A 230,686-nucleotide genomic window follows, 5' to 3' on the forward strand; every position below is an offset into this window, starting at 1 on the left:
TAATAAAAAGCAGTGTGATAAGTAAATAACCAAAACGTATTAACAGATTTGCTCTATGTAAATCATGATACATATATGGAATCAAAACTATGAAATTATATGTAGAGGTTAGATTACTACAAGATGAAAGATTCATAGCGAATACACTCGAGGAAAAAAGCGTTCGATTAGATTAATGTTATAAAACTACTTAATGTGGTATCTATGGAACGAATTGAGAATATACTTAGGGGGAATTTCAAGTGAAAACATTTGGTAAAGTATTATTAACAGGAGCTTTAGCTTTAGGTGGTTTAACAGCTATGAACATTGATACACCGAAGGCACATGCTGACGGAGCAAGCGAATTCTGTCGTTATATTTGTGGTCCTAGCGAAACGGTGAACGGTGTTACAGTTCAGGTACACTCTACACAAGTTACTTTTGGTAACAGCGTAATTGCAAGAATTACAAATGACCGAGCGGAAGAAATTCATTACAATGTCAGCCTTGAAAAGAAATATGGCGATAGATGGGGAGAATTTGAAACCAACTTCCGTTGGCAAAATCAATGGGTCCCAGCTGGAAGCAATGATGAAATTGCAACTTTCACAGGATATGGCGATGATATTTATGAGGATGGAACATATCGTTATAAAGTCGAAATAAAAGACGCTGACGGTTCTATTGATACAATTTACACAGCAGGAATGACAGTTACAGGGCGATAGCTCATGACTGAGTTCCATTATTTATGATTTTATTTTTGATAATATCATTGATAATTGCGGTGATATTATTATTAAAATAAGCTCTTCGGGGCTTATTTTTTTATATAAAAATTGGAATGATAATATTCAGAAAATTACATCTTTACACTATTGAAATTTGTTGTTATTATAAGAATACATTAAATGTTACAATATTCAACAAATTATATAAACTCTCCGATTACACGAATGAAATGAAAACACATTGCTGGTGGTAATATTTATAGTTGGGATCCCGTAGCTCAGCAGGGAGAGCGCCACCTTGACAGGGTGGAGGTCGTGAGTTCGAACCTCTCCGGGGTCATATGAAAAACCCCTTGATAGTCAAGGGGTTTTCTTTATGTAGCAAATAAATGATTATTATTAAAACTAAATTTTTTCCCTACTTCTTTTCTCCATTTTGGAGAAAGACATAAATTATATTAATCATCGCTCTGCGTTATTCGCTAGAACTCGATTCTTTACTCTCTTTTGAGAGCTTTTTAAAATTCTCTTTGAAAAATAGCCTAATACGGCAATTTTTATATTTATTTATATAAATTTCTCAATAAAAAAGATCTACACAGTTTAACTATGCAGATCTTTGTAAATTTAAGTTTAAAAATGAATAGACGAATCCTATTTTTGCCCTAACTTGATTGCCTTTTTGATATTACTAAATGCACCTTTACCATATATTAATACGCCACCGCGGTAAACACGACTCGTTAAACCAATCATTATACATATTGTTGCGATTAGAATCCCTAATGCTAGCGCAATCTCCCATACTGGGATATTAAGGAATCCAATTCGTACAAGCATAACTATAGGAGTAAAGAAAGGTACATAACTAGTAATGGTAACAACCATGCTGCTTGGATTTGACATTCCATAAATTGCAATATACAAAGCAGCAAGTAACATAAACATCAGCGGCATAACAGCTTGAGAAGATTCCTCTATACGCGTAATGATAGAGCCAAATAGACAAGATAATGAGCCATATAATAAGAATCCTAATGTGAAGAATAGAATCCCATAAAACACTAGAGTTGGAGCAACAGAATTTAAATCAATACTATTTAAAATATCATTTTTCGAATCATTAATTGCTGTTTTATATCCAACAGTTGCGACCAAGCCCCAAATTATGATTTGCGTAATACCAGCCAATAATGTCGAGAATAGCTTCGCATATAAATGTTTGGTAGGCGAAATACTTGAAACAACTAACTCCATAACACGAGAAGATTTCTCTGTTGCAACATCTGTTGCTAATTGTGCAGCATACATTAATATCATTAGATAATTTAGCATGATAAAGACATTAATTAAAATCCCTACACCCTCAGTATGTTCTCCATCTTTAACCTTATCTGAAACCGTTTTGGTATGAATTTCTACTGGCGTTGTTAACACCTTTAATTCATCTTGCGATAGATTCAATTGCTGGGCGAAGTTAGAAGATTGTATTTGAGATAAAATCGTTTGAACCTTGCTAACATCTTGCTGATTTACATCCGTCTCAGTTATATACGTAGCCTTTAATTGTTTATTATTCAATTCCTCTACAACGATTGCATATGTATAATCACCATTTTTAACACCTGATTCTGCTTTTTGTTTATCCGTGCTACGTTTAACTTGTATCTTACTATCGACATTTTTAAACACTTGATGAATGGTTGAATATAATTCTTCTTTTTCTGTAACAACAACAACTTGATCGTCCTCGTTACCTGCAAACAAGTTATAAATCTTGTCAAAATTCATCAATCCTATAATTAACATAGAAACTATTATTGTAATAGCAAAATATGATTTTGATTTCACTTTAGATTTATAGTTTTGTAAAAAAATTGTCCAGAAACTACTCATTTTGTGCACCTACTTTCGCAATAAAGATATCATTTAATGTAGGCTCTTCTACTGCAAACTTTTTAACATACCCTAATTTTGTTATCTCTTTAAATAAAACATGTGACACTTCTTCATATGAAATTTTAAGAGTAACTGCATTTTTACGTTTCTTCATACTTTCTACACCTTTTATTTCTTTCAAATGGTCAAAGTCATGATCGCCAACGATTACAACGTTCTTTTTACCAAAATCACTTTTAATTTTGGCAATGTCACCCTGAACAACAGGTACACCTTTGTGCATAATACAAATGTGTTGGCATAACTCTTCCACATGTTCCATACGATGTGAACTAAAAAGAATTGACGACCCTTGTTTTTGCATATCAAGAACAGCGTCTTTTAACATTTCAACATTTACTGGGTCTAAACCACTAAATGGTTCATCTAAAATTAAGAGTTCAGGCTTATGTATAATCGCTGTTATCAGCTGGATTTTTTGCTGATTCCCTTTAGAAAGTTCTCCTACCTTTTTGTTCAGATGCTCAGTAATATTAAAACGCTCCAGCCAATAGTGAAGTTCTTTTTCTGCATCTTTACTTTTCATGTTCTTTAGTTTTGCAAAAAAGTTAACTTGTTCTTTGACAGTCATTTTCGCATAAAGACCACGTTCTTCTGGTAAATACCCAATTTTATCTGTAACACCATAATTTATAGGTTTACCATTCCATGAAATGGTCCCACTTGATTTCGATAAAAGTCCAAGTATCATTCGAAATGTAGTCGTTTTACCTGCTCCATTCCCGCCCAAGAATCCAAATATTTCACCTTTTGGTATCTCGATATTCAAATTATTCACTGCAACATGCTCGTCAAATTTCTTTGTTAAATCTTTAATTAGTAAACTCATTATCCACACCCTTAATTCCCAAGATGATTTATTTATACAATTGTATATCCATAGTCAACCACAATATTTTGCCCTCTAATGGCATCGCTTTTATCAGACATTAAAAATAAAATGACATTTGTTACATCTGAAATTTCAACAAATTTTCTATATGGAATCTTTTTTAATAACTTATTTCCTTCAAAGGACTTCAAATAGCTTTCGTTATTATCGTTTATGCTATAGGACAGTGAATTGTATACCACTGTAATGATTCATTTTTTATCTTTCAAAAATGAATCATTACCAACAAATGTTATATTTCGCATTATAAGGTTAGCATAAGATTTTAAATATTTAATATGCAATTCTGCATATTTTAATAGTCTCAATTATTTACATAGTGTTTGACCATCTTTATTTAAAGCAGCCCCCACATTTACAAAATTCACTTAAAACAAGAATTTGTTTATCCATACTTTTTCTATAATTTTTCATGGAAGAACTGAAATTAATTAGTACCCCTGTTAAACACCTAAATCTGATACTTAAACTAACTAATCTTCCTCTAATAAATTGTTGTCTTATTTAACTTCACAATTAATAGTATCCAGCAGGCATAGTCACAACATCTTCGTACACCTCCTCATTAAAGCTGAAGGAACACTAATTAAAATCTGGTCCAGAAATTTTACCTTTCTACGTTACAGGATCCGCATAAGAAAACATAGAATACAGTACCTCCTCTGTTACAACTAGCTTTATGTCTTGAATTCAAAAAACATAATATCTAATTTATATAATTATTTTCGTGAGTTCAAACCTCTCCAGGTTCATAAAAAAGAGACACCATATCAACCTTCTACGTGATATGGTGTCTCTTTTTTATCTAATTCAATTACTTCCCACCAAACATCTTCTCCAAAGACTTTGCATTGGCAAACAATACTTCTTTCAAGTTATCGTCAGCAACGATTTTATAGTCGCCATCTTTGTCTTTCTTTAAGTTCAATGTAACTTCGCGAGTTGCCATTGCTGCATCTTTATCCGTTAAGTTTTTGATGATAGTTGAGGTCATTGTTTTTTCAATCGCTTTTTCAGATTGTTCTTTGTCTTCGCTAAATGCGCTAGCGAAGGCCATTGGCATAACTTCTCCCACTGCTTTTGTTACAGCAACGGATAGATCAGCAGATGTAATTTTCACTTTCACTTCTGCTTTGTCATCCTTTTTCGATACTTCTTCTAGCTTTTCAAATTTAAAGTTCTTTGTAATTGCACTTAGCATTGCTTTTGCCTCAGCATCATCTGTTTTTTCATTTAGTTTATTAAATTCCTTGTCACTCTCAACAAATGTACGAGCCTTTTCTACATCACCTTTTTGTATCGCTGTTAAAAATTCTTCTGTAGTATCTTTCGGATTTGCACACCCTGCTAAAACAACCGCTGTTAATCCTACTACCATCATTAATAGCAATAATCTCTTTATCTTTTGCACGCTCATTCTCCTCATTATCTTTTCTAGTAAGTCAGTATCATACAATATTATGAAACTGACATTACAAACATTTTTTAGTATAGCATTTATATGATTAATTTTCTATTAATTCCCAAAAATATAAAGAGCCTTGCAGCATTCCTACAAGGCCTCTCTTCTATCAATCTGTATCCGTAGCACAAATGAACCACATTTTCTGTTCCCTACTACCATCCATATAGTCCGATCAAAGATCATAAGCGATAACCAAAGTGATATATTAATAGCAGCAAATAATAAATATAAAATGAAGTCTCTCTTTTGTAGTGCCCCTCTATTCATTACAATGTAAAATGCACCGATAGGAGGCAAAATAAAGCAAAGGAAAAAGTTTTTCTTAACAACCATAGATACGCAGTTTCTTTCTGCATATGAATCCCCTTTTCATCATAATACTTGCTTCAACATCGGCCTCACTACCCTATATTCATCACTATAAGCTTCCTTTATGATTAAAGGCGGATATTCACTTTTTTCTTCCTCAATCATTGTAAACACTTCTGTTTTCTCTTGTAATGTATTAGATTCTCTATTTTTAGTAGGGTTTTTACTTGTTTTAATTTTCTTTGTTACTTCGCCAAGTTTTTGCCCAACTTCTTCTACTTTGGCAGGTTCATTCGTAACATAGTATTCTTGTTCGTCCCATACTAATATAGGTGGCACTTGTTCTCTTTTGTTACATATTATATAAGTAGTACTAGCTACAAGTAGTATACAAGTTAATAAATAGAAGATAGTTTTTTTATTCATATACTACACTCCTTATCTATCAGTTCATTGGATTATATAACACAATTTATTTACAGTAAATGGATTTAGCGGTAATTTTTAGGTTTAATAATAAAGAAAAACCTTACCGAAGTAAAGTTCCGTTTTTACATTCTATAGTGACTGATTAATTAATACGATCATTACAATAATCGCTATAAGCATAACAACTAAACAGCCGATTAATTTATAAAATCCTCGCTTCGTTAATGTCCCACCTTGAACATCTTTACGAATAAATAAGAATACGGCTAAAAATAATACAAGCCCAATGCCAAAAGCATACATCATTTGCATATGTTAATCTTCCTTTCTCTCTTCCATCTTAATATCTTTTTGCCAAAACAACAAATGAGATAAAGACGGTACTCATCGTAAGTGCCATAAGTATATTCAATAATTCAGTAGCAGATAGTGTAAGTATTTTTAAGTTTAAGCCAATAGAGAAAAGAAGATAATATACTGTTAATGCAAAAAAGGTTACAAACATTCCTTTATAACGAATGAGTTTCATTCGCTCATCTTTTTCTTTAAATTGTGGGTGTAAGTAGCTTAGGCAGAAACTCATAATCATCATCCCAAGCAATGGATACGTTATAGCCGGCGGTGCAGAATGCGTCATTATACCTGTTAATATCATAAATCCACTCATAAATAGAAAGATAATTCCCATGATTACAAAGTACTTTTGTGAATAGTTCATTCTTACTCCTCCCCTTCTTTTCCTTCATAAATAAATACATGTTCTATCGTTGTCTGAAATGTTTTTGCTATTTCAAATGCTAGCGGAAGTGATGGATCGTATTTCCCTTTTTCAATTGAGATAATGGTTTGTCTGGAAACCCCGAGTTTCTCGGCCAGTTTTTCTTGAGATAGTCCAAATTTCTTTCGGTATTCGACCATTTTATTTTCCAAGGAAATTTCTCCCTCCTTCCATATATCGAGTATATATGTAAAGTAAACTTTACGTCAAGGTTCCTTTACATTTATTTCAATCAGTTTTCGTTCTATTTATATAGAAGAAACTTGTTCGATTTCAGCACGTCTATTTTGTAATAAAACATGGAACACTGTATGTAATCGTTACTATATTTCCTCCTCACTTTTTTAAAAATTTAATATCTTCATATTTGTTTTATCCTTTTAAAATATTTCATTCTCTGCTTTATTAGATGCAATGTGTTATTTGTTTTACGGTGTTTTTTGGCATATTTATAGAAACTAACGGGTTATAAAGCATTTTTTATGTTTAACCACTTTTTTTGTAGAAATCCTTCATTTTCCTTTCGATATTTAACACTATCGAAATAAAGTTTATGGTAAATTCATAATTTTTTATTTTTTATACTATATTCCGTTATATTGTTGTATAATATCTATGAAAGCGCTTATTATTTCAATATACATAATTCGAATCAACTTTTATCAAAACATTCCAATGATTATACTTATATTTACATGTAACAATTCTAGTTTTCAATGTAGGTATACCAAATATATCCACCCCATTTTTCTGTAAAATTACTTTATAAAGTGAAAGATTAACTTGGGTGATAAGTTATTGTGAATGTTTTTTTACAAAACAGATAAGTAATAGTGTTTGGTATTATGTAAATTATTGTAATAACATAAGAGTAAAGAAAACATTTACATTGATTATTGGTTCATCAATTATTGAAAAGAGCAAAATGCACCTTTTGTATGGAAAAGGATTATATGCATCGGGAGGTTTAAACAAATGACGAGGAAGAATACAACGACAAACCCTTGGGCCAAGTTCCACGGTCCGAACCTTGGTTATGTGATTGAACAGTATGATCTTTACGTAACTGGAGCAGGTTCTGTTGATCCGGAATTACAAGAGCTTTTTGAAATTTTTGGAGCTCCTTCGTTTCAAGATGATGTCGTAACAGGGGACAACACAGCAACACATTTTTCTCCTCAAAACACAGGTAACATTGAAAAAATTCTTAAAGTCGTTCAACTTGTTGAGCAGATTCGTTCTTTCGGGCACACGTTGGCTCACATCAACCCGATGGAAGATGCTGCAAATGGACAATCTCTTCTTGAGAAAGCAATGAACGAACTGAGCGATGCTGACTTGAAAGCGATTCCAGCGAAAACAGTATGGCAAGATGCACCAGAAGGTATTCACACTGCACTTGATGTAATTCATAGATTAAAAGACGTTTATACAAAATCTTTAGCTTATGAATTTTCTCATATACAAGATAGTGAAGAACGCACGTGGTTGCATCAAATGGTGGAATCAAATTCATTGCGTCAACCACTATCAAATAAAAAACGAACTGCTCTTTTAAAACGTTTAACAGCTGTTGAAGGTTTCGAGCAATTCTTGCATAAAACATTCGTTGGGCAAAAACGTTTCTCTATCGAGGGCGTTGATATGCTTGTGCCTGTTTTAGATGAAATTGTTCTAGAAGGTGCTAAGAACGGTGTAGAGGATGTCATGATTGGTATGGCTCACCGCGGTCGTCTAAGCGTACTTGCTCACGTATTAGAAAAACCATATAGTCACATGTTTGCTGAGTTCAAACATGCAAAAATAGAAGGCGCAGTAGCCAATTCTGGCTGGACTGGCGACGTAAAATACCACCTAGGTAGAGAACAAGTCGTTAGTAACGAAGAAGTTAGCACTCGCGTGACATTAGCAAATAACCCGAGTCATCTTGAGTTCGTGAATCCTGTAGTAGAAGGTTTCGCACGTGCTGCTCAAGAGAATCGTAAAAAATCTGGTCTTCCAGATCAAGATATTTCAAAATCATTCGTAATTTTAGTTCATGGTGATGCTGCATTCCCTGGTCAAGGTATTGTATCTGAAACGCTCAACTTAAGCAGATTGAACGCGTATCAAACAGGCGGAACGATTCATGTTATCGCAAACAATGCAGTTGGTTTTACAACTGATAGCTATGATTCTCGTTCTACGAAATATTCAAGTGACCTTGCAAAAGGTTTCGATATTCCGATTGTTCACGTGAACGCTGATGATCCAGAAGCTTGTCTTGCAGCTGCTAACCTTGCGATTCAATATCGCATGTTGTTCAAAAAAGACTTCTTAATCGATTTAATCGGTTACCGTCGATATGGTCATAACGAAATGGATGACCCAGCGGTTACGCAACCACAAGTGTACAAAAAAATTAAAAATCACCCAACTGTAAGAGCAATTTATGCAGATCAATTACAAGCTGCTGGTGTTCTAAATGCAGATGAGGTTGAAACAATTACTCAGTTTACGCAAGAACAATTAAAATCCGATTATGCACAAGTACCGCCAGCTGATACGAGCGATGCAACAATTCACGTTAAAGTGCCAGATGTTGTTGCAAAAGGCATTCAACCAATTGATACTGGTGTTGAGATTGACTCACTTCGTGCAATTAATGAAGGTCTACTATCTTGGCCAGAAGGCTTTAACGTATATCCGAAAGTGAAGAAAATTCTTGAGCGCCGTAAAGATGCTTTAGAAGAGAACGGTAAAATTGAATGGGCACTTGCTGAGTCATTAGCATTCGCTTCTATTTTACAAGAAGGTACGCCAATTCGTTTAACTGGTCAAGATTCACAGCGTGGTACATTTGCGCACCGTCATATCGTATTACACGATACTGATACAAATGAAACATATTCACCATTACATCGCTTACCAAACATTAATGCATCATTCTCTGTTCATAACAGTCCGTTATCAGAGGCTGCTGTTGTTGGTTACGAATATGGTTATAACGTATTCGCTCCAGAAACTCTTGTTATGTGGGAAGCGCAATATGGTGACTTTTCAAATACTGCGCAAGCATTATTTGATCAATATGTTTCAGCTGGAAGAGCAAAATGGGGTCAAAAATCTGGTTTAGTTCTTCTATTACCACACGGTTATGAAGGTCAAGGACCAGAGCACTCTAGTGCACGTCCAGAGCGTTTCTTACAGTTAGCTGCTGAGAATAACTGGACAGTTGCAAACTTAACGAGCGCGGCACAGTACTTCCATATCCTGCGTCGTCAAGCATCTATCTTAGGAACAGAAGCTGTTCGACCATTAGTACTGATGACGCCGAAGAGTTTATTACGTCACCCACTTACGCTTTCAACTGCTAGTCAGTTAAGCGAAGGACGTTTCCAACCTGCTTTAGAACAAGAAAACCTTGGCACGAAACCAAATAAAGTAAAACGTCTTGTTTTAAGCACAGGTAAAATGGCGATTGACTTAGCAGCAGAAATCGAGTCTGGTAAACATGAGTACAACTTAGACGAAGTTCATGTCGTTCGTATCGAGCAATTGTACCCATTCCCTGCTGAGAAAGTTCAATCTATTATTAAACGATTTAAAAACTTAGAAGAAATCATTTGGGTTCAAGAAGAACCTCGTAATATGGGCGCATGGCATTACATGGCTCCAATTCTGTTCGAACTTGCTGGAGATAAAGTGAAAACAGGTTACATTGGACGTCCTGATCGCTCTAGTCCATCTGGCGGCGATCCATTCGCTCACAAAGCTGAGCAAGAACTAATTGTTGCACACGCTTTAGATGTGAAGTATAACTTCCGTCAAGATAAACAAGAAATTGAAGTTTTCAGCAACTAAAAAGTAATAATGAAGGTTTCTAGCTTGTTCCCTGGGCAGATATTCTGCCCAAGGCCAGGCTAACAAATGGAGATTACCGAAGACAAAAGAAGAAAAAACACACCGTTAGGCAAATAAGGGGAGGACATTTAAAATGATCGAAATTAAAGTACCTGAGCTTGCAGAATCTATTACCGAAGGAACTATTTCACAATGGCTTATCAACGTAGGCGACAAAGTTGAGAAAGGCGGCAGCGTTGTTGAGCTTGAAACTGATAAAGTCAATGTAGAAATCATTGCAGAAGATTCAGGTATTGTATCGAAGTTACTAGGCGAACCTGGGGATACAGTTGAAGTTGGCGCAACTATCGCAATTTTAGATGCTAATGGAGCACCAGTTGCAGTAAGTACACCTGCACCACCTGCTGAGCAAGCAAAACAAGAAACAGCTGAAGCACCGAAAGCTGCGGCTCCAAATGCTGAACAAACTACGAGTCTACAAGGCTTACCAAATACGAACCGTCCTATCGCATCACCAGCTGCTAGAAAAATGGCTCGTGAATTAGGAATCGACTTAAACGACGTACGTAGTACAGATCCACTTGGACGCGTGAGACCACATGATGTACAAGCTCATGCTGCCGCACCAAAAGAAGCACCAGCTGCTCCAAAAAGTCCAGCTCCTGCTCCAGTTGCAAAAACAGAATTCGAAAAACCAGTTGAGCGCGTGAAAATGTCCCGCCGCCGTCAAACAATTGCAAAACGCCTTGTAGAAGTTCAACAAACATCTGCAATGTTAACAACATTTAACGAAGTTGATATGAGTGCGATCATGGAATTACGTAAAGAGCGTAAAGACGCTTTCGAGAAAAAACATGATGTACGTCTTGGCTTCATGTCATTCTTCACAAAAGCAGTTGTTGCAGCATTAAAACAATTCCCATTATTAAATGCTGAAATTCAAGGTGACGAGCTTATCATCAAAAAATTCTATGATATCGGTATTGCAGTAGCAGCTCCAGATGGATTAGTTGTTCCAGTTGTACGCGATGCTAACCAATTAAACTTCGCTGAAATCGAAAGTGAAATTCGTAATTTAGGTATGAAAGCACGCGATAACAAACTTTCATTAAAAGAACTACAAGGTGGTACATTTACAATTACAAACGGTGGTGTATTCGGTTCTCTAATGTCAACACCAATCCTAAATAGCCCTCAAGTTGGTATTTTAGGAATGCATAAAATCCAAGTACGCCCAGTTGCAATTGATAACGAGCGTATGGAAAACCGCCCAATGATGTACATTGCTTTATCTTACGATCACCGTATTGTTGATGGTAAAGAAGCAGTTAGCTTCCTTGTTGCTGTTAAAGATATGCTTGAAGATCCAAAATCATTATTATTAGAAGGTTGATAGATTAATAATCTAATATATAAAGGCTGTAGAATACATCATTCTACAGCCTTTTTTTGCGTTCATACGGGACAAATTTCATGACATAAGATAATAATGTATGCCTAAACGTAAGGAGGATTAAAATGAATAACCTTCCAATTCATGCAAAACTTAAAGTAAATAAGGATACTTTCTTCCTGCCCGATTCAAACGGGGGTGTCTATTTTCGAAATAACGCCAGTTCATTTCGCATGGACGGTGATGGAATTTATGACTGGATTGAAAAATTAATGCCAATGTTTAACGGTAATCATTCTTTAGCAGAAATAACTGATGGTCTCCCTCTCCCCTATCAAAATCGTGTATTTGAAATTGGAGAGGTTTTATATGAAAATGGTTTCGTTCGCGATGCAAATCAAGATGCACCTCATGAATTAAACAGTACATTACTCGACAGATATGCTTCACAAATTGAATTTTTAGAAGCTGATTCTCATTCAGGTGCTTTAAAATTTGAAACGTACCGCGGAGCAAATGTCCTTGTACTTGGCTCCGGAGATATGCTTACTTCTTTAGTTTCTTCTTTATTAGAATCTGGTTTACCTACATTTCATTACCTCGTTACAGATCGAGATGAAACAAACTATGACAGAATACATGAGCTAATAGAACGTGCATATGAAGTTGATAACGGTGTACTCATTCAAGAAATCGATACTACAATTGACCGTCCCTTGCATGAAGTATTCGAACCTTTTGATTGGATTTTATATGTTTCTCAAAATGGAGACATTGACGGTTTAAAAACAGTTCACACTATTTGTAGAGAAACGAAAAAGAATTTTATACCAGCTATTTGTTTATCAACACTCGGTATAGCTGGACCTGTCGTAACGGAAAATCGTGATGAATGCTGGGAATCCGCATGGCATCGGCTACATGAAACGACTTTGCAAAATGAAAATTCATCAGATTCCTTCTCACCAATTACATCTGCAATGTTAGCAAATGTAATCGTTTTTGAATTGTTTAAACATGTCGCGGATGATTTATATCGTGAAAAAAAATTACAATTCTTTTTATTAAACTATGAAACACTTGAAGGAACGTGGCATCCTTTTATAAAACACCCTCTTGCAACTGATGAAAGTTTTACAATTGATACGATAGAAAATCTTTCTGAAAAACTTGAGCATCGGTCCAACCAACATACTTCAACTGATGTATTCCGCTTTTTCGACTCATTAACTTCTAAAGAAGCCGGTATATTCCATGTATGGGATGAACAAGATTCATATCAATTACCGTTATCACAATGCTATATTCAAGTAGCCAATCCATTATCAGATGGCCCAGCTCCCCTTCTGCCTCTTATGACTCGCAGTGGATTAACTCATAATGAAGCACGCCGAGAAGCTGGTTTAACAGGAATTGAAACATATGTAGCAGAAATCATTCACCGCCTTATTCCTGAACATAACGATATCGGTATTGGCGCTGGAGAAACGATGACAGAAGGATTTTACCGGGCACTACAACAACATTTAAATAATAAATTGTATGAACGGCAGTCACATATGCTAGAAGAACTTACAACGATTGATTTAACTGATATTCACGATAAACATTGTAGATTTTATTACGATGCCCTTGCTACAATTCATGAAACACCTAAAATCGCAATGAGTGAAGAGATTCTCAGTTTTCCAGTCGTTTGGGTTGGTATAAATGATAAATGGTACGGTGCATCTAATATTAATATGACGTTAGCGTTACGGAGCGCACTACAACTATCACTGCTCCACATTCAAAGTGAAGAGACTCCTTACAGAGCTAATATCTTGCCTGAATCATCTATTATTTTATATGACACGGATTCTTTTAGGGTGGAAATACAAGCGGAAGAAGAAATTCCAAGTGTGCAATCTTTACAGCTTGCCTTACAGCATTTAGAAGAACATAATTTTTATCCCTTCGTGTTTGATTTAGCAATCGAACCATTTTTGAAAGAAAACTTAGACGGTGTGTATGGGGTATTAATTGCAAAGGAGGACGGTCTATGACTCAAAATATATTGCTTATAGGGGATGGCCTTCTTGCAGACTATGTACATGATCAATTATGCAAACAATATTCCATCATTCGTCAGCATACCCTTACAGAAGAACTTCCTGAAAATATTTATCTCGCTCTCGTATTACATGATGGATCTCCTTCTACTATTCATCATGATGCTGAGCTAATTTTTCGCTCAAATCATATTCCGTGGCTTCGTGGTTTCACTTCATTTGGCGAAGGTATTATCGGTCCTTACATTCATCCTCTTACGCCCGGATGTTCCCATTGTTCTGATGGACGCCGTTTTATCGCTGGCTTTGATCAAAAAGAAATGTGGGAACTACAGCGGAAATATGCCTTTAAAGCCGAAAATGGAACGAGGCGTGATGTACGTGCCACCCAAAATGGCATGTTACAAATGTGCCATCTTATTTGCGCAGAAACAGAAAAAATATTAACTCATAACCATTCTTCTTTAGAAAATGAACTTATTTTACTAAACTTACAAACATTACAATGTACGCGGCATTCTTTTCTTCCAGATCCTCTCTGTCCTGTATGTAGTAGTTTACCTGATGATACTGCGGATGCGGCGGAAGTTTCTTTACAACCGAGTTTAAAAGTAAGCACCGAAACGTATCGCTGCCGTTCCATTCATGAATTAAACACATTTTTAACGAAAGACTATTTAGATTATCGGATCGGTATGTTGAACGGCAAAATGCAGCATTCTTTATTGCCATTCGCTGACGTCATTATAAACATGCCATTAATGTTTGGAAATGAAGGTGTTGCAGGCCGAACTCATTCATTTGCAGTGAGTGAAGCAACTGCTATTTTAGAAGGTTTAGAACGATATTGCGGTATGTCGCCTCGCGGGAAAAAGACAAATGTGCATGGTAGTTTTCATGATTTAGAGGAACATGCACTAAATCCCCTTACACTCGGTGTGCATACAAATGAACACTACAATCGTGATAATTTTCCATTTAAGCCGTTTGATCCTGATTATGAGCAAAACTGGGTATGGGGATATTCTTTATCACAAAACAGACCGCTTTTAGTTCCTGAATCAATTGCTTATTATAGCCTTGGTCATCGAGATGCTTTCGTGTATGAAACATCAAATGGATGTGCAATTGGCGGTAGTTTAGAAGAAGCGATTTTTCACGGCATTTTAGAAATTGTAGAGCGTGATGCCTTCTTACTCACTTGGTATGCCGAATTACCTCTTCCCCGCCTTGATCTTAGTTCAGCAAATGATACAGAATTACAATTAATGATCCAGCGGTTACGTACGATTACTGGATATGAATTACACGCTTTTAACGCGACGATGGAACACGGCATCCCGAGCTTATGGGTAATTGCAAAGAATACACGTGAAAATGGAATGAACGTTGTTTGTGCGGGAGGCGCTCATTTAGATTCTATTCGAGCTTTAAAAAGTGCCATTCAAGAAATAGCAGGCATGTTACTTATAACAGACGATGAGCTCGAGCACAAAAGAGAATACTACGAAAAATGCTTACAAGATCCTTATTTCGTTAATAAAATGGAAGACCATAGTATGCTGTACGGATTGAAAGAAACGGAAGAACGTCTTCACTTCCTTTTACGAGAAGATGCACCGGTGCAAACGTTCCAAGAAATGAATGTATCACAATCATTTGATATGGATTTAACATCCGATCTCCGCCAACTTTTAAATCGTTTGCATCAATCTAATCTTGAAATAATCGTTGTAGATCAAACCGCTCCCCTTATAGAAAAGAACGGACTACACTGTGTAAAAGTTATTATTCCAGGCATGTTACCGATGACTTTCGGACACCATCTTACTCGGATTACAGGACTGGACCGGGTATATACCGTACCGATGACACTTGGATATACAGACGAACCTTTAACGAATGAAAGATTAAATCCACATCCACATCCGTTTCCATAGTAAAGGAGGGATTTCATGCAGCTAGATACTTTTTTACATCATCTCCATTTCTCTATCGATGAAATTATGCCGAATCATGAGGTGGACTGGAAAGACGCACCGCTTCCTTATAAATTATATCGAAATGTACCTACCATCCCGCTCTCCTTAGAAATCCCATTATCTTTACCGAACTCTTCTACTACACCTACTTTAGATGAAATTGGTCACTACCTTTGGTATTCATTTGGTGTAACACAATTATGTCAGCTAAATAGCGAGAGAAATGTATTACGAAGATCTATTCCTTCAGGCGGCGCTTTATATCCGAATGAATTGTATATCTATTTAAAGATTGACGATTATCCAGACGGCATTTACCATTATGACGCCGCGCATCACCGGCTTATTTTACTTCGCGAAGGAAATTTCGATTCTTATTTAGCAGACGCACTCGGTAATCGCTGTAACATACAGTCTTGTTTCGGTGCTGCATTTATATCTACTATGTTTTGGAAAAATTTCTTTAAATACAATAATTTTTCATATCGTCTTCAAGGATTAGATAGCGGGGTCCTTATTGGACAATTACTAGAAAGTGCAAAACAGTTTGGCTACACAAATGGCGTATATTTTCAATTTCTAGACCGGGCAATGAATCACTTAGTCGGATTGTCAGAAGGTGAAGAAAGTGTGTATGCCGTTATTCCTTTAAGTACAGAGCCAGAAACTAATTGGTTTCACAATGATTACCGTGAAAATAAAACAGTTACTTCTCATGAGTTGTTGCAACAAATTCCGCCGTTAGCACATGAACATTTCGTTCGCTCAAAACATGTAGGTGAATATCCGATGATAACAAAAATAAATGAAGCTTCTATGATCGAATCGACAGCACACTTCCAAACACTACATCATGAAGAGCACTATCAACATAATGCGTACGCTGTACAGCTACCAAAAGTAGAACGGTTATCGTATGATTTCCTACAACTTTGTAAAAAACGATATTCTCCTGATGCGGACTTTATTTTAACGAAATGGGATGCAGCCGAGCTCGCTACTTTACTACAAGAAGCGAGCCTCTCCTTCCCCTATTACAACGACCTTGACGGTAAGTATGCAAATGAAAATGCACGCGTCTTCTTATATGGATGTTTTTATAACGTGAAAAATATTGAAAACGGGGCTTACGCTTATAATAGTAAAACACATTCGATACAACCAATTCGGTATGGAGACCTTCGTTACCCTCTTCAATCTAGTATGACGATGGATAACGTTAACCTTTTTCAAGTACCACTTTGCTTACATGTAGTCGGAAAGAAAGATTACTATACACGTGCATTAGGCTATAGAGGATATCGTATTCACCAAATGGAAGCTGGTATCCTCGTTCATAAACTCGTTTTTGCAGCGACCGCGATGGGGATGGGCGGGCATCCATTACTTAGTTTTGATACAAATTCATGTGATCAATTGTACGGTATTGATGCTGGGAATGAAACGTCTCTTATTCAAATTCCTGTTGGGGCGTATCGAGCGCGGAATTGGTTAAAAGGGGTTTTGCATAGTTAAAAGCACGCCGATGGACGGCGTGCTTTTTTACTAGATTAACTTAAAAATACTCTTAATTTGTCTAGCAAATAACCAATTTTTCGTACCGTAGTTATCATTTAAACTATCTAAATTGATAGATTGTCCGTTAGCAAACTTTAATTCTAGCATTGTATTTTTATCATTTGTTTTTAAGTTACTATGTGTAATAGCATCATACTTTAATTTTTCAATCTCAATACATTCGTCTTTTTCTTGTCCAATCACGACATGGTCTTGGAAGAAGAAAAAGACTTCTACTTTTTTACCGAAACAAAATACATTTTTCGTATAGATTAATGTCGCGTTATCAAGTCCGATGCATACTTCTTTCATCTCTTCAACAACGTTTCCAAAGTCTTCTTCATGTCTTGCGTTTGATTCAGCAATCCATTCTTCGATTGTTTTCATGTTAATTGCCATACTGCGCCCCCTGGTTCGTTCATTGCTTTATTTAAAAATAAATACTATATGAAAATATAAGCGATAAGTACTATGTTTTCAAGGGTAAACGGTATATTCGAAATAAAGTTAAATTTCAAAGTAATATACTAGGTGCATCGATTTCATTATATTTCAAACGTTTGAACGAGACATTCTTCATCATCAATTAACTGTGTTTTCTCATCAAATTCGATGTTTATCTCCCCATATACTTTCTTCCAAAAAGAAACTGCTGGTATATTTTTCACAAGTTCGATAACGAAATACTGCCCTCGTTTCTCTTTTAGTACATTCGCAATAACTTGTTTACCGATTCCTTTCCCTTTGTACTGATTCAATATGAAAATGTCATTTATACCAAAGTCGTTTTCCTTCTTCAAAAAAGGACGTTCCAGTAGTAACAAAAATCCTACAATATCATTATCACTTTTAATAAAATACGGAGTGATTCCGTCATTTTCCCAAAACATGTGCAAATCTTCGTATTCGAAAAATCCATTTGCCTCAATCGTTATATTGGGAGTGAATGTAGAGAGGTCATGAAGATATAGTGCATACAAATTACGCAATATTTCTTTTTCTGATTCTTGAACTATTTGAAGTGTTACAAACATTTTTAAAGATCCCCTTCCCTATATGTAACTGTTTCTTCCTCTTTATTATTCGCTAAAAAAGTTTACCTACCTTTGCAAAAAAAATAGCACTTTAAAAAGTGCTATTCCGCTCTCCTTGCCGCTTGCTGAATTGGGTCCCACACGCTGTTATATGGTGGTGCGTAACTTAAGTCGACATCTTCTAAATCGTGAATGCTCATTTTATTGAAAAGTGCCATTGCGATCACATCAATCCGTTTATCTACGCCTTCTTCTCCAATTACTTGCCCGCCCAACAATTGTTTCGTATCAGAGCGATATAGTATTTTCAAGTAAAGTGGTTTTGCATTTGGATAATAGCCCGCCATATTTGTAGAATCTACTTTGACCGTTTTATACGGGATATGTAGCCCTTTTGCTTCTTTTTCATTTAAGCCTGTTCTTGCGAGCGTCAAATCCATAAATTTAATAATACCTGTGCCTAACGTACCTTTAAATGCTCTTCGTTTATCAAGCATATTCAGTCCAGCAAGTCGCCCTTGTTTATTAGCAGTCGTTCCGAGCGGGATATGATCATGAATTTCCTTTATAACGTGGTAATGTGTTGCGCAATCACCGGCTGCATATACGTCTTGCACATTCGTTTGCATATATGCATTTACTTCGATTGCTCCTTTATGATTCTTACGTATATTTGTCCCTTCAAGAAAATCAGTATTTGGCTTCACACCTACAGATACTAAAACAAGATCTGCTTTATACGTACCTTTATCCGTTTCGACTGCTTCTACTCGTTCCTTCCCTTTAAACGCTTTTACATTTTCATTCGTTAAAATTTCAATATGATGCTTATCTGCTTCTTTATGTATGTACTCTGCCATATCTGCATCATAAATCGTACCGATATGATCATTTCGCTCAATCATTCTTACTTTCTTACCAAGTTCGACGAATGTTTCTGCCATCTCAAGTCCAATGGCACCGCCGCCAATAATCGTTACATCTTCAACTTTATTCGTTTCTAGCGTTTTTAATATGCGCTCAGCATCAGGAATTGTTTTTAAAAGGTGAACACCTTGCAAATCTCGACCTTCCCACTCTGGCATAACAGGACGTACGCCAGTTGCAATTAATAAACGATCGTACGGAAATTCAAAAATATCTTTCGTCTTCGTATGCTCTGCGTACACCACTTTCTTTTCCGTATCTACTTTCGTTACTTCATGTCGTACTTTCGCATCAATTCCATATTTATCACGAAACGTCTTCACATTACGCGCAATTAATTTTTCCGTTGAAGCGATAGCACCACTAATGACATATGGTAACCCACACTGCGCGTACGAATAAATTTCACCTTTTTCTAACGTTACAACAGTTGCATTTTCATCGTTTCTAACAATTTGCATAGCTGCACTCATACCAGCTGCATCTCCGCCAATAATGACATAGTTCACTTTACCACTCCTTCTTTTTTACATACTCTTTACGTTTTCCATATTTTATAGAAATAACACCTATTTCCATTGTAAAGAAAGAGAATTCCATCTTCAAATTTGGTGCACAAACCTATGCCTGAATAGGTAGCCGTCGTGTCTCATAAACAACATGTTTAATATGCTATAACAGTTACTATTGAAAGTAGGTGAAATATATGTGCGCCGGCCTTCTCGCCCAGCTTCCAGATGAACCGCAAGAACCAAAAGAACCGAAACCCGCCCTCTCACTTGACCAAGAATTTTCCATTAATGCGACAATATACAGCGCTCGTGCCTGGTTATCTAACGATGATACGTTTGCGCAAGATATTTGGAAAGCTACCCAATTCGCTTCAGCATCACATGCTGGCAAGTCTATCTTTCCAGTCGGTTCAGTTAAAATTCTGAACTTCTCTGACGATACAATAACTGTTACTGCTTCACCAGAATCAGATCATGCGCTCAAAATAGTCGTACCCCCCCATTCCGAGGCAGCCCTAACATCTGGTCCTTTATCACATATACAAGCTAGTACATCAGGAGGATCAAGTAAAGTCACATTTCTCTTTCACATCTTTTTCTCAAGGGATCCTGGTTCAGATAAATAACCATAAAAAAGGTACAGTTATGCACTGTACCTTTTTCACATGTTTATTCTCTTGATTTGATGAGTTCAACATTATAAGTTTCAATATCTGTTAGCTTTCCTGTAAAATATGGATTTTCTCTATACCAAGATTGTTTTGAAAAATACGTTTGCATATCTTTCGTCTGAAAAATATGTCCATGCCTTGCATATATTTCATTTCTAGCAATTTTCAACTGTTCTTTCGATAAATATGCTAAATCTGTACTCGTTAATTTTCGAATATCACTATCTGGGAAAATGAAACCATTATATACATACGGATTGGTAGATGGCGGAGTAACATTATAAACAACTGTTTTTTCTGTACTTTTCTTTTGAAATGGAAGATTATAAGACGGAAGTGCCGTTACCGTTTCTACCTTCGTCGTTTCCCTTCCATTTTCTCCATTTCGTTCTAAATAAATCGTCGTACTTCCATCAGTCGCTATAGGCCCCCATGTAATTTCTCCTCCTGCCAGTGCTGTAACTGGTTTTTGATTTACGTACAATGTTGCACCAGGCGCGTTCGTTTGAACTGTAATATATTGACCTTGCAACGTTAAATCTATCATTACGTTATTTTGGCTTTGTTTCATAAGTACAACCTTTTCCTCACGCGATAGTTTTACATAATCATTTTTATATTCTGATTGAAACACTTGATTGCCCGGAAGAAACGGCCCATATTGCTTCTCAAACTTTTTGTCATCTGTCTTATCAATTTCTTTTCCGTTCATTTTTAACGATACGCCTTTTTCATTTGTAAGCAAAGTGGTATAGTACGTCTTCACTTTCAATTTATACCGATCAAATATAAAGAAATACTTTCCGTCTTTCGTTAACGAAAAATCAGCTCTTTCTATTCCGTCCCGTTGTTTTTCACCTTGTCTCAAATATTCTTTTAATTCATTCACATACGATGGATTTTCTTTTATATATGAAAATAGAGGCGTTAAACTCTCTTTTGTTATCATAACCGATTGATCATCTGCCGTAATGATCTCAGCTAATTTCTCTCCGTCCCTCTCTTGTAAAATCGTAATCATCCGATCTACTTGTGCCACCTGCGTATAATACGATGATCCGTACAAATATAATCCAATAATCGCTATAACAAATAGTGCTAACAGTGTAATGCCAACCTTTGCACCACCGCTCATGTTCTTCTTTACTACAGGACTTCCCCTCTTCGTCCCGCAGTTTTGACAAAATTGCACACCATCTTCAAACTGAATTCCGCACTTTGTACATACATTCATCCAGTCAACCACCTTTTCATTAGAAGCCAGTTATTCCCTGTGTTAAGGCTTGAATTATCGTGCTAATGTAAGACCAAAGTACAATAAATGTTGCAATTCCAATTAAAACATTTGCAATAATAAGTGTGTACACGAGATCTAATCCGCCATTGTCTAGCTTTAATATGGCTACAGTTATACTAATCCCTATATAAGTTGCAGCTACCGATAATAATATCGGTAAGAAAAAGATTAATAAGAAACTAAAAAGAAAAGAAAGGACTAATATAGCAATAGCCGGCGTCGCTAGCGTTCCCCATATACCGAATACTTCAAGAAACGAAAAAGATGATTTCATCATCTTACCACTTACAAAAATAATAAATCCGACAAATAAAGTTAAAATTAATAAAAAGAAAAAGACCGTTATAGATTCTACAAAAAATGTGGGAGTAGATATATCTGGTGCAAATGTTCTCGTAACTGCTGATGCTGCACTCATCATTCTATAAAAAATACATGCTCCTAAAAAACAAATAAGAACAAGACTTACAATTCCATTTCTTACTTCAATCGTGCCGCTTTTCATAATCGCTGTCGGTGCTTGTAATGCATGTTTAAAAAATTGAAAATAGCCGCTCGCAAACCGCTTCGCTTGCTCTACCGTTTCATTTGGCCGAGTTTCCTTTACTTGTGCCGCGCGTGCTTGTTCCGGCCCTTCTTCTTGACCACTACTTGCCACTACTTCTTCCGTTAACGAATGTCCACAATTCCCGCAAAACTTTGCCTCTGCTGCATTTTCTGTATGACATGACGGACATTTCATTCTCTCATCCCTCCTTAAGCATATACCATATAGGGTGTTACAAATTCAATATATGACTTTGTACATAAAACATGACTACAAGAAAAAGATTCTGAAATCCTTCTTTCAAAAGAAATTATATATGCTAGCAATCTTGAAAAATAATGCTATTATGAAACAGAACAAATAACATTTTTAACAGATTGGATGAAAGACAATGGAATTGGTAAACTCAATTTTTCAAATACTCCTTACAAGCGTAATCCAATTATTTTCCTTAATTGGCGTTATCATTGTAATTGGATTTCTATTAGGTTATTTAGAATCACTAACACGAATGTATTGGTCGAGGGCTTTCGGAAGAAAAGGATTCCTTTTAACCGCGTGGATTGGTGTTCCGATCCACGAACTTGGACATGCCATTATGTGCGTACTGTTCCGTCATAAAATTGTAGCAACGCAGTTTTTCCCAACAGATACAAGTCAAGGAGCATTAGGTTACGTACAACATCAATACAATCAAAAAAGTGTGTATCAACGAATTGGGAATTTCTTCATCGGCATCGGGCCTATTATTTCTGGTATTACTGCATTAATCCTTTTAATGCGCTATTTCGTACCAGAATCATATTTTTTATTTAATACAACTCTCGAAAAAACGATCGCTTCTACTTCTATTAATGTAGAAATGATTCAAAACATGCTCTTGTCGACGTTTGTATTATTGAAAAGCTTATTTACAATCGGCAATTTATTGAATCCTTCCTTTTGGTTATTTTTATTTATCGCCATTTGTATTTCCGCACATATCGCTTTAAGTAAACCAGACATTAAAGGATCAATAGACGGAGTTATCGTCATGTTTATCGTTTTATTTTTATTCAACATCATAGCGGGACTGTTTCAATACGACAGTAACCAGCTAATTGGACAGGTTATGAAATATAATATGTATCTCATTGCGTTTTCTAGTGTAGCACTGCTTTTCTCTTGTCTTTCTACACTCGTTAGTTTTTCGTTTTATAAAATAAGAAGAGGGCGTTCTTTTTGAACGCCCTCTTCTTATTAATTATTCCCCTTATAATCACAATGCTCAACAGGCACACGAGCATGCCCTTCTTCATCGGTACACCATGACTGTGATTGGAATGCAAGAAAGATACCAATCCATTCTTCTTCCTTTTCAAAGTGAATGAGTATCCCTCCGTCTTGCCATATGCCATTATCACCTTTCCATTTCTCTACATTCCCTTGATTCATGTGAATATCATGTATACCGTTTCCTGGTTTGAAATGAAAATAGGAATCTGGTGTGTTTTCTTCTGGTCCCCATCTTTCACCAAACGCGTAAATAATCGCTTTTTCTTCTATCGCTCGCTTTATATAACGTTCTATTTTTTCGTTTAAATCATTATCTGCTCCTGCTTTTTCGGGAGGCAAAGGAATCATTTGTTTTGAATCAAATAGATTTCCTCTTACATAATCTAAAGCCACTTTCGGTTCATTGTTTTTTATTTCTGTAAAACCGAATGGTAATGTCGGTAAAATATGAATCGCTTCTGATTTAATATTGTTACTCGCAAAATATAAAACTTCTGACGGATAACTTTGCGATTTTACGTTAATTGCAATACGATAATCTACTCCTACTTCATCTTGTAAATGAACTTGATAATGAGGTGTTTTCCCTTTTCCAATCTTTGATTGTATAACTGTACCTTTTAACACACCGTAGTTTTTTAGGGGCATACATTTCATCTCCTATTCATTTAGTAGAAGCTATTCATATTTAAATCATTATCCACTCATAAAAAAAATCCTCCTATGTTAGGGGGATTTTTAATTTCTCAACATATACCAAACAATAACCTCTACCACTACAAGTAAAACCGCACCAAAGATCATTAACGTCGTCTTCTTTAATAGTTCATTTTCACGGTAAGGGATATTACATAAGTAAGCACCTAATGTAATCCGTGATGGACAAGCGATTGTCGCTACTGATGATGCGGTGTTTTGAAGTGTTGTGACATATTGCCACGGGAGTGCTACGTTTTGTGCGGTTTGCATTTGTAGTTTTATAAACATTGCATTTGATCCTGCGTTACTACCTGTTAAAAATCCACCAATAGCGCCAATAAACGGAGCAACAAAAACGAAAAAGGTTCCAAATGTTTCACCAGCTGTTTTTGCAAGTAATGAATGCATGCCAGATGCACCCATTAGTTCTGAAATGGCGATAAACATTGTCGTCGTAATAGCAAATGGAATCCATTGTTTGATCGTTTGTGAGAATGATTGTTTAATAATATTAGACGGGATGCGGAAGAAAATAATAGTAAATAAGCAAGTCATACCGAGCCAAAATCCTGGTGAATATAGTAACTCTAGTTTATAAGAGTATGATTTCAAATCAAGAACCGCATATGATCTGAACAAATCATGTAATGCTGGAACGAGGCGAGAAAGTAAAATACAAACTGTTAGAAATATATAAGGGCTAATAATTTTTATAATGGATACTTCTCTCTCCGTTGCAGCGGCATGTTCTGTTATAAGATTTTGCCCACTTTTTCCTTTTAATTTAATGATAAGAAAGCCAAATGTAATCGTAACGATAGAACTTAATATCCCGGCTAGTTCAACACTTACGTACGCATTAGAAAGATATATTCCGAGAGAAAATAATAGAAAGAACCCTACTCCTTCTTTCCACTTTTCTATAACCGCTTGCCAGCCGCCAACAACGTGTAAAGAAAGAATAACGAAGTAAGCAAACATCGGAATACTTAATAGCGCTGTATTTGTACCAAGTGTTGTAAGAGGCATATTTATTAGCTGCGAACCGATAATCGTACCCGTTGCCATTGCGCCCCATGAACTAGCTAGTAAGCCGATGAATGAGAGCAGTACAGCTTGAAATGGTTTATAGCCTAGCGAAAGAAAAATAGGTGCTGCAACCATGAATCCAATACCAAATCCACTTACTGATTCAATAAGCGGACAAATGCCAAAACACATAAGCAGCATTTGTAATAAGCGATCATGTGTGATTTCTTCTAAAAAACGTGCTACTTGATCGATGTATCCCATTTTGTTCATGAGGTGAAATAAAAAAATACCGAAAAATAAAACGTACCCGACAATAAAACAAATTAACCATCCTTTAATCGTTGCGTGCACAGTTTCACTTATCCCTAATCGAAACGTTGGCGAGAGTAAAACGATTCCGACAGACACTGCATAAGAAATTAACGAGGACCTTAATGACGTTTGTTTAAATAAAAATAAACAAATGAAAATCATCATAATTGGGATAAGTGCCAACAATATGGCCATGTTATCATCTCATTTCGTTTAAAATACAATTTTTAACTATTATATAACAGATGACATAATTTTCAATTGTTTTTACAACAGATTCAAAAAAGGGGGCGAACGGCTCCTTTTCATTCACCCCATTTTCTATTATTCTGAAAAACTGTCTGCTGCCCAATTATTTTTTCTAACACAACAAACACAATGTAAGTACATATTGCTTGCAATACAATATTCCCAAATTTCATTAATGTAAATGAATGAATCCGTAGAAATAATTCGTTTAATAATACAATCGAAACGATACTAAATAATTCTATACTAATCGAAAATAGACATATTTCTAAAATAGACTGTTCTTGAATGCGATTTAAGTTGGAAAAGATAAATACATATCCTAAAAATAGAGCCATCAACTCTATTTTCGCCATGCTAATGAGCCAAGCGTATAGTGGTATAGTTAAAAGAAGATACAGTAATTTGCGTCTTAGCATGCCTTCTCACCTCTGAATTAAATGTATTTTCTGTATATTTTAACATTTATTACGCAAAACAAAAAGAAGAGACTTACGCCCCTTCTTTTTGTTTTGTTGCATATATTAATTCACATATTTCTTCTCGTTTTTCATTTTCTAAAAGCTCAATGATCTTACTTCCAACAACAACTCCGTCACATATTGTAACCATTTCTTCTACATGTTCTTTTGTTGAAATACCGAATCCTGCGACTACTGGTAAGTTGACGTGTGATTTTACTTTTTCTAAGTAACTACGAATCTCCTCTTTAAAGTTTTGACGTACTCCCGTTACGCCCGCTACTGTAACAGCGTAGACGAATCCTTCTGATTCACTCGTAATTTTTTCGATTCGCTCAATTGGGCTCGTTACGGTAACGAGTGGAATTAGCGCAATGTTTGCCTCTCGAAGTAACGACGCAATAATATTTTGTTCTTCATATGGTAAGTCTGGAATGATGATGCCGTCTACACCTGCTTCTATGCAGTTTTCGATGAATCGTTCTTTTCCAAATGCGAGTACTGGATTTAAATATGTCATGAGTACAAACGGAATGTGCACTTCTTCCCTTACCTCTATTAATGCTTGAAAAATTCCTTTTACTGTTATACCGCTATCTAGCGCTCGCTTCCCTGCTCTTTGAATCGTTGGGCCATCTGCAACTGGATCTGAAAACGGGATACCAATTTCAACGATGCTTGCTCCTGCTTCGTCTAGAAAACGAATTCTTTCTTTTAGTTTCTCAAGTCCACCATCTCCGCCCATTACGTACGGAATAAATGCTTTCTTACCATTTTCAAACGCTGCTTTAATTTTTTCTACTCCCATTTTTCACACCTCTTCCATATAACGTTTTATACTCTCTACATCTTTATCACCGCGGCCTGATAAGCAAATGACAAGTCCTTCGTCTTTCTTCATTTGCGGCGCTAATTTTAATGCATATGCGACAGCATGTGAGCTTTCTAAAGCCGGAATAATTCCTTCTTTTTTCGTTAATAATTGAAATGCTTCTAACGCTTCATCATCAGTAATTGAATGATAAGAAACGCGGCCAATATCTTTTAGCAAGCTATGTTCTGGACCAACACCTGGATAATCGAGTCCTGCTGAAATAGAGTGCGCTTCTTGAATTTGCCCTTCTTCGTTTTGCAGAAGATACATCATTGATCCGTGTAAAACACCGACGCTTCCTTTCGTTAAAGTTGCTGCATGCTTTTCTGTATGAACGCCTTTCCCTGCTGCTTCTACGCCGTAAAGAGCGACCTCTTCATCGTGTACGAACGGATAAAACATGCCCATCGCATTACTACCACCGCCAATACAAGCAACGACTGCTTCTGGTAACTTTCCTTCTAACGCCTCATATTGTTTTTTCGTTTCATTTCCAATTACACTTTGGAAATCACGGACAATTTGCGGGAATGGATGTGGCCCGAGAACGGATCCCATAATGTAGTGTGTATCGTGCACGTGTGAAACCCAGTAGCGAAGCGCCTCGTTCACTGCATCTTTTAATGTGCCGCTACCTGCCGCTACACTTTCTACTTTCGCTCCGAGTAATTCCATTCGGAACACATTTAATTTTTGACGTCTCACATCTTCCTCTCCCATAAAGATGACGCATTCTAATCCGAGTAGGGCACATACAGTAGCAGTTGCCACTCCGTGTTGTCCTGCTCCTGTTTCAGCGACAACTTTTTTCTTGCCCATTCGTACTGCAAGTAGTGCCTGACCGATTGTATTGTTAATTTTATGAGCTCCTGTATGGTTCAAATCTTCACGTTTTAAATAAATCTTTGCACCACCGCAATACTTCGTCATATTTTCAGCGAAATAAAGCGGTGTTTCCCTTCCAACGTACGTTTTTAAATAATGATTTAATTCCTTTTGAAACGCTTCATCTTGCATCGCTTCTTTATATGCTTCTTCTAGTTCTAATACAGATTGCATTAACGTTTCTGGAACGTATCGTCCTCCGTATATACCGTAGTGACCTTTTTCATCTGGATATGCGTAGTTCATTTGGAACACTCCTTCGATTTTATAATAAATTGTTTTATTTTCTTTAGATCTTTCTTTCCTTCTGTCTCTACTCCGCTACTTACATCGACCATATATGGCCGAACAGTTCGAATTGCTTCTTCTATGTTAAGGATGTTTAATCCACCAGCTAATATCGTTTTCTTTCGCAACTCTTTTGGCATATGCTCAAGTAATTCCCATGAAAATGTCTTTCCATTTCCTCCATGAAACTTTTCTTTCGGGCTATCAAACAATATATAATCCGTTTCATATGCTTGAGCGCTTTTCATATCACTCTCTGAAGTTACTCCTAGCGATTTTATAGACGGAATATTCAATCTTCTAATTTGATGATTCTCTTCATCCCCATGTAGTTGCACATGCGTTAACCCGCACTCATCTGCAATCTTCTGAATCACTTCAACTGATTCATTTACGAAAACCCCGATTTTTAATACGTGTGCTGGAAGCTCCCCAATAATTTCTTTCGCTAGCCCCAGAGTAATTTTCCGCTTACTTTCTGCAAAAACAAATCCGATTGCATCTGCTCCGTATTCGCAAGCACATTTTGCTGTTTCAACATCAGTAATACCACAAATTTTCACTTTCATATATTCACCTTACAATCTTCAAAAAAGCTACTAATAGAAGATGATGTCATAAGTGCCTCTCCAACTAATACACCTTTTGCTCCAGCTCTTTTAACGCGGGTAATATCTTCTTTTGAATGAATGCCACTTTCACTAATCCAAAGTAATTTCTCCTCATTCAATCGTTTTCCTAACTTTTCAGTTTGGCTTAAATCTACTTCGAACGTTTTTAAATTACGATTATTAATGCCAATAACATGTGGATTTAGTTGGATCGCAGTTTCTAATTCCTGTTCATCATGAACTTCAACAATCGCTTCCAATCCTTTTTCTAACACGTAGCTATACAACTCTTTTAACTTTTCTTTCGTTAACGCTGCTACGATTAGTAAAATAATATCTGCTCCCGTTTCATACGCTCTATCGATTTGAATCTTATCGATTATGAAATCTTTACATAAAAGCGGAATGTTACTTTCTTCTCTTGCTGTTTGTAAATCGTGAAACGATCCTTTAAAAAATTGACCATCTGTTAAAACAGATACTGCTCCTGCCCCGCAGTCTTCATATGTTCCCACTTGTTTTCGTACGTCAACGTGTAAATTGATATCTCCTTTTGATGGTGATGCTCGCTTTACTTCTGCAATGACAGTAAACTGCTGTAACGCTTCTACAAGTGAATGTGTCTTTCTTTTTGTTTTGACTGGTGTATACGTTTCATATAACTCCGCAACTTCCTTTTTCTTCTGTTCTACAATTTTATCTAAAATCGTCCCCACTTTAGTTCACCCTTTCTAATTTTTCGTTGCTTGCTGCAATTAATAAGTTTAATTTGGTTAATGCTTTTCCAGAGTCAATGCTATGTGTTGCTAGTTTAATTCCTTCTTCAATCGTTTCTGTTTTTCCATTTGCAAAAAGGGCTAGACCTGCATTTAATAACACTGTATCGCGGTAAACACTCTTTTCTCCACTCAATACGCCGACTGTAATCTTTGCATTTTCTTGTGAATTCCCCCCTCTAATTTCTTCATTTTTCACTCTTGAAAAACCATAATTTTCTGGATCAATATTCATTTCTACTATTTCATTATCTTTTAAAAGGACTACTTGATTTTCCCCTTGTAATGACGCTTCATCTAAAAAACCACTTCCATTTACGACAAGCGCTTGTTTCCGGCCTAACTTTTGTAATACTTGTGCAACTGGTAATAACATATCTCGTTTATAAATACCGACAAATTGTGTTTCTAAATTCACTGGATTTGTTAAAGGACCAATTAAATTAAAGATTGTCGGCACGTTTAACTCTTTTCTTATTTTCATAATGCGCCTTAGTGCTGGATGCATTGCTGGTGCAAATAAGAAGGCAATGCCCACATGCTCTAGTAAATAATCAATCTCGTTTGGCGTACTACTAATATTTACACCTAGCTCTTCTAATAAGTCTGCACTTCCTGTTTTACTAGAAACGGCACGATTACCATGTTTTGCAACCTTTACACCTGCTCCTGCCAGTACGAATGCTGATGTTGTGCTAATATTAAACGTTTGAGCACCGTCACCACCCGTCCCGCAATTGTCCATTGCTCCTTGTATATGGTTCGAAAACGGCAATGCCTTTTCGCGAAGAGCTCGAACGAGACCGTATATTTCTTCTGCAGTTTCACCTTTCGCTTTCAGTAAGACTAAGAAAGCTGCAATTTCACTTTCTAATATGTTTTCACTTAATAAAAGTAGTCCTGCTTTATACATTTCCTCTTCTGTTAAATGTTGACCCTCCACTAATTTACGAAGATAGTTATTCATACTCTTTCCTCCTCTTTTACTTCTGTTAAAAAGGCACGTATTAACTTTCCGCCTTCTTCTGTTGCGATTGATTCCGGATGAAACTGTAATCCGAAGAGCGGATAATAATTGTGACGGACTGCCATTATTTCTCCGTCGTCCATCGCTGTCGCTAATATGTCAAAACAATCTGGCAAGCTCGTTTGCTCTGCAACAAGGGAATGATAGCGCATCGCCGTCAGCGGCTGTGTAACGTATGAAAAGATTGACGTTCCGTTATGTTTCACACGCGATGTTTTTCCGTGTTTAATACGTTCTGCTCTAACAATGTCTCCTCCAAATGCGGCTATGATCGCTTGGTGGCCAAGACAAATCCCTAATATGGGAACGTTCTTATAAAAATGACGAATCACTTCGATACAAATACCAGCATCCTCTGGTTTTCCTGGTCCTGGTGAAAGCACAATTCCTGTTGGATTCATCTCTTCTAGCTGTTCTATCGTTATTTGATCATTTCTTACGACTACAATATCTTCTTCGTATTCACCTAACAGTTGATACAAGTTATAAGTAAATGAATCATAATTATCAATTAGTACAATCATTTCATTACCTCCAATAGCGCTCTCGCTTTATTTAATGTTTCTTCATATTCAGCTACTGGATCTGAATCGTAAACGACTCCTGCTCCGGCCTGAACGTATGCTTTTTCATCCTTTACGACCATCGTTCGAATGGCAAGTGCCATATCAAGATTCCCTGAAAAACTAACGTATCCAACTGCTCCGGCGTATACGTTTCTTTTTTCATTCTCTAGCTCATTTATAATTTCCATCGCTCTAATTTTCGGAGCTCCAGAAACTGTCCCTGCTGGTAAGCAATACTCTAACGCATCAAATCCGCTCGTTTGTTTTCGCAATGTTCCGTAAACTTCAGATACAATGTGCATAACGTGAGAATATTTTTCTACTTTCATATATTTATCTATCGTCACGGATCCAATTTCACTCACTCTGCCAATATCATTTCGCCCAAGATCTACAAGCATCATATGCTCCGCTCGTTCTTTCTCATCTTCCAACAGTTCTTTTTCGATTTCCTCATCTTCCCTCTTCGTTTTCCCCCTCGGCCTCGTACCAGCAATTGGATTCGTCATCACTTTATTCTCCCTTACTGATAGCAAACTTTCCGGTGAAGAACCGAGTACAACATAATCTTGAAAATCGATATAGAACATATATGGTGATGGATTTGCAATTCGAAGTTTTCGGTATAACGCGAATGGATCACCAATACATTCACTTTGCAAACGCTGTGACAGTACGACTTGGAATATGTCCCCAGCTCTTATATGTTCTTTCGCCATTTCTACCATCTCACAAAACTCTTTTTCCGTTATAGAAGAAGTGAATGATAATGTGGATTGTATTGCATTTACTTCAGCTTCTTCTCCTTGTAGCACTTCCTCTTTGTATACTCGTAGCCTTTCGTATACTTCCTCATAATCTGCTGAATCATCTTCCCTGCATACATATACAAACGACAACTTTTGGCGTAAATGATCGTAAACGATAAACTCACGATATAGTAAAAGGTGTACTTCCGGAATATTTAATGGGTCGTGTAAATCCGCTCCAATGTTTTCATACTGCCGAATGACATCATATCCAATATAACCAACTGCTCCTCCGCAAAATGGAAATGGGCTATCTACTTGTGATGATGCGATTACTTCTTCTAACACTTGTAGTACGTTACCTTTTAACTTTTCTGTTTGCCCATATATCATTCTTTCTACTTCCGTACCAACGCTTGTCACCTCTCCATAAGGATTACATCCTAAGTAAGAATAACGCCCTTTATCTTGATGAAGCTGTGAACTTTCTAATAAAAATTTCTTCTTCCCTTTCATACGTCTATATAAAGAAATTGGCGTAATGCTATCTCCTTCTTCTTCAGTGATTACTAAAAATGTCTTTCTCTCTCTTTTTTGTTTTATAAATTCTTCTTTCGTCATCATGTCCTTCACCTCACTCTGAAAAATAAAAAAGTCCCCTACATATCGAAAATATGTAGAGGACGATAAATATACCGCGGTACCACCTCGTGTTGGATGCAAAAGCATCCCGCTTTGTTCAGGTACAAAATTTATACCTTATCCTTGTAACGGCGGAACCCGGGTTGCCTACTGAAAATAATTGTTCAGCATACCTCTCGTAAGCCCATTCCGTATATGGCACCGTACCGGGCTCCCACCTATTCCCGGCTCTCTGTAACGTCTCCAATATACGTACTCTTCTTACTTAGACGATTTCATTTATTTAATTTTTTATACACAAAAAGGGAGTACTCATCCTATAGAAAGGACGGGTACTCCCGTGGTGCCACCTTAATTCGTTACAAATGTAACGCACTTTACCGTATCAAAAACAATACGTGTCTCTTGTATCGATGAGATCATGTCGCCAAAGCCTACTTCTTTCGTTTCGGTTTGGAAGCTCCGAAGCCCATTCCACATCAATTCCATACTGATTCGCACCAACCATCAGCTCTCTGACATGTTCATCATGTGTACTCTTCTTCATCAACGCTTGCATTTTTTTAAGTTGCACTCATTATAGACCTGACTTTTTTCACAAGTCAATACTTTTTTAAAAATTTTATTTTTCTTTCCTTTCAATATTATATTGACAAAACAACCTCTTTTTATGTAAATATAATAAATACTCTATTAAAAATAAGGTTTTTTGTATGAATATTATATATTAAAAAAGTAAAATCACATCAAAAAACGCTTACATTTCTGAAAATTCATATTTCTATATGGATTTTTCAGAATAATCATGATAGATTATAAAGTGAAACTTTAATAAGTGGGGGTTTTGTTCATCCCCCACTTATTATTAGTTGAACTAATCGGGCATTTACGGGCAGTTGATCTCCCACCTAACTTCCTTGCCCATCCAATTTTAAGGTGGGAGTTTTACTGCCCGTTCATGCGGGATAAATATGCATAACGCATCAAAAGACCTGACAAAAGAAAGGGGAACTACATGAGTACGCAGATGTTAATTTTAACTTCTATCTCTATTTACATGCTCGGGATGCTAATTATCGGCTATTTCGCTTATAAGCAAACATCCAACTTAACAGATTATATGCTTGGCGGGCGTACACTAGGCCCCGCAGTAACAGCATTAAGTGCTGGAGCAGCTGATATGAGTGGTTGGCTTTTAATGGGCTTACCCGGTGCAATGTTTAGCGTTGGATTAAGTAGTAGCTGGATTGCGATTGGCCTAACATTAGGCGCATATGCAAACTGGCTTTATGTCGCTCCTCGCTTACGTACCTACTCTGAAATTGCAAATAACTCTATTACTATCCCAGAATTTTTGGAACACCGTTTCCACGACAAATCCCATATGCTACGTTTAGTATCTGGACTTGTTATTATGATATTTTTCACGTTTTATGTAGCTTCAGGATTTGTCTCTGGTGCTGTATTATTCGAAAATTCATTTGGACTCAATTACCATGTTGGTCTTCTTATCGTTGGTGGAGTTGTCGTAGCTTACACATTATTTGGTGGATTTTTAGCTGTAAGTTGGACAGACTTCGTGCAAGGAATCATTATGGTAGTCGCTCTTATTCTTGTTCCAGTCGTAACAATTATGCACGTAAATGGACTTGGTCCAGCATTTGAAACAATTAAATCTATCGATCCGGCATTATTAGATATTTTTAAAGGTACTTCTGTATTAGGAATTATTTCATTATTCGCATGGGGCCTTGGTTATGTTGGACAACCACATATTATTGTACGCTTTATGGCGATTTCTTCTGTAAAAGAAATTAAAAGTGCACGACGTATTGGTATGAGCTGGATGATTTTCTCTGTTGCTGGAGCTATGTTTACTGGCCTTATCGGTATTGCATACTATTCAAAAGCAGGTTTAAAACTTTCTGATCCAGAAACGATTTTCGTTGAACTTGGCACTATTTTATTCCATCCACTTATTACTGGATTTTTATTAGCAGCTATTTTAGCAGCTATTATGAGTACAATTTCTTCTCAACTTCTCGTTACTTCGAGTGCAGTAACAGAAGACTTATATAGAACATTCTTTAAGCGTGATGCTTCTGATAAAGAACTTGTATTTGTCGGTCGTATGGCTGTTCTTGTTATTGCTTTAATTGGATGTGCATTAGCACTTAAACAAAATGATACGATTTTAGCTCTTGTTGGATATGCTTGGGCTGGGTTCGGTTCTTCATTCGGACCTGCTATTTTATTAAGCTTATATTGGAAACGTATGACGAAATGGGGCGCGCTTGCTGGTATGGTTTCTGGTGCCGCTACTGTTATTATATGGACTCAATTCAAATTCTTAAAAGATTTCTTATATGAAATGATTCCAGGTTTCGCTATTAGTTTACTAGCTATCGTAATTGTTAGTTTACTAACACAACCTTCAAAAGAAGTTGAAGAGCAATTTGAGAATTTCGAAAAACAACATAGTCATAATCTATAAAGGGAAAGCTCTGCTGTTATCGTATCAGCAGAGCTTTCTTTATATCAAAGTTCGACGATCTTCTGCTCGAATTTAACAATTTCTTTATGTTTCGTTAAATTAAACGTAACACTACTCCTTTATAGTATTACTATCAGCACTTATACAGAAAGGGGACTCCAATATGTTAGCAGCTTTCCAGCAACAACAAACACGAAAATTTTCACCTATCACCAATACTTCTGCGTCTTGTTTGAACATACAACCTAATCCACCTAAAATTACAATTGCTCCTTCTGTTATTTCAGTCATCGGTGTTCATATGGAAAAAAATAAGTTAAAAGTAAGAACTGGCCAAAGCACTGAGTTATCAGCTTCCGTTTTGCCAATGCAGGCAACAAATAAAGAACTTCTTTGGACGAATATGAATGCTGATGTTATCACACTGTATCCAAAGGGGGACACGGTAACGATTACTGGAAAAAGTGCAGGTAGAGCAGTCGTAATTGTCACAACTGCTGAAGGAAAGTTCCGTGACCTATGTATCATTCACGTACAACCTTATATGACAAATCCAAAGTAAAAGAGTGGCTACGAAGCCACTCTTTTACTTTATTTCAATGTGTGGATTTTTACTTTTAACAAGATTGATGAATTGCTCTTTATCTTTAGGAGAAATAATTTCTGTTTGATGTGCACCATAAACAATTTCAAGTCGATCAAATGACAATGCATGGGCTGCTATTGGATTTTTTGTATTTAAAACTTGTTTTATATCTCGTATAAATATGCGCTTTTTAACGAAACCTGATCTAATTGTAATTGTTTCTTCTCCGACGATGTATTTTGTCGAAAACCAACTCCAAATAAATAATATCGCTAATGAAATTGTAAAAAATAAAAGAAAATATTCTCTACCTGCAAATAGGGGAGCAAAACACGCTCCAATGACAACGAAAAAAATCGGATATAGCCATACATCTTTTTTTGATGGGAATTCCATTTCCTTCCCCCTTCCACACCCGTATTTATATAAAACAAAAAGAGAAGTATCACAACTTCTCTTTTCTCCTCTAACATTATAATTCCTGTGTATACGCCGGCTCGTTTACTACATTTTTTGCTGTTCGTTTTTGTTGCTGTAGTAAGAAAACAGATACACCAAATAATACGAGCATGCTACCGATAATTTGCATGGCATTTAGTCTTTCACCGAGTAAGAAGAACGCTAGTATAGATGCTCCAACGGGTTCTCCTAAAATACTCATTGAAATTGTTGTTGCATTTACGTAGTTTAATAACCAATTATTAATGACGTGTGACACTGTCGGGACAACCGCAAGTAAAAGAAAAACGGTCCAATCCCACTTCGTATAACCTGTAAAAGGCACTTGCAATACTATATTATAAATTCCCATAAAAATACCTGCGAATGCAAAAACTGTAAAGCTGTAAATCCAGTGTGATACTTTCTTTACTGTCGTTTGCCCGATAAATAAATAACCGACAACCGCTATTACACTTAAAAAGGATAATATATCTCCATAAATTGCTTGTTCACTTAGCCCTAAATCTCCCCAACCAATACACATTACGCCTAATATCGCAATTCCCATCGTTGCAATAGCTGAGTATGTTGTTCTTTCTTTAAATAAGAAAAAACCTCCAATTAAAGATACGATTGGTTGAAGCGCTAAAATAATCGTCGAACTCGCAACTGTCGTATGCTTTAAAGATTCAAACCATAATAGAAAATGAAGTGCTAAAAAGAAACCAGATCCAATTAAAAATCCCCAATCTTTTATTTGAATCTTACTAAACTCTTCCCGTTTTTTCCATACGATAGGCAGCATAATAAGTACGATAATCCATAAGCGGTACATACTTAAAATAGAAGATGGTGCTGAGGACATCTTTACAAAAACTGCTGCAAAAGAAATGGCAATTATAGAAATAGCTAATGGTAGTGCGATTGACTTTTCTTGTTTCAAATCCTGTCTCCCCTCTCACCTGTCAAAAATCCCACTTCATTATATCCGTTTTCTTTCGTGACTTAAATACTAATTTTTTAGATTCTTCGTACCATTATGGTAAAATAGAAATTAAGGCACCAATTAGTGAATATTTATTTCCTTTTTCACTACAAGCGTCGCTCTTACAATCGTTACAGTAAATTTTTATTTAGGGGGATCTACATGAGTCAAACAATAGGGAGAATTGAAGAAATTTCATTTTATAGCGCATCACTTCAAGAAGACGTTACACTTCTCGTTTATTTACCAGTAAATTACACACCACTGCACAAACATACAGTTGTAATTGCACAAGATGGTAGAGATTATTTTCAGCTCGGTAAAGCGCATCGTGTAATTGAGCGCCTTCGTGAAACTGAAGAAATTGACCGTACAATTATTGTCGGTATTCCATATAAAAATGTACATGATCGTAAAGAAAAATATTTCCCAAATGAAGTAAAAAATGCTGCATATATACGTTTCCTTGCTCATGAACTTGCACCATATATTGATGAAAATTATCCAACGTACCAAATGGGAAAAGGTCGTGTTTTAATTGGTGATTCTCTTGGCGGAACAGTTTCCTTTATGACTGCACTTATGTATCCGCATACATTCGGTAAAGTCGTTATGCAATCACCATTTGTGGATGAGACAGTAATGAACTTAGCAAAAGACTTCAAAGATCCACAAGCATTAGAACTGTATCACGTCATCGGCACAGAAGAAACGGCTGTAAAGCGTACTGATGGACAAGTATCTGATTTCGTAGAACCGAACCGTGAGTTAAATACACTTCTTACAGATAGAAATTTCATTACGCATTACGAAGAGTTTGAAGGTAATCATACTTGGAAATATTGGCAAACTGATTTACCAAAAGCCTTCTCTCATATTCTATCAATGAAATAATAGAGAGCAGTATTCAGAATAATTTGATATAATAGACAAAGAGATCTATTTATCTCAAAATCTAACTAGACTTACAAAGGGAGGAATTGGAACATGAAATTAGGCATTGTAATTTTTCCATCTAAAATGATTCAAGATAAAGCGAACGGATTGCGTAAGCGTTATGACCCACACTACGCATTAGTTCCGCCACATATTACATTGAAAACACCCTTTGAGACGCAAGATGAACAATTAGAATCGATTGTAAACGAGCTACATACAATCGCAGGTAAAACGAACCCTTTCACCCTTCATGTTGGGAAAGTCGGTTCATTCGCACCTGTTAATAACGTCCTTTATTTTAAAGTAGAAAAAACACCTGAACTTACTTTCTTAAATGAAGAAATGCATGGCGGGTTATTCACGCAAGAACGCGAATATGCTTTCGTACCTCACTTAACAATCGGACAAGGCTTATCAGATGCAGAGCATGCTGATGTATTGGGGCGATTACGTATGAAAGATTTCTATTATGAACAACCAATTGATCGTTTCCATCTTCTATATCAATTAGAAAATGGAACATGGACTGTACACGAAACATTCCATCTTGGAAAGGGGAACAACTAATTTGCACGCACAGATTGTACAAACGGACGAACAACTAAGAGATGCATTCTCTGTACGTAAACAAGTGTTTGTAAATGAACAACGTGTCTCTGCTGAAGAAGAGTACGATGAGTTTGAAGAAACTTCAACACACGTTGTTATATATGACAATGATGTTCCAGTTGGTGCTGGACGTTTTCGCACCCTTGATGGTATAGGAAAAGTGGAACGCATTTGCGTGCTAGGTTCCCATCGAAAAAAAGGCATCGGAAAAATTGTTATGGATGCGCTTGAAGCGTATGCAAAGGAAAATTCGCTACCAAAATTAAAACTTCATGCTCAAACACATGCTGAAGATTTCTATAAAAAACTTGGATATGTAACGAGTTCTGATGTATTTATGGAAGCAAATATCCCGCACGTCGTAATGATAAAAGAATTGTGATTTGAAAGCAGGAGGTGACCCCTCCTGTTTTTTTACATTGCTATTTTCTTTTTCTTCCGCTAAAGTTAAATGTTGATGCTATAGTTTTGAAGGTGAATATATGACACAAGAAAAATTTTCACAAAAATCGTTAACACACGCTGATATTCCGCGTGCGACATATCATACTCCGAAAACATCTACCCATTTAATTATGGAAGAAGATGTAGATGCGGCTTATTTCCGCGCTCTCGAACAACAAAATGTTTTTTTAAACGAAAAACAATTAGAAGCCGTGCGCACAACAGAAGGTCCTGTTCTTACACTAGCTGGTGCTGGAAGCGGGAAAACATCTGTTTTAACAACTCGCGTTGGTTATTTAGTAAATGTAAAACAAGTTCATCCACGAAATATTTTATTACTTACATTTACACAAAAAGCAGCTGAAGAAATCCGAAGTCGTGTTGCAAAGTTACCAGGTATGAATCATGCAGCAAGTAGCTACGTTGTTGCTGGTACATTCCACTCTGTTTTCTTAAAATTGCTTCGTAGTCAAGGGTATAATCAGCAAATTTTAGCAAATGAAAAACATAAACAAATTATGATAAAGAAAATCTTAAAAGAATTGCGTTTAAAAGACGATTATGATTCGGAAACGATCCTCGCGATGATTTCACTTGAGAAAAACAAATTAAATCGTCCGAAAGATGTAAAGGCGAAAACGCCAGTCGAACAAGAATTTAAAGAAGTATATGAACGTTTTGAAGAGGTAAAACAACGATACAATTATATTGATTTCGATGACATCTTATTGGAAACATATTATATGTTAGAAAATAATGCTCCTTTACTAACTCAATTACAACAACGTTTTCACTACATTGAAGTAGATGAGTTTCAAGATACATCCTATGCACAATATGAAATTGTAAAATTGTTAGCCACGCCAAGAAATAATTTGTTCATCGCAGGTGATGATGATCAAGCAATTTATGGCTGGCGAGGGGCAAGTCACCAAATTATTTTATCTTTTCCAAAAGAATTTGATAACACAACAATCATTGCACTAAATACGAATTATCGATCCAATCCCTTTATCGTCGGGCTTGGAAATGAAGTTATAAAATTAAATCAAGAACGTTTTGATAAAGAGCTATACTCCGTTCGTGAGGAAGGTGTACAACCTTTTTATGCAAGACCTGCTACAACTCTTGATGAAGCAAATCAAATTTTGCAGCTCATTCAAGAAAAAGTAGATAGCGGTGACCGAAACTATAAAGATTTTTGTTTACTGTATCGCACACATTCTGTAAGCCGTTCGTTACTTGATCAGCTTACCATTCATAAAATTCCGTTTATTAAACACGGGGCGAGCCAATCATTTTATGAACATTCTTTAATTAAGCCTGTATTAGATCATTTAAGACTCGTGATTGAGCCGTTTCGACTAGAATCACTTTCAAACATATTGCCGACGATGTATATCGGACGTGATGATTGTATTTCATTTATTGAACGTGAACAATGGAAATATGGTGAAGGCCGTTTTCCTTCTCTTCTTCATTTCTTATTATTAAATCCGAGCTTAAAACCTTTTCAAGTGAAAAAGGTAAATGAGCGCATCGATTTTATTAAATTTATTAAAGAATTAGAACCGAAAAAAGCATTAAAAGAAATCATACATGGTAAAGGAAAATATTTAGAGTACTTACAAAGTAACGATCGTTCTTCCTTTACGATGCATAAAGACATACAAGAAGAAATGTTAGAAGAATTAATGGAGTCTGCAACTCGTTTCACCGATATTCCAGCTTATTTACAATTTATCGACGAGGCGATTCAAGGTCAAAAGGAAATGGAAGCATTAAAAACAATGCCCCAAAAAGATGCCGTTTCACTTATGTCAATTCATAACGCAAAAGGCCTTGAATTTCCATGTGTCTTTTTACTTGGAGCGAGTGATGGAATCCTGCCCCATACTTCTTCTTTAAAAGATGCAAATGATCGTATTACGGAAACTTCTGAAGCGTTAGAAGAAGAACGCCGATTACTGTATGTCGCCATTACACGTGCGAAAGAAGAGCTTTACATTTCTTCTCCGCAATTTTTCAGAGGAAAGAAATTAGATATATCTCGTTTTTTATATACTGTGCGAAAAGATTTACCTGAAAAGACATCCACTAAATAAGGATGTCTTTTTTTATATCACATTATGTACATCCCTCCTATATAAATTCCTTGTTTTTATCGTGAGAATTAACGTAATATCAGCCATATCCCACTCATATTGTAATAGTGTATGTCAGAACTCACGATAAGGAGTGAACATAATGAGCTGCAATTGTAACGAAGACCATCATGAACATGATTGTGATTTCAACTGTGTATCGAATGTCGTTCGCTTTATACATGAACTGCAAGACTGTGCAACCACTACATGTGGATCTGGTTGCGAAGTTCCATTTTTAGGTGCACATAACACTGCATCAGTAGCTAATACACGTCCTTTTATTTTATACACAAAAGCCGGAGCACCTTTTGAAGCATTTGCACCATCAGCAAGTCTTACTAGCTGCCGATCTCCAATTTTCCGCGTAGAAAGTATAGATGATGATGATTGTGCTGTATTACGTGTATTAACTGTAGTATTAGGTGATAACTCCCCTGTACCACCTACTGACGATCCCATCTGTACGTTTTTAGCTGTACCAAATGCAAGATTAGTATCAACCTCTACTTGCATTACTGTTGATTTAAGTTGCTTCTGTGCGATTCAATGCTTACGCGATGTTACAATTTAAAACTAAATAATGCGTTAAGTATGGATTGGGTGGCAGATAATTCTGCCACCCAATCCATGCTTAACGCATTATTATTATGTAAATTTCTTAAAATTGGGAACTTGTCTAGAACATAGAACCTGTCCTTTTCATTAACTGAAAGTAGAAACAGATAAAGGAGTGAAAAACATGTTCTCTTCTGATTGCGAATTTACTAAAATTGATTGCGAGGCAAAACCAGCTAGTACACTACCTGCCTTCGGTTTTGCTTTCAACGCGTCTGCACCTCAGTTCGCTTCACTATTTACACCACTACTATTACCTAGTGTAAGTCCAAACCCAAATATTACTGTTCCTGTAATAAATGATACAGTAAGTGTTGGAGATGGTATTCGAATTCTACGAGCTGGTATTTATCAAATCAGTTATACATTAACAATTAGTCTTGATAATGCACCTGTTGCACCAGAAGCTGGTCGTTTCTTCTTATCATTAGGTACGCCAGCTAACATTATTCCTGGATCAGGTACAGCGGTTCGTTCTAACGTTATTGGTACTGGTGAAGTAGACGTATCCAGCGGTGTTATTCTTATTAACTTAAATCCTGGTGACTTAATTCAAATTGTACCAGTTGAGTTAATTGGAACTGTAGACATCCGTGCAGCAGCATTAACAGTTGCACAAATTAGCTAGTAAAAAGCGGTATTTCTAATACAGAAATACCGCTTTTTATATGTATAATAAAAAACACTCACAGTAACATGAGTGTTTCATTCTTCATAGTGTTTTATTGTGTTCTTCTTTTTCCCACAATTGCATCCCTTTTTCTTCACAAATCCTTGTTGTTGTAATTGTTCTTGATATGCCTGTTGTTGTGCATGGTGCTGTTGCTGTATTTGATACCACTGCTGCAGGTCATATGAATTTTGCCTAGGATTATTGCTCACAGCAAACATCTCCTCTACTGTCAATTCTGTCTATTTACTATATGAACAACTCTTTATTTCCGTTCCCTCATTCTTTTAAACTCCGCTTTTTCTCTTATTATGAAAATATATTATTCTCCCATAAAATATCCTGTAATCGTTTCAATGATTGCTGCTGCTCCTGCAATAGCTAATAATGCAAGTAACGGCTCCGCAACGATAGGGATCCAATTATATAAAACTAATAAAAAAGCACTAACCCATACACCTGTACACCAATAACAGCTTAATAATTCGCCAATCCACTTTCTTAATCCTTTACCTTTCACTTTTGTAAACGTTGATACACTTCCATCTGGCTCCGTAATCTCTAATTCATCAATAAATGGTCTTCGCAAAAAGGCTGTAATTTTATCATAAACAATTAAACGAGTGAGCCTAAAGGCTGCTAACGCGAAAATAAAAAATAAAAGCCAGCTTGTAAACAGCATAATTCCACCTTCCCTTATCTTCTTTCGCCTATTTAAAAAAAAAGGTCTTGAGATTGTGACCAAATCTCCTCGACTCCAATATCTTATTAATGTAAATACAAACAAGAAGATAAGGAGTGACATTAATGAGTTGTAACGAAAATAAACACCATGGCTCTTCTCATTGTGTAGTTGACGTTGTAAAATTCATCAATGAATTACAAGATTGTTCTACAACAACGTGTGGATCTGGTTGTGAAATTCCATTTTTAGGTGCACATAATACTGCATCAGTAGCAAATACACGTCCTTTTATTTTATACACAAAAGCTGGAGCACCTTTTGAAGCATTTGCACCATCTGCAAGCCTTGTTGGCTGCCGATCTCCAATTTTCCGTGTGGAAAGTGTAGATGATGATAGCTGTGCTGTACTACGTGTATTAAGTGTAGTATTAGGTGATAGTTCTCCTGTACCACCTACTGATGATCCAATTTGTACGTTTTTAGCTGTACCAAATGCAAGACTAGTATCGACATCTACTTGCATTACTGTTGATTTAAGCTGTTTCTGTGCGATTCAATGCTTACGCGACGTTACTATCTAATAAGTGAAGTAAACTAAAAAACTATTGGGGTGGTAGAAGCTTTCTACCACCTTTACATATTTAAAAGCCGGCCATACTAATTGATTGGATATCATCTATAGACAACCTAATATCTCTCATGCTATTTTGCGGCATAATAGATACAATACCATTACGATACGATATGATCGATCCAACATAAGAAACTGTAGCTGTTTTTATTCTGCACCTTACTTTCGGAATGTAATGAGGGCGGTTTAATAAAAAATGAATTTTTTCATCATTATTCATATCCTTAAATGATTTATTATACGGAACAGTTCTTACTGGTTCTTTCTGTTCTTGTTGTTCTTGTTGTTCTTGTTCTGCATGTGCTTCTTTTTTCTCTTCTTCTATTTTTTCTTCCACTTGCTGCTCTTCTTGTTGTTCTTGTTCTGTTACCTCTTCCACAGCACTACTTACAATATTTTCATTTCTATTACTTTGCTCTTTTTGATCTTCATTTCCAAAGTTTGTCAGGATAATCCTTTTTATTTTCGGTGCAGTAAGTTCTAAACTTACTTGCGCAATATATAACAACGGTTTTCCAACTGTTGAACTTTTATTTTTATTCTTCACACTCGTCCCTCCCACTTCCATACGTAGCTGAATAAATTGTGTACTATTATAGTTATATTCATCACGTGGTAAGAACTTTCGTTAAAAATCGTTCTTTCTCAGAACAAATAAAAAGGACAATCTCAGCATTTAGAGATTGTCCTTTAAAAATTAATATTATATTTATCCTAGGATATGATACCCTGAATCAACATGAATGTTTTCTCCTGTTACACCGCGAGCTAAATCACTGAATAGGAATACTGCTGTATCGCCAACTTCTTCTGGAGTTGTTGTACGACGAAGTGGTGCGCGCTCCTCAATTTCTCTTAAGATTGAGTTGAAATCGCCTACACCTTTTGCAGATAACGTACGAATTGGTCCTGCAGAAATAGCGTTGACACGAATACCATGTTGACCTAAATCGTTTGCTAAATATTTCACGCTCGCTTCTAATGAAGCTTTCGCAACACCCATAACGTTATAATTTTTCACAACACGCTCGCCGCCAAGGTATGTTAACGTTAAAATATTTCCGCCTTCTGTCATAACTTTCTTCGCTTCTCTTGCTACAGCTGTTAAAGAGAATGCACTAATATTTTGTGCAAGTAAAAATCCATCGCGAGAAGTATCTACAAATTCGCCTTTTAAGTCATCGCGATTTGCAAAAGCAATACAATGTGCTACACCGTGAATAGTACCTACTTCTTGTTTAATTGTTTCAAAGCAAGCTGTAAGTTCCTCATCATTTGTTACATCACAAGGTAATACAAGTGATTCTTGTCCTTCTAATGTATCCGCTAATTCACGAACGTTTCTTTCTAAACGTTCTCCTGCATATGTGAAGATTAATTTTGCACCTGCATTATGCAAAGAGCGAGCAATTCCCCACGCAATACTTCTTTGGTTCGCAACGCCCATAACAACAAATGTTTTCCCTTGTAATAGTTCCATGATATATCCTCCCAGAAATACTTATACTTGTTATTAGTACCTGATACTATAATTATAGTACCATAAAACCGCTTAAAGGCAAACAAAAAAGTCATTAACAGAAATTTGTTAATGACTTTTGGTTTCTATAAAAAAGCGCTCTAATCCTTCTTCCCAAGACGGCATTTGTAAAAAACCATTTAATCGTAGCATGTTATGTTGAAAGATAGAATATTTGGGCCTCGCAGCCGCAGCCCCGAATTCTTCCGTTGAAACAGGTAACACATTCACTTTCATATTTGTATACGAAAATATCTTTTGTGCAAATTCAAACCAAGAGCATGAGCCTCTGTTTGATACGTGGTATGTACCGTATAAAGAAGTATGAATGAGCTTATTAATAACTATATTTAAATCCGCCACATACGTAGGAGAGCCAACTTGATCCGCTACAACAGATATTTCATCTCTTTCTTTTCCTAATCGCATCATCGTTTTCACAAAATTATTTCCATATTTACCATATAGCCACGATGTGCGAACGATAAAATATTTATTATGTAACTCTTTGACGAACTGCTCCCCAGCATACTTAGAGGCTCCATATATATTTATCGGCGCTGGACTATGAAATTCATCGTATCCCTCTGGTCTAGCGCCTTGAAATACATAATCAGTACTAATATAAACTAGTTTCGCTCCTACTAATTGTGAAGCGACCGCTACATTTCGAGCTCCGATTGCATTTATTCTATATGCAAGATCCTGTTCTTTCTCAGCATGATCTACTTTCGTATAGGCAGCACAATGAATAATTATATGTGGTTTTATTTCTTGTACCACTTGTTGAATTCGGGATATATTTGTCACATCTAATAACTTTTTATCAAATGGATATATATCATATTCTTCAGAGTTTAACTCTTCAAATAGTTGCTTTCCTAATTGGCCGTTTGCTCCTGTTATGATAACCCTCTCTTTCATTTAACATGCCCCTTACTGGTCTTTTAGTAGTTTCCACCATTCCTTATTCTTTTCATACCATTTCACCGTCTCTTGTAATCCTTGTTCAAACGTATATTTCGGTTCCCAATCAAATTCATTCTTCATTTTCTCTGCATCAATCGCATAACGACGATCGTGCCCTAAACGATCTGTAACATATTCGATATCTTTTTTTGTTTTTCCTAAAAGAGTAATAATTTGTTCCACAACTTCTACATTTGTTTTTTCATTATTTCCACCTATATTATATACTTCTCCTACACGTCCCTTATGCAGAACAACGTCAATCGCACTACAATGATCCGTTACATGTAACCAATCTCTTACATTTAAACCATCACCATATAACGGTAGTTTTTTTCCTTCCAGTGCATTCGTAACCATTAACGGAATTAATTTCTCGGGATACTGGTACGGCCCATAATTGTTAGAACAACGCGTTACTATAACCGGTAAGTGATATGTTTTATAGTAAGATAGAGCTATCAGGTCCGCGCTCGCCTTACTTGAAGAATATGGACTATTTGGAGCTAACGGCGTTTTCTCTGTGAATTTCCCTATTTTCCCTAAAGAGCCATACACTTCATCCGTTGATACTTGCACAAGTTTTATATGCGAATATTTTTTAACTAGTTCTAATAAAGTGACCGTCCCAATTACATTTGTATCATAAAAAGGAATCGGATTTTCAATACTACGGTCCACATGTGATTCAGCTGCAAAATTTACAATCACTTGTACGTCTCGCTCTTTTATAATATGTTCTAATAGCTCTCCATTTTGAATTTCTCCTTTTACAAAAGAGTAATTCGGGTGATTCTGAAGAGATTTTACGTTATTTAAATTCCCGCTATATGTTAATGCATCGTAATTAATAATTTTATATGTTTCATAACTTTGTAGCATATAATGAACGAAATTACTTCCAATAAATCCAGCCCCACCTGTTACTAATATATTCATAAACAACGCTCCTACTTAAAAACTATCTTCATATTCCTCTAGTAATGGTAATATCTGATCCTTATCGGACAATATAGGATCGGTTACTGGCCAAGGAATTGCTAAATCTTTATCTTCCCAAAGTAATCCTGAGTCATGCTCTGCGCTATAATATTCATCTACTTTATACATAACGATAGTATGCGGAACAAGGGTGCAAAATCCATGCGCAAACCCTTTTGGCACTAGTAATTGTCGATGGTTATCTGCACTTAAAATATACCCTTTCCATTGTTTAAATGTTGGTGATTTTTTTCGTAAATCAACGATAACATCATAAATTGCCCCTTGCATAACTTGAATGAGTTTCGTTTGTGCTTTCGGTTTTTTTTGAAAGTGTAGTCCCCGAATCGTTCCTGCCTTAGCCGAATAAGATACGTTATCCTGTACAAATGAATACGTAATCCCTAATGTTTCTAGCACCTGCTTATTATAGCTTTCTGAAAAAAAGCCACGCTCGTCTCCAAACAACCTCGGTTCTAACAATTTTGCATCGATAAAATTTGTTTCTACGACTTTCATATTCTCACCTATTCTCCGTTAAACTGTTTCCCAAAATCAATATCCCGTGCTAACGTATTCGCCTTTTGAAGAGAAGCATGAGTTCCCGCATCAGTCCACCAGCCGCTCATTTCATTATAAGTAAGTACCCCTCGTTTTAAATACCAATTATTTATATCTGTAATTTCAAGTTCTCCCCGTGCAGAAGGTTTTAATTCTTTAATATAAGAAAAAACTTTCGAATCATACAAATAAATTCCCGTAACAGCATAAGAACTTTTCGGCTCTTTCGGCTTTTCTTCAATTTCAACTATTTTTCGGTTTTGAATATGTGCTACGCCAAATCTTTCGGGATCTTCTACAGATTGCAAGAGCACTTTCGCACCTTCTTTTTGATTTGCAAACTCTTCAACATACGGAAGAATATCATCTGAAAAAATATTATCCCCCAATATAACTACCATACGATCATTCCCGACGAAATCTTCACAAAGCCCTAACGCCTGTGCGATACCGCCCGCTTTATCTTGCACACGATACGTAAAGGACACGCCAAATTCATGACCACTCCCTAAGAAGCTAACAACATCCCCCATATGCTCTTTACCTGTAATAATCATAATGTCTGTAATATCGCATTGTTTTAGCTTATATACCGCATGATAAATCATCGGATACCGACCAACAGGAAGTAAATGTTTATTCGTTACTTTCGTTATTGGATATAATCTCGATCCAGTACCACCTGCTAAAATAATTCCTTTCACTCTGCATCTCTCCTTTATGATGGAGATAATATATCTTTGTAATGTTCTATAAACACTTGCCGGTACTTCTCATATGTATCCGCATCAAACTCATCCCCGTTGTAATGAATACACCATAAATTTGCTTGATTTGGGATACCGATTAAATAACCAGCCCTTTGAAACTCTAAAGACTGTGACACATCATAAAAGTGAAACCCTTGAAACAAATCTTCTCGCCACGGAATATCATACTGCGTTGCCATGAATAAACCATCAATTGCCTGAACTGACAAAAATGGTTGATTACCATAAAAAACCTGATCTAAATTTAATAATTGATAATTCTGTCTTCTGTATTCAATCACTTTCCCTACTAAATTTTTTCCTTCCCACCATATCCCGTTATTCGGTAAAAACTGAGCCCCAGCGACTCCTATTAAACCAAGCTTTTCATTTTCTTTAAAAAGAGATATAAGTGTAGAAAACATGTCTCGATTAATAAGATATGTATCTTGATGTATATACACTTTGTATTTCGCTGGATATGAAAGGGCTCGGTTGTATGCACTTGCCATACTTTGTGCATCTCGTATCGGAAAAATTTGTACGACATAGCCAGGGGGAACAAAAATGTTTCTGATTTGGCTCTCACATTGTTTGAAAAGCTCTTCATTATTTACACAAACAACAACTAATATTGTATGATCTTTCATTTTTGTCCCCCCTTTTATTCTTCCTTATTTACCTCTGACATATAGTGTTCCACAAATATTTCCCGATACTTCTCATAGTTCGTCATATTCACATCAAAATGATAATGGATACACCAAGCATCGCGCTGTACAGGTACACCGACTGTATATCCTGCTTTTTTAAATTCAAATGATTGAGATACATCATAAAAGTCAAATCCGTCAAATAAGTCTTCTCGCCACGGAACATCATATTGTGTCGCCATTAATAAACCGTCAATACATTCTACAGGAATAAATGTTTTTGATTCGTGATACGGTTGTTCTAAACTTGCCATATAAAACAAATCATTCATATAACCAATGACCTTTCCTACAATTCCACGCCCTTCGTTCCATACACCAGTTGGAGGAACATATTGCGCTCCAACCATCCCAATCATACCAAGGTGTTCATGTTCCTCAAATAATTGAAGTAATCCGTATAAAAAAGCTCTATTTATAATAAAAACATCTTGATGTAAATACACTTTATACTTCGCTGGATGCGAAATGGCTTGATTGTATCCACTCGTCATACTTTTCGCATTTCGAATCGGCATAAATTGGACAATATACCCTGGTGGTACTAACAATTGCAATATATGTCGCACGCAGTTTGCATACAATTTCCGATCATTTATACATGTAACAAATAATATTGTTTTGTCTGCAGCACTCATAATTGTGATTTTTCAGCTTCAATAATATACTGAAATACAACTGTCTCAGCCATGAAGCCACTTCCAAGACGATATTTTTTACAAATTCCATATAACTCCTCAATAAGTGGCTCATACATTTTATGATCAACATATACACGATCTACTTTACTAATAACATATCCTGCTTTTAAAAACATTCTTAGCATTTCATTAAATGTAAAGAAACGAATATGTGTTTTATCTAATAAACCATATTCTGTATACGTCCAATTTCCGGCAAGTAAGGGAGCTAATACTGAAATATGAGCAACGTTTGGTATACTTGCTAAAATCACACCATTTTGCTTTATATATGGCTTAACCTTTTCAATCACAGCCCATGGATCAAATAAATGCTCTAATACATCTCCAAATAGGATGCAATCAAATTGCCCCTCCTCATAAGGAAGATCTATTTTTTCTATATCCCCTAAAATAACATGATCTAGTCTTTCTTTCGCTTTTTCTGCAGCCTCTGGAAATGCCTCGATTCCTGATACACGTGTACCATTTTCTTTAATAGCTGCTCCCAATGTACCGCTCGAGCAACCAATATCAAGAACTTCTTTCCATTCCTTTTTTATATGCTTTAATAAATTCGGATTCGCTGCATTATAATAATGCTCGGATTTTTCTTCATATAAAGAACTTTTTTCGCGATTCATTTCACACACTCCTTATGCAAATTGAATTAGAAATATAAATCTCATATGAATTCTATAAAGTGCAGATTTTGTTCATCCCCCACTGATTATTAGCCCGCAAATAGCTTTATAAAATTTTTTATCTATATTGGTTTCGTTACTGATACTCTAATATATAACCAATCTATTAGAGTTAGAATAACGATAAATCATTTCTAAAAAACGAAACCTATTACGCTTTATATGGTTTATCAAAAACTCCCCGAAAATATTTACGGTTATATTCAATTGCAGCATTATTCGGAACATAAGAAGCTGCTAATTCATTGTAATAATACGCTTTATCCTGCTCCCCTAACCTGCTATAACAAATACACATTTGTAAATAGGGTAGCCATGTGTAGCTAGCTGGACTATGAAAAGGACTTTCCGTTGCCATTGGTACTTCCGTTGCAAGTTTAAACCAAAATATCGCTTCATTATATTTTTCTTGTTCCATATATATATATCCTATTCTTGTACAATTCTCTCCTCTAGGGACGTCATACCGAAACGACTTCACACAAGATTCGATTGCCTTCTCCCACATTCCGAGCTTCGCATAGCAATCTCCTAACTTACCACATGCATAAATTTTCTCTTCATACCATCCTTCGTCTTGATTAAGAAATGTTTCATAAAGAAGAACTGCATCATCATATTTTTGGTTATCCATAGATTCATTTGCGTAATAAAATAAATCCCTCGAACTCAATTCTTCCCCTGCAGCTACAGTATTTTGAAAAATTTTCAAATTACGATTTGTTACTTTTTTTTCTTTTTTATGTGTAATAGCAACTTTACTACTAAAAGTCTCACCAGCAATAGCTAAATACTCATGAACCTTTCCAAACCATTGAAATTGTTTTTCACGCTTTACAAGTCGATTTCTTTTTGTACAATATAAAGGTTTCCCGTTAGAATCCATCGCAAGATGATAAGGCATCGAAACAGCATCAAATTTAGGATCTAATTCTATTTTTAAGAGTTTCAATGCTTCTTGAGCATCTTCTAATAATACGTCATCTGCATCTAGCCACAATATATACTCTTGCGTCGCTTTTGAAAAAGAAAAATTTCTTGCTGCCGCAAAATCATCAATCCACTGGAAATCATATATGTTAGAAGTGTATTTCTCTACGATTTCTTTCGTTCGATCGACGGAACCTGTATCCACTACTATAATTTCATCCACAATTTTCTCAACTGTCTCTAAACAACGGGCTATTGTCTCCTCCTCATCTCGAACAATCATACATAAACTAATTGTAATTCCTTGCTTGTTCAACATAATCACCCTCTTCCAAATCAATCATATGTTATACATATACTAAACTTTCCATTTTTTTAAATTGTTCAAGTAGTTTAAGATTTCTTTTCAATAATTCAAATGTCCGTGTCATTTTCTTTCGGTTTTGCATCTACTATATAATGAACGCTTTATGGAGGTGAATTTATGTCAAATAATAATTATTCAAATGGATTAAATCCCGATGAATCTTTATCAGCTAGTGCATTTGACCCTAATCTTGTAGGACCAACATTACCACCGATACCACCGTTTACCCTTCCAACTGGGCCTACCGGGCCTACTGGACCTACCGGACCTACCGGGCCTACTGTACCTACGGGGCCTACCGGACCTACTGGACCTACTGGACCTACCGGGCCTACTGGACCTACTGGCGGAGGAACTGGAATAACTGGACCTACCGGGCCTACTGGTGACACTGGGGCTACTGGACCTACCGGGCCTACTGGTGACACTGGGGCTACTGGACTTACGGGGCCTACTGGTGACACTGGGGCTACTGGACCTACCGGGCCTACTGGTGACACTGGAGCTACTGGACCTACCGGGCCTACTGGTGACACTGGGGCTACTGGACTTACGGGGCCTACTGGTGACACTGGGGCTACTGGACCTACCGGGCCTACTGGTGACACTGGGGCTACTGGACCTACGGGGGCTACTGGACCGACTGGACCATCCGGATTAGGACTTCCAGCAGGATTATATGCATTTAACTCCGGTGGGATTTCTTTAGATCTAGGAATTAATGATCCAGTACCATTTAATACTGTTGGATCTCAGTTTGGTACAGCAATTTCTCAATTAGATGCTGACACTTTCGTAATTAGTGAAACTGGATTCTATAAAATTACTGTTATCGCTAATACTGCAACAGTAAGCTTATTAGGAGGTCTTACAATCCAAGTGAATGGAGTACCTGTACCAGGTACTGGATCAAGTTTAATCTCACTTGGAGCACCTATCGTTATTCAAGCAATTACACAAATTACGACAACTCCATCATTGGTTGAAGTAATTGTTACAGGACTTGGGCTATCATTAGCTCTTGGTACGAGTGCATCCATTATTATTGAAAAAGTTGCTTAATTTTTTACTTAGCAGTAAAACTGATATCAGTTTTACTGCTTTTTCAATTTCAAATTCAATCATGAAACATTCGTTAGCTACATAATCATATTGTTGTATGACATTTTGCAGGAGGCACAAATATGGAAAGTAAATCTGCTGTTCAGCTTTATCTCGAATTGCTAAAGAAAACAATTTTATTTGAAATATGGTTGGAATATGAGGCATACTTACCCGCATCTCTACATATTTCGAAAGAACTAGAATTCGAACCCGTTACAGTCCCCCTCCCTTTATTCATTAAGCAATATGCCGAAAACCATAACTTAAAAATTGTAAAACCAAATGTTTCAAAAAGTGAACGTCATGATGGAATGGATTGGCCAAGAGCAGCACATAGCATGATTGGTCGAGAACGTATGAACCAATTACAAGAGGCAATGGAAACCGTTGTTCGTGAAAATATAGAGGGAGATTTTATTGAAACAGGTGTATGGCGCGGAGGATCATGCATTTTTATGAATGGTTTTTTACAAGCAAACAACATTACGAATCGTACTGTGTGGGTCGCAGATTCATTTGAAGGTTTGCCAGCACCGAATCTAGAACAATATCCAAAAGATTACGGTGATTATTTACACACATTCGATTACTTACGCGTCTCTTTAGAACAAGTACAAGAGAATTTTAAAAAATATGATTTACTAAATGATCAAGTGAAATTTTTAAAAGGTTGGTTTAAAGATACTTTACCAACAGCACCAATTGAAAAAATAGCAATTGCACGGCTTGATGGTGATATGTACGAATCCACCATGGATGGTCTCATGAACTTATATGATAAAGTTTCTAAAGGTGGCTATATAATTATCGATGACTACGGGCTACCGCCATGCGCTGAGGCTGTGACAGACTTTAGAAAGCAACGAAATTTAAAAGCCCCTATTACTAAAATTGATGTATTTGGCGTTTATTGGAGAAAAGAATAAACAAGATTTAATCTATAGGAGATTCCATTTTCACTCATTCTTCTCTTACTTCTAATCCAATTAAGTATTTCTTTTGTGGAATCTCCTTACATATAACAATTGTTTTCCTTTGTTCTCTCACTACAAATTGAAAATTTTATTAATAGAGTGACTGCATATTCTCACACAAGAAAGGGGTATACTCATGAGCGAACTTAACAAAGAAATGACTTTACTCCCCCCTCCTGAACTCGTCCAATATGTAGGTGGCGACTTCAAAAAGGTGGGAAAAGAGTTCCTAAAGCATTTTATTCAAATTGGCGCTTTAAAATCAAATGAAAAAGTATTAGATGTAGGCTGCGGCGTCGGCCGAATGGCTGTACCATTAATGAATTACTTAAATGATGATGGAGCATATTATGGATTTGATTTGTTTAAAGATGGAATTACTTGGTGTCAAAATAACATTTCAACTATGCGTAATAATTTTCACTTTGAACATGTTGACATATACAATCAATTCTATAATCCAGAAGGAAAAGAAGATGCCTCTCAATATCGTTTTCCCTATGAAGACGGAACATTCGATTTTATCTTTTTAACTTCTGTATTTACACATCTTCTTCCAAAAGAATTAGAACATTACGTATCTGAAATTGTACGTGTATTAAAAAAAGACGGGAGATGTTTCATTACATTCTTTCTAATAAATCCTGAATCGTCCTATTATTTAAATGCAGGACAAAGTACATTAGGTTTTTATCATCGAATTGAAAATTGCTACGTTGTAAATAAAGATATTCCCAATTTTGCAGTTGCTTATCCTGAGACAGATATTTGCAATCTATTGAATAAGTATGGTCTAGAAATAATCAATAAGCCACATTATGGTTTATGGTGCGGCAGACCAGAATATACAAGTTACCAAGATATTGTTCTTACAAAAAAAAGCTTCTGAAAGGAAGTTATGTATGGCGAGTGAAAAAAATCTACCTCTCGTTTCTATCCTTATTCCCACTTATAATCGACCCCATTATTTCAAAATCGCTCTAGAAAGTGCATTGGCACAAACTTATTCAAATATTGAAATCATCATCGGAGATGATAGTACAAATGATGAAACAGCAACTCTAATCCATGAACAATACTTACCAAATTATAAAAATATAACATACATTCGAAATATCTCTACTCTAGGACAATTTCACAATGACCTTATGCTCATAGAAAAATCAAATGGTGAGTATATAAATTTTTTAATGGACGATGACGTGTTTTATAAGCATAAAATACAAAAAATGATGGCCTATTTTGAGCAAGATTCCAATAAAGATCTTGCTCTTGTTACTTCTTATCGAGTACGTATTGATGATCATGGAAATCTAATCGGCGATGCCCATCCAACACAAAAGTTATATAGCGAAGATACCCCATTAAACGGAATATTTTTAGGCGACTGGATGCTAAAGGCCGGCCACAACATTATCGGCGAACCTACAACTACTTTGTTTCGAAAGAACTTGCTCACTGAACCTTTTGGCACCCTTAAAGAGCGACAATATTCTTGTAGTGTTGATATGGCCTCATGGATTTCTTTACTTTCTAAAGGAAATGCAATATACATTTCTGAGCCTTTAAGTCAATTTCGCTACCATGCTGGACAACAAATACACAATAAACTACTTCAAGGTTGCGAAGATTTCACACACCTCGTTATAACATCAAAAGAATATGGATTTTTACAAAATACTATAGACTATAGAACAGCTCTACTTAGTGCTTACAAATGGTGTAAAAGTTCCTTAAAATACTACCTTCATCAACTAGATATTTTTCCTGACGCACATGTACGTCTTGCCCATTGTTTGGATATAATTATTAAAGAGTTAAACAATTAAACTACTCTGCAAAATCAAAAGTGTATGGACTATATGTGAATCATTCGTATAGTTCATACATTCTTTCTCATACTATAAAATCCATTACTATAAAGAGCAGTAGAAAGGAATACCTACATTGAAAGATTCAAATTCTCAATATCAAATAGACTACGTATTACTATTTATTTTATTTGCCATTGGGATTGTTAGTTGTTGTGCTATTGCAAGTGCGCAAGCCTCCTTACCGCCATTTTTACAAAACGTCAATTTTGTACTCAAGCAAATCCAATGGTACTTCATTGGATTTATAGCCATTGGTGTTATTATGATTATCGATTTCGATCGTTATCAAAAAATTGCTTGGTATTTGTATAGCTTTGCAATGGTACTACTTATTGGACTAGAACTTCAAGTACCAGGTGCCGTTACAATTAAAGGCGCTACCGCTTGGTACAGGCTCCCAGGCATCGGAAATTTTCAGCCTTCTGAAATTATGAAATTGTTTTTAATTATCGTCATTGGACGAATTATAGCAAATCATAATGAGAAATATTTTTCCCAAACAATGCGTGACGATTTTTTATTACTTGGAAAAATATTTGCGACAAGCTTGCCACCACTACTACTTATTGCAAAAGAACCAGATTTAGGAAACACAATGGTCATTTCAGCGATGCTTGCAGCAATGATACTAGTTTCTGGCATACGATGGCGTTTTATTTTCGGATTAGTTTCAGGTACTTTCGTGGCTGGATCTACATTAATATATATTTTTTTTACTCACACAGATTTCTTTAAAGCACACATTTTAAAAGAATATCAATTAAATCGCTTCTACGGATGGTTGGCACCTTACAAATATGATGCGCAAGGCTATCAATTAAGACAAGCATTCTTAGCGACTGGATCCGGAGAAATGCAAGGAAAGGGGTGGGAAAATGGACAAGTATATTTTCCAGAACCACATACAGATTTTATTTTCACTAATGTCGCTGAACAATTTGGATTTCTAGGTGCAAGTGTCATTATTTCACTTTTTTTCTTACTCATTTTTCGAATGATTCATATCGCTTTAGAAAGTAATGACCCTTTCGGTAGTTACATTTGCGCTGGTACAATCGGAATGTTTACTTTCCAAGTATTCCAAAATATCGGGATGACAATCGGATTACTTCCCATTACAGGGATAACATTACCTCTTATGAGCTACGGAGGAAGTTCACTGCTTACATACATGATTGCGATTGGATTCATTTTAAATATTCGCTCAAGAACGAAAAGCTTTATGTTTAAATGAACAACACAAAAACGCTATATTTTTATCTCTATCCTTTTTTAGATATACTAATGAAAAATACGATGGAGGTTTAAATATGAAATATGACATTATAGGAGATATTCATGGATGCTTCCAAGAGTTTCAAAATTTAACAGAGAAGCTAGGGTATAACTGGAGTAGCGGTCTACCGATCCACCCTGAACAACGTAAACTTGCATTCGTTGGTGATATTACAGACCGTGGTCCTCATTCATTACGTATGATCGAAATTGTATGGGAACTTGTCATACATAAAAAAGAAGCTTATTACGCTCCTGGAAATCACTGTAATAAACTATATCGATTTTTCCTTGGACGTAATGTAACAATCGCTCACGGACTTGAAACAACTGTCGCTGAATATGAGGCACTTCCTTCTCATAAGCAAAACATTATAAAAGAAAAGTTTATCACTCTTTATGAACAATCACCACTCTACCACATACTAGATGAAAAAAAAGTAATCGTATGTCACGCTGGGATTCGGCAAGATTACATAGGAAGACGAGATAAAAAAGTACAAACCTTTGTATTATATGGTGATATTACAGGAGAAAAGCATGCCGATGGCTCACCTGTCCGTCGCGATTGGGCGCAAGAATACAAGGGGCAAGCTTGGATTGTATATGGACATACACCAGTAAAAGAACCTCGATTCGTCAATCAGACAGTCAATATTGATACTGGTGCTGTATTTGGTGGCAAATTAACCGGATTACGTTATCCTGAAATGGAGACTATCTCTGTCCCTTCTTCTTTACCTTTTGTCGCTGAGAAGTTCCGTCCAATTTCATAACTACCTTACTTAGCGAGAGATTACCGTATTATTTAGGCAAATCTCATATAAAACTAGGTAAAGTAATTAAAAAAAGATGCAATAAAGTGCATCTTTTTTTAATTACTTTACATATAATGTCGCAGGAGGTGACAGAATGAAGAAAAAATCTTCTAAACAAAAAAGAAAATTTCCCCCTTTATATCTGCCCATGTACGGAATTAACAACTGGTGTAGCATTCGGGCTGCAGCCATAGAAGAACTAGAAGAACAAGAGTCATCAAAAAAAAGCAAAGTAAAACCAACATATGTCTCTTTAGAAAATGCTGTGATGAACCACATAATCGATCGCAGAAAAATAAAGATGCAACAAAAAAATAAACAGCTCTCAAATCAAGATGAACAGGTACTACGTTCTAACCAAACAGAAGAAACGGCGGAAGAAAATAATTCTGTAGCAATAAATAAAAAAGTGGAACCAGAAATTCCAGCTGCTATTATAAACAAAGTAAAAAAAATAAAAGAAGCATTAGCTTCATCGAATGATATACAAACTGAAAAACCACTCATAATTGAGACACCTACACCTGAAAATACAAAAGTTAAAAGGGGCGGCCGATATGCATATGCGGAGGGGCTTCACTCTCATGCGGAGGGCATGGCAGCACATGCGGAAGGCTTATTAACACACGCAAAAGGTTCTTTCTCTCATGCAGAAGGATCCAACTCAAAAGCAACTGGACATAGTTCGCATAGTGAGGGAAGTGAAACGACAGCAGGCGGTGCTTATTCTCATGCGGAGGGTAAACAGACGACTGCTTTAGGCGAAGCAGCACACGCAGAAGGAACCGCAACTATCGCTAACGGCTTCTCTTCTCATGCGGAAGGTCATCATACATCAACAGCTCATTTTGCAGGTAGCCATATTATGGGGCGCTTCGGCACTGCAGAAGAAGCTTATTCCTGGTTTATTGCAAATGGTGCAAACGACACCGACCATAATATCGGTGCTAAATGGCTTGCCCATAATGGAGAAATGTATATTGAGGGCGCGTCTTACAATGCAAGCGGAACGGATTTTGCACAAATGTTTGAAACAGAAGGTCATAAACCTATTGATGTCGGTTATTTCGTTACATTTAGTAGCGAAGAAAAAATTCGGATAGCTACTTCACACGATTCGTTCATTTTAGGAATATCTAGTGCAACCCCTGCACTTATAGGAAATAGCGGGGCTTTAAGTTGGCAAAAACGCTATAAAACAGACAACTTTGGAAAACGCCAATATGTATGGACGGAATCAGAAGAAATACAACCTCTTTTAAATACAGAATGGGATCCAGCTTGCAAATATGTAGCAAGAAAAGATCGCGCCGAGTGGCTTCCTGTCGGATTAATTGGGCAAATGTTAGTACGTGATGACGGCACTTGCGAAACGCATGGATATTGTCGTCCAAATGACAATGGCATTGCTACAAAAGCCGAAAGTGGATTTTTCGTTATAAAGCGTACGCGTGAAAACCAAATTTTAATATTATTCCGCTAAGAAAAAAGGGAACAAAATTCTTTATAACATAAGAATTTTGTTCCCTTTTTAAGCATTCCTAAGTAACTCTTGCATATCGCTTGGAATCTTTATAGTGAAAGACATTTCTTTCTCTAAAATAGGATGATAAAACGTCAAAGATTTACTATGAAGTGCTTGCCGTTTCATTTCATCCCTTCTTCCTCCATATAAGTTATCACCAAGTAATGGATGTCCTATATGAGCCATATGCACACGAATTTGATGCGTTCTTCCTGTCTCAAGCTCCAGCGCTACATGTGTCTTATGATATGTACTATCAATTACTTTAAAATGAGTAACTGCCCTTTGTCCATCCTCACAAACCGTTCGCTCAATAATGCTATCAGATTTCCGACCAATTGGTGCATCAATCATTCCTTCTCGTTCTACCATCTCACCGTGAACAATTGCTTCATACGTTCGTTTCACAGCTTTTTGTTGATGCTGCTTCGATAAAAGATGATGCACGAAACGATTTTTTGCAATAAGCATAAGCCCTGAAGTATCACGATCTAACCGTGTTACAATGTGTACTGTACTTGCAAGATGCTGCTTATCATAATGAGATAAAAGCGCATTGGCAACACTCCCTGTCGGATGTTCCCTAGATGGAATCGTTGACATGTTCGCCTCTTTATTAATGATAAGAACCGCATCATCTTCATATACAATGCATAAAGGGATATCTTCTGCAATCATCCCTTCACTTCTTTCCTCCACTGGAAAAAAGATGCGTAATTCTTCACTAGCGCGCAACTGATGACGAACACTCGCATGTTGACCATTTACTTCAATTGCCCCGCCGTGAAACTTTATATCCGTTAAAGCGGCTTTAGAAATACCTTTCGTTTTCAAAAATTCCCTAACTAAAGTACTCTCTTCAGCCAGTCCTATATCCCATTTCAATGTAAATCTGTTCAAATTTATAACCCTTTCTATTTATCTGCAACAAACGAGTCACGAACTCGTTTCCAGAACGGGAACGGGCGGAAACGAACAAATCGTACTTTCTCGTTTGCGACGCGATACTGGATTGATTTCACATCTTGATGAACCATCGTTAAATGATCCACTGTAATTTGTAAGTTCATTCCTGCAGCTGGCTTTAACACACATGTATGGTGCTTCGGCAATACGAGTGGCGATCCCACAGTACGAAACACACGATTGTTAATGGACGCCATTTCTGCAATTTGAATCGCTTCAATAGAAGGGTGAATAATTGCTCCGCCAAGCGCTTTATTATATGCAGTACTTCCTGAAGGAGTAGAAATACAAAGGCCGTCCCCGCGGAATGTTTCAAAATATTCTCCGCGTATTTCTACTTCTGTTACTAATGTACCTTCTGCACTTTTTACAGTCGCCTCATTCATCGCCAAATACTGTGACTCTTTACTTCCATTCACATAGCGAATAATCACTTCTAAAAGCGGATATTCCACCACTTGGAATGGTGTTTTCGCAATCGCAATTACTAATTTCTCTACTTCTGTCGGTAACCAATCTGCATAGAAACCTAAATGTCCTGTATGTACACCAACAAATGCTGTTTCATCCAATCGATTATAATAACGATGAAACGCATATAAAAGCGTTCCATCTCCCCCAACAGAAATTACAATATCGGGTTCCTTTTCATCCATTGTAAATCCAAAATCTAACAAGTACTCTTTCATCGTGCTTGCCAGTGTATCTGATGATTGATCTCCCTTTGACATAATTGTAAATTTCATCGCCCAACACCCTTTAGTTTATGATTCGGAATCTTTCGTTTCTTGCTTTCTTGAAAAAGCCTTCTGCGCTTCTTGAATCTCAAGACGAATAGAAGACATTTCTTCATCTAATAAAAACGCCGCTTCCGCTGCACGTTGCAAGCGTATTTTAATATCTTCAGGAAAACGTCCACTATATTTATAATTTAAAGAATGCTCAATTGTTGCCCAAAAGTTCATTGCTAACGTGCGTATTTGGATTTCTACCAATACTTTTTTTTCTCCCTGAATCGTTTGAACGGGGTAACTAATGACAACGTGATAAGAGCGATAGCCGCTATCTTTCTTTTGCGTGACATAATCACGTTCTTCCACGATTTCAAAGTCATTTCGTTTTCGAAGATATTCTACAACAGGCTTAATCTCATCAACAAATTGACACATCATTCGAAGGCCCGCGATGTCTTGCATATCTTCTCTCAGCCGATCTAGCGGTACATTTCTCTTCTCCGCTTTATCAATAATACTAGCAACCGACTTTACCCTTCCTGTTACAAACTCAATTGGAGAATGCTCTGTCAACATTGCAAATTGAGTACGCATTCCTTTTAGTTTCACTTTCAGCTCTGCCACCGCTTGATGGTAAGGTGCTAAAAATTCTTCCCAATTTCGATTCATTTCAACCACCACCAAAATCAATCCATTTGCTTATAGAAATACTTTTTCTACAGCAGTTACTAGTTCTTCTCCGTAATTTGCATTACCTTCAATATTTTCAACTAAATATTCTACTTCTTCTTTTAAATTTTCTAATTCCATTTCAACGTCATTCACACGAACGAACATTACTATATCGTTATTCATCGCTTCATGCATTGCTTCCCAGCATGTGTGCGGAATACTTACATAAATGAAAGATGATTCGTTTTCTAAAATATATAAAAATGATAAATTGTCTGAGTCTACAAGTACGTGATTACGCGCACTTAACTCCTTTACCTCTATTTCATTATTTTCCGCACAAAAAATAAGCGCATTCTCTCTCTTTTCTACGCTCTTAACTTGAATTTTATTTTGCATGCTCTAACTCCTCCATCTCAACTTCCTGTCTTACTTAACAGTATTATTGTATCATAACATGGACGCAAACAAATAAAACATTGAACCAAATTTATGAAAAAGCGATAATGTGTAAAGAATTATTTTTTAAAAGGAGCGCGCATACAATGACACAAGAAATTGAAATTGAATTTAAAAATATTGTTACAGAAGAAGAATTCGATACATTATGTAAATCATTCTCTATTGAAGCATTTACGAAACAGGTGAATCACTACTTTGAAACACCGGGCTTCTCGTTAAAAGAAGCCGGCTCTGCACTTCGTATTCGTCATAAAGGAGAAATTTATACATTAACATTGAAACAACCTGCAGAAGTCGGCTTGTTAGAAACGCATCAAGTCGTAACAGAAGACGAAGCAAGAATGATGATGGAAACAAACGTAATCATTCCAGGGGCTGTAATGGATCAACTACACAAATTACAAATTCCTGTTTCCACTTTAACTTATATGGGTAGTTTAACAACTGAAAGAGCCGAAGCATTATTTAAAGGCGGAACGCTTGTCTTTGATCATAGTCTCTATTACAATCACGATGATTATGAAATTGAATTTGAAGTGCAAGATGAAGAAACAGGAAAAGCTGCATTTATTCATTTATTAACGCAACATAACATACCTGTTCGTCATACAAATAACAAAGTAAAACGCTTTTTCCTTGCCAAACAAAACAAAGCACGCTAAAGTGAAAATTCCACTAGTGAATATGTTTCACTAGTGGATACATCTTACTAAAAAAGTTTACACCCGTAGAATAAGCAAAGAATGTTTGAGAAGGCTGTTTATTTGCCCTCTCGAACATTCCATTGCTACAATAGATATACATTTCATGGAAAAAGGAGTTTATAAAGGATGAGCAAGCAACCGATGACACCATTTGAAGCAATTGGCGGTGAACAATGCATTGCAATATTAGTAGATACATTTTATTCCTATGTCAGTAAACACCCTGACTTATCTCCCATCTTCCCGGAAGATTTAACAGAAACCGCTAGGAAGCAGAAGCAATTTCTAACACAATATTTAGGTGGTCCTAATTTGTACACTGAAGAACATGGTCATCCTATGTTAAGGGCACGCCATCTTCCGTTTGAGATTACTCCAAAACGAGCAGAGGCTTGGCTATCATGTATGGAGCAAGCAATGGATGATACTGGAGTGCATGGTCATATAAGAGAGTTTGTTTTTGAACGTTTAGCATTAACCGCTCAGCATATGGTTAATACTCCAAACGAAACAGGTGAAGTGTAATGGATAAGCAGGAAGCAAAGCATATAAATATGCCATCTCCTTCCGCATGCGAGCATAAGTCTGTAGAAGCATATTTATTTATTGATCCACTTTGTAAAGATTGCTGGGAAATTGAGCCTTTTATTATTAAACTATGGCTTGAATACGGGAAATACTTCTCTATTCGTCATATCGTAACAGGAAAAGTGGATGGAACGAACGCTTCCTCACACAAATGGAATAAACCTGCTAATATTCGATTTGTGTGGGAAAAGACAACAAGTTTACAAGGTTTTTCATGTGATGGAAAGGTACATATGCAAGAAGCATCGTCAACACCATATTTAGTTTCGATGGCAATTAAGGCGGCGGAGTTGCAAGGCCGAAAAGCAGGTTCGAAGTTTTTGCGAAAACTCCAAGAATACATTTTCCTTGAAAATGTATCAAACCCTGACTGCGAACTATTACTTGCATGTGCGAAAGATAGCAATATTGATGTAGAAGAATTTAAAAAAGATCTACATTCTGCTAGTGCAAAAAAAGCTTTCCAATGTGACTTGAAATTCACGAATGAGATGCATATTACAGAAATACCCTCCCTCGTCTTTTTTCATGCGAACTCAGATGAAGAAGGTATTAAAATCGCTGGAAATTATTCCTACGATGTATACGTACAATTATTGAAAGAACTTGTAAAATGTGAAATTGAGCCAGAACCATTACCACCTTTAGAAGCATTACTAGAAGCAACACAATTTATATCTTCAAAAGAAGTAGCATTTATTTATGACTGTCCGCAGCAAGAAATTGAGCGCGAACTTAAAAAATTACAACTGAAACGAAAAGTACAAATGATTGAAGTAAAATGCGAACGTTATTGGAAATGGATAGCAAAAGAAAAAGACCTGGTGTAAACACCAGGTCTTTTTCTTTACGGCTTATAAAAATATTAAAGGGGATGGGAGAAATTTTCACGTTCAAACAAAGGGGTATATGTTTGTATGTGAATTCGTTCACGCTTATTATATTACAAGATTCGACGCCAGATGACAACCCCTTTTGTCGAAATTCACACTTTTGTCACATTCTAAACGTTTTCATTTTTGAATAAGCTATAAAAAAGGTCATTTAGGGGGGTTATTTATGAAAAAATCTTATATTGCTCTTCTCTTTCTAGCTGTCATCGTTTCTTTTTTCTTGTACATCCTCTCTCTACTACAAGCTTTTCCTAAAATTATTGCCTTACCTCTTTTATTTGGAATCATCGTTATCACTCTCTCTTATTTCAATCATAAAAAAAGATTCAAAGGGTTTTAATTTCAAAAATCAGCTGTAAAACTATCCTTTCAGTTAGAAAAACAAAGAAATTCACCTTATTTTTTCGACAAATATCGACATTGAATTTATTCAACAAAAAAGACGAGGATACAATCTCTCGTCTTTTTTCATTACTTTTCTTCAAATAATAATGCTTCTAATTCATTTAATTTCTCTTCAAATACTTGTAGTGCCTCTTTTACTGGTTCAGGAGATGCCATATCTACTCCTGCTTTTTTCAGCACTTCAATTGGATAATCAGAGCTTCCTGCTTTTAAGAACTCGTTAATATAACGTTCTACTGCTGGTTGTCCTTCTTCTAAAATCTGTTTAGATAGAGCTGTCGCTGCACTAAATCCTGTTGCGTATTGATATACGTAATAGTTGTAGTAGAAGTGCGGAATACGAGACCATTCTAAACCAATCTCTTCGTCGATTACTAAAGCGTCACCGAAATATTTCTTATTTAAATCGTAGTAGATTTCCGTTAGCATGTCTGGCGTAACAGCATGTCCTTCTTGTACTTTCTTATGAATAATATGTTCAAACTCTGCAAACATCGTTTGACGGAATACAGTACCACGGAATCCTTCTAAATAATGATTTAATAAATATAGACGCTCTTTCTTATCTTCTGTCGTTTTTAATAAATAATCATTTAGAAGCGCTTCATTACAAGTTGATGCCACTTCTGCTACGAAGATGGAATAATCACCATATACGTGCGGTTGTGTTTTTCTTGTATAGTAACTATGCACCGAATGACCAAATTCATGAGCAAGTGTAAATAAATTATTTACATTATCATGCCAGTTCATTAAAATATACGGATTTGTTCCATATGCACCAGATGAATATGCCCCGCTTCGTTTTCCTTTATTCTCATACACATCTACCCAGCGATTTTCATATGCTTCTTTCAAAATATCAACATATTCATCACCAAGTACGTTTAAAGATTTTAATAAAAGGTCTTGCGCTTCTTCGTATTTCACATTCATTTTCACTTCTGGTACAAGTGGTGTATATAAATCATACATATGAAGCTCATCAAGTCCTAATGCACGCTTACGAATATCGATGTAACGGTGTAATAAATGTAAGTTGTCATTTACCGTTTCAACAAGTTGATCATATACTGCTTCTGGAATATTATTATTGCTTAGTGCAGCTTGGCGAGCAGAATCATATTTACGAACACGCGCATTGAAATTATTACGTTTTACTGCTCCGCTTAACGTACTTGCGAATGTATTTTTAAATTTCCCGTACGTTTCATATACAGCTTTAAATGCATCTTCGCGAACACGGCCATCATCACTTTCTAAAAACTGAATGTAACGACCATGTGTAATTTCTATTTCTTCTCCGTCTTCACCTTTAATAGATGGGAATTTTAAATCCGCGTTATTCAACATACCAAATGTATTGCTTGATGAACTCATTACTTCAGATGCTTCCGCTAATAAAGCCTCCTCAGCTTCTGATAATACGTGCGGGCGTTGACGTGTAATTTCTTCTAATGCATGTTCATATACACTTAAATCTCTATTTTCCTTCAAGAATGTTTGCAGTGTATCTTCTGAAACCGACAAAATTTCAGGTACAATATACGCTGTGCTACTAGATACTTGTGAATATAAATTTGTTGCGCGATCATTTAATGCTTGATATACAGAGTTTGTTGTATCTTGATCGTAACGCATATGAGCATATGTATATAGCTTACCTAATCGCATTGAAATTTCGTCTTCATATTGCAATGCCTCAAGTAAATTGTCCGCAGAGTCACCAAGTTTCCCTTTAAATTCAGTTAACTTCGGTAATAGCTCTTTAATAGCTTGGAATTCTTTTTCCCATTCTGCATCTGTTTGGAAAATATCTTCTAATCGCCACGTACTTGCTTCTTCAATCTCATTGCGATCTGGTAATGTTTTCGCTTTGTTTTGTTCAGACATTCTTTAAGCCCTCCTTTAATTATCTCTACTTAAGTACAATTCGTTTTTTTCTTATGTAATTCCTTCACAATCAGTCTTTATTATATCCCCTTTTCCTTCTCTCATGTTGTACTTTGCCTCAAATAAAGATAAGGCATACGCTAAACAAGTTTCATCATATTTCATAACTTCCTCCTCTGTTTTTAACATAACGATTCCCCTTATTTTCCGGTACTTATAAGTCTCCACTTTACGTAATACACCTGTATAACATAAGAATGTCATATATTCAGTAACTGCTACTTTCCATATATGCTTTGAAAAGTACGGGAGCATACGCCTTTTCGTATACTTTTTTACATAACTACACACATATTGAAGAGAAATACACTCTCCTACTGCAAGCTCCCCTATACACTTCATATATAGAAAAGCTTGCCATATAAATGGGTTTGTTTGAAAAGCAAATCCAGAAGGGAGTGGAACACCAATTTCAGAAGGAAAGCTCGCTGGGGTACATTTAAATTGATATAAGAGGCGTAATAGTGACTTATAATTATAATTCCAAATAGGCAAAGCATTTTTTCGAAAATAGTCCTTTCGTTGCTTCCATTCTCGGTCTAATATTTCTTTTTGGAAAGGAACAGGGGAAAAGAGTAATTCAAAAGTAGTAGTTTCAGTTGGTAAATATATAGTATGTGAGAAAGAGACGCTTGTAGAAAAAGAAGTGAGAAACGCGCATTTCATAAATGCTTTTTGTTTGGAACAGAAGAAAATAAGAAATGGTTGAGGATAAGATTGTAAGGAGAAAGCCATAAGTGAGGAAAATTTCATCCAATATGCAGATTGCTTTTTCAATTGATTTCCACCAATGATCCAAATGACCTGTATACCCGCTCGCCAATACGAATAGGTTCGTTTGTACAGCTGCTCTATAGAAAGATTTGCGCATTGGTATTCAATCGCAATTTTTCTCCCTGCTCTCTCTATAAAAATATCTGGTCGTTGCTGAATCTGGGGCAGATAATGCTCTATATCTACATGAAAGTTTTGACGTTCGAACCATCTATATAACAATTCTTTACCGTGCCTATGATACATAGATTCCGCTTCATAAAAGGCAAGACATGAATCCACTTTTTTATGAGCAAAATGCCAACTTTTTTGTTTCCCTAATTTCATTTGTACTTCCTTTCCACAAGCTACACAAAAGAATCGTTCCTGTTGACGCATACGGCGCAAAAGCTCTTCATTACAATTGTAGAGTAAATGAATTTTTTCTCCGTTTTCTCTTTTAGCTATAAATATCGTAATCACATCCTTTCAGCTCTTTACATTCTACAATTTATTACAAATTCCTTTAAAAAAAGAGATGTCCCAATTTCGGACATCTCTTTTTATAATAAAGGGGATAATAACCGGTACGTTGATTCAACAATTCGTCTATGAAGACGCCTTTTATGAAAATGATCGACATGAATTTCACTTGATTCTTCTAAATCATCTTTAAAGTCTTGAACAAGTCTTTTAATGCTATCTGTATCATATAAAAAGGCATTTACTTCAAAATTCAAATGAAAACTTCTCATATCCATATTAGCTGTCCCAATTGAAGCTAAATCAGAATCGACAATGACAACTTTACTATGGAGAAAACCTTTTTCATACTCATATATCTTTACCCCTGCATCTAAAAGCTCTGGGAAGTACGATCTCGATGCGTAAAAGACAGTACGCTTATCAGGCTTACTCGGCATTAACAAACGAACATCAATACCAGCAAGCGCAGCTACCTTTAATGCGGATAAAATATCATCATCCGGAATGAAATACGGCGTTGCAATCCAAATAGATTTCCGAGCAGAAGCGATCATTGCGAAATATAAATGCTTAATCGTTTCCCACTTATTATCAGGGCCGCCTGCAACGAGCTGCACGCCTCCCCAATGATCACCCTCAACTGCTTTTGCTTGTAAATATTCAGGAGCTAGCACAGCCTCTCCAGTCATATAAAACCAATCTTGAAGGAAAATAAGCTGTAAACTTTGAACCGCTTCACCACGTAAATACAAATGCGTGTCTCGCCAAAAGCCAAAATATTTACTTTTCCCTAAATACTCATCACCGATATTTAATCCGCCTACAAACCCTTCGTTCCCATCAATCACAACAATTTTCCTATGATTTCGATAATTAATCTTATCGTTTAAAATCGGAAAGCGCACAGGAAAAAACGGAATCATTTCAACACCTGCATCGTTTAATTCTTCAATATACGATTTTGATAACTTAAAACTTCCAACCGCATCATATAAAAAACGAACAACAACGCCTTCTTTTGATTTTTGTATTAAAATATCTTTAATTTCTGTTCCTAATTTATCATCACGCACAATGTAATATTCCATATGAATGTGATGTTTTGCTCGTTTTAATCCATCTAAAATGGCCTGAAACGTTTCATCTCCATTTGTTAATGTCCTCGTTTCAGTTTGAAATGAAATATTTAAAGCGCCTAAGCGATCCGCTAAACGAAATAACAGCTCTTGATGCTTATGATTGCGTAAAATTCTTTCTTCGTAATCTTCATGCCCTTTATATTGTAAAAACGCCTGTTCATCAAGTAACGCCTTCTTTTGAAACATTCTTTTTCTCCGAAAATTTTGTCCAAATAATAAATAAGCAAAGAAGCCAAATACCGGAAAAATCCCTAACACAATTAACCATGTAAGTGTTTTAGATGGATGGCGATTTTCTAAGAAAATAACGCAACCAATTAAAAACGCAGATACTGTAAATAAAATACTAATAATACCTAAAATCGAAACATCTTTTATCCCAATCACATCTGAATAAAATGCTACATCAATAAACATACGTAACGAAACAAATAATGCGAACAATAGCAGGATAAAGAAAATCAGCTTTAACGTATTTTTCATCTCTTACCTCCTAACTAAGAAAGCTTTCCTATTCTTCATATAAAAAGCCGATTTCATACTACAGAAATCGGCCTACGTTTTAGCAGGAAAATTATTGCGAATCGTTTCAAGCGCATGCTCTTTCACAATTTGTTTTCCATACTCACTTACACGATGAATTGTTAAAGTTGATTCTTCCCCATATTCTAAAATAATACTTAAAATACGATCGATTTCTTCTTCATCATGTAGCACTTCATCGAATTCCACATATACATAATAGCGGTTCTCAAATGAATACAGCTCATCTTTTATATCTTCAAAGATAAGACGATGACTTAATGAAATGACATCTTCAAAATCATTAAATTTAATTAAAAAGCCAAACGTACCATCTTCATTAAAGTTTGTTCCTGTTTGTTCTTCTACCTCTTCGACTAACTCTTGTTGGAATAATGATTCGATGCCTTCATCTAGAGGAATATCTATAATTTTGTCTACCCCTATCGGTAGTTCCAGCTTTTGTCCGTCCTTTGAAAGCTCTGCTTTCGTGACAAGTACTTCAATCCCTTTATCGACTGCTTGCACTTGAATCCATAACGGCCCATCAATAAAGAAATCGTCATGATCACGAGCTTCGTCCATCATCTCCCAAAAGAGCTCTTCACTTCGTTCGCGATCATACCAAATTTCTTCACGATTAAATCCTCTATCCTCTATATCAATGTACGTAATAAAAAATTTCATCGTATGATCATTAATTCTTTCAATATCCAAAATACAACTCTCCCTTCCTGCTTAGAATTGTTATGAAGGGATTCCCCACTCATATGACAAATCAATAGATTCTTGTACTCTCATTTTATGATAAGATTCTCCAGAATGGAAATAAAATCGATTTATTTTACAAAAATAGTTATATGCCTATCTTTACTCGATCAACTACATAAATATATTATTATAGCGATTTCTTACTTACAAAAAATTTGGACATACATTTCCACATTCCCCCGTACACTTTAATAAAGTGAAACTTCTATTGGAAGAGATTATTTAACAACAACTTTCTTCATCACATACATACAGTTCGCTTATTAAAACATCATAAATGGAGGCAGACGAATGGACTTAGAGTTTTTAACATCCGTACTAATGATTGTCGGTATCGATGTTGTATTAGGTGGTGACAATGCAATTGTCATCGCACTAGCTAGCCGAAATTTACCTGAATCGAAACGAAATAAAGCTATTTTGATTGGTACTCTTTTAGCAATCGTACTAAGAATTGCCCTTACTATATTAGCTGTCTATTTACTCGACATTCCATTTCTACAACTGATTGGCGGGGTTTTACTTACATTAATTGCAGTCAATTTATTAACTGATAATAACAACGATCTTTCTGCTATTCAAGGAAAAACAACTTTATTCCAAGCTGTGCGGACAATTGTTTTCGCGGATCTCGTTATGGGGTTTGATAATGTTATTGCCATTGCAGGTGCAGCTCACGGGAGATTTTTACTCGTCATAATTGGCTTACTCATTTCTATCCCTATTATTATTTGGGGCAGCAAACTTATTTTAATACTTATGGAACGATTTCCATTCCTCATTTATTGCGGTGCAGCGATTCTTGCCTATACTGCAGGAAAAATGGTTACACATGAAGACAGACTTGCCACCTTTTTTCATAACAACCCAAGTTTCACTGCAAGCATTCCTTATTTGTTCATTTTCACTATTTTATGCATCGGCTTTATCGTACAACAAGTTCGATTACGCAATGTGAAACATTAAAAAAAACCTTCTACTATATAATAGGTAGAAGGTTTTCATATTATTATAATTAATTTACAAGACGTTGTGCTTCACGTAATTGGAACGTTCTTACTGTACGTGGTAAGAAACGGCGAATTTCGTCTTCGTTGTAACCAACTTGAAGGCGTTTCTCGTCAATCATAATTGGACGACGTAAAATCCCTGGATAGTCACGAATCATCTTATATAAATCTTGAAGTGGTAAAGATTCTAAGTTTACATTCAATTCTTGGAAAACTTTCGAACGAGTAGAAATAATCTCATCCGTTCCGCTTTCTGTCATACGTAAAATCTCTTTAATTTCCTCAATTGTTAATGGATCTGAGAAAATATTACGTTCTGTATAGGGAATATGATTTTCCTCTAGCCATAATTTCGCCTTTCTACAAGACGTACAGCTTGGAGAACTATATAATGTTACCATACAAAGCTCACTCTCCTTAAAGAGTACAAATTCTGTACTAAATACAGTTTTAATTTCTAACTTCAGCAATTTTTCGCGATAACTTGTCTTATTGAAAAGTACAAAAATCGCATTTCATGTAAGCAACAACTTATAATAAACAACAATTACTTTTAATAAGTAACTTCTATAATCATTATACAATAGATTTTGCAAGAAATATACAGTAAATTTCCTGCTAGTTGAGAAAACTCTTCCGTGTATTCCACTGCTATGTAACATGATTACGCTCAATTTATCTGTACTTGAACAATAACTTTCAACCCTTTCAATACTCATTTCCCCTAGATTTTTCATATAATATATAGTTATTTATCTATAATCTTCCCTATGAAAAAGAGAACGTTTTCTTACTTTTTCCTGATAAATCAATTAAGAAATGTAAGACTATACAAATGAGAATGAAAAGGAACATTTGTTCTTATTTTAACAAATATTCTCCCTCCTGTCCACACGATTTCTAAAGTAAATTATTTTTTTCTGACATTTCTTTCTTTTTTATTTTTTATCTCATACAATAAACATACAGACAGGCAAAGGGGGTGTTTGCAAATGATTGCTTTTTTTGTTGATTTTATTACGGTTGCTGCCCTCATCATCGGAATAACAGCATTGATTGGTGTCATTACAAATAGCATTGGCGAAAAGCTCTTTGGCGGAAAAGAAAAAATGAAGTTTGTTAACAAAAGTTTGGATGTACAATCCGGCTGGAATCAAGTTGGCGGAAAAGGCATTTATAAGAAACGCACGTATTAAAAAAAGCAGGTGGTTAGCCTGCTTTTTTTATTTCCCTACGGATGCCCATTTGAAGCTCACATCAGGGCCATATTTATGGTTGTACATATCTTTAATTGTTTCTCTTTGTAAGTATGCTCTACCACGTTGGTATACTGGAACAATCGCAGCGTCATCAAGTAACATTTTTTCTGCCTCAAGTAAGTTTTTCCAGCGAGCATTTACATCGCTTCCATCTTTTTTCGCTTTCATAATGATTTCATCGTATTTCGGATTAGAGTACTTCATCTTATTTTGTGACCCATCTGTTACAAACATATCAAGATATGTGATCGGATCTGGGAAGTCTGCCCCCCATCCAGAGAATGACATGACATAATCACCCGCATCTTCTAATTTCAACTTTTGTGCGAATGGTTGTTGTTTAATTTTCACTGTTAAGCCTGGTAAATTCTTTTCCAGTTCACCTTTTAAATATTCACCAGTTTTCTTAGATAATTCAACATCTTCATTTAATAACTCTAATTCAATTTCATTTTTTCCAAGCTCTTTTGTACCAGCTTCCCAATATTTTTTTGCTTCTTTCACATTTGGTTTTACAATATCACCATTTTCAGCACGGAAATCCTTTTTATCCGGACCTTTAATGAAGTTATCAGGAATTAATCCTGTTGCTGGCTTAGAACCGTTATTTAATAATGTATCAACGAACGGCTTACGATCAAAAGCAAGGGAAATTGCTTTACGAATATTTTTATTTGCTAAAGCTGGATCTTTTTGATTTAAGCGTAGGAAAAATACAGATGTCTCTTCTACTGTTTTGAAATCTGGTTTTCCTTTATATTTATCGATGAACTCTGCTAATAACGTCGCTCGATCGATTGCATTTGTTTCATATAAGTTAATTGGCGTAGATGTATCTTTTACAATATTAAAGTTTACTTCTTCAAGCTTCACTTCTTTATTGTCCCAATATGATGAGCTCTTTGTCATTTTAAAACTGCGTTCATGTTGCCAATCACTTAATGTAAATGGTCCGTTGTAAAGCGTTGTGTTCGCTTCCAAACCAAACTTCGCACCTTGCTCTTTCACAAATTTCTCATTTACAGGATAAAAGATTGGATATACCATTAAATCTACAAGATATGGAATAGAATTGTCTAATTCTACTTCTAATGTGTAATCATCAATTGCTTTTACACCTAATTGATCAGGACTCATCTCTTTTTTATTAATTTTCTCTGCATTTTTTATATCATACATAATGTATGCTGATTTCGCAGCTGTGTCTGGGTTGATTGCTCTTTGCCATGCGTATACAAAATCTTTCGCCGTTAAAGGCTCACCGTTTGACCATTTCGCGTCTTCACGTAATTTAAATGTATATTTTTTACCGTCTTCTGACTTTTTAAATTCTTTTGCTACACCTGGAACTAACTTATCATCTTTTCCAAGGCGGTATAGACCTTCCATCGTGTTGTTCATTACTTTTGAAGAAACTGCGTCAGCTGATAATGCTGGGTCCATCGTTGGAATTTCTTGTGTTTCAATTAAATTAAGAACTTGCTTCGCACCGCTTTTCCCGCTATCCCCTTTTGCGTTTGCTTGCGGTTCATCTTTTTGGTAGCTACATGCCCCTAATATCATGCTCATTGCTACTGTTGATACTACAAAAACTGGTATCTTTTTTTTCATACTTCCACCCTCCAAAAAATGTTAGCCCTTTCATTTTCAAACAGAAAGAAATATATATATGTTCTAATAATTCATATTATACACACAAATATATTTTTTGTATATTTATATTTCTATTTCATTAAAATTTTGTGTTAAAAAATATATCTTTGTAAACGTTTTATATTGTCTATTTTCCTTACTAAAGTGCCAAAAATAATTATTTTTATATTTTTCTAAATTATCAGAGAAAAATAAATTTTATATTTTATAATATTTTATGTATAATTATCCCACCCTTTTCAACATAAAATAGCAGGCCCTTCATATTAAAAATATATAGGCTAAAATGAGTGCAAAGGATAAGAAAGTATGTTACGATACATTTTGCTAAAAATAGATATCGGTAAAGAGGGGACGGACATGACAGCAATTCAGGCAAAAAATGGGCCGACAGAGAAATTAAGTTTATTCTTATTAACATGGCCTATTTTTCTAGAAGTTTTTCTTTTTATGTTGATGGGGATCGCTGATACTTTCATGTTAAGTGCATTATCAGACGATGCTGTATCTGGGGTTGGTGCAGCGAATCAATATCTCCATATTGCGATTTTGGTATTAGAAGTCATCGGGAACGGCGCTGCTATCGTTGTATCTCAATACCTCGGTTCCAGACGCTTTATGGAAGCATCTAAAATATCAGCATTAGCCGTCACATTAAATTTAATAGTTGGGCTCGTTATAAGCGCTGGTTTTCTTTTATTTTCGGAACATATGATGCTCGCAATGAACTTACAAGGCGATGTACTAACGTATGCGCAAAACTACTTATCTATCGTCGGAGGGGCAATCTTCCTGCAAGCTATCATTAACTCATTAGCCGCAATTATCCGTGTACACGGTTTTACAAAGCAAGCGATGTTTATTTCACTCGGAATGAATATTATTCATATCGCTGGAAACTACGTACTCATTTTCGGGAAATTTGGTTTCCCTGAGCTCGGTGTACAAGGGGCTGCAATTTCTTCCGCTATCAGTCGATTGATCGCACTTATTGTTTTCTTCTGGTTACTATATCGCGTTATGGAATATCGTGTGAAATTACAATATTACTTCACTTTATCCAAAGAATACATTGGAAAAATTTTAAAAATCGGCATTCCATCTGCATTTGAACAAGTGATGTATCAAGCTTGTCAAATCGTCTTCCTTTATTACGCAACGTACTTAGGAACGGAATCATTAGCTGCTAGACAATACGCTACTAACATTTCCATGTTCACTTATTTATTTGCAATTGCGATTGGTATGGGAACAGCCATTATTATTGGCCGCCTTGTTGGTGGTGGCGAAAAGGATGAAGCATACGAACGTTTGTGGAAAAGTGTAAAATGGGCGATTGGTGTAACTTTATGTATGGTCGCTCTCGTTATTACATTCCGTACACAATTAATGGGACTGTTTACAGATAATCCGCACATTATCAGGTTAGGCGCAAGTGTTCTTTTACTAAGTGTACTACTTGAAACGGGACGTACGATGAACATCGTCATCATTAATTCGCTTCGTGCAGCTGGTGATGCAAAATATCCTGTTTTAATCGGTGCATTTTCTATGGTGTTAATGAGTTTACCACTAGGTTACTTTTTCGCCTTTCATTTAGATATGGGGCTCGTGGGTATTTGGCTAGCGATCGCCATCGACGAATGGACACGTGCCATTATTATGTTCTTCCGCTGGAAAAGTAGAGCTTGGGAACGTTACGCACTAGTTAAACCTGAAGAACAAGAAGAGAGTATTTCTGTTCAAGTTTAGTAATTTTATATAGTAGAAAAAAGAGCCCTCCTTCCGCAATGGAAGAATGGCTCTTTTTTATTGATAGATTTCTTTATATTTCTTATACTCTGCTTCAGAACATAGTACGAAATGTCCTGGACGAATTTCACGCATTGTTGGCACTTCGCTACCGTAATCATGCTGCGATGGATCGTATACGATACGTTTACGATTACGCTCATAATCTGGATCTGGTAGCGGAATTGCTGATAATAGTGATTTCGTATATGGATGAACTGGATTCGCATATAACTCTTCACTTGTTGTCAGTTCTACAATTTGACCACGGTACATTACGCCGATGCGGTCACTAATGTATTTTACCATCGATAAATCATGGGCAATGAATAAGTATGTTAACCCTTTTTCTTTTTGTAACTTTTTCAGTAAGTTTACAACTTGCGCCTGAATCGATACGTCAAGTGCTGAGATCGGCTCATCGGCAATGATAAATTCTGGTTCTACAGCAAGCGCTCGAGCGATACCGATACGCTGACGTTGTCCACCTGAGAATTCGTGTGGGAAACGGTTTGCGTGCTCTTTATTTAAACCAACTGTGTTTAATAGTTCATGAACACGGTCCATGCGCTCTTTTTTACTTTTCGCTAATCCGTGAATATCAATACCTTCTGCGATAATATCCCCTACTGTCATACGAGGATTTAGTGATGCGTATGGATCTTGGAAAATCATTTGCATTTTACGGTTGAATTTCTTCAATTCTGTGCGTGATTTCTTACCATGTACGTTTTCACCATCGAATAATACTTCACCAGCAGTTGCATCATATAAACGAATAATCGTTCTTCCAGTTGTTGATTTACCACAACCTGATTCTCCTACAAGACCAAATGTTTCTCCGCGGTAAATATCAAATGAAATATCATTAACCGCTTTGACAACACCACCACTCACGTCGAAGTGCTGCTTTACATTTTTTACTTCAATTAATTTCTCACGTTGTTTAGTCATGTTGTTCACCTGCTTTCATTTGAAGAATACGTTTTTCAACAACTGCCGGCGGTTTTACTTCTGGAGCTTGCTCGTGAAGTAACCAAGTTGCCGCATAGTGTGTATCACTTACTTTAAATAAAGGCGGTTCCATTTCAAAATCAATTTTCAGCGCCTGTGGGTTACGTGGTGCAAAAGCATCACCCTTTGGCGGCTTCAATAAATCCGGAGGCGTTCCAGGAATTGCGTATAACTCTTCCTCTGAACCATCTAAACTTGGCATAGATGCGATTAAGCCCCAAGTATATGGATGTTTCGGATTATAGAAAATTTCATCTACAGTTCCAATTTCAACAACTTTACCAGCATACATAACTGCCACTCGGTCAGCAACGTTTGCTACTACACCTAAGTCATGCGTAATGAAAATAATTGCCGCTTCTGTTTTTTGCTGAATGTCTTTCATAAGTTCTAAAATTTGTGCCTGAATCGTAACGTCTAGCGCTGTTGTCGGCTCATCGGCAATTAATAATTTCGGGTTACAAGCTAACGCCATCGCAATAACTACACGCTGTCTCATACCACCTGAGAATTGGTGAGGATATTGTTTTAAACGTGCTTCTGGATTTGGAATACCTACAAGGTCGATTAATTCTAACGCAACTTTACGTGCGTCTCCTCTACTCATCCCTTGGTGTTTAATAAGACCTTCCATAATTTGATTCCCAATTGTCATCGTTGGATTTAATGATGTCATTGGATCTTGGAAAATCATCGCGATATCTTTACCACGAACTTGCTGCATTTCTTTTTCCGTTAATTTCGTTAAATCACGACCGTCAAATACAATCTCTCCATTTTTAATACGGCCTGGAGGATTTGGGATTAACCCCATTAGCGCTTTAGAAGTAACTGATTTCCCAGAACCAGACTCTCCTACAATCGCTAATGTTTCCCCTTTTTTCAAATCAAAAGTAACTCCGCGCACTGCTTGTACTTCACCTGCATGTGTATCAAAGGAGACTTGTAAATCTTTTACCTCTAACAATGTTTTCATTTTTACTTCTCCCTCCTCATTTACTTACGCATTTTTGGATCTAACGCATCGCGTAATCCATCTGCCATTAAGTTGAATGCTAGAATTAACATACTGATGACAACCGCAGGGATGAACATCATGTGTGGATACGTTTGAATAGATTTATAACCATCATTTACAAGAGAACCAAGTGACGCGAATGGTGGCTGAATTCCTAAACCAATGAAACTTAAGAACGCTTCACCAAACACCGCTGATGGAATTGTGAACATTGTCATTACGATAATAGGTCCCATTACGTTTGGAATTAAATGTTTCACAATTAATTGTGTATTTGTTGCACCTAATGTACGAGATGCTAATACATATTCTTGGTTTTTTAACTTTAGGATTTGTCCACGAACAATCCGCGACATCCCTATCCAACCCGTAATCGCCATCGCGAGTGTAATTGACCAAATACCAGATCCCATAATGATTACCATTAAAATAACGATGATTAAGTATGGAATACCGTTAATAATCTCCATAATACGTTGCATAATATTATCTACTCTACCGCCGTAGAATGCTGAAATACCTCCGTATGCAACCCCAATTACTAAGTCAATTGCTGCTGCTAAAAGAGCGATATATAATGATACGCGTGTACCTTCCCATGTTCTTGTCCATAAGTCACGGCCAAGATCATCTGTACCAAACCAGAAGTACTCTTTAATATCACGTTTTTCATATTGGTCAACACCATATTGATCTGTACCGTCAAATGGTAACCAATGAACATTTTCAATAACTGGAATTTTTGGTGGTAATTTCGCACGACCTAAATCTTGCTCTTTATACGAGTGTTTACTTACCATCGGTCCAAAAATCGCTAATAGCGCAATGATTACTAATAATACAAGGCCAAGCATCGCACCTTTATGTTGGAACAAACGTCTTCTTACATCTTGCCAAAACGTTAAGCTTGGACGGGCAATGACTTCATTATCAACATTATTTTGATTGGCTTGTTGAAATAAATCTGGAGATAATTTTTGTACATCTTTCATCATTTTTTCCCTCCCGCTAAACGAATACGAGGATCAATAATTCCGTATAAAATATCGACAATGAAAATAACTAAAATGAAGATTGCACTATAGAAAATCGTAGTTCCCATAATAACTGTATAGTCATTTAAAGTAATCGATTTAACGAATTGTTCCCCAAGTCCTGGTACAGCATAAATTTGCTCGATAACAAGTGTTCCTGTAATTAATGCCGCAACCATTGGTCCTAAAATTGTTACAACTGGAATTAACGCGTTACGAAGTGCGTGTTTTACAATGATAACGCCTTGACTAATTCCTTTTGCTTTCGCTGTTAAAATATAGTCTGACTGCATAACTTCAATTAATTCTGCACGAGAGAAACGTGCGATTGTTGCGATAACTCCCATCGATAATGCAATTGTAGGCATTACAGTAAACTCTGGTCCTTTCCAGAATGCTACCGGGAACCAACCAAGTTTTACCCCTACGAAATATTGTAGTAATGCGGCGAATACGAATGATGGTACCGACATTCCGAGTACCGAAATAACTGTTGCACTATAATCCACCCACGTATTATTACGAAGTGCGGCAACAATACCTAAAATTAAACCGATAAATGTCCCTAATATAATCGCTTGTAAACCTAATTGGGCTGATGGTCCAATACGATCCACAATCATGTCTGTTACTGGGCGGTTATCATATTGGAATGATACCCCTAAATCACCTTTTGCTAAGTTACCTAAGTAACGTGCGTATTGAACTGGTACCGGATCATTTAATCCGTATTTTTCAAGAATGATTTCTTTTTGTGCCGGTGATAGCTTCTCCTGGTTTTTAAGCGGAGAACCCGGAAGTAATTTCATCAAAAAGAAAGTCAGTGTAGTAATTAAAAATAATGTCAAAGCCATGTACACGAAACGTTTTAATACATAACGTCCCATAGTCAAGCACCTCCCCGTTTTTCTCAAAAGCAATAAGATAGTTTAAAATATTCTTACTTTTATTTTTTTAAAATAAGAGCATATGCCCATCATAGGCATATACCCTTGTAAACGATGGAAAAAAAAGATTATTTTTGTTCAACAGATGCCCATTTGTAAGTTAATTTACCACCATAGTTAATTGGGATAATATCTTTTACGGCACCTTTTACTACATACGCTGAACCTTTTTGGAAGATTGGAGTGATAACTGCATCTTCTTTAATTAACATCTTCTCTACTTCTAGAAGGTTGTTCCAGCGAGCTTGTAAATCTTTTGTATCTGTTTTAGCTTTTAGGATTAACTCATCATACTTCTGATTAGAATACCCTGTTTTATTTTGAGAACCATTCGTAACAAACATATCTAAATATGAGATTGGATCTGGGAAATCTGGTCCCCAAATACCAAACGCAATATCATATTGCTGAGAATCTTCTAATTTATTTTTTTGTGCGAATGGTTGCTGTTTAATTTTAATTGATAAACCTGGTAAGTTCTTTTCTATCTCACCTTTTAAGAATTCACCAACTTTTTTAGCATCTTCATTATCAAAGTTTAAGAATTCTAGTTCGATTTTATCAGTTCCAAGCTCTTTCTTCGCTGTTTCCCAAAGCTTTTTCGCTTCTTTTGGATTTGTTTCAACTAGCTTTCCATTTTCAGCTCGGAAATCTTTTTTATTCGGACCTTCAGCGAAATCTTTTCCAACAAATCCGTAAGCTCCAATTGCACCGTTATTTAAAATAACTTTCGCAATGTTATCACGGTCAAAGGACATTGAAATTGCTTTTCTTAAGTTTTTATTACTTAAGTACTGATTACTTTGATTAAATCTTAAGTAAGCAACCCCTGCTTCTTTTCTTGTTTGGAACTCTGGGCTTTGTCTAAACTTATCAACAAATTCAGACGTTAAAGCCGCACGATCAATCGCGTTTGTCTCATATAAATTTACATCAGTTGCTGTATTTTTTACAATATTAAAGTTGATTTCTTCGATTTTAACCGTTTTATTATCCCAATATGAAGGATTCTTCTTGAATTGGAAACTTTGTTCATGTTTCCAATCACTCATAACGAATGGACCGTTATATAATGTTGTATTTGCCTCTAAACCAAACTTATCACCTTGTGCTTTTACAAAGTTTTCATTTAGCGGGTAAAATACTGGATAAACTGTTAAATCGATAAAGTAAGGAACGGGATTGTCTAATTCCACTTCTAATGTATAATCATCAATCGCTTTTACACCTAATTGGTCAGCAGGTAATTCTTTTTTATGAATTTTCTCTGCATTTTTAATATCGAACATAATGTACGAATACGTTGCTTTTGTATCTGGATTTACGGCTCTTTTCCATGAATACACAAAGTCTTTAGCTGTTACAGGTTCCCCATTTGACCATTTCGCATCTTTTCTTAATTTAAATATGTATTTCTTCCCATCATCTAGCTTTTCGACATCTTCTGCAACGCCAGGCATTCTCTTTTGATCTTTGCCAATACGATATAAACCTTCCATCGTATTATTTAATGCTGTAGAAGATGAAGAGTCAGATGCTAATGATGCATCCATTGACGGAATTTCAGATAACTCTGTTAAATTAAGAATCTGTTTTCCGTTACTACTACTCGTAGCGTTCTCTTTCCCTTTTGCTTTTGCATCATCTTTTTGGTAGCTACACGCGCCAAGCAACATACTTGCAGTTAAAGTTGATGCAAGTAATAACGGTATCTTTTTCTTCATGTTGTGTTGCCTCCCCTAATTGCACTTCCTGTACCCTCACTTGTTAAAAAGTAGAATTGAAAGAATAATCTCCAAGTTTCTACAATTTTCATTATACATATAATACGACGATTGTGAATATAGTTTTTTGTTTTTTTGTTAAAATTTTTAATAAAATGTTTATATTTTTAATTTTTCGTAAAGGGATACGTTAACATTGCTACCATCATCTTAAAATCAGACCTTTAATTGTGTATAATTTTCAAAAAATTATTTCTAGTACTTATTATAGCTTTTATAGTATAATAATTCTAGTAATATTTTGACGGAGGGGAATATTTTGAATAAAGTTTTTTTTCATACTTGTATACTAATTTTTATAGCGATGATTGCTTCTAGTATTGGTGCATTCCTCATTTCATCTCAATTTTTGTTGAACTTTGTCAACATCTCGTTTTATATCGCGCTATTTTTTATTCTGATAGGTGGTTTTTTATTCATATTTCAAAATGGATTTTTCAATGTAACTCTTTACGCTTTCCAGAGAGTATTTGGCACGAACAAAAAGATTGACTCTTTAATTGAAGAAGTCGAGGAACCTACAGATAAGAAAGAACGTATTTATAAAACATATTCATTCAAATGGACATATCCAATTTGTATTACAGGTATCGTTCTTGGGTTGTTCTCGACCCTCATTAGCTTTACTATTTTGATGTAGTTTGCAAACACTATCCCATATGATATAATAATCAGCAAAACATTTTGTTATAAAACTTTAGTTCTTTCATATTAAAAGAGCTCAAGTAACAATAAATAAATTTATATGTATGCGATGATAAAGAAGAGTACATATTGATGCAATTTCAGAGAGCTTGTGGTCGGTGTGAACAAGTAATTGTACAGTATGGAATGGGCTTTTGAGCACCAAACCGAACCGAAAGTAGTAGGCCTTGGCGTTATATCCAGACGTTACTATGGATTAGAGAGATTTCACAGTAGTGAAATAATTAGGGTGGTACCGCGGTCCATTCGTCCCTATAGTTTTTTGGGATGAATGGGCTTTTTTGTTTGCCTTCTCTTCCCTATCACGCATTCAAATTTAGGAGGAAATAATTATGTCAGTTATCTTTTCTGGTATTCAGCCAAGCGGAACGATTACACTTGGAAACTATTTAGGGGCTATGAAGCAATTTACAGAGCTTCAAAACGAACACGATTGCTATTTCTGTATTGTAAACCAACATGCCATTACAGTACCTCAAGATCCTATACAACTTCGCAAAAACATTCGTAGTCTTGCTGCACTTTATGTAGCATGCGGCATCGATCCTGAAAAAGCTACTTTATTTGTACAATCAGAAGTACCTGCACACGCTCAACTAGGATGGATCATGCAATCTGTTGCTTACGTTGGAGAATTAGAGCGTATGACACAATATAAAGATAAAGCTTCAGGTAGAGATTCAGTTCCAGCTGGATTACTTACGTATCCACCATTAATGGCTGCTGATATTTTACTTTATAACACAGAAATCGTACCTGTTGGTGATGACCAAAAACAACATATGGAATTAACACGTGATCTAGCAGAGCGTTTCAACAAACGCTTCCGTGAAGTGTTCATAGTTCCTGAAATTCGTATTCCAAAAGTAGGAGCTCGCGTTATGTCATTAACCGAACCTACGAAAAAAATGAGTAAATCTGATCCGAATCCAAAATCAATGATCAGTATGCTTGATGAACCAAAAACAATTGAAAAGAAAATTAAAAGTGCTGTAACAGATTCAGAAGGTATCGTGAAATTCGATAAAGAAAATAAACCTGGAATCTCTAACCTATTAACAATTTACTCTTCATTCTCAGGAAAAACAGTTGAAGAGATAGAAGCAATGTACGAAGGAAAAGGATACGGCGACTTCAAAGGCGACTTAGCACAAGTAGTCGTAGAAGCAATTCGCCCAATCCAAGACAAATATAACGAACTAATCAGCTCCCCAGAACTAGACGAAATTCTAGACAAAGGTGCCGAAAAAGCAAACCGCGTTGCATTCAAACAACTACGCAAAGTAGAAAACGCAATGGGACTAAGCAGAAAACGTAGGTAACATAAAAAGCGGAGGCGACTGCTTAGCCCTGACGGCTAAAGTTCTTTCCCACAGAAGGTGCTTTTTACCTTCTCGTGGGGAAGGTTCTTAGACGCGAAGGGCTAGGAGCCGGAGCTAAATTACATATAAAGTGGAAGCGGCTCGTTTAGAATGTGAGGGGGATGGAGCTCCTGACGTAAAGGCGCTTTTTGCCTCGCAGGAAGGCGCGAAGCCACCGAACATTCTTGCCGCTGGAGCTGGATTTCACCAAATTAAAAAACCGCCAATTGGCGGTTTTTTAATTTACCTTTTGCTCATTTTCCATTTCCCATAACTTTTCAAAAAACGGCTGTCCTTTTACAAGGCGCTCGCATAATTGTTCGTGCTTCTCAGACCAGCCTGATTTCGCTTCATCATATAGTCTTGCCCAAATATCTTCAAATTCCATATGTTGGACCGTTCCATATGCTGACGGATCCCACTCTGTGTACCAATAGCGAATTTCCGCTGTATTTTTCGTTGTATGTAATTGATCTAACGCCATAAATAATAATTGTTTTAGTTGTCTTTCTTTACGAGTCAAGCCATTCATAATGAAAGGCGATGGTGATAAAATGTGGTGTTCTTTTTCTGTTTCTTCTACTTGGAACTCATACTTTTCTGCTTGTACGTTTTCTACCATCTCATATACCATCTGCTCTTGCCGTGGTATAAGTCTGCTTTTACGAATAGGTACATTGTAACCAATTGTATCAATCGCAATAATTCCTTTTCCATCTGTAACAACAAAGCAATACTCTTGCTGCAAACGTTCATGATTTTTACGAATATAAGCCTTATGATGTACGTCTTCCAACAATTTTTGCGGAAGCTCTAACAATTCGTCCTCGATGTAATGATATAATGTGGCATCTACTTTTAATAATGGCACTTGATCTAATAGCTCAATCGTATCATCTTTCCGCCATTCGTAAAAATGACAAACGTTATACCCATTCTCTTCACCTTCAAACCAATTTACCCATACATCATGTAGATATAACATTCACTACCCCTCACTTCACTACTGTTTGTATCAATCATTATGTTCAATTTTTCTTAACTTTATTCCACCTAAGGAAATATATTCTAATTATTATTTTTTCTTCTATTAATACTAAAAAAACAGGAAATAGAGCTCCTGTTTTTTTATATATGAAATGTATTTGCTTTATTCAATATTTCTTTTGCATCTATAGATAATAAAGAAAGTGTATCTTCTCCTTCCAATGTTACACAATCTTTGACAATATGAAATCCAAGCGCATAGCCAAGCATCTTTGGATAAGAGTGAAATCCATTTAATAAGATGTCGTGCTCCCTTGTTCCTCGTTTTATACTTATTCTTTCATGTACAACATTTTTCCAATAATAAATAGCCTCTTCTTTTGAAAGATACATCGTCCACGGTGCATTGTTTTTTTCTGAATATCTTTCCGTTACCGCTTGCTCAGCTAGCCCTTCCATAATCATCGTATCAAGTAATGTATATTCTGTTTCTTTCGTCTCAATTTGATGTAACCTGCATATGTGATGATATTCATGCGCCAATAACACCTTTAATTCTTCCACCGAATTCCGTCCACATACAAATAAGAAAATAACATGACGCATAGATAATCCAGCCCTACCGTTATACTCTTCTTGTACAGTTCGATTATAGGAATCTGATAATAAAATAAAGACAGGGACATCCGGACCTTTCAACCAATTTTTCAATTTATCATACTCCAAGCTCAACTCTTTCCAAATTTCCTTTTCCTCTAATTCTTTAATTTCCTTTTCCCCATGCATGACCGGACGATACATCCCTTTTGAAATTAAAAAGCGATACAACCTTTCTTTTGGCAACGGAATATACTTCGTAAATTTCTCACAAAGTTTTTCTGGCCGTCCATAATATAAATGTAGCCATTCAGCTGTTTCAATAACCCCCATCTTTATCCCTCCTTTTTTCTTATGTATATGCTACAAGAGAAAAAGACGTAAAAATAAATAAGGAGTTTTTTCGTAATATGCTACGAAAAAACTCCTTATTTCATCTATTATTTATACGATTTAAATACTAATACTGCGTTATGACCACCGAATCCTAGTGAGTTACTTAATACTGCATTTACTTCTTGTTGTCTCGCTTGATTCGGTACGTAATCTAAGTCACATTCTGGATCTGGTGTTTCATAGTTAATTGTTGGAGGGATTACTCCGTCTGTAATTGATTTAATTGAGAAGATCGCTTCAACAGCACCAGCTGCTCCTAATAAGTGACCTGTCATTGATTTCGTTGAGCTAATTGCTACTTTGTACGCGTGCTCACCGAACGTTTCTTTAATTGCCATCGTTTCATACTTTTCATTCGCATCCGTACTTGTACCGTGCGCATTAATGTAATCAATATCTTCTGGCTGTAGACCTGCATCTGCTAAAGCTTGACGCATCGCACGCACGCCGCCTTCACCACCAGGAGCCGGCATTGTAATATGGAATGCATCACCAGTTGCACCGTAACCAGCGATTTCCGCATAAATGTGAGCACCACGAGCTAATGCGTGCTCTAATTCTTCAAGAATTAAAATACCTGAACCTTCACCCATTACGAAACCGCTACGGTTTTTATCAAATGGACGGCAAGCCGTTGCTGGGTCTTCATTAAATGTTAATGCTTTCGCTGAGCTAAATCCTGCGAATGCCATACTTGTTAACGGCGCTTCAGCTCCGCCTGTTATCATTGCATCAGCATCACCACGCTGAATTGCTTTAAATGCATCACCAATTGAGTTTGCACCAGATGCACAAGCCGTTACAGAGCAAGTGTTAATTCCTTTCGCTCCTGTTGCGATTGATACTTGACCTGCTGCCATATCTGGGATCATCATCGGCACGAAGAATGGGCTCACACGGCGCGGACCTTTCTCAGTAAAAATCTTAAATTGTTCTTCGTATGTCTCCATACCGCCAATACCAGATCCAATCCATACACCAATTCGAGGTCCGTTTTCTTCTGTAATTTCAAGCTTTGCATCTGCAACTGCCATTTTCGCTGCTGCTACTGCATATTGTGTAAAGCGATCCATACGGCGCGCTTCTTTTTTATCAATATATTTCTCGACTTCAAAGTCGTTAATTTCTGCTGCTACTTTTGCTGGAAATAGTTCCGGATCAATTCTTGTAAGTCGTCCGATTCCAGATACACCTTTTTTAATGTTTTCCCACGCTGTTTCAACATCTGTACCGATCGGTGTAACAGCTCCTAGCCCTGTAATTACGACCCTCTTTTTTTCCATACAAAATACACTCCTTTTTTTCTCTCAGTCCTTATTTACCCCAACGAAGAGCAACTGCTCCCCATGTTAATCCGCCGCCAAAACCAACAAGTATAATTAAATCACCATCTTGAATACGTCCATTTTGCAATTCCTCTACCATTGCAATTGGAATTGAAGAAGCTGATGTATTACCAAACTTTTCAATTGTCATACTCATTTTTTCTTGTGGTAAATTTAATCTCTCTCTTGCAGATTCCATAATACGAATGTTCGCTTGATGCGGTACTAAGAAATCCACATCCTCTTTCGTAAGACCAGCTTTATCCAGCACGCGAAGACAAGATTCACCAAGTTGACGAACGGCAAATTTAAACACTTCTCTGCCATTCATCATAACATACTCGTCTTGATAAAGATGCTTACCGCCACTTCCGTCTGCTCCTAATTCGAAAGATAGAACGCCTCTTCCTTCTGAAACAGCTCCCATTACGATAGCACCGGCTCCGTCTCCAAATAGTACCGCTGTATTTCGATCATTCCAGTCTACAATTTTAGATAGTTTATCACTACCAACTACTAATACATTTTTATAAGTTCCCGTTTGAATAAATTGCTGCGCTGTAATCATTCCGTACATAAAACCAGCACATGCTGCACCTACATCCATTGCAGCTGCATGTTTCGCTCCAATCGCTTCTTGAATGACACAAGCTACTGCTGGAAACGCACGATCTGGTGTTACTGTCGCCACCAAAATAAGATCGATATCTTCTCCGCTAACCCCTGCATCTTCAAGTGCTTTTTTAGCAGCCTCTACGGCCATATACGAAGTATCTATTGTATCATCGGCAATGCGTCTTTCGGCAATTCCCGTTCTCGTACGAATCCATTCATCGGATGTATCCATTATCTTCTCTAAATCGTGATTTGTGACTACTTTTTCCGGCACATATCTTCCGATCCCTAAAATGCCCACGTTCACATCGCAGCCCTCCGTTTTATATCAATTATTATGACTTGGTACTAATTTTAAAACATAAATGTATTTTTGTCTAGAATATATTTCAGCTAAAACATAAAGCTAGGCATTATTCACTTTATTGTTTATTAAAAGAAACAGAAACATACCTTACCTGTTTCTTTTGAAATATAAAAAGGCTCGAACCGCTTCTCTCGACGGTTCGAGCCTCTTTCTCCTCAAAAAGAAAGGGTTTTATTGTTGATCTGCTTTCCCAAGCTCATATGCTTCGTTCATAACTTTCATCAATAACTCTAATACTGGTTGTGCTTTCTCCATATCAAGCGCAATTCCATTATCATCTAAAATGGCCTTTGCTTCTGGTAAATGCTTCATTGCGATTTGTAAAAACTGCATGCTTTTTTCGTTCATATTATACTCTTCCTCTCCATTAAAACTTTCACATACAATAGTGTAACACGCGTGCTACCCTTCGTATAACTCTTTATATTTTTTCATGTGTGCCAGTTGCTTATTTAAACCGTATTCTAACGGAGTATTTCTTTTTATCGAAATTACCTCGATAGCCTCATCTCTTACTTCGTTATTATTTTTATTTACTTTATCATCCGCGCGTAAAAGGTTCATACCTTTTTTCCATAATGACTTTTTACCACTAAGCAAATTGTATATACCGAGATGCTGCTCGTTCATTCCATTTTCCCATAAGTATTCACATACATCTTCCACGTACAGTAGATCACTTCCGTTTTCCTCACTCGCATAATAGCACTCTTTCTCATCCAGTTCTGATAAAATGAGCTGATGATACATCATAAAAGACGGTTGCCACGGTCCATATAATGTAGGAACTCGAAATACACTATATTGTAAATCCCCTTTTTTCAATCCTTCTTCTACTTTCAAAAATATGCGCTTATTTTCCGATTCATCTGTACTACCTACTTCAATAGAAGAAATTAAATTTAACTTCAATTTTTGTTCTTCACACATTCTTATAATTCGCTTTAAATATTGTAATATGACTCTTTCATTCCGAAATCCACATTGCTGATTTGGCTCATATAAGCAAAAGTAAACAGTATCGAATCTCTCTTCCTCTACTAATCTCCATCCATCTTCATCTCTTATCGAATAATACGTAAATAACGCATTTCGCCCAATTAACAATAACTTCTCTTCATTAATTTTGGTCATACTATTGAATTCATCAAAATCAAGACCATACACTTCTACTTCTTCTGCGATCATTTTATTCACAAGGTGATAACCTACAAACGTAAGTGCACCTATTATCAGCACGCGTTCCATACCACCAACCCTTTCTCCTTGAAACAAATAGCTCCTCATTTATGTATATGGGAGCTTCACAATTCTTCTTCATATTTTTTAAAGAAATCAGTCGTTTGCCTAACCATTTTATATTTCACATCTTGCAGATGGAACAAGACAGAAGTATCGCATTGATTTAATTGCCTCATTTTCTCATATTTACGCAACTGTTGTTTTCTTCCTCTTTTTTCTTGTGTTGATACGAAAACTTTGACAGGTACACAAGATGGCAGAAGCGTAAATGATTTCTTATTTATTTTTAAATCTAACTCTTCTTCTTTGGCATCATACGCCAAACTTAATTCCTTCACTAATCTTTTGTAAAAAAACTTATGCTCTTTCTCAAATTCCACATATTCTGGTAAATCTAAACATGGATTCAACATAATGACAGAACGAATACATTCAGGGTATTTGTTCATCATTTCAAGTGCTACAAGCGCACCCATACCATCTGCCATTATGTGCATTTTCGCATTTAACGTCTCTTTTCTCAAAACAACATCATATAAACGTTTTGCTAGACGAACAGATTGGTCGTTTCCCCAGTGCCTTCCGTATAAATTAGAAGAAAAGACTGTGTAGCCTTCCTCAATAAGGCCATGTAAAAAATAAGATCTTCCCGCATGCTGTGTCCATAAACTTGTACCATTCTCAATAAAGTAGTTGTAATCACCGAGGAGCATAACCGAAAATCCATTTGGCTTCTCCGGTAAATAAATGACACATGGTTCTTTTTCTAAGTAAAAAAAACGTTCCGTAATACTCATTTTTCCCCCGCCTTATTTTCTAAACATATAAAACCACTCTTTTATAATGTATGAACGGAATGCAAATTTGCGTTGAAAAATCTACAAATATTTTTCTATATTCTTTTTTCAATTGTGTTACAATAAGGACAGATTGAACGAATAGAGGTGTAAAATATGCGTTTCATTTGGGCATTAATTTGGTCGTTCTTACTTGTACATATGATGAGCTATGTAATCGGCTCTATGACTGGCGGTACATACGACTTTAACCAAGCGTCTATTTTCTCAGTTGTTCTTGCTGTATTAGTACTAGCGATTTCAGCTGCAATTCCAAACGAGCCAGTAGAACAACACTAAAAAAAGAGTCCGGATTTTATCCGAACTCTTTTTTATTTTTATTTCACATGAACAACTAATTCGTTATTTTCTACATCGACAACTACGTGACTATTGTCAGTAATTGTTCCTGCAATTAATTCTCGCGCTAATTTCGTTTCCACTTGACGTTGTACGTATCGTTTTAATGGACGAGCTCCATACATCGGATCAAAGCCAGCTTCTACAACAAATTCTTTTGCTGCGTCTGTTAATTCTACTGTAATGTGACGGTCAGCTAAACGCCCTTGTAATTCTTTTACAATTTTATCAACAATACCTTTAATTTCATTCGTTGTAAGAGGTTTAAATAAAATAATTTCATCAACACGGTTTAAAAATTCAGGGCGGAAATGTCCTCTTAATTGCCCCATTACAAGGTCTCTTGATTCCTCTTTAATCGAGCCATCTTCTTCTAATCCATCTAGTAAATGAGCAGATCCAATATTTGAAGTCATAATAATAACTGTGTTTTTAAAGTCCACTGTACGTCCTTGCGAATCTGTAATGCGTCCATCATCTAACATTTGTAATAAAATGTTGAATACTTCTGGATGTGCTTTTTCAATTTCATCTAATAAAATAACGGAATATGGTTTACGTCTTACCGCTTCTGTTAATTGACCGCCTTCTTCATATCCTACATATCCAGGAGGTGCACCAATTAAGCGTGACACTGCGTGTTTCTCCATATACTCAGACATATCAATACGAATCATTTGCTCTTCACTATCGAATAAAGACTGCGCTAACGTTTTTGCAAGTTCTGTTTTACCAACACCCGTAGGGCCTAAGAAAATGAAGGAACCAATCGGGCGGTTCGGATCTTTAATACCAGCGCGAGCACGAAGAACCGCGTCTGATACTAAGCTTACTGCTTCCTCTTGTCCGATGACACGCTCTGATAAGATTTGCTCTAAGCGTAGTAATTTCTCGCGTTCACCTTCAACGAGTTTAGCAACAGGAATACCAGTCCAGCGTGAAACAATATCTGCAATTTCTTCTTCACTTACTTCCTCACGTAATAAACGATTTTCTTGTTTATTATGCGCGCCCATTTCTTCCGCTTCTTTTAACTCTTTTTCAATTGCTGGAATTTTCCCGTGACGAAGTTCGGCTGCTTTATTTAAATCGTAATTACCTTCTGCTTCTTCTAATTCACGGCGCAGACGTTCTAAATGTTCACGTAAGTCACGAACTTTGTGAATGTCTTCTTTTTCTTTCTCCCATTTCGCTCTCATACCACTTGCAACTTCTTTTAAATCTGATAGTTCACGTTGCAACGTTTTAAGACGTTCTTGGCTACCACGATCTGTTTCTTTTCCAAGAGCTGCTTCCTCAATTTCTAACTGCATAATACGACGCGTTACTTCATCTAATTCTGTCGGCATAGAATCGATTTCTGTACGAATTGTTGCACACGCTTCATCGACAAGATCAATTGCTTTATCTGGTAAGAAACGGTCCGAAATATATCGATCTGATAAAACTGATGCTGCTACAATCGCGCGGTCATGAATATTTACACCATGATAAATTTCAAAACGCTCTTTTAAACCACGTAAAATGGAAATTGTATCTTCAACAGTTGGTTCTTCTGCTAATACTTGTTGGAAACGTCTTTCTAACGCCGGGTCTTTCTCAATATATTTACGATATTCATCTAATGTCGTCGCCCCAATACAGTGTAGTTCACCGCGAGCAAGCATCGGTTTTAACATATTCCCTGCATCCATCGCACCTTCTGTTTTACCGGCGCCAACGATTGTATGAAGTTCATCAATAAATAATAAAATACGCCCTTCACTCTTTTTAATTTCATTTAATACAGCTTGCAGACGCTCTTCGAACTCACCACGGAATTTCGCACCAGCTACGAGCGCACTCATATCTAACGCGAAGATCGTTCTATCTTTTAGCCCTTCAGGTACATCTTTTTTCACAATACGCTGCGCTAACCCTTCAACGATTGCTGTTTTACCAACACCTGGCTCACCAATTAAAACAGGGTTGTTTTTCGTTTTACGTGAAAGAATGCGAATGACACGTCGAATTTCACTATCCCGGCCAATAACAGGATCAATTTTCCCTGCTCTCACTTCTGCCACTAAATCACGGCCATATTTTTCTAACGCTTCATAAGTTGCTTCTGGATTTTGACTAGTCACTCTTTGATTCCCCCGAACTGTCATTAAAGACTGTAATAAGTTATCTTTCGTAATATGAAATCTTGTAAATAATTGATTGATATCGCCTTTTTCTTCAGAAAAAGCAAGCAATACATGTTCCACTGAAATGTAGTCATCTTGCAATTTCTCTGCTTCTTTTCCTGCTCTTACAAATAGTTGTTGCAGAGCACCTGTTATATATAATTTGCCTACTTCTGCACCGCTTCCCGTTACAGAAGGCTTTTTCTTAATTAAACTTTCGGCGCCTTGCTTTAACGCTTCTATATCGACATTCATTTTTTGAAAAATACGCACTGCTAACCCATCTTGCTCTTCTAATAATGTAAACAAGAGATGAACAGTATCTACTTCTTGATGATGATGAGATACCGCTAAAGATTGGGCACTCATAATCGCCTCTTGTGTTTTTGTTGTCATTTGATTTAAGTCCATCTTTACAGCCCTCCAAACGTTTGACTTTCTTTGACCTTTGATTTAATTATACGCCAACTGACTTTTTTATACAATAAATTCGCCTATGCATTTTCAAACTTATTATTGGAAAAAGAAAAAAGGAGCATTCATTATGCTATTAAAAAAAGTACGATAAATGAAACTACATTATGTAACAACAAAAAAGCCGCAATAAAGATTGCGGCTTCTGTTACGGTTTTCTTTTATATGTCCACTGGCGGTTATGATTCGTGTTATCTGGAAACTTTTCACCGGCAGTTAATTGTACCATTTGCGGATTTTTTACCATACTTCCCGTTTCACCAATTTCTACGTAAATGCCATCATTTGGCGCTTTTTGTCCAGAACGAAACCTGCGATTTTGTCCCATCTTCATTCTCCTTCCATGACGTCTTGCCTCATTAGTATATCCATTTTAAAAGAAAGGTTTTCTGTCATGTTTAGGAAACAAGTACTACATCTCATTCTTGTACATATACATGAATGACACAAGCTTAGGAAGGAATTCCTTTCCTATCTGTAGAAAAAAAGAAACCAACCTACTCTAGGCTAGTTTCAAAGGAGAGTCAAACATATACGAGAAGATTACATGTTCATTATATGCCTCATCATACGAGAAATGTAACCCTTTTCACATTTTGTACATAATGAAAGAAACATTATTTGAACTTTCTAAAAAGATGTTGACTTTTCTTAATTTCCAACGAGAAATAGTAGACACCATAGTACTTCGCGACGTAAGATGGATATATAGTGAAACCTCCATCTATGGTGGTCTCACCCAGTCTAACCTCTTATTTCTGCATATTAAAAACGGAAATACAGATAGAAACAAAAAAATTATTATAAGAGGTGAAATTATGAACAAACAACATTTAATCGCATTAGACTTAGACGGCACTTTATTAACAGACAACAAAATAATTTCCACTCGAACGAAACATACAATTGCAAAAGCAAAGGAACAAGGACACGTTGTCGTTATTTCAACAGGACGTCCATTCCGCGCTAGTTATGATTACTATAAAGAACTAGGTCTGAATACACCTATCGTAAACTTTAACGGTGCGTACGTGCACCATCCTCTTGATTCAAACTGGGGTATACATCACTCTCCTCTTGAGCTAGCAACAGCGCAAGAAATTGTACGAGCTTGTTTTGATTTCGGCGTAAAAAATATATACGCTGAAGTTATGGATGATGTGTATGTTCGTGAAATTGATGAAGATAAAAAACACATTTTCGAATTCGGTTCTCCTAAGATTTTTACAGGAGACTTATTAAATATTTTAAATGACCATCCAACTTGCTTATTAATTGACGCACATGACGAGCATTCTACTGCAATTCGTCAACATTTAACTGATATGCATGCGGAAGTAATCGACCATAGAAAATGGGGTGCACCTTGGCCGATTATTGAAATTGTAAAAAGCGGATTAAATAAAGCGGTCGGATTACAAAAAATTTCTAGTCATTACAACATTCCACAAGAGCGAATTATCGCTTTCGGTGACGAAGATAATGATTTTGAAATGATTGAATTTGCTGGTCACGGCATCGCAATGGGTAATGCCATCCCTGAATTAAAATCACTCGCAAACCATACTACGTTAACGAACGAAGAAGATGGTATTGCTTTATATTTAGAAGAGGTTCTTGGGTTGTAATCTAAAAATTCCCTGCTTATAGTTTCCTGCCAAATGCCCATACTATAAGTAGGCGCATAAGACATCGCGTCGATTGTTTTCAGCTAAATAAAGGGGGTTTTTCGAATGGGTAAAAAGAACAAATCAAAACGTTTTATCCAACAAGGAGCCGATGCTGTTATGAAGCATGATGCAAGATTCCCGTACAGAGGTACATTAGCTGAGGCAGAAAAGGCAAGAAGTAACTCTTCTTTTGGAGGGGTTTAAATGGGGAACTTACTATTCCAACAAGCTAGAGATGCTGTTGAAAATGCCGTATCTTGTTCAAGCGGTACTGAGCAACAAGATCTCGTATATAGAGCAAAAAATGCTTTGCAATCCGCTTACGCAAACTCTTCAACTGCTGAAAAAGTTCAGCTCCGTGAAATGCAAGAGCAATTGCAAAACATTACGAATGTACATTAAAAAAGAGGACCAACTTTGGTCCTCTTTAATCTTTCCGAAACAATCCGAACACCCCAACTGTTTGCAGTATATTTGTAAATGCACCTGGGTCCACTTGTTTAATAATCCTCTCCAATTCGTATAACTCGTAACGGGTAATAACCATCATTAACATTTCTTTATTTTCATTCGTATAAGCACCTGTTGCTGGTATCGTTGTAATTCCTCTTACTAATCGCGAGTGAATCGCCTTTCTTACGTCCGCCCCATTCTTCGTAACAATTAATGCTGTAATCTTTACATGACGAGTATGAATTGCATCAATAATTCTCGTTGATACATATAAAGTCACTAACGTATATAACGCTTTTTCCCATCCATATACATAGCCAGCAGCGATAATGATAATTGCATTAAAAAAGAAAAAGTATGTACCTACAGGCTTATCTTTTATTTTTGATAAAATCATGGCGATAATATCTAATCCACCTGTAGAAGCACCCCACTTTAAAGCAATCCCTACTCCAATTGCCGAAATAATCCCGCCAAAAATCGCATTTAATATAATATCATTCGAAACCGCTCTAACAGGGATGATTTCTAGAAACAGAGTCATAAATATAACACAAAGAAAACTAAAAAAGGTGAAGGCCTTTCCAACCTTTTTCCACGCTAAAATAACGACAGGAATATTAAATAAGCTAAACAATACTCCCGTAGATATGTGAATCGATAAAAAATCACCTAATATTTGTGATAATAATTGAGACAATCCAGCAAAGCCGCTCGCATACACTTTTGCTGGTGTTAAAAATAAATTCATCCCAATCGCGTTTAATAAACCTGCGATGATTACAACGATTAACTTCTTTATAAGTTCAGTATAATTCAACTTCAAATCCATTTCGAATCCACCTTTACCCTTCATAAATGCACCGCTATACATAGTCTTTACGAAAAAGGAAATGATAAACGTACAACGTTTAGGAATGGAGTTGATACATATGCCACATACGAGTGATAACGACAAAAAAGCACGCGATAATAACGCAAAACGCACACAAAAAAATGAGCAAGAGCAAAAAAATATTCAGCAAGGTAAACGTGCATACTCTAAAAAGACCGATCACCTTTGATTCCATCGTACATCAACAATTATGTTGATGTACTTTTTTACATTTTAAAGGAAAAAAACATTAAAAATTCACTTCATGTTCACTTCTATATTCTACAATAGCGATAACATATTCGGATGAGGTGTTGGCATGAGAGGGAAACATATTTTCATTATTACTGCACTAATAAGTATATTGATGCTATCTGCTTGCGAACAAAAAAATGGCTCAGCTACAGTCGCTACAGCAACAGACTCGACCATTACAAAGGATAACTTCGAAAAACAATTGAAAGATCGTTACGGAAAAGACATGCTATACGAAATGATGGCACAAGACGTCATCACAAAAAAATATAAAGTATCTGATGAAGAGGTAAATAAAGAAGTAGAAAAAGTAAAAAAACAATATGGAGATCAATTCAAAAAAGTATTAGAAAATAATGGTTTAAAAGATGAAGAGGATTTCAAAAATCAAATTAAGTTCAAACTTGCTATGAATGAAGCGATTAAGAAAAGCATTACAGAAAAAGACGTAAAAGACCACTATAAGCCAGAAATTAAAGCGAGTCACATTTTAGTAAGTGACGAAAATGAAGCGAAAGAAATAAAGAGTAAACTAGATGCTGGTGCTTCATTTGAAGAATTAGCAAAACAAGAATCACAAGATCTACTATCAAAAGATAAAGGCGGAGACCTTGGATACTTCAATTCAGGTACAATGGCTCCTGAATTCGAAACGGCTGCCTACAAACTAAATGTTGGACAAATTAGCAATCCCGTAAAATCATCAAACGGTTATCACGTTATTAAATTAACTGATAAAAAAGATTTAAAACCTTACGATGAGGTAAAAAAATCTATTCGCAAAAACTTAGAAGAAGAACGTATCGCTGACCCTATATTCAGCAAAAAATTGTTACAAGAGGAATTAAAAAAGGCAAATATTAAAATAAACGATAGTGATTTGAAAGATACATTTACTCTTGTTTCTCCACAAGGAAATTAAAAAAGCACAACCTTATTTTTTTAAAAATAAGGTTGTGCTTTTTAATCTTCTATCTTATTTCTTAAAGTAAGTCCAACCTTCTTCTTGGTAAACTTTTTCTTCTTTCATCAACTTACCAAGTGCGCGCTTAAATGCAGCTTTACTCATGTTAAAGCGTTCTTTAATATCTTCTGGATGGCTCTTATCCCAAAACGGCATTGCTCCGCCTCGCTCTTCCATATATGCATAAATTACTGCCGCATCGTCTTCCATTCCTTCTTCTTTACGAGGAAGAAGTGAAATGTTAATTGTACCATCATCTTTCACGTCAATAATACGGCCCGTTACACGCTCCCCGATGCGGACTTGTTCTTTTCTTTCTGTATGGTGTAAGAAAGCACGGAAATGCTCATCAGTTAGTACGAATGAACCAACTTGAAGAGAACGATATACACGTCCATTTACGTTTTTATTACGCATAGATGGCGTTGCATCTACGATAATTTCTTGCATATCACTGTCTCTTGCCGGAAGAGCAATTAAACGATCACGATTCGTTAATTTTAACGTACAATATAATTCGTCGCCTACTTCTGGCCATACCGGCATATAAATCGGGAACTCATCAGCTGGAATTAGTATATCTTTTGATACACCAATATCAACAAACACACCTAAACTAGGAATGACTTCTACAACCTTTACCCAGTTCCAATCATACGTTGTAATAATTGGCTCCTTCATTGTTGCTGAAATACGATTTTGGTGATCAAGGTATAAGAATACATCAATCGTATCGCCTTCTTCAATTTCTCCAGCTACTTCGTTTTTATGTAGGAAAATTTCTTCTTCTTCATTCCCAACCATATATCCAATTTCCGTTTCGCGTAAAACAGTTACCTGTTCAATCGATCCTATTTGCAAATACATATTTTTTAATTCCCTTCTATATATATAAAATTATCTTTTTTATCATTCCAAACAAAAGTTAATTATAACATGATTTTTCCTGTATTTGTCCAACTGCCCAAAATTCACTATAATAAAGTGAGGTTACATGAATATAAGTATGAAAACACTTAAGTCTAGACTCGTTTTCAGCTATACTTTAGTATGTACAGTACATAACAAGATTAGAAATTTATTTGGAGGTGCTAACTATGGCAAAAGATAGTTCTTTTGACATCGTTTCGAAAGTAGAATTACCTGAAGTAACAAACGCAATTAATATCGCATTAAAAGAAATCCAAAACCGATATGACTTTAAAGGAAGTAAAAGTGATATTAAATTAGAAAAAGAAGTACTAGTTTTAACTTCTGACGACGAGTTCAAATTAGACCAAGTAAAAGACGTTTTAATTTCTAAACTTGTAAAACGTAACGTTCCAATTAAGAACTTAGATTACGGAAAAGTTGAAGCTGCAACTGGCAACACTGTTCGCCAACGCGCAACACTTCAACAAGGTATCGATAAAGATAACGCTAAAAAAATTAACAACATCATTAAAGAAATGAAATTAAAAGTAAAAACACAAGTACAAGACGATCAAGTACGTGTTACAGCGAAAAGCCGTGATGACTTACAAGCAGTAATTGCAGCTGTTCGTAGCGCTGATTTACCAATCGACGTACAGTTCATTAACTACCGCTAAAAAGAAAACTCCTCTTAATTAGAGGAGTTTTCTTTTTAGTTTTGTAGAGACAATATTACAAGAACAAGCCATAGAAAAAAGGCATCTGCGGTGAAAATTGCTAAGTGAACAGAGTCTAACTATACGAATACTTCACAAGTGAATGCATGATTAAACTAGGCCTTATTGTAGAATTTGTTTCATACATGCATTTAGCAGACCTTATTGAAAATAAAAAAAAAGACAATTTAAGACGTTTCCCCTTCGATTTGAATTACTTTTCTTAGTAATTACATCCTAGGCCAAAGTCATCTTAAAAATCGCTGTAACTTATAATTCCTCTTCCCGCCAAAACGTAACAATTTATGAGTATAAGAATATTTCCCAACCCTTAATATAATGTAAAATTAATAAGGATCTTAAAAAATGTTAATTAAAAAAGAGTTAGAAGTGGTTATATGAAGAAATTAATATTATGGTTTTTATTGGCCACATTCTCCCTAAATACTGTAGGATGTTCTAATAATACGAATACACTAACGGATAAGTCTAACTGTATCAACAAAGCTTGGTACAAAAAAACTATGTCATGTAATCATTTAAAAAACATTAAATAGTTAATGATAAAAGTCATAAGAAAAGACACATCAAAGTGCCTTCCTCCGACTTGAACCATCTTAATTTTAATCATATTTGGATGGAGTTAAAAAGAAGCATAAATTGTTAATAAAGATGCAGACTTCAAAATAAAAAAGTACGTTAAGGACACTCTTATATTAAACACTAATATTTTAGAAGCAAGTTTATAAGTATAAAACCTACAGGGATTTCCCCTGTAGGTTTTATTATATTTCAAGTGATTTCCAAATGAATTATGAGTGGCTTTTTTCAGTTTGATTTTCAAAATATTTTTCTTTAACCATTTTTATCAGAGTTTCTTTTTCTGTTAGTTCAAATATAAATAATGCTTTTTTCATGTTATTTGCAATATCTTCTTCATTCTGTTGTTTAAATCTTAATAAATTCCATCCTTTTAAATAGTACAGTTCACCTAATAAGTATAAAGTATTTAGATTAATAGCTAATTTGATGCCCTTATCAATGTATTTTACCGCTTCTTCATATTGATAGGTCATACCTAAACATTTCGCTAAATTAAAAATGATTTTTAATTTAATCGCTTTATCTCTCGGAAAATCTAACTTATTAAAATTAGTTAAACATCTTCCTAATATAGTAATACTTTTATCATATTCTTTATTTTCCGCATAAAATATAGACATTGTCTGCATAATATCTATTTCTCTTTCTGATAAAAAATCAACATTGGTTAAAGTTAGTTTTAATGCATTATTTAAAAGTTTTAAAGCAGTTTTTATGGATCTGTTCACCTCAAATACAGCAATTGCTTCATGCCATAGGAGAAATTGTTTATCTTCTTTTGCTTGGAAATTTTTTTCATCTTTCTCTTTTTTCACTATTTCATAAAGTTCTTTATATTGTTTTTGCTTTAAGCAATCTTTTATTACGTATTTTACATTTTCTACATATTTAAATTTTTTGTTTTGAGTTAATGCAAATATATTATTCGGGTCAATACCAAGTCTTTCTGATAATTGATATAACAATATACTAGATGGATAAATCATACCTTTTTCTATTTTGCTAATTTGACTTTGCGAACATATTCCATGACATAATTCGGATTGTGATATATTTTTTTTAATTCTAAGCTCTTTAATGGTAATACCCAAATCGTAAAATTCCATTTTCCCACCTACTATTTAGCACTATATTAGTATAAGAGTATTCTCTAATTTTTAATGTAATATAAAATTAATATAGTTGCAATTATCGTTCGTTCCAAAGATCTTTCTCTATCCGTATTGACACAAAAACAGGCTAGGAAGAAGACTTTCTCCCTAACCTGGAACCCCCTCTCATTAGAGAAGTTTTCATTTTCGTATCGTTTCTCTTAAGAAATTTCATATCAACAGAATAAACACTATTGCCCCACCGAACAAACAAATACAATAAGAAGACATGAACATAGAACGAGCAACTTCTCATCTACGTTTCCTTTTAACTGCAATTAAAAACGCAATAAATAATACATTCACACCAACGATTAAGGAGATAAATAACCAATTCACACCTGTTTCTCCGTTAACTTTATACACGTTTGATTCTTCACGCTTTAAAACGAGATAAAATCCCCCATTTTCCTCTCTTATAATTTCATCCTCTAACAATCCTCTTAACTCTTGTTTTTCACCAATCGTACTTGCAGGTAAGGAGACTTTTTGTGTTTCTTTCGTATTATTAATTGCTACTAAAGTTACTTCATTTTTATATTTTCGTTTTAGTATGCTCATCCCGCTATTATCATACAATAGCTCAAACGTACCGCGTCGTAAAGACGGTCTCGCCTGTCTAAGTTCACCTAGTTTTGTTATGTGCTGCATAAATTTTTCGTCTGACTTAAAATCCATTAATCGTCTATTATCGGGTACACTTCCTCCATCTAATGCAATTTCAGTTCCGTAATAAAAATTCGGAATTCCAGGTGATGTTAACAGATATGTAAGCGCCAGTTTTAAACGTGATGGCGGATAATACATATTTTCTTTTGCAATACGCGCATATCTTTTTGTTTCTTGATCATCTAAGAACGTAACAAATTCTCCTTCTTTTTTACTCACATCGTATAACGATTTCACCGATACATCCGCTTTGGAAAACGATTCTACTATTTTTTCGTTGTATTCGCTATCCTCCTTTGTCATAATACGAAAATCTTTCTTTATCACTTGCATATCTTTTTGCGCGTTATCCCAAAAGGAACGCGGCTTTTTTTCACTATGTATAACATAACTTCCGTCTAAATCAACTTCTTTTATCCACCATTTCATTGCGTCAATTACCTGTTGTTCGTTTTCTCCAAGCGGAAATTGAAATACAACTTTCATTCCTTTTGCCTGAGCTTCTTTTACAAGTTCTTTCACATCATTTTCTGTCCCGAAATGTTCATTTACCTTTTTAAAATTTCGCACGTCTAATCCATCGTACTTTCCACTTTCAAAAAGTGGCGAAAGCATAACGGTAGTAAAACCCATTTCTTTTATGTAATCCAACCTTTTTATAATTCCTCTTATATCCCCGCCTTGATACCCTTCTAAATTACCAACTTCTAACTGTTTGTCATTTTTCGGTTCTCCATTATTGAAGCGATCAATCATAATGGAGTATATAACCTCATCTCGCCACTCTCTTTTTTCGTCTGCAAAAGTATGTATTGGTACAAACAAAACAACAGCTAAGCAAAAACAAATGAATAGTTTCCTAGTCCATATTTTTCCCACACGCATCCCCCAATTTTTTAATTGTAAGAATATTATACCAATTATCCGAGTGAAACGCATATGCCGATTTCAATCCTCACAAAATAATCTATGTTAGATTTTATGACATCACGTATGTAATTTTCTGAATTTTTAGTTGATTTTTAGTTTTATTTCGAATATGATATGAAACATAACAAATATATGTTATTTTTTCTAACATCCCAGGAGGAGAGATCATGAATATGGAAGATACGGTTTTTATGTTTGTGACGACAGTAATGGTCATGTTGATGACACCAGGATTGGCACTTTTTTATGGAGGTATGGTTCGTAGCAAAAACGTACTCAGTACAACGATGCATAGTTATAGTGCAATGGCTATCGTTTCGATTCAATGGATTGTTATCGGCTATTCTTTATCATTCGGGCCAGATTGGCACGGACTTATCGGTACACTTGATTGGTTCGGTCTAAACGGAGTTACCTACGCACCAAATCCAGACTACTCATCTACTATTCCTCACAATTTATTTATGATGTTTCAACTCATGTTCGCCATTTTAACTCCAGCTTTAATTTCAGGTGCATTCGCTGAAAGAATGCGATTTTCTGCCTTTCTTATTTTTATCCTTCTATGGACAACAATCGTTTACAATCCTGTCGCTCATTGGGTATGGGGCCTCGGTGGGTGGCTAAGGGAACTTGGTGCACTAGACTTCGCTGGCGGAAATGTCGTTCACATCACTTCCGGAGTTGCCGGTCTTGTATTAGCTATTTTCCTTGGAAAACGAAAAAACATAAATGGTTCTTCTCCTCACCATTTGCCATTTACAATGTTAGGCGCAGGCTTATTATGGTTTGGCTGGTTCGGTTTTAACGTTGGCAGCGCATTATCCTTAAACGACGTAGCTTTAACTGCATTTATTAATACAAATATAGCCGCTGCTGCCTCTGCTCTAACTTGGATGCTTTCTGAATGGTTCTTCCAATCAAAACCGACCGCGATGGGAGCTGCTTGCGGAGTTGTTTCTGGTCTAGTAGCTATTACACCAGCCTGCGGGTTCGTTACACCTTTCTCCGCCCTTCTTATCGGAGCAATTGGTGGTATAATATGCTTCGGCGCCGTTTTCTTCCTAAAAACAAAATTCGGGTATGACGATACACTTGATGCCTTTGGATGCCACGGCATCGGAGGAACTTGGGGCGGTATTGCAACAGGACTATTTGCAACTACTGCCGTAAACGGGGATGGCGCAAACGGATTATTTTACGGAAATGCCGCGTTACTGTTTAAACAACTTATAGCGATTGGCGCAACATATGCATTCACGATTATCATGACGTATGCCATTATTAAAGCGATCAACTTCTTCCTCCCCGTTCGCGTCGATGAACATGAAGAACACATGGGTCTTGATATTTCAATGCATGGCGAGAAGGCTTATGAACATGCAGAGCGAGTAAACTAAAAAAGAGATGCAATCTATTGATAGTAGATTGCATCTCTTTTTTGCGTACTAGGCAACATACCCCACCTAGTATAAATGTAAATATATCAACGGTTTTTTGGATATATCGATTGTTTCTTTCAATATATCAACGGTCCGACACAACATATCGATTTACAAACAAATTCCGACATAATTTACAAGCAAAATACCCCACATAACGTTATACAAAAAAGACGACCGAAACCCGGTCGTCTTTTCCTATTTATTTTGGAGCATTTCCTACATATTGCGTAATATCAACATTTAACGCCTGCGCTAAACGCATACCGTATTCTTGATCTGCACGGAAGAAGTTACAAACAGCTAGTAATTTCGTGCGTTCATTTACGTCTTTCAAGTCATTTGTTAAGTTTGCAATTAAGTTATCTTGCTCTTCTTTAGAGAATGAACGGTAACGCTCACCTGCTTGTTTAAAGTCATTTGGTTTCTCGATTTTTTCACGAGATACATAGCCTTCTACTTTCATAGTCGAATCGCGGTAAGCTTTGTCTTCAACTGGATTCTCTGCATGACGGCTCGGTTCGTAGTTGATTGTAGATGGGTTTTGATTCATTTGCATCGCACCATCACGTTGTTGGTTATGAACAGCTGCATATGGGCAGTTTACAGGAATTTGCAAGTAATTTGCACCAAGACGATAACGCTGTGTATCTGGGTAAGAGAATAAACGACCTTGTAATAATTTATCTTCCGATGGTTCAATACCATTTACAGTTGCACTTGGAGAGAACGCTACTTGTTCTACTTCTGCAAAGAAGTTTTTCGGATTACGATTTAACGTCATTGTCCCTACTTCAATTAACGGGAAGCGATCTTCTGGCCATACTTTCGTTGGATCTAGTGGATCAAAGTCTAAAGAATCCATTTCATCTAGTTGCATAACTTGTACGTGTAAATCCCATTTTGGATGATTTCCTTTTTCGATTGCGTCGAACAAATCACGAGTTGCATGATTGAAGTCTTTCCCCTGCACTTCTTGCACTTCTTTCGCATTTAAGTTACGTACACTTTGCTGCGGTTTCCAGTGGTATTTAATATAAACAATTTTACCTTCTTCATTAATCCATTTAAATGAATGGACACCGAAACCTTCCATTTCACGATAGCTTGCTGGTGTACCATAATCAGAAAATACCCATGTCATCATATGTGTAGACTCTGGAGTTAACGTCATGAAATCCCAATAACGATCTGGCGTTTGAATATTTGTATCCGGTGCTGGTTTTAAAGAATGAACCATGTCAGGGAATTTAATTGCATCACGAATGAAGAAAACTGGTAAATGATTACCTACGATATCGTAGTTTCCTTCTTCTGTATAAAATTTAACTGCGAAACCGCGTGGGTCACGAGCTGTTTCCGGAGAACCTTGACCATGAATAACCGTTGAAAAACGAACAAATACAGGTGTTTCAGTTCCTTCATTTTGTAAAAATGCTGCTTTCGTATATGGCTTCATGCTATTTTTCGTTACGAATACACCGTGAGCACCTGCACCACGTGCATGCACAACACGCTCCGGAATACGTTCACGATCAAAGTGTGCAAGTTTTTCTACTAAATGATAGTCTTCTAATAATACTGGTCCACGACGACCAGCTGTACGAGAATTTTGGTTGTCTCCAACTGGAGCACCTTGGTTTGTTGTTAAGCGATTATTTGGATTCATCTAGGGGGATCCTCCTCTTTCTTTCATAGTAATTATTATTTATTTAAAATTATTATAAATTAATTATTATTTAAAACTAAATCTTTGTCAACTATTTCCTTCACTTTTTTGGAAACAATTTCAGCCAAACAGTCGATAAATGCAGATTGTGCATTCGGCATATTTGGTCTAAAATATTTAGCATTTAATTCATCAGTTACAACTTTACATTCATAATCATTGTCATATAAAACTTCTAAATGCTCTGCCACAAAGCCAACTGGGCAATATATGAAAGATTCGTACCCATGCTCTTCATATAAATCTTTCGTTAAATCTTGCACATCTGGACCAATCCACGGATCTGGAGTATTCCCAGCACTTTGCCAACCCGTTGTATAGTTTTGAATATTGGCAGTCCCCGCAATTAAATCTGCTGTATGCTGCAATTGCTCCACATAAGGGTCCCCTGCTGCAATAATTGTTTCTGGCAAACTATGCGCCGAAAAAATTACAACTGTTTTCTCTTTATCTTCAATCTTTGTAAATGTTTCTTTTATTTGATCTGTCCAATACGAAATAAACTTCGGTTCATCGTACCATTGTTCAATTGGTTCAATCACAGGACCACCGATTTCTTTTGAAAGACGAATAGCACGGTCATTATACGCTTTAATGCTAAATGTAGAATAGTGCGGTGCTAATACGATACTAATCGCCTGCTCAATTCCATCTCGCTTCATTTCTTCTACAGCATCTTCTATAAATGGCGCAGTATGTTTTAAACCTAAGTAACAAGTAAATTCATACTCTGTAAATATATTATTCATTGAATCTGTTAATTTATGCGCCTGCTCTTTCGTAATTTTTGCAAGCGGCGAAATTCCACCAATCGCTTTATAGCGCCCAATTAAATCTTCAAGCGCTTCTTCTGATGGCTTACGTCCGTGACGGATATGTGTATAATATGCCTCTACATCGTCTAATGATTCTGGTGTTCCATACGCCATTACGAGTAAACCTATTTTTTCCTTTGTCATCTATATAACACCTCAATTTTATAAATGAGAATACTTTTCAGAACGTTTGTTTCAAATTATAACAAGTAATAATAAGTACGTCAAAATAATAATTCTAATTAAGTATTATTTATAAGGTGATTTTGAATTTTATATGACAATTTCTTTAATAAAAGCGACTTACATAATTGCAAGCCGCTTTTCTCCTATTCTTTAATATTTACCCCATACTCTTTAAACCAAACATGAATTTGTGCTAAATGAGCTAAAAGCTGTGGCCCAGTCATCAATTGACCAAACCACGGTGTTTGAAATGCACTGCCACCAGACTGAATCAATCCGCTCAACTGCTCTTTATCAAATAGTTCGTGTAAAATTGAACCTTTATCTGTTAATAGATTTTGAAGCCATACCGTTACTGCCTTTGTATAGTGTGGATTGTGCGTTTTCGGATAAGGACTCTTCTTCCTATATAAGATGTCATGTGGGAGTACATCTTCTAACGCTTTACGTAATAGACCTTTTTCGCGGTTTTTATACATTTTCATTTCCCAAGGAATATTCCACGCATATTCGACAAGACGATGATCTGCAAATGGAACGCGTACTTCTAAACTTGCCCCCATACTCATACGGTCTTTTCTGTCTAATAATGTTGTCATAAACCATACCATATTTAAATAAAATAATTGGCGTCTTTTTGCTTCTAGTGGACTTTCCCCCTCTAAAATAGGAACTTCTTGAATTGATTCCTCATAGCGCCTTTGTACATATTGTTGTAAATTTAGTTTATTTCTCCATTCTTTTTTTAGAAGTTGTTCACGTGCCTCTGTAGAACGCATCCACGGAAATGCACTCGATTGTAAATCATCTTCTCTATAAAACCACGGATATCCACCAAATATTTCATCTGCACATTCTCCAGATAAGCCAACGACAAAATCTTGTTTAATTTCTCGGCAAAACCATAATAATGACGAATCGATATCTGCCATACCAGGCAAATCACGAACGAGTACCGCTTCAGTTAAATACTCTGCTAATTGTTCATTCGAAATGACGCAGCGATGATGGGTTGTTTGAAATGTCTCAGTCATTAAATTAATAAACGGAGCATCTGAATTTGGCTGAAACGCATTCGCTTTAAAGTATTTGTCATTATCTTCATAATCAACAGAATATGTGTGTAATTGCCCTTTTCCTGACCTTGCATATTCTTTCGCAGCAATTGCTGTTATAGCGCTCGAATCTACACCGCCTGATAGAAAAGTACATAGTGGTACATCAGAAACGAGCTGCCTTGTAATCGCATCTTGTAATAAAAAGCGTGTTTTCTCTACTGTTTCTTCAAAGGAGTCTTCATGTTTTTTACTTTCCACATTCCAATATCTCCATATACATAAACCGTTCTTTGAAAATGTCATCGCATGACCTGGACGTAATTCTTTTATACCAGCATAAATACCGTGGCCAGGTGTTCTTGACGGTCCGAGTCCGAATATTTCTGATAATCCTTCTAATGTTACTTCTGCCTTCACATCTGGATGCGACAATATCGCTTTTAACTCCGAACCAAATAATAAGCGTCCGCTATCATATTTATAAAAAAGTGGCTTTACACCTAATCGATCTCTCGCAATAAATACTTGTTCTTTCTGTTCGTCCCATACTGTAAACGCATATATACCGTTTAAATGATCGACACATTCTTCTTTCCATTCAATATAAGAAGCTAATAATACTTCTGTATCAGAATGACCTTTGAACGTATATCCTCTTCTTAATAATTCCTTTCGAATGTCTTCTGTGTTATAAAGTTCACCGTTATAACAAATGGCATAATTCGTTTCATCTTTTAAACAAGTCATCGGTTGTTTACCACCCTCAGGATCAACAACGATTAACCGTTTATGCCCAAATGCGACATTACCTTTAATCCAAACTTTATTATCATCTGGACCGCGTTTCGCTAACGTCTCAGCCATCTTCGTAACGACATCTCTTTCTCCTTCTAATGAGCGTTTATAATCCACCCATCCTGTAATCCCGCACATATAAATCATCCTTCCATCTTATTTCTTTTCTTGAACGTGCAGTAATCCCCACCCTGTGAGTGCGGATCAAAAAAATGACAAACTTGACGATAACCTACTATCCACATATGGAATAGCATTCTCACTCAGTAAAACGTGTTTTATTGTATGCCCACCTATGTTTAGATGTGTCTAGTTATAAAGAATGCACGAACTGTCTATAACAGGAATAACTACTTTTCATAAAGGAGAAATCGTGTATGATACAACGTAAACATATTTTATATAACCAGCCCCGTGCTCATACAGTCGGTAATGTAGAATATATAAACAATGAATGGGTATTCTTTGATGATGAAAATGATGAAGCGTTTTTATTAGAAGATATTGCCGAAGATGGGTTTGAAGTTTTATATAATAACAATTGGCTACCAGCCCGTTTCTATGAACAAGATGTATTACAAATCGCCAACGAACAACACCATTTGCAAAATGGTGAAATGATACGTATTCGAAAAAAGTTACTTCTTAGTTATAATGAATGGCTCGAGGAATTACCTGACTCCGTCTTCACATTATTAACTGAATCATTGCAATCACTTCACTACTCTTTATATGATTGCATGTATTGTCATAATTATTTATCTTTCTTACCGAAAGAGGAGTCACGCGAAGGAGTAAATATTCTTTTGTTTGATAACGAAGAGATGATTTGTACACTGCAGCACCATTTCGTCCGTCACACTACATCCAATAAAAATATGTTCCGTTTTACGAAAGTAAATGGGGAAGAGTTGCATATCGATGCGACATAAAGTGAAACTTTAATCAGTGGGGCAGCCCCACTGATTATTAGCCTTCACCAATCGGGTGTTTACGAGCAGTTGATCTCCCGCCTAACTTCTTTGCTTAAGCTGAATTTTGAGGTGGGAGTTTTACTGCCAGTTAATACGGGATAACGTAAAAAACCACCTTATCTCCCAAGTCTTTGAGATTATAAGGTGGTTTTATTTTTTATTAGAATACTTTCCAGCCAATCGGTAATTTCAGCCCAAGGTAAAATACTGCTACTAGCGCAACAATAAATAAGCCCCAAACCGCCCCTGTTGGTTTGTTTTTGCTCATTTTCACAAGAACCATTTCCATTCCACCGATAACTAAAATACCAGTTAACATTTTTAAGCCATACCACATGTGCATGCTACCTGTTGCTGTCTTCACAATACTCATGTACAACATGAAGCCTGTCACAATAATGATGATATACATTAGGCGAAGCCCCATATGTACACCTTTACCTTTTCTTCCTGCTGAATAAAGTGAATACGCAACGAAGAATAAAATTAAACCTAACGCCCATGCTGTAATATGCATATGTACCATCGTATCCCTTACCTCCTCTTTTCACACTTTTTCACTCTATATGATAACATGTTCATTTATTTTCAGGAAATGTTTCGCTTTTTTACATTTAAATGATATAATATTTAGAGTATTTACAAACTTCTTGTAATAACAAAAGGGGGAACAATCATGATTCAAACTAAGGATATTATCGAACTTACAGACACATACGGAGCAAATAACTATCACCCACTTCCAATCGTTATTTCTAAAGCAGAAGGTGTTTGGGTAGAAGATCCTGAAGGAAACCGCTATATGGACTTATTAAGTGCATATTCTGCAGTAAACCAAGGTCATCGTCACCCGAAAATTATTAACGCTTTAATTGACCAAGCTAATCGTGTTACGTTAACTTCTCGTGCTTTCCATAGCAATCAATTAGGTCCTTGGTACGAAAAAGTTGCGAAACTAACTAATAAAGAAATGGTACTTCCAATGAACACAGGTGCTGAAGCTGTTGAAACTGCAATTAAAACAGTTCGCCGCTGGGCTTATGATGTGAAGAAAGTAGAAGCAAACCGTGCTGAAATCATCGTTTGTGAAGATAACTTCCACGGACGTACAATGGGTTCTGTTTCTATGTCTTCAAATGAAGAGTACAAGCGTGGATTCGGTCCAATGCTTCCTGGCATCGTTGTAATTCCTTACGGTGATTTAGAAGCATTAAAAGCCGCAATTACACCAAACACAGCAGCATTCATTTTAGAACCGATTCAAGGTGAAGCAGGAATTAACATCCCACCAGCTGGTTACTTAAAAGAAGCTCTTGAAGTATGTAAAAAAGAAAACGTTTTATTCGTAGCCGATGAAATCCAAACAGGCTTAGGCCGTACTGGTAAAGTATTCGCTTGTGACTGGGACGATGTAACTCCTGACATGTACATACTTGGTAAAGCACTTGGTGGCGGTGTGTTCCCGATCTCTTGCGTTGCAGCAAACCGCGACATTTTAGGTGTATTTGAGCCAGGTTCTCACGGTTCTACATTCGGCGGTAACCCACTTGCATGTGCTGTATCTATCGCAGCTCTTGAAGTGTTAGAAGAAGAAAAATTAACAGAGCGTTCTCTTCAATTAGGAGAAAAATTAGTTGGGCAATTAAAAGAAATTGATAACCCAATGATCACTGAAGTTCGCGGTAAAGGTTTATTCATCGGTATCGAATTAAACGAGCCAGCTCGTCCTTACTGTGAACAACTAAAAGCAGCTGGTCTACTATGTAAAGAAACACACGAAAACGTAATTCGTATCGCACCACCTCTAGTAATCTCTGAAGAAGATTTAGAGTGGGCATTCCAAAAAATTAAAGCTGTATTATCATAATAATAGAGAGGTTGTCCGGCATGTTGGGACAACCTCTTTCTTTTTATATTCATTTATATTAAGATAAAATCGTAATTTTCTGTATTTTAAAATCGTAAAGGAGGTGCGATATGCTATTAAGATACGGTAAACAGATTAACTATTTAGCTACATCTTTTATTTTAGTTACATTCTGTGGCTTCCTACTTTCCACAACATGGCTTATTCACTACTCAACTCCTACTACATTCACACTACTGAAAGCATCATTTTGGACTGCTGTTATTCTTACTATCATTGGTTTTGGACGAGAAAAAAGTGCACTTACGGTTATACTATTTGGCATTTGTACACTTGCATTCATTGGCCTTTACACTTTTTCCGTTATCGATTACCTCTATAACCCAAGGCCATAAAAAAGAGCTATCTTTTAACAAGATAGCTCTTTTCTTTATTTCACTACATTTCGCAAAGTACCAATTCCTTCTACTGTAATGACCACTTCATCACCAGCATGTAAAAACTTCGGTGGTGTAAAACCTTTTCCGACACCAGCCGGGGTTCCTGTTGCGATAATATCACCTGGTTCTAAAGTCATTCCTTTGCTTATCGTTGAAATAATTTCTTCTATCGAAAAAATCATTTTATTTGTGTTGGAAGTTTGCCTTACTTCTCCATTTACTACCGTTTCAATGTGTAATGCATTCGGCGCATTAACCACCGATTTATGAATTAAATACGGTCCCATCGGGCAAAATGTATCGAAGCTTTTCCCAAGGAAAAACTGTTTATGTTTTCTTTGAATGTCTCGAGCTGTTACATCATTTATAATCGTATAACCAAAAACATGCTCAAGCGCTTTTTCTTTTTTAATTTGCTTCCCTCGCTTACCTATAATGACAGCTAGTTCTCCTTCATAATCTAGTTCGTCCGTTGCGTGAGGGTGACCATTAATTTGCTCATTTATGCCAATAACTGTTGTTGGTGCTTTCGTAAAGATCATTATATTTTCTGGAATAGACTCTACTCCGCCCATTTCTACCGCATGCTCACGATAGTTTTTTCCAACGCACAAAATATTCTTTCTTGGCCTTGGAATCGGTGCTAATATTTTCACCTCTGTTAACGGATAATACGCCGCTTCCCCGTTCTCTTTTGCCCAATTTACAATTTCACATACTTTCTCAAAGCACTCAGTCCCTCTTTCAATACACTCTAACATTGTAATAGGGATTGTAACCTTTTCCCCTTTTTGTCTTTGCGCTTCTCTTAAGTGTAATACCTTTTCTTCTTCTTCATCCACAATACCTACAAATACCTTTTCTTCTTTCTTCGCCGTTACAAAACGCAATATTTCCACTCTCCATCCTAAAACTCATACCCTTTAATTGTATTCGCATCCGCAAGAAAAAAACCTTCTCATGCACGCTAATTTTTACAATATTCTTCTCACATCCTATTCGTTACCCCTTTACATTTGGCATAAAATGTAGAATTTTTACTTTTTTTAGCGAAGGTATTTCTTTTTTATGGGGTTTTTGTATAATATGTACTACATATATACTAAAAATTTCATTTAGAGATGGAGCCGATTTCAATGTTTGAGCAAGCGATTGAAAAAAAACGTGAAAAAATGATTTATTTTGCTGAACGCTATGGAATGACTTCTCAAAAAACAGTGGATTGTAGCCAAGAACTGGACAGGCTCTTAAATGTAATTTGGCATGTACATACGGATTTTCACTCAAATCAAACACTCAACACACACACGCAATAATGTGTGTGTTTCTTTTATTTCAAAAAAACACACATTTTATCGGAAACGCCCATACAATAGTAGAAAAGAAAATTTTAAAAACGAAGGGTGTTTTGTATGCCAGCTATGGTCGGACATATTCGTATCGTCAATATTGGATCAAGTGGTATTTTTCATATTGGAGATGTATTTGCGATTAGGCCTATTAGTTACTCACGTGCTTTCGCCGGGGCCGGCTCTTTTAATGTTGGAGATAATGTTTCTGTCTACAATTATCAAAGTGCAACGACTGTTAATGATTCAGATGTCGTTGATCAAGCGATAATTGGTTCAACTTAAAGGGGGCGATTGTATTGAATTTTTACGTAAACCAAAGCATTATCATTAACAGCATTAAAATTGATAGCATTACAACCTCTTCTGTATTCCAAATTGGCACTGCCGGAAGTATTAAAGCCCTATCCAAATTTTCAAATACGGGCGGATTTACGGAGCCGCTTCGCCCATTACAGGCAAACGGACAAATTATTTCTATCAAACCATCAACTAGTTCTTCTTAAGACATCCTTGTCATAAATATATAGCAGGAATATTTTTACCCTCCCTATTGAAAAGGAGGTTTCACAAATGAATCAAGATATATATACTTACTTACACCAACTTCAACAAGCTCTTCAAACACAACAAGCAGCCATCCTCAATTTAGAAGATCAAGTGCGTCAACTCCAAGAAGAGCTTAACGAATTAAAAAATCGCCCCTCCTCTTCTGTAGGAAAAGTGGAATACAAATTCGATCAATTAAAAGTCGAAAATTTAAATGGCACTTTAAATATTGGCTTAAACCCATTTTCAGCAAAAGGACAACAAATTGAAGATTTTCAAGTGGATACAGAAACATTGAAGGTAAATCCTGAAACCGAAACAAACCCAGACTTTTATCAAGGTATCCTCCAAGAAATGCATCGATACTTAGATGAAGAAGCATATAATCGTATTCTCCATTTTGAACAAGAAGAGAGAACACCGCTTGATGAAATGTATCGACAAATGATGGTGGATGACATAAAAAAACAGATGGAGCATCGACTCCCTTATTATTTATCACAAGTTCAATCATATGAAGGTATTTCAACAGATCCAGATTATTTACGAGATATCATTATCCAGGCAATGAAACAAGATATTGACAAAGCCTTTCTCTCATTTATTCAGCACATACCGGGAAATTTCCGAAAGGAGTAAGTATGTATGAACCTTAACGTTGTAAACCGTGAGTTAAAAGTCGGACAGATTAAAATGAACGGTGTATCGTCGTCCGCACTCTTTTTAATTGGAGATGCAAATCTCCTCATTCTATCTTCTATTCTCGATACACCATTTGAAACAGTTACAGAGGGTCCATTTGTACCATTAGTAACAGATGTCCCTCCTACTCCAGGTTAAGGAGACTGAGAAATTATGTTACATCATGTGTCCATTGTCCAAAATGTTTCTATTATTTCTTTAGGGATTACTGCCGTATTTCAAGTTGGAGATGCAAACCAAATGGAATTAAAAAGTAGAGCTCTTGCCGTCCACCGTGAAATTCCTTGTTATATAAGGGGAGAAGGTCGCTTTGATGCTTTTGAAATCTTTACAGATGAACACATTACAATTCCAAAACGAACGACAGATGTAAAATTAAATATTGTAAATGAATGCCCTTTTATTGAAGTTAATAATGTTGAATTGCGGACACTTTTAAATTCTGGTTGCTTTCAAATTGGAAATGTTGATTATGGTTTTAATAACTCTCGTATTATGCAAATCCGCCAATATATTACGGATGAACCTTCCGCACAATAATTCATATAGTAAGTAAAAAGCTTAGTAAAGTAGGTGGATGGTATGCCTTCGGTTGTAGGAAATCTCGTCGTTCAAAATAGTAACGGCTCTTTCAACTTAGGAGATTTTTATAACGTATCTCCGAAAGAAAACACGAAAGCTTATAACGGATCTGGGGCTTCCAATGTTGGATTTGTCGTAAATACGTTTAACGGTGTTAGTGCAACAAATACGTTTGATTCTGATGTGGCGGATCAAGATCAGATTGGAACAGCGTAAAAAAAGTAGGAGATATTCTCCTACTTTTTTCTTTTATCTAATTCAAAATTATTAAAATGAAATTTTAATAAGAAAGAGCTTTACTGTCCACAAATAGCAGTATAAACAAGTAAGTAGTAAAGAGGCACTATTTCATTTTATTTAAATGATAACCCTCTCTCCTCCAAAGCCTTTCTAAGCTTCGGCATAGACGCAGGTCCCATACCATGCAGTTTTAAAATCTCTTTTTCACTATACTTGGATAGTTCTTCTATCGTGTGAATTCCATGATGTTGCAGCGCATTTCGTGCTGGTGATGAAAGAAGTGAAAGAAATCCTGTTTTAGGTTTCTTTTCTTTCTCACAAGTCGGGCAAGTTGGGCAATCGCTACTTTTGTAGTATTCATGTCCTTTTTCACAAGTTCTTAACGTTTTTTCCGTTACCATTTTCAAGCCCCTCTATTCCTCAATATTTACAACATGATTCCCATCAAAGAAGTATAAACATTTCTCTTTCACAGGATGTTGTAAGCTTTTCTCCAGCGCTTTTGCATATAACGAAAGCTGTACTTTATATCTATCTTCTAAAATTGGTTTTGCTTGTTCGAATCCGCCTGGGAATTTCCCTTCAATCGTATCTGTTTTGAAGTCGATTAACGTAATGCCGTCTTCCTCTTCAATCATGCAGTCGATAACCCCTTGGACAAGAATCGTTTCTTCACTCTTCCCTTGCCAATCTTGATATGCTTCTTCTGCTGCAAGCATCATCGTAAATGGCACTTCACGCTCAACACTTTTCGCCGCTAGTACCCTTTTACCTAAATCACTGTCAAAGAATGAAATTACTTTTTCAATCGCTATTTCTTCCGCCTGCTCGAATGTTAATAATTCCTTATTTACCATTCCAGCAATTTGCTCTTGCAGAACTTCAACCGTAATCGGCTTCTTCAAATCAACATGCTGCATAACGGCATGGACTGCTGTTCCACGCTCTGCGTACGTTAATCCTTTTTTCTCCATAAAGCGCGGACGTGTTTTAATTGGCGCACGTAGTTTTTTAATAAAGGCATTATCGCTACCTTCTTCAGATTGATAATTTCTCTTTATTTCTGTAACAGATTGCTTCGCACGATAAGATGTTGCATCCTCATATCCGTACTTCCACATTAATCTGTCGTACACTTCTTCTTTCCGTTCACTTTGCAGGGGAACAGCCTTTTTCTCACGAAGCGCTTCTAACAATTCTTGTTTCTCTTCTTGAACTGGCTCTGGTGCAAGTAGCGTGTTACCGTCCACAACTTCTACTTTCCAGTTCGTGTCATACCCGTAAATTTCATCTGGAATACTTCCTTGTCCTAATTCAAGAAGCATTTCACTATCACGGTGTCTATATAATGAAGGTGCAATCCAGTCTAAATAACAAGACGCTCCGGCACGTATGTGATCCGGTAATAACCATTCACTATGTTCCCTCGCATCAAGCCATTTTTCCATTTCCTTATTTGCATCCTTAACTGTTCCGATTAAAATTAACTTCTCTTTCGCACGCGTCAACGCTACGTATAGTACGCGCATTTCTTCCGCAATTAATTCCATTTTCATTTTACGTTTAATCGCAAGCTGTGATAATGTCGTGTATTTAATTCGTTTACGCGGATCGATAAATTGCGAACCGAAACCGAAATCTTTATGGAGTAAGAAACGTTTCATTAAGTCTTGTGTATTAAAACGACGGCCGAGTCCAGCTACAAATACAACCGGGAACTCTAGCCCTTTACTTTTATGGATCGTCATGATGCGAACAACGTCTTCTTGTTCACCGAGGGCCCTCGCCGTCCCCATATCATCACCGCGTTCTAAAATACGTTCAATAAAACGTAAGAAGCGGAATAATCCTCTAAATGATGTTGCTTCATATTGTCTTGCACGGTCATATAGTACGCGTAAGTTTGCCTGCCTTTGCTTTCCAGCTGGTAAACCGCCAACGAAGTCGTAATAACCTGTCTCGCCGTACACTTTCCAAATTAAATCAGAAAGTGATTGTTGACGTGCAAATTCACGCCATCCTTGCAGTAAGTTATAAAACCACTCTAGTTTTTCATGAAGTTCTTGTTCCTCTTCAAGCGGTGCACCTTTTAAGAATGAGCTCATTACTTCATAAAACGAGCCTTTCTTTCCGTGAGCACGAAGCGTCGCAAGGTCTTCATCGTTTAATCCAACGATTGGGGAACGAAGTACAGCTGCAAGCGGGATATCTTGCATCGGATTATCAATAACGCGGAATACGTTCATCATAATATTTACTTCCGTTGCTTCAAAATAACCAGTCGCAAGGTCAGCATATACCGGAATTCCTTGCAATTTTAACTCTTCCATAATTTGCGGCGCCCACGGCATGGAGCGAAGTAAAATAACGAAGTCGCGGTATTGTACAGGACGCATACTATCCGTTTTACGGTCATACACTTCATAACCGGAATCAACCATCGCTTTAATGCGCTGCGCCATAAGGCGAGCTTCAAGCTGTGCTTTTTCGACTTCTGCACCTTCTTCACCGTCTATTACTTCTTCTTCCGTTTGCTGAATACAGAGTAATTCTGCCGCTACATCTTCACCTTCTGGATAGGTAGCACCTAGTTTTAATTCAGCGTCAGCATCGTAGTCAATCTCTCCAACTTCTTCGCCCATAATTTGTTTGAAAATGAAGTTCGTACCTGCTAGTACTTCATGACGACTACGGAAGTTTTTCGCTAAGTCAATCTTCATTCCGCCGCCCAATCCTTCTTGTGTGAAGCGTTTATACTTTCCTAGGAATAGTCCTGGTTCAGCTAGTCGGAAACGATAAATCGACTGCTTTACGTCACCAACCATGAACAAGTTTCCTTCACTCTCAGAATCTTTCGTTACGAATTTAATAATGGATTCCTGTACAAAGTTCGTATCTTGATATTCATCGACTAATACTTCAGTAAATTTATTACGATATTGGAGCGCCACTGCTGACGGATTCATTTCACCATTTTCACTTTGTTCACTTAAAATTTGTAAACAGAAATGCTCTAAATCTGTGAAATCGACCATTCCTTTATCTCGCTTCATCGCTTGGAAACGCTCTGTAAATACTTTTACAAGTTGAACAAGCTTTTCTAATACTGGGTGCATATCTTGAAAATCTCGTAAGAAACTTTCAGGTTTGCGGCTAAATAACTCTTCTTGTAATTTCTTTACTTCATCTTTCGCTTTATTACGAAGAGAGTCTACTTGTTTTACAACATCTTCATTGTAATCACTTTTCTTAATACGCTTTAACGTTTGCCACGATACGTTTTGCATCGCTTCATACACGCTTGTCCACGACTCACGAGCAGCTGATGATAACGTTCCAAGTAATGCTACATCTGCTTGCAGGGTTTCAACGCGAGGCGCTGGACCGTCAGGAAGCATTGCGAGTTCAGTTGCCTTACGAATATGCTGTTCCGCTGTTTCAAGCTGGAATTTCACATCTTCTAATAAATAAGAAGCATATACTAAATCTTCAATTGTCTTTCCTTCTACGTCATATGCTTCTACTAATTTATCAAGCCATTTTTCCGGATTTGGATGCGCTCTTGACTCTGTATGAAGCGCTAAAATCATACGTTGTAAGTCATCATCACTACGGTCACTCGTATAACGATCAACAAGTTCAAAGAAGATTGTATTATCTTCGATTCCGTACTCTTCTTCTAATATGTCATCTAGCACTTCTTCTTTTAACAATTCATTTTCTGTTTGATTCGCAATACGGAAACGAGGATCAACATCCAGCATGTAGTAATATCCTCTAATTACTTGTAAACAGAATGAGTGAATTGTTGAAATGGAAGCTTTATTTAATAGGCTCAGTTGCTTTCTTACATGCTGAGAGCCTGGTTCATCAATTAATACCTTTTCTAACGCTTCCCCAATTCGATTTTTCATCTCTTGCGCTGCTGCATTTGTAAATGTTACAACGAGCAGGCGGTCGACATCGACTGGATTCTCTTCATTAATAATCTTTTTAATAATACGTTCAACTAATACTGCTGTTTTACCTGATCCAGCTGCAGCCGCAACTAAAATATCACGTCCGTTCGCTACAACAGCTTTCCACTGGTCATCTGTCCATTGACTACCTTCTGGTTTTTTAGGCCAATTTTCTATCATTCTCCGCCAACCTCCTCTCTTATTTTCTCCATCGCTTCACTATCTTTCATATCTTTTAACGTACGGAATTGATTATCTTCAAGTGACTCATCAAATTGACAAACAGATTTGAAGTTACAGAACGTGCACGCTGCTTTATTTCCCATTTTATAAGGAGCAATATCGATAACACCTTCTGTAATATCTTTTCCGATATTTTCAAACGTATGGTGTACATATTTTTGCAGTATGTTAAACTCTTGCTCACTTGCAATACTTGAACGCGCACTAAAGCTACCGTCTTTTTTCAGGCCAGCAGAAATAATATCTGAACTTCCTGTTGAAAGTTTGTTATCCATTAAACGAACAACGTCCGCATCTCCTAATACGAGTCCTTTCATTTTAAATTTCTTTAAAATTTCTTTTTCAATTTCGGCTTCAGATGCGTCACCTTTCATTTCAACAATTGGATTATGGATATGAAAATACAATACACCCGCTGGTGATGCTGCTTGGCCTTTTTTCATCCACGTCTGTGCATTCGAAGTAACAACATCTAAATACGTTAACATTTGAAGTGCTAATCCGTAATACACTTCTGTTAAATCTAACGCTTTTGAACTTGATTTATAATCAATAATACGTAAGAACGTCCCGTTCTCATCTTCTGCCTTATCAACACGGTCAATACGGCCGACTACTTCCATCTTCACACCATTTGGTAGTGAGAATTCCATCGGCGGAAGTGATCCTGTACCGCCCATACCGAATGGCACTTCTAAATCAACTGGTACGAATCCGCTCGACTTCGCATGTTCACGAAGAATGATTGACGTACGGAAAATGATTTGTTGTAGTTTTTGTTTTAAATAGAAATGACGGTTTGAACTTAATAAAATTTGTCGTTGTAATAACGGTGCAATTTCTTCTATTACTAAAACAGAAAGATGCTCGCACTCTTTTATGGATAAATCCGCCCAAGTACGGTTTTCACGCAATAACTTGTCCGCAATTTTCTTTAATGCCGCATGGAATAATTCGCCGATGTCCGGTGCATCAAGCTTGAAAATATCACGCTCTCTAAGTGATAAACCGTGCTGTGCAAAATGAGCGTATGCACAACGGTTAAATAGTTCCATACGAGAGACGCTTCCTTTAATTATATCTCCATATAAATCTCTACTTACTGCTGTACTTAGTTTCTTCGCACGATTTCGATAGAATAAACTTGATAAGACGCGGCTACTTTTTTGTTTCCATTCATCTGAAGTTACGTAGAAATTATATACGTCCCACCAAAAGTCTAAATTCCCTTCAAATCCGTATCGCTTCCACGTTTGTAGTTGCTGCATAACGTAAGATAACGTTACTTCTGGCGTTGCTACGTATGAAATTTGTTCTGAACGTGATAAATCGTTTACGTCATTCGTAATAAATGAATCTTTCACATTAGGGAACATTCTTTTTATTTTCTTAATAAAGCTAGACGCAAGTAACGTCTTTCCTTCTTCATCTGCAAGCGGGCATGAAATGTATAACCTCTCAGACGCTCTCGTTACCATTTGATACATAACGAACTGTTCTTCTAACAAAGTTTGTCTCGTCGTTGGCGCTAATTCAATCCCTGCCGCACCAAGAACTTCTCTTTCCTCATCAGAAAGCATACCTTCATCCATAGGTGCTGCTGGAATGACCCCCTCATTTACACCTATAATAAACGTTGCTTTCACGTCAGATAACCTGGAGTGATCAATATTAGCAATTAACACTTGGTCTAATGACGGCGGAATGTTAGCAAATTGAAGTGCCTCAAGACCTGTCGACATAACGTCCGTAAACATAGAAAGAGACATTTTCTCTTCACCAAGCATCTCTACAAATGTATCAAGAAGACTCATTACTTCTTCCCATACTTGTTCATGATCTGTCGCAAATAAGAAATCTCCACTTTCTTCTGCACGTATACGTAATTCTTCTAGCTTCTTCGAAACATCCAGTTCTTCTAAAAATAAGTAAACTGCTTCACACATTTGCATAACTGTTCCTGCACGCTTTAACCTTTTTTGCATGCGAATAACAGGTGGTCTTACAACGTCACGTAACCTATTTATTTTCTCTTCCATTTCACGTTCACTGTCTGTAATCATCCCGTTCGTATCATCAAGAGAACGATAACGGCGATACATCCATGGATCCTCTGAAGTCCACCTCTTTCCTTGTACACCGTACGCTAAACAGTAATTTTCAAATTCATCCATTTCTTCACGCATCGTTTCTTTTCTTACGTCTAATGGATATAAAAGCTCTGTTTTCACGCAGCGGAACACCGCATCATAACGCCAATTCCCACTAATAATCTCGAGTGCAGAACGAATACATTCTACTAATGGGTGGTGTGACATCGGGCGTTTTTCATCGATGAAGTGCGGGATATTATAATCTGTAAATAACGTTCGCATCACATCGTAATAACTTTCCCCATTACGAAGAAGCACTGCAATATCTCGGTAACGATACCTTTCATCCGCAACAAGTTTACGAATTTCACGAGCAACACCTTCTACCTCCGCTCGTAAATTCGCAGCTGTGCTAATCGTTACACTCGCTTCACCGTTAAATTTTTCATTCGGACGCGCTTCATAATGAGCTTCTAAATGCGCTAATGCCGGAGAATGAAAACGCGGCTGTTCCATAAGTGGAATTGTTTTTTCAATTTCTATTTTCTCTTCACGCGCTACTTGTTTGATTTTTTCATACGTTAACGTCGTTTCATAAAATAAATCGAGTTCATTTACTGGCTGTGCTAACGTTTTTTCATCTATCGTTAACGTGATCGTAACTCTCGCTCCGCAAATCATAAGCTGTCTTACAATCTCTAACTCTTGCGGGGAGAATGAATGAAATCCATCTATATAAATTTCCGCACCATTTACATATTCAGACTGCGGAAGCTTTTCCACTAGCAATTGCAGGTAGTCTTCTGAATCTAAATATTTTCCAATTAAAGCACGTTCAAAATCATCGTATAATAGCTGTAAATCATACACTTTATTCGCTAGTAACTTTTGTTCGGCACTGCTACTATGCGCATCCAATTGTTGCCACATTTCATATACGTTAGATGGCGTTACATTGTAACGTTTAAACTCTGCAATCATACTGCCAAGATGTTCAAAGAAACCGTTTTGCTCCGCTGCTTTTTGGAACACCGATAATCCATCTTTACGAGACTCTACAATTTTACGGAGTAACATATGTACACCCGCTTCATCAATATGAAGACGACTCGCTCCGCCAACTTCTTGTAGTACCTTCCACGCTAATCGTGAAAAACTAAAAACTTGTGCCCGAATAGAACCTCTTACATCCTCACTTCCAATTAACGCCTGCTGCGTCTGGAATGTCATCTGTTCTGGCACAAGATATAATATTGTTTTCCCTCTCGGGCGTTGTTTTAACTCTTCTTGCACTTCGCGTAAACAAAGTGTACTTTTTCCACTTCCCGCTCTACCAATCACAAATCGAAGTGACATGTAACCCCACCTTTCACTTACATAACGAACGTTAGTTTGCTACTATAATTGTATTATAGTACACGAAAAAAGACAAACTGAGTTGTTTGTCTTTTCTATACTTCTATCTATTATATCAACCTTTTGAAAAATTCGTTTGCACCTCTTGAATTGGCCAATATCGCAAATCAACTTTACCGACGACTGTATCAGCTTTTACAAAGCCAAAGTGTCTACTATCCCAGCTCCCGAGCCGGTTATCACCTACTACAAAAATAAACCCGGGTGGCACCAGCTTTTCTTTCGTTAACTCTTCTAATTTAAAGTCGCCTGTTAGTTGCCTTCCATTTATCTCTTTCTTATATTTCTCTAGATACGGCTCATCAATAAATTGTCCATTTATATATAACTTATCATGCTTATATTCAATATGATCTCCAGGTAAACCGATAATTCGCTTTACATAGTCCTCTTTTTTATTCGCATGAAACACCACAACGTCAAATCTGTTCAAGTCCCCAACTTGATAACTCACCTTATTTACAACGAGCATATTACCATCTTGCAATGTCGGCATCATTGACTTCCCCTCTACAACATACGTTGAGAAGAAAAACGTTCGAAAAAATACAGCTAATAATACACCAATTAAAATTGTTCGTATCCACTCTATGCCTTCTTTTTTCAAAGTTTTCTTCATCCGCTTCTCCCCTTATCCTTTAATACTGAAGCTTTCCTTTACAAAGAAGACTATTCTTAATGTAGTTCTAACTTTACTTCAATTTTCTTACCGACATACCATAAAATAAAAATACCAATCGCTACAATGACTGATTTCACCGGATTATGAATAAATGACATTAAATCATGACCGATATACGTTAAAATAAAAATCATCACAAGTTTTCCGAATGCTAACGCTAGCCCAAACTGTTTTACACTAATTCGTGATAAACCAGCGACAACATTTATTAGCGCTGACGGTGTAAACGGAAAACAAAATATAACAAAAATCGGTGCGAATCCTTTCCTTTCAATCCACCCCATTGCTTTTCTTACTCTCTCATGCTTATTTACAAACGAAAAGAAACGACTGCGACCAAAATGGCGGATGATGAAAAAGACAAGTAATGCACCCATTACTGATCCAAGCCATGAATAAAGAAAACCGAGCCAAAAGCCAAATGCAACAGCATTCGCCAGTACAAATACAATAAGCGGTAAAGCTGGAATCAACGCCTCTATCATCGGTAAACCAATACCAAGAAGTGGTCCGAACGCTTTATAACTCTCAACAATATGATCCATATTTTCTGGTGAAAAATACTCTTTGATTGTCTGAAAATCCATTCTACACTTTACCCCTTTACTCTAAATACTATCCCTACTGTATCATTGCTTATATGAAAGAGGAAATGGTAGATACGACATATGGAGATGTATTTATTAAAGTTTCCATATCTTTCATAAGAATTCCTTCATTATTTAGCTATGATAATCTATCAATATTCGACAGGAAATGTCGTTCGTTTTGTTATTTAGGTGGTTTTCCGATATTTTTATCGGTAAATGAAATTACAACTCGGTTTTTCTAACACATCTCTTTATCTATAAAGATTGATAAAATGAAACTTTAATCAACCCTCACCAATCCGGCTTTTACAGGCAGCAGGGCCCCACCTAACTTCTTTGCTTTCGCTGAATTTTGATGTGTGCGTCTTACTGCCCGGTAAATAGCGGATAAACAAAAAAAGAATGGGGATTCCCCCATCCTTTCACACTTCGCCTTCCTTCACAAAATACACTCTCTCATAAGCAGGTCTTAATGTTGATTCCTCTTTTTTATCAATCTCTTTAAAACAAGGGCTCCCTTGTTTTTTCCTACGATCTTCATATTCAGTACGCAATTTCGCTGTACGATTTTGTTGATTTTCAAAACTAGTTTTTGATATTTCTAATTTCACAGCAAAGCCATTTATAAACCTAATAATAAGATTTCCATCTTTTAATTCTTTATTACCTTCAATATAAAAATGAGACAACCAAGCGCACTCTTTTCTAGAGTAAGAATAGGTAGGGAAAAAATAAAGTTGATCTGTAGGACTAATCGCAATCGGTGCTTTATGTGTAATATGAGTTAATTCTTTCGTTCCTTCTTTTCTGCCTAAGAAACTAGAACCATGCTTTCGGCAACTTCTTTCTATAATATCTAGTGGTTTTTGAAATACGAAAAAAGAATCATTCATTTCAACGACTCGCGTAACAATTTTCTTTTCACTTAGAATAACAGGAAGTAAGGCCATCGTATTTTTCGTTACAACATAATTTTCGACATAGCGTTCCACTTTACTTTCCATACTCTATTATCTCCTTTTTTCCATTTATATTAGCAGCTGCATATATAATTTTAGCACCTATGAAAAGAAAACGGATTGCACATTCTACTATTTTACATTAATTTATTATTTATCAAACATTCTTCAAATTTCAAAATAAATATATAAAAATAACAAGATGGCACTGTGCACAAAAAAGCATTTATACTGCTATAAATATTTGAAATCACTTCCTCATTTCACATCATTACAACAATTAACTTTGTTATAATTAAAATGTAAATCCAATATATGGAGGGCCACTATGGAAGAAAAAGAGATCCAACCATCGATTCAAATGAAAAATAGTAGCGTCATTATCGTGAAAAATTCAGCTAGTATTATATTCGGTTTATTTTTTATTCTGCTATTCTTTGCCAAACCGTTTCGTAAATCAAAATGTACAGAATGTAAAAAACGTGAGAAGAAAAACGTAGCGAAAAAAGAGTAAAAGGCCTTCCTTTTTGGAAAGCCTTTTTATATTTGTAGTATCATTTTATTTATTCTTCTTCACCCTTAGAAAAACAACTATATTTTCTTCCAAGGTTCTCTACATCTTTTTTGATTTGTAATATGATCCTTATATAAAACATGAGAAAGAGTATTTGTACTTGTTACCCGCTTTTAATTTTTACTAAAAAATTTAAATTTGTACATCTTTTTCCATCACTAACAATTCGTCAATTAATTAACTTTGTAATATAAGTTTTGTATATAATGTCATTCAAAAACACAATATATATAAGTAGCTATTTATAATTACATTGCTTTTTATCAAATTCTAAAAAGGAGTTGTATACTATGGATAAAGAAAATCCATTAAATCAGCAGGTTAATAGCATTCCCTCAGATGCTCTGAATACCCCTAGTAAGGAACAAGAACAACTGTTAGAAACATCATCTCAAAACGTACAAAATTCCAACAACAACGCTAACAAAAAAGATGTTACTCAAGGTCTATCTGGAAAAGATTTCCCTATTTCAACAGAGAATACAAATTTATAGTTATTTACTATCATACGCAGCAAATGCTCTTGCTGAACTAATTCTTCTACAGAAACTAATACGCATTCCCGATAATTTTTTACCAGTTGTAACATAGAAAAAGAGATTTAGATATAAAAACAGGCTCTGAAAAAAATTTCTGCACAACCTAAAAAAAAAAGGATGGCATTAGCCATCCTTTTTTCCATCATCAACTATAAAATTATAGTTTGATTACGTTTTTAGCTTGAGGTCCACGGTTACCGTCTTCGATTTCGAAGCTAACTTTTTGACCTTCTTCTAAAGATTTGAAACCGTCAGTTTCGATTGCTGAGAAGTGTACGAATACGTCGTTTTCGCCTGGAACTTCGATGAAACCGAAACCTTTTTCGTTGTTAAACCATTTTACTTGTCCTGTTACTGCCATAATTATTTCCTCCTAAGAAAATACAAATTTTAAATTTTTTAGTCTTCCTGTCTAAAAAAAGAATCCACACATTATCAAATACGAAACATAAACTAGTTCTCACATACTTTTTCTCGTTCGTTTTCAGCACTTGATAACATATGGATTGCTTAATTTAACTATTCAACTGACATCATCATAGCACATTTAAATAAAATGTACAATCTTTTTCTAAAATGGAATTTCTAATTTTTAGTATTTCTTATAAAATATAATTATCTCTATTCCAAATAAGGAGGAATTTATGAACAACAAAATTCCTAGAAAAACATTAAAAAGAATCGAAGAGGATATTGAAAATAATAATCTTGGAAAAGCAAGAGACAGATTGCACGGCCTCATCTTTACATACCCAAATGAATTACATCTTCGAAAACAACTCGGAGATATTTATTATAAATTACAATATCCAGAAATGGCTGGACGTTACTGGTATCTAGAGGAGCATAAAACAGATATTATGCATGAATCATGTTTATTATTTGAGAAATCAATGGGAAATAACCCTCATCATATTGCACTCGCTTTAAAGTTTAAAGGCGATTCTAACCATATAAAAGCTTTGTATAAAGATCAACCTTTATCTTCAGTGCAGAAGAAAGTAGCAGAGGAGTTAATTTATGAGTATAAAGAAACATGGCAAGATAAGCTAGTTCCTTTTGGCTGTCTAGCATTCCTTGCTTGCCTTCTCTTTTCTGCCATTGTTGGTCTATTCACTATTTGGAATTGGATTTTTTAATTATAGGGGGAATTTTCACATGTCAAACTACGATAACGAAGAAAAGCTAACAGGCGGAAACGTTTCGAACGTATATCGTTCTGAAAATACTGTTCGTCGAGAGTTAAAGCCAGATAGCGCAAAAATCCATAAGCTATTACAACACTTAGAAAACAAAGGATTTCATTATACTCCAAAGTTTTTAGGTGTAGATGAAGAAGATAGAGAGGTTTTATCCTTTATTGAAGGAGAAGCTGGGAATTATCCTTCAAAAGAATATATGCGATCTAATGATGTATTAAAAGGAATCGCAAAGATGCTCCGCCTTTACCATGATGCTGTAAGTGATTTTCCGTTATTAGATGATTGGAAACCGATGGATCACACGCCAAATAACATTGAGGTTTTATGCCACAATGATTTTGCCATATATAACATTATTTTTAATAATGAGAAGCCAGTAGGGATTATTGATTTCGATGTTGCTGCTCCTGGTCCAAGACTATGGGATATCGCTTATACACTTTATACTTGTGTGCCTTTAAGTAGAGTGTATTATACAGAATCTGGTGAAGCCATTCATTATGAATCATCGCAACATGCAGATCGTATTAAAGAGAGAGTGAAATTATTCGTTCAGTCCTATGGTAAAAATATGGATGAAGATTACTTAGGAATGGTGTTGCTACGATTAGAAGGGTTATGTACATATATGAAACGAAAAGCGCAAGAAGGCGACTTGAATTTCCAAAGAATGATTGATGAAGGACATCTAGAGCATTATGAGAAAGATATGAAGTTTATTCGTAATCATAGGGCTGAGTGGCGTTGATTTAGTAATAAAGAAAAGTTAGTATCGTTTTTTGCCGATAAATTGATATCTCTTTTCGAATCGTTCACAAAATAACAAGGGGCCCCCTTCAAACAGGTGCCCCTTCCTTTTATTTCGTAAACTGTGCTTCTTCTGTAGATCCTTTTAACGCTGTCGTTGATGAAGTTCCGCCTGTAATCACTTGTGCAACTTCATCAAAGTAACCTGTTCCTACTTCGCGTTGATGACGTGTTGCAGAGTAGCCGTGTTTTTCTGCTGCAAATTCAGCTTGTTGTAGTTCAGAGTATGCTGCCATGCCGCGCTCTTTATAGCCACGTGCTAGTTCAAACATACCGTAATTTAATGAATGGAATCCAGCAAGTGTTACGAATTGGAACTTATAACCGTAAGATGCGATTTCCTTTTGGAAGCTCGCAATTGTTTTTTCATCTAGTTTTTGTTTCCAGTTGAATGAAGGTGAACAGTTATATGCAAGTAACTTTCCTGGATGCTCCTTATGAATTGCGTCCGCAAATCGTTTTGCATCTTCTAAATTTGGTTCCGACGTTTCACACCAAACGAGGTCTGCATACGGTGCATACGCTAAACCGCGCGCAATCGCTTGATCAAGACCTGCATTCGTACGGTAAAATCCTTCTGGTGTTCTTTCTCCTGTAATAAATGCTTTATCAACAGGATCGATATCGCTCGTAATTAAATCAGCTGCATCTGCATCTGTTCTTGCAACGATAATTGTTGGCACTCCCATTACATCTGCTGCAAGACGTGCAGAAATTAAATTACGTACCGCTGTTTGCGTTGGTAGTAGTACTTTTCCACCTAAATGGCCACATTTTTTCTCTGAAGATAATTGATCTTCAAAATGCACACCTGATGCACCTGCTTCAATCATACCTTTCATCAGTTCGAATACGTTTAATTGTCCACCAAATCCAGCTTCTGCATCTGCTACAATCGGTACGAAATAGTCTGTATCATCGCTTCCTTCCATATGTTGAATTTGATCCGCACGTTGAAGTGTTTGATTAATTCGTTTCACTACAGCAGGTACGCTGTTCGCTGGATATAAACTTTGGTCTGGATACATATGTCCAGAAAGGTTTGCATCAGCTGCCACTTGCCAACCACTTAAGTAAATCGCTTTTAACCCAGCTTTTACTTGTTGCATCGCTTGATTTCCTGTTAATGCGCCAAGTGCGTTAATATAGTCTTCTGTATGAAGCGATGTCCAAAGCTTCTCAGCACCGCGGCGCGCTAATGTATGCTCAATATCAATTGATCCGCGCAGGCGAATTACATCTTCTGCCGAATATGGACGTGTGATCCCTTTCCAACGCTCATCTAATTCCCAGCTTTCTTGTAATTTCTCGATTCTTTCGTTTTTCATTTATTCCATCCCCTTTTCATTTTTTATAAAATTTCATAACCTGGTAATGTTAAAAATGGTACGAATTCATCATTTCGAACGAGATTTGTAAACAACATTGTCGCCTCTTGGAATCTCCCTTTCTTAAAGGCTTCCTTACCAATCTCTCTTTCTATTTTTGCTAATTCTTCTTCTTTTAGCTCTTCCATTAATTCAAGCGTAATATTACGACCATCATTTAGTTTTCCACCTTCATGACGAATCCATTGCCATACTTGTGCTCTTGAAATTTCAGCAGTTGCCGCATCTTCCATTAAGTTATAAATGGGTGCTGCTCCCCGTCCGCTTAACCAAGATGCAATATATTGAATACCTACGCTAATATTCATGCGAAGGCCCTCTTCTGTAATCGTTCCCACCGGTACCTCTAGTAAATCGTTTTCTGTTACACATATTTCTTCACGTTTTCTGAAAATTTGATTTGGTGTTTTCATAATGTGATTAAATACTTCCATTGCAACCGGTACAAGTCCAGGGTGAGCAACCCAAGTCCCGTCATGACCGTCTAAAGCTTCGCGCTCCTTATCAGCACGCACTTTTTCAAAAGCTGCTTCATTCGCTTCTGGATTATTTTTAATCGGAATTTGTGCCGCCATTCCTCCAATTGCTGGTGCATTACGGCGGTGACACGTTTGAATTACTTTCAAAGAATACGAACGCATAAATGGCGCTGTCATCGTGACTTGTGCTCTATCTGGTAGTAAGAATTTATTATGATTACGGAAACTCTTTAAAAAGCTAAAAATATAATCCCATCTTCCACAGTTTAAGCCAGCAGAATGATCTTTTAGCTCATACAAAATTTCATCCATTTCAAACGAAGCGTGAATCGTTTCCAGTAACACAGTTGCTTTAATCGTTCCATTTGGAATGCCGATATATTTTTGAGCAAATACGAATACATCATTCCATAATCTCGCTTCTAAATAACTTTCCATTTTCGGTAAGTAAAAGTATGGGCCGCTCCCTTTTGCTAAAAGAGCTTTCGCATTATGGAAAAAGTACAAGCCGAAATCTACTAAGCTACCTGACATATTTTCCCCATCAACTTGCATATGCTTTTCCTCTAAATGCCATCCTCTTGGACGTACAATGAGTACAGCTGTTTTCTCATTTAATCTATATTCTTTCCCTTTATCATTTTCATGTGAAATCGTTCCCTTTACTGCATCTCGTAAGTTGATTTGACCTTCCACTGCATTTTCCCAAGTTGGTGAATTCGAATCTTCAAAATCCGCCATAAAAAGATGCGCTCCTGAATTTAAAGCGTTAATGACCATCTTTCTATCTACCGGTCCAGTAATCTCTACGCGGCGATCCTCTAAGTCTTTTGGCAGCTTGGCAATTGTCCAATCCGCTTCACGTATGTGTTTTGTTTCTTCTAGAAACTTCGGAAACTCCCCTGCATCAATTCTCTTTTGTTTTTCTACACGTTTTTGTAAAAGTTCTATGCGGCGCTCATTAAAATTCTCATGTAGTTCCTTCAAAAAACTAAGCACCTCAGGTGTCAATATTTCGTTGTACGCTGGTAACATTTCTCCAACGAGTGTAACCCGTGAAGTTTGCGTCGACATATTAGCATCCCCTTCTTAAACTGTTTTATAACAGATTTGATTTCATGTTTTATATTATATAACAAATCTTCAGAAAAGGAAGTTTTTTTTGAAAATTCACTTCATTTTTTTTTCAAAACGCCATTCTTTCGCGCTTTATTTCATACAAAAAAAGGCCGCTGTTATACAACAACGACCTTTTTGTATTATTTTTAAATTTCACTTTGACTAGTTAAACTTTATTACTGCCCTTGTTCCATATCATGCAATATTGCTCTATGTAAAAACTGTGCGTATTGTTCTCTCGTTACCTTCATAGACGGACCGAATTTACCTTCTCCGATTCCCATTGTAATACCATTTGTTTGTACTGCACTAATTGCATTCGTTGCCCATGAATTTGCTGAAACATCATTAAAGTTATGAGATCCCTTTGCCTGTAAGTCAAAAGCATTCGTAAGAACTTGTGCCATTTCCGCACGCGTTAACGTCGCCTTCGGTCTAAAGTTTCCATTCTCGTCTCCCTGGAAAATTCCCATTTCCGTTAAAGCCAATATTTCCTCGATAAAGCTTGTTGAATTTTCATCGATATCTCCATACGGGTTTTCATATTCATCTTGTTCTTCCATATCAAACACACGGTAAATTAAAGCTGCAACTTGCTCACGTGTTACATTATCCCCAAAACCGAATATTCCATCGCCATATCCCAAAATAATTTCTTGTTCCGCTAAATCATGAATCGCCTCATATGCCCAATGCCCTTTTGGTACATCTTTAAATACAATTGTATTTGTTTTTTGCAACGGTGCACTTTCCGCTTTTACATTGTTACTCTCTGCTGAGAATAACACCCCACCCATAATTGTTAATGCTGTAGCTGTTTTTAATAATTTTTTGCTCATTACATTTCCTCCCCAATATGTATATGTTTTTTCAAATATACATAACAAATAGTATAGTAACAATATATTTTCCGACACATTTCGTGACGGTTTTGTGAATCATATTACACATCATGTCTTTTTTATGGGGTTGATTATAAAGCTTATGTATAACATTAAAAATACATAAAAACGAATAATAATTCTTTTTTAAACAAACAAAAAAGCACAAATATTTCTATTTGTGCTTTCATATTTCACTCTATCTCCAATCCTCTTTCAAATGATAATTAATAATCGCATTATTAATAAATTGAGCATATTGTTCTCTAGGTACAGGGCGATTTAATTCATACATGCCATTCCCAGTTCCTCTTACAACATTATTAGATTGTAGCGCACTAATTGCATCTTCTGCCCAGTGGCCTTTTGGAATATCTTTAAATGTATGTTTTTGCTTCGTTTCAAAAGTAAATGCTCGTTTTAAAATGACAGCCATTTCCGCTCTAGAGACTGGTGCTTTCGGCCTAAAGTTCCCTTGCCCATCCCCTGTAAAAACACCACGTTTTGTTAACGCCAAAATTTCCTTTTTAAAAGTTGTTGTACTATCAGAAATATCTTTATACGGATTCGCTACTGATCCTTCTTCTTTCATTTCAAGTGTTCTGTAAATAATACCAGCTACTTGTTCACGTGTTGTAAGATCACCAACACCATACTTCCCGTTTCCATACCCTAATATAATTTTATGATATGCTAAATCCATAATAGCGTCATATGCCCAAAACCCGTATGGAACATCTTCAAACACAATCATTTGTGGATACTCTTCCGCTTTTACAGGCGTCACATTCGTCCCTGCAAATATCCCTCCTGCCATTGTCGCAATCATCATTACACCCAATATTTTTTTCTTCATCGTCCTCTCTCCCTATTTCATTCAAATAAAATGAACTTCATTGTTTCAGGAGTACTATTTTTTGGTGAATGTAAGATAAAATGCAAATCTTCTAGAAGAAATATTTCCACTACCTTTCTGCTTTATGCCTCCTTCTTTCTTTTTCAAAAAGGAAGTTGTCACATCTAAGGTGTTATATACTAAAACATTCTACAATCTCTTTATAAACTCCTTTTCACTTTACAACTTCCCTTTATTGGCGCGTAAAGGAGATGCCTAATGAAGGTTACTATATTCATGATTTATATTTCAGAGGTAGCATTCCTCTCCACTGATAACTCGCCTTCTCTTCCCTTGCGAAAAGTTAGCGCCATCCCTACAAATATAAGGATAATCCCTACTACTTGCATACTAGTTGGTCTAAATCCGGTAAAAACAGTATCTAATAATATTGCAACAGCAGGATCTAAAAACACTAATACAGAAATAATTCTCGTCGATAAATGTCTTAAACTGTCAAAAAATAAGTAATATACAAATCTAGTATGTACAGATCATCACCTTGAAAATGCTCGAAATCTAAGAATAGTAGTAATAAAAAAAGCATCCTTTTTTCTTAAAAGAGGATGCTTTTTTATATTTATTAACACTCACATATGCTACTACTTTTGAAGAGTAAATTGGGCAACTATTTGTTTTAATTTTCCTGCTGCGTTATGCATATGTTCAATTGAAACCGAAATCTCTTGAACAGATTTTTCTTGCTGTTGAATAGACTCTTTTACCCTATCAGTTCGGTCAGATGATCTTTGGGAAATTTGAGCCATGTCTTCTGCAGAAGCCGAGATTTCCTCACTACTCGCTGCAATTTCATCTGTAGACATAGATACCGTTTGAATTTGCTCAGATACTTGCTGTACTTTTTCTGTAATTGTTCCAAATACTTTTTCTGTGTGCATTACTACTTGTGTACCTGCCTGTACCTCATTATCTACTTTCCCCATCATATGTACCGTATGGTTCGTTGTTCCCATAACTTGAGTAATAAGATTCTCAATTTGTTTTGCAGAATCACTAGATTGTTCTGCTAATTTCCGCACTTCATCTGCCACAATTGCAAATCCTCTACCACTTTCACCAGCACGTGCAGCCTCAATTGCGGCGTTTAATGCTAATAAGTTAATCTGAGAGGTAATACCTTGCATAACATCAATGATTTTAACAATTTCTTCTGATTGTTCTTTCATAGTCTCTACTTGTTTCACACCGCTATGTACCGAATTTTGGATTGTATCCATCTGTTGAATCATTTGTTTCATTAATTTGTTACCATTCTCTGCATCTAATGCTGATTGAGCAGACAATTCATTTACAGAGGACGATGTATTGACTATACTCTGCATTCCTTGTGTCAATTCTTCCATCGCACCCGCAGTTTGTTCCATTGCTTGCATTTGACTCTCTGCACCATTTGCAACTTCTTCAATATCCATAGTGATTTTCTTCGCTGCACTACTAGATACTTCTGATGCAGATGCTACTCCGTCTGCATGTTGGAATAAAAGCTGAATATTATTCTCTACTTCTTGCATATTTGTTCTTAGCCCTGCAATCATCTCGTTAAAATTACTTACTAATACACCTAATTCATCCTTAGCATTATAATCACCATGTACAGTTAAATCTCCTTCTTTCGCTCTTTCCATCATACGACTAACCGTTTGTAACGGAGCAACTATAAGCCTACTAATAATATAACTTACTATACATATAACGATTGTAGTAACTACTACAAGAATGATAAAGGTAATAACGGATCGATCAATCATTTTTTGAGAATCTTTAAACACTTGATCAGCTAAGTTTGAAACATACGATTCTAGATCCACTGCATAACCAGCTAACTCTATTCCCTTCGGTTTTAATTTCTTCTGAAATTCGTTTACCATTTGTGGCTCATTTGTTGCCTTCGCCTTTTCAAATAATTTTTTATATGTATCTTTATAACTTGGCAAAGATTTCTTCATCTTCTGAAACAGTTCATCCTCTTGCTTACTTAAATTAAAACCATCATCATATTCTTTTAATAAAGAATCATATTTTTTAAGATCCTTTTCAATATTATCAATTATCCCCTCTTTATTTGCCACTTCATTTTGTGATGCAGTAATTAATTCTAATAAATTATATTCTAGTGAATTTTGTGTGCGAAGCATTCCTTCTAATAAAATTGCAGAATATTGATAATCATCTACTACAACCTCTGTATCGTGCTTAATCTTATTAATGGAATTAATTGCTACACTGCTCATAATTACCATACCTAAAACTGCTAATGAAATAAGCGATAATAATTTATATTTCACTTTTAAATTTTGTAAAAAATACATTTTTCCACCTTTATTCCTTTATATATAGATTTTTAGAATTTTATAGCTTATTATTTACAAAATCTCAATAAAAAGCAATGATAAATATTCCCAATATCAAACTTATATTTCTATAAAAAAAGAAGTAGCTATCATGCTACTCCTTTTTGCTTTGTTTCTCATATTGTTCAAACGTGTGAATTCTTTCAAAAATTGGTGGGTGGGTGTATAAGAAAAACTTCACTAACGCAGGCGGATTTACTTGGCTTAAACTTGTTTTTGATAAATATTGAAAAGTTTTCACACCAGATTTCCCGTCCTTCGTCATATTTAAAGCATATTGATCTGCCGCTCTTTCTTCTATACGTGAAACGTAGTTTGTTGCTGGTTGTGCTGCAAAAGAGAGTATAGAAGAAATTAAGAAAAATAAAGGTAAAATGGAGAAACATGCCACTTTTGAAATTTGCAATGTATCTCCCCATTTGCGAATACACATATTTATAATACGACTAATTAAAAACATACCTATAAACGATAGCAACACATAACTTGCAACGCCAAAGTATATATGCTTCATAACATAATGTCCCATTTCATGAGCCATGATAAATAATATCTCTTTATCTTTTAACTGCTTAAGCGTTGTATCCCACATTACAATACGGGCGTTAGGACCAATTCCTGTTACGTAAGCATTTAATGCATTCGTTTTTTCTGACATATTTACTTCATATACGTGTTTAGCAGGAATGTCAGCTTTGTCTGCTATCGCTAAAATTTTCGTTTCTAATTCTTTATTTTTCAGCGTTGAGAAGTCGTTATAAAGCGGATCAATAACGACAGGCTGTATGAATGTTAAAAAGATTGTAAATGGAACAGAGAGCGCCCACCCTGCTAGCCACCACCTCTTCGGAAATTTACGGATAAGCCATAATAGAACGGTAACTACAATTAACATAGTCGCATAACTTTCCCAAAAACCGATAACATGATCTTTTATCCAGCTTTGTATACTTTGTGTTGAAATGCCGTAATCAACGGATACTTTCCGGCCAATCCATTGCATCGGTAAGGCAAGCACTGTTGTCAGTAATGATAAATAAAAGAGATAAATCGCAACTTGCAAGACACTTATTTTAGTCGTTTCCTTCGACCATTTCTCAAACTTTCTTGAAATACCTAGCACAAGTACAAATAATAAAATAATCCATTCAAGAGGCGTCGCTAAAAAGTATAGTAAATTTTTCACGCGCGAATAATCTTGGCTTAGCGTAAGCTCTCTAGCACTCATAAACGTTTCTGGATCTGCACTTGTTCCTTTATACATGTCCGGAATAAGTTCATGATTCCATCCAAATAAATACCAATATATAAGTAACGCAAATCCAACGTACAAAAAAAGCGACCAACCAATAACCTTCCTCACGCTATTCCCTCCTCTATGCTGCCTGTCTATTATTATTGTAAGTTCGTACACGCTAAATTAGAACAAGCTTATTATGTGAATTGCTCTGGATCTTTTTATTTACATAAAAAAACTCTTCTACATAAGAAGAGTTTTACCTATCTTTAAACACTTTCTTCGGTTCATAATCCGGAAGCACTTACAAACCAACGCCTTTTACATATCAAATATACTCATAGTCTTGAAAGAATAGCGTCGTTATAATAAAGCGAAACTTTAATCAGTGGGGTCTTACTGCCCGGCAAATAGCGGGATAATCTTAAAAAATCCGATTAAAACTAGTACGTACCCTACTTGCTTTTTAGATAACATAAAGAGCCTCTTTAAGGAAGTACATCTATTAATAAACTAAAATCTTGTAAAGAGAAGGAACTATATTTCATAATACCCTGTACAGCTAAAAGTAAAATAAGACCGATCACACACATATAGTTAACGCTTTCTTCACTCTTTTTTTCAGTAACGACTCCACCACTTATACATAAAATCCCCAACAAATGGAGCGCTAAATACATGAAAAAGTAAGCTTCCTCCCAGCGCAAAATAACATTCACTGTCGTTATTAACACTAGACTAAGTAAAATCAAATAAAAAAACTTATTTGATGATATCGTTTCATTCATATAATTTTATACATCCCTTTCAAATTTAGAATTAATGATGTTTCAAAGCTATAAAGTAAATGATTGTTTTCATACTATAAAACAAAAGGAAAGCCACTATTACTTTCTCGAATACTTTATGAACCCACATATACTTCTCTCCATTTTTTCTGAAGATGCGCTTCATCATTTCTTCTACAATTAGACCAAATATTAGTACAACTCCTAATACAATAAGAAGAGAAATAATATTTTCTTTTAAATGATTACTAGAAAACAAATACTACAGGTTGAATCCAATTACAAAAGCTTTTATCACACATATCTGCAATAGACGTAGCATCTATAATTTCTTTTAATATTTTTTCAACCGTCTTCTTCATCTTATTTACTCCCGACTACATCTGAAAAGCTCTTTTCCTGCTCTGCATATATAACTGGCACTTCTTTACTCCAATACTTGCGATTAACAAATAAAAAGATAAGTACTAAGTTTAATCCCGTTATAAATATAATAAGTCCAGGAAAGAATGTCGTATAATTTGAGAAGTCTGCAAAACTCATAATTTTTTCTCTACTTATTAAAAAAGACGCGCCCATTACAAATGCATTGTTTAACATATGTATTGCAATTGGCATGAGTAAACTTTCCGTACGAATATATACGATCGACAATACGATGCTGAATATGGCTGCACCGAGGAAATCAACATGTAACAATGCAAACAATATTGCTACAACGATGGTCGCTATGCTCGTTCCCCATTTTGTTGCAAAGCGTTGAAGTAAAAATCCGCGAAAAACAAACTCCCCGATAATTGGTGCGATGAATACAACCCTAATGACTTGATATACATATCCCCCAGTACTATCTATAATCGGTTCATGCAATGCATTCATAATAAAGTCTGGTGTGATCCATGCAAAACTATACATATACAAAATAAGATACCCGTAACTAAATATGCATAACATAACCGTAATGTATAAAACTTGCACCAAGTTAAATGTTTCATTTTTATTAACAAACAATGAAAATGAAATGCGATGCTTTTTATACTCATAAAAAATCCATACCATCGGAAGGATATAGAATATAAGGATATTTATAAAAGAAGAATTTTGTATATGAAATATACTTGTTAGCAAATCGCCACTACTTCTCGCTATTAAAATTAATAGTGCAAATACAATTAAAAAATATCTAGCTCGCATCACTTGAAACGGATTCACACTCATCTCCTCCCCTATGTTACTTTTATCATATCATTTGATTCTTAATTTTTTGCGAAAGAAAACCTTAAAATTTCCTTAAAAATTCCATAAGTTACAAAAGGATGATATGATATTCGAGAAAATTAGGAGGGATGTTTATGTACCAAGCAAATATTTTACTCGTTGATGATGAAACAGCAATTTTACAATTACTAACTACCATTCTTGAAAAAGAAGGTTTTTCTCATATTACAACTGCAACATCAGCTGAAATAGCTTTATCTCTAACTAAGGAAAACAATTACGATTTAATTATTTTAGATGTAATGCTTCCTGGACAATCTGGTTTTGATATTTGTCCAATCATTCGCCAACAAACAGATTGTCCCATTTTCTTCCTATCAGCAAAAGCATCTGATTTAGATAAAATATCTGGATTTTCATACGGTGCGGATGATTATATTACGAAGCCCTTTAATCCATTAGAAGTAGTAGCACGCATGAAAGCACAGCTTCGGAGACATATGAAACAAGCAGTACCGCACGAACAAAATTCACACTCGATTTCATTTGGAAGATTTGAAATTGATCAACACTCTGCAGAACTGACAGTGGATGGTCACATTGTCGAATGTTCCGCTCAACTCTTTCAACTACTACTCTTCTTTTGCGAGAATCCGAACTACGTATTTTCGAAAGAGGAAATATACGAAAAAGTTTGGGGAGCACCTGCCTATAATGGCGATGACAACACTGTTATGGTCCACATTCGAAAACTACGTGAAAAAATTGAACACGATCCAAGTAAACCAGAATATATAAAAACTGTTCGCGGCCTTGGTTATAAGTTCGTTACAAAGTAGGGTGACGATATGAATTTTAATAAACGACTTATTATTCAATTTATCATGCAACACGTTTTTGTTTTAGTTACATTACTTATCGCTGTAGTTGCTGCTTTTACTTATTTAATTTTTCTTCTTACTAGTACTTTATACGAACCTAACATTCCAGATTCTGATAGTTTTACAATTTCAAGATACATCTCTTCAAAAGATGGACATATTTCATTACAATCTGAAGTGCAAGATTTAATAAAGGAGAAAAATGATTGGCTCCAAGTTGTAGATGAAAACGGAAAAATCCTCTACCACTTTAATACACCAAATGATGTTCCGAATGCTTATACGAAGACATCTTTAGTCGCATATATACAACATCATATCGAAAGTAATTATAAATTTACATATTGGGAAATTGAATTAGAAGAAAAGAAAGTACTTGTTATTTATGGTGGTATGTTAAAAAGCAATGCTTTACTAACAGCAATTCAAAAGGAGCATTCCTCTTTAACAATGGATTCGTTCACATTAACAGATCAAGAAAAACAGTTACTGTCTAAAGAAAAAGCAGCACTTCAAATATTTAATCAAAATGGCGAAGAGGTTTTTTCTTATACAACCGGAAAGAAAAAAACATTTTCAGCAATACAAATCGCCCTTAATGAAAAAGAACCTTGGAATCATAAAGAAAACACGTCTAGCTTTTACGATGCAAATAGTGGCAACCTTCTCGTTGTAACTGCAAAAAATGATCACTACTACCCAGATGACGAAATTGAAGATGTATTTACTAAGAAGTTTCTCATTGGATGCGGATTAATCCTTCTTATCGTATTTGTTTATTTAGTCATTCTTTCTATTTGGTATGGTAATAAATTCGGGAAACCGTTATTACATGCGATGCGCTGGCTTAAAAATATCGCTGGTGGAAAGTATGAAGAACCTATTAGTAAAAAAGGAAAGCCTGTCAGGTTCCGGCGATCTGGTAAAGAAAAATGGTCATTCCGTTTGTTTAGAGATGTGACAAGTTCACTAGAACACCTTTCTATTACACTCAAGAAAAATGATGCGATGAGGCAAGTACTTCAGCAAACACGAGAAGAATGGATTACCGGTCTAACGCATGATTTAAAAACACCACTTAGCTCTATATATGGCTACGCATTATTACTAGAATCGAATCAATACAACTGGACCGATCGTGATATTCAACAATTTGGTAGTGTTATGAAAGAGAAATCTCAATATATGACGACATTAATTGATGATTTAAGCTTAACGTATCAATTAAAAAATAATAGCCTTCCTGCACAGCACGTAAACGTTGAAATCAATCAGTTCGTCCAAAAAGTATTATTGCAATTTATTAATAATCCAACACTTCAAAATCAAAATATTGAATTCGTACCGAGCTCAAATAAAATTCAATATTTCATTGAAGAAAAATGGTTCCAGCGTATTATCGAAAACTTACTCGTAAATGCTGTAAAACATAATAACGAAACAACTACTGTCATCGTAAAACTATCACAAAACGCCAATTCCTTTATACTCTCCATTTCGGATGACGGAAAAGGAATGGATGAAAAAACGAAAGAACTTCTATTTGAACGATATTACCGCGGAACAAACACAGAAGAAAGCAACATCGGAACTGGACTTGGCCTAGCCATTACAAAACAGCTCGTTCATGCTCATAACGGGACAATTTCCGTTGATAGTGCACTCGGAAAAGGAACGACGATTATTCTTGTGTTTCCGTTTCGTTCGTAGGAAAGACGCTATGTGGCGTCTTTTCTTATGGGGAAGTTTGATGGTACATGAAATTATGTTACTCGCCTTTTATTCTAGCTTATTGCGATAGTTCGGCGGTATATGAAGTTATATCAGCGATTTTTAAGATATATCGAATTGCCAACAAAAACCAACAATACCAGTCTACTTCCCCTACTATACAAAGTAAAAATAAAACTATTAACAAATACATTTCTAAACTGTTATACTATAAATAGAAGTATAAACTAAATAAGTTTTGCATAAAATGAAGTAGACGAGGTGCTTCCAACACCCCGTCACTGCAACTAATTACCGCGAGGTGGAAGGTTGCAACTAAAGCTTATTTGCGCTTAGAAGACTTCCCACGCTTCGCAGGCAGACGGGTGGTCTTCTTTTTGCGCTTTTTTGCCGTTAATTTCTTAAATCCCAAAACTATACCTTCTCTAGCTATAGTTTTTGTGATTTCCAACAAAATTTGCAAAAGAAATTCCATACGATTACACCTCCTTACTCCATTAAATGAAGAAAGGGCATAACCTTCCACCCGCAATATTTAATTGCTACTTTATTTTACCATTTTTAAATGTATTACAGATGAGGCAATACAAATTTAACAATCTACTCGTAAAAATAACCTTTCACAACTCACTATGAAAGGTCATCTCCATATTTTAGCTATTTCCCTACTAACACAAACACATTCTCATCAGGTGCTTCCATTACTGCAACATGTCCTGATTCCGTTGGAAATGGTTCGCGAATCCATTTTACATCTTTATTATCTTTTAAACTTTCATACGTTTGTTGTACATCTTCTACTAATACTTCCACTTCCGTAAAATTAATATCCGGATGATTGCTTATTACTAACTCCGAACTTTTCTCATCTGGAAATTTCAATCCTATTAACGTCCAAATAGCTCCTTCTTCTATTTCTCTTTCTATCATCCAGTTTTGCTTCATTCCCATTTCTTTATAGAAAGAAACTGATTTTTCTATATCTTTCGTATGTATAGATACACATTCTAGTTTTTTGAACATTTTCCTATTTCCCCCTTCATGAAAAAGCGAACCATCTCCCAATGATTCGCTCTTACCCTATTATTTTTTCTTCACCGGTATCCAAAGCTCTACTTGTGCAAACTCACTCTTATCTTCGTGGCAACGCTCATCGTACAGTTCAAACTCTGTAACTCCGCAATGTTCATATCCTGAATGCGGGAACCATTCTGAGAATACTGCATTCCAAGTTTGGTGAATAGACGATACCATTTCTTCATGAGGAACTTTCGGCGTTGTAAATACTGCATATGTTGCTGCCGGGAAAGTACGCTTTGCAATTTCATTTGGTACATTTTCAAAATCTGTAACTTCCATTCCGATAATATAAGTGAAGTCTCCTGTTTCTAAATTAAAATCAGTACATAATCCAAGCTCTACCCATTGGCTCGTATCTTTACGATTCGGAATCGTTGTCCCAAGATCTTTTTGTAAATATTCTTGCCAAAATACTGGAATGTCTTGATGGTTTTTCCCTTCTTTACTTGTCGTCTTCAATTCATAACCCGCCACTAAAAATTCTGGTTTATTTACAATACGATATTCCATTTGTATGCCCCCTAAATACGGATTTAATTTTCTTTGCTTTACATTCACTCTGTAATACATCGGTGTTTCGATTTCTTGTTTTCGATATTCACTCGGTGTCATTTGAAATAATTTTTTAAAGGCTCTCGTGAACGTTTCGTGAGATTGAAAGCCATGTTCAAACGCGATATCAATAACTTTTTCATCCGTATGAGAAAGTTGATAAGCTGCCCGGGCTAACCTCCTCTTTCGAACATACTCCATTACTGTATCCCCTACTAACGCCTGAAATACACGATGAAAATGCGACTCAGAAAAACCTGCAACCCGCGCTAAATTACGCAGCGTTTGTTTTTCCATTACATCTTCCTCGATATAATCAATTGACCTTTGAATTTGTGTTTCATAGCTTTCCATCTCTATTCACCCGCCTTATATGTATTATGATAAAAGAGAATCCTATCCAATTCTTGACGTTTTTTACTATAATTCCATAAAAAATTGTAACTTTTTTATATGTATTTCGTTGTTATGTATGAAGGGAGGGAAATGTAGTGAAACGTAAACAATATTTACTCAGAACATATGCAAGATTTATTTCGCTATCTTCTCTCCCTAACCGGAGATTCCCCCTATGCGGAAGATCTCATGCAAGAAACATTTTACCGAATGCTCGTCCATATTGACTATTATAAAGGGGAAGAAATTAGGCCGTGGTTATTTACAATTGCCTACAACGCCTTTATCGATTGGTATCGTAAAGAAAAGAAATATAAAACAACAGCACTTGCAGAATTCCATTTACCAAACGTACCAAGTACAGAACATGCATATTTCGTAAAACATGAGATTGCTAGTTGGTTAGAGAATTTAGCTGCGCTTCCGCTCGAAAGACGAAATGCCCTGCTACTACGAGATTACTATGGATTCTCCTATAAAGAAATAGCAGAAATGACCGGTCTCTCATTAGCAAAAGTAAAAATTGAATTACACCGCGGACGAAAAGACACGAAAAGCATAAAGGAGTGATACAGATGGGTTGTGCAGAATTCAAAAAACTGTGGGAGAAATATGGAAAAGGGACACTCACCCATAATGAACAAGAGCAGTTAGAAAGTCATATTGAGACATGTGAAAAGTGTGAAGCTTACTTAGATGAGCTGTTAACAAAAACCGAACCAATTAAGAAAAAGTTACCTCCAAAAGATCTTAAAGTTCCTTTTTGGAGAATTAAGTGGAAACATCGTTTACAAACGTTTGGTTTTATATTATCAATTTGCATCGTTATCTATATAATCGGTGGGGTATTATCAGCCTTTTATTTTCAAGCTAATAATGATAAAAGGCTAGAAAAAATTAGAGAGGTTCCTTCGCTTGCACTTGAAGCAACGATCCCAAATAGCCGCGTTATGGGAGGCGGAACAAGTGTAGAAGCTTTTTTCCGTACGAATAGCCAATTTGATTTAGTAAGAACCGTCGGTAAAAAAGAAATGCCACTTGGTACAATAGAAACAAAAAGCTTCGTATCATCTGTAGATGTTACGAAGCAAACTTGGATGAATCCGTTCTATCAACCAAAACTCTTCTTTGTTCATCCAAAAACAGAGCAGGGTGATTATTTAAAGGATTCATCAAAAAAAGTATGGGATACACTTGCAAAAGTACATGATGGAACCGTTGCAGAAGTAGCAATTTCTTTTGATAAAGCTTACACTTTAAAAGAATTAGAACCGCTTTTATATAGCATATTTGAAGCACAAGAACTCCCTCCAAATCCTGTATGGTACGCTTTAGATACAGGACAAGAAAGAAAAAATGTAGATGACTATATCCTACATGGCGGAGAAGCTATAGGGTTTCCAGAACATGTAAGATTCCTCGATAATGAAACTGACGGGCAGAAAACGCAAGAAGACAAAGTAACCGAAATGATGCGCGTCCTTTCTATCCATAAAAAAACGGTAAGCAAAATAGCAGCGCTTTCTGAGAAAGAATTAAACTTAGATAAACGTTATGAATATGTAAAAGAGAATGGCGTAAAAGTATACGGCATTGTCATTACTGGCCCGTCGAAAGAGTTATTAAAATTACAAAACTCCCCGCACGTACGTTATGCGACTCTTGGAGATATTGAGATTTGGAATTGGTTTGATCATTAATAAAAAAGAAGTAGCGCTCTAAAAACGATGCGCTACTTCTTTTTTAATTCGAAATCACTTTCACATACATCCCTCTCACCGCTTTTTCATAAGCAATATCACTCATCTGTCTTATGCTTTCTGACACAACAGACGAGTGAATAACTTCATCTTCACAAAGTAACGGCGGATCAATAAGACGCACTTTATTTTTCTGATGTAAATCATAATCGTTTCTATCTTCTTTTACTTTTATATTTGGATAAACTTTGCTTAATAAAACTTCTACTTCGGGGTCATTACATTGCTGTAATTTCGAAATAAGCTCATCATCTTCAAGAAGAAAATCATCTGCATGAATAATCCTTTTATGAAGAGCTACCTTTAACGTTTTCGCTAACATATCATTTCCGTAAATATTCATTGGTTGCATAAAGAAATCAATTACTTCTTTGTAATACGTTTCTGTAAACCACTCTGCCATTTCGATACTTTGAAGAACCATTTTCTTCTCTACTGCAATGACATCCTCTAAAAAACTGTGAACTTCTTCTAAAGAAATATAACCATATGTATACATATCTCGTAATGTATAATCCACTCGATCTGCGCATAATTCGGGCGCTGATCTTTCCAGTAACGTCCACTTCGAATCATCTAATAAAATATCTTCATAGTTATAACCATGCTTCGCAAGGATCGCTGGAATTTCTGAGTTTTTCACAACAGAACTAAATATCTCTTCATGATAACTTTCATCTTTATTATCAAAAACGTAATCAATCACGTGGGAAAAAGCAGTATGTGATACGTCATGTAGTAAACCAGCAATCTGTTCTTCTGCTGAACCACCTAGTTTTTTCACTAATAACATAACACCCACTGAATGCTCAAAGCGAGTTACATTCCATTTCTCGTTCATTAAGTAACTTGCGCCTGCTTGATGAATTCCCTTTAGTCTTTGCACAGACTTACTTAAAATTAATTCTTCTACTACTTGATCCACTTCAAATTCTCCGTATAGTACATCTGATATGATCACTTACAATCCCCCTTTATTTTAATCGAGTCTCTTTTATGAAATTAGCACCAACATAAATATTTATTGTTATTTGTTTTTATTTTAAAAAATAGAGAGCCATCAGCTCTCTATTTCATAACCCCTATTCAAATGTAACTTCTACCTGCACAATCTCCGACCTACTACCAAGTCTAAGCGGTGGTCCCCAAAATCCAAATCCAGAAGAAACAATTGCGTGGAACGCGCCTTTTTGTGCGTATCCCCAGTCTAGCTCGTACATTCTTCTCGTTACAATATGATTGGGCGCCATTTGTCCGCGGTGCGTATGACCGGATAATAATAAGTCTACACCAGCATCCGCTGCCTGTTTCAACTCAAATGGCTGATGATCCATTGCGATAACTGGCATGGATTTATCCACTGTACTCATAAGTTTTTCAAAGCTTTGGCGATCTCGCTCTGTTTTATCTCTTCTTCCAACGAGATAAAAGTCATCTTCAATTGTAATCACTTCATCTAAAAGAATACGAATATCAATCTTATCCATCTCTTGTAAAAACTCTGGAACCGCTCTGCCGTAGTATTCATGGTTTCCTAATACGCCATATACACCTAATGGTGCTTTCATTTGTTTCATGATTGGTCCCATATTCTTTTGAATGAACACACCTGGATGATCATCGATAATATCACCTGGCAGCAAAATAATATCAGGTTCCATCTCATTTACATGACGAACAAGTCTTTTTAAATGCGAAACGCCAGACAGTTTACCGAAATGCATATCAGAAGCCATCGCAATACGTAAACTTTTACGCCCCTCTACCTTTTTCGGTATGTGCACTTCGTATTTTCTTACTACTGGACTATACGCATTAAATACTCCATACGCAAAGATAAAGATAAATGCAGCTATCACAGCCGCCCCTGTCCAAATTATTGCCGCTTCTTTCTCTACTGAAAACTGTAAAAGAAAGACCATAATATTAGCTAATGGCAACAACATAAGCGCATATTGTATAACCGCAAACCAAATCGAACCTATCGTTCGCAGAAATGGCAGAAACTTAAACACTTGCACGAGAATGTACGCATATGAAATAAATGCAACTATGAAAGCATAATATCCCCAAGATTCCCAGCCAAATACCGCATGAAGCCAAACCCATCCGTTCCAGCCAATGTAAAACATAAGTAGTGTGTATATAATTAATATGGTAAATATATTGAGATAACGAAGATTCTTCACAGCCAGCCTCCTTATTGATTTCTTCTATTATAACTTGTTATGCACGTTTAACGTAAATATTAAGCACTTCGCTCATCATAGTAAAAACCTATAGTTGTTAGACTTGTATCTAACAACTATAGGCACCATTTATATCAACATTGTTTTTACAAATGCTCTTTATAAAAAATTGTTAATTTTTCAACTGCAATTCTTACTGGTTCTGGTTGGTCGTATAAATCGTAATGACTCGCACCTTCCACAACAAGTAAATCCTTTTTCTCTGAAGCTGCTTTCTCATAAAGCTCATGACCATCTTTATAAGAACCAAATGCACCTTGCTTGCTGCCGACAATAATTTGCAGCGGCTGCGTTAATAACGTATCTGCTAAATGGAACGCATCAAAACCGATTACCGATCCCATACTCGTAAAGTTTAACTTATTTGGCGAGTTCAAACTTTGACCTCGCGGCGTTGTGTAATACTCAACTGCTTCTACAATATCTATATCGGTCATACCCGCTGCTACTAACTCTTCCTGATTTTTAGGAATCCAATTTGTAATCATTTCCTCTGCTCCGCGTGCTTCAGCAGTACGTTGTTGACCAATTGCCTCTAACACACCAATCGGGTTAGACTCACGATTTAAACGACCGATATTTGCACCAACAACTGTACCAACCGCTTTAATGCGGCGCTCTGTCATCGCAGCATTTATCGCATAACCACCGCCTGCACAAACACCTAACACACCGATACGTTCTTCATCTATATAAGGAAGAGTAGTTAAATAATCTACTGCTGAGCGAATATCCTCAACTCGCGCAGCTGGCTCTTCAATATATCTCGGTGTACCTTCACTTTCACCTTGATATGACGCATCAAACGCAAGCGTGACATATCCTTGTTCCGCTAACTTCTCGGCATACAATCCTGCTGTTTGATCTTTACAGCTACTACCTGGATGCACACAAACAATCGCTGGATTTTGTTTCTTTTCCTCAGCACCTTCAGGAATGTTCAAAACACCTGCAACTTGTAAACCTCTTGCATAAAATCTTATATTTCCCTTCGTAACTGCCATATATAAAACCACCCTTATCTTATTATTAATTTTACACTTGCGAGAGTTATTACTCACGTGTATATTTATAATAAAATGAGTAGAACCTTGTTTCAATGACCACATTTACGCATTTGGGTGATAATACACACATAAAGAAATATGTGTATCAACAACGGAGGAACACGATATGGAGAAAATCGATAGAAGAATTATAAAATCACAAAACGCCATTCAATCGGCATTTATAGAAATGTTAATTACAGATGGATTTGATGAAATTACAGTTAAAAACATTACCGAAAAAGCAAACATCGGAAGAAAAACGTTTTACTTACACTATCTAGATAAGTACAATTTATTAGATAAAATTGTGGACGATCATTTAAATCAATTAAGAGAAATATGCGATATAAAACAAACAAAAGGCTATATAGAAGGAACTTTCATATGGTTTGAATACTTCAAAGAACACAAACCATTTTTCGCATCGTTATTTAGAAGCAACAGCACATTATCATTTCAAAAAAAGTTCCTAACGTTCATCATGAGTGAACTAGAGAAAAAACTAAATGCAAATACTTCAGTCAATAAAAACATTGATAAACATATCGTTTTAAAATTTTTAGGAACAGCTGTCATGGGCATTTTGGAATCTTACGTATTGGATGAAATTGATGATGATATTGAGTATATCGCGACACAGGTTGGGGAATTGATGAGGAGGAATATATAATGGTTATGAAAAAATGTAACCAGATTGTTGGGTGCACTTTTTATATTTTAACGCCTTTATTTTAATCCATAATATTCCTTGATATCATTATCCAAATCATCCCATGCTACGGACATGATTGGGTATGTATTCTTCGATTGTACTTCTATATTTTTATATACGAGGTGAACACGTTCTTTCGGATAGCTGTTTTTCTTTAGCGGAAAAACTTCTATATACTGTTTTCCCTTTTTAAAATATTGATTTAATCCTTCTTTTAGTTCCAGCGAGAGAATTTCACCTTCATAGTTCTTTGATAACTTGATTTTTTATATAGAGATTCCTTTCCTTATTACCTATCCACTTTGCTGCCTTCTTACCATATTTAACACCTTAAAATACTGCTAATTTTCCGCCGGCACTTTCTCATATTTCATCTTCGTACGGTTACCCACTTGGTCATATTCATAGCGTCCAGAAAGTAGAATACTATTCAATGTACTTACTATTACATCTTTCATTTTATTTACGTGGTCATAGTTAAAGGTTGCACCAGTACCGAAAAAAGCAATCCTTCTTAAAAGGAAAGTTTGCTTATATATTTACATAATCTTCATTTGGAAAACCCAAATTTAAAATCAAAATTCCGAATTATAGGCATTTAAATCCTTAGCTTCTTTAAAGTAATTTCTAAATTTATCATTAATATTTATATCATTACTTAATAACAACATCAAACTGGAATCCCAACAAACAATTTCAAGTTTTGCTTGAGGGTGCTGAATATTTGGAATTGGTACCCAGAGCCCTTCGTTTCCATTTGCATAGGGCTCTACAAGCAAATTATTAATATCAATGTTTATAGACTTATCAAACGCAGATAGTACGCCCCAAATAAATTGAGGATTATATTTCTTTACGAGATTTGAAAGATCTTCACCTGCTATCCAAACTATTGGATGCGACATTTTAGGATAATCTCGGATAAGTTTCTCTTCCTGATGTGCGACAATCTCTATGTCTGTTATAAGCCAATTAAACTCTTTTTCCCTACCTTGAAATGAGTCAAAAACGGAAGCTAAAACTGTATGTTTAGATCCATGTAAAATGAAGTTCATATAATCCCTCCAATTAGTAACAATCGATAAGTTAGCCTTCTTGAACTTATTATGTATAGATGATTAAACAAATACCAATGAATACTGCTACTATACACAATATAATAGTTGTTGCAGTATCTAGCAAAATGCTTACGGCTAGGAAAATTATTGATTTAAGAGCAAAAGAAGGCCCTTTTTCTTTCCATTTCCGATAGATTTGTATCATTGCATAAATTAATGGAATCATACCACCTATAATCAGAATAATCCCTATTATTCCCCCCATGTTTCCCCTCCTTTTAAAGATTCGAATCAACAAATATACTATATAATCATACGTTCTCAAAATATATCCTTACATTTTTAGAGTTATTTTATATCCGCGAAACTCTCTAATCAATTAACAATATTTTATTATCTTCTTTGTTTGCTTGTTTATTTACTTTTCTTTGAACCAATGAGGAAACCCTCTACTCCAAATCTCGCCCCATGTAATAGCATTGCTCCCAATCCATTTAACGATTGATAAAATAAGACAAGGGCTTTTTTGGAATCATCGGTTAAACTTGCAATTTAGTTGGAGAAAGAACAAACTGATGATGCGGAAAAACATAGTATATAGAAGACTATGTAAGGAGTTTTTCATATGATTGATAACAGAATTTCGAAAGATTATGATCATGAAATAGATGATTCTTTAAAAGAAATTACAGATACAACCATCTTACTTAATTTTCAAAAAGCGATTGTAAGTTTATATCCTCATCTAATACCAATTCATGCTTTTGCCTATGACGCATGGGATGATATTGTAATGCCATTGTTTTATGAAATGGTATATAAAACCTTTGCTTTTAAATACGGGATAGATATTAACTTTAAAGAAACTCATACCTATATGTTTTCGCTTAATAGTTATAAAGGGATACATCACATCGAGTGTGTTCCAAAGTGCACGACATTTAAGATTTATATTAACGAAGAATGGATTGAAATGGATAATAAAAGTTTGAAAGAAAATGTATTTGTATTTAAGTCATTTGGGGATGGATTGCATTTTCTAACTGATGGAATTGAAATTGCAGATGCTTATCGTGTAGGATTTGACCTTGTTGAGGTTGATATTGTTTCTACCATAACAGGTCTTCCATCTAAAACAAGTATTTTTATTGATAAAGAGCATGTAGACTTTGTGTTTGTTGCAGAAACATATGATACAAATATCCAAAATTAAAAATTTCATGTAAGAAAGTAGGAAGAATATCTTCATTACTACTAGTACCAAATAGTTATTTGAACACGCTCCGCTATTATATATACAAACTTCCTACTACATTTCATATGAGAAAAAGTTATTACGATAAACAAAGAAAAGGTCTCCTAAAATATATTTTAGGAGACCTTTTCTTCATTACACTTGCATCGCTTTCTCTCTCAATGCTCTTCTTAACAATTTACCCGTCGTATTCTTCGGTAATTCTATTAAAAACTCAATGCTTTTCGGCACTTTATATTTCGCTAAATGTAACGTACAGTAATGCATTAGTTCTTCTTCTGTTACGTTTGCTTGCTTCAAAACGACGTACGCTCGCACAGCTTCTCCTAAGTTTTCATCAGGAACACCGATTACGACAACTTCCGCTACTGATTGGTGCGTATATAATACTTCTTCTACTTCACGAGGATATACGTTATAACCGCCAACTAGGACGATATCTTTTTTACGATCAACGATATAGAAGTAACCTTCTTCATCCATTTTCGCTAAGTCACCTGTATATAGCCAGCCGTCTTTCAATGTCGCAGCTGTATCTTCTGGTGCATTATAGTATCCTTTCATAACGTTAGGTCCGCGAACGATTAATTCGCCGACTGCGCCGACAGGTACTTCTTCCCCAAGTTCATTTACAATTTTATTTTCTACATGCCAAATATTTGTGCCAATTGATCCTGGTTTACGAGGACGATCTAGCGGGTTGAAACAAGTAACTGGTGATGCTTCTGATAAACCGTATCCTTCTGAAACAATAACGTTAAAACGTTTTTCAAAGTTTTGCAGAAGAGCAACAGGCATCGATGCACCACCGGAAATACAAAGGCGAAGCGTCTTCACATCTTCTGCGCTTGCTTCTTCAAATAAATATAAATAATTGTACATCGTCGGTACGCCAGCAAAGATCGTTGGTTCGTACGTGCGACAAATACGGAATACTTCTTTCGGACTAAATTTCGGTAACATTAAAATCGTTGCCCCGTTCACAATCGGTGCATTTACCGCAACTGTTAAACAGAATACATGGAACATAGGCAGTGCCGCAACAACGCGGTCATCAGCCGTATATTGTAAATACGACGCCACATCGTTCGCATTACTATATAAATTTTTATGTGTTAACATAGCGCCTTTCGGTTTTCCAGTTGTGCCCGAAGTGTATAGAATAACCGCTACATCTTCTTCATCTAGTTCAGGACCTTCGTAAGTTGTATCTCCAGTCCCCACAAAACTAGTAAACGTTTTCATTTTTTCGGTTTCTGTATGGTTAAAATCTGATGAGGTTTCACATATGATGATGTTTTCTAATGAAGGAAGTCTTGTTGTAAGAGATTGTATAACAGGTAGAAGGACGTCGAGTACGATGATTGTTTTTACATCTCCATTTTGTAAAATGTAATGCATTTCGTCTGCTGTATAAATTGGATTAACTGGAATAACAGTTGCTCCCGCTTTCATTGTTCCGTATAAACCGACCAAAAAATGTGGTGAGTTCCCAACAACTAATGCGACATTGTCCCCTTTTCCAATGCCCATTTCTGCTAAATTGCTAGAAAACCTTGTGACCATTTTGTTTAATTGGTCATATGAGACCGACTGATCCATAAATATATAAGCCGGTTTATCCCCCTTCTTTTTTGCCGTTTCAGCCAAAGATTGAACGAGATTCACAAAAACCCCACCTTTATAAAATTTAGAATATTTAAAAATTCTAAATTAATTATATTAAAAGAAAATTAAAGTAGCAAGTGATATTCTATTAACTGCATATAGACAGATCACCTTCTCTTAGTTTACTTTGGAAAAATAAGGGGATTTTATTTACAAGTAATTTATAACACTAGACCAGAAATCATTTTAGGATAATATGCATTCATCTTTTCTCTAAGTTTATTAAGTTCCTCTTTATTTAACGTCGTATGCTCTCCAAACAAGTTGATCGCGTCCGCTCCATTTTCATGAAAATACACGGTAACATATAACGTCGGTAACCCTTTGTTGTTTTCATCTATTGATAAGACGACATCTGGCGTTTTATTAACAGTGCTGAATGTTTCATTTCTTTTCCACTTCTTATTTTGAAACATGTCTTGTATATCATGTATCTTTCGTTTGTTATCTGTATGCGTAAAATATATAACATTATCCTCCGCTGGTTTTCCGATAGACAAAATTGTACGACTTGAGGGCGATCCACTGTTACACGCTGTCATTCCGATGACAAAGCTGAGTAATAATACAACGTACATTACCCTTTTCATATCAATCCGCCTCCTTTTGAATATATATATTCCTTTATAAGAGGCAGATGTCCTGTGATTTTATGGTGAATGAAATTATATCCGCGATTTTTCGAATATATCGACTTACCGAAAAAACGCGACAATCTACGCAAAAAAAGAGGCTGCCCGTTATGGCAGCCTCCCTCATTTTTAGAAGAATAAATGTAAGAAATCTTCAGTTGTAATGTTACCGAAGTAGCGTGCGATATCTACGCCTTCTAAAGCTGCAGTGAATGTATCTTTATCGAACTGAACGCCTGTTAGACGCTCTTCGATATCATGAACATCTAGTGAACCGAAGAAGTCGCCGTAAATTTTGCATTCTGTTACTGTTCCTTTTTTCACTTCCAGACGAACGTCAACTTGTCCAACTGGGAAGCGGTGTGAATGTTGTAAGTTGAACTTCGGTGATTTTCCGTAGTTCCAGTCCCAATTGCGGTAGCGCTCTTCAGAAAGTTTATGGATTTCTTTCCAATCCTCTTCTGTTAATTCATACGTTGGGATTTCTGTTTCTCCTTCGAAAATTGTTTCTAGAAGAAGTTGTCTAAACTCTTCTGTCGTCATTTCTTCGTTTAGGAACTCTGTAATGTTCGCAACGCGGCTACGGATTGATTTAATTCCTTTTGATTGGATCTTATCCATTTTTACTTTCAGTGCTGATACGACGTGATCGATTTCAGAGTCAAATAGTAACGTACCGTGACTGAACATACGACCTTTCGTTGAGAACTGCGCGTTACCTGAAATTTTTCTTCCTTCAGCTAAAATGTCGTTACGACCACTTAGTTCTGCATTTACACCTAATTTACCAAGCGCTTTCGTTACAGGCTCTGTGAATTTTTTGAAGTTGCTGAAACTATCTCCATCATCTTTCGTGATAAAGCTGAAGTTTAAGTTTCCTAAATCATGATATACTGCGCCTCCGCCTGATAGACGACGAACGACATGAATACCTTTTTCTTTTACGTAATCTGCATTAATTTCTTCTACTGTGTTTTGGTTTTTACCAATGATAATCGAAGGTTCGTTAATGTAGAACAGTAAATATGTTTCGTTAATATCTAAATTTTTCACACAATATTCTTCAATCGCTAAGTTTATTCTAGGATCTGTAATTCCTTTATTATCAATAAATAACATCGTATCACCTCATGAGTTCCATACGTAGCCACTATGCGCTAGCGTAATATGGCCACTGAAAATTTGTTTTGCTTCTGTTACTAAATTAGATGGGTTTCCTGTATGCGGTAAGTGCGTTAATAAAAGTTCTTTTACATTCGCATCTTTTGCAATACTTGCTACTTCTGTACTATTCATATGCCCTGCTTTTGCAGCCTCTTGATGTGCATACATATTACACTCACAAATGAAAAGATCAGCATCTTTCGTGAATGGAATGAATTCAGGAATATAACTTGAATCAGCGCTGTATACTACAGCACCATCTCCAGCTGTAATACGCATCGCAAAGCATGTAACAGGATGAACAGTTTTTAAGAACGAAATCGAGAACGGTCCAACTTGAAGTGTTTCTTCTGGATTGTACGCGATTCCTTTCGTATGTGGTTCATGTGTTAAAGAATGGAATCCATTCTCGTCAAACGTATGACCGTATATTGGTAATTCCGGTAGTTGCCTTGTTGTTGCACTCGTAATTAATCTCGCATATTGCAATACCCCAATGTCCGCAACATGATCGTGATGATAGTGTGACAGTACAACTGCATCTATATCAGATGGTGTTATATATTTTTGAAGCTGTGCTAGTACACCACTACCACAGTCTACAAGTAAACGAAAACCATCGTGTTCAAACAAATACCCCGACGTTGCTTCTCCCGCTTCTGGAAAGCCGCCCCAAAAGCCGACAACAGTCATTTTCATATGTATCCATCCTTTCTAAAACCGAGTAGGAATGCAGTTTTTCTCCGTACTTGAGAAAGTTTTTTACTTACATCCTACATTGTTAACTATAATCCATTTCCTAAACTTTTTCATTAATTTTCAATTTTGTTATAAAACAGTTGTTGACTTTTATTTTTTGTACTAATACAATAATAGTAAGAAATGGAAATGGAGGGATTGACATGATCGATCAACCAATGGAGTTTTTCAGAAATTTACCGACGAAAACTTGTGCGCACTGTGGGAAAGAAATTGATGAGCAACACGAAGCATACCATAACAAATGTGATGACTGCGTTCACGAAGAATAGTAGTTTATGAACATAAAAAAACCTAGCAGACATAGTCTACTAGGCTAATAACATCGTATCCTTCTTCATCGTTGAACCTTTCACCAAGAGCTCCAGTTCAAACTCATACAATTCTTTTTGTCGATAATTTTTCGTATGGATTTTATCCATCATCAGGTCGACAACTTTTCGGGCCATCTCATCGATTGGCTGTTCAATTGTCGTAATACCTGGCTCTGTAATCTGTGATAATATTTGATTATCAAAACCGATAACAGCGAGATCATCTGGAATGCTCCAGTTATGGTGCTTCGCCTCTGAGATAATTCCAGCTGCTACCTCATCGCCTCCTGCCAAAATCGCGGTAGGATTTTTTTTGTCCTTTAATACTTCATGGAATATTCGTTTTCCATCCTCCCAAGAGAAAGCGTTTTCAAGAAAATCAATCGCTTCTACTTGGCGGCTCTTCTCAGTTATTGCACGTAAAAAGCCCATTTTTCGCTGCTGGCTAACTAATTTGGTTTCGTTACCACGGCAAAAAATAAGATTGCGATATCCTTGATCTAACACATGCTTCGCAGCTATGTATGCTCCTTGCGCATGATCAAACTTCACTGTTGGAATATTTGCTTCCTCAATATATTCATTACATAACACGATTGGACCGTGCTGTAAGTATGGCTCTACATCTTCCCACGGATTTTCTAGTGAACATAGAATAATCCCATCTACTTGTTTCGTAGATAATAATTGTAAATACTCCATCTCTTTTTCAGGTAAATATCTTGTTTGACAAATAATCAGTTTATATTTATGTTCAGAAGCTGCAATCTCGATTGCTTCAATAAATCTACTGAAAAAAGGATTTGTAATCCTTGGAACTAGCACCGCAATTGTTTCCGTTTTTTGTTTACGAAGCCTTCTCGCCGCAGAATTAGGAACAAAGCCTAAATGCTTCATTGCTAATTGAACCCTTTTTTTCTTCTCATCTGAAACATATGGATGATTATTAATCACCCTAGAAACCGTTGTCCTTGATAACCCCGCTAATTTCGCCACGTCCTCTATAGTCGACACGAAATTCTCCCCCTTTGCATGAAAACGTTTTCTTAAATTGATTATATAGTATATTATTGGAAACTGCAATATCGGTTGTTATGATTTTACTATATTAATATTATACATAGGTAAAAGTCTGTTAATGGAGGGGCAATATACTGCTTTTAGACATTTACGGTAGGTACATTCCTTTTCTTAATACCATATATCCTTTATTCAATATAAAAGCCCATCAATACGTCGTCTCCATATGATCCATCTTCATACTTTATTTGCTTTCGTTGTCTCCCTTCTTCTACAAAACCCATACGTTTGTACACTTTAATTGCCCGATCATTAACAGAAACTACACCTAAGCAAATTTTCTCTAAACCTTTCTGCCCTTTAGCCCAACTAATAAGAAATTCAATTAATTTCGTGCCGATGCCTTGATTACAATACGCCTCTTTAATCCCCATTCCCATTGTGCCTGCGTGTTGTAACCGTTCTAGTTCATATCGGTTGAAAAGTAAAAAGCCAACTACCTTCCTATCTACTTCATACACGATATAGAGATTACCTTTCTCATTGCTTTTCCGTATCTTTTCTCTTTCTGCATTACTATCATTCGGTAACTTCTTTGGGGATACTATGAAAAATTTTGTAGTAGTTTCCGATAATATAATTTCTTTTCTAATATTCATAATTGCTTCTGCATCAGTCTCTTTTACTAACCGTATCATTGAATCACCTCGTACTTTTTCTTTTTAAAAATAATATTAAAACTATAAAACGTCCAATATGCAATATTACATATTGAGAATCTTTTTACTCTTGATACAATATTCATAAATCAAAATAAAAGGAATTTATGGAATGAACCCAATCTTAACAGATGCAAAACAACTATTACATAAAGAAGAAAAAATTTTATCTACTTTAAAATGTTCACTTACTGGCTATATGATTACGCATAAAGTCCCGTATCCTGGCATGTTACTTGCTACTAATCAAAGACTTCTCTTTTTTAGCCAATATAAAAACACATTCATTGCCGAATTTGATTATGAAAAAATTCTATCCATAGAAACGAAGAGAAGAATCTTTGACAAAAAAATAATATTTTACTATGAAGATGAATATATAACGCTTGGATACATTACAAGTTCGAATGTTGAAGCGTTCATAGACTTACTACAAAGAAACAGCAAGACTAGCACAGGCTTATAATCAGCGGGGATCCCCTCGCTGATTCATTATTTTAACTCCTCCCACTTCGTCCAAACTTCTCTCCCGTTTATACGGTACATACTATCCTCTCTATCCATAAACCTATGTACAATAAATTCACGTCTAATTGTACAAAAATCATCATGATATTGTTTTATAAATGTATTAATTTCTTTTTCTGTATATTGATTTTCAGCATTTAACTTGCTAACTAAATGCTCTAACAATACTAGTTTTTTCTTCTTTTGACCTGGAATCGATTTTAAGCGATTCTCTTTATCAAAAAAGTTACGAATGGTCGTATCTCTGAATTCCATTTCATTTTCGGTCATTTTGTTATCCTCCATCGGTTTTTAAATAATACAACTTTATTGTTTATCCCTATTATTTTTCTTCATTCTTTCACTTACAACACACATAAAGTAATACCCACTAATTAGCACATAGTAAACTAAAACTATTCCTAGTGCATCTTTTATATTTATATATTTTTCTTTATGAAACAACATAGGTGAAAGGGCGTAAACAAGAAAGAGGATTAGCGGATTTACGATAAAATAATAAGTAAGATTTCCTTTCATCATATCAACTCCTCTATTCTAGTTTTCTCTGTAAATTGTTGTAATTCCTTTTCTTTCGTTTCTATAGCTTTTAGAAAGATTTATTGATGAACTAATGAAAAGATGCCCTCTATTAAAATAAAAAGCACCAAAAAGGTGCTTTTTTCTACGCTTCAACCGATTGATTTTCAGCAACATTTTTAAATTGGCGTTTGTGCATCAAAGTTAAGGAAGCGATCGTTCCAAGTGATAATACAACGATAAAGATCATGAGCATTCCTATGTTTTGCCACATGAAGTTAAAGTCTCCGCTTGATACGACTGCTTTCAATCCTGATACAGAGTATGTCATCGGTAACCAAGCATTAAATGGTTGTAAAAACTTCGGAATTAACTCTAACGGGAATGTTCCAGCACTTGTTGTAAGCTGAATAATTAATGTGATGATGGCGATGAAACGCCCTGCATCACCGAATGCTGTTACTAAACATTGAATTAATGCAATAAACGCTAAACTTGTAACGATGCTAAAGAGTATGAAGTACGGAATACTTTGTACTTCTACACCTAATCCGAACAGTAATATAACATCTGCTACAATCGCTTGGATAATACCAACTGATAGTAGTACACCAAACTTACTAATAAACCAACTAAATCCAGATTTCGGAACGCCCACTGTATCACGTAATGGATATACGATAGATAATAGTAGCGCCCCAACAAATAAACCGAGTGATAAGAAATACGGTGTAAATCCAGTTCCGTAGTTAGGAACTTCCGCCATTTTCTCCGTCTTCACTTTTACAGGACTTGCAAACATATCATACGTTTTATCGGTTCCTTTTACTTCACCAGTTTTCTCTGCCCCTTCGCCAAGTTTCTCAGCAAGTTCACCGGAACCATCATTTACTTTTACGAGGCCATCCGTTACTTTTCCTGATCCGTCTGCTAGTTTATTTACGCCGTCGATTAGCTGGGTTGAGCCTGTTGACAATGTACTTAATCCTGTTGTCACTTGGCCAGAGCCATTTGCTAATTGCGTTATTCCGCCTGACATTTGACCTGCTCCTGCAGATAATGTATCTAAACCGCCTGTTACTTGGCTTGAACCATCCGCTAATTTCGTTACGCCTACAGATAATTGACCTAAACCGCCTGTTACTTGGCTTGAACCATCTGCTAATTGATTTACACCACCTGCCATTTGGTTTGCTCCTACAGATAATGTACCTAAGCCTTCTGTTACCTTTCCAGATCCATCAAACAATTGATTTACACCATCAATTAATTGCCCTGATCCGTTTTTTAATCGATCTACACCTACTTTAGCATTACCTAATCCTTCACCTAATCCATGAAACTTACTTACAAATTCGTTTTGTGCATTCGTTAATTTTTTAATACCACTCGTTAAATTTCCTACATCTTCCGGATTCGGCATTTTGCTTTGCATCCCACTTGTCTTTTCACCGATTTCACCTTTTAATTGTTTTACTTCTTCATTTAATTTATTTGTTCCACCTGCTACTCCGGCAGCTTTTTGCTGAACTGTCGTTGTACTTTTTACGGCACTTGTTATGAATGGTTGTAACTGCTCTTGATATTCTTTTGGTAAACTTTCAATTTGCTTTTGTAAATTCGCTACATCTTGCGCTGCAGTTTTTGCATCTCCTGCTGTTGATTGCGTAAATTCATTTAACTGATTTACATTCGCCCCAGCACCATCTATTTTCTCATTTACTGTATTCAACATAGCAGGAACTTTCAACTGCATATCCCCTAATCCTGCAACAGAGTTTTGCACTTTATTATTTAACTCTTGCAAACCCTTTTGAATCTCTTGAGAAACTTTCTCTAATTGACTTTGCCCTCCCGCAAGTTTTTCCATACCATTTGATAGTTCAGTTGTTCCTGTTTTTAATTCGCCTGTTTTACTTATCAATATGCTCAAACCGTTTGTTACTTTCTCAGATCCATCATGCAATTCACTAATTCCTTTTTTCATTTCATCGGTTTTACTATTTAACGTATTTAAGCCGTTTGTTACTTTTCCGGAGCCATCTACTAATTTTCCGATACCGGCATCGCTATTTAATACATGTAAACCATCTGTTACTTTTCCGGAGCCATCTACTAACTTTCCGATACCTGTTTGCATCTCACCTGTTTTGCTATTTAACGTATTTAAACCTGCTGTCACTTTCCCAGATCCATCAAATAGTTTCCCAACCCCACCCTTCATCTCCCCAGACTTCCCTTGAAGTGTATGAAGGCCGTCCGTCACTTTACTTGAACCATCGTGCAGCTCACTTGATCCGTCGTGTAGTTTATTTGCTCCTTCCGCCCCATCTGCTAATCCTTTTGAGACGTCTTGAATAGAATCAAACATTTTCTCTGCATATGTTTTCGTTAACGTACTTGATACTTCACCTTTAATTTTTTCAATTGCTGTTCCGCCAATTTGTGAAGATAAGAAGTTTAAGCTTTCGTTTGGAATGTATTCTAAGTTTAATGGTTTTGGATCATCTTTTAATAACGTTGTAGCGTTACTTGAGAAGTCATTTGGAATGCGTACTAGCATGTAATACTTTCTACCTTCCATTCCTTTTTTCGCTTCTTTTTCACTTACAAATTCCCATTTGAAACTTGTATTATCTTTTAAGTTATCAACGAGCCCTTTTCCGACCTCAATTGGTTTCCCATCAAATACTGCACCTTTATCTAAATTGACTACCGCAACTGGTAAATCATCTAACTGTTTATACGGATCCCAAAAGGCCCATAAAAACATACCTGCATATAAAATTGGTACGAATAATACCGCGATAATTGGAATTAATATTTTTTTACTTTTTATAATTTCAGTAAACTCTTTACGAAGCAACTGATTCCATTTCATCATTTCTCCCCCTTTTCTAAATGACCGAATTGTTCATTTGGTCATTTTCTCCCAAATAAAAAGGCTATACTTATTCATACATATGCCTTATCCCCGAATTTATACTATGCAACTTTTATTCAATATGAAATTACTATTTCTATTTTCCCTCCTTAAATTAAATATATGACCATTTTGTTCACTCGGTCACTTTTTATAATAATAAAAGGATTATCTTAGTTTGACAATCCTTTTAGTAAATAAAGTTCAAATAACTCTGCAATTTTTTCTTTTTCTAGCGGTTCATGATTTTTTTCCCAATCAAAAATAAGCGATACATATAGACGAAGCATAATAAATGCTGTAATTTCGGGATCACATTTGCTAATTTCACCTTTTTCAATCGCAATCTTTAAATACGATTGAATAACAGAAACGATTTCCACATCAACTTGTTGCATGACTTCTTGTACTTCTTTCGTTCCCATATCGCGCTCTTCTTGAATTAATTTAATCATGAGCTGATGTTCTTTTCTAAATTCCAAGATGCTATATAATGCTCTATGTACATTTTCAAAAAATGAAACATCTGAACGAATTGCACTTTCTGCAACTTGCTTCATTTCTGTAATTAAATTAGAAATAATTTCACCAAATAGCTCTTCTTTATTTTTGAAAAAAGTATAAATCGTTCCTTTTCCTACATTCGCTAACTTCGCTACTTGATCCATCGTTGTTGCTTTATAACCGAACGCTGAAAAAGACTTTGTTGCAGCTTCAATAATAGAACGTTTTCGATCTATCGCCACATCTTCACCTCCAAAAATGACCAATTGGATAATATAGTCAATCAGTACACCTTTGATATTACCACACGCTTACATTCTAGACAAGTTCTCTTTTTTATTATTTCCAGTATAAAAAAATTCCAGTCAGTGTATATCATACTGTCCATAGTTTATCAGAAGAAAAGAGAAAAGGAAAAGGTGTTCTTAAGATATATGATTAAACCTTACTTCACAACAACAAAATTCCTCTTTTTCAAATAATCAAATAAAAAAACAAGAAAATCTTTACAATTAATAGTAATATAGAAAATAGACAAGTTTATCAAAATAGTGGAGGCTTTTTCAGTCATGATGCGTGCGCTTCGTTTAAATATAAAGCAAGCTTTTTGTAATCGTGTTTCTTTAATTATTATGTTTAGTGGACTAGCTCTTATTTTTATTTACCATTATTATTATGTAATTCGTTACATTGGGGATGGAACGGATGCGTTTGTAACAACAGCTTTTAAATGGATTGGATTTCGCGACAATGAAATGGATGTTTATTTATTATTAATGCCCGTTATTGCTAGTTTCCCCTTTAGTACAAGTTACAATTCGGATAAATCAGATGGTTTTAAACCGTTTGTAAGTAAAGGGATTTCTTTGTTCCCTTATTCAGTAACGAAATATATCGTTACATTCTTTTGTGGCGGACTTCTTTATACATTTCCATTCATCTTATCGTTATTATTTTGCAAATTAACCATTCCAGACGGAGAACCGACGGCTGGTTCAGGCATTATAAATGATAATGGGATGTTTGCAAACTTATATTACGAATCTCCCCTCACTTACATTACTGTATATATCGGAATTAATTTTTTATTTGCAGGTTTAATGGCCCTTTTAGGACTTGCAGCATCTGCGTGGTCACAAAAGGACTATATGGCGATTCTCTTCCCATTTGCAGTTGCCTCCATTCCATACGTCCTGCTAAATACGATATTCCCTACAATAGGCGGAGCGCCTTTTCATTTATATGACCCAAAACAACCGTTGCATGGCATGTCGCCGTATATTTTAACGATGCAATGCACTTTTTTCCTTCTCGTTAGTTTATTCATGTACATACAAGGAGTAAAGCGTGATAGAAAAAAATATAGAAGAAGGTTGCAAAGAAGAGAGCGGTGTAGAAAGGCTTTTCAAGTATAATAAAACCCTAATTTCCTTACTATATTGGAAATTAGGGTTTTATTTACTATTCATTTACGGTGTACCAGCCAATCCCCATAAAATAACAACCGCTACAAAATAAATTGCTTTAATCGCCACTACTAAACATAATGAAGCAATTGCATATTTACTTAATTCTCTTCTTGCACCTATTAAAGTGAAAATAACCGCCAAACTAAATGTTATATAAGAAGTTGCTGTATGTATTAAGTTATACGTAATGTCTAAATTACTTGTAAGTCCTGTTATATCAGCTACAAACTGAAGCATGACGATCGTACTAAAAAAAATTGCAAACTGATTCATTAATTTTCCATTTATTCGTGCTTGCATCGCTGCCCTCCTAACGACTGAATATTCAATTAATTTTATCATCAGATTACAAAAAAAGGAATCATCTCTTTATACTATTGATGCAGAAACAAAAAAGAACGCTCAGTCACCTAAGCGTTCCTTTCTTTAAGAAGCTTTCTTCAAATCAATTTGAGCAAGTACTGGGTCATGATCGCTTACACGTCCGTGCTCTTTCATTATGTTTGAGTTTAAGTGCACTGGATCTACAATTGTGTGCGGTGCGATGTTGTTTGTTACTAAAATATGATCTAACACTTGTGCATTTCCTTCGTGAATGTACGTGTAACGATTCTCTTTCGGCACTGTGTTTAACATATTCTTTAAGTTTGTTCCTTCTAGTGCTTTTAGTGGTTTAGCAAACTCAAAATCGTTCATATCTCCTAACACAACAACTGGTGCATTTGTGTTCTTTTTCTGAATTCCTTGTACAAATTGATTTACTTCTTGTGCTAACTGAATTCGTTTGTCTTCACTTTTTAATACGAGCGGTTGCACTTTTCCAAATGGCGTTGCATCCCCTATTTTTGAGTTTAAGTGATTTGCAACGACAACAACGTTTTGTCCTTGGAACGTAAATTCTGCCGCTAACGGTTTACGTGTACTTTCAAATAATGAACTTTCGTCTCCAATGCGAACCACATTTTTATCAAGTAACTTCGGTACTGCTGCTAATTTCACGCGTGATGGGTTGTAGAAGAAACCGACGCGAATATTCGCTCCTGGTGCTCCTCCGTCTAGATTATTGTTTGGAGCAATTTCTACATACTCATACTTCGGTCCACGAATTTCTAGAACTGCATCAATGATACGTTTTGCGCTCAATGACGCATCTGTTGTACCGTCATTAATTGATCCGTTATTATCTTGCATTTCCTCTACACCGATAATATCTGGCATTTTTAAATTGTATTTAATAGAATACGCTAACGCTTTTACCTTTTCATCTGTTGTTTCTTTTTTATTCGCCGAGAAGTTTTCAATGTTATATGTAGCAACTGTTAACTTATCAAGACGAGGCTGAATATTTGCCCCTACTTGCTTAAATCCACCATCCACTACAGCTGGCAATTCTGTTATTGGCGAAATACGGAAAGAACCGTAATCATATCCTACTACCCCTGTTATATCTCCAGTGAAAGTATCTCCTACTTTTGCTACATAATCGCGAGGCACTTTTACAGAAAGACGCTCTGGGTTTAATTGATTTTCATCTAATAGAGGTGTGCCATATTGTGTTACTATTTTATCTCCACCATTTTTTACTGTTACATATAAATTTCCGTTTTTCTGAGGTGCAATAATTTTTGGTGTTGGCATCGTAACACGCATACCTTCTATACTTTCATAGAAGTCGATTGCATCTTCATTTGGATCAAATAAACCAAATGCATCATTATCAATAATCTGATCCGGGATTTTCACACCGTTTTCCCCAAGTACAATCGGTGCTGGTAAAGATTGATCTTTTGCGATTACAACAACGCGACTCGCCTTAATTTCTGTCGTCGTTAAGTCTGTTTCAAATCGCTCTGCATATCCTGGTCCAACATATTCTTCTACTACTCCATCAACTTGAATAAGATCTCCTACTGCTACATTCGCATCTTTTTTGTATACGTACATACCTTCTGAAGTAGCTGGATCATTATCTAGCTGATTGTCTTCTATATAAAAGCCGTTTTTATCAAGCGCTGTGACAACGCCTTCCACATTGTATACTTTCTTCCCGTTGTAAGGAGACATATGTGATTTTCCTTGAATGTCATGAATACGAACCTGTTCATTATTTACGATAATAAACGAAAACGTCGAAATTGCTGAAGAAGTAAGCCCTTCTTTTTCTGCGATTGCTTTCACTACACTATTTTCATTCACTACAATTTGTCCATTATAACGAACGCTTTTATTAGTAGGATTAGAGCCATCTAACGTATAGTAGATTGTTGCCCCTTCTGTATTCGTCGTTAATGTTACCGCTGTTCCTTTAGCAACTTCTCCACCGTTCGGTGAAGCTACTACATCGCTAACACGGTTTTGGCCTTCACCTTGAAACTTATAAGCTGTTACTGATTTTAAACCTGGGTTACTAAAATATAATTCAAGAGTCCCAGTCAAACTAACTTTCTTCCCGATATTTTCAGGATGATCTTTTACATTCACTGCCGTTCTCACATCACCTTTTGGCAACTGAACAGGCATGATTTTGTCTGGATTCGTTTCGTTTGGCGAATCTGCAATTGCTACGTTTGTATCATCAAACTTAGCTGGATCCTTCGTATATTTAGAAGAACTTTGCGTATATCCAACAATGTACCCTTCCACTATCCCCTTCGTTTTCCCTTGCTGCTTAAATACTTGAATTGCTTTTTCTACTGACATAGAAGCAGTTTCTTCTGCTTGCGCTAAAGTTCCAGTAAATGAAAGCAATAGCAAGAATGATAAAAAGACACTTAACAATTTCTTCACAGCCATTTTCCTCTCCATATTTCATATTTTCTCAGCATTTCTATCATAACAAATGATTCGTTATATAGAACTATTTTTCGACAAATTTTACAAAAGATTTATTTAATTTACAAGCTTTCAACCTATAATACAAAATAATAATTTTACACCTTCTACAAATGCACTCTATAATGTTAGAGAGAGAAAACAGAAAATATCGACATTTGATTGGCATGTAAAATGGATTCATTTGAATAGGAGTGATTGGATGGAAGTGCAAACAGAAACATACCGCGCAGCTATGAATGGAACATTAGAACGTCATTTTTCAGATATGATTGCTGTTATACCAACTAGAATTACAATTGAGCAGTTAAAACAGCGGCTAGAGACTATCGCTACTAAAGTTGATGAGTTAAAAATTGTTTATAGTGATGAGACAAGCCTTATTGTTGAGTTACATATGGATGAAGCAATCATACCGTATGAACTGCATATTGATGAGGCGAATGACCCAGAAGAATATAAAATGTACAATAGACAAGATTCTACAATCGTAGATCGTAATTTTGAAGATGCGGCTTTCGGCACTGAAATTTTCACTCGTACGCTATTTGTAGGCGATGTACTGGACTGCTTTTCCAGCAGTTACAGTTTTTATGGAATCTCGCCCCAGATTTGTTATTTGTAATCGATTCAAGTGCAGCAATGAAAGTGATATCTAGAAGCTATATTGAATATCACGTTGAAAATGAATTATTACCTGACATTCCTGACTTGTACGTTATTCATTCTGTTTATGAAGACGATAAAGATGATGAGCCTACGCAATATTGGTTTCATACACACGGTCTTTTAAGAGCAGGCGTAACTGAAATAGAGTTAATTATTCCAAATCGCATTTCTTCCTACTACGGCATTAGCGATCTCTTTCAAACATTTGCTAATAATGCGGTTGAAAATGGACAAGTCCCTATGAATGAGCCTATCGTTATCGCGCATAGTCAGCAAGGTTCTATACATACAGTCGCTGTTCCGTGGGAAAAAGGATTATCTTATATAGGGCATAAAACGAGTATGGACCAATTATCTTCAATCGAGGATGAAGAAGTGAAACTACAACCAATAGATGCACAAAATACATTCTTAGGCGGAATGGATGCCCGAGATGAATACCATCAATCTCCATCCGTTCTCTTATTCAAATTTAATACTTCAGAAGAATATATTGAAAGTTTTTTCAAAGAACACGAGGAAGCTACAGGGCTCATGTTCTATAAAACAAATAGTGAAACCAATCGTATGGCTTACAATGCGAAAAATACTTTCGGGTATTTCAGCAACATTTTTCACATTGAACAATCAAATGAAGATTTTCGTTTCCTTGCTAAGTTTGGTGTCTCCTACGAAGAAGGAAAAAGTGAACATATGTGGTTTGAAATGCAAAACATTACGGAAGATTTCATTCAAGGAATACTCATTAATGAACCATATTTTATAGAAGATATGAGTGAAGGAAATAGTTATCATTTAGATTTTGATAACTTAACAGAGTGGGTTATTTATGCAGGAGATGCCGTTATAAAGCCAAATAACTTATATATGTTTATTGGCGAATAAGTATTTTATACAATAAACGAAACGCCTTCAATATAATTGAAGGCGTTTCGTTTATTGTGCGATTAATTCAGCATCTATTACTTTCTCCAAATGAGATAATACACGCTTTGCAGCTTCCTCACCTTGATTAATACAATCTGGAAGTCCAGCACCAGCATAGGAGCTACCTGCCAAGTATATACCAGGCAACTCTTTCTGCATAAATGTTGTGAGCTTTTTCATTCGCTCATTATGGCCTACTGTATATTGAGGCATCGCTTCTTTCCAGCGGCTTACGATTGTAAATTCTGGATCCTCTGTAATATCCATCGTTTTTCTTAAATCTTCTAGTACGAGCTGAACGAGTTCTTCTTCAGTTTGTTCTACAACCGCTTCATCACCAGCACGTCCAACGTAACAGCGAAGGAGTGTTTTTCCTTCTGGCGTTGTATGTGGCCATTTTTTATGCGTCCACGTACATGCTGTAATCGTGTAATCGCTATTTCGTGATACGACAAATCCTGTACCATTAATATCGCGCCGGATTGCTGACTTTTGGAAAGCAAGTGCCACATTCGCAACGGATGTGGCCGGAATATTACGGAAGAAACGAAACTGCTTGTACTGAGCAAACATGGACGGCAATACTTTATGCGAAGTTGCCACTACGATGGCGTCCGCTTCTATTTCTTTTCCATTACTAAGAGTAATTGTATAACCATCACCCTGTTTTGCAACTTTTTCAATGCGAGTTCCCTTTATTATCGTACCTTCATGCATCTTTACTTCGAGAGATTCTACGATAGATTCTAAACCTGTTTTCACTGTTTGGAAGATTCCTTTTTTCGGTTTAGCTTTCTCTTCTTTCGGAGCGAGCGTACGCATACCGAGTGAAATACTGCGATGTTTCTGCTCAATCTGATACATTTGCGGGAATGTTGACATTAAGCTCATTTCATCAATATCCCCTGCATAAATACCCGATAGTAACGGTTCTATTAAGTTTTCAACCACTTCGTTTCCGAGGCGATGTCTGAAAAATTGTCCGAGTGATTGGTCAGATACTGGCTTTGACCTCGGCATTAATAGATCAAAACCAGCTCTTAGTTTACCAATTGGGGAGAACAGCCCGGAAAATAGAAACGGCGTAATTTGCGTTGGAATTCCCATCATTGATCCGCTCGGCATTTTATGTAACCGATTGTTTACGAGGATAAATGATTGACCGGCTTGATTATTTACAAGTTCATCGCCAAGACCTAATTCTTTCACTAATCTAGCTGCACTTTCTTTTCGTGCTAAGAAAGAATCCGGTCCGCGTTCAATTGTAAATCCATCTTTTCGAACGGTTTGAATTTTTCCGCCAAGTTTACCCGATGCTTCTATAAGTAATGTATCAATCGGCAAGTTTTTTTCATGAATATTTTTTTGTAAGTTATACATTGCTGTTAATCCCGTTATGCCTCCGCCGACGATCACAACTTTTTTCCTCAAGCAGGCTCCCCCTTTCTTCTTACAGTACAGATTCTTTTTTCTTTAATACAACATCTGTTAAACAATCAATAAATGCGTCCGATGCATTTGGCATTTCTGGACGATAATATTTCGCACCAATTTCATCCGTTACAACTTTACACTCAAAGTCGTTGTCATATAAAACTTCTAAATGTTCAGCAACAAATCCAACTGGTGCATATACGAATGAAGTATAACCGTGCCTTTCATTTAGTTCTCTCGTTAAATCTTGTACATCTGGACCAATCCAAGGATCTGGTGTGTTTCCTGCACTTTGCCAGCCTACTGCATAGTTTGCTACTTCAGCTCCGCGCGCGATATAATCAGCTGTTTCATTTAATTGATCTGGATATGGATCGCCCATTGCAATAATTTTCTCTGGTAAGCTATGTGCAGATACGATTAATACTGCTTTTTCACGCTCTGCATCTGACATACCGTTATATATACCTTTCACTGCATCAACCCAGTACTGGATGAATTTCGGCTCTTTATACCAGCTATCGATGCCGTGAATTGTTAAGTTCCCAAGTTTCTCAGCTTCTTCTTGTGCTCGTCCAACGTATGATTTCACGCTAAACGTAGAATAGTGAGGTGCAAGAACAAGTGCGATTGCATCTTGTATTCCGTCGTTATGCATATCTTTCACCGCATCTTCAATAAACGGTTCAATATGTTTTAAACCAAGATACATATGGTACTCTACTTCATCTTGCACTTCATTTAAACGCTTCTCTAACTTCTTAGCTTGCTCTAATGTAATAGTAGCTAAAGGAGAAATACCACCAATTGCACGGTAACGCTCTGTTAAATCTTCCAGCATTTCAGGACTTGGCTTTCTTCCTCTGCGAATATGTGTATAGTAACGTTCAATATCTTCTTCTTTATATGGCGTTCCATATGCCATTACAAGCAAACCAATTTTCTTTTTCATACAGCAATTCTCCTTTACTTCGCTAACTGCCCTTTAGAGTATTCATGAATAAATGTAGTTAAACGTTTTAATGTATCTGGATTTACTTCTGGGAATACACCGTGTCCTAAGTTAAAGATATAACCAGGCTCTTTCATCCCTTGATCTAAAATACCTTTTACATGTTCTTCAATAACAGACCATGGCGCAAGTAAGAATGAAGGGTCCATATTTCCTTGTACCGCCTTATGAACGCCGCGTGCACGTGCTTCTTCAATTGGTAAACGCCAGTCTAAGCCGACTACATCAAGCGGTAAATCGTGCCACTCATTCACTAAGTGTGCAGCTCCTACGCCGTGCATAATCATCGGTACACCCATAGGGCGAACTTCTGCAAAAATACGCTCCATTGCTGGTTTAATAAATACGCGGTAATCTGCTACATTTACTGTTCCAACCCAAGAATCGAAAATTTGAACTGCTTTTGCTCCTGCGTTAATTTGCGCTTTTAAATATGTAATAACCATATCTGCTAGCTTATCCATTAAAGCAAACCAAGCTTTTGGCTCTGCATACATGAACGCTTTCGTATTATGGTAGTTACGAGATGGACCGCCTTCAATCATATAGCTCGCTAATGTAAATGGAGCTCCTGAAAAACCGATTAACGGTACGTCTAACATTTCTGTCGTTAATAAACGAATTGTATCTAGTATGTACGGTACATCATCTTCTGGATTGATTTCCCCTAGTTTTTCTACGTCTTGTAAAGAACGGATTGGGTTATCGATAACTGGGCCAATACCTGATTTAATTTCTACATCCACACCAATTGCAGGTAGTGGTGACATAATATCTTTATAAAGAATTGCTGCGTCTACGTTATATTGATCAACCGGCAATTTTGTAACGTAAGCACATAACTCTGGATTGTGTGTAATTTCAAATAAAGAATACTTTTCTTTAATCTTTCTATATTCCGGCTGTGAACGACCTGCTTGACGCATATACCATGCTGGTACATAATCGGTACGTTCCCCCCTACATGCTTTTAAAAATGTCTCATTTATAGTTCTTACCAAGACCCTTGCTCCCTTCCTTACCAATGCTTCGAATACGTTCGATATTTATCTTTTTTTACTATACAGCTTGTAAAAACAAAATGCATAATATTATGTACGTTGTTCATTAAATTGACACAAACATTCGTAAAAACGCTTACTATTTTCACAACATTCTTATTATAACACAGAGAAAAACTATGGTTTAGCTACTTTTGACTTTTCTCCTTCGCGATTCGTTTGTGAATTATATGGTACAACGTAAAAGCTCGGTTTTGAAAATATGTTAACGAACTTTTCCTCATATTCTCCAGCACCATTTACAGTGCTAACATGCGTATGAATTCCGTTCTCCACTCTATAGATTCGGTACATAATTCTGTTATCTGGAAGTGGCGTCCAACTTAATTTTGCTTTAAATAAACCGAAAGGGCTAAATGATAGTTTCATTTTTACATCTTCAATTTTGCGCAGCCGAATCGGAGCACCGATTGTTTCCACACCTTCAGGCTTCATAAACTTCTCTTTATGTTCTACATTAGCCTTCGTTAAAATTTTCTTAAACAATTTTGTCGCAGATGCACTTTCTCCTTGCAACTGATGTTCCTTATCCGTACGGTCATAACCAATCCAAACAGCGCCTACTAAGTTCGGTGTATAGCCGACGAACCACATATCTCTTGCTCCCTTATCGTCATTTGGCAATGAAGTTGTACCCGTTTTTCCAGCTAGCGCACCGTTATATACACCTGCTCTCGCTGTCCCCTCCTTCACAACTCCTTCTAACATTTTCGTCATATACCATGCCGTCTGTTTCGAAAAAATTTTCGTCTCTACTTTCGGTGATTCCCCAATGACTGCACCGTGTCTATTTAATACTTTATCAATAACGTGCGGCTCGATAATATTTCCATTTGCTAAAAATGAACGATACATTTTTACAAGATCAAATGTTGAAACGCCATTTTTCAATCCGCCAAGCGCTGTACTTAAACCAGCATCTGCAATATGGACATTTCCTTTTTCTAAATATTGCTTTCCTTCTTCTACCCCTAACTCATTTAATAAAGAAACTGCCGGTACGTTTGCCGACTCTAAAATCGCATCATACATCGTCATTTCTTTTGAATACTCATGATTATAATTTCGAGGTTCATACCCTTCAAAAGAATTTCTTTCATTCGTTAATAAAGAATACGGATTATACTTTTTCGTTTCTAGTGCTGGTGCATAAACGATAAGTGGTTTTAAAACAGATCCGGGCTGCCTTTTGGCAAAAACACGATTAAATCCTCTCGGGACGTACTTTCTTCCCCCAATCGCCGCTTTAATCCCTCCCGTATGATTATCCATTAATAAAAATGCACCTTGTGCCCCTTCTTCTTTCCCAGGAAAATTCCTTGCATCTTGAAACTGGTTATACGCTACCTTTTGAATTTTTTCATCCATAGGTACGACAAACGTATATCCTCCGCGAAGTACTTCTTGATGAGACAATCCGTATAAACGAGCTGCTTCATCTATGACCATATCAATATACGGCATATATGCGAGCTCATTTTCGTCTAAGTTTTTATATAAAGCAATCGTCTTTCCTTGATAACGTACGCTATCTTCGGCAGTCAAATAGCCTTGTTTATGCATAAGTGACAATACTAGATCGCGGCGTTCCTTACTCTTCTCTGCAGAATAGTACGGTGAATATCCGTTTGGTGACTTCGGAAGGCCTGCAAGCATTGCCCCTTCCTCTACTGTTAAATCCTCAACATTTTTATTAAAATACAGCTTTGCTGCTGCTTGAATACCGTAAGCCCCATGACCAAAATAAATATGATTCATATACATTTCAAGAATTTGTTGCTTCGTATATTTTTGCTCTAATTGAAGAGAAATTGCGACTTCCTTCAATTTGCGCGTAAATGTTTTTTCACGAGTTAAAAAGACATTTTTAGCGAGTTGCTGCGTAATGGTACTACCGCCCTCTAGCTTTTCTCCAGCTAACGTATCTTTATAAAGAGCACGGAATATAGACGGATAATCAATTCCTTGATGCTCATAAAAACGAGAATCTTCCACCGCAACAAACGCCTGCTGCACATACTTCGGAATTTGCTCGATCGGTACGAGCTCCCTATTTTCTACGTATAATTTCGTAATTTCTTTCCCTTTCTGGTCAACGATACGTGATGAAGAGTGGAAAACGAGCTGCTTTTCATCCATCATATAGCCACCAGCTAACACGATAAGTTTATAGAGTACAATCGCTACTATAAACGTTGCGACGCCACCTAATAAAGTCCACTTTACTTTCTTCATACATCGGCCTTCTTTCCAAATGATGGTACATTTATTATTTGAAAAAGAAGTATCTTTATGTATATAATCTTCGAAGTTTTTTAAGAGAGTTGATATAATAGAAACAAACTATTAAGGGGGCATTAAAATGAAGGCTATTATTTCATACGAAACACCTCTAGAACAAGCACATTTCACTGCAAAAAATGATGAGAAAAATATGTTTTATAAAGAAAATACAGAAGAATCTGTAGAAGGCTCACTTCAGTATGACGTACTAGATGCTGTCGGTGAATTTAAAGGACAACCTGGCTATATCGTTTGTAACAATATTTCTGTAACAGACGAAGGTCGCCCAGTATTTGAAAACCGTTTTAAAAACCGTGCAGGCCTTATTGAAAACGAACCAGGATTCCAAGCGATCCGTGTTCTACGCCCATTAAGTAACGATACATATGTCATCTTAACGATGTGGGAAACGGAGCAAAACTTTAAAGACTGGACAGAATCACGTTCATTCGAAAACGCTCATAAAAAACGTCCTGCACAAGCAGAAGGACAAGCACAGGCGCATCCACATGCTGAACAGCAAAAGAGTATTTTCTCTCGTCCGTCGTTCGTGACTACTTTTGATGTGTTAGTTTAATTAGAAAGTAATACAACACTATCAGTACGTGAAATTATATTAACGATTTTTCGAATATATCTATCACATCTTTGAATATATCAACGATTTTTCGAATATATCTATCATATCTTTGAATATATCAACGATTTTTTCAATTTATCTATCACATCTTGAAATATATCAACGATTTTTTCAATTTATCTATCACATCTTGAAATATATCAACGATTCGACTAAAGGTATCCATTTAATAACAAAAAGGAAACACCACTACACATCGGTGTTTCCTTTTTCTTTGTACCAATTATATATACGAAGCGAATCTTTTTTTCTCATATGCTTTACTTCATAACCGCGCCCGGCTACCGCTACAAGAGTTGTACATAATTCATCTTTTCTTTGAAAATACGATTGATTATAACCTACTGCTTGAACATGTCTTCTTCGCATTATTCCTGTATATTTCGAAAAATTACGATATACAACCGTTAGTTGATTTTCTCTTAATTCATAACCACCACTTTTATATCTAGCATACGCAAGTAACGAAAACACGATAAATAACGGTAAAATAACAAACAACGCAATATATTGTTTAAAATATATACTCACGCTGGCAATTAGAACTGTGAGTATGATACTTATTAACCAGCCCATAATGAAATAACGACGCAACGCTGTTTTTGGTAAGTGAACGATCTCCGCTTCGATTTCATAAGGTAACTCTAAATATGTGAGCAGGTGCTGTACATCTTTTTTCTTCATAAATGGATGCAACATTACTTCGTTACTTGCTGCTCCAATACTTTGAATTGCTTCCACTTCAACAGCACAATAGCCAAACGGCTGGCGAAGCATACCTTCTTTTACAGTAATCGCTTGAATGCGGTGCAATTTTAAGACAAACTCTTTCTTTTCAAATAATCCTTGAACGATACGAATCTCTTCCCCTTTTCGCCCAATTTTAAAGTTTGCATATTTCAACACATATCCAGCCGTGGAAATAATCCATGAAATTGCCATTAAAATTAATGCAATTACAATTAGTTTATAAACACCGTTTCCCATCACATACGCTTCTACTTTACTTGTGAATCCTTCAGGAAGAACAAAATCAAACTTTGTGTAAAGAAGTACTAGTCCAGAGAACACTAGTCCGAACCGACCAGATGTAATCGCTGCGGCTAAAACCTCTTTCGCTGTTAACTGATAAACCGTCTTGCTTTCTTCCTCTTCTATTTCTTCTTTTACAGTAGTTTCTTTCTTATGTAATACAGAGATTAAATGTTTTGCCTCGTCTTCTTTAATACCAGCCAACATCACTTCTGGTTCATTACCACCACCGGCTACTTCTATATTTAACTTCATGAGTCCGAGCATTTGATAAATGAAGTTAGAAGACGTACTAATATTTTGTACACGCTCTTTATTTAAATAGCTTTCCTTCTTTACAAAAACACCGTGCTTTACATGTAACATATTATTCTCAATCCAGTACACTTTAAAATACCATTTAATTGCTGAAAAAATAGCCATGATGAATAAAACAACCAGAAGGAAAAGATAAAATAAATACCAAGGTTCCACTTGTTCATCAGGTTTAAATAAAACAAGAATAATAAGTGGCAACAAACTCGCAACCCTAATACCTAACAATATCGTGATCGGATGTTGCCTCTTATACATCCTCATCACTCACTTTCGCAAGTTCTCCAATTTGTCTTTTCAGCTGTTCTGCTTCTTCTTTCGTTAAACCTGGGATACTATGAGAAGTTGCGGCTGTTGAAATGTGTAATTCTGCTAAATTATACTTTCTCATAATCGGCCCTTGCTCAATCGTTACGTGCTGCACACGGATCATCGGAATAAGTACGCGTTCTACAACAAACATTCCCTTTTGAATCTCAATCTCTTCTTCATTTAATCTGTAACTATAATAGCGCTGACGTAAATTTGGAAACACAAAATAATCAAGTGGAATAAATGTAATGGCTCCTGTTACTAATAGTCCAAACAACCACCCCCACCAGTTAAAGTTAATCATGAAAAAGAAATATGCAATTACGACTGTTAGTATAACTGCCGCCCCAATTAAAGCGTGAATCCTCCACACTTTCAGCATATTAGAATGAATCTCCCTTTCTAACGGCTGCATCTCATCACTCCAATTCTATGAATTTATTACTTATATATTATCAAAAATAAGGTTTTATATACATTTTTGTAAATTTATAGTCAAATAAATATAAGTGAATCAAAAGCATGTTAAAAAACATATATTATAAATATGAATTATATTAGACCAAATAAACCCTGCATGATTCATGCAAGGTTTATCGTTTTATACACAATATATTTCATCATTGTTGAGATATACTAGCATCGCTTTCAATTCGATTTTCTTTTTGACTCAGTTTTTTATCTTTAGATTTTTTTAATGTTAAAGTCATGCCAATAAAAATAAAAAGAATTCCTGTTATTTGCATTAAAGTTGGACGGAATCCAGTAAGTACAGTATCTAATAATATTGCCACTGCCGGATCTAAAAAAACTAATATTGAGATTGTTTTTGTAGATAAATGGCGTAAACTATCAAAAAACAGATAATACACTATCCCAGTGTGAATAAAACCAGTAGCTATAATATATGTCCAATTACTTTGAGTGAGGCCACTAAAAGCATCTAAATCTATAAATGGTATTAAAAGAAATATCCCCAAGAATGTTTGTAAAAATGTCATTGCATACGCACTCATTTTGTTAATCCCTTTACCAAATAAAGTTGTAAATGCATAAAAGAGAGCTGCAAGAAATCCCCATATCATACCTGAAGACATTAATGAGCCTACAGAGAAGCTTCCATCGATACCAGCAATTAATAAAGCTCCCACAAAACACACAATTATTGAAATGATAGATATTAATGTTAATTTTTCTTTAAAGACGATACTTCCAATTAACAGTACAATTACTGGTGCAAGATGATAAACTGAGATAGCAATTGTAACTGACATATTTTCAAAGGCTTTAAATAAGAAAACCCAATTAAATACTAAGAAAAAGCCACATATTAAAACTTGAATAACTTCTTTTCGTTCCCATTTATCTTGTTTATATTGCCCTGTAAGCAACCAGCATACACTTAAAAATATTGTCGCAAAAATACACCTTACAAACACTAATTCAAACGAAGGCAAGTTTGTTTGAACAGAAAAAAATCCAACTGATCCAAAGATAACCATTGACGCTATCATCTTTAAGGCCGGTACCGTTTTCTCTTGCTTAAAACTTTTTTGAAGCAAATTAATCCCCCTCCAATAAAAAAATCTGTTTATAGTGAGAAAAACACCAGCCTAAAAAAGGACAGGTGCTTTTCCTCAAAAACACTCAACTACAAGTTTTTCCCAGCAGTCCAACCACCATCAATTACAAAATTAGAACCAGTAATAAAGCGGGCCTGATCAGAAATCAAGTACTCAATACATGAAACAATATCCTGCGGCAACCCCCAAGTATCTAAAGATTGATTACTTTTTATCATAGACATCAAGGCTTTATTACTAAAGTATTCTTCTGTAAGTTCAGTTCTAATAACACCAGGAGAAATGCTATTTACTCTTATATTTTGCTTCCCAAATTCCATAGCCATCTGTTTAGTCAATCCGATTAAGGCATGCTTTGATGCCACATAAGCAGCTCGCTCTGGTTCAGCCATTAATCCAGAAACCGATGCTATATTCACAATACAACCTTTTATTTTCGATTCACACCATCGCTTCGCTACTTCCCTAGAAAGTATAAATGGGGCTACTAAATTTACATCAATTACTTTTTTAAACATATCATCGGATAAATTTAAAACAGGTGTTATCTCTCGAATACCAGCAGCATTTATTAATATATCAGGAGAAAGCTTTTCTAAATCTAATTGAGTAAAAAGATTATGAATCGCTTCACTATTACTTAAATCAATTTGCACTACTTTCAAAGGCATATCTGTTTTCATATAATCTATTAAGTTATTATTATTAATATCAAGAGCTATTACATGAAAGGATTTTTCTAAAAAGTATTTTATACAAGCATGACCTATACCACTATTGGCTCCAGAAATCATAATTATTTTATTCTCTCTCATTTTGTCTCCTTATAAGAAAATGTTACTAATAAAATATCACGAAAAGCTTCAGTACTACATTCTGTTCCAAGTGGAGTTACGGCATGGAAAACCTTTTGTCCAAATACTAAAGTTTCTAAAGGCTCCTTCAAACTTATAAACTGATTAATTTCCCTTGGAGAATTAGCTATTAAATTATCTCCGCCAATAGCTGTATTACTTAAATTCATAAGGTGTAAAAACACTACTGGTTCATCATCTTTATGTAACCAAATAGGTGAACTAAAAGATGGTCTTTCTTTAGTAGCTTTATATCTTACTTGATGTAAACCTATAATTAAATCTTTACTTGTATCTATTATATTTGTTTTAAATGCAAATTCAGTATCGAAACGCACGATATTTTGAATTAAAGGATTATATAAAAAACTATCATTTATGCTATGGAACTGTCTAACTTTACCGCCATCATCATAGTTATATTCTTTAGATTGGAAGTAATCATTACTATTATCTAAAATATAATCTGGTGAATCAACATACTTTATATACCTTGAATAAGATCTAGCACGGCATTCACCGTACGCATCATCTTCCAAATTATAATAATCTAACTGTGCTTGTGTTAATAAACGATGATTCTCTTCCTCTTGTAAAAAGATTTCATTTGAGATTTCAAGGAATCCCTTAGATTCAAATTCATGTACCTTTTCTTCTATGCTAAAGCCACTCATTTTACTAAGAACAAACGTCATTATAAAAACCTCCACACTATTGTATTTTTCTTTCTCACCCTATGTTAGAAATGCAATAAGTAACCGAGATTCTTGCTTAATAAAATTAAAAATTATGATATTCAATTAATACACCAAATGAAATATATGTAATCCATTAAAACTATTTCTTAAGCAATATTATATATCCTCTTGGTTATTTTTTCTAATTATCTGAAGATTTTTCAACATTAGTCTTAATATTCAAAATTAAAGAAATGTATTTTTCAGAAAGAGAAAACTGCGAGTATTGCAATTATTTATGTATATAACTTTTTTTAAAATTATATTTTAAATATAACTAGTTTTTTATAATTTTTTTGATATAATTACATACGGGAAACGGGAAGAATTTTGTCTTCCCAAGTGTTTTTATTTGCATCTAGTTCTTTTGCTAGATGCCTTTTTTTATGTTAAAAAAGGTATCCTCAAATACTTTGAGGATACCTTTTCACTTTTATTATCTCTGCTGTTTTCTACCTAATACGAGTAATCCAAAACTCATCATTACAAGAAGTGCTCCCATATATGGTTCCACAGGCATTTTCTGCCCTGTCTTTGGTAATTCTTTTTCCGGTTTTTCTGGACCCGGTGTTCCAGGCTTTTCTGGACCTGGTGTTCCAGGTTTTTCTGGATCTGGTGTTCCAGGTTTTTCTGGATTCGGTGTTCCAGGTTTCTCTGGATCTGGTGTTCCAGGTTTTTCTGGATTTGGTGTTCCAGGTTTCTCTGGATCTGGTGTTCCAGGTTTCTCTGGATCTGGTGTTCCAGGCTTTTCTGGATCTGGTGTTTCTGGAACTGGTGGTGCTAAATGATTCAATTTGTTTAATACTTCTAATTGAACTGCATTTATCATTCCATTTGTAATTTCAAATGGAATTGGATTAGTTAATTTTTCATATCCTTTTGGTGCTTCTACTTCTACTAGTGTGTAGTTACCTACAGATAGATCTGCGATTTTTGCCTTTCCATCTTTATCTGTTGTTACTTTCACTACTACTTTGCCCGCTTCATCATGAACTTCAAACACAGCTCCTGATAAGACTTCCTTGCTTTCAGCAGCCATTTTTGTAATCTCCACTGAACCTTTGTCTAACTGTTCATTCTCTACTTTCAATGATAAGACTTTCGTCATACCTTTTTTAATTTCGAATGATACTGGTTCCGTTAACTTCTTATAACCTGGTAAGCTCTTCGTCTCTACTAATTTGTATTTTCCTACTGATAGATCTGAAACGTTTGCTTTTCCTTCTTTATCTGTCGTTATTTCAGTTACTATTTTGCCTTGCTCATCTTGTACTTCGAAGACTACGCCTTCTAATGCTTTTTGGCTATCTTTATCTACTTTTGTTACTTCTACATTTCCCTTGTCTAACATTTCATTTTCTACTGTTAAAGCAAGAGATTTTGTCATACCTTTTTCAATTTGGAAAGTAATCGGATCTACTAATTGTTTATATCCTTTTGGTGCTTTTACTTCTACTAACTTGTATGTGCCAACTGATAAATTAGTGACTTGTGCTTGTCCTTTTTTATCTGTCGTTATTTTAGCGACTACTTGTCCTGCTGCATCTTGAATCTCAAAGACTGCATCAGCTAAAGCATCTTTATTTTCTTTATCTACTTTTGTAATTTCTACATTTCCTACATCCACTAATTCATTTTCTACAGTCAATTGTAATGCTGTAACTCTACCTTTTTCAATTTCGAATGAAACTGGCTTTTCTAGTGGTTTGTATCCTACCGGTGTTTCTACTTCTACTAACTCATACTTTCCAATAGATAAATCTGAAACTGTTGCTGTTCCTTCTTTATCTGTCGTTACTTTCGCAACTACTTTTCCTTTTGAGTCACGTACTTCAAATACAACATTTTCTAATGGTGCTTTACTGTCTTTATCTATTTTTGTGATTTCTACATTCCCCGTATCTACCATTTCATTTTCTACAGTGAACGTTAAAGATTTTGTCATACCTTTTGTAATTTCAAATGGTACAGGCTTTTCTAATTTTTTGTAGCCTGGTAAACTATCTACTTCTACTAGCTTGTACTTTCCTACTGATAAATCTGAAACTGTTGCTTTTCCAGCTTTATCTGTCGTTACTTTCGTTACTACCTTGCCTTTGTCGTCTTGAACTTCAAAGACTACCCCTGCTAACGGTGCCTTATTATCTTTATCTATTTTTGTAATTTCTACATTTCCCGTATCTACCATTTCATTTTCTATTTTTAATGATAGAACTTCTGTCATTCCTTTTTTGATTTCAAACGATACTGGTTCTGTTAATTGTTTGTAACCTGGTAAGCTTTCTTTCTCTACTAATTTGTACTTTCCTACAGATAAGTCTGAGATTTTTGCTTTACCATTTTTATCTGTTTTTACTTCCGTTACTACTTTGCCTTTTTCATCTTGCACTTCGAAGACTACATCTTCTAATACTTTTTTACTATCTTTATCTACTTTTGTAATTTCTACTGAACCTTTATCTACTAGTTCATTCTCTACTTTTAATGATAAGACTTCTGTCATACCCTTTTTAATTTCGAATGATACTGGCTCTGTTAGCTTTTTGTAGCCTGGTAAGCTTTCTACTTCTACTAGTTTGTAATTTCCTACAGATAGATCTGAAATTTTCGCTTTTCCTTCTTTATCTGTTGTTACTTTCGTTACTACTTTGCCTTTTTCATCTTGCACTTCGAATGTTACGCCTTCTAATAACGCGCCACTTTCTTTGTCCACTTTTGTAATTTCTACTGAGCCTTTATCTAACTGTTCATTCTCTACTTTTAATGATAAGACTTCTATCATACCTTTTTTGATTTCGAATGATACTGGCTTCGCTAGTTTTTTATATCCTGGTAAGCTTTCTACCTCTACTAGCTTATATTTTCCTACTGATAAATCTGAAATTGTTGCTTTTCCATCTTTATCTGTTTTTACTTTCGTTACTACTTTGCCTTTTTCATCTTGCACTTCGAATGTTACGCCTTCTAATAACGCGCCACTTTCTTTGTCTACTTTTGTAATCTCTACTGAACCTTTATCTAACAGTTCGTTCTCTACTTTCAATGATAAAACTTTCGTCATACCTTTTTTGATTTCGAATAATACTGGTTCTGTTAATTTTTTGTAACCTGGTAAGCTTTCTTTTTCTACTAATTTATACTTTCCTACTGATAAATCTGAAATTGTTGCTTTTCCTTCTTTATCTGTCGTTACTTCTGTTACTACTTTGCCTTTGTCGTCTTGAACTTCGAAGACTACGCCTTCTAATAATTTTTGACTATCTTTATCTACTTTTGTAATTTCTACATTTCCCTTGTCTAACATTTCGTTTTCTACTGTTAAAGCAAGAGATTTTGTCATGCCTTTTTCAATTTGGAAAATAATCGAATCTACTAATTGTTTATATCCTTTTGGTGCTTTTACTTCTACTAACTTGTATGTGCCGACTGATAAATTAGTAACTTGTGCTTGTCCTTTTTTATCTGTCGTTATTTTAGCGACTACTTGTCCTGCTTCATCTTGAATTTCAAAGACTGCATCAGCTAAAACATCTTTATTTTCTTTATCTACTTTTGTAATTTCTACATTTCCTGTATCTACTAATTCATTTTCTACTGTTAGCTTTAATGCTGTTACTCTACCCTTTTCAATGTCGAATGAAATTGGCTTTTCTAGTGGTTTGTATCCTGCCGGTGTTTCTACTTCCACCAACTCATACTTCCCAATAGGTAAATCTGAAACGTTTGCTTTTCCTTCTTTATCCGTCGTTACTTTCGTAACTACTTTTCCTTTTGAATCACGTACTTCAAATACAACATTTTCTAATGGAGCTTTACTATCTTTATCTATTTTTGTTATCTCTACATTCCCTGTATCCACCATTTCATTTTCTACTTTTAATGATAGAACCTCGGTCATGCCTTTTTTGATTTCAAATGATACTGGTTTTTCTAGCTTTTTATAACCAGGTAAACTTTCTACCTCTACTAATTCATACTTTCCTACAGGTAAATCTGAAACATTTGCTTTTCCATCTTTATCTGTCGTTACTTTTGTAACTTCATTACCCTTTTCATCTTGGACGATGAATGTTACTCCCGCTAACGGTGCTTTATTATCTTTATCTATCTTTGTTATCTCTACATTTCCCGTATCTACCATTTCATTTTCTATTTTTAATGATAGAACTTCAGTCATGCCTTTTTTGATTTCAAATAATACTGGATCTGTTAGTTTCTTATAGCCTGGTAAACTTTCTTTCTCTACTAATTTGTACTTTCCTACTGATAGATCTGAGATTTTTGCTTTACCATCTTTATCTGTTTTTACTTCCTTTACTACTGTTCCAGCTTCATCTTGCACTTCAAAGACTACGCCTTTTAATGCTTTTTTGTTGTCTTTATCTACTTTTGTAATTTCTACTGAACCTTTATCTAACTGTTCATTTTCTACTTTCAATGATAGGACTGTTGTCATACCTTTTGTCATTTCGAATGATACTGGTTCTGTTAGCTTTTTGTAGCCAGGTAAACTTTTCGTCTCTACTAATTTGTACTTTCCTACTGATAAATCTGAGATTTTTGCTTTACCATCTTTATCTGTTTTTACTTCTGTTACTACTTTTCCTTGCTCATCTTGCACTTCGAAGACTACGCCTTCTAATACTTTTTGACTATCTTTATCTATTTTTGTAATTTCTACTGAGCCTTTGTCTAACTGCTCATTTTCTACTTTTATTGATAAAGCTTTTGTCATACCTTTTGTAATTTCAAATAGTACTGGTTCTGCTAGATTTTTGTAACCTGGTAAGCTTTTCGTCTCTACTAATTTGTACTTTCCTACTGATAGATCTGAAACGTTTGCTTTTCCATCTTTATCTGTTACTACTTTTCTTACTACGCCATCTTTCTCATCTTGGACTTCAAATTCGACACCGGCTAATACTGCCCCGTTTTCTTTGTCCACTTTTGTAATTTCTATATTCCCTTTGTCTACCATTGCATTTTCCACTTGTATTGGGAATATGCCGTCCCCTGTTACATTTACTTCGAACTCTGTTTCTTTTAATTGGTAGCCTTCAGGTGCTTTTGTTTCTTTTAAAATATATTTTCCTGGTGCTAACGGTTTAGAGATTGCCTTACCATCTTTATCTGTAACAATATGTTCGACTACTACACCGTCTTTTACTATATCAAACTCTGCATTTGCTAATGGTTTTTTACCATTTTCCGAATCAATTTTCTTTACTTCAATTTGACCCTTTTGCATAGTATTTTTAATTTCAATTGTTTTTGTTTCTCCAGCTTGAAGTGTAACCTCTACTGGGCTTGTTAATTTTTGATATCCTTCTGGTGCTACTGTTTCATAAATTTTATACGTCCCAGGAGCTAAAGTTTGAGGTACTGAAAAACCTTTTTCGTCCGTTTTTAGTTTTGCAACAACTTCATTTGCACTATTTCGAACTTCAAATTCGGCACCTTTTAACCCTTTATTCGGATTCTCAGAATCTGTTTTATGAATCAATACTGTACCATCTTTTGGAGCTTCAGGCGGCGTAATAGTTACTTCTTTTGATGTTAATGTTTTATCATCAAAATGCAATTCCGCTTTATTAGGAATCTTCTTATCTACGTAAGAAGATAAGTCTGCATTATTTTTTATTTTCGCCTTGATACTGAGATTGATTATCTGGTCTTCATATGACTTATAGTCAAAACTCTCACCAAACGTAAATGTTACTTCACTTCTTTGTTTATCTATATTTAACGTTCCTTTAGAAGTAATATCTTGGCCATTTTGATCATACACTTTTGCCTCTAATACTTCTAAAACATCTTCTAAATCATCACTAATTACCATAGATGTGTATTTAGGAGGATCGTTCGGTATATGTGTACCAACTTGGTATTGAATAACTTGATCCATTTGTGTTAACTGCTCATTCTCTACAAGCTTGCCATTCTCATCAACTATATTTTTTTCAATGCTAGGTGGATTATTGTCACCTGAACCGGATCCTCCTCCACCACTTACAAATACTTGTCCTACTTTTTCTTCAGTTTTAATATTTTTACCTTCTAATTTCACAGTATTTTTATGAGGCTTTGCAGCAGGATTTGTAACCTTTGTTTTATATCTTAAAATATAACCTTTTGAACTGTCTGGAAACTCAATTGTAAATCCAGTCTTCGTTGCATTTATTTTAATGTTAGATAAATCTGCTGGCTTAATATTTGTTGGTGCATAACCATCTTCAAATACAGCCTCTTCTAATACTACGCTGTCTGTAATTAACTCATGCCCAGGTCCTAATGTATCTGTTAATTTAAGATCTTGCATTTCTGTTCCAGTTGCATTTACGTATACAAGCCAATCAGCAATTGAAGGATCTTCTTGATTATAAGAACCCCATTTCAATAAATTTTCCGTATTGGGCTGTGGCTTCGGTCTCTCTGTCGTATTATTTACACTTACTTCTTTATTGACGATTTGACCATCAACGTTAAATTCTAATGGAATTTCTTTAACACCATCATATGCTTCTAGACCAAAGTAGAATTCTACGAATAAAGAGCCTTTAATGTTATTCTTTCCTTCTACGTAATCACCCATAGTACACGTTAATAGACCCTTTTTCATCTCACATGTACCAACTGTTTTTCCTTCAGCATCTTTTAAAGGAAAACTCATATTCATAAGGTCTTTTCGAAACTCTTTTGGCATATCAATTGTGAATTGATCTCCACTTTTTATTTTTTCTTTAGCTGACCACTTCACTTCTACTTTCATACCATCTGAGGCTTGATACGGTTCAGATGTCGTGCCATCAGTACGGGAAATATTAATTTCGTCCACTGGACTTTTCATCACAGCAGCTTGAATAACTGGAGCCCACACATTCAGCACTGAAAATAATACTAGAAAAACTAATGAAACCATTGAAATATGCCTTTTAGTACTTTTCATTTGCATAGTTCCCTCCTATTTTTTTATATTTATATAACAAAAAAAGACCGTCCGGTTGCATCAAAAATGTGCAACCAGACGATCTTAGTAACCAATATGTATTACCGTAGACTCTAAGCTTTGCGGCCTATCCTTTCGAATAGTGTGCTAAAAATATCTTTTATTCTTTTTTTGTTTCATTTTCCTCTTAAACCAAATATTACTATACCGTCTGGACGGTTATAATTCAATACTCTATAAAATTGTTCTATTTTTCTAATAAAAAAAACAATTCACCACTACATTAAATAAGTAATGGTGAATTGTTTTCGCATTATATAGTTCGTATATTCTATTTATACGAATTATCAATAAGAGCTTGAATCACTTTTTCTCTTAACTCGGGGCTTAGTCTGCCAACCCCTAAATATTCCGAATACCATAATCCATCTGCTGCTAATCTAATAATTGTTGCACAAACTGAATCTATCTCATCGTTTTCTATATTCTTTTGCAGTTGCTGAAATGATTGTTGTAATGGCTCAAGTAATTCAGGTTTTAACATGAATGCTGCCATCATACTACTAGACAACTCTTCTGTTCTTCTCTCATTACTTAATCTTTCCTCTACAAAAGAGCGAACCCATCTCCCTTTCCTCTCTGAGTCTTCCGCTACTTTATTGTAAATAGCGCCCTCATAATCCTCTATCCCTCTGACTATCATACCTTCTATTAAAGCTTCTTTATTTGCAAAGTGATACAATAATCCACCTTTACTTACACCCGCCTCTTTTGCCACTGCTTCTAAGGTTAATTTAGCAACCCCTTTACATTGCACAATTTGAGAAGCGGCCGCCAAAATCTTTTGCCGCGTTATGCTGATACTCATTCCTTTTTAAAACCCCATTTCTACTAAATTTATATAAATACGAATCTTATTTTTAATATTGTTGATTACTACTAAGTATTTTCTTTATACAACAAAAGCTTCATTACCTTTGAATTTTTAGTTACTTATTCTATTAAAAATTTCCATATCATTCAATATGATAACATTAAATACACAAAGTCGACTATACATCTATACTTTTGTATTCATTCCTAATATATCCATAAATAAAATTTACCGATTTAGTCCTTCTTATTACTTTATAAGACGGCAGTAATTCTTTCAGCATTAAATAAAAAATGTTATTACTCCCATCGAATCGAGTAATAACATTTTACTTAACAAATTCGCGGCCAACTAGCATCCTTCACATCTTCACTAGTCGGTTTTCTAACTGATCCAATAAAGTGAAACTTTATATCCGCAACATGGACAGGTGTATTTCATTTTGTCACTCCATTATTAACTTGTTTTCCCATATATTCCGACTCACAAAGAATGTAACAGCACAAATCATAGTTATCCCTATGAAAAATGTATTAGAATCTTCATATGTAGTTGGAATGCCTACCGTTACGAAAACAATACTAAAAGCTAAAAATAGATATAATAATAAAGATATAATATAGCTTAGTTTAAATCGTAAAATGATACCTCTAAACAATAGCTCACCAAGTAGACAGCCACCTAAAATAATAGGTACTCCGAAATACAATGTAAGGACTCCCATTTGCGCAGTAGATTGAATTATCTTTCCAATTATGTTCGGCGAAACCAGCTCACTATCGTTTCCCATCCTATCATATAAATCAAGTGCTGTTGCTGAAATAAAGAAACTTAATATAGAAAATGAATACGGTATTAAAAATTTGCTCACTCTCATTCACCTCGCTTTTTTCTTTACATATATTATTCATTATTTCCTATCATTTTTACATAAAAAAATAACCCTCTATGATAAAACATAGAGGGAAGCATTTCTATATAAAAATCTATACCTTATCCTGAAGTGAATCCCGAAAATAGGACAAATATCAAAACACCTAAACCATCTGCTATCTGCTCCCTACATTCTTTAGGGTAGATAGTTTATATGTTTTATTAGAAAGTAGTGCTCTCTTTTTTATAATATTCTTTTGAAATCTCTTCATAAAATGCTGCCGATGTCGAGTAGAAATAAGGTACTAACCATAAGAAACCGATTCCTATAGTAAGAATACTTAATATGAACCAGCCTAAGAAACTTAAGCATAGTAAAAAGTAATCCATTTTATGTCCATTCATCATATGACGACTCTCAGTAATCGCTTGATTCGCTGTATATTCTGGATGATCATTCAAAATAAAATATGTCATAGAATAAGAAAATGATTTAATAATACCTGGAATAATAAGAAGTAATGTCCATAGAGTCAAGTATACATACATTAGTAAATATGTTAAAAACGACTTCATCAACTTACTTCCATCGCTAAACCATCTAAATATATGACCAATGCGAGCATCAGTCCTACGAATTGCATTTAAAACAAGATAATAGGCACCTATTGTTAATGGACCAATAACAAGCATTACAATAATACTTACTGTGAGTGAATCACTTGCTTCTTCCCAACCCCAAAATATCGAAAAAATACCTGTGGTTAGCATTTCAACAGCTCCAATAAGGATTCCAATTAATAAAGTTGCCCCTACCGCTAATCCCCATCTTCCTTTTAATGCATCAAGTGCTTCTCTTTTCAACTGACTTATCATATATAACCTCCTAATACTATTTATATTTTAGTATAACATTTATATCAAAAATTCCACAGATTCCTCTAAAATAGAAGAATATTACCTTTTTTCATACATATTAATACATGTGTGCTGTAGTTGTACTGCTCTATCACTTAAACCACTCATTTCCTTATAACAAAAAAAGCCTGCCCTTCATAATAGGCAAGCTTTCTCAAATTATCCCTCACTCATTCTCTTCTTATACCAATCCTGCATTCTCTCCGCGTCTTCTACTCTCGTATGCTCTATTTTATAACTAGATGATGCACTAGAAAACTTATACGTACATAAATCCGCGCGGCGCTGGAAATATGATTGTGTCTTCTCCATTGATTGGACGTGTCTTCTTCTAATAAGTCCTGTGTATTTTCCGACGCTACGATAGACAAGTGTAATTTGTTCTCCGTTAACACAGTAACCATTTGTTTTAAATGTTGCGTAGCCAAGTGTAAAGATAAGGATTGCGAGCGGTAGTAATGCCCACATGATGTAATACTTTTCAAAGTATACGCTTATTCCAGTAAGCGGGATTGCTAGCATAGCGAAGAAAATGAAACTATCAATGAGATAGCGGCGCAATGCTGCTTTTGGTAACGAAGTAATATTTGTATTCAGTTCGTATGGTAATTGTAAATGCGCGAGTAACTGTTGCACTCGATTTTTTCGAATGATAGGATGCAGTGTAACTTTTTCTTCTTTTCCCTCACTTTGAATGACTTCTACTTGCACAGCACAATAACCGAACGGTTGGCGTAAAATGCCTTCTTTTATCGTAATCCCTTGAATACGGTGCAATTTTAGTACGAGTTCTTTTCTTTCCAGTAACCCTTGCGAAATACGGACTTCATCATTTTTTCGATTTACTGTGAAGTTACCATGTTTTAACGCGTAGCCAATTGTCGATATAATCCACGAAAGGACGAGCAAAATAGCTATCATGAAAATCCAGCCATATATATCATGTTCCATTACATACGACTTTACGCCATTCTCTATCCATTTTGGAATGTACTCATCTACTTGGTGATAAACGAAAAAGATTAAAGAGAATAATAGTCCAAATTGACCAGATGTAACAGACGCTATTAAAATCTCTTTCCACGTTAACTTGTACTCTGTCGTTTGCTTTTCCTCTGTAACGATTGCTTTTTCTACTGTATTTTCTGCTGTTTCGTCTAACGTTTTTTCTGCTTTCACTTCTGGAATTGGCTCATTTAGCAAAGCAATAAGCTCCGCCGCTTCTTCTGCCGTAATACCAGCTAAGCTAACTTCTGCTTCATCGCCCCCACCAGCTGTTTCAATCTGAATTTTTTTCAAACCGAGCATTTGATATAGTACGTTAGAACTTGTATTAATCGTTTGAACACGTTCTTTATTTAAGTAGCTCTCCTTTTTCACGAAGAGACCTTTTTTCACATGTAATACGTTATTTTCAACCCAATATGTTGTGTAATACCATTTTTCAAATACTGAAAAAACAGTGAGTAAACCAAATGCTGCGGGAATTAAATACCAAAACGGGAATTTTCCGTTTAAGCTAAACATGAAAATAATGAGTGGTATAAAATCTGTTATTTTTAATTCTAATAACATCGTGATTGGATGCTGCCTCTTATACATCCTCATCACTCACTTTCGCTAATTCTGCGATTTTCGTTTTCAACATTTCTGCTTCATACATCGTTAAGCCTGGGATGCTGTGAGAAGTTGCTGCTGTTGAAATGTGTAATTCTGCTAATCCGTATTTTCTCATAATTGGTCCTTGTTCAATCGTAACGTGCTGCACACGAATCATCGGTACTAATACGCGCTTTACGACGAAAAGACCATGCTGAATTTCAAGTTCTTCTTCATTTAGTTGGTAGCTGTAATAACGTTGACGTAGTTTCGGGAATAAGAAGTACGAAAATGGCGCGAACACAACTGTTAGCCCAATCATCACATACAAAATCCACGCCCACCAATCAAACTTTATCATGAGGAAAAGGTAAGCTAAAATGACGAGTATACCGATCCCTTCTTCAATTACAGCACGAATTTTCCACACTTTGACCATGTCAGGGTTAATTTCATTTTTCAATGGATCCATGTAACCACTCCAAATCTAGTAATCTAATATACGAATACTCTTAATCTATATTTTACATAACTTTACAGAAAATTAAAATTTAATCTTCTTTCCTCTCTGGAATAAAATATCCGAACCAAAGTAGCCAAATAAAACCGATTAACTTCATCCAACTTCCATCTGCTTGAAAAGCCTCTATCATGCCTGGAATTTTATAAACTCCAATGAATCCAAGAAAACCGAGCCACCAGTTTTTTTGCATTTTCATTTTTACTCCTCCTTCATGACGCTTTTCACATTTCGAATCCAAATTTCTTTATATTTTAACTGAAATCCCATGAGCATATAATTGCTCATATTATCGATCACAAGCGCTAGCGTATGAGCGTTTTCTTCCGTTGCATGTTGTGACACAACGCCCAGTCTCGCGCCTTGCTTCAATAAATCGTGGAAACCATGTAAGAAATCCTCTTGTATTTCAAATAATCGTTTCTGATACTTTTCATTTCGCGATGCAGTTACGATAAATTCATTGATAACGCGTAGTATTCCTTCTTGCCCTTCATACTCAGAGAGCATATGTAAACCATCTGCGATTAGCTTTTCTGCAAAATTTTCTTTCGTATACTGCTCTTTATCGAAGTAATTTGCAAAATGATAATCAGAAAAAATCTCTTCAAATAAAAAATCAACTAACGCTTCTTTAGAAGAAAAATGATAGTAAATAGCCGGTTTTGAAATACCTACCTCTTTCGCAATCATGGAAAGACTCATCTTCTCAATGCCGTGCTCTGCCATGAGTTTAAATGATGCCTCGACAATGTTTTGCGATGTTTGTAAATTCTTTGTCATACTGTACCTCACTTATTTTTACTTACCGGTCGGTAAATAAATTATAAAATGAAACTGAATAATTGGCAAGTTAATAAGAGTTTACACAGGAAGTTCTTGATAAAGTGAAACTTTAATCAGCCTCCATAAACAGCGGGATAAAGGCGGCGATGAGGCTGGTCACGATAATAAAAGCGGATTTCCATCCATTATTGTGCTCTTTATCATATTGATTGTAGTCGGAGTTGGCTATAGCGAAATTAACTTCTAAAAAAAGCATCCTAAATCACACATTTAGGATGCTTTTTTTTACTTTCTATTTAGCAATCGCATACGATAACAATTCATTGTCACTTCTCCAAGTCTTTGCAGCAATTGATAGTTCGCATATGCGCCTACCGGGGCACCGATTACTGGTACGAGCTGAAGCATTTTCGCTAAATCGATATAGTCTCGGTATTCTGTTTGGAACTTTTCCCAGTCCATATGATTTTCTTTTTCTGTATCCCACGTTTCAATTGCTTTCCATATTTCTTTTCTGTGACTGTCACTTGAAAAGGCGAGTTGGAAAACGTGAAGAATAAAAAGACGCTCTTCTTGTTTACTTGTATCAAATCCATACAACGTTGCTGCATCGAATAAAAATTTAATTTTAATCGTAAGTAAAAGCGGAAAGTCAGCAAGACCGAGTAAAATACCACCAGCCCCCGTCCCTGCTCCTTCTGCCGCAGCTATTTTTTTGTACTCATCCATTTTTTTACGCACTTCGTCATCACGTCTTTGCAGTGACCATGTCGTCTCTTTTAGCTTCGGCTTTATAAAGTTTGATCCGGCGCTGATCGTTTGCACCATCATCCGAATCGTTTCTGTTAAGACTTTTTGCACTTTCGCCGGAATAAGCTGTTGTACTTTCGTCTGCACTTTCTTTGAGAACCGTGTCATCATAGAAGAATCTTTCATGAATGTAGCTTTCCACTGCTCCAGTTCTTTTATAACCTTTTCTTCATATGTAATCATAGGTTCATTCCCTTCAATTTAAACGTTCAATGCGCTTCGCACCGTATTGGTAAACGAAACCGATACTAAATAATATGCTTACGACAAGTAAAATTCCTGTCATCATGAAATCTTTCGTTGCTAGTGCAAATATAACTGTAAAGATTACGCTCCCGATGATTAGAATCACATTTAATAAAGTAAGAAAATCTTTCTTCTTTTCATCTACCTTTACTGGATACAAATCAAGCCAAATTTTCATGCGGTGATGTTTCCATAAAGTTAATAGCTGATAGCCAATTAAGTATAGGAAAATAAAACTTACGATAAATCGCCCGTATAAAAATGGAATGAAGTAAAGAATAACTCCTCCAAGAGCGAGCAGACGCACATATAATCCAAAATAGTTACCTGATCTTAAAAACGTTCTCGTATATAAGTATAAATATGTGCGCTTTTCGCCGATTATCGACAGAATGAAATCCAGCCATTTTCGGCGAGATACTCTTTCTTTTAATGCTGGTACATCAACGAACATATTCGCAATTCGGTACAGCAGCATCATTTTCTTACCTTCTTCAGAAATTAAATACTCCCAGTTTAGCGGCTTTCCTTTTACCATTTGATGCATGATAGCAAGATATAACACCATGAGCAGAACGATTCCGCCAATAACAAGAACTGAAGTACGTTCTACAAGGAAATATACAAATAAACCGTTTAAGATAAAACGAATAAACCAATCAGCCCTTTGTATATTTTGATCTGTTAAAAATGATTTTTCCCACGCGACGAATAAATTCCACGCTTTTACAATGACAAATGCGAGGACAATCCATATGTAAGCAGCTCCTGTTTGTTTCATTTGCTGGAAATATAACGGGGCAAGCGCAGCTGCTACGATTGCGATTATGTATAACTGAATCATAAACGTAAAAAGAAATGCCTTTGTGAAGTAAGGTTTTAACTTTTCTTCAACTGGCAGTAAGTAAACGAGATCCGCTTCTTTTAATAACGTTTGAATGGATCCAGCCGTTAACACGAGTCCAATTAATACTGCCATTACGAGCGCAGTTGGAAACGAAGATGTTAACGTTTGTAACCATTGCTGGTAATAATACGCTCCCGCACCGATGATGAACACGAAAATAAATTTCAAATGATCATTAAATACGTATTTACTATATGTACGAACTTCTTTTAGAAAGTGACGAAATCGTTCTTTCCATAACGCTGTGCTATTCATAATCTTCTTCCTTTGTTAGCGCGATGTAAATATCATCTAACGTTGCACCTGGCATATTAAACTGTGATTGCAGTTCAGATAACGTTCCCTTCGCTCTTACTTCACCTTGATGCAAAATAATGAACGAATCACAGTAACGCTCTGCCGTCGCTAAAATATGTGTGCTCATTAAAATACCGGCACCACTCTTTTTCATTTGATCCATCATTTGAAGAAGGGATTGAATTGCTAACGGATCCAACCCAACGAAAGGTTCGTCTACTATGTAAAGAGATGGCTCAACTAAAAATGCGCTCATAATCATTACTTTTTGTTTCATCCCTTTTGAGAAATGAGATGGAAACCATTTTAAACGATTTTTCATGCGAAATTCATGTAATAGTTGTCCTACACGTTCTTCATATTGTTTTTCATCAACTCCGTACGCCATCGCTGTTAATTTCAAATGCTCTTCTAACGTTAATTCATCATATAATACCGGCGTTTCTGGAATGAATGAAAAGCTAGAACGGTACGCTGTCATATCATCACGAATTGTTTTCCCATTAATTGTGACAGTTCCTTTTTTCGGTTCCATTAAACCGATAATATGTTTAATCGTCGTACTTTTACCAGCTCCATTTAATCCGATTAAGCCGACAAGTTCGCCTTTATTAACAGAGAACGAAACGTCTTTTAATACAGGTCGTTTCGTATATCCTCCTGTAACATTTTCTACACGCAATAACTCACTCATACGACACCACTTTCTTCATTAGTATTCATTCTATATTCATCTTACCAAAAATTATGGTGTACTACATAGTATCCATGTACTCAAAAATAAATTTAAATTTATTAGCATATATTTTCCCGAAAGCGGACATCATAATTAGTGAAGAAGGAACACATTGAAAAAGCGACCACCAATTGATGAGTACAACAACATAGTTAAGTCATCATGAAATGGGGTGTCCATGTTGGACAAAGAAATTTACACATAACCAGATCATTTGTTTCATTTTCGAAACGGGGTGTCTCCGAAAGAGCATATACTGTTTTAAAAAATAAACAATTTCCTTTTATGAAAGATTGCAATTCATTTCACTTGAAAATGGGGTGTCTACGGCAGAAACTTTAGCCGATTTACCGTGCATTTCTTAAATAAATGAGGTGTCTGCGAAACGTAAATTACGATAATGCTTTTTCAATCCCTCTTCAGAAAACAGGAAGCTGAGTCAGCTTCCTGTTTTTCGTGTTTGTTCTCTTATGTAATTATGGTAAAATACGGCTAAGGATATTTGAAAGGATGAGATCAATGAATCATACAGCAGACAATTGTATTTTTTGTAAAATCATTGACGGGCAAATCCCTTGCTCAAAAGTATACGAAGATGAACATGTGCTTGCATTTTTAGATATTAGTCAAGTAACAAAAGGACATACTCTTGTTATTCCGAAAGTTCACAAACAAGACATTTTTGCGTTAACGCCAGAAATCGCATCACACATTTTTTCTGTCGTTCCAAAAATCGCAAATGCGATTAAAGCAGAGTTTAATCCAGTTGGCTTTAACCTACTTAACAATAACGGTGAAAAAGCTGGACAAACTGTGTTCCACTTCCACCTTCATTTAATTCCACGCTACGGTGAAAAAGATGGTTTCGGTGCTGTTTGGAAATCACACCAAAATGAATACACTATGGAAAATTTACAAAACATCGCAAGTACAATTGCAAATAGTGTGAAATAATGACACTATAAGAAGGCGTAATACATAACAAGCCACTTCCCTGAAGTCATCAAATTCCGCATGGCTTGTTTCTTCACTTAAAATGCTCAGGGATGATTGTTTGTGCATAGCACATATAAGAAAGATATGCATATTGTTTTACATCATGAATACGAACAAAAAATAAGGAGGTCTCCTTTTATGTCAAAAGCTAAATCCTTTATTACAGGTGTTATTTGCGGGGGAGCAGTTGCTGGACTAGCCGTTCTTTTCTCAACTCCTTCTTCTGGTAAAGACATGCGCGGCAAGTTAAAAGAAAAAGGAAATGATATTAAAAAGACTTTAGCTGATATTACAGCTGATACGAAATTATTAAAGCGTCAAATTGTTGAAACTGCTTCAGAAGGTAAAGAAGTGTTTCAAGAACTAAAAGATGACATGCAAGACACGCTTTCTAACTGGAAACAAGATATTTCTCAAAACAAGCGCCATATTGAGAAAGAAATTTTGGACATCCAAAAGTCAATTGAGAAACTACAAGAAGCTGTTCCAGAAAAAGCGTAAACAAATTCCTGCTTAGTTTTTTGCATATAACAAATATTTTTTATATAAATTGACCTTGACACGGCATATCGTATAGATATGCCGTGTTTTTATGCATTTACAATATATGTTATCAATTAACATGTAAGGACAACGCATGTATTCACGACTCATAAAACGCTTCCATAGTTATGCATGATTTGTATAGAATGTCATTTTGTTAAAAAATTTTCACAATTCTCACAAAAAGACTTTATTAATTTTTATTTTACTGGCATAATAGATAGTAATGAAAAAAGAATGTTAAAGTGGGTGAGTACATGAAAAGTGGAGAAAAAGATTACTCGGTAAAAGAAGCGATGATTTTCAGCCAACGCATTGCTCAATTATCGAAAGCGTTATGGAAATGTGTAGAGAAAGATTGGCAGCAGTGGATTAAACCTTACGATTTAAATATTAATGAACATCATATTTTAACAATCGCTTATCATTTAAAAGGGGCTTCTATTTCTGAGATTGCTAAGTTTGGAGTTATGCACGTATCAACGGCGTTTAACTTCTCTAAAAAGCTTGAAGAACGCGGCTATCTTGTATTCTCAAAAAAGGAAGATGATAAACGAAATACGTACATTGAAATTACAGACAAAGGGGAAGAATTACTACTTCGCTTAATGGAGGAGTATGATCCTGAAAATAATTCAGTGTTTAATGGGGCTCTTGCACTTCGTAATTTTTATGGGAAGTTCCCAGAAAATATCGAACTGATTGCAATCCTGCGTAATATTTACGGACAAGACTTCATCGATATTTTTGAGAAATCATTAGAAGATATTGAAGAGAACTTTACAGAATCCGATCAAAAGTTAGTTAAGAAATAATCTATTTATTTTTTCGCAATCATGCTTAAGAATTCATTCATAAGCGGCTTAAATAAACCTTGTTTTGCTAGCGCTTCCGCAGTTTCGTTTACTTCGAGCTGATGTGGAAGCGCTTTTTCAAATTGATCTAACAGCGCATCGAACAAAAGAAGCCCTTCTGCTTTCTCCACTACATATTGCTCGTTCAGTTTTTCACAAAGATTTAGTATACGTTCAATATCTTTTTTACGAGCTTTTTTCTTTATGATCAAAGAATAAAATGGACACTTCTCTTCATCAATCATTTTAAATAGTAGGTCTACGTAGTATTCAGCTTGTTCTAATCTTCTAACAACGTCCATTTTCTCCCTCACTTTCTAACACAAAGTCTTCTATTTCTGAATTTTGTAACACGAACAAAATATCGTGTGATACAATATATGTATATGTATTTTAGCCAAAAGGAGGTCTCGCCTCATGACACTTATAACAGTTGTTTTTGTCGCATTCGCACTTCTTGTTATATTTTACACGAATTTCATGACACATACACTGTGTGAACGAAAACAAATAGCTGCGAGCCGCCAGCCCGGTGTCTTTCGGGTTATTAATGTATGTATAACAATTTTATTAATTTCTAGTTATATAGAAATTATATTTCATGGAAAGTGAGGAAGGAAAGCCCCTTCCTCACTTTTTTCCTCTATAAGCAAATTATACCTACAATAACCAATAAAATAAACAGTACAAGTAATAAAATAAGTTGAGAATTCATCCCCATCCCCTCCTCTATTCTGTATATGCGGCATACGCCCAATATGGCACACTTTCAAAATCTGACACGTACTGGTTAATTTTTCTTTATCAATATGAAAACGCGTCGAAATATGATATATTAAATTTTGTACATATTGCTTATACTATAGAACAAAACATTCATCAAAACTTTATCCTCAGCCACGGTAAGCCCTGTTAAGCGCGCTTTACCAATACAAAAAAGCAAAAGTATCAGTGAGACTTAATCGGGCTCTTATGAATTTAAAATTCATCGGTGTAGGATAAATTAAAAATACATAATAGTAGGAGTGTTTATCGAATGAAGAAAGCTATGCTTGCCTTAGCCGCAACAAGTGTAATCGCATTATCAGCATGTGGAACATCATCATCAGACAAAATCGTTACATCTAAAGCTGGTGACATTACAAAAGAAGAATTCTACGATCAAATGAAGACACAAGCTGGTAAACAAGTACTAAACAACATGGTTATGGAAAAAGTTCTTATTAAAAACTACAAAGTTGAAGACAAAGATGTAGACAAAAAGTTCGATGAAATGAAAAAACAATACGGTGATCAATTCGATACACTAATGAAACAACAAGGTATTAAAGAAGAAACTATCAAAAATAGTGTGCGTGCTCAATTAGCTCAAGAAAAAGCGGTTGAACAATCGATTACTGATAAAGATGTAAAAGCAAAATTCGAGGATTATAAAAAAGAAATTAAAGCAAGTCATATCCTTGTAAAAGATGAAGAAACTGCTAAAAAAGTGAAAGATGAACTTGCTCAAGGTAAATCTTTCGAAGAATTAGCAAAGCAATACTCTGAAGATACAGGTTCAAAAGAAAAAGGTGGCGACTTAGGATTCTTCGGACCAGGGAAAATGGTAAAAGAATTTGAAGAAGCAGCTCAAAAGTTGAAAAAAGATGAAGTAAGCGAACCTGTAAAAACACAATTCGGTTACCATATTATTAAAGTAACTGATAATCACGCAGATGCAACTTTCGATAAATCAAAAGCTGATATTAAAAAATCACTAGCTCAAGAAAAAACGCAAGATGCTCAATTTATGAATGACTTAATGATGAAAGAAATCAAAAAAGCTGACGTAAAAGTTGACGATAAAGATTTAAAAGATCTTTTCAAAGAGCAAAAAGCTGACGATAAAAAAGAAGAAAAGAAATAATGAAGTAAAAAGCTTGGGCTTCGGCCCGAGCTTTTTTTATATCCTCTTCTCCCGATAGTTATATCCAGATTCGGTAAATGAAATTATATCGGCGATTTTTCAAATATATCGACTTACCGACAAAAAACGACAACAAGTGTGATTCCCTCTTAAAAACACAAAAAAACCTTGATCCACGCTACACGGAACCAAGGTTTATCTTATTATCATTGATTAAATTCAAAAACTATGTTAAATTAGTACAGAAACACGTTTTAAAAAATATAAAGAACGTATTTATCCGTATCTTAATTGTACAACAAAATTTCTCTTCAGTCAACCTCTATTTTTCACTTTTAAAGGAGTGCTTACGTATGAACAAAAAACTTGATCTAGAGCAAAAACGATTGGATACCGTAATCGAAACTATTACGCAGCAAATTGATAAGCTGGAAAACGAAACTGGCAGACGCCGGGCAGAAGTAATCAACATCCGTAAACACTTCTGGGATGACGTTAAAGTGAATACAGATACTTTTGATGATTACCTTGAAACAGTTATCAACTTAAGACAACAAGCTCAATCACTAGCTGTTACACAAATCACCCATAAACACACCTTTAATCGACTTGCCGCGCTGCGACGTATGCAAAAAGCACCTTACTTCGGACGCATCGATTTCACTGAAGAAGGCGAACCTTCCACAGAACAAATCTATATCGGTGTTTCTACCCTTACTGATGCAAGCGGAGAAAACTTTCTTATTTATGACTGGCGCGCCCCAATTTCAAGTGTTTATTACGACTACCCACCAGGACCAGCTGAGTACAACACACCAGGCGGCGTAATTCGCGGTAATGTGGAGAAAAAATTACAATACATTATTCAAAATGGCGAGATTGATTCCATGTTCGATACGAGCCTTACAATTGGCGATGAAATCTTGCAACAAGCACTCGGAAAAGGTACGAACAAACATATGCAAAGTATCGTCGCTACGATTCAGCGTGAGCAAAATGAAATTATCCGTCACGATGAAGGCCGACTCCTTATCGTTCAAGGAGCTGCTGGTAGTGGTAAAACATCTGCTGCCCTTCAGCGAATCGCCTACTTACTATATAAATATCGCGAATGGCTAAAAGCGGATCAAATTATTCTCTTCTCCCCTAACTCTATGTTCAATAGCTACGTATCTAACGTACTACCTGAACTCGGTGAAGAAAATATGCAGCAAGTAACATTCCAAGAATATTTAAACCATAGACTAAGTAAGTCATTTGATGTTGAAGACCCTTATGAGCAATTGGAATATATGTTAACTGAAACGAATAGCCCTACCTATAAAACGAGAAATGCGAGCATCCGATTTAAAGCATCCACTCAATTTTTCGAGATGATTAGAGCGTACAGACATTCTCTTGAATCTTCAGGCATGCTATTTAGAGGAATGAAATTTAGAGGAAAACTGATCGTCTCTGCAAAAGAGATTACAGAGCAATTTTATAATACTGACTCCTCCCTCCGCTTCCATAGTCGAATTGAAAAGTTAACGGATTGGCTAAATAAACAAATAGATGCACTCGAAAAAGCAGAACTGAAAAAGCCTTGGGTAGAAGAAGAAATTGAATTACTTAGTAAAGATGAATACCAAAAGGCTTATAAATATTTACAGAAAAAAGGCGAGTTTGACGACAACTCTTTTAATGACTATGAGAAAGAAACGAAAGTCCTGGGACGTATGATTGTCCGTAAAAAATTGAAGCCACTTCGTAAAGGCGTTCAAACACTGCGCTTCATCAATTTCACAGGAATCTATAAACAACTCTTCACAGACGCATCGTGGGTTACTGGAGAAAAACCGAAAGAATGGGATGACATTTGCTCTTTAACGGTAAACATGCTTGATGAAGGAAAGCTATATTACGAGGATGCGACTCCATTTTTACTTTTAAAAGAATTAATCGAAGGCTTCCAAACGAATAGATCGATTAAACACGTACTCGTAGACGAAGCGCAAGATTATTCGCCGTTCCAGTTCGAGTTTTTAAAACGTCTCTTCCCTGCCGCAAAAATGACGGTACTCGGAGACTTTAATCAAGCGATATTTGCCCATGCAAGTGAAGCAGTGAATTTCAATACACTTACTAGCTTATACGGACCGGATGAAACGAACGGTATTAACTTAACTCGTAGCTATCGCTCAACAAAACCGATTATTGAATTTACACGTGCTCTCGTACCGGAAGGCAAGAACATTCACGCCTTTGAACGTGACGGCGAGAAACCTACAGTGACGAAAGTAGCGAATGAGAGCGAACTGCACGAACATATTACTGCCAAAGTTGCTGAACTACAAAAAGAGCAACACAATACAATCGCAATTATATGTAAATCCGCAGCTGAAAGCGCCGCTGCATACGAAGCACTTAATCATATCGATAATATTAAACTCGTGAAGAGTAACTCAGCCGAGTATGAGCAAGGCATTGTCGTAATCCCTGCTTACTTAGCGAAAGGTATCGAATTTGACGCTGTTATTATTTACAATGCTTCTAAAGATGTGTACAGCGATGAGAGCGTTCGTAGATTGTTCTACACTGCTTGCACACGCGCGATGCATGAGTTGCACCTTTATAGCGTTGGTGAGGTTAGTCCTTTTGTGCTTGGGGCTGATTCGTAGAGTTTTGAGCTAATAACTAAAACACCTTGATGATTATCAAGGTGTTTTTCTCATTCTAAAAGGAATATCTTTACGTCGATATACACTTAACACAATTCCCATTATAAATGCATGAAACAGAGTTGGTATCAATCCGTAGCTAATAAATGGTAATGATATAGAAACACGTGGTAATATCCCGAGGGTCATGCCAACATTACAAATAAAATGGATTACAAAAAGAGTCACTCCGCCAACGAGAAGCAATTTACCATAACCATCATTTATTTTATAAGCTATGTTCATTATTCTTACTGCAAAAAGAGAAAGAATCACGACAAGAACTAGCGCAAGTACATATCCATAATAGTAAGTCAAACTTGCAAATACAAAATCAGTATGGGCAGCACGGATAGACTTTATATTTTCATATGTACCAAACCAACCTGCTGAAGACATCGCCTCTTTTAAACGTAAATACCATAGATCATGCTCTGGATTTAACATTCCTAAAATTCTGGCCATACGGTATTCTTTTACAGCAGACCAGGAAAGTAGATCCCTAATAATCAATGGTACAATAGGTAAAATCGTAATGAGCCATGCCGTTTTCTTTCCTAACTTACTCCACCAAAGCATAACAAATACCATCGTGATATAGATGAACAGTGGTAAAAGAGTTGATGTAGTTAGAAATAAATATAAAGAAAATAAATACAACATGAGAAGATGTATAAACTTTAATCTACTGTTATTGAAAAAAGAAGCCCAGCCTAGAAAAAAGAATGGTATTGTCATTAAACAATCAATTATGACGGAACCAATTTTTAGTAATGGTTCTCCATTCAAAGAAGCAGTCGGAAAACATTTTATCATTAACAAGATAAGTACACCAATTGTATAAAACAGCCACCCAAGCCTCTCTAACTTCCGATAATCAAATAGCATCATCCCAATCGCTGTTGTAACACCGAGAATTACAAATATCACCTTATTCATTAATAAGTCAGCATGTCCAAGCGCTATAACTGGCAAAAAACCTAGCCCCATCGCAGCCACTAATAAACCAATTAAGAACCAATCAACCTTTGGCTTATGTAGTTTATTAAGTTCCTGGCCAAGCTTAATTGGACTTCCCATTTGTTCAACAGCCTTATCTTCAGCAACTTCCTCACTTAAGCCTTTCTCTATCCACATATTCTTCGTCTGTTTCAAGTGAAAATCTAGTTCCGTTGCTACTAAGTCCTTCGCTTCTTTTGATTTAATATGATTCGTAACTTCTTTTAAAAAACGCTCCCCTTTTTGATTCAATTTTTTCTCACTCCTGTACTAATCCTTTTAATATAAATCGTGCCTTCGTAGCATTCTTCTCTGCCTTTCGCAGCATCTTGTTTCCTTTATCATTTAATTGATAATATTTAGCTCCTGCGTGATCCCAGCTAGATTGGATAAAGCGATTCTGTTCTAGACGATGTAATACAGTGTATAGCGACCCTTCATTGCCTTCAAATTTTCGTATCCCTCTCCCTCTTAGCAACTGCATTAATTCGTAACCTGTTTTTTCATTCATAAGAAGTTGTAACACTGCTAAAAGGATATCTTCTTCCTTTTCGGACGATTGCTTGATTTTTTCGCGCACCTGCTTCTGGTGTTGATCAGAAAAACTCAAATGTTTAAACGTTGTGTTCTCCATTGATTTTCGCAAGCCTTTTAATCGATCTTCCATTTGATTATTCCTCCAATCCTTCCTTCAAAAGTTCCTTCGCTTTTTTCAGTCTCGTTTTTATCGTGTTTTCCTTTACTTCTATTACTGTAGCAATCTCTTTAATTGATAATTCCTCATAATAAAATAGATAAATCACTTCTCGATATTTTATCGGTAAACTCATTACTGCAGAAGCCAGTTCACGATCCTCCGCATTTTGAATGACAGTTTGTTCCACACTTTCTTTTTGACTCTCCATATACGTAAAGTCATCCTCTGTCATGATAACTTTTTTGTTATACCAACTTTTTAAATAGTCCTTACATTGATTGATTGCAATTCTCCATAACCATGTTTTCAAATTCGAATTCCCTTTATATGTATGAAGAGATTTATAGCATTTCACGAATATATCTTGCGTTAAATCCTCCGCAACCTCTTTATTATTCACATACGAATACACAAGCTGCAGGACTTCTTGTCCATACTTGTTCATTATTTCGTCGATAAGGTCCTCCTTATCTTCTATTTCAAACGCTTCTATCGTTAATTCATCCACATCATTTCCTCCTTCCCATATATTAGACGACGCACTGTATGGAAAAGTTTTATAAATACATAAAAAAATACGGATGGTAATGTCCATACCGTTTTTTTATGTATATTTATTTGCTTCTTGTCCCTTGATACTTATGCTCTGCTTAAAGATAGGGATTTTTATCCATATGTCTTGTTCCCTATTTTAAAACATAATACAATGGAAATGTAACTTAATAAGCTATAACTAGTAGGTGTGGTAATCATCTCTTCCATTTTGAAAAAAGGGGGGAGGTGATAAAATGATCGCGATGTTTGTAATTAAATTAGTGTATGGTATCCTAACCGGAGCTGGCGTTGTCATCGGTAGAAGATACGTCGGTCCGTGGCTAATTTCTGTATACAAAAAAGCGAGAACCACCCTGCTTCGTGGAAAAGGTAAGGGCGGTTCTCGGCTAAAACGTTAATGTAATTGTCTTATAACCGCACCTACTACCACCACAATAGCAAGTTAGGTTACAAAGGCAGAAGTTTCTCAGGCTTCTGTCTTTTTTATTTTATGCAAAATTCACACTAAATACTCTATCATCATTGTAACACATTTTATTTATTTTTAGTCAAGAGAAAAAACACCTCCTGAATTCACTTAATAAGTATAAAAATTCAAAAAAAATCAAACCATCTATCCCCTTAAGTATATAGGGAATAGATGGTTTAGTTTTTTTAACATGTGTTCCATTTTCATAGCTCACTTCAAATCACTGTGATTTTCACTTTATTCTTCTAAATACCCAATCGCGGCTAGTGCCTGTAAGTATTCTTGAAACAAGGGGTTTTCAATATTGCATTCTTCTTTTTCTAAGCCCATAAGAACTGTAAGTTTATTGTACATCATCTCTGAATGACCTAATAAGTTGAAGTAATTAATGTATGTGCCATCCGCACTTGCTAAAAAGATAACAATTAATTTACCTTCTTGGATTTCTTTATTGAAAAGATCTTGCTCATCGAAATCTGTATTTTGTTCAGATTGATTAAGTTGTATCATTTCAGCAAAATCTTTTTTTTCCGCATCACTAAACAACCCCATCAAAACAGCCTTTTCCTCGATCTTATAACACTTTACTATTTCTTTAAATTCGATATTTGGATCTAGATAAATGGAACCAATTTTATTTTTTTTGATTTCTGTAGCTCTATACTCACTTTTCAAAATTGTATCAATTTCGTCTATCGAAAATTTATTTGGGATGTTTCTCATTTTGTATTTTTCATAAAGTTTATTTATCATATACTACTCCTTTTTAATAGAATGAATGACCACCTGTTCTATTATGGATATGGAAGTGGAAATAATAACCTTCAGCTGACGTTTTTCCTTTGTCACGCTCAGGGCCAATTGGTGTTCTCCCGTTTCCAGCGTCTTTTGCAACAGTTGCGGCTAAAGCATAAGATTTTGACCAAACATTGTTATTCTTTTTATCACTTGATTTCATTCTTGAAACTGCAGTTGCTTTAGAGATTGGTCCGCCAATATATAAATCACCTTTTGTTAAAACAGCAGCATAGTGATCATATTTTTTCTTTCGTAATTCTGCAGCAACTTTCCCCACTACCGTATATGTAGCACCTGCAATAATTACAGCAGCACCAATCGCGATTAAATGCGAAACAAGCCCTTGACCAATTACGCCTGCAAGCGGTAATAAGAACACTATAGAAGCATGTGCTTCCATAGAATCTACTTCAAAAGATTCGTTTGTTTTTATATCGGTAAATGTCGCTTTAAACACTTCCTCAGTAGCCTCTTCAACGTCAACTCTATATTCTTTTTCAACTTCATTTCCGTTTGCATCTTTTTCCATTGATTTCACTGTAAATGTGTTATCTGTTTTATCCCAAGCCGCTGAAACTGTTGCATCACCTTCTACCGTTTCAACTTCTGTTTGTATTTCTACTTTCTCACTATTATTCTCAAGTACTTCAATATTCTCGTCTTGAACCCAATCTTCAGCTAAAACTTTACCATTTGGAATGATTCCAATGCTTAAAACAAAGATTAACATTAATGATACTATCTTTTTAATCATAATTCTCCACCCCTACTATAATTTTATAAATCCATTGCCAATTTGATTACTGCCACCAATGTCCACAGTATTTTTTTCTAAAATTTTATACACTTCTTTAGGGAACTTTACTTTGCTAGATGACAGTTTAAATGTTTCCTTATTCGCAAGAATTAAAGATACAATTCCTGTTACGTGAGCCGTTGCTAGAGATGTTCCATTTTCAATCGAATAACCATTAGAAGTTGTAGTGGTTATGACGTTCACACCTGGGGCTGCAAAATCAATTTTCCCATTCCTTGCAGCAAAACTTGCAACTTTATAAGCGTGATTTACTGCTGTTACTGAAATAACATCTTTATAATTAGCTGGATATTCAACTTTTCCGCCATAATTATTACCTGCAGCTGCAATAACAACTATCCCTTTTTGAATCGCCTTCTCAATCACCCACTCAAGTTCAGGATGGTTAGAAGACATACCAAAGCTAATGTTTAACACATCAACATTGTTTTCAACGGACCAATTAATACCTTGAACTAAATTATCAATCTTTCCTTTTCCATCATCATTAAGAACTTTAACATCATAGAGTTCCACTAGCGATGCTGCAACGCCAGTGATTCCAATTTTGTTATTATGTGCTGCGATAATACCCGCCACAGTCGTTCCATGGCCTAAAACATCAATTACTGGATGTTGCGGCTCAATTACATTGTATTCTTTAATTACAAGATTTTTTAAATCATCATGTTGTTTTTCTATTCCACTGTCTAATATCGCAACCTTAATCTTACTTTTAGATTTAAATTCATAATATTCAGAATTTAAATTCGAAAGTGCCCATGATCTTACTTGCTCCTTTTTGCTTTTTTCTAGTAAAGCAAGGTTGTCTGATTGATTTATTTTAACCAAACCCGTACGTTGAAAGAAAAAGAAATAGACAGCGCAAATTGCAAAAACACAAACTAAAAAAATCAAAGAATACAAAATTTTCTTCTTAATCACTATCCCCTCCTAACCTTAAATAAATCCTAATATACATATATAACCAAAACAATACTGTTTTTTACTATTTTTTCTTGTTATACTGATACTGAGTTTAGATAAACATTTCACTTAGTAACCTATTCATCAAATGAATTTAATTGAAATAAATGTAAAACAATAAAATTATCACCAGAAAACCCATCTATTGGTTCATTAGCGAGAGATAGTCACACTCGAAACATCCCCCAATATATTCTCGTAGAGTAGAAAACTGAAACAGATTAAATTTCTTTAGGGATGGCTTCGCCTCATCAAACCGTACGTGAAGTTTTTCCTCATACGGCTTTCCGATATTCTTCCTTCTTTAGCTTTCCGTTTATTCTAGCTTCCTACTTTCACGAGTATGTATGTTGTTTTCTTTATCAATTCCTTGATACGGCCATGTTTCTTTCTAACATTTCTTTTCTTATTCCAGAAAAGGTTCAACCGTTCTAGGACATACCAGTCTATTTTACATAGCCACCTCTGTCCAATTGAAGATAACACTATAATAGTTCTTGAACCCTTATAGAATTCTATTTAAACCTTTTACCATCTCTTCTAATTGTAAATACAGTTTGTTCCTCGGCTCTGTGTATCTTTTAATGCGTTCTCGCATTTTCTTCATGGCTTTCTGGCTCGGAATATATGCCATCACATACACTTTCTTCCCGCCTTTCACAGGTTTAGGGTATTTTCGATGGTGAAATCCTAGAAAATCAAATCCCTCGTTGCCATCCCACGTATTCACTAGCTTTGACTTTTCTGTATAGATTGTAAGTTCTAACTTATTCATAATGGATTGTAGTATCCGAATACTTTCTAGTGCTTGTTGTTTTGTTTGACATACGATGACAAAGTCATCGGCATATCGAATTAGTTCCCCCAAGTGTTTACACTTCTTTTCCCAAATGGTGTCCATATAGTTTAAATATATATTAGAAAGTAACGGAAATATCACGCCACCTTGTGGTGTACCTACTGTCGTTTCATGAAATTGCGCATATTCCATGATTCCCGCTTCCAGCCATTTTCTAATGAGTTTTAACACTCTTCGGTCACTGATGCTTCTTTCTACAAGCCTTATTAATTTATCATGATTAATGTTATCAAAGTATCCTTGATGTCTACGCCTACTATCCAATGAGATGTTTTACTCGCTTTCCGTATCTTCCATATCGCTTGATGCGCGTTTCGTTTCGGGCGAAATCCATACGAACAGTCTTGAAAATCAACTTCAAAGATTGGTTCAATGACTAATTTTGTTGCCATTTGTACAACTCTATCTTTGATCGTAGGAATTCCAAGTGGTCTTTGTTTTCCATCCCCCTTTGGAATATAGGTTCTTCTCACAGCTTGTAGATGATATGACTTATTTTTGAGCTCCTTTTACAACTCATTTAGAAAGTTACGTTCTCCATATTGGTGCACAATTTCCTCAATTCTTTGTCCATCCACTCCTCCACTTCCTCTATTCCGTTTTACTCTTCACCATGCTTCAGCTAGTATACCAGGACGATAAATCTTATCATACAACGCATGAAATCTTCGGCTTGAATTTTCTTTGGCACAAAGATATAAAGTCTTCCAAAGTTCTTGAGCTTTTACATCAGTGTAGTTAGCAAGTTTTCCAGTATTCACTCACTCGTACCTCCTTCCAACTTATGAACAAAGTAGAGGTCCTTCCCTACATAACGTTGTGTTGTGGTTATGATATTCAGTACTATGATCTCCTCCGACTCCCTCTTTACAGTCCACCATTTCGCATATGCTTATAGGCTTTCTCTCTCCTTTCTGAAAGAAAGGGCAAAGGAGGGTCTCCCTAGTTCCAGACACTACTTTCTCAACATACCATCCTCCGTACCCCGAAGGATTCTTCGATGCTGTATTTCCAAGTTCTTCACGTCTTCCATGGTTTTCTCCTATATTCACCAGGCTCAACTTCCCTTTGTCCTATTGCTAGGTTTCTTTTAACGAGGCGGCAAGGTTCACTTTATGTTACGGTTTGTTGATTCGCTCGCACTTCTAAATAGAAGTCACTTTGTCACAGAGCTTCAACCTTAGGATTTCTCCACCAGTTGCCTGTTAGCTACTAGACGACTTGGCTCTTACCTAGGCTGGACTTTCACCAGGAAGCAGTGTCCAGCTTAGCTGGGCACGCAAAATAAAAGACTCTCTCCATTAATGATAAGAGTCTTTTTAACGCCAAATACTCATAATTTATCCCCTATAATAAAAAAAGAATTGTGCATTTTTATACCTACACAATTCTTTCTTCCAAAAACATATCTATCTATTTTACGCTAACGCAGCTGCCTGTTCTTGTTGATCTACAGGAATTACAGCGTCTGTTAATGCTTTTTCTAGTTCAGCTGTATATTTCATTTGTTCTTCTTTGCTCCAGCCTAGTTTCGCAGCCATGTAGTTGATTACTGCTTCTTTCCACTCATATACCCAGTGGATGTTGAAGAATACAGCGCCTCTGCGGCGTACGAAGAAGTCAACTGGTTTTGCTGTCATTTCGTAATCCATTGCGTATACAAGTGGGATTAGAACGTCAAGCGGCATGTTGTATTCTTTCGCTTCGTCTTTATGTTTTTTCGCTAAGCCGAACAGTACGTCTACGTTAGAGCCATAGAATTTCGCGAATTCTTCTGCTTGCGCTGTCGTTAAACCGTATTTCGTACCTTCGTCTGCTTTTTTCGCAACGAATGCCGGGAATCCGTGTGAACCATCTACATGTCCACCAGAGATCGGCATATGTTTCGTATCACTCTTCGGATATGCACTATGACCTTCTTTTTGTAGTAAGTTCGTTACGTAATCTACTACCATTTCAGCCATTTTGCGGTATCCTGTTAATTTACCACCTGCGATTGTAATTAAACCAGATTCAGAAGTCCAAATTTCATCTTTACGAGAAATTTCAGATGCATTCTTACCTTCTTCATAAATTAACGGACGTACACCAGCCCAGCTTGATTCAATGTCTTTCTCTGTAATTTTCACGCTTGGGAACATGTAGTTAATCGCATTAATGATGTATGTGCGATCTTCTGTTGTCATTTGTGGTACAGCTGCGTCTTTATCATAGAACGTATCTGTTGTACCTACGTATGTTTTTCCTCCGCGAGGAATCGCGAACACCATACGTTTATCTGGTGTATCGAAGTAAATTGCTTGCCCGAGTGGGAAACGTTTTTGATCAATTACTAAGTGAACACCTTTTGATAACTGAAGTACTTTTCCTTTTTTCGAGTTATCTTTTTCACGAAGTGTATCTACCCAAGGACCAGCTGCGTTTACAATTTTCTTACCGTAAACTTCATATACTTCACCGTCTAGTAAATCGATTACACGTACACCGCATACTTTTCCATCTTTATATAAGAAACTGTCTACTTTTGCGTAGTTAACAGCTTTCGCACCATGCTCAATTGCTTCTTTCATTACTTCAATTGTAAGACGTGCATCGTCTGTACGATATTCTACGTAGTAACCGCCGCCTTTTAATCCTTCTTTTTTTACAAGAGGCTCTTTGTTTAGCGTTTCTTCACGGTTAAACATCTTTCTGCGCTCGCTTCGTTTTACACCTGCTAAGAAGTCGTATACACGAAGACCAATTGATGTACTAAATGATCCGAACGTACCGCCTGTATGGAACGGAAGTAACATCCACTCTGGTGTTGTTACATGGGGACCGTTCTCATATACGATCGCACGCTCTTTACCCACCTCTGCTACCATTTTCACTTCAAGTTGTTTTAAATAACGTAGACCACCGTGTACAAGCTTCGTTGAACGACTTGATGTACCTGCTGCAAAGTCCTGCATTTCAAACACAATTGTTGATAACCCGCGTGTTGCTCCATCTAATGCAATACCAGAACCAGTAATACCTCCACCAATTACGATCACATCTAACTCTTGTTTATTTACTCCGTTTAATACGTCTTTACGTTGTTTACTTGAAAATTTCATGGTAATTCCTCCCTTTGATAACGAAAAAAGAGACCACAAACTCCGCTATAGATTTCGCCTCTATAGCGCGTTGTGGTCTCTCCAAATCTCCTACCGAATTATTAACTTGTCACCATTATAACACTGTTTATGATTATTTGAAAGCTTTTGTTGCTTCAATTGCTTTTTTCCATCCAGCATATAGCTCTTCGCTTGTTTCCGCTTCCATCGTTGGTTCAAAGCGTTTGTCCATATGCCACTGTGATTTAATTTCATCTTGGTTTTTCCAATATCCAACCGCAAGACCAGCTAAGTATGCTGCACCTAGAGCCGTTGTTTCGTTAATCACTGGACGCTCTACAGGAACATCTAAAATATCACTTTGGAACTTCATTAAGAAGTTATTTTTAACTGCTCCGCCATCAACGCGTAATGTTTTCAGTTCAATACCTGAATCTGCTTCCATTGCGCATAATACATCTTTCGTTTGGTAAGCTAAAGATTCTAGCGTTGCACGAATGAAGTGCTCTTTCGTCGTACCGCGTGTTACACCAAACATAGCGCCGCGTACTTCACTATCCCAATAAGGTGTTCCTAGTCCAACGAATGCTGGTACAACGTATACACCATCAGTTGATTCAACGCGACTCGCATACACTTCACTCTCACTTGCATCTTTAAACATGCGCATTCCGTCACGTAACCACTGAATTGCAGAACCTGCTACGAAAATACTTCCTTCTAATGCGTAGTTTACTTTACCATCTATTCCCCATGCAATTGTTGTTAATAGACCGTGCTCAGAAGCTACTGCTTTTTCACCTGTGTTCATTAACATGAAGCAACCAGTTCCGTAAGTATTTTTCGCCATACCTTCACCGAAACAAGCTTGTCCAAATAATGCTGCTTGTTGGTCACCAGCTACACCTGCAATCGGTACATTTTGGCCGAAGAAGTGGTAATCAATTGTTTCTCCGTAAATTTCAGATGATGGACGTACTTCTGGAAGCATGCTCTTTGGTACTGTTAACATTTCTAGAAGCTCATCATCCCACTGTAAGTCGTGAATATTAAACATTAACGTACGTGATGCGTTTGAATAATCTGTTACGTGTGCTTTACCACCAGATAGTTTCCATACAAGCCACGAATCAATTGTTCCGAATAATAGATCACCGTTTTCTGCTTTCTCTCTTGCACCTTCAACGTTATCTAAAATCCATTTTACTTTCGTACCAGAGAAGTATGCATCAATTAAAAGACCTGTTTTTTCGCGAACCATTTCGCTATAACCTTTTTCTTTTAACTCATCACAAATTTCAGCTGTTTGGCGAGATTGCCATACAATTGCGTTGTAAATTGGTTTACTAGTTGTTTTATCCCAGACAACCGTTGTTTCACGTTGGTTCGTAATACCGATACCTGCGATTTGTTCTGGTTTTACATCTGCTTCGCTTAAGCAAGTTGCGATAACTGCTAAAATAGATCCCCAAATTTCTTGTGCATTATGCTCTACCCAGCCCGGCTTTGGAAAATGTTGTGTAAACTCTTTTTGAGCTGAATGAACAATTTCACCTTTTTTATTGAAAAGAATTGCGCGTGAGCTTGTTGTTCCTTGGTCTAATGAAAGAATATATTTTTTCATATCGGTTTCCCCCTTATGCTACTTTTCTACTATTTGTATTGCTTCCGCTTTTTTTACTTGTCATATAAGAGATTGCTAGTACAATCACAGTTGCGATAATCACATAAATAAGTGCTGAATTTTGCTTTCCTTCAAATACAACTTGATGGAATAAACCTGCAAGTGATCCACCTAAAATTGGACCTACTACTGGAATCCATGCATACTTCCAGTTTGAACCGCCTTTTCCTGCAATCGGAAGGAAGAAGTGTGCGATACGCGGACCTAAATCACGTGCTGGGTTAATTGCGTATCCTGTTGTCCCACCTAATGATAAACCAATACTTACAATTAAGAAACCTACGATAAATGGATTTAATCCATCTGCAAATTTATTTGCACCAATTGCTAATATACCAAATACTAAAACGAATGTTCCAATCATTTCACTTAAAAGGTTTGCAAATGTGTTCGGAATTGCTGGACCTGTTGCAAATACACCTAACTTTGTTCCTGGATCTTCTGTTTCTTTCCAGTGTGGTAAGTAATGTAAATATACGATAACTGCCCCGATAATTGCCCCAATCATTTGTGCTACGATATAACCTGGTACGTCACTCCATGGGAACGCTCCCTTAAATGCTAGTCCTATCGTTAAAGCTGGATTCAAATGTGCCCCACTAATTGATCCAACCGCATACGCTGCAACCGCTACTGCTAAGCCCCAGCCCATTGTAATAACAATCCAACCTGAATCTTTCGCAAACGATTTCTTTAAACTTACACCAGCACAAACGCCGCCACCAAGTACGATTAACAACGCAGTCCCTATTAACTCTCCTAAAAATGCTGACATAGTATCCCTCCACAATCAATTTAAACGCTTCCAAATGTGATAGAGGTAAAATGAATGGCCATTCTTTTTTGTCAAAAGAAAAAGACCCACAGCTTTGCACGCTTCTATATAAATTTATATAGAAACAATGAAATGTGGATCTCTTCTTTTCTCCGTCACGTTTATTAACTTGTCTATAATGTTAACCTCTTATGAAAGCGGTGTCAACAGAATTTTTTCACATTTTCGTCACTTTTTTTGGTAATGTTTCCATAGTTCGCGTTTTGACGTCGTAATCGCTGTCGCACCAGCGTTTAAAGCTCTTTCCACATCTTCTACAGTACGAATAAAACCACCTGCTAAAATCGGTACACCAGTACGCTCTTTCACTTCAGCGATAATATCCGTCATTGCTCCTGGAAGCACCTCAATATAATCCGGTTTCGTCTTATCTAAAAGATTGCAGCTCTTCTCCATCGCACTCGAATCGATTAAAAAGATGCGTTGTATTGCCACAACACCTTTTTGCTTCGCCTTCATAATAACGCTCGCCTTTGTCGAAAGTAACCCGTACGGTCTAAACTCCTGACATAAATATTCCGTCGCATGCCCATCACTCTGCAAGCCATGAATTAAATCCACATGTAAAAACACCTTTTTACAATATTGCTTCGCAAGTGATATAACACTCTTCAATTGGCCGACATGAATATCTAAAATAACGATATATTCATACGAACTATGTAATAGCTTTTCCAAATCTTTAATTTGCCTCACTGCCGGCAAAATCTTCTGTTCATGAAATTCCATTCTCTATATCCCCTTCTTTATGTCATCCTATCCTTTATAGTACACAATTTAAGTGAAAAGAACAGCTAGTGTAGGGGATTTCTTTCAAATCTTTCCTCTATTTATATATTTTCTTCAACTTATCAGAACCTATACCACCTATAATCATGAATACAAGGGGCAAAAGATTCATTACATATGGCGCATCTGCTACAATTGCAATACTTGCTCCAGCAAATTTATTTAGCATCCATACAACGATTTTTGCAATAAGTAAAAATACCCCTATCATAAATAAACTATCAAAAAACACCTTCCATTTTGGATATGCCAATTTCTTACTATCTTCAATTACTTTCTGCGTCAATTCTTCATCACTCCTTAGCAGTTCATCAATCGTAATATCGAACAAATCACTTAAATGAATAATAATTTCAATGCTCGGATAGTTCTTTCCCGTCTCCCATTTCGAAACAGATTGCCTACTTACATGAATTTTTTCAGCCAAATCATTTTGCGACCAATTTCTTTTTTCCCTTTCTTCTTTTAAACGCTCACTAAAAATCATACTGTGTTTATCACCTCTCTATGCCCATTATGTTCAAATAAATGATGAAGAGTAAAGCTAGTTATCGTTGCATCGCCTGTGCAACTTATGCGTTACAGCTTATAATAGTGCTATTTTATATGTATCTTCCCTATACTATGCTCCAATAATAATTTCCCGAACAATAATACAAAGAGCGGATACTAATAAAGTGAAACTTTAATCAGCCCTCACCAATCGGGCTTTTACAGACAGCCCGGCAAATAGCGGGATAAAGACTAGATTAGGCATAAAAAATACGCCATCCCTTCTTATCAGTCTCCAGAAAGAATAACGCAAATTTTCATTTTTACTCATCATTTTTCGGACTATATGAAAACCCCGGATATTTCACAACAGGCCACTTCTCCTTACGCAGGGAATCCATTACTTGCGGGCCAACATGTATATTACTCTCCACTATTTCTTTAGGAGTCAGTGCCATCCATTGATTTAACGATACATCTTCAAAACGATTGCTTCTGAACATCTCTAAAAACCATAATGTTTCGGTACCTGTATTTTGAATATAATGCCCCGTCGCAAACGGTACATATCCGACATCACCAGCTCTATAATCAAATGTACGAGCGGTACCATTTCCAAGAAACACAGTCATTCTCGCTTCTCCTGTCAAATAATATTGCCATTCATCATTATTCGGGTGCCAATGAAGTTCTCTCATTCCACCAGGCTCAACCTCAACGAGCGCTGCTGCGATCGTTTTTGAAATAGGGAAATTTGTAGAATCTACAATTCGAACGCTACCACCAGGAGTCTTAATTGGCTTTTGTTTTAACAGTTCATGTTTAAATGTTAAAGGAACTTCCCCTTTCGGTGATTGAACTTCCTGACTTTCAAGCGAACCTGGCACCTCTCCTTGATAAATATAAACTTGACCTGAAGGGATAGAATGAAAAGCACTCTCAGGTACTCCAAAATTAGCCGACAACACTTCTTTTGGCGTATGCGCAAACCAATCAGAAATAGCTAAAGTAGATAAATCAGAAAAATGTCCATCATCGAAAACAAGTAGAAATTCACAATGTTCCAATCCTTGAATGGAATGCGGAATACCAGGCGGAAAATACCAAAGATCACCTGGTCCAACATCAGCAATAAAATTCCATCCATTTTGATCAACAGCCGTTATGCGTGCCCGTCCTAAAAGCATATACGCCCATTCCGCTTCTTTATGCCAATGAAGTTCTCGTATTCCACCGGCCGTTAAGCTCATATTTACCCCAGCAATCGTCGTCGAAACTGGTAGTTCCCGAGCAGTAATCTCCCGAGACCACCCGCCGTGTTTCAAAATCATAGAAGTGTCCGAGAATGAAAACTTCAAGTTAGGAACTAATCCTGCATCCGTTATAGGTGGAACAAGCATATTCGGATTTTGAATATCTCGCATAACATTACGAGGTCCAGAATCAATTGCACCTGCTCCGTCGCTGCGGATTGGTTGCGGCACTTTCCCTCCCGCTTCATTAACAGTACGTTTCTTCATGATTACACCCCTTTTTCATCCGGTTATTAGGTGAAAATCCTCCACCATAGTGTATGAATTGGGCTTTAGATGGTTACAGTTACTATGGAGTTACATCAACTGCCTATCATTATCGTTTTGTTCATTTCTCAACTTATACTAGTATGGACAGCGTCTGGAAAGATAATGAAGAAATTAAATTAAAACTAATAAAAAACCCTGTAAAATTTATTACAGAGTTTTTCACCAATTATTTATTGTTTTACATATCGAATACGAACATTATCGTCCATATGATAAATTTGTAATGTGTTTCCATCATAGTTTTGCAATTTATACATGATACTATCATTTGTTAACTTTACTTCTTGACCGTCTTTAACTGCTTTTGTTACTTTTAAAGATAACTGGAATGATGGGACATCCACCGTATATGTTCCTGTTAAATAGTTATCTTTATTCGGATAAGAACCATTCGCATAAGACTCAAATGTTTTATCACCTTTTAGTACTAGCGTAGTTTTTACGCCACTGCCGTAATCAATACCCCAATTACCAATAATCTCAGTACCATCTTTAATGTTCTTCTGCATGTTGCTATAACTAATTCCTAACTCTTCACTTGTACCAACTGTATCTACAAATACCCCAGTTTTTGCTTGACTTTTATCTGTTTGAGCCTGACTGCCAGTAGTTGGGTTTGCCTGTGTAGAACTACTTGTTGTACTAGTAGATTTTTCCGTGGTTGTATCACCTTTTACTTCAGCCCTTAACTTATCAAATGTAGGTTTCCAAATACGTTTTGCTTCCTCTAATTTTATATTTGCTTTATTTAAGATTTCCTTATCAGTCTCTAAGCTAAAACCTTTATCGTTGAATAACTTCTCTATTTCACCGAATGTTTCTCTTAGTTTACCTGCAGCTCTTTCAATCTCTTTTTGGTCTTCTTTATGTTTTGGCGGTGCAGAAATCTTCTCTATCTTATCAAATACTTTATAGATGTCTTTAACACTATCTAATACCTCAGCTTTTGATTTACTTCCGTTTCTCAAATCCTTTACAGATGCATCATAGTAATCAAATCGTCTTAACATATCCTGTTCAATGTCTAATAAATATTGTGCATAATCTTCATCTAAAACTCGAACCTTTTGAACATCTTTACTTTCTTCTTTCGAATTAGTTGATTTTTCTTTTGTTCCAGAAGACTTAGCTTTACTTGTTTCTTCTGTCTTTGCTTCTTTACTTGCCGAATCTTTTACTGTAACACAACCACTTAATAATAATGTAACTGGAACTACAGCAGCCATTAGTTTCTTCACTTTCATACCTCATACTCCTTAAAGTAATTTACTCTTAGTTTGTTTTGCTACCGATACTCTTCGCTGCTTCTTCAAACAGTTTTGAACCTTCTTGTGCTTTACTTAATGATTGATGCATTTTACTCTCGTCTTCTTGGTCTAATGCATCAAAGAGAAGTTGGAAACAATCCGCATACAGTTCCATCGATTGCTTTATCTTCACTTGTTCTCCCTGTAATTCAGGAGGCGCTTGTAGATTCTTCAGTTTCGTTGCAGTTGCCTTTGCTCCACCTAAACTCAGTTGCACTTCACTTTTCTTTTGTTTGTATGATTTTACGTCTGAATCTGCTATTCCTTCAATTAATTTCATTGTATCTTCAATTTGAGTAGCACTGTTTATAATATCTGCCTTGTACCTTTCAACATCTGAACCCGTTACCTTACCAGTTGAAGAAGTTGAATTATTTGAAGAAGAACTTGGTTGACTACTTGATGAGCTACTATTTGTACCTTCACCTTTCGCTACTGATAAGCTATCCTCTTTCTTGCTATCAGTTGACTTACTCTCTTTTTCAGAAGTCTTATTCTCTTTCTCTACCTTTTGCGTTTCTTCTTTCTTTGGTTCAGCTTTCTTACCATCAGTTTCAATTGTAATACAACCACTCAATAACATAACTGGTAACGCTAAACTTACTAATTTCTTTGCTTTCATGATTACTAATACCCCTTTATTTGTAAAATGTAGTGCAAACAAGTTAATATACTTAATTAGTAAATTTCCCTCGAATAATTTATTAGAATCTAACATCCGTATACTTCTTACATATTTATAATATTTCCACATGTACTGTTTTACAAATAATCACATATTCGATCAAAGGGATTTATGTAGTCTTTAAAAGGAAATTTACTAAACGAAAAGAAAATTTTAACAACAATGAAAAGAAGCTAACAATAAATTGTTAACTTCTCAGCCGAAAGTAAAATATTATCTTTCCTTATCTTCTAATATCTAGGTTGGGATTGAATATTTGTAAGATGAACATCAAACATATCAATTATTTCAAGAAATCTATCAGCTTCACGGAAAACATGGTCTGCTAATAATGGATGAATGATACTCTTTATTTTACATTGCTCAATTAAATCACGTGCTGTTTTCTTAAAATCCCGAAGAGATGTAACCGACACACGATTTTGATCTAAAAATTGATCTAAAAGTGGGACTGTTTGGGATTGTGGTTTCATAGATTCTAAGTCAATTGCTTGATACATCAATTCATCAAAATCATTGCTAAAATTCCGTGCTGTATCTACAAGCTTTCTTTCCGATGGATCAAGAAGATGGCCAATAAATTTAGCATGGTCTGCCATAATCCGTAAAAAGAAAACATTTTCTTTAATAATAGCATCAGGAAGAGCATCTAATTTACCTTCATTTAATTGTATTAAACGTTTTCTAAAATAATCAGCTTCCCTACTTGTATGGTCAACTAAAAGTGGAAAGTTATTTTGTCCTGGCAATTTACATGTGAGAATTAATCCTAAAATTTTTCGTTTAAATCCCCAAATATTAGTTGCGGCTTGTTGTACTTCTGCATTAAATCTTTTTATTTGCTCAGGATCTGTTTCATTTGTATAGGAATGCGCTATTTGTTCAATATGTTCAAACAATCGATAAAATTGATTAGCCTCTTCAATTAGTTGAGTATCCTCGCATCTAAATCCCAAGCGAAGAAAAAAAGAATGCTCTTTCATGATTCTAGACCAAAAACGAATTTCATTTAATGAACGCTCAACAAACATTACAGATGTAACACCTGTATCAGGATGTAATGAAGTTTCATCCCTATGCATTGTTAATCCCCCCCAGTAAAATCCCCGCTAGTTCCATTCTTATGAGTAAAAATATATATAAATACCATCAATAAAATTTTATGATGCCTCTCTTATACATGTAAAATTAAACTAATATAACCTTAGCTTGATGAACATATACTGCTCCCCCAGAAGAAAAAAGGCTACCACCTATTTGTAAAATTCTACTAGGTGGTAGCCTTTCAAAATTTTTATTAAAGCAATACCGAATCTTTATCACTATCCTGATTACGTTTCTCGCGTTCTTCTTCTAAGCGCTTCATATACACTTCGCCTTCTTTTTCGATAAACTCATTATCCATATCTTGCTCTTTTTTTGAAGTATATAAAACCATGTAGCCACTTAGTACAATCCCGACAATTACAAGATAAACCCACCATGGTAAAGTTTCCACTCTACTTCATTCCTTTCCTTAGACAAGCCTTATTAGTTTCACTCTATGAGGAAAGAAGTGGATTTATGCTTAAAATTTTTATTGTGGATGCTTCGCGAAAAATGCTTGTACATATTCCATAAACTCAATTGGTTCCTGACGAAACGGTGCGTGGTATCCTTTTTCAATAATATGAAACGTACTATTTGCAAATAGCCCATGATACAGTTCACCATTTTTCCAAGAAACACTCTTATCATGTCGTCCCCATATAATTAGAGTTGGTACCTTAATTTTATCAGCTTCCATCGCAATGCGGCGCTCTCTCATTTTCGTAAGCTGATCATAATGCTCTTTATCATCACGACTATTTTTCACTTCATTTTTATTATACTTCGTAATCTCAGTTACAGTTTGTAAGTCCGTCGATAGCGGCGGCACTTCATAACTGTCTTTTTGCTGGAAAGACTCTATCCCTGTAGCATCTGCCAAGATGAGATGCGTCACTGCATCCGGATATAAATACGCTAAATTAAGGGACATCTCTCCGCCCATCGAATGGCCGAGCACCGCAAACTGATCGTATCCGAGCTTCTTCATTAACTTATAATATAAATTCACTTGCGCAGGAAACGAATACTGAAAATCAACTGGCTTAGAAGAGCGCCCAAATCCTAAAATATCAACTGCAATAATCGTATGATCTCTCGCAAGTTCCGGATAAATATCACTAAATCCATCAGAAGAACCACCAAACCCATGCAACATAAGTAACGGAGGTTTTCCCTCACCAATTTGTTTAAAATAAATCGTCTGCCCATCAATTTGCGCTATACTCTCTTTCGTATTCAGCTTCATCATAACAGTATCTTTCACTTCTCCAACCTTCGCAATCGGCTTCTCAACGAAATTACAAACAATTAACAAAACGAGCACAATACCGCTAATTAAATAAAACTTAAACCGTTTCAAAGTTCCCGTCTCCTTTCTTGAGTTGCTATTTAAAGTTTTTACATTTTTTGGTTATTTTATGTTATCCTTTTAATTGTAACTAAAACAGTTACAATTATACTAAAAAAATATAACTCACTTCTATTACTAATGGTTATTCTGTAACTATTATAGTTACATATTTAAAGTAAGTCAATTCTTTTTATAGTAAAAAACAAAGGGACCTCATTATAAGATCCCTTCACTTTATTATTTAATTTAAAAATGATCAGCGTGTGAGTCTTGTTTGCTAATACCGCCGCCGTCTCCTTTATTGAAGTTGGCTGGCGCTCCTCCGTCACCAATATTAACGTAGTCTGGTCTTGCTGGTGCTCCTCCTGTCTCTCCTATATTTAATGCTTGATTTGTAAACTCACTGTTAACTCCAATTGATAATGCACCTACTAACGCAATCCCCAACATTCCAAAGTGAATCTTTTTCATTATTTTAGCGCCCCTTTTTTTAATAAATTTTTTTGAGCTTTATGACTCATGTAAAAATAATGACTTGCTTTATTGTGATTCTCTTCTTTATAAAACCTTAGAGCTAACATTTCAGCGTATTCCTGTATACACTCCCATAGCTCTTCTTTTTCAAAATAAATAATACCTTCTAAAACTACTTGCTCTAAGCTTAATGTAGGTGATTTTTCGTTTACGCTTTTCAAAATCATAAAACGATATTGAAACTCTTCCTTATTTAATTCTTTACAAATATCCAAACCTTTTTCAACCAGATCTGCTGCCAATTGATATTGCCCTAATTTATAACATTCACGTGCTTCAACAAATAGCGCTTTAAAAAATTTCGGCTGTTTTTTTGTAACTTCGGATGCATGGCGAACTGCAAGTTCCGATAAATCTTGACTAGCATACAAAAAGGCTAAATTATGACGCACCATTAAAATATATTTTTCATAATTTACCTTTTGGAAAATATCCATAGCAGCATTAAAGCTTTCTTCCGCGAGTTCATAATTTTTCAAATCTACACAACACAGACCAAAAGCATTTTCACATAGCGCTATATTTATTTCGCAACCTATATGTTTTTTGAACTCTTCTTTCGCTTTTCTCAAATAATCAATTGCATTAACTTGTTGATATGTCTGATAGTAAAAATTACCCATACGATAATCAAACTCTGCATTTTCTAAAGAGTGCGAAGCATATTTCAGTAGTTTATTTGCTTTTTCATAACTTTCCTTTGCATCGCTATATTTAGACATTGAAGTACAATATATTCCTTTAAAAAAATGATAATAATACGCTAAAAACCCTTTAGTTGGAATTTCAAAAGATTCTATTCTCTCAAAACTATTTTCTTTTATATTCAACCAATCCGTCAGCATTTTATATCTAAAATCTAATAAGGTAAAATACAAAGATAACTCCTGATCCACGTCCAAACCACTAATCTTATTATCAATCTCCTCTTTCATTTCTGTGGCCTTCTCTATATTTTGCTGCAACATTACACGATACCAATCATCTAAAGAATGTTTCATTTGCTCCCGCGTTACTACATCTGCTCCCATAAACTCGCATCCCCTTTTCTCCAAAATTATAAAATTAGGATTTTTATACAATTATCAAAATTGTATATTACCACTCCTTTTCTATGTATTGAAAAATAATTATCAGAAAATTAAATATTTTAATTAATTATACCAAACTTTTCCTTTTTAATAACTTGAGAAACAATTGTCAGAAAACTTAACAGGACAAATAAAAAAGCAAGCAGTTCCAGCACTCCGCTAAAACTACTTGCTCTCCTACTTACTATCTCTATTTTTACTCTTTAATAAATTCCTTCGTACTTCTCACTGTATCAATTGGACGAACTAATTTTTCAATTTCTTCACGTTTTGGCTCTAGGAATGGAGGTAAAGATAATTTTTCACCAAGTGTTTCGTATGGCTCATCTCCCATAAATCCTGGGCCATCTGTTGCGAATTCAAATAAAATTTGTGGTGCAACTCTTGCATATAATGATTCGAAGAAGTGACGGTTTACATATCCAGATGAAGGAAGTCCTACGCTACTGATTCTCTCAATCCATTCTTCTAATACAGCGCGATCTTCTACGCGGAATGCCGCATGGTGCACTGTACCAAAACCTTGTTGTGCTTCAGGAAGAACTGTATTATGTTCTACAATAACAGATGCACCGTTTCCGCCTTTGTTCACTTCAAATAAATAGAATTCCCCTTCTTGCGCAACCTCTTTAAATAATAGAACTTTTTCTAACACTTCTTTGAAGAAGCTAAAGTTTGCAATACGGATAAATACAGGTCCTAAACCAGTGATTGCATATTCTAATGGTACTGGCCCGTTTTGCCAAGGTGTACCTGATTCGATTCCTTTATCAAGTTCATCTGAGATTAATTGATAGTGTTGGTCATCAAAGTCAACGAAAGAAAGAGTTTTCTTACCAAATTGCTCTTTAATTCCTGTATGTTCTACTTCAAGACGGTCAAAGCGTTTCACCCAATACTCTAATGCTGCATCAGTCGGAACACGGAATGAAGTTTTTGAAATTTCATTTGTACCGTGTACTCCTTTCGGAACACCTGGGAAGTCAAAGAATGTCATATCTGTTCCTGCACTACCTTTATCATCTGCAAAGAATAAATGATACGTTTGAATGTCATCTTGGTTTACTGTTTTCTTAACTAAACGCATTCCTAAAACGTGAGTGAAAAACTCATAGTTTTTTTCTGCACTACTTGTAATCGCTGTAACGTGGTGAATTCCTTTTAATTGGTTCATTTTATATTCCTCCAATATTTTTTAATTTATATTTTCTCTCCTATTACTTCTCTTCAATAGGTGCTAAATTCGCTTCAATCTCTGCACGCTGATCTTCTAAGAACGGTGGTAAATCAAGTTTTTCTCCTAAATGTTCCACATCTCCATCAACTGTAAATCCTGGTCCATCTGTCGCAATTTCAAAAAGGATTCCGTTTGATTCACGGAAATATAAGCTTTTAAAGTAGAAACGGTCGATGATTCCTGAAGACTGGAAGCCTCTTTGTTTCACCTGTTCTTCCCAATAGGCAAGCTCTGCATCGTTTTTCACGCGAATTGCTAAATGGTGAATGCTCCCTCGGCCCGGCTTTTCAGTAGGTCCATCTAAATATTTCACAACGATTTCTCCAAAATCCTCTCCTTTAATGGATTGAAAAATTGCTTCCTCTTCGCTACGGCTAACCGCTGTATAACCGAACATCTCTGTAAGTGTACTCGACATTTTATCAAGTCTACGAACTGTCATTTCCACAGAACCCATTCCTTGAATTTGATGCTTTGCAGGAACTTCTGATTTCTCCCAAGTTTCCCAGTGCTCTACTTTTTCTCCGTTTGAAACGAGTAGTACTAAGCGAAGACCTTCAGCATCCTCAAATTGTAAAGCAGGACGATTTGCATATGTTGTCATTTCACTATGTTTCACATCAAAATTCTCAAATCGTTCTTTCCAGTAATGTAAGCTTTCCTCTGAAGGAACGAGTAATCCAATTCGAGTAATCGCATTCGTACCGCGATATGTTCTTCCTACTAATGGAATTTCAAAAAATGATAATTCCGTACCTGGACTTCCTGTTTTATCTCCATAAAATAAGTGGTACATTGACGGATCATCTTGATTTACTGTCATTTTCACACGACGTAAGCCAAGCACGTTTTTATAAAAGTGATTATTTTCATTTGCATTTTTCGTAACCATTGAAATGTGATGATGCCCTTTAATTTTATACATTGGTTATTCCTCCGTTTCGTTTTACTAGTCAAGTGATAACTAAAAAAATAATATTTCCCACAACTAATATGGTTTTTAGCTTTTCAATTTATTCTTAATTATGTTTTTGTAAATTCATCTTAGTTTTTACTGTATAAGTTACTTTGTTTTTTAATCGAAAACAACTGAGTGTATGTTTTTCATATGACTCAATCGCTTTCGTTACTATCACTTTACACCTCAAGTGATTGAGAAGCAAGAGAAAAATCTCGAATTCGAGATTTTTTTGTTAAATAACATTTAGGGTGTAAAATCTGATTATTTATGTAATTGACATTCTATTAAAACGCTCATTTACAGAAGAACATTATTCAAGTGAAGCCCTCTATAATTCAATTACAACTCCTTGAAAGCTTATGATACTATCCTGATCACACTTTTTATATTTAATGTTTTAAGGAAAAAAGCTATACTATAAGCGAAACTAAAAATCAGAAAGGAAATACCAGAAAATGGAAAATTATATGCTATTTATCCTTACAGCACTCCTTATTATAATGATGCCTGGTCCCGGTTTTGCTTTAGTTACAAAAAACACTATCTCTCATGGTAGAAATGGTGGAATAAAGACCGTCTTAGGAACAGTATCTGGAATGATGATTCATACAATAATGGCTACACTAGGACTCTCTGCTATCTTAATGAAATTTGCTATGCTATTTACATTAATAAAATATGCTGGGGCATTTTATTTAATTTATTTAGCTGTAAAGTCAATTAAAAGTGCCTTTTCTAAAAAAGAAGATATGTCAAGTTCAGTGGAAATAAACTCTAAGGATATTGGAACGGTTAAAAGTTTTAGACAAGGATTTACCACGGCAATCTTAAACCCAAAAACGGCTGTATTTTTCCTTAGTTTTCTACCCCAATTTATTGTGAGTAATCAAAGTCATTTCTTCCAATTTCTTTTGTTGGGACTCACATTTACGACTTTGACAGCAATATGGTATTTACTTTATATCTCTCTAATACGTCAATTAAGAACTTTTTTAAGAAAAGAAAAGGTGAACCGTACAATAGAGGGTATTACTGGCACAGTATTATTAGTATTTGGAGTTAGGCTATTTTTCCAAAAATAAATATGTAATAGAGAGAGTTTAAAACTTTCGGTTTTTCCAATAAATGAATCAATATAAAAAGTATGGCTTTCAAACAGTAAAAAAGTGAACAAACGGGTGTGTTTGCGGAATAAGCTTCAATAAAATAACCAAACTTTTTATAAAGAAGTGAATCGATTATATTAAAATTGATATAAAGGCGTTATCCTTTCCTATGATTTCTCAGAAAGAATAACGCCTTTTTCTTTTTAGAGGGTATTTTGTCTAGTTAGCTTGATAGCGATGTGGTTCTATCCCTTATAAAGTGAAACTTTAATTAGTGGGGGTTTTGTTCATCCCCCACTGATTATTAGTTGAACCAATCGGGCTTTTACGGACAGTTGATCCCCCACCTAACTTCTTTGCTTCCGCTGAATTTTGAGGTCGGGGTCTTACTGCCCGTTAATGCGGGATAAATGTTACAAAAACATTTATAATAGCTCTAACTTGCACAATGCTTCCCGTTAATATAATACGCTGACTCTGTGAAAACCGTAAATACAACCTCTACTTCTGGAAGTCCAAAATCCATTACATATGTAGTAATGGCCTTGGCAAATCGATTACGAATTTCCTGTCCACGCTCGAACCATTTCACTTCAATAAGAGGAAACGCTTCTATTTCTTCTCCATTGAATACATACGTAGAACTTGGTAGTTCCAACGTAAAATTATCCGTACCACACTCACAAATCTCTGCGAGCTCTTCTACTAATGGCTTGCTTATGTGTTTTAATTGTTCAGTAGTAATTCCACGAAACACAACATGCGGCATGTGAATCCCTCCTTTAGATAGTTTTATATTTGCTCACATCATAGCACAATTCTCCCACCTTTTAACAAAAATAGATGCTAAACAAGTTTCAACTCTTATTTTTAGGCCTGTTATACAGGCTGAAGCGATTCTAAGTATCTGCCATATTAAAGTTGATATGCTCCCATTCTAGTGGTGAGATATGTTTTAATCGTTCTTCGTTAACCCCATGCGTACTTCTTAACTATTTCATTTAATTTTTAATAAAGAAAACAGCCTCACTAAGCTTTTAAAACTTAATAAGGCCACTTTATTCACACTATTAATTATGGAACGTCGGTTTATAGAACGAACGATTATCAAGTGCGAAGACACGCTCTGTGTATTCGCCTGGTTTTGTGCGTCCTAATGCGCGGTCCATCATGTTCATTTTTGCATCTAAGTTATCGATGTAATGCAGAATTTCTGCTTCTTTTACTAATGGTGGTTTTGGGCTACCCCATTCCGCTTTTCCGTGATGAGAAAGGACGATGTGTTGAAGAATTAATACTTCTTCTGCATCGATTTGCAATTCGTCTGCTGCTTTACCGATTTCGTTCACCATGATAGAAATGTGGCCTAGTAAATTTCCTTCTAACGTATACGTTGTAGAAATCGGGCCAGATAGTTCAATTACTTTACCAAGGTCATGTAAAATAACGCCTGCATATAGTAAGTCTTTATCTAATGATGGGTATAGATTTGAAATAGCTTTCGCTAAATCTAGCATCGATACGACGTGATAAGCTAGTCCAGATACGAACTCGTGATGGTTCTTTGTCGCTGCTGGATATTCTAAAAATTCGTTTTGATGCTTATTTAATAAATGTCTTGTTAGACGCTGAATGTTCGGGTTTCTCATTTCAAATATGTATTGCGTAATTTTCTCAACCATATCTTCTTTTTTCACTGGTGCTTTTTCTACGAAATCCGAGATATCTGTTACTTCATTTTCATTCGCAACACGGATTTGTTTCACACGTAATTGAATACGTCCTTTGTAGTTTAAAATATCACCAGCTACTTTAACGATTGTTTCTGCTACATATTGTTTCTCAACTTCTGGTGATACGTCCCATAGCTTCGCTTCAATATCTCCACTTGGATCTTGTAAGATTACTGTTAAAAATGGCTTTCCATTACTTGCTAGACCTTTTGTCGCTGTTTTAATTAACAAGAAAACATCGACTTGTTCACCAACTTCATATTCTGCAATTTTCTTTTTCATTCGAATTCCTCCACCAAATCAGTTACTTTTAGTATAGCATATTACAACTCATTTTCTTTACGCTTATGTGTTAATTTTATAATCTGTTTTTCTGTAAAATACGCGAGTAAATGCGCATGACATGTAAAGAAGATGACTTGTCTATCTTTTGCGATTTCCTTTATTAGTTCAATCGTTCGATCCGTCCTTACCGCATCAAAGTGCACGAAACTATCATCAATAATAAATGGGTAATCATGTTCAAATGTTTTCGCAAGTGCAAATCTCAGCGATAAATATAACTGCTCCGCTGTCGCTTGGCTTAGTTCATGACTGTAAAAACGTATACCGTCGTTACGTTCAACAACGAACGGCTCCGCCTCTGACGGTGAAAAGATTTTACTATAGCGTCCGCCCGTTAAATAGACGAAATACTCTTCTGATTTTTGTAAAATACGAGGCAGATGCACTTCATGATAATATTGCTTCGTTTTCGTTAACACCGTTTTTGCGGCCGCATAAGCAGCCCATTTCTTCACTTGTTCACGCAATTGCGCTTTTTTCATTTCCCATTCATGCATTAAATCTCCGTACGTACTACCTTCTTCTAAATTCGCAATTTCCATACGATGTTTCGCGATGCGCTCTGTCAATTCTTTCTCTTGCGCCAGACAGTTTTGTACGACTGTAATTTCTCTCTTTAATTTCTCTTCATAACCGTCAGCTTCGTAATGTTCAGCTAATGATAAACTCTTTAAACGCTGTTCTAACAGATCAATTTGCGGTAATAAACGCACTACTTGTTTCTCAGCATCTTCACGTTTTTCCGCCAGTTTACCCGCTTCTAAAAACATCTCTTCATCTGTAGTCTCTGCAATATTCCATAATGCATTTCGTTCTACTAACAGTTGTTTCAATTGTTCTTGCATAAACTCATATTCTTCTTGCCATTCCGCCAGTTTTTCTTTTAACTGCTTACAAGTTTGGCGCTTCTCTTTCTCATTTTGCATACGACTTTGTGCCCCGTGTAGCTTACTATACTCCGCACTACCGATAACAGCTTCTAGTTTCTGTTCAAAATGCGAAATTATTTCATATAATGAAGATTTTCGCGTGCCTTGCTTATCTAATGCACGATATAATTGCTGCATTTTTTCAATACGCTCAAACGCTGGCAATATGTGTGCATACGTATAAAATTCTGGGAACATATAGCGCGTTTTATATGCATCTACTTGTTCTCCCGCTTGGAACGTTTCTCTCTCCCATTCCTCATACGATGAAACGACTTTATCATAAGCTCGCTCCATTTGCTGTAATTTATAAGACTCACGCTCAAATAGCTTCCGAATCTCTTCATCTTTTTCTAACTGATAGCGCACAGACAGCGCTTCTTCACTTTGTCTCCCGCCAGCACTTTGCTGAAGAGTAAGAAGCTCTTCTTGTAATCCACTTGACGGATCTTTATATAAAACAAGGGCAAGAACAATCCCTACAAAAACAATAACACTAATAAATAAGAGCGGGCGGTTATCAATAAATAAACTCGTGAATAAAACAAGCGTGTTAATAAGAAGTAACAGAAGACAAACTCTTTGCCACTTCTTTTTCTTTTGCATAGCCGCTCCTGCTTTTTCCTCATACTTACGCTTCATTCTCTCTGCACCCATACCGATAAACGCCGCGTCTTGGAACGATTTCTCTTTCTCAACTAACGTATCTCGCTCTTCATCAACTAACATTTGTTTCTGAATCTGTCTTATATTTTCTTCTTGTTCTTCTAATTGCTCTTGCGCTACTTTAAAACGATCATCAAGCTGTGCTTTTTGCGTTTCTAATTCACGCGCTTTTTGTACGGTTTGCGTAATTAATTCTTTCGTTGCCAAACTCATGTCAAACGCAAGAACCGCTTCCTTTTCAAAAGTAGCACCAATTTGTTGTTCTAGTTCTGCAATTTCTTCTTTTATATTCGCAATACTTCCTGTCATATCACGCATTTCTTGGCGTGCATTTTCGTAAGACAAATACTGCATACGAAGTTCTTCTACATAACTTTCTTTTTGTAAAAACTCTTCATCTATTTGAATCGAGGCAATTTCCGATTGCACCGTCTCTATTTTTTTATGGAGCGAGTCAACTTGTAATTGGAGCGGCTCCATCTTCGCCTTAATCGCTTCATAGCGCGCCATTCCGTTTACAGGAAACTGCCCGCTCTCATTTTCTAACACTTTCTCATGCGCACGCTTTTCAATAACGAGTGGCTCAAGCGCTGCTAATATTTCATAATCTTGCTTTCGTTTTTCTGCACTCTCTTTCTCCATACGAACAGAAGCAAGTTTCTCTTCACTTTCTTTTAATTGCTCGACTTGTTTTTCATACGTGCCAATTTTCCC

At 35.9% G+C, this 230,686-nt stretch carries 224 protein-coding genes, 1 tRNA gene, 6 pseudogenes, 1 riboswitch and 3 other annotated features (1 of these 235 cut by a window edge); of the genes and pseudogenes, 75 read left to right on the plus strand and 156 right to left on the minus strand.

Translation table 11 applies throughout. The annotated features are described in order from the left end of the window. Nucleotides 1-242 precede the first annotated feature (242 nt). Entirely contained in the window at nucleotides 243-710 is a 468-nt protein-coding gene (locus N2V92_RS28445; protein WP_000846651.1) for a hypothetical protein, read from the plus strand. Between the two features lie 270 nt (nucleotides 711-980). Next, nucleotides 981-1,053, plus strand: a tRNA-Val gene (locus N2V92_RS28450). A 314-nt stretch (nucleotides 1,054-1,367) separates the two neighbouring features. On the opposite strand, the gene N2V92_RS28455 is transcribed toward N2V92_RS28450, so the two are convergent. The 9 genes and pseudogenes from N2V92_RS28455 to N2V92_RS28495 all read right to left on the minus strand — a co-directional run bounded on the left by N2V92_RS28455 (nucleotide 1,368) and on the right by N2V92_RS28495 (nucleotide 6,697). Further along, nucleotides 1,368-2,609, minus strand: coding sequence for an ABC transporter permease (locus N2V92_RS28455; protein WP_000094236.1), 1,242 nt, complete (start codon nucleotides 2,607-2,609; stop codon nucleotides 1,368-1,370). After that, complete coding sequence (locus tag N2V92_RS28460; protein WP_000054722.1) at nucleotides 2,602-3,501, minus strand: ABC transporter ATP-binding protein; 900 nt, start codon at nucleotides 3,499-3,501, stop codon at nucleotides 2,602-2,604. Before N2V92_RS28460 ends, N2V92_RS28455 begins: the two co-directional genes overlap by 8 nt. A 32-nt stretch (nucleotides 3,502-3,533) precedes the next feature. Further along, the gene (locus N2V92_RS28465; protein ID WP_003258596.1) at nucleotides 3,534-3,746 is read right to left on the minus strand and encodes an SDR family oxidoreductase; all 213 of its coding nucleotides are present in this window, start codon (nucleotides 3,744-3,746) and stop codon (nucleotides 3,534-3,536) included. A gap of 632 nt (nucleotides 3,747-4,378) precedes the next feature. Beyond that, nucleotides 4,379-4,975, minus strand: coding sequence for a DUF4878 domain-containing protein (locus N2V92_RS28470; RefSeq protein WP_001169502.1), 597 nt, complete (start codon nucleotides 4,973-4,975; stop codon nucleotides 4,379-4,381). 141 nt (nucleotides 4,976-5,116) lie between these two features. After that, a pseudogene (locus N2V92_RS28475) lies at nucleotides 5,117-5,385 on the minus strand (hypothetical protein). Nucleotides 5,386-5,401: 16 nt separating this feature from the next. Further along, nucleotides 5,402-5,764 carry a hypothetical protein gene (locus tag N2V92_RS28480; RefSeq protein ID WP_001036577.1) on the minus strand — a complete coding sequence of 121 codons (363 nt, stop codon included), beginning with the start codon at nucleotides 5,762-5,764 and terminating at the stop codon, nucleotides 5,402-5,404. Nucleotides 5,765-5,896: 132 nt separating this feature from the next. After that, the gene (locus N2V92_RS28485) at nucleotides 5,897-6,079 is read right to left on the minus strand and encodes a DUF3976 domain-containing protein (RefSeq protein WP_001178294.1); all 183 of its coding nucleotides are present in this window, start codon (nucleotides 6,077-6,079) and stop codon (nucleotides 5,897-5,899) included. Between the two features lie 28 nt (nucleotides 6,080-6,107). Next, nucleotides 6,108-6,485, minus strand: coding sequence for a hypothetical protein (locus N2V92_RS28490; RefSeq protein ID WP_001109904.1), 378 nt, complete (start codon nucleotides 6,483-6,485; stop codon nucleotides 6,108-6,110). 2 nt (nucleotides 6,486-6,487) lie between these two features. Next, a complete protein-coding gene (locus N2V92_RS28495) occupies nucleotides 6,488-6,697 on the minus strand; it encodes a helix-turn-helix transcriptional regulator (protein ID WP_000428510.1) in 210 nt (69 codons plus the stop codon). A gap of 823 nt (nucleotides 6,698-7,520) precedes the next feature. On the opposite strand from N2V92_RS28495, the gene odhA reads away from it, so the two are divergent. The 5 genes from odhA (at nucleotide 7,521) to N2V92_RS28520 (ending at nucleotide 17,329) form a co-directional block, all read left to right on the plus strand. Continuing rightward, a complete protein-coding gene (gene odhA, locus N2V92_RS28500; RefSeq protein ID WP_000197142.1) occupies nucleotides 7,521-10,388 on the plus strand; it encodes a 2-oxoglutarate dehydrogenase E1 component in 2,868 nt (955 codons plus the stop codon). 133 nt (nucleotides 10,389-10,521) lie between these two features. Then, nucleotides 10,522-11,781 carry a 2-oxoglutarate dehydrogenase complex dihydrolipoyllysine-residue succinyltransferase gene (gene odhB, locus N2V92_RS28505; RefSeq protein WP_000569919.1) on the plus strand — a complete coding sequence of 420 codons (1,260 nt, stop codon included), beginning with the start codon at nucleotides 10,522-10,524 and terminating at the stop codon, nucleotides 11,779-11,781. A gap of 125 nt (nucleotides 11,782-11,906) precedes the next feature. After that, the gene (locus N2V92_RS28510) at nucleotides 11,907-13,826 is read left to right on the plus strand and encodes a putative thiazole-containing bacteriocin maturation protein (RefSeq protein ID WP_016077959.1); all 1,920 of its coding nucleotides are present in this window, start codon (nucleotides 11,907-11,909) and stop codon (nucleotides 13,824-13,826) included. Then, on the plus strand, nucleotides 13,823-15,772 hold the full coding sequence (locus N2V92_RS28515) for a TOMM precursor leader peptide-binding protein (protein ID WP_016077960.1): 1,950 nt from the start codon (nucleotides 13,823-13,825) through the stop codon (nucleotides 15,770-15,772). Before N2V92_RS28510 ends, N2V92_RS28515 begins: the two co-directional genes overlap by 4 nt. 15 nt (nucleotides 15,773-15,787) lie before the next feature. Then, a complete protein-coding gene (locus N2V92_RS28520; protein WP_016077961.1) occupies nucleotides 15,788-17,329 on the plus strand; it encodes a SagB family peptide dehydrogenase in 1,542 nt (513 codons plus the stop codon). 30 nt (nucleotides 17,330-17,359) lie between these two features. Here N2V92_RS28520 and N2V92_RS28525 read toward each other — a convergent pair whose 3' ends face one another. The 3 genes from N2V92_RS28525 to N2V92_RS28535 form a co-directional block, all read right to left on the minus strand. Further along, nucleotides 17,360-17,770 carry a DUF3908 family protein gene (locus N2V92_RS28525; protein ID WP_000996785.1) on the minus strand — a complete coding sequence of 137 codons (411 nt, stop codon included), beginning with the start codon at nucleotides 17,768-17,770 and terminating at the stop codon, nucleotides 17,360-17,362. Between the two features lie 146 nt (nucleotides 17,771-17,916). After that, entirely contained in the window at nucleotides 17,917-18,405 is a 489-nt protein-coding gene (locus tag N2V92_RS28530) for a GNAT family N-acetyltransferase (protein WP_016077962.1), read from the minus strand. Between the two features lie 101 nt (nucleotides 18,406-18,506). After that, nucleotides 18,507-19,841, minus strand: a complete 1,335-nt coding sequence (locus N2V92_RS28535) for an FAD-dependent oxidoreductase (protein ID WP_016077963.1) — start codon at nucleotides 19,839-19,841, stop codon at nucleotides 18,507-18,509. Between the two features lie 197 nt (nucleotides 19,842-20,038). Here N2V92_RS28535 and N2V92_RS28540 point away from each other — a divergent pair, with 197 nt between their 5' ends. After that, a complete protein-coding gene (locus N2V92_RS28540) occupies nucleotides 20,039-20,470 on the plus strand; it encodes a hypothetical protein (RefSeq protein ID WP_000332402.1) in 432 nt (143 codons plus the stop codon). 43 nt (nucleotides 20,471-20,513) lie between these two features. On the opposite strand, the gene N2V92_RS28545 is transcribed toward N2V92_RS28540, so the two are convergent. Continuing rightward, nucleotides 20,514-21,749 carry a TcaA 3rd/4th domain-containing protein gene (locus tag N2V92_RS28545; RefSeq protein ID WP_016077964.1) on the minus strand — a complete coding sequence of 412 codons (1,236 nt, stop codon included), beginning with the start codon at nucleotides 21,747-21,749 and terminating at the stop codon, nucleotides 20,514-20,516. Between the two features lie 19 nt (nucleotides 21,750-21,768). Then, nucleotides 21,769-22,554: a zinc ribbon domain-containing protein gene (locus tag N2V92_RS28550; RefSeq protein ID WP_000650096.1), complete on the minus strand. Its 786-nt coding sequence runs from the start codon at nucleotides 22,552-22,554 to the stop codon at nucleotides 21,769-21,771. A gap of 196 nt (nucleotides 22,555-22,750) precedes the next feature. Between N2V92_RS28550 and N2V92_RS28555 the strand changes: the two genes are divergently transcribed. Beyond that, a complete protein-coding gene (locus tag N2V92_RS28555; protein WP_000424512.1) occupies nucleotides 22,751-23,584 on the plus strand; it encodes a hypothetical protein in 834 nt (277 codons plus the stop codon). 14 nt (nucleotides 23,585-23,598) lie between these two features. Here N2V92_RS28555 and N2V92_RS28560 read toward each other — a convergent pair whose 3' ends face one another. From N2V92_RS28560 to trpE, 10 genes are all read right to left on the minus strand, one after another. Then, the gene (locus tag N2V92_RS28560) at nucleotides 23,599-24,282 is read right to left on the minus strand and encodes a DUF2278 family protein (RefSeq protein WP_001128581.1); all 684 of its coding nucleotides are present in this window, start codon (nucleotides 24,280-24,282) and stop codon (nucleotides 23,599-23,601) included. A 90-nt stretch (nucleotides 24,283-24,372) separates the two neighbouring features. After that, nucleotides 24,373-25,872, minus strand: coding sequence for an L-lactate permease (locus N2V92_RS28565; RefSeq protein WP_000996272.1), 1,500 nt, complete (start codon nucleotides 25,870-25,872; stop codon nucleotides 24,373-24,375). A 110-nt stretch (nucleotides 25,873-25,982) separates the two neighbouring features. Continuing rightward, nucleotides 25,983-26,345 carry a DUF4029 domain-containing protein gene (locus tag N2V92_RS28570; RefSeq protein WP_000946134.1) on the minus strand — a complete coding sequence of 121 codons (363 nt, stop codon included), beginning with the start codon at nucleotides 26,343-26,345 and terminating at the stop codon, nucleotides 25,983-25,985. A 73-nt stretch (nucleotides 26,346-26,418) separates the two neighbouring features. Next, nucleotides 26,419-27,195 (minus strand): tryptophan synthase subunit alpha, encoded by a 777-nt coding sequence (gene trpA, locus N2V92_RS28575; RefSeq protein WP_042597401.1) that lies wholly within the window; start codon nucleotides 27,193-27,195, stop codon nucleotides 26,419-26,421. A 3-nt stretch (nucleotides 27,196-27,198) separates the two neighbouring features. Continuing rightward, nucleotides 27,199-28,392: a tryptophan synthase subunit beta gene (trpB, locus tag N2V92_RS28580; RefSeq protein ID WP_001105026.1), complete on the minus strand. Its 1,194-nt coding sequence runs from the start codon at nucleotides 28,390-28,392 to the stop codon at nucleotides 27,199-27,201. Then, a complete protein-coding gene (locus N2V92_RS28585; RefSeq protein ID WP_000865127.1) occupies nucleotides 28,389-29,003 on the minus strand; it encodes a phosphoribosylanthranilate isomerase in 615 nt (204 codons plus the stop codon). Before N2V92_RS28585 ends, trpB begins: the two co-directional genes overlap by 4 nt. Next, the gene (trpC, locus tag N2V92_RS28590) at nucleotides 29,000-29,761 is read right to left on the minus strand and encodes an indole-3-glycerol phosphate synthase TrpC (protein ID WP_000536711.1); all 762 of its coding nucleotides are present in this window, start codon (nucleotides 29,759-29,761) and stop codon (nucleotides 29,000-29,002) included. Before trpC ends, N2V92_RS28585 begins: the two co-directional genes overlap by 4 nt. Nucleotide 29,762: 1 nt before the next feature. Further along, on the minus strand, nucleotides 29,763-30,788 hold the full coding sequence (gene trpD / locus N2V92_RS28595) for an anthranilate phosphoribosyltransferase (protein ID WP_001067363.1): 1,026 nt from the start codon (nucleotides 30,786-30,788) through the stop codon (nucleotides 29,763-29,765). Further along, nucleotides 30,785-31,372, minus strand: a complete 588-nt coding sequence (locus tag N2V92_RS28600; protein ID WP_000636336.1) for an aminodeoxychorismate/anthranilate synthase component II — start codon at nucleotides 31,370-31,372, stop codon at nucleotides 30,785-30,787. The genes trpD and N2V92_RS28600 overlap by 4 nt, the downstream gene beginning before the upstream one ends. Further along, the gene (gene trpE / locus N2V92_RS28605) at nucleotides 31,369-32,787 is read right to left on the minus strand and encodes an anthranilate synthase component I (protein WP_044797913.1); all 1,419 of its coding nucleotides are present in this window, start codon (nucleotides 32,785-32,787) and stop codon (nucleotides 31,369-31,371) included. The genes N2V92_RS28600 and trpE overlap by 4 nt, the downstream gene beginning before the upstream one ends. 52 nt (nucleotides 32,788-32,839) lie before the next feature. Next, nucleotides 32,840-33,084, minus strand: a binding site (T-box leader). Between the two features lie 42 nt (nucleotides 33,085-33,126). Next, nucleotides 33,127-33,364, minus strand: a binding site (T-box leader). A 456-nt stretch (nucleotides 33,365-33,820) separates the two neighbouring features. On the opposite strand from trpE, the gene putP reads away from it, so the two are divergent. After that, the gene (gene putP / locus N2V92_RS28610; protein ID WP_000107191.1) at nucleotides 33,821-35,299 is read left to right on the plus strand and encodes a sodium/proline symporter PutP; all 1,479 of its coding nucleotides are present in this window, start codon (nucleotides 33,821-33,823) and stop codon (nucleotides 35,297-35,299) included. Nucleotides 35,300-35,462: 163 nt separating this feature from the next. Beyond that, the gene (locus N2V92_RS28615; RefSeq protein WP_000878727.1) at nucleotides 35,463-35,861 is read left to right on the plus strand and encodes an Ig-like domain-containing protein; all 399 of its coding nucleotides are present in this window, start codon (nucleotides 35,463-35,465) and stop codon (nucleotides 35,859-35,861) included. A 24-nt stretch (nucleotides 35,862-35,885) separates the two neighbouring features. On the opposite strand, the gene N2V92_RS28620 is transcribed toward N2V92_RS28615, so the two are convergent. Together N2V92_RS28620 and N2V92_RS28625 are read right to left on the minus strand one after the other, a co-directional pair. Next, nucleotides 35,886-36,281 carry a PH domain-containing protein gene (locus tag N2V92_RS28620; protein WP_000395656.1) on the minus strand — a complete coding sequence of 132 codons (396 nt, stop codon included), beginning with the start codon at nucleotides 36,279-36,281 and terminating at the stop codon, nucleotides 35,886-35,888. A gap of 76 nt (nucleotides 36,282-36,357) precedes the next feature. Further along, on the minus strand, nucleotides 36,358-37,269 hold the full coding sequence (locus tag N2V92_RS28625) for a DMT family transporter (RefSeq protein ID WP_000806947.1): 912 nt from the start codon (nucleotides 37,267-37,269) through the stop codon (nucleotides 36,358-36,360). Nucleotides 37,270-37,473: 204 nt separating this feature from the next. Here N2V92_RS28625 and N2V92_RS28630 point away from each other — a divergent pair, with 204 nt between their 5' ends. From N2V92_RS28630 to exsF, 6 genes are all read left to right on the plus strand, one after another. After that, the gene (locus N2V92_RS28630; protein ID WP_000084010.1) at nucleotides 37,474-38,205 is read left to right on the plus strand and encodes an alpha/beta hydrolase; all 732 of its coding nucleotides are present in this window, start codon (nucleotides 37,474-37,476) and stop codon (nucleotides 38,203-38,205) included. 93 nt (nucleotides 38,206-38,298) lie between these two features. Beyond that, nucleotides 38,299-38,817, plus strand: a complete 519-nt coding sequence (locus N2V92_RS28635; RefSeq protein ID WP_000765871.1) for a YjcG family protein — start codon at nucleotides 38,299-38,301, stop codon at nucleotides 38,815-38,817. Between the two features lies 1 nt (nucleotide 38,818). Next, nucleotides 38,819-39,241, plus strand: a complete 423-nt coding sequence (locus N2V92_RS28640; protein ID WP_000543309.1) for a GNAT family N-acetyltransferase — start codon at nucleotides 38,819-38,821, stop codon at nucleotides 39,239-39,241. A 100-nt stretch (nucleotides 39,242-39,341) separates the two neighbouring features. After that, on the plus strand, nucleotides 39,342-41,408 hold the full coding sequence (locus N2V92_RS28645) for an ATP-dependent helicase (RefSeq protein ID WP_000191211.1): 2,067 nt from the start codon (nucleotides 39,342-39,344) through the stop codon (nucleotides 41,406-41,408). Between the two features lie 142 nt (nucleotides 41,409-41,550). Further along, nucleotides 41,551-42,021: a spore coat protein CotY gene (gene cotY / locus N2V92_RS28650; protein WP_001277697.1), complete on the plus strand. Its 471-nt coding sequence runs from the start codon at nucleotides 41,551-41,553 to the stop codon at nucleotides 42,019-42,021. A gap of 168 nt (nucleotides 42,022-42,189) precedes the next feature. Continuing rightward, the gene (exsF, locus tag N2V92_RS28655; RefSeq protein WP_000492933.1) at nucleotides 42,190-42,693 is read left to right on the plus strand and encodes an exosporium protein ExsF; all 504 of its coding nucleotides are present in this window, start codon (nucleotides 42,190-42,192) and stop codon (nucleotides 42,691-42,693) included. 77 nt (nucleotides 42,694-42,770) lie between these two features. On the opposite strand, the gene N2V92_RS28660 is transcribed toward exsF, so the two are convergent. Together N2V92_RS28660 and N2V92_RS28665 are read right to left on the minus strand one after the other, a co-directional pair. Beyond that, complete coding sequence (locus tag N2V92_RS28660) at nucleotides 42,771-42,956, minus strand: hypothetical protein (RefSeq protein WP_014894818.1); 186 nt, start codon at nucleotides 42,954-42,956, stop codon at nucleotides 42,771-42,773. A gap of 101 nt (nucleotides 42,957-43,057) precedes the next feature. Further along, nucleotides 43,058-43,417: a DUF1360 domain-containing protein gene (locus N2V92_RS28665; protein WP_000899662.1), complete on the minus strand. Its 360-nt coding sequence runs from the start codon at nucleotides 43,415-43,417 to the stop codon at nucleotides 43,058-43,060. A 125-nt stretch (nucleotides 43,418-43,542) separates the two neighbouring features. Here N2V92_RS28665 and exsY point away from each other — a divergent pair, with 125 nt between their 5' ends. Next, a complete protein-coding gene (exsY, locus tag N2V92_RS28670; protein ID WP_001277735.1) occupies nucleotides 43,543-44,001 on the plus strand; it encodes an exosporium assembly protein ExsY in 459 nt (152 codons plus the stop codon). Nucleotides 44,002-44,061: 60 nt separating this feature from the next. Here exsY and N2V92_RS28675 read toward each other — a convergent pair whose 3' ends face one another. The 10 genes from N2V92_RS28675 to N2V92_RS28720 all read right to left on the minus strand — a co-directional run bounded on the left by N2V92_RS28675 (nucleotide 44,062) and on the right by N2V92_RS28720 (nucleotide 52,176). Then, nucleotides 44,062-44,619 carry a spore coat CotO family protein gene (locus N2V92_RS28675; RefSeq protein WP_080018635.1) on the minus strand — a complete coding sequence of 186 codons (558 nt, stop codon included), beginning with the start codon at nucleotides 44,617-44,619 and terminating at the stop codon, nucleotides 44,062-44,064. Between the two features lie 141 nt (nucleotides 44,620-44,760). Beyond that, a complete protein-coding gene (fabI, locus tag N2V92_RS28680; protein WP_000421885.1) occupies nucleotides 44,761-45,531 on the minus strand; it encodes an enoyl-ACP reductase FabI in 771 nt (256 codons plus the stop codon). A 108-nt stretch (nucleotides 45,532-45,639) separates the two neighbouring features. Then, nucleotides 45,640-46,494, minus strand: coding sequence for a dTDP-4-dehydrorhamnose reductase (rfbD, locus tag N2V92_RS28685; RefSeq protein ID WP_000664662.1), 855 nt, complete (start codon nucleotides 46,492-46,494; stop codon nucleotides 45,640-45,642). A gap of 12 nt (nucleotides 46,495-46,506) precedes the next feature. Then, nucleotides 46,507-47,478, minus strand: a complete 972-nt coding sequence (gene rfbB / locus N2V92_RS28690) for a dTDP-glucose 4,6-dehydratase (RefSeq protein ID WP_001024179.1) — start codon at nucleotides 47,476-47,478, stop codon at nucleotides 46,507-46,509. Between the two features lie 15 nt (nucleotides 47,479-47,493). Next, complete coding sequence (gene rfbC, locus N2V92_RS28695) at nucleotides 47,494-48,039, minus strand: dTDP-4-dehydrorhamnose 3,5-epimerase (protein ID WP_000869412.1); 546 nt, start codon at nucleotides 48,037-48,039, stop codon at nucleotides 47,494-47,496. An 8-nt stretch (nucleotides 48,040-48,047) separates the two neighbouring features. Continuing rightward, nucleotides 48,048-48,785 carry a sugar phosphate nucleotidyltransferase gene (locus N2V92_RS28700; protein ID WP_000676159.1) on the minus strand — a complete coding sequence of 246 codons (738 nt, stop codon included), beginning with the start codon at nucleotides 48,783-48,785 and terminating at the stop codon, nucleotides 48,048-48,050. Nucleotides 48,786-48,799: 14 nt separating this feature from the next. Continuing rightward, nucleotides 48,800-49,480, minus strand: coding sequence for a glycosyltransferase family protein (locus N2V92_RS28705; protein ID WP_000651525.1), 681 nt, complete (start codon nucleotides 49,478-49,480; stop codon nucleotides 48,800-48,802). 14 nt (nucleotides 49,481-49,494) lie between these two features. Beyond that, nucleotides 49,495-50,181, minus strand: coding sequence for a glycosyltransferase family protein (locus N2V92_RS28710; protein ID WP_001271181.1), 687 nt, complete (start codon nucleotides 50,179-50,181; stop codon nucleotides 49,495-49,497). After that, the gene (locus N2V92_RS28715) at nucleotides 50,178-50,867 is read right to left on the minus strand and encodes a class I SAM-dependent methyltransferase (protein ID WP_001078436.1); all 690 of its coding nucleotides are present in this window, start codon (nucleotides 50,865-50,867) and stop codon (nucleotides 50,178-50,180) included. Before N2V92_RS28715 ends, N2V92_RS28710 begins: the two co-directional genes overlap by 4 nt. 211 nt (nucleotides 50,868-51,078) lie before the next feature. Then, a complete protein-coding gene (locus tag N2V92_RS28720; RefSeq protein ID WP_000932911.1) occupies nucleotides 51,079-52,176 on the minus strand; it encodes a glycosyltransferase in 1,098 nt (365 codons plus the stop codon). A gap of 165 nt (nucleotides 52,177-52,341) precedes the next feature. Between N2V92_RS28720 and N2V92_RS28725 the strand changes: the two genes are divergently transcribed. From N2V92_RS28725 to N2V92_RS28755, 7 genes are all read left to right on the plus strand, one after another. After that, nucleotides 52,342-53,286 (plus strand): BclA C-terminal domain-containing protein, encoded by a 945-nt coding sequence (locus tag N2V92_RS28725; protein ID WP_044797912.1) that lies wholly within the window; start codon nucleotides 52,342-52,344, stop codon nucleotides 53,284-53,286. A gap of 122 nt (nucleotides 53,287-53,408) precedes the next feature. Beyond that, entirely contained in the window at nucleotides 53,409-54,254 is an 846-nt protein-coding gene (locus tag N2V92_RS28730; protein WP_000444387.1) for a TylF/MycF family methyltransferase, read from the plus strand. A gap of 184 nt (nucleotides 54,255-54,438) precedes the next feature. After that, complete coding sequence (locus N2V92_RS28735) at nucleotides 54,439-55,191, plus strand: class I SAM-dependent methyltransferase (RefSeq protein ID WP_001292844.1); 753 nt, start codon at nucleotides 54,439-54,441, stop codon at nucleotides 55,189-55,191. A gap of 13 nt (nucleotides 55,192-55,204) precedes the next feature. Continuing rightward, complete coding sequence (locus N2V92_RS28740; protein WP_000135607.1) at nucleotides 55,205-56,131, plus strand: glycosyltransferase family 2 protein; 927 nt, start codon at nucleotides 55,205-55,207, stop codon at nucleotides 56,129-56,131. Between the two features lie 118 nt (nucleotides 56,132-56,249). After that, nucleotides 56,250-57,410, plus strand: a complete 1,161-nt coding sequence (locus N2V92_RS28745; RefSeq protein ID WP_000655325.1) for an FtsW/RodA/SpoVE family cell cycle protein — start codon at nucleotides 56,250-56,252, stop codon at nucleotides 57,408-57,410. Between the two features lie 76 nt (nucleotides 57,411-57,486). Beyond that, nucleotides 57,487-58,227: a bis(5'-nucleosyl)-tetraphosphatase PrpE gene (gene prpE / locus N2V92_RS28750; RefSeq protein WP_000872690.1), complete on the plus strand. Its 741-nt coding sequence runs from the start codon at nucleotides 57,487-57,489 to the stop codon at nucleotides 58,225-58,227. Nucleotides 58,228-58,363: 136 nt separating this feature from the next. Next, a complete protein-coding gene (locus N2V92_RS28755; protein WP_000730507.1) occupies nucleotides 58,364-59,752 on the plus strand; it encodes a peptidase G2 autoproteolytic cleavage domain-containing protein in 1,389 nt (462 codons plus the stop codon). Nucleotides 59,753-59,800: 48 nt separating this feature from the next. On the opposite strand, the gene N2V92_RS28760 is transcribed toward N2V92_RS28755, so the two are convergent. Genes N2V92_RS28760 through N2V92_RS28775 form a run of 4 tightly spaced genes read right to left on the minus strand, consistent with a single transcriptional unit; the run spans nucleotide 59,801 to nucleotide 62,565 of the window. After that, nucleotides 59,801-60,694 carry an RluA family pseudouridine synthase gene (locus N2V92_RS28760; protein WP_001079127.1) on the minus strand — a complete coding sequence of 298 codons (894 nt, stop codon included), beginning with the start codon at nucleotides 60,692-60,694 and terminating at the stop codon, nucleotides 59,801-59,803. A 14-nt stretch (nucleotides 60,695-60,708) separates the two neighbouring features. Beyond that, a complete protein-coding gene (locus N2V92_RS28765; protein WP_000673196.1) occupies nucleotides 60,709-61,506 on the minus strand; it encodes an NAD kinase in 798 nt (265 codons plus the stop codon). An 18-nt stretch (nucleotides 61,507-61,524) separates the two neighbouring features. Further along, nucleotides 61,525-62,163 (minus strand): GTP pyrophosphokinase, encoded by a 639-nt coding sequence (locus tag N2V92_RS28770; RefSeq protein WP_001081480.1) that lies wholly within the window; start codon nucleotides 62,161-62,163, stop codon nucleotides 61,525-61,527. A 30-nt stretch (nucleotides 62,164-62,193) separates the two neighbouring features. Continuing rightward, entirely contained in the window at nucleotides 62,194-62,565 is a 372-nt protein-coding gene (locus tag N2V92_RS28775) for a UPF0738 family protein (RefSeq protein WP_001179996.1), read from the minus strand. A gap of 146 nt (nucleotides 62,566-62,711) precedes the next feature. Here N2V92_RS28775 and N2V92_RS28780 point away from each other — a divergent pair, with 146 nt between their 5' ends. The 4 genes from N2V92_RS28780 (at nucleotide 62,712) to N2V92_RS28795 (ending at nucleotide 65,153) form a co-directional block, all read left to right on the plus strand. After that, complete coding sequence (locus N2V92_RS28780) at nucleotides 62,712-63,290, plus strand: CYTH domain-containing protein (protein ID WP_170264805.1); 579 nt, start codon at nucleotides 62,712-62,714, stop codon at nucleotides 63,288-63,290. Nucleotides 63,291-63,458: 168 nt separating this feature from the next. After that, on the plus strand, nucleotides 63,459-63,857 hold the full coding sequence (locus N2V92_RS28785) for a globin domain-containing protein (protein WP_000043386.1): 399 nt from the start codon (nucleotides 63,459-63,461) through the stop codon (nucleotides 63,855-63,857). Continuing rightward, nucleotides 63,857-64,750 carry a ClpXP adapter SpxH family protein gene (locus N2V92_RS28790; protein WP_000360643.1) on the plus strand — a complete coding sequence of 298 codons (894 nt, stop codon included), beginning with the start codon at nucleotides 63,857-63,859 and terminating at the stop codon, nucleotides 64,748-64,750. Before N2V92_RS28785 ends, N2V92_RS28790 begins: the two co-directional genes overlap by 1 nt. A gap of 229 nt (nucleotides 64,751-64,979) precedes the next feature. Beyond that, nucleotides 64,980-65,153 carry a hypothetical protein gene (locus N2V92_RS28795; protein WP_000750354.1) on the plus strand — a complete coding sequence of 58 codons (174 nt, stop codon included), beginning with the start codon at nucleotides 64,980-64,982 and terminating at the stop codon, nucleotides 65,151-65,153. A gap of 131 nt (nucleotides 65,154-65,284) precedes the next feature. Here the strand turns inward: N2V92_RS28795 and pepF are convergent, their stop codons facing one another. From pepF to mecA, 4 genes are all read right to left on the minus strand, one after another. Further along, nucleotides 65,285-67,111: an oligoendopeptidase F gene (gene pepF / locus N2V92_RS28800; RefSeq protein WP_000003356.1), complete on the minus strand. Its 1,827-nt coding sequence runs from the start codon at nucleotides 67,109-67,111 to the stop codon at nucleotides 65,285-65,287. A gap of 51 nt (nucleotides 67,112-67,162) precedes the next feature. Continuing rightward, the gene (locus N2V92_RS28805) at nucleotides 67,163-68,407 is read right to left on the minus strand and encodes a competence protein CoiA (RefSeq protein WP_000628322.1); all 1,245 of its coding nucleotides are present in this window, start codon (nucleotides 68,405-68,407) and stop codon (nucleotides 67,163-67,165) included. An 80-nt stretch (nucleotides 68,408-68,487) separates the two neighbouring features. After that, on the minus strand, nucleotides 68,488-70,032 hold the full coding sequence (locus N2V92_RS28810; protein WP_000799189.1) for a cardiolipin synthase: 1,545 nt from the start codon (nucleotides 70,030-70,032) through the stop codon (nucleotides 68,488-68,490). 72 nt (nucleotides 70,033-70,104) lie between these two features. After that, nucleotides 70,105-70,788: an adaptor protein MecA gene (gene mecA, locus N2V92_RS28815; RefSeq protein WP_000350716.1), complete on the minus strand. Its 684-nt coding sequence runs from the start codon at nucleotides 70,786-70,788 to the stop codon at nucleotides 70,105-70,107. A 345-nt stretch (nucleotides 70,789-71,133) separates the two neighbouring features. Between mecA and N2V92_RS28820 the strand changes: the two genes are divergently transcribed. After that, the gene (locus N2V92_RS28820; RefSeq protein ID WP_000362600.1) at nucleotides 71,134-71,808 is read left to right on the plus strand and encodes a TerC family protein; all 675 of its coding nucleotides are present in this window, start codon (nucleotides 71,134-71,136) and stop codon (nucleotides 71,806-71,808) included. A 49-nt stretch (nucleotides 71,809-71,857) separates the two neighbouring features. On the opposite strand, the gene spx is transcribed toward N2V92_RS28820, so the two are convergent. Continuing rightward, on the minus strand, nucleotides 71,858-72,253 hold the full coding sequence (gene spx / locus N2V92_RS28825; RefSeq protein ID WP_000258267.1) for a transcriptional regulator Spx: 396 nt from the start codon (nucleotides 72,251-72,253) through the stop codon (nucleotides 71,858-71,860). A gap of 591 nt (nucleotides 72,254-72,844) precedes the next feature. On the opposite strand from spx, the gene N2V92_RS28830 reads away from it, so the two are divergent. Continuing rightward, nucleotides 72,845-73,048, plus strand: coding sequence for a hypothetical protein (locus N2V92_RS28830; protein WP_000559983.1), 204 nt, complete (start codon nucleotides 72,845-72,847; stop codon nucleotides 73,046-73,048). A 27-nt stretch (nucleotides 73,049-73,075) separates the two neighbouring features. On the opposite strand, the gene N2V92_RS28835 is transcribed toward N2V92_RS28830, so the two are convergent. Next, nucleotides 73,076-74,722 (minus strand): peptide ABC transporter substrate-binding protein, encoded by a 1,647-nt coding sequence (locus N2V92_RS28835; RefSeq protein WP_000727253.1) that lies wholly within the window; start codon nucleotides 74,720-74,722, stop codon nucleotides 73,076-73,078. Nucleotides 74,723-75,073: 351 nt separating this feature from the next. Here N2V92_RS28835 and N2V92_RS28840 point away from each other — a divergent pair, with 351 nt between their 5' ends. Beyond that, nucleotides 75,074-76,516 carry an MATE family efflux transporter gene (locus N2V92_RS28840; RefSeq protein ID WP_002083070.1) on the plus strand — a complete coding sequence of 481 codons (1,443 nt, stop codon included), beginning with the start codon at nucleotides 75,074-75,076 and terminating at the stop codon, nucleotides 76,514-76,516. A 57-nt stretch (nucleotides 76,517-76,573) separates the two neighbouring features. Here N2V92_RS28840 and N2V92_RS28845 read toward each other — a convergent pair whose 3' ends face one another. The 5 genes from N2V92_RS28845 to N2V92_RS28865 form a co-directional block, all read right to left on the minus strand. Then, nucleotides 76,574-77,509, minus strand: a complete 936-nt coding sequence (locus tag N2V92_RS28845; protein WP_000166354.1) for an ABC transporter ATP-binding protein — start codon at nucleotides 77,507-77,509, stop codon at nucleotides 76,574-76,576. Continuing rightward, complete coding sequence (locus N2V92_RS28850) at nucleotides 77,502-78,545, minus strand: ABC transporter ATP-binding protein (RefSeq protein ID WP_000854341.1); 1,044 nt, start codon at nucleotides 78,543-78,545, stop codon at nucleotides 77,502-77,504. The genes N2V92_RS28845 and N2V92_RS28850 overlap by 8 nt, the downstream gene beginning before the upstream one ends. Before the next feature lie 20 nt (nucleotides 78,546-78,565). Continuing rightward, on the minus strand, nucleotides 78,566-79,582 hold the full coding sequence (opp3C, locus tag N2V92_RS28855; protein ID WP_000974107.1) for an oligopeptide ABC transporter permease: 1,017 nt from the start codon (nucleotides 79,580-79,582) through the stop codon (nucleotides 78,566-78,568). Further along, entirely contained in the window at nucleotides 79,579-80,508 is a 930-nt protein-coding gene (gene opp3b, locus N2V92_RS28860) for an oligopeptide ABC transporter permease (protein WP_000534168.1), read from the minus strand. The genes opp3C and opp3b overlap by 4 nt, the downstream gene beginning before the upstream one ends. A gap of 128 nt (nucleotides 80,509-80,636) precedes the next feature. After that, a complete protein-coding gene (locus N2V92_RS28865; protein ID WP_000727209.1) occupies nucleotides 80,637-82,292 on the minus strand; it encodes a peptide ABC transporter substrate-binding protein in 1,656 nt (551 codons plus the stop codon). Nucleotides 82,293-82,611: 319 nt separating this feature from the next. Here N2V92_RS28865 and N2V92_RS28870 point away from each other — a divergent pair, with 319 nt between their 5' ends. Together N2V92_RS28870 and trpS are read left to right on the plus strand one after the other, a co-directional pair. Next, complete coding sequence (locus tag N2V92_RS28870; protein WP_001045002.1) at nucleotides 82,612-82,992, plus strand: DUF3899 domain-containing protein; 381 nt, start codon at nucleotides 82,612-82,614, stop codon at nucleotides 82,990-82,992. Nucleotides 82,993-83,097: 105 nt separating this feature from the next. Further along, nucleotides 83,098-83,314, plus strand: a binding site (T-box leader). Nucleotides 83,315-83,389: 75 nt separating this feature from the next. Further along, the gene (trpS, locus tag N2V92_RS28875) at nucleotides 83,390-84,379 is read left to right on the plus strand and encodes a tryptophan--tRNA ligase (protein WP_000110979.1); all 990 of its coding nucleotides are present in this window, start codon (nucleotides 83,390-83,392) and stop codon (nucleotides 84,377-84,379) included. Between the two features lie 277 nt (nucleotides 84,380-84,656). Here trpS and N2V92_RS28880 read toward each other — a convergent pair whose 3' ends face one another. The 7 genes from N2V92_RS28880 to N2V92_RS28910 form a co-directional block, all read right to left on the minus strand. After that, nucleotides 84,657-85,403: a YjbA family protein gene (locus tag N2V92_RS28880; RefSeq protein ID WP_000966119.1), complete on the minus strand. Its 747-nt coding sequence runs from the start codon at nucleotides 85,401-85,403 to the stop codon at nucleotides 84,657-84,659. A 143-nt stretch (nucleotides 85,404-85,546) separates the two neighbouring features. Continuing rightward, nucleotides 85,547-86,335 carry a DUF2268 domain-containing protein gene (locus tag N2V92_RS28885; RefSeq protein ID WP_000538198.1) on the minus strand — a complete coding sequence of 263 codons (789 nt, stop codon included), beginning with the start codon at nucleotides 86,333-86,335 and terminating at the stop codon, nucleotides 85,547-85,549. Nucleotides 86,336-86,442: 107 nt separating this feature from the next. After that, entirely contained in the window at nucleotides 86,443-87,681 is a 1,239-nt protein-coding gene (gene fabF, locus N2V92_RS28890) for a beta-ketoacyl-ACP synthase II (protein WP_000412645.1), read from the minus strand. A gap of 31 nt (nucleotides 87,682-87,712) precedes the next feature. After that, nucleotides 87,713-88,645: a beta-ketoacyl-ACP synthase III gene (gene fabH, locus N2V92_RS28895; RefSeq protein WP_001100533.1), complete on the minus strand. Its 933-nt coding sequence runs from the start codon at nucleotides 88,643-88,645 to the stop codon at nucleotides 87,713-87,715. A gap of 231 nt (nucleotides 88,646-88,876) precedes the next feature. Then, nucleotides 88,877-89,053 carry a ComZ family protein gene (locus tag N2V92_RS28900; protein WP_001003335.1) on the minus strand — a complete coding sequence of 59 codons (177 nt, stop codon included), beginning with the start codon at nucleotides 89,051-89,053 and terminating at the stop codon, nucleotides 88,877-88,879. A 54-nt stretch (nucleotides 89,054-89,107) separates the two neighbouring features. After that, a complete protein-coding gene (locus N2V92_RS28905) occupies nucleotides 89,108-89,980 on the minus strand; it encodes an NAD-dependent epimerase/dehydratase family protein (RefSeq protein WP_000486171.1) in 873 nt (290 codons plus the stop codon). Nucleotides 89,981-90,009: 29 nt separating this feature from the next. Next, nucleotides 90,010-90,744 (minus strand): hypothetical protein, encoded by a 735-nt coding sequence (locus tag N2V92_RS28910; protein ID WP_000028706.1) that lies wholly within the window; start codon nucleotides 90,742-90,744, stop codon nucleotides 90,010-90,012. Nucleotides 90,745-90,900: 156 nt separating this feature from the next. Between N2V92_RS28910 and N2V92_RS28915 the strand changes: the two genes are divergently transcribed. Continuing rightward, complete coding sequence (locus N2V92_RS28915; RefSeq protein ID WP_001211116.1) at nucleotides 90,901-91,083, plus strand: YjzD family protein; 183 nt, start codon at nucleotides 90,901-90,903, stop codon at nucleotides 91,081-91,083. 38 nt (nucleotides 91,084-91,121) lie between these two features. Here N2V92_RS28915 and clpB read toward each other — a convergent pair whose 3' ends face one another. Together clpB and N2V92_RS28925 are read right to left on the minus strand one after the other, a co-directional pair. Continuing rightward, nucleotides 91,122-93,722, minus strand: a complete 2,601-nt coding sequence (gene clpB / locus N2V92_RS28920; RefSeq protein WP_000365378.1) for an ATP-dependent chaperone ClpB — start codon at nucleotides 93,720-93,722, stop codon at nucleotides 91,122-91,124. A 211-nt stretch (nucleotides 93,723-93,933) separates the two neighbouring features. Beyond that, nucleotides 93,934-94,113, minus strand: a complete 180-nt coding sequence (locus tag N2V92_RS28925) for a YjzC family protein (RefSeq protein WP_000531422.1) — start codon at nucleotides 94,111-94,113, stop codon at nucleotides 93,934-93,936. Nucleotides 94,114-94,603: 490 nt separating this feature from the next. On the opposite strand from N2V92_RS28925, the gene N2V92_RS28930 reads away from it, so the two are divergent. The 3 genes from N2V92_RS28930 to N2V92_RS28940 all read left to right on the plus strand — a co-directional run bounded on the left by N2V92_RS28930 (nucleotide 94,604) and on the right by N2V92_RS28940 (nucleotide 95,857). After that, nucleotides 94,604-95,413, plus strand: a complete 810-nt coding sequence (locus N2V92_RS28930; protein ID WP_001041241.1) for a Cof-type HAD-IIB family hydrolase — start codon at nucleotides 94,604-94,606, stop codon at nucleotides 95,411-95,413. Nucleotides 95,414-95,518: 105 nt separating this feature from the next. Beyond that, a complete protein-coding gene (locus N2V92_RS28935) occupies nucleotides 95,519-95,659 on the plus strand; it encodes a hypothetical protein (protein ID WP_000516816.1) in 141 nt (46 codons plus the stop codon). Beyond that, on the plus strand, nucleotides 95,660-95,857 hold the full coding sequence (locus tag N2V92_RS28940) for a DUF3813 domain-containing protein (protein ID WP_000527408.1): 198 nt from the start codon (nucleotides 95,660-95,662) through the stop codon (nucleotides 95,855-95,857). Between the two features lie 25 nt (nucleotides 95,858-95,882). Here N2V92_RS28940 and N2V92_RS28945 read toward each other — a convergent pair whose 3' ends face one another. Beyond that, complete coding sequence (locus N2V92_RS28945) at nucleotides 95,883-96,740, minus strand: YitT family protein (RefSeq protein ID WP_000364431.1); 858 nt, start codon at nucleotides 96,738-96,740, stop codon at nucleotides 95,883-95,885. 100 nt (nucleotides 96,741-96,840) lie between these two features. Here N2V92_RS28945 and N2V92_RS28950 point away from each other — a divergent pair, with 100 nt between their 5' ends. Further along, nucleotides 96,841-96,972 (plus strand): DUF3941 domain-containing protein, encoded by a 132-nt coding sequence (locus N2V92_RS28950; protein WP_001120851.1) that lies wholly within the window; start codon nucleotides 96,841-96,843, stop codon nucleotides 96,970-96,972. A 129-nt stretch (nucleotides 96,973-97,101) separates the two neighbouring features. Next, complete coding sequence (prsA, locus tag N2V92_RS28955; protein ID WP_001214205.1) at nucleotides 97,102-97,959, plus strand: peptidylprolyl isomerase PrsA; 858 nt, start codon at nucleotides 97,102-97,104, stop codon at nucleotides 97,957-97,959. Between the two features lie 54 nt (nucleotides 97,960-98,013). On the opposite strand, the gene N2V92_RS28960 is transcribed toward prsA (N2V92_RS28955), so the two are convergent. Beyond that, nucleotides 98,014-98,868: a CvfB family protein gene (locus tag N2V92_RS28960; protein WP_000281261.1), complete on the minus strand. Its 855-nt coding sequence runs from the start codon at nucleotides 98,866-98,868 to the stop codon at nucleotides 98,014-98,016. A gap of 230 nt (nucleotides 98,869-99,098) precedes the next feature. Here N2V92_RS28960 and N2V92_RS28965 point away from each other — a divergent pair, with 230 nt between their 5' ends. Then, nucleotides 99,099-99,590 carry a YajQ family cyclic di-GMP-binding protein gene (locus N2V92_RS28965; protein ID WP_001040146.1) on the plus strand — a complete coding sequence of 164 codons (492 nt, stop codon included), beginning with the start codon at nucleotides 99,099-99,101 and terminating at the stop codon, nucleotides 99,588-99,590. An 851-nt stretch (nucleotides 99,591-100,441) separates the two neighbouring features. On the opposite strand, the gene N2V92_RS28970 is transcribed toward N2V92_RS28965, so the two are convergent. Both N2V92_RS28970 and N2V92_RS28975 read right to left on the minus strand, forming a co-directional pair. Next, complete coding sequence (locus N2V92_RS28970) at nucleotides 100,442-101,338, minus strand: helix-turn-helix domain-containing protein (protein ID WP_000397873.1); 897 nt, start codon at nucleotides 101,336-101,338, stop codon at nucleotides 100,442-100,444. 297 nt (nucleotides 101,339-101,635) lie between these two features. After that, complete coding sequence (locus tag N2V92_RS28975; protein WP_033668897.1) at nucleotides 101,636-102,991, minus strand: alpha-amylase family glycosyl hydrolase; 1,356 nt, start codon at nucleotides 102,989-102,991, stop codon at nucleotides 101,636-101,638. A 158-nt stretch (nucleotides 102,992-103,149) separates the two neighbouring features. On the opposite strand from N2V92_RS28975, the gene N2V92_RS28980 reads away from it, so the two are divergent. After that, nucleotides 103,150-104,382: an ammonium transporter gene (locus N2V92_RS28980; RefSeq protein ID WP_016077974.1), complete on the plus strand. Its 1,233-nt coding sequence runs from the start codon at nucleotides 103,150-103,152 to the stop codon at nucleotides 104,380-104,382. Between the two features lie 244 nt (nucleotides 104,383-104,626). Here N2V92_RS28980 and katB read toward each other — a convergent pair whose 3' ends face one another. From katB to asnB, 3 genes are all read right to left on the minus strand, one after another. Continuing rightward, complete coding sequence (gene katB, locus N2V92_RS28985; protein WP_001069166.1) at nucleotides 104,627-106,093, minus strand: catalase KatB; 1,467 nt, start codon at nucleotides 106,091-106,093, stop codon at nucleotides 104,627-104,629. Between the two features lie 59 nt (nucleotides 106,094-106,152). Continuing rightward, complete coding sequence (hemH, locus tag N2V92_RS28990; protein WP_000159539.1) at nucleotides 106,153-107,112, minus strand: ferrochelatase; 960 nt, start codon at nucleotides 107,110-107,112, stop codon at nucleotides 106,153-106,155. 185 nt (nucleotides 107,113-107,297) lie between these two features. Next, nucleotides 107,298-109,145 carry an asparagine synthase (glutamine-hydrolyzing) gene (gene asnB, locus N2V92_RS28995; RefSeq protein ID WP_016077975.1) on the minus strand — a complete coding sequence of 616 codons (1,848 nt, stop codon included), beginning with the start codon at nucleotides 109,143-109,145 and terminating at the stop codon, nucleotides 107,298-107,300. Between the two features lie 239 nt (nucleotides 109,146-109,384). Here asnB and N2V92_RS29000 point away from each other — a divergent pair, with 239 nt between their 5' ends. Continuing rightward, the gene (locus tag N2V92_RS29000; protein ID WP_000616051.1) at nucleotides 109,385-109,939 is read left to right on the plus strand and encodes a DUF2777 domain-containing protein; all 555 of its coding nucleotides are present in this window, start codon (nucleotides 109,385-109,387) and stop codon (nucleotides 109,937-109,939) included. Between the two features lie 202 nt (nucleotides 109,940-110,141). On the opposite strand, the gene N2V92_RS29005 is transcribed toward N2V92_RS29000, so the two are convergent. Continuing rightward, nucleotides 110,142-110,507 carry a YisL family protein gene (locus N2V92_RS29005; RefSeq protein WP_000233496.1) on the minus strand — a complete coding sequence of 122 codons (366 nt, stop codon included), beginning with the start codon at nucleotides 110,505-110,507 and terminating at the stop codon, nucleotides 110,142-110,144. Between the two features lie 150 nt (nucleotides 110,508-110,657). Between N2V92_RS29005 and rocD the strand changes: the two genes are divergently transcribed. Further along, nucleotides 110,658-111,848: an ornithine aminotransferase gene (gene rocD / locus N2V92_RS29010; protein WP_170264806.1), complete on the plus strand. Its 1,191-nt coding sequence runs from the start codon at nucleotides 110,658-110,660 to the stop codon at nucleotides 111,846-111,848. 110 nt (nucleotides 111,849-111,958) lie between these two features. Next, the gene (locus N2V92_RS29015; RefSeq protein ID WP_016077976.1) at nucleotides 111,959-112,243 is read left to right on the plus strand and encodes a hypothetical protein; all 285 of its coding nucleotides are present in this window, start codon (nucleotides 111,959-111,961) and stop codon (nucleotides 112,241-112,243) included. Between the two features lie 35 nt (nucleotides 112,244-112,278). On the opposite strand, the gene N2V92_RS29020 is transcribed toward N2V92_RS29015, so the two are convergent. Further along, nucleotides 112,279-113,178, minus strand: coding sequence for a fumarylacetoacetate hydrolase family protein (locus N2V92_RS29020; protein ID WP_001213078.1), 900 nt, complete (start codon nucleotides 113,176-113,178; stop codon nucleotides 112,279-112,281). 246 nt (nucleotides 113,179-113,424) lie between these two features. On the opposite strand from N2V92_RS29020, the gene N2V92_RS29025 reads away from it, so the two are divergent. The 7 genes from N2V92_RS29025 (at nucleotide 113,425) to gerPF (ending at nucleotide 115,686) form a co-directional block, all read left to right on the plus strand. After that, on the plus strand, nucleotides 113,425-113,604 hold the full coding sequence (locus N2V92_RS29025) for an aspartyl-phosphate phosphatase Spo0E family protein (protein WP_000462848.1): 180 nt from the start codon (nucleotides 113,425-113,427) through the stop codon (nucleotides 113,602-113,604). A 96-nt stretch (nucleotides 113,605-113,700) separates the two neighbouring features. After that, nucleotides 113,701-113,922: a spore germination protein GerPA gene (gene gerPA / locus N2V92_RS29030; RefSeq protein WP_001111188.1), complete on the plus strand. Its 222-nt coding sequence runs from the start codon at nucleotides 113,701-113,703 to the stop codon at nucleotides 113,920-113,922. A 14-nt stretch (nucleotides 113,923-113,936) separates the two neighbouring features. Then, the gene (gene gerPB / locus N2V92_RS29035; protein ID WP_001012509.1) at nucleotides 113,937-114,143 is read left to right on the plus strand and encodes a spore germination protein GerPB; all 207 of its coding nucleotides are present in this window, start codon (nucleotides 113,937-113,939) and stop codon (nucleotides 114,141-114,143) included. Between the two features lie 67 nt (nucleotides 114,144-114,210). Further along, the gene (gene gerPC, locus N2V92_RS29040) at nucleotides 114,211-114,825 is read left to right on the plus strand and encodes a spore germination protein GerPC (protein WP_001070761.1); all 615 of its coding nucleotides are present in this window, start codon (nucleotides 114,211-114,213) and stop codon (nucleotides 114,823-114,825) included. Nucleotides 114,826-114,831: 6 nt separating this feature from the next. Next, nucleotides 114,832-115,026 carry a spore germination protein GerPD gene (gene gerPD / locus N2V92_RS29045; RefSeq protein WP_001052807.1) on the plus strand — a complete coding sequence of 65 codons (195 nt, stop codon included), beginning with the start codon at nucleotides 114,832-114,834 and terminating at the stop codon, nucleotides 115,024-115,026. Between the two features lie 15 nt (nucleotides 115,027-115,041). Then, on the plus strand, nucleotides 115,042-115,428 hold the full coding sequence (locus tag N2V92_RS29050; RefSeq protein WP_000902327.1) for a spore germination protein GerPE: 387 nt from the start codon (nucleotides 115,042-115,044) through the stop codon (nucleotides 115,426-115,428). Nucleotides 115,429-115,470: 42 nt separating this feature from the next. Then, a complete protein-coding gene (gene gerPF, locus N2V92_RS29055) occupies nucleotides 115,471-115,686 on the plus strand; it encodes a spore germination protein GerPF (protein WP_001141566.1) in 216 nt (71 codons plus the stop codon). Nucleotides 115,687-115,823: 137 nt separating this feature from the next. Here gerPF and N2V92_RS29060 read toward each other — a convergent pair whose 3' ends face one another. The 6 genes from N2V92_RS29060 to N2V92_RS29085 all read right to left on the minus strand — a co-directional run bounded on the left by N2V92_RS29060 (nucleotide 115,824) and on the right by N2V92_RS29085 (nucleotide 125,697). Next, nucleotides 115,824-116,111, minus strand: a complete 288-nt coding sequence (locus N2V92_RS29060) for an RNA polymerase alpha subunit C-terminal domain-containing protein (RefSeq protein WP_000255718.1) — start codon at nucleotides 116,109-116,111, stop codon at nucleotides 115,824-115,826. A 12-nt stretch (nucleotides 116,112-116,123) separates the two neighbouring features. Then, nucleotides 116,124-119,849: a helicase-exonuclease AddAB subunit AddA gene (addA, locus tag N2V92_RS29065; RefSeq protein WP_016077977.1), complete on the minus strand. Its 3,726-nt coding sequence runs from the start codon at nucleotides 119,847-119,849 to the stop codon at nucleotides 116,124-116,126. After that, nucleotides 119,846-123,361 (minus strand): helicase-exonuclease AddAB subunit AddB, encoded by a 3,516-nt coding sequence (gene addB / locus N2V92_RS29070; RefSeq protein WP_016077978.1) that lies wholly within the window; start codon nucleotides 123,359-123,361, stop codon nucleotides 119,846-119,848. Before addB ends, addA begins: the two co-directional genes overlap by 4 nt. A 115-nt stretch (nucleotides 123,362-123,476) precedes the next feature. Continuing rightward, nucleotides 123,477-124,040, minus strand: a complete 564-nt coding sequence (gene lepB / locus N2V92_RS29075; RefSeq protein ID WP_000751896.1) for a signal peptidase I — start codon at nucleotides 124,038-124,040, stop codon at nucleotides 123,477-123,479. A 56-nt stretch (nucleotides 124,041-124,096) separates the two neighbouring features. Then, nucleotides 124,097-124,690, minus strand: a complete 594-nt coding sequence (locus tag N2V92_RS29080) for a TVP38/TMEM64 family protein (RefSeq protein ID WP_000347517.1) — start codon at nucleotides 124,688-124,690, stop codon at nucleotides 124,097-124,099. Between the two features lie 425 nt (nucleotides 124,691-125,115). Next, nucleotides 125,116-125,697: a competence protein ComK gene (locus N2V92_RS29085; protein WP_000444446.1), complete on the minus strand. Its 582-nt coding sequence runs from the start codon at nucleotides 125,695-125,697 to the stop codon at nucleotides 125,116-125,118. A gap of 283 nt (nucleotides 125,698-125,980) precedes the next feature. Between N2V92_RS29085 and N2V92_RS29090 the strand changes: the two genes are divergently transcribed. Together N2V92_RS29090 and N2V92_RS29095 are read left to right on the plus strand one after the other, a co-directional pair. Beyond that, the gene (locus N2V92_RS29090; protein WP_000391375.1) at nucleotides 125,981-126,166 is read left to right on the plus strand and encodes a hypothetical protein; all 186 of its coding nucleotides are present in this window, start codon (nucleotides 125,981-125,983) and stop codon (nucleotides 126,164-126,166) included. Between the two features lie 350 nt (nucleotides 126,167-126,516). Further along, complete coding sequence (locus tag N2V92_RS29095) at nucleotides 126,517-126,720, plus strand: hypothetical protein (protein WP_000356922.1); 204 nt, start codon at nucleotides 126,517-126,519, stop codon at nucleotides 126,718-126,720. Between the two features lie 202 nt (nucleotides 126,721-126,922). On the opposite strand, the gene cspA is transcribed toward N2V92_RS29095, so the two are convergent. After that, entirely contained in the window at nucleotides 126,923-127,126 is a 204-nt protein-coding gene (gene cspA, locus N2V92_RS29100; RefSeq protein WP_000301518.1) for an RNA chaperone/antiterminator CspA, read from the minus strand. Nucleotides 127,127-127,409: 283 nt separating this feature from the next. Between cspA and N2V92_RS29105 the strand changes: the two genes are divergently transcribed. Together N2V92_RS29105 and N2V92_RS29110 are read left to right on the plus strand one after the other, a co-directional pair. Continuing rightward, nucleotides 127,410-127,904: a DUF6584 family protein gene (locus N2V92_RS29105; RefSeq protein ID WP_016077979.1), complete on the plus strand. Its 495-nt coding sequence runs from the start codon at nucleotides 127,410-127,412 to the stop codon at nucleotides 127,902-127,904. A 19-nt stretch (nucleotides 127,905-127,923) separates the two neighbouring features. Further along, entirely contained in the window at nucleotides 127,924-128,715 is a 792-nt protein-coding gene (locus N2V92_RS29110; protein ID WP_016077980.1) for a phosphotransferase, read from the plus strand. Between the two features lie 109 nt (nucleotides 128,716-128,824). On the opposite strand, the gene aceA is transcribed toward N2V92_RS29110, so the two are convergent. The 11 genes and pseudogenes from aceA to N2V92_RS29160 all read right to left on the minus strand — a co-directional run bounded on the left by aceA (nucleotide 128,825) and on the right by N2V92_RS29160 (nucleotide 139,145). Then, nucleotides 128,825-130,102, minus strand: a complete 1,278-nt coding sequence (gene aceA / locus N2V92_RS29115) for an isocitrate lyase (RefSeq protein ID WP_000787346.1) — start codon at nucleotides 130,100-130,102, stop codon at nucleotides 128,825-128,827. Between the two features lie 23 nt (nucleotides 130,103-130,125). Further along, nucleotides 130,126-131,715, minus strand: coding sequence for a malate synthase A (aceB, locus tag N2V92_RS29120; RefSeq protein WP_000107342.1), 1,590 nt, complete (start codon nucleotides 131,713-131,715; stop codon nucleotides 130,126-130,128). A 221-nt stretch (nucleotides 131,716-131,936) separates the two neighbouring features. Beyond that, a complete protein-coding gene (locus tag N2V92_RS29125) occupies nucleotides 131,937-132,599 on the minus strand; it encodes an S-layer homology domain-containing protein (RefSeq protein ID WP_012614769.1) in 663 nt (220 codons plus the stop codon). A 241-nt stretch (nucleotides 132,600-132,840) separates the two neighbouring features. Beyond that, a complete protein-coding gene (locus tag N2V92_RS29130) occupies nucleotides 132,841-133,497 on the minus strand; it encodes an S-layer homology domain-containing protein (protein ID WP_000727105.1) in 657 nt (218 codons plus the stop codon). A gap of 281 nt (nucleotides 133,498-133,778) precedes the next feature. Then, nucleotides 133,779-134,080 (minus strand): annotated as a pseudogene (locus N2V92_RS29135) (EamA family transporter); the annotation flags it as partial. 58 nt (nucleotides 134,081-134,138) lie between these two features. After that, a complete protein-coding gene (locus N2V92_RS30085) occupies nucleotides 134,139-135,092 on the minus strand; it encodes a methyl-accepting chemotaxis protein (protein ID WP_414638674.1) in 954 nt (317 codons plus the stop codon). Next, nucleotides 135,087-135,866, minus strand: a pseudogene (locus N2V92_RS30090) (MCP four helix bundle domain-containing protein); the annotation flags it as partial. The gene N2V92_RS30085 and the pseudogene N2V92_RS30090, both read right to left, overlap by 6 nt. Before the next feature lie 136 nt (nucleotides 135,867-136,002). Next, nucleotides 136,003-137,271, minus strand: coding sequence for a M48 family metallopeptidase (locus N2V92_RS29145; protein ID WP_001233325.1), 1,269 nt, complete (start codon nucleotides 137,269-137,271; stop codon nucleotides 136,003-136,005). 362 nt (nucleotides 137,272-137,633) lie between these two features. After that, nucleotides 137,634-137,933 carry a DUF2101 family protein gene (locus tag N2V92_RS29150; RefSeq protein ID WP_001006051.1) on the minus strand — a complete coding sequence of 100 codons (300 nt, stop codon included), beginning with the start codon at nucleotides 137,931-137,933 and terminating at the stop codon, nucleotides 137,634-137,636. A gap of 31 nt (nucleotides 137,934-137,964) precedes the next feature. Next, nucleotides 137,965-138,295: pseudogene (locus N2V92_RS29155) on the minus strand (hypothetical protein). 1 nt (nucleotide 138,296) lies between these two features. Continuing rightward, a complete protein-coding gene (locus N2V92_RS29160; RefSeq protein WP_001067982.1) occupies nucleotides 138,297-139,145 on the minus strand; it encodes a CPBP family intramembrane glutamic endopeptidase in 849 nt (282 codons plus the stop codon). 140 nt (nucleotides 139,146-139,285) lie between these two features. Here N2V92_RS29160 and N2V92_RS29165 point away from each other — a divergent pair, with 140 nt between their 5' ends. Continuing rightward, complete coding sequence (locus N2V92_RS29165) at nucleotides 139,286-139,990, plus strand: response regulator transcription factor (RefSeq protein WP_000283859.1); 705 nt, start codon at nucleotides 139,286-139,288, stop codon at nucleotides 139,988-139,990. A gap of 9 nt (nucleotides 139,991-139,999) precedes the next feature. Beyond that, on the plus strand, nucleotides 140,000-141,742 hold the full coding sequence (locus tag N2V92_RS29170; protein ID WP_001010459.1) for a sensor histidine kinase: 1,743 nt from the start codon (nucleotides 140,000-140,002) through the stop codon (nucleotides 141,740-141,742). 343 nt (nucleotides 141,743-142,085) lie between these two features. Here the strand turns inward: N2V92_RS29170 and N2V92_RS29175 are convergent, their stop codons facing one another. The 3 genes from N2V92_RS29175 to N2V92_RS29185 form a co-directional block, all read right to left on the minus strand. After that, a complete protein-coding gene (locus tag N2V92_RS29175) occupies nucleotides 142,086-142,238 on the minus strand; it encodes a hypothetical protein (protein WP_000394945.1) in 153 nt (50 codons plus the stop codon). 182 nt (nucleotides 142,239-142,420) lie between these two features. After that, nucleotides 142,421-142,786: a VOC family protein gene (locus N2V92_RS29180; protein WP_000473636.1), complete on the minus strand. Its 366-nt coding sequence runs from the start codon at nucleotides 142,784-142,786 to the stop codon at nucleotides 142,421-142,423. Nucleotides 142,787-142,846: 60 nt separating this feature from the next. Further along, nucleotides 142,847-143,749, minus strand: coding sequence for an AraC family transcriptional regulator (locus N2V92_RS29185; protein WP_000446857.1), 903 nt, complete (start codon nucleotides 143,747-143,749; stop codon nucleotides 142,847-142,849). A 168-nt stretch (nucleotides 143,750-143,917) separates the two neighbouring features. On the opposite strand from N2V92_RS29185, the gene N2V92_RS29190 reads away from it, so the two are divergent. Beyond that, nucleotides 143,918-144,361: an RNA polymerase sigma factor gene (locus N2V92_RS29190; protein ID WP_002083051.1), complete on the plus strand. Its 444-nt coding sequence runs from the start codon at nucleotides 143,918-143,920 to the stop codon at nucleotides 144,359-144,361. Between the two features lie 5 nt (nucleotides 144,362-144,366). Continuing rightward, entirely contained in the window at nucleotides 144,367-145,491 is a 1,125-nt protein-coding gene (locus N2V92_RS29195) for an anti-sigma factor (protein WP_000501651.1), read from the plus strand. Between the two features lie 43 nt (nucleotides 145,492-145,534). Here N2V92_RS29195 and N2V92_RS29200 read toward each other — a convergent pair whose 3' ends face one another. The 3 genes from N2V92_RS29200 to N2V92_RS29210 all read right to left on the minus strand — a co-directional run bounded on the left by N2V92_RS29200 (nucleotide 145,535) and on the right by N2V92_RS29210 (nucleotide 148,804). After that, a complete protein-coding gene (locus N2V92_RS29200; protein WP_000587056.1) occupies nucleotides 145,535-146,512 on the minus strand; it encodes an HD domain-containing protein in 978 nt (325 codons plus the stop codon). Nucleotides 146,513-146,633: 121 nt separating this feature from the next. Beyond that, nucleotides 146,634-147,740 (minus strand): metallophosphoesterase, encoded by a 1,107-nt coding sequence (locus tag N2V92_RS29205; protein ID WP_000793734.1) that lies wholly within the window; start codon nucleotides 147,738-147,740, stop codon nucleotides 146,634-146,636. Between the two features lie 146 nt (nucleotides 147,741-147,886). Next, nucleotides 147,887-148,804 carry an alpha/beta hydrolase gene (locus N2V92_RS29210; protein WP_000301544.1) on the minus strand — a complete coding sequence of 306 codons (918 nt, stop codon included), beginning with the start codon at nucleotides 148,802-148,804 and terminating at the stop codon, nucleotides 147,887-147,889. 169 nt (nucleotides 148,805-148,973) lie between these two features. Here N2V92_RS29210 and N2V92_RS29215 point away from each other — a divergent pair, with 169 nt between their 5' ends. After that, nucleotides 148,974-149,519: a TetR/AcrR family transcriptional regulator gene (locus tag N2V92_RS29215; protein ID WP_000411005.1), complete on the plus strand. Its 546-nt coding sequence runs from the start codon at nucleotides 148,974-148,976 to the stop codon at nucleotides 149,517-149,519. Nucleotides 149,520-150,136: 617 nt separating this feature from the next. Here the strand turns inward: N2V92_RS29215 and N2V92_RS29220 are convergent. Further along, on the minus strand, nucleotides 150,137-150,616 hold the full coding sequence (locus N2V92_RS29220; protein ID WP_016077982.1) for a hypothetical protein: 480 nt from the start codon (nucleotides 150,614-150,616) through the stop codon (nucleotides 150,137-150,139). Between the two features lie 49 nt (nucleotides 150,617-150,665). Then, the gene (locus N2V92_RS29225) at nucleotides 150,666-150,884 is read right to left on the minus strand and encodes a hypothetical protein (protein ID WP_000508807.1); all 219 of its coding nucleotides are present in this window, start codon (nucleotides 150,882-150,884) and stop codon (nucleotides 150,666-150,668) included. 360 nt (nucleotides 150,885-151,244) lie between these two features. Here N2V92_RS29225 and N2V92_RS29230 point away from each other — a divergent pair, with 360 nt between their 5' ends. Next, nucleotides 151,245-151,832, plus strand: a complete 588-nt coding sequence (locus N2V92_RS29230) for a hypothetical protein (protein ID WP_000566762.1) — start codon at nucleotides 151,245-151,247, stop codon at nucleotides 151,830-151,832. A gap of 177 nt (nucleotides 151,833-152,009) precedes the next feature. On the opposite strand, the gene N2V92_RS29235 is transcribed toward N2V92_RS29230, so the two are convergent. The 4 genes from N2V92_RS29235 to N2V92_RS29250 all read right to left on the minus strand — a co-directional run bounded on the left by N2V92_RS29235 (nucleotide 152,010) and on the right by N2V92_RS29250 (nucleotide 156,037). Continuing rightward, a complete protein-coding gene (locus N2V92_RS29235; RefSeq protein WP_001055176.1) occupies nucleotides 152,010-153,542 on the minus strand; it encodes a fatty acid--CoA ligase family protein in 1,533 nt (510 codons plus the stop codon). Nucleotides 153,543-153,703: 161 nt separating this feature from the next. Further along, entirely contained in the window at nucleotides 153,704-154,132 is a 429-nt protein-coding gene (locus tag N2V92_RS29240; RefSeq protein WP_000832632.1) for a hypothetical protein, read from the minus strand. A gap of 171 nt (nucleotides 154,133-154,303) precedes the next feature. Next, the gene (locus N2V92_RS29245; protein ID WP_000897261.1) at nucleotides 154,304-155,293 is read right to left on the minus strand and encodes a lipoate--protein ligase; all 990 of its coding nucleotides are present in this window, start codon (nucleotides 155,291-155,293) and stop codon (nucleotides 154,304-154,306) included. A 9-nt stretch (nucleotides 155,294-155,302) separates the two neighbouring features. Beyond that, complete coding sequence (locus tag N2V92_RS29250) at nucleotides 155,303-156,037, minus strand: MBL fold metallo-hydrolase (RefSeq protein ID WP_000784672.1); 735 nt, start codon at nucleotides 156,035-156,037, stop codon at nucleotides 155,303-155,305. A 203-nt stretch (nucleotides 156,038-156,240) separates the two neighbouring features. Between N2V92_RS29250 and yhfH the strand changes: the two genes are divergently transcribed. After that, complete coding sequence (yhfH, locus tag N2V92_RS29255) at nucleotides 156,241-156,369, plus strand: protein YhfH (RefSeq protein WP_000567010.1); 129 nt, start codon at nucleotides 156,241-156,243, stop codon at nucleotides 156,367-156,369. Nucleotides 156,370-156,408: 39 nt separating this feature from the next. Here the strand turns inward: yhfH and N2V92_RS29260 are convergent, their stop codons facing one another. Together N2V92_RS29260 and N2V92_RS29265 are read right to left on the minus strand one after the other, a co-directional pair. Further along, complete coding sequence (locus tag N2V92_RS29260; RefSeq protein WP_000103710.1) at nucleotides 156,409-157,425, minus strand: LacI family DNA-binding transcriptional regulator; 1,017 nt, start codon at nucleotides 157,423-157,425, stop codon at nucleotides 156,409-156,411. A 194-nt stretch (nucleotides 157,426-157,619) separates the two neighbouring features. Further along, nucleotides 157,620-158,129, minus strand: a complete 510-nt coding sequence (locus N2V92_RS29265; protein ID WP_000620472.1) for a GNAT family N-acetyltransferase — start codon at nucleotides 158,127-158,129, stop codon at nucleotides 157,620-157,622. A gap of 133 nt (nucleotides 158,130-158,262) precedes the next feature. Between N2V92_RS29265 and N2V92_RS29270 the strand changes: the two genes are divergently transcribed. Beyond that, the gene (locus tag N2V92_RS29270; RefSeq protein WP_001068229.1) at nucleotides 158,263-158,616 is read left to right on the plus strand and encodes a PH domain-containing protein; all 354 of its coding nucleotides are present in this window, start codon (nucleotides 158,263-158,265) and stop codon (nucleotides 158,614-158,616) included. Between the two features lie 26 nt (nucleotides 158,617-158,642). Here N2V92_RS29270 and N2V92_RS29275 read toward each other — a convergent pair whose 3' ends face one another. The 4 genes from N2V92_RS29275 to N2V92_RS29290 form a co-directional block, all read right to left on the minus strand. Then, entirely contained in the window at nucleotides 158,643-158,948 is a 306-nt protein-coding gene (locus N2V92_RS29275; RefSeq protein ID WP_000138200.1) for a DUF2087 domain-containing protein, read from the minus strand. Between the two features lie 36 nt (nucleotides 158,949-158,984). Then, complete coding sequence (locus tag N2V92_RS29280; RefSeq protein WP_014894825.1) at nucleotides 158,985-159,200, minus strand: hypothetical protein; 216 nt, start codon at nucleotides 159,198-159,200, stop codon at nucleotides 158,985-158,987. A gap of 142 nt (nucleotides 159,201-159,342) precedes the next feature. Next, on the minus strand, nucleotides 159,343-162,078 hold the full coding sequence (locus N2V92_RS29285) for a YhgE/Pip domain-containing protein (RefSeq protein WP_000871872.1): 2,736 nt from the start codon (nucleotides 162,076-162,078) through the stop codon (nucleotides 159,343-159,345). A gap of 215 nt (nucleotides 162,079-162,293) precedes the next feature. Beyond that, the gene (locus N2V92_RS29290; protein WP_000963381.1) at nucleotides 162,294-162,866 is read right to left on the minus strand and encodes a TetR/AcrR family transcriptional regulator; all 573 of its coding nucleotides are present in this window, start codon (nucleotides 162,864-162,866) and stop codon (nucleotides 162,294-162,296) included. Between the two features lie 327 nt (nucleotides 162,867-163,193). On the opposite strand from N2V92_RS29290, the gene N2V92_RS29295 reads away from it, so the two are divergent. Continuing rightward, nucleotides 163,194-164,039: a hypothetical protein gene (locus tag N2V92_RS29295; protein WP_000984163.1), complete on the plus strand. Its 846-nt coding sequence runs from the start codon at nucleotides 163,194-163,196 to the stop codon at nucleotides 164,037-164,039. 54 nt (nucleotides 164,040-164,093) lie between these two features. Here the strand turns inward: N2V92_RS29295 and N2V92_RS29300 are convergent, their stop codons facing one another. Together N2V92_RS29300 and N2V92_RS29305 are read right to left on the minus strand one after the other, a co-directional pair. After that, nucleotides 164,094-164,393 (minus strand): hypothetical protein, encoded by a 300-nt coding sequence (locus tag N2V92_RS29300; RefSeq protein ID WP_001148894.1) that lies wholly within the window; start codon nucleotides 164,391-164,393, stop codon nucleotides 164,094-164,096. A gap of 126 nt (nucleotides 164,394-164,519) precedes the next feature. Further along, nucleotides 164,520-166,886, minus strand: a complete 2,367-nt coding sequence (locus N2V92_RS29305; protein ID WP_016097880.1) for a DUF6359 domain-containing protein — start codon at nucleotides 166,884-166,886, stop codon at nucleotides 164,520-164,522. 241 nt (nucleotides 166,887-167,127) lie between these two features. On the opposite strand from N2V92_RS29305, the pseudogene N2V92_RS29310 reads away from it, so the two are divergent. Next, nucleotides 167,128-168,479 (plus strand): annotated as a pseudogene (locus N2V92_RS29310) (DUF4026 domain-containing protein). Nucleotides 168,480-168,530: 51 nt separating this feature from the next. On the opposite strand, the gene hemY reads toward N2V92_RS29310, so the two are convergent. The 4 genes from hemY to N2V92_RS29330 form a co-directional block, all read right to left on the minus strand. Continuing rightward, nucleotides 168,531-169,952: a protoporphyrinogen oxidase gene (gene hemY / locus N2V92_RS29315; protein WP_001228109.1), complete on the minus strand. Its 1,422-nt coding sequence runs from the start codon at nucleotides 169,950-169,952 to the stop codon at nucleotides 168,531-168,533. 19 nt (nucleotides 169,953-169,971) lie between these two features. Next, nucleotides 169,972-170,907: a ferrochelatase gene (hemH, locus tag N2V92_RS29320; protein ID WP_000726782.1), complete on the minus strand. Its 936-nt coding sequence runs from the start codon at nucleotides 170,905-170,907 to the stop codon at nucleotides 169,972-169,974. A gap of 14 nt (nucleotides 170,908-170,921) precedes the next feature. Next, nucleotides 170,922-171,968 (minus strand): uroporphyrinogen decarboxylase, encoded by a 1,047-nt coding sequence (gene hemE / locus N2V92_RS29325; RefSeq protein ID WP_000252608.1) that lies wholly within the window; start codon nucleotides 171,966-171,968, stop codon nucleotides 170,922-170,924. A 177-nt stretch (nucleotides 171,969-172,145) separates the two neighbouring features. After that, nucleotides 172,146-174,263 carry a transglycosylase domain-containing protein gene (locus tag N2V92_RS29330; protein ID WP_042597272.1) on the minus strand — a complete coding sequence of 706 codons (2,118 nt, stop codon included), beginning with the start codon at nucleotides 174,261-174,263 and terminating at the stop codon, nucleotides 172,146-172,148. A 127-nt stretch (nucleotides 174,264-174,390) separates the two neighbouring features. On the opposite strand from N2V92_RS29330, the gene hmoB reads away from it, so the two are divergent. Further along, nucleotides 174,391-174,888, plus strand: coding sequence for a heme-degrading monooxygenase HmoB (hmoB, locus tag N2V92_RS29335; RefSeq protein WP_000644060.1), 498 nt, complete (start codon nucleotides 174,391-174,393; stop codon nucleotides 174,886-174,888). Nucleotides 174,889-175,140: 252 nt separating this feature from the next. Here the strand turns inward: hmoB and N2V92_RS29340 are convergent, their stop codons facing one another. From N2V92_RS29340 to N2V92_RS29400, 13 genes are all read right to left on the minus strand, one after another. After that, nucleotides 175,141-176,556 carry a PH domain-containing protein gene (locus N2V92_RS29340; protein WP_000278153.1) on the minus strand — a complete coding sequence of 472 codons (1,416 nt, stop codon included), beginning with the start codon at nucleotides 176,554-176,556 and terminating at the stop codon, nucleotides 175,141-175,143. Further along, nucleotides 176,549-177,025 carry a PH domain-containing protein gene (locus tag N2V92_RS29345; RefSeq protein ID WP_001182720.1) on the minus strand — a complete coding sequence of 159 codons (477 nt, stop codon included), beginning with the start codon at nucleotides 177,023-177,025 and terminating at the stop codon, nucleotides 176,549-176,551. Before N2V92_RS29345 ends, N2V92_RS29340 begins: the two co-directional genes overlap by 8 nt. A gap of 205 nt (nucleotides 177,026-177,230) precedes the next feature. Further along, a complete protein-coding gene (locus N2V92_RS29350) occupies nucleotides 177,231-178,172 on the minus strand; it encodes a DMT family transporter (protein ID WP_000939629.1) in 942 nt (313 codons plus the stop codon). Between the two features lie 89 nt (nucleotides 178,173-178,261). Then, complete coding sequence (locus N2V92_RS29355) at nucleotides 178,262-179,008, minus strand: SDR family NAD(P)-dependent oxidoreductase (protein WP_001208943.1); 747 nt, start codon at nucleotides 179,006-179,008, stop codon at nucleotides 178,262-178,264. Beyond that, entirely contained in the window at nucleotides 179,005-179,742 is a 738-nt protein-coding gene (locus N2V92_RS29360; RefSeq protein WP_000144818.1) for a 2OG-Fe dioxygenase family protein, read from the minus strand. The genes N2V92_RS29355 and N2V92_RS29360 overlap by 4 nt, the downstream gene beginning before the upstream one ends. A gap of 478 nt (nucleotides 179,743-180,220) precedes the next feature. After that, nucleotides 180,221-186,736: a SpaA isopeptide-forming pilin-related protein gene (locus tag N2V92_RS29365; RefSeq protein ID WP_042597269.1), complete on the minus strand. Its 6,516-nt coding sequence runs from the start codon at nucleotides 186,734-186,736 to the stop codon at nucleotides 180,221-180,223. Nucleotides 186,737-186,796: 60 nt separating this feature from the next. Continuing rightward, nucleotides 186,797-186,889: riboswitch (cyclic di-GMP riboswitch) on the minus strand. 172 nt (nucleotides 186,890-187,061) lie between these two features. Beyond that, complete coding sequence (locus N2V92_RS29370) at nucleotides 187,062-187,598, minus strand: TetR/AcrR family transcriptional regulator (RefSeq protein WP_000028014.1); 537 nt, start codon at nucleotides 187,596-187,598, stop codon at nucleotides 187,062-187,064. A gap of 451 nt (nucleotides 187,599-188,049) precedes the next feature. Continuing rightward, nucleotides 188,050-188,475, minus strand: a complete 426-nt coding sequence (locus N2V92_RS29375) for a hypothetical protein (protein WP_002083032.1) — start codon at nucleotides 188,473-188,475, stop codon at nucleotides 188,050-188,052. Between the two features lie 224 nt (nucleotides 188,476-188,699). Then, nucleotides 188,700-189,353 carry a DUF975 family protein gene (locus N2V92_RS29380; RefSeq protein WP_000625404.1) on the minus strand — a complete coding sequence of 218 codons (654 nt, stop codon included), beginning with the start codon at nucleotides 189,351-189,353 and terminating at the stop codon, nucleotides 188,700-188,702. Nucleotides 189,354-189,554: 201 nt separating this feature from the next. Then, a complete protein-coding gene (locus N2V92_RS29385; RefSeq protein ID WP_016077986.1) occupies nucleotides 189,555-190,997 on the minus strand; it encodes a PH domain-containing protein in 1,443 nt (480 codons plus the stop codon). Further along, nucleotides 190,990-191,466 carry a PH domain-containing protein gene (locus N2V92_RS29390; RefSeq protein ID WP_000371368.1) on the minus strand — a complete coding sequence of 159 codons (477 nt, stop codon included), beginning with the start codon at nucleotides 191,464-191,466 and terminating at the stop codon, nucleotides 190,990-190,992. Before N2V92_RS29390 ends, N2V92_RS29385 begins: the two co-directional genes overlap by 8 nt. Nucleotides 191,467-191,545: 79 nt before the next feature. Continuing rightward, nucleotides 191,546-191,713, minus strand: a complete 168-nt coding sequence (locus N2V92_RS29395; RefSeq protein ID WP_000783816.1) for a hypothetical protein — start codon at nucleotides 191,711-191,713, stop codon at nucleotides 191,546-191,548. A 2-nt stretch (nucleotides 191,714-191,715) separates the two neighbouring features. Then, the gene (locus N2V92_RS29400; RefSeq protein WP_000164836.1) at nucleotides 191,716-192,297 is read right to left on the minus strand and encodes a TetR/AcrR family transcriptional regulator; all 582 of its coding nucleotides are present in this window, start codon (nucleotides 192,295-192,297) and stop codon (nucleotides 191,716-191,718) included. A 115-nt stretch (nucleotides 192,298-192,412) separates the two neighbouring features. Here N2V92_RS29400 and N2V92_RS29405 point away from each other — a divergent pair, with 115 nt between their 5' ends. Then, nucleotides 192,413-192,547 (plus strand): YjcZ family sporulation protein, encoded by a 135-nt coding sequence (locus N2V92_RS29405; RefSeq protein WP_102981857.1) that lies wholly within the window; start codon nucleotides 192,413-192,415, stop codon nucleotides 192,545-192,547. A gap of 38 nt (nucleotides 192,548-192,585) precedes the next feature. Here the strand turns inward: N2V92_RS29405 and ecsC are convergent, their stop codons facing one another. The 3 genes from ecsC to ecsA are packed head-to-tail and all read right to left on the minus strand — an operon-like array spanning nucleotide 192,586 to nucleotide 195,254. Next, nucleotides 192,586-193,293, minus strand: a complete 708-nt coding sequence (gene ecsC / locus N2V92_RS29410; protein WP_016077987.1) for an ecs operon protein EcsC — start codon at nucleotides 193,291-193,293, stop codon at nucleotides 192,586-192,588. 13 nt (nucleotides 193,294-193,306) lie between these two features. Beyond that, nucleotides 193,307-194,518 carry an ABC transporter permease EcsB gene (gene ecsB, locus N2V92_RS29415; RefSeq protein ID WP_016077988.1) on the minus strand — a complete coding sequence of 404 codons (1,212 nt, stop codon included), beginning with the start codon at nucleotides 194,516-194,518 and terminating at the stop codon, nucleotides 193,307-193,309. Continuing rightward, the gene (ecsA, locus tag N2V92_RS29420) at nucleotides 194,511-195,254 is read right to left on the minus strand and encodes an ABC transporter ATP-binding protein EcsA (RefSeq protein ID WP_001292598.1); all 744 of its coding nucleotides are present in this window, start codon (nucleotides 195,252-195,254) and stop codon (nucleotides 194,511-194,513) included. The genes ecsB and ecsA overlap by 8 nt, the downstream gene beginning before the upstream one ends. A gap of 561 nt (nucleotides 195,255-195,815) precedes the next feature. Here ecsA and N2V92_RS29425 point away from each other — a divergent pair. The 3 genes from N2V92_RS29425 (at nucleotide 195,816) to N2V92_RS29435 (ending at nucleotide 197,650) form a co-directional block, all read left to right on the plus strand. Beyond that, nucleotides 195,816-196,250 carry an HIT family protein gene (locus N2V92_RS29425; protein ID WP_001016835.1) on the plus strand — a complete coding sequence of 145 codons (435 nt, stop codon included), beginning with the start codon at nucleotides 195,816-195,818 and terminating at the stop codon, nucleotides 196,248-196,250. A gap of 180 nt (nucleotides 196,251-196,430) precedes the next feature. Beyond that, nucleotides 196,431-196,793 (plus strand): YtxH domain-containing protein, encoded by a 363-nt coding sequence (locus N2V92_RS29430; protein ID WP_000030302.1) that lies wholly within the window; start codon nucleotides 196,431-196,433, stop codon nucleotides 196,791-196,793. 299 nt (nucleotides 196,794-197,092) lie between these two features. Further along, nucleotides 197,093-197,650: an HTH-type transcriptional regulator Hpr gene (locus tag N2V92_RS29435; protein WP_000834924.1), complete on the plus strand. Its 558-nt coding sequence runs from the start codon at nucleotides 197,093-197,095 to the stop codon at nucleotides 197,648-197,650. 5 nt (nucleotides 197,651-197,655) lie between these two features. Here the strand turns inward: N2V92_RS29435 and N2V92_RS29440 are convergent, their stop codons facing one another. Beyond that, complete coding sequence (locus tag N2V92_RS29440; RefSeq protein WP_000383656.1) at nucleotides 197,656-197,991, minus strand: DUF1878 family protein; 336 nt, start codon at nucleotides 197,989-197,991, stop codon at nucleotides 197,656-197,658. 115 nt (nucleotides 197,992-198,106) lie between these two features. Here N2V92_RS29440 and N2V92_RS29445 point away from each other — a divergent pair, with 115 nt between their 5' ends. From N2V92_RS29445 to helD, 3 genes are all read left to right on the plus strand, one after another. Next, nucleotides 198,107-198,301 carry a hypothetical protein gene (locus N2V92_RS29445; RefSeq protein ID WP_000172690.1) on the plus strand — a complete coding sequence of 65 codons (195 nt, stop codon included), beginning with the start codon at nucleotides 198,107-198,109 and terminating at the stop codon, nucleotides 198,299-198,301. Nucleotides 198,302-198,725: 424 nt separating this feature from the next. Next, nucleotides 198,726-199,595, plus strand: a complete 870-nt coding sequence (prsA, locus tag N2V92_RS29455) for a peptidylprolyl isomerase PrsA (RefSeq protein ID WP_000710062.1) — start codon at nucleotides 198,726-198,728, stop codon at nucleotides 199,593-199,595. Between the two features lie 353 nt (nucleotides 199,596-199,948). Next, complete coding sequence (gene helD / locus N2V92_RS29460) at nucleotides 199,949-202,255, plus strand: RNA polymerase recycling motor HelD (protein ID WP_016077989.1); 2,307 nt, start codon at nucleotides 199,949-199,951, stop codon at nucleotides 202,253-202,255. 36 nt (nucleotides 202,256-202,291) lie between these two features. On the opposite strand, the gene N2V92_RS29465 is transcribed toward helD, so the two are convergent. The 23 genes and pseudogenes from N2V92_RS29465 to N2V92_RS29575 all read right to left on the minus strand — a co-directional run bounded on the left by N2V92_RS29465 (nucleotide 202,292) and on the right by N2V92_RS29575 (nucleotide 225,157). Next, nucleotides 202,292-203,545: an FtsW/RodA/SpoVE family cell cycle protein gene (locus N2V92_RS29465; RefSeq protein ID WP_001072130.1), complete on the minus strand. Its 1,254-nt coding sequence runs from the start codon at nucleotides 203,543-203,545 to the stop codon at nucleotides 202,292-202,294. 7 nt (nucleotides 203,546-203,552) lie between these two features. Continuing rightward, nucleotides 203,553-203,960 (minus strand): PadR family transcriptional regulator, encoded by a 408-nt coding sequence (locus tag N2V92_RS29470; protein ID WP_000390152.1) that lies wholly within the window; start codon nucleotides 203,958-203,960, stop codon nucleotides 203,553-203,555. 4 nt (nucleotides 203,961-203,964) lie between these two features. Further along, nucleotides 203,965-204,498, minus strand: coding sequence for a sigma-70 family RNA polymerase sigma factor (locus tag N2V92_RS29475; RefSeq protein WP_000343999.1), 534 nt, complete (start codon nucleotides 204,496-204,498; stop codon nucleotides 203,965-203,967). Between the two features lie 753 nt (nucleotides 204,499-205,251). Further along, nucleotides 205,252-205,767, minus strand: coding sequence for a hypothetical protein (locus N2V92_RS29480; protein ID WP_000608809.1), 516 nt, complete (start codon nucleotides 205,765-205,767; stop codon nucleotides 205,252-205,254). A 13-nt stretch (nucleotides 205,768-205,780) separates the two neighbouring features. Continuing rightward, nucleotides 205,781-206,566 carry an SAR2788 family putative toxin gene (locus tag N2V92_RS29485; protein ID WP_016077991.1) on the minus strand — a complete coding sequence of 262 codons (786 nt, stop codon included), beginning with the start codon at nucleotides 206,564-206,566 and terminating at the stop codon, nucleotides 205,781-205,783. A gap of 15 nt (nucleotides 206,567-206,581) precedes the next feature. Then, nucleotides 206,582-207,553, minus strand: a complete 972-nt coding sequence (locus N2V92_RS29490) for a S8 family peptidase (protein ID WP_016077992.1) — start codon at nucleotides 207,551-207,553, stop codon at nucleotides 206,582-206,584. A gap of 547 nt (nucleotides 207,554-208,100) precedes the next feature. Continuing rightward, nucleotides 208,101-208,927 (minus strand): annotated as a pseudogene (gene ltrA / locus N2V92_RS29495) (group II intron reverse transcriptase/maturase). A gap of 135 nt (nucleotides 208,928-209,062) precedes the next feature. Beyond that, nucleotides 209,063-209,215, minus strand: coding sequence for a hypothetical protein (locus N2V92_RS29500; RefSeq protein WP_016077994.1), 153 nt, complete (start codon nucleotides 209,213-209,215; stop codon nucleotides 209,063-209,065). A gap of 657 nt (nucleotides 209,216-209,872) precedes the next feature. After that, on the minus strand, nucleotides 209,873-211,555 hold the full coding sequence (gene glpD / locus N2V92_RS29505; RefSeq protein ID WP_016077996.1) for an aerobic glycerol-3-phosphate dehydrogenase: 1,683 nt from the start codon (nucleotides 211,553-211,555) through the stop codon (nucleotides 209,873-209,875). A gap of 133 nt (nucleotides 211,556-211,688) precedes the next feature. Further along, the gene (glpK, locus tag N2V92_RS29510; RefSeq protein WP_000760013.1) at nucleotides 211,689-213,179 is read right to left on the minus strand and encodes a glycerol kinase GlpK; all 1,491 of its coding nucleotides are present in this window, start codon (nucleotides 213,177-213,179) and stop codon (nucleotides 211,689-211,691) included. 13 nt (nucleotides 213,180-213,192) lie between these two features. After that, nucleotides 213,193-214,014: a glycerol uptake facilitator protein GlpF gene (gene glpF / locus N2V92_RS29515; RefSeq protein ID WP_001272200.1), complete on the minus strand. Its 822-nt coding sequence runs from the start codon at nucleotides 214,012-214,014 to the stop codon at nucleotides 213,193-213,195. Between the two features lie 228 nt (nucleotides 214,015-214,242). Beyond that, a complete protein-coding gene (glpP, locus tag N2V92_RS29520) occupies nucleotides 214,243-214,803 on the minus strand; it encodes a glycerol uptake operon antiterminator GlpP (protein WP_000394286.1) in 561 nt (186 codons plus the stop codon). A 97-nt stretch (nucleotides 214,804-214,900) separates the two neighbouring features. Then, entirely contained in the window at nucleotides 214,901-215,350 is a 450-nt protein-coding gene (locus N2V92_RS29525) for a helix-turn-helix domain-containing protein (RefSeq protein ID WP_000577641.1), read from the minus strand. Between the two features lie 328 nt (nucleotides 215,351-215,678). After that, nucleotides 215,679-216,875: an oxalate decarboxylase family bicupin gene (locus N2V92_RS29530; protein ID WP_016077997.1), complete on the minus strand. Its 1,197-nt coding sequence runs from the start codon at nucleotides 216,873-216,875 to the stop codon at nucleotides 215,679-215,681. 233 nt (nucleotides 216,876-217,108) lie between these two features. Next, a complete protein-coding gene (locus tag N2V92_RS29535) occupies nucleotides 217,109-218,182 on the minus strand; it encodes a DUF3994 domain-containing protein (RefSeq protein WP_000865195.1) in 1,074 nt (357 codons plus the stop codon). Between the two features lie 28 nt (nucleotides 218,183-218,210). Further along, entirely contained in the window at nucleotides 218,211-218,867 is a 657-nt protein-coding gene (locus tag N2V92_RS29540; RefSeq protein ID WP_033668979.1) for a DUF7018 domain-containing (lipo)protein, read from the minus strand. Nucleotides 218,868-219,160: 293 nt separating this feature from the next. Continuing rightward, nucleotides 219,161-220,012 carry a DUF2935 domain-containing protein gene (locus N2V92_RS29545; RefSeq protein WP_002087190.1) on the minus strand — a complete coding sequence of 284 codons (852 nt, stop codon included), beginning with the start codon at nucleotides 220,010-220,012 and terminating at the stop codon, nucleotides 219,161-219,163. 215 nt (nucleotides 220,013-220,227) lie between these two features. Beyond that, entirely contained in the window at nucleotides 220,228-220,428 is a 201-nt protein-coding gene (locus tag N2V92_RS29550) for a sporulation YhaL family protein (RefSeq protein WP_000449223.1), read from the minus strand. A 78-nt stretch (nucleotides 220,429-220,506) separates the two neighbouring features. Beyond that, on the minus strand, nucleotides 220,507-221,379 hold the full coding sequence (locus tag N2V92_RS29555) for an alpha/beta fold hydrolase (protein WP_016077999.1): 873 nt from the start codon (nucleotides 221,377-221,379) through the stop codon (nucleotides 220,507-220,509). Nucleotides 221,380-221,616: 237 nt separating this feature from the next. Continuing rightward, entirely contained in the window at nucleotides 221,617-221,841 is a 225-nt protein-coding gene (locus N2V92_RS29560; RefSeq protein WP_000719823.1) for a Phr family secreted Rap phosphatase inhibitor, read from the minus strand. Continuing rightward, on the minus strand, nucleotides 221,841-222,935 hold the full coding sequence (locus N2V92_RS29565; RefSeq protein ID WP_000500584.1) for a response regulator aspartate phosphatase: 1,095 nt from the start codon (nucleotides 222,933-222,935) through the stop codon (nucleotides 221,841-221,843). Before N2V92_RS29565 ends, N2V92_RS29560 begins: the two co-directional genes overlap by 1 nt. Before the next feature lie 256 nt (nucleotides 222,936-223,191). Next, nucleotides 223,192-224,169: a ring-cleaving dioxygenase gene (locus N2V92_RS29570; RefSeq protein WP_001072577.1), complete on the minus strand. Its 978-nt coding sequence runs from the start codon at nucleotides 224,167-224,169 to the stop codon at nucleotides 223,192-223,194. A 43-nt stretch (nucleotides 224,170-224,212) separates the two neighbouring features. Then, nucleotides 224,213-225,157, minus strand: coding sequence for a ring-cleaving dioxygenase (locus tag N2V92_RS29575; protein WP_000276686.1), 945 nt, complete (start codon nucleotides 225,155-225,157; stop codon nucleotides 224,213-224,215). 491 nt (nucleotides 225,158-225,648) lie between these two features. Between N2V92_RS29575 and N2V92_RS29580 the strand changes: the two genes are divergently transcribed. Further along, nucleotides 225,649-226,275: a LysE family translocator gene (locus tag N2V92_RS29580; RefSeq protein ID WP_042597255.1), complete on the plus strand. Its 627-nt coding sequence runs from the start codon at nucleotides 225,649-225,651 to the stop codon at nucleotides 226,273-226,275. Nucleotides 226,276-226,735: 460 nt separating this feature from the next. On the opposite strand, the gene N2V92_RS29585 is transcribed toward N2V92_RS29580, so the two are convergent. The 3 genes from N2V92_RS29585 to N2V92_RS29595 form a co-directional block, all read right to left on the minus strand. Then, nucleotides 226,736-227,068: a DUF1904 family protein gene (locus N2V92_RS29585; RefSeq protein WP_001120959.1), complete on the minus strand. Its 333-nt coding sequence runs from the start codon at nucleotides 227,066-227,068 to the stop codon at nucleotides 226,736-226,738. Between the two features lie 301 nt (nucleotides 227,069-227,369). Next, nucleotides 227,370-228,314 carry a 3'-5' exoribonuclease YhaM gene (gene yhaM, locus N2V92_RS29590; protein WP_000726652.1) on the minus strand — a complete coding sequence of 315 codons (945 nt, stop codon included), beginning with the start codon at nucleotides 228,312-228,314 and terminating at the stop codon, nucleotides 227,370-227,372. A 41-nt stretch (nucleotides 228,315-228,355) separates the two neighbouring features. Further along, nucleotides 228,356-230,686, minus strand: the 3' portion of a protein-coding gene (locus tag N2V92_RS29595; RefSeq protein ID WP_042597253.1) for an ATP-binding protein. The gene runs 594 nt beyond the window's last position; 2,331 of the gene's 2,925 nt are visible here — the last part of the coding sequence; the start codon falls outside the window, past its right edge; its stop codon occupies nucleotides 228,356-228,358.

It is taken from the genome of Bacillus sp. CH_48 (genome assembly GCF_038008465.1).
In the GTDB taxonomy this organism is placed as follows: Bacteria; Bacillota; Bacilli; order Bacillales; family Bacillaceae_G; genus Bacillus_A; species Bacillus_A thuringiensis_S.

Bases quoted from the DNA above. Each gene is read 5' to 3' on its own strand.
- N2V92_RS29300 (WP_001148894.1), bottom strand. From the start codon at position 164,393: ATGCAAGCACGAATAAATGGAAAATTAATGAATCAGTTTGCAATTTTT.
- N2V92_RS29245 (WP_000897261.1), bottom strand. From the start codon at position 155,293: ATGTTATTTATTGATAATAAAGGAATTACAGATCCTAGAATAAACTTA.
- pepF (WP_000003356.1), bottom strand. From the start codon at position 67,111: ATGTCTGAACAAAACAAAGCGAAAACATTACCAGATCGCAATGAGATT.
- N2V92_RS28705 (WP_000651525.1), bottom strand. From the start codon at position 49,480: ATGAAAGATCATACAATATTAGTTGTTGTTTGTGTAAATAATGAAGAG.
- N2V92_RS28820 (WP_000362600.1), top strand. From the start codon at position 71,134: ATGGACTTAGAGTTTTTAACATCCGTACTAATGATTGTCGGTATCGAT.
- N2V92_RS28980 (WP_016077974.1), top strand. From the start codon at position 103,150: ATGAATATGGAAGATACGGTTTTTATGTTTGTGACGACAGTAATGGTC.
- N2V92_RS29445 (WP_000172690.1), top strand. From the start codon at position 198,107: ATGACACTTATAACAGTTGTTTTTGTCGCATTCGCACTTCTTGTTATA.
- yhaM (WP_000726652.1), bottom strand. From the start codon at position 228,314: ATGAAAAAGAAAATTGCAGAATATGAAGTTGGTGAACAAGTCGATGTT.
- glpF (WP_001272200.1), bottom strand. From the start codon at position 214,014: ATGTCAGCATTTTTAGGAGAGTTAATAGGGACTGCGTTGTTAATCGTA.
- N2V92_RS28725 (WP_044797912.1), top strand. From the start codon at position 52,342: ATGTCAAATAATAATTATTCAAATGGATTAAATCCCGATGAATCTTTA.
- N2V92_RS28485 (WP_001178294.1), bottom strand. From the start codon at position 6,079: ATGCAAATGATGTATGCTTTTGGCATTGGGCTTGTATTATTTTTAGCC.
- N2V92_RS29230 (WP_000566762.1), top strand. From the start codon at position 151,245: ATGATTGATAACAGAATTTCGAAAGATTATGATCATGAAATAGATGAT.
- prsA (WP_000710062.1), top strand. From the start codon at position 198,726: ATGAAGAAAGCTATGCTTGCCTTAGCCGCAACAAGTGTAATCGCATTA.
- trpS (WP_000110979.1), top strand. From the start codon at position 83,390: ATGTCAGTTATCTTTTCTGGTATTCAGCCAAGCGGAACGATTACACTT.
- N2V92_RS29385 (WP_016077986.1), bottom strand. From the start codon at position 190,997: ATGTATAAGAGGCAGCATCCAATCACGATGTTATTAGAATTAAAAATA.
- N2V92_RS28560 (WP_001128581.1), bottom strand. From the start codon at position 24,282: ATGCCCCTAAAAAACTACGGTGTGTTAAAAGGTACAGTTATACAATCA.
- N2V92_RS28950 (WP_001120851.1), top strand. From the start codon at position 96,841: ATGCCACATACGAGTGATAACGACAAAAAAGCACGCGATAATAACGCA.
- N2V92_RS29435 (WP_000834924.1), top strand. From the start codon at position 197,093: ATGAAAAGTGGAGAAAAAGATTACTCGGTAAAAGAAGCGATGATTTTC.
- N2V92_RS28620 (WP_000395656.1), bottom strand. From the start codon at position 36,281: ATGGAATTCCCATCAAAAAAAGATGTATGGCTATATCCGATTTTTTTC.
- N2V92_RS29355 (WP_001208943.1), bottom strand. From the start codon at position 179,008: ATGAGAGAGAATAAAATAATTATGATTTCTGGAGCCAATAGTGGTATA.
- N2V92_RS28755 (WP_000730507.1), top strand. From the start codon at position 58,364: ATGAAGAAAAAATCTTCTAAACAAAAAAGAAAATTTCCCCCTTTATAT.
- N2V92_RS29185 (WP_000446857.1), bottom strand. From the start codon at position 143,749: ATGGAAAGCTATGAAACACAAATTCAAAGGTCAATTGATTATATCGAG.
- clpB (WP_000365378.1), bottom strand. From the start codon at position 93,722: ATGGACTTAAATCAAATGACAACAAAAACACAAGAGGCGATTATGAGT.
- N2V92_RS29575 (WP_000276686.1), bottom strand. From the start codon at position 225,157: ATGTATAAAATTAAAGGGCATCATCACATTTCAATGGTTACGAAAAAT.
- N2V92_RS29270 (WP_001068229.1), top strand. From the start codon at position 158,263: ATGAACCCAATCTTAACAGATGCAAAACAACTATTACATAAAGAAGAA.
- N2V92_RS28945 (WP_000364431.1), bottom strand. From the start codon at position 96,740: ATGGATTTGAAGTTGAATTATACTGAACTTATAAAGAAGTTAATCGTT.
- N2V92_RS28810 (WP_000799189.1), bottom strand. From the start codon at position 70,032: ATGAAAAATACGTTAAAGCTGATTTTCTTTATCCTGCTATTGTTCGCA.
- N2V92_RS29285 (WP_000871872.1), bottom strand. From the start codon at position 162,078: ATGAAATGGAATCAGTTGCTTCGTAAAGAGTTTACTGAAATTATAAAA.
- N2V92_RS29380 (WP_000625404.1), bottom strand. From the start codon at position 189,353: ATGATAAGTCAGTTGAAAAGAGAAGCACTTGATGCATTAAAAGGAAGA.
- N2V92_RS29060 (WP_000255718.1), bottom strand. From the start codon at position 116,111: ATGGTAACGGAAAAAACGTTAAGAACTTGTGAAAAAGGACATGAATAC.
- N2V92_RS28530 (WP_016077962.1), bottom strand. From the start codon at position 18,405: ATGTTTGTAACACTTCAAATAGTTCAAGAATCAGAAAAAGAAATATTG.
- N2V92_RS28900 (WP_001003335.1), bottom strand. From the start codon at position 89,053: ATGAACGAAAAAAGCATGCAGTTTTTACAAATCGCAATGAAGCATTTA.
- N2V92_RS29005 (WP_000233496.1), bottom strand. From the start codon at position 110,507: ATGGTACATATGCATATTACAGCATGGGCGTTAGGTTTAATTTTATTC.
- rfbC (WP_000869412.1), bottom strand. From the start codon at position 48,039: ATGAAAGTCGTAGAAACAAATTTTATCGATGCAAAATTGTTAGAACCG.
- rfbB (WP_001024179.1), bottom strand. From the start codon at position 47,478: ATGAATATATTAGTAACAGGTGGGGCTGGATTTATTGGAAGTAATTTC.
- N2V92_RS29370 (WP_000028014.1), bottom strand. From the start codon at position 187,598: ATGAGTATCAGCATAACGCGGCAAAAGATTTTGGCGGCCGCTTCTCAA.
- N2V92_RS29560 (WP_000719823.1), bottom strand. From the start codon at position 221,841: ATGAAAAAGATTCACTTTGGAATGTTGGGGATTGCGTTAGTAGGTGCA.
- N2V92_RS28740 (WP_000135607.1), top strand. From the start codon at position 55,205: ATGGCGAGTGAAAAAAATCTACCTCTCGTTTCTATCCTTATTCCCACT.
- aceA (WP_000787346.1), bottom strand. From the start codon at position 130,102: ATGAAAAACGAAAGAATCGAGAAATTACAAGAAAGCTGGGAATTAGAT.
- N2V92_RS28885 (WP_000538198.1), bottom strand. From the start codon at position 86,335: ATGGGGGTTATTGAAACAGCTGAATGGCTACATTTATATTATGGACGG.
- N2V92_RS28975 (WP_033668897.1), bottom strand. From the start codon at position 102,991: ATGCGTTTCACTCGGATAATTGGTATAATATTCTTACAATTAAAAAAT.
- cotY (WP_001277697.1), top strand. From the start codon at position 41,551: ATGAGCTGCAATTGTAACGAAGACCATCATGAACATGATTGTGATTTC.
- N2V92_RS28490 (WP_001109904.1), bottom strand. From the start codon at position 6,485: ATGAACTATTCACAAAAGTACTTTGTAATCATGGGAATTATCTTTCTA.
- N2V92_RS28845 (WP_000166354.1), bottom strand. From the start codon at position 77,509: ATGACTAAACAACGTGAGAAATTAATTGAAGTAAAAAATGTAAAGCAG.
- hmoB (WP_000644060.1), top strand. From the start codon at position 174,391: ATGAAGGCTATTATTTCATACGAAACACCTCTAGAACAAGCACATTTC.
- addB (WP_016077978.1), bottom strand. From the start codon at position 123,361: ATGTCACTTCGATTTGTGATTGGTAGAGCGGGAAGTGGAAAAAGTACA.
- N2V92_RS28525 (WP_000996785.1), bottom strand. From the start codon at position 17,770: ATGGCAATTAACATGAAAACAATCGAAGAATGGATTGCTGAATCAAAC.
- N2V92_RS28830 (WP_000559983.1), top strand. From the start codon at position 72,845: ATGATTGCTTTTTTTGTTGATTTTATTACGGTTGCTGCCCTCATCATC.
- helD (WP_016077989.1), top strand. From the start codon at position 199,949: ATGAACAAAAAACTTGATCTAGAGCAAAAACGATTGGATACCGTAATC.
- N2V92_RS29250 (WP_000784672.1), bottom strand. From the start codon at position 156,037: ATGAAAATGACTGTTGTCGGCTTTTGGGGCGGCTTTCCAGAAGCGGGA.
- N2V92_RS29565 (WP_000500584.1), bottom strand. From the start codon at position 222,935: ATGGGAGCAGATGTAGTAACGCGGGAGCAAATGAAACATTCTTTAGAT.
- glpD (WP_016077996.1), bottom strand. From the start codon at position 211,555: ATGAAATTTTCAAGTAAACAACGTAAAGACGTATTAAACGGAGTAAAT.
- N2V92_RS28555 (WP_000424512.1), top strand. From the start codon at position 22,751: ATGGAATTGGTAAACTCAATTTTTCAAATACTCCTTACAAGCGTAATC.
- N2V92_RS28675 (WP_080018635.1), bottom strand. From the start codon at position 44,619: ATGGAAGTGGGAGGGACGAGTGTGAAGAATAAAAATAAAAGTTCAACA.
- N2V92_RS28940 (WP_000527408.1), top strand. From the start codon at position 95,660: ATGGGGAACTTACTATTCCAACAAGCTAGAGATGCTGTTGAAAATGCC.
- N2V92_RS29470 (WP_000390152.1), bottom strand. From the start codon at position 203,960: ATGGAAGATCGATTAAAAGGCTTGCGAAAATCAATGGAGAACACAACG.
- N2V92_RS29280 (WP_014894825.1), bottom strand. From the start codon at position 159,200: ATGATGAAAGGAAATCTTACTTATTATTTTATCGTAAATCCGCTAATC.
- N2V92_RS29275 (WP_000138200.1), bottom strand. From the start codon at position 158,948: ATGACCGAAAATGAAATGGAATTCAGAGATACGACCATTCGTAACTTT.
- N2V92_RS28550 (WP_000650096.1), bottom strand. From the start codon at position 22,554: ATGAAATGTCCGTCATGTCATACAGAAAATGCAGCAGAGGCAAAGTTT.
- N2V92_RS28925 (WP_000531422.1), bottom strand. From the start codon at position 94,113: ATGGGACAAAATCGCAGGTTTCGTTCTGGACAAAAAGCGCCAAATGAT.
- N2V92_RS28520 (WP_016077961.1), top strand. From the start codon at position 15,788: ATGCAGCTAGATACTTTTTTACATCATCTCCATTTCTCTATCGATGAA.
- gerPD (WP_001052807.1), top strand. From the start codon at position 114,832: ATGAACCTTAACGTTGTAAACCGTGAGTTAAAAGTCGGACAGATTAAA.
- lepB (WP_000751896.1), bottom strand. From the start codon at position 124,040: ATGAAGAAAACTTTGAAAAAAGAAGGCATAGAGTGGATACGAACAATT.
- N2V92_RS28630 (WP_000084010.1), top strand. From the start codon at position 37,474: ATGAGTCAAACAATAGGGAGAATTGAAGAAATTTCATTTTATAGCGCA.
- addA (WP_016077977.1), bottom strand. From the start codon at position 119,849: ATGATAGAAAATTGGCCTAAAAAACCAGAAGGTAGTCAATGGACAGAT.
- N2V92_RS29440 (WP_000383656.1), bottom strand. From the start codon at position 197,991: ATGGACGTTGTTAGAAGATTAGAACAAGCTGAATACTACGTAGACCTA.
- N2V92_RS28770 (WP_001081480.1), bottom strand. From the start codon at position 62,163: ATGAATCGAAATTGGGAAGAATTTTTAGCACCTTACCATCAAGCGGTG.
- N2V92_RS28775 (WP_001179996.1), bottom strand. From the start codon at position 62,565: ATGCAAAATAAAATTCAAGTTAAGAGCGTAGAAAAGAGAGAGAATGCG.
- N2V92_RS28970 (WP_000397873.1), bottom strand. From the start codon at position 101,338: ATGGAATTTTACGATTTGGGTATTACCATTAAAGAGCTTAGAATTAAA.
- N2V92_RS30085 (WP_414638674.1), bottom strand. From the start codon at position 135,092: ATGATTGCAGGGCTAAGAACAAATATGCAAGAAGTAGAGAATAATATT.
- fabI (WP_000421885.1), bottom strand. From the start codon at position 45,531: ATGGAACTATTACAAGGGAAAACATTTGTTGTTATGGGCGTTGCGAAC.
- N2V92_RS29195 (WP_000501651.1), top strand. From the start codon at position 144,367: ATGGGTTGTGCAGAATTCAAAAAACTGTGGGAGAAATATGGAAAAGGG.
- N2V92_RS29525 (WP_000577641.1), bottom strand. From the start codon at position 215,350: ATGATTTTTAGTGAGCGTTTAAAAGAAGAAAGGGAAAAAAGAAATTGG.
- N2V92_RS29175 (WP_000394945.1), bottom strand. From the start codon at position 142,238: ATGGAATTTCTTTTGCAAATTTTGTTGGAAATCACAAAAACTATAGCT.
- N2V92_RS29080 (WP_000347517.1), bottom strand. From the start codon at position 124,690: ATGGATTTTCAGACAATCAAAGAGTATTTTTCACCAGAAAATATGGAT.
- N2V92_RS29540 (WP_033668979.1), bottom strand. From the start codon at position 218,867: ATGAAAGCAAAGAAATTAGTAAGTTTAGCGTTACCAGTTATGTTATTG.
- glpP (WP_000394286.1), bottom strand. From the start codon at position 214,803: ATGGAATTTCATGAACAGAAGATTTTGCCGGCAGTGAGGCAAATTAAA.
- N2V92_RS28840 (WP_002083070.1), top strand. From the start codon at position 75,074: ATGTTACGATACATTTTGCTAAAAATAGATATCGGTAAAGAGGGGACG.
- N2V92_RS28480 (WP_001036577.1), bottom strand. From the start codon at position 5,764: ATGAATAAAAAAACTATCTTCTATTTATTAACTTGTATACTACTTGTA.
- N2V92_RS28600 (WP_000636336.1), bottom strand. From the start codon at position 31,372: ATGATTGTACTAATTGATAATTATGATTCATTTACTTATAACTTGTAT.
- N2V92_RS29090 (WP_000391375.1), top strand. From the start codon at position 125,981: ATGGAAGAAAAAGAGATCCAACCATCGATTCAAATGAAAAATAGTAGC.
- N2V92_RS29180 (WP_000473636.1), bottom strand. From the start codon at position 142,786: ATGTTCAAAAAACTAGAATGTGTATCTATACATACGAAAGATATAGAA.
- N2V92_RS29480 (WP_000608809.1), bottom strand. From the start codon at position 205,767: ATGATAAATAAACTTTATGAAAAATACAAAATGAGAAACATCCCAAAT.
- glpK (WP_000760013.1), bottom strand. From the start codon at position 213,179: ATGAAAAAATATATTCTTTCATTAGACCAAGGAACAACAAGCTCACGC.
- N2V92_RS29225 (WP_000508807.1), bottom strand. From the start codon at position 150,884: ATGGGGGGAATAATAGGGATTATTCTGATTATAGGTGGTATGATTCCA.
- N2V92_RS28710 (WP_001271181.1), bottom strand. From the start codon at position 50,181: ATGAGTGCTGCAGACAAAACAATATTATTTGTTACATGTATAAATGAT.
- N2V92_RS28730 (WP_000444387.1), top strand. From the start codon at position 53,409: ATGGAAAGTAAATCTGCTGTTCAGCTTTATCTCGAATTGCTAAAGAAA.
- N2V92_RS29220 (WP_016077982.1), bottom strand. From the start codon at position 150,616: ATGAACTTCATTTTACATGGATCTAAACATACAGTTTTAGCTTCCGTT.
- N2V92_RS28930 (WP_001041241.1), top strand. From the start codon at position 94,604: ATGAACAAACAACATTTAATCGCATTAGACTTAGACGGCACTTTATTA.
- gerPA (WP_001111188.1), top strand. From the start codon at position 113,701: ATGCCAGCTATGGTCGGACATATTCGTATCGTCAATATTGGATCAAGT.
- N2V92_RS29085 (WP_000444446.1), bottom strand. From the start codon at position 125,697: ATGGAAAGTAAAGTGGAACGCTATGTCGAAAATTATGTTGTAACGAAA.
- gerPF (WP_001141566.1), top strand. From the start codon at position 115,471: ATGCCTTCGGTTGTAGGAAATCTCGTCGTTCAAAATAGTAACGGCTCT.
- N2V92_RS29425 (WP_001016835.1), top strand. From the start codon at position 195,816: ATGAATCATACAGCAGACAATTGTATTTTTTGTAAAATCATTGACGGG.
- N2V92_RS29530 (WP_016077997.1), bottom strand. From the start codon at position 216,875: ATGAAGAAACGTACTGTTAATGAAGCGGGAGGGAAAGTGCCGCAACCA.
- N2V92_RS28515 (WP_016077960.1), top strand. From the start codon at position 13,823: ATGACTCAAAATATATTGCTTATAGGGGATGGCCTTCTTGCAGACTAT.
- N2V92_RS29580 (WP_042597255.1), top strand. From the start codon at position 225,649: ATGGAAAATTATATGCTATTTATCCTTACAGCACTCCTTATTATAATG.
- N2V92_RS29170 (WP_001010459.1), top strand. From the start codon at position 140,000: ATGAATTTTAATAAACGACTTATTATTCAATTTATCATGCAACACGTT.
- katB (WP_001069166.1), bottom strand. From the start codon at position 106,093: ATGAATCCAAATAATCGCTTAACAACAAACCAAGGTGCTCCAGTTGGA.
- prpE (WP_000872690.1), top strand. From the start codon at position 57,487: ATGAAATATGACATTATAGGAGATATTCATGGATGCTTCCAAGAGTTT.
- N2V92_RS29240 (WP_000832632.1), bottom strand. From the start codon at position 154,132: ATGAAAAGGGTAATGTACGTTGTATTATTACTCAGCTTTGTCATCGGA.
- N2V92_RS28850 (WP_000854341.1), bottom strand. From the start codon at position 78,545: ATGAAAACATTGTTAGAGGTAAAAGATTTACAAGTCTCCTTTGATACA.
- N2V92_RS29345 (WP_001182720.1), bottom strand. From the start codon at position 177,025: ATGCAGCCGTTAGAAAGGGAGATTCATTCTAATATGCTGAAAGTGTGG.
- N2V92_RS29190 (WP_002083051.1), top strand. From the start codon at position 143,918: ATGCAAGATTTATTTCGCTATCTTCTCTCCCTAACCGGAGATTCCCCC.
- N2V92_RS29130 (WP_000727105.1), bottom strand. From the start codon at position 133,497: ATGAAGAAAAAAATATTGGGTGTAATGATGATTGCGACAATGGCAGGA.
- N2V92_RS28570 (WP_000946134.1), bottom strand. From the start codon at position 26,345: ATGCTAAGACGCAAATTACTGTATCTTCTTTTAACTATACCACTATAC.
- N2V92_RS29210 (WP_000301544.1), bottom strand. From the start codon at position 148,804: ATGGCAGTTACGAAGGGAAATATAAGATTTTATGCAAGAGGTTTACAA.
- N2V92_RS28790 (WP_000360643.1), top strand. From the start codon at position 63,857: ATGGATAAGCAGGAAGCAAAGCATATAAATATGCCATCTCCTTCCGCA.
- N2V92_RS28735 (WP_001292844.1), top strand. From the start codon at position 54,439: ATGAGCGAACTTAACAAAGAAATGACTTTACTCCCCCCTCCTGAACTC.
- N2V92_RS29395 (WP_000783816.1), bottom strand. From the start codon at position 191,713: ATGAAAATGCAAAAAAACTGGTGGCTCGGTTTTCTTGGATTCATTGGA.
- N2V92_RS29025 (WP_000462848.1), top strand. From the start codon at position 113,425: ATGTTTGAGCAAGCGATTGAAAAAAAACGTGAAAAAATGATTTATTTT.
- N2V92_RS29400 (WP_000164836.1), bottom strand. From the start codon at position 192,297: ATGACAAAGAATTTACAAACATCGCAAAACATTGTCGAGGCATCATTT.
- N2V92_RS28795 (WP_000750354.1), top strand. From the start codon at position 64,980: ATGAAAAAATCTTATATTGCTCTTCTCTTTCTAGCTGTCATCGTTTCT.
- N2V92_RS28565 (WP_000996272.1), bottom strand. From the start codon at position 25,872: ATGGCCATATTGTTGGCACTTATCCCAATTATGATGATTTTCATTTGT.
- N2V92_RS28460 (WP_000054722.1), bottom strand. From the start codon at position 3,501: ATGAGTTTACTAATTAAAGATTTAACAAAGAAATTTGACGAGCATGTT.
- trpA (WP_042597401.1), bottom strand. From the start codon at position 27,195: ATGGGAGTAGAAAAAATTAAAGCAGCGTTTGAAAATGGTAAGAAAGCA.
- hemH (WP_000726782.1), bottom strand. From the start codon at position 170,907: ATGAAAAAGAAAATTGGTTTGCTTGTAATGGCATATGGAACGCCATAT.
- ecsA (WP_001292598.1), bottom strand. From the start codon at position 195,254: ATGAGTGAGTTATTGCGTGTAGAAAATGTTACAGGAGGATATACGAAA.
- N2V92_RS29585 (WP_001120959.1), bottom strand. From the start codon at position 227,068: ATGCCGCATGTTGTGTTTCGTGGAATTACTACTGAACAATTAAAACAC.
- N2V92_RS29110 (WP_016077980.1), top strand. From the start codon at position 127,924: ATGTCAAACTACGATAACGAAGAAAAGCTAACAGGCGGAAACGTTTCG.
- N2V92_RS29125 (WP_012614769.1), bottom strand. From the start codon at position 132,599: ATGAGCAAAAAATTATTAAAAACAGCTACAGCATTAACAATTATGGGT.
- N2V92_RS29150 (WP_001006051.1), bottom strand. From the start codon at position 137,933: ATGAATGAAACGATATCATCAAATAAGTTTTTTTATTTGATTTTACTT.
- N2V92_RS28915 (WP_001211116.1), top strand. From the start codon at position 90,901: ATGCGTTTCATTTGGGCATTAATTTGGTCGTTCTTACTTGTACATATG.
- opp3b (WP_000534168.1), bottom strand. From the start codon at position 80,508: ATGGGACGTTATGTATTAAAACGTTTCGTGTACATGGCTTTGACATTA.
- N2V92_RS29000 (WP_000616051.1), top strand. From the start codon at position 109,385: ATGATACAACGTAAACATATTTTATATAACCAGCCCCGTGCTCATACA.
- N2V92_RS29015 (WP_016077976.1), top strand. From the start codon at position 111,959: ATGCTATTAAGATACGGTAAACAGATTAACTATTTAGCTACATCTTTT.
- spx (WP_000258267.1), bottom strand. From the start codon at position 72,253: ATGGTAACATTATATAGTTCTCCAAGCTGTACGTCTTGTAGAAAGGCG.
- N2V92_RS28880 (WP_000966119.1), bottom strand. From the start codon at position 85,403: ATGTTATATCTACATGATGTATGGGTAAATTGGTTTGAAGGTGAAGAG.
- N2V92_RS29265 (WP_000620472.1), bottom strand. From the start codon at position 158,129: ATGATACGGTTAGTAAAAGAGACTGATGCAGAAGCAATTATGAATATT.
- N2V92_RS28910 (WP_000028706.1), bottom strand. From the start codon at position 90,744: ATGAGTATTACGGAACGTTTTTTTTACTTAGAAAAAGAACCATGTGTC.
- N2V92_RS29215 (WP_000411005.1), top strand. From the start codon at position 148,974: ATGGAGAAAATCGATAGAAGAATTATAAAATCACAAAACGCCATTCAA.
- N2V92_RS28455 (WP_000094236.1), bottom strand. From the start codon at position 2,609: ATGAGTAGTTTCTGGACAATTTTTTTACAAAACTATAAATCTAAAGTG.
- trpE (WP_044797913.1), bottom strand. From the start codon at position 32,787: ATGATGACGAAAGAAGAATTTATAAAACAAAAAAGAGAGAGAAAGACA.
- N2V92_RS29330 (WP_042597272.1), bottom strand. From the start codon at position 174,263: ATGAAGAAAGTAAAGTGGACTTTATTAGGTGGCGTCGCAACGTTTATA.
- N2V92_RS29430 (WP_000030302.1), top strand. From the start codon at position 196,431: ATGTCAAAAGCTAAATCCTTTATTACAGGTGTTATTTGCGGGGGAGCA.
- N2V92_RS28960 (WP_000281261.1), bottom strand. From the start codon at position 98,868: ATGTATTTGCAAATAGGATCGATTGAACAGGTAACTGTTTTACGCGAA.
- N2V92_RS29165 (WP_000283859.1), top strand. From the start codon at position 139,286: ATGTACCAAGCAAATATTTTACTCGTTGATGATGAAACAGCAATTTTA.
- putP (WP_000107191.1), top strand. From the start codon at position 33,821: ATGAGTACGCAGATGTTAATTTTAACTTCTATCTCTATTTACATGCTC.
- N2V92_RS28780 (WP_170264805.1), top strand. From the start codon at position 62,712: ATGACACAAGAAATTGAAATTGAATTTAAAAATATTGTTACAGAAGAA.
- N2V92_RS28720 (WP_000932911.1), bottom strand. From the start codon at position 52,176: ATGTTGAACAAGCAAGGAATTACAATTAGTTTATGTATGATTGTTCGA.
- N2V92_RS28645 (WP_000191211.1), top strand. From the start codon at position 39,342: ATGACACAAGAAAAATTTTCACAAAAATCGTTAACACACGCTGATATT.
- N2V92_RS29390 (WP_000371368.1), bottom strand. From the start codon at position 191,466: ATGGATCCATTGAAAAATGAAATTAACCCTGACATGGTCAAAGTGTGG.
- N2V92_RS28865 (WP_000727209.1), bottom strand. From the start codon at position 82,292: ATGAAGAAAAAGATACCGTTATTACTTGCATCAACTTTAACTGCAAGT.
- cspA (WP_000301518.1), bottom strand. From the start codon at position 127,126: ATGGCAGTAACAGGACAAGTAAAATGGTTTAACAACGAAAAAGGTTTC.
- N2V92_RS28660 (WP_014894818.1), bottom strand. From the start codon at position 42,956: ATGTTTGCTGTGAGCAATAATCCTAGGCAAAATTCATATGACCTGCAG.
- N2V92_RS29105 (WP_016077979.1), top strand. From the start codon at position 127,410: ATGAACAACAAAATTCCTAGAAAAACATTAAAAAGAATCGAAGAGGAT.
- odhA (WP_000197142.1), top strand. From the start codon at position 7,521: ATGACGAGGAAGAATACAACGACAAACCCTTGGGCCAAGTTCCACGGT.
- trpD (WP_001067363.1), bottom strand. From the start codon at position 30,788: ATGAATAACTATCTTCGTAAATTAGTGGAGGGTCAACATTTAACAGAA.
- N2V92_RS28615 (WP_000878727.1), top strand. From the start codon at position 35,463: ATGTTAGCAGCTTTCCAGCAACAACAAACACGAAAATTTTCACCTATC.
- fabF (WP_000412645.1), bottom strand. From the start codon at position 87,681: ATGGAAAAAAAGAGGGTCGTAATTACAGGGCTAGGAGCTGTTACACCG.
- odhB (WP_000569919.1), top strand. From the start codon at position 10,522: ATGATCGAAATTAAAGTACCTGAGCTTGCAGAATCTATTACCGAAGGA.
- N2V92_RS28510 (WP_016077959.1), top strand. From the start codon at position 11,907: ATGAATAACCTTCCAATTCATGCAAAACTTAAAGTAAATAAGGATACT.
- rocD (WP_170264806.1), top strand. From the start codon at position 110,658: ATGATTCAAACTAAGGATATTATCGAACTTACAGACACATACGGAGCA.
- trpB (WP_001105026.1), bottom strand. From the start codon at position 28,392: ATGAACTACGCATATCCAGATGAAAAAGGTCACTACGGTATATACGGA.
- N2V92_RS29305 (WP_016097880.1), bottom strand. From the start codon at position 166,886: ATGGCTGTGAAGAAATTGTTAAGTGTCTTTTTATCATTCTTGCTATTG.
- N2V92_RS29050 (WP_000902327.1), top strand. From the start codon at position 115,042: ATGTTACATCATGTGTCCATTGTCCAAAATGTTTCTATTATTTCTTTA.
- N2V92_RS29340 (WP_000278153.1), bottom strand. From the start codon at position 176,556: ATGTATAAGAGGCAACATCCGATCACGATATTGTTAGGTATTAGGGTT.
- gerPC (WP_001070761.1), top strand. From the start codon at position 114,211: ATGAATCAAGATATATATACTTACTTACACCAACTTCAACAAGCTCTT.
- N2V92_RS29365 (WP_042597269.1), bottom strand. From the start codon at position 186,736: ATGCAAATGAAAAGTACTAAAAGGCATATTTCAATGGTTTCATTAGTT.
- N2V92_RS28935 (WP_000516816.1), top strand. From the start codon at position 95,519: ATGGGTAAAAAGAACAAATCAAAACGTTTTATCCAACAAGGAGCCGAT.
- N2V92_RS28665 (WP_000899662.1), bottom strand. From the start codon at position 43,417: ATGCTGTTTACAAGCTGGCTTTTATTTTTTATTTTCGCGTTAGCAGCC.
- N2V92_RS29095 (WP_000356922.1), top strand. From the start codon at position 126,517: ATGGATAAAGAAAATCCATTAAATCAGCAGGTTAATAGCATTCCCTCA.
- ecsC (WP_016077987.1), bottom strand. From the start codon at position 193,293: ATGATTACATATGAAGAAAAGGTTATAAAAGAACTGGAGCAGTGGAAA.
- hemH (WP_000159539.1), bottom strand. From the start codon at position 107,112: ATGACAAAGGAAAAAATAGGTTTACTCGTAATGGCGTATGGAACACCA.
- aceB (WP_000107342.1), bottom strand. From the start codon at position 131,715: ATGTCGACGCAAACTTCACGGGTTACACTCGTTGGAGAAATGTTACCA.
- rfbD (WP_000664662.1), bottom strand. From the start codon at position 46,494: ATGAAAGAGAGGGTTATCATAACAGGAGCAAACGGCCAATTAGGAAAG.
- asnB (WP_016077975.1), bottom strand. From the start codon at position 109,145: ATGTGCGGGATTACAGGATGGGTGGATTATAAACGCTCATTAGAAGGA.
- N2V92_RS28765 (WP_000673196.1), bottom strand. From the start codon at position 61,506: ATGAAATTTACAATTATGTCAAAGGGAGATCAATCATCAGATACACTG.
- N2V92_RS28835 (WP_000727253.1), bottom strand. From the start codon at position 74,722: ATGAAAAAAAAGATACCAGTTTTTGTAGTATCAACAGTAGCAATGAGC.
- N2V92_RS28545 (WP_016077964.1), bottom strand. From the start codon at position 21,749: ATGAATGTATGTACAAAGTGCGGAATTCAGTTTGAAGATGGTGTGCAA.
- N2V92_RS29545 (WP_002087190.1), bottom strand. From the start codon at position 220,012: ATGCATAGGGATGAAACTTCATTACATCCTGATACAGGTGTTACATCT.
- N2V92_RS28585 (WP_000865127.1), bottom strand. From the start codon at position 29,003: ATGAAAGTGAAAATTTGTGGTATTACTGATGTTGAAACAGCAAAATGT.
- N2V92_RS28635 (WP_000765871.1), top strand. From the start codon at position 38,299: ATGAAATTAGGCATTGTAATTTTTCCATCTAAAATGATTCAAGATAAA.
- N2V92_RS28540 (WP_000332402.1), top strand. From the start codon at position 20,039: ATGTGCGCCGGCCTTCTCGCCCAGCTTCCAGATGAACCGCAAGAACCA.
- N2V92_RS29360 (WP_000144818.1), bottom strand. From the start codon at position 179,742: ATGACGTTTGTTCTTAGTAAAATGAGTGGCTTTAGCATAGAAGAAAAG.
- N2V92_RS29535 (WP_000865195.1), bottom strand. From the start codon at position 218,182: ATGAAAGTGAAGAAACTAATGGCTGCTGTAGTTCCAGTTACATTATTA.
- exsF (WP_000492933.1), top strand. From the start codon at position 42,190: ATGTTCTCTTCTGATTGCGAATTTACTAAAATTGATTGCGAGGCAAAA.
- N2V92_RS29295 (WP_000984163.1), top strand. From the start codon at position 163,194: ATGATGCGTGCGCTTCGTTTAAATATAAAGCAAGCTTTTTGTAATCGT.
- N2V92_RS29570 (WP_001072577.1), bottom strand. From the start codon at position 224,169: ATGAACCAATTAAAAGGAATTCACCACGTTACAGCGATTACAAGTAGT.
- opp3C (WP_000974107.1), bottom strand. From the start codon at position 79,582: ATGATGAAAGATGTACAAAAATTATCTCCAGATTTATTTCAACAAGCC.
- prsA (WP_001214205.1), top strand. From the start codon at position 97,102: ATGAGAGGGAAACATATTTTCATTATTACTGCACTAATAAGTATATTG.
- yhfH (WP_000567010.1), top strand. From the start codon at position 156,241: ATGATCGATCAACCAATGGAGTTTTTCAGAAATTTACCGACGAAAACT.
- N2V92_RS28785 (WP_000043386.1), top strand. From the start codon at position 63,459: ATGAGCAAGCAACCGATGACACCATTTGAAGCAATTGGCGGTGAACAA.
- ecsB (WP_016077988.1), bottom strand. From the start codon at position 194,518: ATGAATAGCACAGCGTTATGGAAAGAACGATTTCGTCACTTTCTAAAA.
- exsY (WP_001277735.1), top strand. From the start codon at position 43,543: ATGAGTTGTAACGAAAATAAACACCATGGCTCTTCTCATTGTGTAGTT.
- N2V92_RS29485 (WP_016077991.1), bottom strand. From the start codon at position 206,566: ATGATTAAAAAGATAGTATCATTAATGTTAATCTTTGTTTTAAGCATT.
- N2V92_RS28965 (WP_001040146.1), top strand. From the start codon at position 99,099: ATGGCAAAAGATAGTTCTTTTGACATCGTTTCGAAAGTAGAATTACCT.
- N2V92_RS28715 (WP_001078436.1), bottom strand. From the start codon at position 50,867: ATGAATCGCGAAAAAAGTTCTTTATATGAAGAAAAATCCGAGCATTAT.